This window comes from Croceicoccus naphthovorans, from assembly GCF_001028705.1.
Lineage (GTDB): Bacteria > Pseudomonadota > Alphaproteobacteria > Sphingomonadales > Sphingomonadaceae > Croceicoccus > Croceicoccus naphthovorans.
This window is the reverse complement of record NZ_CP011770.1, coordinates 3177598-3398889: the sequence shown is the minus strand read 5'-3', so window position 1 is coordinate 3398889 and position 221292 is coordinate 3177598. Positions and strand designations below refer to the sequence as shown.

Annotated in this window: 232 protein-coding genes and 2 tRNA genes (2 of these 234 cut by a window edge); 129 read left to right on the top strand and 105 right to left on the bottom strand. The window is 63.6% G+C overall.

Annotated features, from left to right (window positions below; all coding sequences use genetic code 11):
• Positions 1-526, bottom strand: the 5' portion of a protein-coding gene (locus AB433_RS16835; protein WP_047822667.1) for a YggS family pyridoxal phosphate-dependent enzyme. It extends 131 nt beyond the left edge of the window; only the first 526 of its 657 coding nucleotides appear in the window; the start codon lies at positions 524-526; its stop codon lies off the left edge, out of view.
• Here AB433_RS16835 and AB433_RS16830 point away from each other — a divergent pair.
• The 6 genes from AB433_RS16830 (at position 525) to AB433_RS19635 (ending at position 7614) form a co-directional block, all read left to right on the top strand.
• On the top strand, positions 525-1145 hold the full coding sequence (locus tag AB433_RS16830) for a thiamine phosphate synthase (RefSeq protein WP_082134990.1): 621 nt from the start codon (positions 525-527) through the stop codon (positions 1143-1145). The genes AB433_RS16835 and AB433_RS16830 overlap by 2 nt on opposite strands.
• 31 nt (positions 1146-1176) lie before the next feature.
• The gene (locus AB433_RS16825; protein ID WP_047822666.1) at positions 1177-3522 is read left to right on the top strand and encodes an FtsK/SpoIIIE family DNA translocase; all 2346 of its coding nucleotides are present in this window, start codon (positions 1177-1179) and stop codon (positions 3520-3522) included.
• A 112-nt stretch (positions 3523-3634) separates the two neighbouring features.
• On the top strand, positions 3635-4024 hold the full coding sequence (locus AB433_RS16820; RefSeq protein ID WP_047822664.1) for a histidine kinase dimerization/phosphoacceptor domain -containing protein: 390 nt from the start codon (positions 3635-3637) through the stop codon (positions 4022-4024).
• Positions 4025-4194: 170 nt separating this feature from the next.
• Positions 4195-4563 carry a response regulator gene (locus tag AB433_RS16815; RefSeq protein WP_053059302.1) on the top strand — a complete coding sequence of 123 codons (369 nt, stop codon included), beginning with the start codon at positions 4195-4197 and terminating at the stop codon, positions 4561-4563.
• 131 nt (positions 4564-4694) lie between these two features.
• Positions 4695-5813 carry an alanine dehydrogenase gene (gene ald / locus AB433_RS16810; RefSeq protein WP_047822661.1) on the top strand — a complete coding sequence of 373 codons (1119 nt, stop codon included), beginning with the start codon at positions 4695-4697 and terminating at the stop codon, positions 5811-5813.
• Between the two features lie 94 nt (positions 5814-5907).
• A complete protein-coding gene (locus tag AB433_RS19635; RefSeq protein WP_156170869.1) occupies positions 5908-7614 on the top strand; it encodes a GGDEF domain-containing protein in 1707 nt (568 codons plus the stop codon).
• A gap of 4 nt (positions 7615-7618) precedes the next feature.
• On the opposite strand, the gene AB433_RS16800 is transcribed toward AB433_RS19635, so the two are convergent.
• Genes AB433_RS16800 through AB433_RS16790 form a run of 3 tightly spaced genes read right to left on the bottom strand, consistent with a single transcriptional unit; the run spans position 7619 to position 10600 of the window.
• A complete protein-coding gene (locus AB433_RS16800; protein WP_245626697.1) occupies positions 7619-8005 on the bottom strand; it encodes an acyl-CoA thioesterase in 387 nt (128 codons plus the stop codon).
• Between the two features lie 19 nt (positions 8006-8024).
• Complete coding sequence (locus tag AB433_RS16795; RefSeq protein ID WP_047822656.1) at positions 8025-8510, bottom strand: DUF2939 domain-containing protein; 486 nt, start codon at positions 8508-8510, stop codon at positions 8025-8027.
• Positions 8507-10600, bottom strand: a complete 2094-nt coding sequence (locus AB433_RS16790; RefSeq protein WP_047822653.1) for a S9 family peptidase — start codon at positions 10598-10600, stop codon at positions 8507-8509. Before AB433_RS16790 ends, AB433_RS16795 begins: the two co-directional genes overlap by 4 nt.
• A 143-nt stretch (positions 10601-10743) precedes the next feature.
• Between AB433_RS16790 and AB433_RS16785 the strand changes: the two genes are divergently transcribed.
• From AB433_RS16785 to AB433_RS16770, 4 genes are all read left to right on the top strand, one after another.
• Positions 10744-12555 carry an aminopeptidase P family protein gene (locus AB433_RS16785; protein WP_047824371.1) on the top strand — a complete coding sequence of 604 codons (1812 nt, stop codon included), beginning with the start codon at positions 10744-10746 and terminating at the stop codon, positions 12553-12555.
• Positions 12556-12792: 237 nt separating this feature from the next.
• Positions 12793-13335: an EF-hand domain-containing protein gene (locus AB433_RS16780; protein WP_047822650.1), complete on the top strand. Its 543-nt coding sequence runs from the start codon at positions 12793-12795 to the stop codon at positions 13333-13335.
• 85 nt (positions 13336-13420) lie between these two features.
• Positions 13421-14158 carry a response regulator gene (locus AB433_RS16775; protein ID WP_047822648.1) on the top strand — a complete coding sequence of 246 codons (738 nt, stop codon included), beginning with the start codon at positions 13421-13423 and terminating at the stop codon, positions 14156-14158.
• The gene (locus tag AB433_RS16770; protein ID WP_047822645.1) at positions 14155-15546 is read left to right on the top strand and encodes a sensor histidine kinase; all 1392 of its coding nucleotides are present in this window, start codon (positions 14155-14157) and stop codon (positions 15544-15546) included. The genes AB433_RS16775 and AB433_RS16770 overlap by 4 nt, the downstream gene beginning before the upstream one ends.
• 128 nt (positions 15547-15674) lie before the next feature.
• Here the strand turns inward: AB433_RS16770 and AB433_RS16765 are convergent, their stop codons facing one another.
• Positions 15675-17216, bottom strand: coding sequence for a helicase HerA-like domain-containing protein (locus tag AB433_RS16765; protein WP_047822643.1), 1542 nt, complete (start codon positions 17214-17216; stop codon positions 15675-15677).
• 129 nt (positions 17217-17345) lie between these two features.
• Between AB433_RS16765 and pabB the strand changes: the two genes are divergently transcribed.
• Genes pabB through arfB form a run of 4 tightly spaced genes read left to right on the top strand, consistent with a single transcriptional unit; the run spans position 17346 to position 21433 of the window.
• A complete protein-coding gene (gene pabB, locus AB433_RS16760) occupies positions 17346-19148 on the top strand; it encodes an aminodeoxychorismate synthase component I (RefSeq protein ID WP_047822641.1) in 1803 nt (600 codons plus the stop codon).
• Positions 19149-19156: 8 nt separating this feature from the next.
• Positions 19157-20353 (top strand): pyridoxal phosphate-dependent aminotransferase, encoded by a 1197-nt coding sequence (locus AB433_RS16755; RefSeq protein WP_047822638.1) that lies wholly within the window; start codon positions 19157-19159, stop codon positions 20351-20353.
• Complete coding sequence (locus tag AB433_RS16750) at positions 20350-21018, top strand: RluA family pseudouridine synthase (protein WP_047822636.1); 669 nt, start codon at positions 20350-20352, stop codon at positions 21016-21018. The genes AB433_RS16755 and AB433_RS16750 overlap by 4 nt, the downstream gene beginning before the upstream one ends.
• On the top strand, positions 21011-21433 hold the full coding sequence (arfB, locus tag AB433_RS16745; protein WP_047822634.1) for an alternative ribosome rescue aminoacyl-tRNA hydrolase ArfB: 423 nt from the start codon (positions 21011-21013) through the stop codon (positions 21431-21433). The genes AB433_RS16750 and arfB overlap by 8 nt, the downstream gene beginning before the upstream one ends.
• Here arfB and AB433_RS20675 read toward each other — a convergent pair.
• On the bottom strand, positions 21430-21606 hold the full coding sequence (locus AB433_RS20675) for a hypothetical protein (protein ID WP_156170868.1): 177 nt from the start codon (positions 21604-21606) through the stop codon (positions 21430-21432). The two genes, arfB and AB433_RS20675, sit on opposite strands and share 4 nt — an antisense overlap.
• On the bottom strand, positions 21603-21878 hold the full coding sequence (locus tag AB433_RS16740) for a hypothetical protein (protein ID WP_047822632.1): 276 nt from the start codon (positions 21876-21878) through the stop codon (positions 21603-21605). The genes AB433_RS20675 and AB433_RS16740 overlap by 4 nt, the downstream gene beginning before the upstream one ends.
• A gap of 111 nt (positions 21879-21989) precedes the next feature.
• Here AB433_RS16740 and AB433_RS16735 point away from each other — a divergent pair, with 111 nt between their 5' ends.
• From AB433_RS16735 to AB433_RS16675, 13 genes are all read left to right on the top strand, one after another.
• Positions 21990-23003 carry an ArsR/SmtB family transcription factor gene (locus AB433_RS16735; RefSeq protein WP_082134987.1) on the top strand — a complete coding sequence of 338 codons (1014 nt, stop codon included), beginning with the start codon at positions 21990-21992 and terminating at the stop codon, positions 23001-23003.
• A complete protein-coding gene (gene metF / locus AB433_RS16730; RefSeq protein ID WP_047822629.1) occupies positions 23000-23920 on the top strand; it encodes a methylenetetrahydrofolate reductase [NAD(P)H] in 921 nt (306 codons plus the stop codon). The genes AB433_RS16735 and metF overlap by 4 nt, the downstream gene beginning before the upstream one ends.
• Positions 23917-24978: a homocysteine S-methyltransferase family protein gene (locus tag AB433_RS16725; RefSeq protein WP_047822627.1), complete on the top strand. Its 1062-nt coding sequence runs from the start codon at positions 23917-23919 to the stop codon at positions 24976-24978. The genes metF and AB433_RS16725 overlap by 4 nt, the downstream gene beginning before the upstream one ends.
• Positions 24978-27596, top strand: coding sequence for a methionine synthase (metH, locus tag AB433_RS16720; RefSeq protein ID WP_047822626.1), 2619 nt, complete (start codon positions 24978-24980; stop codon positions 27594-27596). Before AB433_RS16725 ends, metH begins: the two co-directional genes overlap by 1 nt.
• A gap of 133 nt (positions 27597-27729) precedes the next feature.
• Positions 27730-28476 carry a YebC/PmpR family DNA-binding transcriptional regulator gene (locus AB433_RS16715; RefSeq protein ID WP_047822624.1) on the top strand — a complete coding sequence of 249 codons (747 nt, stop codon included), beginning with the start codon at positions 27730-27732 and terminating at the stop codon, positions 28474-28476.
• Entirely contained in the window at positions 28476-28826 is a 351-nt protein-coding gene (locus AB433_RS16710) for a DUF3147 family protein (RefSeq protein ID WP_047822622.1), read from the top strand. The genes AB433_RS16715 and AB433_RS16710 overlap by 1 nt, the downstream gene beginning before the upstream one ends.
• On the top strand, positions 28826-29299 hold the full coding sequence (ruvC, locus tag AB433_RS16705) for a crossover junction endodeoxyribonuclease RuvC (RefSeq protein WP_047822620.1): 474 nt from the start codon (positions 28826-28828) through the stop codon (positions 29297-29299). The genes AB433_RS16710 and ruvC overlap by 1 nt, the downstream gene beginning before the upstream one ends.
• 68 nt (positions 29300-29367) lie before the next feature.
• Complete coding sequence (locus AB433_RS16700) at positions 29368-29706, top strand: hypothetical protein (protein WP_047822618.1); 339 nt, start codon at positions 29368-29370, stop codon at positions 29704-29706.
• Positions 29706-30206, top strand: a complete 501-nt coding sequence (locus AB433_RS16695; RefSeq protein ID WP_047822616.1) for a nucleoside deaminase — start codon at positions 29706-29708, stop codon at positions 30204-30206. The genes AB433_RS16700 and AB433_RS16695 overlap by 1 nt, the downstream gene beginning before the upstream one ends.
• A gap of 63 nt (positions 30207-30269) precedes the next feature.
• Entirely contained in the window at positions 30270-30878 is a 609-nt protein-coding gene (ruvA, locus tag AB433_RS16690; protein WP_047822614.1) for a Holliday junction branch migration protein RuvA, read from the top strand.
• The gene (locus AB433_RS16685; protein ID WP_156170867.1) at positions 30875-31384 is read left to right on the top strand and encodes a hypothetical protein; all 510 of its coding nucleotides are present in this window, start codon (positions 30875-30877) and stop codon (positions 31382-31384) included. Before ruvA ends, AB433_RS16685 begins: the two co-directional genes overlap by 4 nt.
• Positions 31381-32409: a Holliday junction branch migration DNA helicase RuvB gene (gene ruvB / locus AB433_RS16680; protein ID WP_047822609.1), complete on the top strand. Its 1029-nt coding sequence runs from the start codon at positions 31381-31383 to the stop codon at positions 32407-32409. The genes AB433_RS16685 and ruvB overlap by 4 nt, the downstream gene beginning before the upstream one ends.
• Positions 32410-32469: 60 nt before the next feature.
• Positions 32470-33903, top strand: coding sequence for a helicase HerA domain-containing protein (locus tag AB433_RS16675; RefSeq protein WP_047824369.1), 1434 nt, complete (start codon positions 32470-32472; stop codon positions 33901-33903).
• A 55-nt stretch (positions 33904-33958) separates the two neighbouring features.
• Here the strand turns inward: AB433_RS16675 and AB433_RS16670 are convergent, their stop codons facing one another.
• The 3 genes from AB433_RS16670 to AB433_RS16660 form a co-directional block, all read right to left on the bottom strand.
• Positions 33959-34615, bottom strand: a complete 657-nt coding sequence (locus tag AB433_RS16670) for a hypothetical protein (RefSeq protein ID WP_047822606.1) — start codon at positions 34613-34615, stop codon at positions 33959-33961.
• 161 nt (positions 34616-34776) lie between these two features.
• Entirely contained in the window at positions 34777-37452 is a 2676-nt protein-coding gene (gene acnA, locus AB433_RS16665) for an aconitate hydratase AcnA (RefSeq protein ID WP_047822604.1), read from the bottom strand.
• Between the two features lie 175 nt (positions 37453-37627).
• Positions 37628-38113 carry a flavin reductase family protein gene (locus AB433_RS16660; protein ID WP_047822603.1) on the bottom strand — a complete coding sequence of 162 codons (486 nt, stop codon included), beginning with the start codon at positions 38111-38113 and terminating at the stop codon, positions 37628-37630.
• Between the two features lie 151 nt (positions 38114-38264).
• Here AB433_RS16660 and AB433_RS16655 point away from each other — a divergent pair, with 151 nt between their 5' ends.
• Entirely contained in the window at positions 38265-39698 is a 1434-nt protein-coding gene (locus AB433_RS16655) for a L,D-transpeptidase family protein (protein WP_047822601.1), read from the top strand.
• 66 nt (positions 39699-39764) lie between these two features.
• On the opposite strand, the gene AB433_RS16650 is transcribed toward AB433_RS16655, so the two are convergent.
• The 4 genes from AB433_RS16650 to ispG all read right to left on the bottom strand — a co-directional run bounded on the left by AB433_RS16650 (position 39765) and on the right by ispG (position 43187).
• Positions 39765-40649 carry an OmpA family protein gene (locus AB433_RS16650; protein WP_047822599.1) on the bottom strand — a complete coding sequence of 295 codons (885 nt, stop codon included), beginning with the start codon at positions 40647-40649 and terminating at the stop codon, positions 39765-39767.
• 120 nt (positions 40650-40769) lie between these two features.
• Entirely contained in the window at positions 40770-41393 is a 624-nt protein-coding gene (locus AB433_RS16645; RefSeq protein ID WP_156170866.1) for a murein L,D-transpeptidase catalytic domain-containing protein, read from the bottom strand.
• A 75-nt stretch (positions 41394-41468) separates the two neighbouring features.
• On the bottom strand, positions 41469-42005 hold the full coding sequence (locus tag AB433_RS16640) for a retropepsin-like aspartic protease family protein (protein WP_047822597.1): 537 nt from the start codon (positions 42003-42005) through the stop codon (positions 41469-41471).
• 45 nt (positions 42006-42050) lie between these two features.
• A complete protein-coding gene (gene ispG, locus AB433_RS16635; RefSeq protein WP_047822595.1) occupies positions 42051-43187 on the bottom strand; it encodes a flavodoxin-dependent (E)-4-hydroxy-3-methylbut-2-enyl-diphosphate synthase in 1137 nt (378 codons plus the stop codon).
• Between the two features lie 210 nt (positions 43188-43397).
• Here ispG and AB433_RS16630 point away from each other — a divergent pair, with 210 nt between their 5' ends.
• Both AB433_RS16630 and AB433_RS16625 read left to right on the top strand, forming a co-directional pair.
• A complete protein-coding gene (locus AB433_RS16630) occupies positions 43398-44432 on the top strand; it encodes a zinc transporter ZntB (protein WP_047822593.1) in 1035 nt (344 codons plus the stop codon).
• A 143-nt stretch (positions 44433-44575) separates the two neighbouring features.
• The gene (locus AB433_RS16625) at positions 44576-44929 is read left to right on the top strand and encodes a hypothetical protein (protein ID WP_156170865.1); all 354 of its coding nucleotides are present in this window, start codon (positions 44576-44578) and stop codon (positions 44927-44929) included.
• 6 nt (positions 44930-44935) lie between these two features.
• On the opposite strand, the gene AB433_RS16620 is transcribed toward AB433_RS16625, so the two are convergent.
• Positions 44936-45493 carry a GNAT family N-acetyltransferase gene (locus AB433_RS16620; protein ID WP_047824364.1) on the bottom strand — a complete coding sequence of 186 codons (558 nt, stop codon included), beginning with the start codon at positions 45491-45493 and terminating at the stop codon, positions 44936-44938.
• Between the two features lie 145 nt (positions 45494-45638).
• Positions 45639-46529: a prephenate dehydratase gene (locus tag AB433_RS16615; protein WP_047822589.1), complete on the bottom strand. Its 891-nt coding sequence runs from the start codon at positions 46527-46529 to the stop codon at positions 45639-45641.
• Between the two features lie 186 nt (positions 46530-46715).
• Here AB433_RS16615 and AB433_RS16610 point away from each other — a divergent pair, with 186 nt between their 5' ends.
• Positions 46716-47366 carry a c-type cytochrome gene (locus AB433_RS16610; RefSeq protein WP_047822587.1) on the top strand — a complete coding sequence of 217 codons (651 nt, stop codon included), beginning with the start codon at positions 46716-46718 and terminating at the stop codon, positions 47364-47366.
• Positions 47367-47451: 85 nt separating this feature from the next.
• Here the strand turns inward: AB433_RS16610 and AB433_RS16605 are convergent, their stop codons facing one another.
• From AB433_RS16605 to AB433_RS16595, 3 genes are read right to left on the bottom strand one after another with little or no spacing between them, the layout of a single operon-like run.
• Complete coding sequence (locus AB433_RS16605) at positions 47452-48324, bottom strand: metallophosphoesterase family protein (RefSeq protein WP_047822585.1); 873 nt, start codon at positions 48322-48324, stop codon at positions 47452-47454.
• Positions 48317-49168: a diacylglycerol/lipid kinase family protein gene (locus tag AB433_RS16600; protein WP_047822584.1), complete on the bottom strand. Its 852-nt coding sequence runs from the start codon at positions 49166-49168 to the stop codon at positions 48317-48319. Before AB433_RS16600 ends, AB433_RS16605 begins: the two co-directional genes overlap by 8 nt.
• 39 nt (positions 49169-49207) lie before the next feature.
• Complete coding sequence (locus tag AB433_RS16595; protein ID WP_047822583.1) at positions 49208-49471, bottom strand: hypothetical protein; 264 nt, start codon at positions 49469-49471, stop codon at positions 49208-49210.
• 249 nt (positions 49472-49720) lie between these two features.
• Here AB433_RS16595 and AB433_RS16590 point away from each other — a divergent pair, with 249 nt between their 5' ends.
• Positions 49721-50023: a UrcA family protein gene (locus AB433_RS16590; RefSeq protein ID WP_047822582.1), complete on the top strand. Its 303-nt coding sequence runs from the start codon at positions 49721-49723 to the stop codon at positions 50021-50023.
• Positions 50024-50247: 224 nt separating this feature from the next.
• Here AB433_RS16590 and AB433_RS16585 read toward each other — a convergent pair whose 3' ends face one another.
• The 3 genes from AB433_RS16585 to AB433_RS16575 all read right to left on the bottom strand — a co-directional run bounded on the left by AB433_RS16585 (position 50248) and on the right by AB433_RS16575 (position 53955).
• The gene (locus AB433_RS16585; protein WP_047822581.1) at positions 50248-51039 is read right to left on the bottom strand and encodes a LytR/AlgR family response regulator transcription factor; all 792 of its coding nucleotides are present in this window, start codon (positions 51037-51039) and stop codon (positions 50248-50250) included.
• Positions 51040-51044: 5 nt separating this feature from the next.
• Positions 51045-52328, bottom strand: a complete 1284-nt coding sequence (locus AB433_RS16580) for a sensor histidine kinase (RefSeq protein WP_047824363.1) — start codon at positions 52326-52328, stop codon at positions 51045-51047.
• Positions 52329-52428: 100 nt separating this feature from the next.
• Positions 52429-53955 carry a fumarate hydratase gene (locus AB433_RS16575; protein WP_047822580.1) on the bottom strand — a complete coding sequence of 509 codons (1527 nt, stop codon included), beginning with the start codon at positions 53953-53955 and terminating at the stop codon, positions 52429-52431.
• A gap of 270 nt (positions 53956-54225) precedes the next feature.
• On the opposite strand from AB433_RS16575, the gene AB433_RS16570 reads away from it, so the two are divergent.
• The 5 genes from AB433_RS16570 (at position 54226) to AB433_RS16550 (ending at position 58524) form a co-directional block, all read left to right on the top strand.
• Positions 54226-54885 (top strand): protein-L-isoaspartate O-methyltransferase family protein, encoded by a 660-nt coding sequence (locus AB433_RS16570; protein WP_047822579.1) that lies wholly within the window; start codon positions 54226-54228, stop codon positions 54883-54885.
• Positions 54885-56318, top strand: a complete 1434-nt coding sequence (locus tag AB433_RS16565; protein ID WP_047822578.1) for a TolC family outer membrane protein — start codon at positions 54885-54887, stop codon at positions 56316-56318. Before AB433_RS16570 ends, AB433_RS16565 begins: the two co-directional genes overlap by 1 nt.
• Before the next feature lie 41 nt (positions 56319-56359).
• Complete coding sequence (locus AB433_RS21375) at positions 56360-57064, top strand: DUF2497 domain-containing protein (RefSeq protein ID WP_053059232.1); 705 nt, start codon at positions 56360-56362, stop codon at positions 57062-57064.
• Between the two features lie 7 nt (positions 57065-57071).
• Positions 57072-57458 (top strand): (2Fe-2S) ferredoxin domain-containing protein, encoded by a 387-nt coding sequence (locus AB433_RS16555; protein ID WP_375782392.1) that lies wholly within the window; start codon positions 57072-57074, stop codon positions 57456-57458.
• 151 nt (positions 57459-57609) lie between these two features.
• Entirely contained in the window at positions 57610-58524 is a 915-nt protein-coding gene (locus AB433_RS16550; RefSeq protein WP_156170864.1) for a hypothetical protein, read from the top strand.
• A gap of 91 nt (positions 58525-58615) precedes the next feature.
• Here AB433_RS16550 and AB433_RS16545 read toward each other — a convergent pair whose 3' ends face one another.
• Positions 58616-58927 carry a hypothetical protein gene (locus tag AB433_RS16545; protein WP_047824357.1) on the bottom strand — a complete coding sequence of 104 codons (312 nt, stop codon included), beginning with the start codon at positions 58925-58927 and terminating at the stop codon, positions 58616-58618.
• 101 nt (positions 58928-59028) lie between these two features.
• Between AB433_RS16545 and AB433_RS16540 the strand changes: the two genes are divergently transcribed.
• Genes AB433_RS16540 through xth form a run of 3 tightly spaced genes read left to right on the top strand, consistent with a single transcriptional unit; the run spans position 59029 to position 60630 of the window.
• The gene (locus tag AB433_RS16540; RefSeq protein WP_047822574.1) at positions 59029-59460 is read left to right on the top strand and encodes a CBS domain-containing protein; all 432 of its coding nucleotides are present in this window, start codon (positions 59029-59031) and stop codon (positions 59458-59460) included.
• 51 nt (positions 59461-59511) lie between these two features.
• Positions 59512-59841 (top strand): iron-sulfur cluster insertion protein ErpA, encoded by a 330-nt coding sequence (gene erpA, locus AB433_RS16535; protein ID WP_047822572.1) that lies wholly within the window; start codon positions 59512-59514, stop codon positions 59839-59841.
• Positions 59842-59853: 12 nt separating this feature from the next.
• The gene (xth, locus tag AB433_RS16530; protein ID WP_047822570.1) at positions 59854-60630 is read left to right on the top strand and encodes an exodeoxyribonuclease III; all 777 of its coding nucleotides are present in this window, start codon (positions 59854-59856) and stop codon (positions 60628-60630) included.
• A 304-nt stretch (positions 60631-60934) separates the two neighbouring features.
• Here xth and AB433_RS16525 read toward each other — a convergent pair whose 3' ends face one another.
• The 6 genes from AB433_RS16525 to dnaQ all read right to left on the bottom strand — a co-directional run bounded on the left by AB433_RS16525 (position 60935) and on the right by dnaQ (position 64716).
• Complete coding sequence (locus AB433_RS16525; protein WP_047822568.1) at positions 60935-61621, bottom strand: cell wall hydrolase; 687 nt, start codon at positions 61619-61621, stop codon at positions 60935-60937.
• Between the two features lie 231 nt (positions 61622-61852).
• Positions 61853-62179, bottom strand: a complete 327-nt coding sequence (locus AB433_RS16520) for a DUF1491 family protein (RefSeq protein ID WP_047822566.1) — start codon at positions 62177-62179, stop codon at positions 61853-61855.
• Between the two features lie 14 nt (positions 62180-62193).
• Entirely contained in the window at positions 62194-62664 is a 471-nt protein-coding gene (locus AB433_RS16515; RefSeq protein ID WP_047822565.1) for a PaaI family thioesterase, read from the bottom strand.
• Between the two features lie 34 nt (positions 62665-62698).
• On the bottom strand, positions 62699-63160 hold the full coding sequence (locus AB433_RS16510) for a PTS sugar transporter subunit IIA (protein ID WP_047822564.1): 462 nt from the start codon (positions 63158-63160) through the stop codon (positions 62699-62701).
• A 213-nt stretch (positions 63161-63373) separates the two neighbouring features.
• Positions 63374-63949 carry a ribosome hibernation-promoting factor, HPF/YfiA family gene (hpf, locus tag AB433_RS16505; protein ID WP_047822563.1) on the bottom strand — a complete coding sequence of 192 codons (576 nt, stop codon included), beginning with the start codon at positions 63947-63949 and terminating at the stop codon, positions 63374-63376.
• 65 nt (positions 63950-64014) lie between these two features.
• Complete coding sequence (gene dnaQ, locus AB433_RS16500; protein ID WP_047822562.1) at positions 64015-64716, bottom strand: DNA polymerase III subunit epsilon; 702 nt, start codon at positions 64714-64716, stop codon at positions 64015-64017.
• Between the two features lie 100 nt (positions 64717-64816).
• Between dnaQ and AB433_RS16495 the strand changes: the two genes are divergently transcribed.
• Together AB433_RS16495 and AB433_RS16490 are read left to right on the top strand one after the other, a co-directional pair.
• A complete protein-coding gene (locus AB433_RS16495) occupies positions 64817-65833 on the top strand; it encodes a ligase-associated DNA damage response exonuclease (protein ID WP_047822561.1) in 1017 nt (338 codons plus the stop codon).
• A complete protein-coding gene (locus tag AB433_RS16490) occupies positions 65833-67431 on the top strand; it encodes a cisplatin damage response ATP-dependent DNA ligase (RefSeq protein ID WP_047822559.1) in 1599 nt (532 codons plus the stop codon). The genes AB433_RS16495 and AB433_RS16490 overlap by 1 nt, the downstream gene beginning before the upstream one ends.
• Here AB433_RS16490 and wecB read toward each other — a convergent pair.
• The gene (gene wecB / locus AB433_RS16485; protein WP_169749377.1) at positions 67415-68533 is read right to left on the bottom strand and encodes a non-hydrolyzing UDP-N-acetylglucosamine 2-epimerase; all 1119 of its coding nucleotides are present in this window, start codon (positions 68531-68533) and stop codon (positions 67415-67417) included. The genes AB433_RS16490 and wecB overlap by 17 nt on opposite strands.
• A 136-nt stretch (positions 68534-68669) precedes the next feature.
• On the opposite strand from wecB, the gene AB433_RS16480 reads away from it, so the two are divergent.
• A complete protein-coding gene (locus tag AB433_RS16480) occupies positions 68670-69098 on the top strand; it encodes a group II truncated hemoglobin (RefSeq protein WP_245626696.1) in 429 nt (142 codons plus the stop codon).
• A 10-nt stretch (positions 69099-69108) separates the two neighbouring features.
• On the opposite strand, the gene AB433_RS16475 is transcribed toward AB433_RS16480, so the two are convergent.
• From AB433_RS16475 to AB433_RS16455, 5 genes are all read right to left on the bottom strand, one after another.
• Positions 69109-69387: a DUF167 domain-containing protein gene (locus tag AB433_RS16475; RefSeq protein ID WP_047822557.1), complete on the bottom strand. Its 279-nt coding sequence runs from the start codon at positions 69385-69387 to the stop codon at positions 69109-69111.
• Positions 69388-69390: 3 nt separating this feature from the next.
• Positions 69391-69972, bottom strand: a complete 582-nt coding sequence (locus AB433_RS16470; protein ID WP_047822555.1) for a gamma carbonic anhydrase family protein — start codon at positions 69970-69972, stop codon at positions 69391-69393.
• Entirely contained in the window at positions 69973-70518 is a 546-nt protein-coding gene (locus AB433_RS16465; protein WP_047822553.1) for a GNAT family N-acetyltransferase, read from the bottom strand.
• On the bottom strand, positions 70511-71503 hold the full coding sequence (hemB, locus tag AB433_RS16460; protein ID WP_047822551.1) for a porphobilinogen synthase: 993 nt from the start codon (positions 71501-71503) through the stop codon (positions 70511-70513). Before hemB ends, AB433_RS16465 begins: the two co-directional genes overlap by 8 nt.
• Positions 71504-71564: 61 nt before the next feature.
• Entirely contained in the window at positions 71565-73103 is a 1539-nt protein-coding gene (locus AB433_RS16455; RefSeq protein WP_156170863.1) for a M23 family metallopeptidase, read from the bottom strand.
• Positions 73104-73345: 242 nt separating this feature from the next.
• Between AB433_RS16455 and AB433_RS16450 the strand changes: the two genes are divergently transcribed.
• From AB433_RS16450 to AB433_RS16425, 6 genes are all read left to right on the top strand, one after another.
• Positions 73346-75931 carry a helicase-related protein gene (locus AB433_RS16450; protein ID WP_047822547.1) on the top strand — a complete coding sequence of 862 codons (2586 nt, stop codon included), beginning with the start codon at positions 73346-73348 and terminating at the stop codon, positions 75929-75931.
• Positions 75928-76224 (top strand): RNA-binding S4 domain-containing protein, encoded by a 297-nt coding sequence (locus AB433_RS16445; RefSeq protein WP_260181959.1) that lies wholly within the window; start codon positions 75928-75930, stop codon positions 76222-76224. The genes AB433_RS16450 and AB433_RS16445 overlap by 4 nt, the downstream gene beginning before the upstream one ends.
• A gap of 102 nt (positions 76225-76326) precedes the next feature.
• Positions 76327-76665 carry a ferredoxin FdxA gene (fdxA, locus tag AB433_RS16440; RefSeq protein ID WP_047822545.1) on the top strand — a complete coding sequence of 113 codons (339 nt, stop codon included), beginning with the start codon at positions 76327-76329 and terminating at the stop codon, positions 76663-76665.
• A gap of 308 nt (positions 76666-76973) precedes the next feature.
• A complete protein-coding gene (locus AB433_RS16435) occupies positions 76974-77501 on the top strand; it encodes a CarD family transcriptional regulator (RefSeq protein WP_047822543.1) in 528 nt (175 codons plus the stop codon).
• A 193-nt stretch (positions 77502-77694) separates the two neighbouring features.
• Positions 77695-78426 carry a GIN domain-containing protein gene (locus tag AB433_RS16430; protein ID WP_053059230.1) on the top strand — a complete coding sequence of 244 codons (732 nt, stop codon included), beginning with the start codon at positions 77695-77697 and terminating at the stop codon, positions 78424-78426.
• A gap of 84 nt (positions 78427-78510) precedes the next feature.
• A complete protein-coding gene (locus AB433_RS16425; RefSeq protein ID WP_047822541.1) occupies positions 78511-78840 on the top strand; it encodes a hypothetical protein in 330 nt (109 codons plus the stop codon).
• Here AB433_RS16425 and AB433_RS16420 read toward each other — a convergent pair.
• Complete coding sequence (locus AB433_RS16420) at positions 78837-79784, bottom strand: L-threonylcarbamoyladenylate synthase (protein WP_053059229.1); 948 nt, start codon at positions 79782-79784, stop codon at positions 78837-78839. The two genes, AB433_RS16425 and AB433_RS16420, sit on opposite strands and share 4 nt — an antisense overlap.
• Positions 79785-79834: 50 nt before the next feature.
• On the opposite strand from AB433_RS16420, the gene AB433_RS16415 reads away from it, so the two are divergent.
• Entirely contained in the window at positions 79835-80665 is an 831-nt protein-coding gene (locus AB433_RS16415) for an ATP-binding protein (RefSeq protein WP_047822538.1), read from the top strand.
• A gap of 7 nt (positions 80666-80672) precedes the next feature.
• On the opposite strand, the gene AB433_RS16410 is transcribed toward AB433_RS16415, so the two are convergent.
• Positions 80673-82082: a PQQ-dependent sugar dehydrogenase gene (locus tag AB433_RS16410; RefSeq protein ID WP_053059228.1), complete on the bottom strand. Its 1410-nt coding sequence runs from the start codon at positions 82080-82082 to the stop codon at positions 80673-80675.
• 36 nt (positions 82083-82118) lie between these two features.
• Here AB433_RS16410 and AB433_RS16405 point away from each other — a divergent pair, with 36 nt between their 5' ends.
• Positions 82119-82607: a GAF domain-containing protein gene (locus tag AB433_RS16405; protein WP_047822536.1), complete on the top strand. Its 489-nt coding sequence runs from the start codon at positions 82119-82121 to the stop codon at positions 82605-82607.
• Here AB433_RS16405 and AB433_RS16400 read toward each other — a convergent pair.
• The 6 genes from AB433_RS16400 to AB433_RS16375 are packed head-to-tail and all read right to left on the bottom strand — an operon-like array spanning position 82604 to position 88448.
• On the bottom strand, positions 82604-83542 hold the full coding sequence (locus AB433_RS16400; RefSeq protein WP_047822534.1) for a ParB/RepB/Spo0J family partition protein: 939 nt from the start codon (positions 83540-83542) through the stop codon (positions 82604-82606). The two genes, AB433_RS16405 and AB433_RS16400, sit on opposite strands and share 4 nt — an antisense overlap.
• Positions 83539-84312, bottom strand: a complete 774-nt coding sequence (locus tag AB433_RS16395) for a ParA family protein (RefSeq protein WP_047822532.1) — start codon at positions 84310-84312, stop codon at positions 83539-83541. Before AB433_RS16395 ends, AB433_RS16400 begins: the two co-directional genes overlap by 4 nt.
• Positions 84313-84331: 19 nt before the next feature.
• Positions 84332-84973, bottom strand: a complete 642-nt coding sequence (rsmG, locus tag AB433_RS16390; protein WP_047822530.1) for a 16S rRNA (guanine(527)-N(7))-methyltransferase RsmG — start codon at positions 84971-84973, stop codon at positions 84332-84334.
• Positions 84970-86826: a tRNA uridine-5-carboxymethylaminomethyl(34) synthesis enzyme MnmG gene (mnmG, locus tag AB433_RS16385; RefSeq protein WP_047822528.1), complete on the bottom strand. Its 1857-nt coding sequence runs from the start codon at positions 86824-86826 to the stop codon at positions 84970-84972. Before mnmG ends, rsmG begins: the two co-directional genes overlap by 4 nt.
• A 55-nt stretch (positions 86827-86881) precedes the next feature.
• A complete protein-coding gene (gene mnmE, locus AB433_RS16380; protein ID WP_047822526.1) occupies positions 86882-88159 on the bottom strand; it encodes a tRNA uridine-5-carboxymethylaminomethyl(34) synthesis GTPase MnmE in 1278 nt (425 codons plus the stop codon).
• A 37-nt stretch (positions 88160-88196) separates the two neighbouring features.
• The gene (locus AB433_RS16375; RefSeq protein ID WP_179944987.1) at positions 88197-88448 is read right to left on the bottom strand and encodes a DUF6489 family protein; all 252 of its coding nucleotides are present in this window, start codon (positions 88446-88448) and stop codon (positions 88197-88199) included.
• Positions 88449-88595: 147 nt separating this feature from the next.
• Between AB433_RS16375 and AB433_RS16370 the strand changes: the two genes are divergently transcribed.
• Complete coding sequence (locus AB433_RS16370; RefSeq protein WP_047822521.1) at positions 88596-89294, top strand: dienelactone hydrolase family protein; 699 nt, start codon at positions 88596-88598, stop codon at positions 89292-89294.
• Positions 89295-89372: 78 nt separating this feature from the next.
• On the opposite strand, the gene rho is transcribed toward AB433_RS16370, so the two are convergent.
• The 3 genes from rho to hemE form a co-directional block, all read right to left on the bottom strand.
• A complete protein-coding gene (gene rho / locus AB433_RS16365; RefSeq protein WP_047824344.1) occupies positions 89373-90629 on the bottom strand; it encodes a transcription termination factor Rho in 1257 nt (418 codons plus the stop codon).
• Between the two features lie 226 nt (positions 90630-90855).
• Positions 90856-91302, bottom strand: a complete 447-nt coding sequence (locus AB433_RS16360) for a CopD family protein (protein WP_047822520.1) — start codon at positions 91300-91302, stop codon at positions 90856-90858.
• Positions 91303-91365: 63 nt separating this feature from the next.
• On the bottom strand, positions 91366-92391 hold the full coding sequence (gene hemE, locus AB433_RS16355) for a uroporphyrinogen decarboxylase (protein ID WP_047822518.1): 1026 nt from the start codon (positions 92389-92391) through the stop codon (positions 91366-91368).
• A 349-nt stretch (positions 92392-92740) separates the two neighbouring features.
• Here hemE and AB433_RS16350 point away from each other — a divergent pair, with 349 nt between their 5' ends.
• From AB433_RS16350 to coaE, 4 genes are read left to right on the top strand one after another with little or no spacing between them, the layout of a single operon-like run.
• On the top strand, positions 92741-93574 hold the full coding sequence (locus tag AB433_RS16350; protein WP_047822516.1) for a pyruvate, water dikinase regulatory protein: 834 nt from the start codon (positions 92741-92743) through the stop codon (positions 93572-93574).
• Positions 93571-94155, top strand: a complete 585-nt coding sequence (locus AB433_RS16345) for a Maf family protein (protein WP_047822514.1) — start codon at positions 93571-93573, stop codon at positions 94153-94155. The genes AB433_RS16350 and AB433_RS16345 overlap by 4 nt, the downstream gene beginning before the upstream one ends.
• The gene (gene aroE / locus AB433_RS16340) at positions 94152-95006 is read left to right on the top strand and encodes a shikimate dehydrogenase (protein WP_047822513.1); all 855 of its coding nucleotides are present in this window, start codon (positions 94152-94154) and stop codon (positions 95004-95006) included. The genes AB433_RS16345 and aroE overlap by 4 nt, the downstream gene beginning before the upstream one ends.
• Positions 95003-95632 carry a dephospho-CoA kinase gene (gene coaE, locus AB433_RS16335; protein ID WP_281177798.1) on the top strand — a complete coding sequence of 210 codons (630 nt, stop codon included), beginning with the start codon at positions 95003-95005 and terminating at the stop codon, positions 95630-95632. The genes aroE and coaE overlap by 4 nt, the downstream gene beginning before the upstream one ends.
• Positions 95633-95704: 72 nt before the next feature.
• Here coaE and clpA read toward each other — a convergent pair whose 3' ends face one another.
• Genes clpA through AB433_RS16325 form a run of 3 tightly spaced genes read right to left on the bottom strand, consistent with a single transcriptional unit; the run spans position 95705 to position 98482 of the window.
• Positions 95705-98092 (bottom strand): ATP-dependent Clp protease ATP-binding subunit ClpA, encoded by a 2388-nt coding sequence (clpA, locus tag AB433_RS16330; RefSeq protein ID WP_047822511.1) that lies wholly within the window; start codon positions 98090-98092, stop codon positions 95705-95707.
• Between the two features lie 4 nt (positions 98093-98096).
• Positions 98097-98270: a hypothetical protein gene (locus tag AB433_RS20670; protein ID WP_156170862.1), complete on the bottom strand. Its 174-nt coding sequence runs from the start codon at positions 98268-98270 to the stop codon at positions 98097-98099.
• Positions 98267-98482 carry a DUF1192 domain-containing protein gene (locus AB433_RS16325; RefSeq protein WP_047822509.1) on the bottom strand — a complete coding sequence of 72 codons (216 nt, stop codon included), beginning with the start codon at positions 98480-98482 and terminating at the stop codon, positions 98267-98269. Before AB433_RS16325 ends, AB433_RS20670 begins: the two co-directional genes overlap by 4 nt.
• 142 nt (positions 98483-98624) lie before the next feature.
• Here AB433_RS16325 and AB433_RS16320 point away from each other — a divergent pair, with 142 nt between their 5' ends.
• The 3 genes from AB433_RS16320 to AB433_RS16310 all read left to right on the top strand — a co-directional run bounded on the left by AB433_RS16320 (position 98625) and on the right by AB433_RS16310 (position 102355).
• The gene (locus AB433_RS16320) at positions 98625-99602 is read left to right on the top strand and encodes an NAD(P)H-quinone oxidoreductase (RefSeq protein ID WP_245626695.1); all 978 of its coding nucleotides are present in this window, start codon (positions 98625-98627) and stop codon (positions 99600-99602) included.
• A 190-nt stretch (positions 99603-99792) separates the two neighbouring features.
• Positions 99793-100470, top strand: a complete 678-nt coding sequence (locus AB433_RS16315) for a DUF1013 domain-containing protein (RefSeq protein WP_082134985.1) — start codon at positions 99793-99795, stop codon at positions 100468-100470.
• A gap of 124 nt (positions 100471-100594) precedes the next feature.
• A complete protein-coding gene (locus tag AB433_RS16310; RefSeq protein ID WP_082134984.1) occupies positions 100595-102355 on the top strand; it encodes an AMP-binding protein in 1761 nt (586 codons plus the stop codon).
• A gap of 15 nt (positions 102356-102370) precedes the next feature.
• Here the strand turns inward: AB433_RS16310 and AB433_RS16305 are convergent, their stop codons facing one another.
• Together AB433_RS16305 and AB433_RS16300 are read right to left on the bottom strand one after the other, a co-directional pair.
• On the bottom strand, positions 102371-102745 hold the full coding sequence (locus AB433_RS16305; protein ID WP_047822503.1) for a bactofilin family protein: 375 nt from the start codon (positions 102743-102745) through the stop codon (positions 102371-102373).
• Between the two features lie 4 nt (positions 102746-102749).
• Complete coding sequence (locus AB433_RS16300) at positions 102750-103862, bottom strand: M23 family metallopeptidase (RefSeq protein ID WP_082134983.1); 1113 nt, start codon at positions 103860-103862, stop codon at positions 102750-102752.
• Positions 103863-104273: 411 nt separating this feature from the next.
• On the opposite strand from AB433_RS16300, the gene AB433_RS16295 reads away from it, so the two are divergent.
• The 9 genes from AB433_RS16295 to AB433_RS16255 all read left to right on the top strand — a co-directional run bounded on the left by AB433_RS16295 (position 104274) and on the right by AB433_RS16255 (position 111613).
• A complete protein-coding gene (locus AB433_RS16295) occupies positions 104274-105575 on the top strand; it encodes a glutamate-5-semialdehyde dehydrogenase (RefSeq protein WP_047822499.1) in 1302 nt (433 codons plus the stop codon).
• A gap of 14 nt (positions 105576-105589) precedes the next feature.
• Positions 105590-106237, top strand: coding sequence for a nicotinate-nucleotide adenylyltransferase (locus AB433_RS16290; RefSeq protein ID WP_047824337.1), 648 nt, complete (start codon positions 105590-105592; stop codon positions 106235-106237).
• Positions 106238-106371: 134 nt separating this feature from the next.
• Positions 106372-106782 (top strand): ribosome silencing factor, encoded by a 411-nt coding sequence (gene rsfS, locus AB433_RS16285; RefSeq protein WP_047822497.1) that lies wholly within the window; start codon positions 106372-106374, stop codon positions 106780-106782.
• A gap of 95 nt (positions 106783-106877) precedes the next feature.
• Positions 106878-107300 (top strand): 23S rRNA (pseudouridine(1915)-N(3))-methyltransferase RlmH, encoded by a 423-nt coding sequence (locus tag AB433_RS16280; RefSeq protein WP_047822494.1) that lies wholly within the window; start codon positions 106878-106880, stop codon positions 107298-107300.
• Between the two features lie 2 nt (positions 107301-107302).
• Positions 107303-108436, top strand: a complete 1134-nt coding sequence (locus AB433_RS16275) for a murein hydrolase activator EnvC family protein (RefSeq protein WP_169749376.1) — start codon at positions 107303-107305, stop codon at positions 108434-108436.
• 113 nt (positions 108437-108549) lie between these two features.
• Positions 108550-109932 carry a S41 family peptidase gene (locus tag AB433_RS16270; protein ID WP_047822491.1) on the top strand — a complete coding sequence of 461 codons (1383 nt, stop codon included), beginning with the start codon at positions 108550-108552 and terminating at the stop codon, positions 109930-109932.
• Positions 109933-109948: 16 nt separating this feature from the next.
• Positions 109949-110440: a disulfide bond formation protein B gene (locus AB433_RS16265; RefSeq protein ID WP_047822489.1), complete on the top strand. Its 492-nt coding sequence runs from the start codon at positions 109949-109951 to the stop codon at positions 110438-110440.
• On the top strand, positions 110437-110967 hold the full coding sequence (locus AB433_RS16260; RefSeq protein WP_047822487.1) for a demethoxyubiquinone hydroxylase family protein: 531 nt from the start codon (positions 110437-110439) through the stop codon (positions 110965-110967). Before AB433_RS16265 ends, AB433_RS16260 begins: the two co-directional genes overlap by 4 nt.
• Before the next feature lie 85 nt (positions 110968-111052).
• Positions 111053-111613 (top strand): hypothetical protein, encoded by a 561-nt coding sequence (locus AB433_RS16255; RefSeq protein WP_047824335.1) that lies wholly within the window; start codon positions 111053-111055, stop codon positions 111611-111613.
• Positions 111614-111620: 7 nt separating this feature from the next.
• Here AB433_RS16255 and AB433_RS16250 read toward each other — a convergent pair whose 3' ends face one another.
• From AB433_RS16250 to AB433_RS16235, 4 genes are read right to left on the bottom strand one after another with little or no spacing between them, the layout of a single operon-like run.
• Positions 111621-112619 carry a GDP-mannose 4,6-dehydratase gene (locus AB433_RS16250; protein ID WP_047822485.1) on the bottom strand — a complete coding sequence of 333 codons (999 nt, stop codon included), beginning with the start codon at positions 112617-112619 and terminating at the stop codon, positions 111621-111623.
• A gap of 13 nt (positions 112620-112632) precedes the next feature.
• Entirely contained in the window at positions 112633-113469 is an 837-nt protein-coding gene (fabI, locus tag AB433_RS16245; RefSeq protein ID WP_047822484.1) for an enoyl-ACP reductase FabI, read from the bottom strand.
• A gap of 10 nt (positions 113470-113479) precedes the next feature.
• Positions 113480-114421 (bottom strand): YihY/virulence factor BrkB family protein, encoded by a 942-nt coding sequence (locus AB433_RS16240; protein ID WP_245626694.1) that lies wholly within the window; start codon positions 114419-114421, stop codon positions 113480-113482.
• A 55-nt stretch (positions 114422-114476) separates the two neighbouring features.
• Positions 114477-115436 (bottom strand): DnaJ C-terminal domain-containing protein, encoded by a 960-nt coding sequence (locus tag AB433_RS16235; protein ID WP_047822481.1) that lies wholly within the window; start codon positions 115434-115436, stop codon positions 114477-114479.
• Between the two features lie 103 nt (positions 115437-115539).
• Here AB433_RS16235 and pdxH point away from each other — a divergent pair, with 103 nt between their 5' ends.
• Genes pdxH through AB433_RS16220 form a run of 3 tightly spaced genes read left to right on the top strand, consistent with a single transcriptional unit; the run spans position 115540 to position 117979 of the window.
• The gene (pdxH, locus tag AB433_RS16230) at positions 115540-116181 is read left to right on the top strand and encodes a pyridoxamine 5'-phosphate oxidase (protein WP_221403521.1); all 642 of its coding nucleotides are present in this window, start codon (positions 115540-115542) and stop codon (positions 116179-116181) included.
• A gap of 4 nt (positions 116182-116185) precedes the next feature.
• Positions 116186-117172, top strand: a complete 987-nt coding sequence (locus tag AB433_RS16225) for a cation diffusion facilitator family transporter (RefSeq protein WP_047822477.1) — start codon at positions 116186-116188, stop codon at positions 117170-117172.
• Positions 117173-117184: 12 nt separating this feature from the next.
• On the top strand, positions 117185-117979 hold the full coding sequence (locus tag AB433_RS16220) for a PhzF family phenazine biosynthesis protein (protein WP_047822475.1): 795 nt from the start codon (positions 117185-117187) through the stop codon (positions 117977-117979).
• Here AB433_RS16220 and AB433_RS16215 read toward each other — a convergent pair.
• The gene (locus tag AB433_RS16215) at positions 117973-119109 is read right to left on the bottom strand and encodes a serine hydrolase domain-containing protein (protein WP_245626693.1); all 1137 of its coding nucleotides are present in this window, start codon (positions 119107-119109) and stop codon (positions 117973-117975) included. The genes AB433_RS16220 and AB433_RS16215 overlap by 7 nt on opposite strands.
• A gap of 50 nt (positions 119110-119159) precedes the next feature.
• Here AB433_RS16215 and AB433_RS16210 point away from each other — a divergent pair, with 50 nt between their 5' ends.
• Entirely contained in the window at positions 119160-119507 is a 348-nt protein-coding gene (locus AB433_RS16210) for a hypothetical protein (protein WP_245626692.1), read from the top strand.
• On the opposite strand, the gene AB433_RS16205 is transcribed toward AB433_RS16210, so the two are convergent.
• Positions 119504-120571 (bottom strand): hypothetical protein, encoded by a 1068-nt coding sequence (locus AB433_RS16205; protein ID WP_156170861.1) that lies wholly within the window; start codon positions 120569-120571, stop codon positions 119504-119506. The genes AB433_RS16210 and AB433_RS16205 overlap by 4 nt on opposite strands.
• Positions 120544-121719 carry a tRNA 2-thiouridine(34) synthase MnmA gene (gene mnmA, locus AB433_RS16200; protein WP_082135072.1) on the bottom strand — a complete coding sequence of 392 codons (1176 nt, stop codon included), beginning with the start codon at positions 121717-121719 and terminating at the stop codon, positions 120544-120546. The genes AB433_RS16205 and mnmA overlap by 28 nt, the downstream gene beginning before the upstream one ends.
• Before the next feature lie 160 nt (positions 121720-121879).
• Between mnmA and AB433_RS16195 the strand changes: the two genes are divergently transcribed.
• The 6 genes from AB433_RS16195 to AB433_RS16170 all read left to right on the top strand — a co-directional run bounded on the left by AB433_RS16195 (position 121880) and on the right by AB433_RS16170 (position 129826).
• Complete coding sequence (locus AB433_RS16195) at positions 121880-122368, top strand: hypothetical protein (protein ID WP_047822466.1); 489 nt, start codon at positions 121880-121882, stop codon at positions 122366-122368.
• Positions 122365-122664: a CtrA inhibitor SciP gene (gene sciP / locus AB433_RS16190; RefSeq protein ID WP_047822464.1), complete on the top strand. Its 300-nt coding sequence runs from the start codon at positions 122365-122367 to the stop codon at positions 122662-122664. The genes AB433_RS16195 and sciP overlap by 4 nt, the downstream gene beginning before the upstream one ends.
• A 322-nt stretch (positions 122665-122986) precedes the next feature.
• Positions 122987-124225, top strand: a complete 1239-nt coding sequence (locus tag AB433_RS16185) for an efflux RND transporter periplasmic adaptor subunit (protein ID WP_047822462.1) — start codon at positions 122987-122989, stop codon at positions 124223-124225.
• A complete protein-coding gene (locus tag AB433_RS16180) occupies positions 124222-127677 on the top strand; it encodes an efflux RND transporter permease subunit (protein WP_047822461.1) in 3456 nt (1151 codons plus the stop codon). Before AB433_RS16185 ends, AB433_RS16180 begins: the two co-directional genes overlap by 4 nt.
• Before the next feature lie 58 nt (positions 127678-127735).
• Positions 127736-128944, top strand: coding sequence for a DUF445 domain-containing protein (locus AB433_RS16175; RefSeq protein WP_047824330.1), 1209 nt, complete (start codon positions 127736-127738; stop codon positions 128942-128944).
• A 117-nt stretch (positions 128945-129061) separates the two neighbouring features.
• On the top strand, positions 129062-129826 hold the full coding sequence (locus AB433_RS16170; protein WP_053059225.1) for a sigma factor: 765 nt from the start codon (positions 129062-129064) through the stop codon (positions 129824-129826).
• Positions 129827-129838: 12 nt separating this feature from the next.
• Here the strand turns inward: AB433_RS16170 and AB433_RS16165 are convergent.
• Positions 129839-129912 (bottom strand) — tRNA-Gln (locus AB433_RS16165).
• Positions 129913-130115: 203 nt separating this feature from the next.
• Between AB433_RS16165 and AB433_RS16160 the strand changes: the two genes are divergently transcribed.
• Genes AB433_RS16160 through AB433_RS16150 form a run of 3 tightly spaced genes read left to right on the top strand, consistent with a single transcriptional unit; the run spans position 130116 to position 132298 of the window.
• On the top strand, positions 130116-131354 hold the full coding sequence (locus tag AB433_RS16160; RefSeq protein WP_047822459.1) for a Ppx/GppA phosphatase family protein: 1239 nt from the start codon (positions 130116-130118) through the stop codon (positions 131352-131354).
• Positions 131355-131363: 9 nt separating this feature from the next.
• Positions 131364-132026, top strand: coding sequence for an RlmE family RNA methyltransferase (locus tag AB433_RS16155; RefSeq protein ID WP_047822456.1), 663 nt, complete (start codon positions 131364-131366; stop codon positions 132024-132026).
• A 23-nt stretch (positions 132027-132049) separates the two neighbouring features.
• Positions 132050-132298 (top strand): hypothetical protein, encoded by a 249-nt coding sequence (locus tag AB433_RS16150; RefSeq protein ID WP_047822454.1) that lies wholly within the window; start codon positions 132050-132052, stop codon positions 132296-132298.
• Here the strand turns inward: AB433_RS16150 and AB433_RS16145 are convergent.
• The 6 genes from AB433_RS16145 to AB433_RS16120 form a co-directional block, all read right to left on the bottom strand.
• On the bottom strand, positions 132295-132987 hold the full coding sequence (locus tag AB433_RS16145) for a hypothetical protein (RefSeq protein WP_047822452.1): 693 nt from the start codon (positions 132985-132987) through the stop codon (positions 132295-132297). The genes AB433_RS16150 and AB433_RS16145 overlap by 4 nt on opposite strands.
• Positions 132987-133769 carry a hypothetical protein gene (locus AB433_RS16140; RefSeq protein WP_047822450.1) on the bottom strand — a complete coding sequence of 261 codons (783 nt, stop codon included), beginning with the start codon at positions 133767-133769 and terminating at the stop codon, positions 132987-132989. Before AB433_RS16140 ends, AB433_RS16145 begins: the two co-directional genes overlap by 1 nt.
• Positions 133770-133922: 153 nt before the next feature.
• A complete protein-coding gene (gene rpsI, locus AB433_RS16135) occupies positions 133923-134429 on the bottom strand; it encodes a 30S ribosomal protein S9 (protein ID WP_047824326.1) in 507 nt (168 codons plus the stop codon).
• Positions 134429-134908: a 50S ribosomal protein L13 gene (gene rplM, locus AB433_RS16130; protein ID WP_047824324.1), complete on the bottom strand. Its 480-nt coding sequence runs from the start codon at positions 134906-134908 to the stop codon at positions 134429-134431. Before rplM ends, rpsI begins: the two co-directional genes overlap by 1 nt.
• A 141-nt stretch (positions 134909-135049) precedes the next feature.
• Positions 135050-135373 (bottom strand): divalent-cation tolerance protein CutA, encoded by a 324-nt coding sequence (gene cutA, locus AB433_RS16125; RefSeq protein WP_179944986.1) that lies wholly within the window; start codon positions 135371-135373, stop codon positions 135050-135052.
• A complete protein-coding gene (locus AB433_RS16120; RefSeq protein WP_047824320.1) occupies positions 135370-136476 on the bottom strand; it encodes a COX15/CtaA family protein in 1107 nt (368 codons plus the stop codon). Before AB433_RS16120 ends, cutA begins: the two co-directional genes overlap by 4 nt.
• A gap of 130 nt (positions 136477-136606) precedes the next feature.
• On the opposite strand from AB433_RS16120, the gene AB433_RS16115 reads away from it, so the two are divergent.
• From AB433_RS16115 to AB433_RS20665, 7 genes are all read left to right on the top strand, one after another.
• On the top strand, positions 136607-136960 hold the full coding sequence (locus tag AB433_RS16115) for a MerC domain-containing protein (RefSeq protein WP_311735607.1): 354 nt from the start codon (positions 136607-136609) through the stop codon (positions 136958-136960).
• A 69-nt stretch (positions 136961-137029) separates the two neighbouring features.
• Positions 137030-138028, top strand: coding sequence for a sulfur carrier protein ThiS (gene thiS / locus AB433_RS16110; RefSeq protein WP_082134981.1), 999 nt, complete (start codon positions 137030-137032; stop codon positions 138026-138028).
• A 5-nt stretch (positions 138029-138033) separates the two neighbouring features.
• Positions 138034-138705, top strand: coding sequence for a hypothetical protein (locus AB433_RS16105; RefSeq protein ID WP_047822446.1), 672 nt, complete (start codon positions 138034-138036; stop codon positions 138703-138705).
• A gap of 119 nt (positions 138706-138824) precedes the next feature.
• Positions 138825-139361 (top strand): hypothetical protein, encoded by a 537-nt coding sequence (locus AB433_RS16100; protein ID WP_047822444.1) that lies wholly within the window; start codon positions 138825-138827, stop codon positions 139359-139361.
• A complete protein-coding gene (locus AB433_RS16095; protein ID WP_156170860.1) occupies positions 139358-139879 on the top strand; it encodes a hypothetical protein in 522 nt (173 codons plus the stop codon). The genes AB433_RS16100 and AB433_RS16095 overlap by 4 nt, the downstream gene beginning before the upstream one ends.
• A gap of 303 nt (positions 139880-140182) precedes the next feature.
• A complete protein-coding gene (tnpA, locus tag AB433_RS16090; protein ID WP_047820960.1) occupies positions 140183-140602 on the top strand; it encodes an IS200/IS605 family transposase in 420 nt (139 codons plus the stop codon).
• Between the two features lie 138 nt (positions 140603-140740).
• Positions 140741-141145 (top strand): hypothetical protein, encoded by a 405-nt coding sequence (locus tag AB433_RS20665; RefSeq protein ID WP_156170859.1) that lies wholly within the window; start codon positions 140741-140743, stop codon positions 141143-141145.
• Positions 141146-141248: 103 nt separating this feature from the next.
• On the opposite strand, the gene AB433_RS16085 is transcribed toward AB433_RS20665, so the two are convergent.
• The 3 genes from AB433_RS16085 to AB433_RS16075 all read right to left on the bottom strand — a co-directional run bounded on the left by AB433_RS16085 (position 141249) and on the right by AB433_RS16075 (position 146013).
• The gene (locus tag AB433_RS16085) at positions 141249-143102 is read right to left on the bottom strand and encodes an AMP-dependent synthetase/ligase (protein WP_082134980.1); all 1854 of its coding nucleotides are present in this window, start codon (positions 143100-143102) and stop codon (positions 141249-141251) included.
• A gap of 87 nt (positions 143103-143189) precedes the next feature.
• Positions 143190-144947, bottom strand: coding sequence for a gamma-glutamyltransferase family protein (locus AB433_RS16080; protein WP_053059224.1), 1758 nt, complete (start codon positions 144945-144947; stop codon positions 143190-143192).
• A 10-nt stretch (positions 144948-144957) separates the two neighbouring features.
• Complete coding sequence (locus AB433_RS16075) at positions 144958-146013, bottom strand: quinone-dependent dihydroorotate dehydrogenase (protein ID WP_047822438.1); 1056 nt, start codon at positions 146011-146013, stop codon at positions 144958-144960.
• A gap of 580 nt (positions 146014-146593) precedes the next feature.
• On the opposite strand from AB433_RS16075, the gene AB433_RS16070 reads away from it, so the two are divergent.
• Genes AB433_RS16070 through AB433_RS16025 form a run of 10 tightly spaced genes read left to right on the top strand, consistent with a single transcriptional unit; the run spans position 146594 to position 153595 of the window.
• A complete protein-coding gene (locus AB433_RS16070; RefSeq protein WP_047822435.1) occupies positions 146594-147037 on the top strand; it encodes an SUF system Fe-S cluster assembly regulator in 444 nt (147 codons plus the stop codon).
• Complete coding sequence (gene sufB, locus AB433_RS16065) at positions 147034-148524, top strand: Fe-S cluster assembly protein SufB (protein WP_047822433.1); 1491 nt, start codon at positions 147034-147036, stop codon at positions 148522-148524. The genes AB433_RS16070 and sufB overlap by 4 nt, the downstream gene beginning before the upstream one ends.
• Positions 148521-149003 carry a hypothetical protein gene (locus tag AB433_RS16060; RefSeq protein WP_047822432.1) on the top strand — a complete coding sequence of 161 codons (483 nt, stop codon included), beginning with the start codon at positions 148521-148523 and terminating at the stop codon, positions 149001-149003. The genes sufB and AB433_RS16060 overlap by 4 nt, the downstream gene beginning before the upstream one ends.
• Positions 149000-149530, top strand: coding sequence for an endonuclease domain-containing protein (locus AB433_RS16055; RefSeq protein ID WP_047822430.1), 531 nt, complete (start codon positions 149000-149002; stop codon positions 149528-149530). Before AB433_RS16060 ends, AB433_RS16055 begins: the two co-directional genes overlap by 4 nt.
• Positions 149530-150270 (top strand): Fe-S cluster assembly ATPase SufC, encoded by a 741-nt coding sequence (sufC, locus tag AB433_RS16050; RefSeq protein WP_047822428.1) that lies wholly within the window; start codon positions 149530-149532, stop codon positions 150268-150270. The genes AB433_RS16055 and sufC overlap by 1 nt, the downstream gene beginning before the upstream one ends.
• Entirely contained in the window at positions 150267-151019 is a 753-nt protein-coding gene (locus AB433_RS16045; protein ID WP_047822426.1) for a SufD family Fe-S cluster assembly protein, read from the top strand. Before sufC ends, AB433_RS16045 begins: the two co-directional genes overlap by 4 nt.
• Before the next feature lie 53 nt (positions 151020-151072).
• Complete coding sequence (locus AB433_RS16040) at positions 151073-152242, top strand: cysteine desulfurase (RefSeq protein ID WP_047824314.1); 1170 nt, start codon at positions 151073-151075, stop codon at positions 152240-152242.
• Complete coding sequence (locus AB433_RS16035; protein WP_047822424.1) at positions 152239-152727, top strand: SUF system Fe-S cluster assembly protein; 489 nt, start codon at positions 152239-152241, stop codon at positions 152725-152727. Before AB433_RS16040 ends, AB433_RS16035 begins: the two co-directional genes overlap by 4 nt.
• A gap of 26 nt (positions 152728-152753) precedes the next feature.
• Positions 152754-153239, top strand: coding sequence for a GNAT family N-acetyltransferase (locus AB433_RS16030; RefSeq protein ID WP_245626691.1), 486 nt, complete (start codon positions 152754-152756; stop codon positions 153237-153239).
• Complete coding sequence (locus AB433_RS16025; RefSeq protein ID WP_047822419.1) at positions 153236-153595, top strand: HesB/IscA family protein; 360 nt, start codon at positions 153236-153238, stop codon at positions 153593-153595. Before AB433_RS16030 ends, AB433_RS16025 begins: the two co-directional genes overlap by 4 nt.
• Positions 153596-153744: 149 nt before the next feature.
• On the opposite strand, the gene AB433_RS16020 is transcribed toward AB433_RS16025, so the two are convergent.
• The 3 genes from AB433_RS16020 to AB433_RS16010 form a co-directional block, all read right to left on the bottom strand.
• A complete protein-coding gene (locus AB433_RS16020) occupies positions 153745-154680 on the bottom strand; it encodes a hypothetical protein (RefSeq protein ID WP_245626690.1) in 936 nt (311 codons plus the stop codon).
• A gap of 67 nt (positions 154681-154747) precedes the next feature.
• Positions 154748-155167, bottom strand: coding sequence for a hypothetical protein (locus tag AB433_RS16015; RefSeq protein ID WP_156170858.1), 420 nt, complete (start codon positions 155165-155167; stop codon positions 154748-154750).
• Between the two features lie 5 nt (positions 155168-155172).
• Positions 155173-155910 (bottom strand): EI24 domain-containing protein, encoded by a 738-nt coding sequence (locus AB433_RS16010; protein WP_053059223.1) that lies wholly within the window; start codon positions 155908-155910, stop codon positions 155173-155175.
• A gap of 104 nt (positions 155911-156014) precedes the next feature.
• Here AB433_RS16010 and AB433_RS16005 point away from each other — a divergent pair, with 104 nt between their 5' ends.
• Entirely contained in the window at positions 156015-157025 is a 1011-nt protein-coding gene (locus AB433_RS16005) for an adenosine kinase (RefSeq protein WP_047822413.1), read from the top strand.
• 17 nt (positions 157026-157042) lie between these two features.
• Here AB433_RS16005 and purD read toward each other — a convergent pair whose 3' ends face one another.
• Positions 157043-158323: a phosphoribosylamine--glycine ligase gene (purD, locus tag AB433_RS16000; RefSeq protein ID WP_047822411.1), complete on the bottom strand. Its 1281-nt coding sequence runs from the start codon at positions 158321-158323 to the stop codon at positions 157043-157045.
• On the opposite strand from purD, the gene xseA reads away from it, so the two are divergent.
• The 4 genes from xseA (at position 158323) to AB433_RS15980 (ending at position 161957) form a co-directional block, all read left to right on the top strand.
• Positions 158323-159813 (top strand): exodeoxyribonuclease VII large subunit, encoded by a 1491-nt coding sequence (xseA, locus tag AB433_RS15995; RefSeq protein WP_047822408.1) that lies wholly within the window; start codon positions 158323-158325, stop codon positions 159811-159813. The genes purD and xseA overlap by 1 nt on opposite strands.
• A 26-nt stretch (positions 159814-159839) precedes the next feature.
• Positions 159840-160040, top strand: coding sequence for a DUF2093 domain-containing protein (locus AB433_RS15990; RefSeq protein ID WP_047822406.1), 201 nt, complete (start codon positions 159840-159842; stop codon positions 160038-160040).
• 110 nt (positions 160041-160150) lie between these two features.
• A complete protein-coding gene (locus tag AB433_RS15985) occupies positions 160151-160960 on the top strand; it encodes a M23 family metallopeptidase (RefSeq protein ID WP_047824310.1) in 810 nt (269 codons plus the stop codon).
• A 13-nt stretch (positions 160961-160973) separates the two neighbouring features.
• On the top strand, positions 160974-161957 hold the full coding sequence (locus tag AB433_RS15980) for an esterase-like activity of phytase family protein (protein WP_053059222.1): 984 nt from the start codon (positions 160974-160976) through the stop codon (positions 161955-161957).
• A gap of 53 nt (positions 161958-162010) precedes the next feature.
• Here AB433_RS15980 and rpmB read toward each other — a convergent pair whose 3' ends face one another.
• Positions 162011-162298 (bottom strand): 50S ribosomal protein L28, encoded by a 288-nt coding sequence (gene rpmB / locus AB433_RS15975; RefSeq protein WP_047822404.1) that lies wholly within the window; start codon positions 162296-162298, stop codon positions 162011-162013.
• Between the two features lie 156 nt (positions 162299-162454).
• On the opposite strand from rpmB, the gene AB433_RS15970 reads away from it, so the two are divergent.
• A complete protein-coding gene (locus AB433_RS15970; RefSeq protein ID WP_047824306.1) occupies positions 162455-162922 on the top strand; it encodes a nucleoside deaminase in 468 nt (155 codons plus the stop codon).
• Here the strand turns inward: AB433_RS15970 and nadC are convergent.
• From nadC to AB433_RS15900, 14 genes are all read right to left on the bottom strand, one after another.
• Entirely contained in the window at positions 162919-163776 is an 858-nt protein-coding gene (gene nadC, locus AB433_RS15965) for a carboxylating nicotinate-nucleotide diphosphorylase (RefSeq protein WP_047822402.1), read from the bottom strand. The two genes, AB433_RS15970 and nadC, sit on opposite strands and share 4 nt — an antisense overlap.
• A gap of 105 nt (positions 163777-163881) precedes the next feature.
• Entirely contained in the window at positions 163882-164364 is a 483-nt protein-coding gene (locus AB433_RS15960) for an outer membrane protein (RefSeq protein WP_047822400.1), read from the bottom strand.
• A 159-nt stretch (positions 164365-164523) separates the two neighbouring features.
• Positions 164524-165321, bottom strand: a complete 798-nt coding sequence (locus AB433_RS15955) for a LytR/AlgR family response regulator transcription factor (RefSeq protein WP_047822398.1) — start codon at positions 165319-165321, stop codon at positions 164524-164526.
• Between the two features lie 28 nt (positions 165322-165349).
• Positions 165350-166576, bottom strand: a complete 1227-nt coding sequence (locus tag AB433_RS15950; protein ID WP_047824303.1) for a sensor histidine kinase — start codon at positions 166574-166576, stop codon at positions 165350-165352.
• Positions 166577-166686: 110 nt separating this feature from the next.
• Positions 166687-167688: a M48 family metalloprotease gene (locus tag AB433_RS15945; protein WP_053059221.1), complete on the bottom strand. Its 1002-nt coding sequence runs from the start codon at positions 167686-167688 to the stop codon at positions 166687-166689.
• On the bottom strand, positions 167688-168476 hold the full coding sequence (locus AB433_RS15940) for a DsbA family protein (RefSeq protein ID WP_053059220.1): 789 nt from the start codon (positions 168474-168476) through the stop codon (positions 167688-167690). Before AB433_RS15940 ends, AB433_RS15945 begins: the two co-directional genes overlap by 1 nt.
• 10 nt (positions 168477-168486) lie before the next feature.
• On the bottom strand, positions 168487-169857 hold the full coding sequence (locus AB433_RS15935; RefSeq protein ID WP_047822396.1) for a M48 family metalloprotease: 1371 nt from the start codon (positions 169855-169857) through the stop codon (positions 168487-168489).
• 70 nt (positions 169858-169927) lie between these two features.
• Positions 169928-171055: a phosphatase domain-containing protein gene (locus AB433_RS15930; RefSeq protein WP_047822394.1), complete on the bottom strand. Its 1128-nt coding sequence runs from the start codon at positions 171053-171055 to the stop codon at positions 169928-169930.
• Positions 171056-171111: 56 nt separating this feature from the next.
• Positions 171112-171969, bottom strand: a complete 858-nt coding sequence (locus AB433_RS15925; protein ID WP_053059219.1) for a PAS domain-containing protein — start codon at positions 171967-171969, stop codon at positions 171112-171114.
• A 74-nt stretch (positions 171970-172043) separates the two neighbouring features.
• Positions 172044-172925, bottom strand: coding sequence for an HpcH/HpaI aldolase/citrate lyase family protein (locus AB433_RS15920; RefSeq protein WP_082134977.1), 882 nt, complete (start codon positions 172923-172925; stop codon positions 172044-172046).
• Positions 172926-172954: 29 nt separating this feature from the next.
• Complete coding sequence (locus AB433_RS15915) at positions 172955-173386, bottom strand: DUF2141 domain-containing protein (protein WP_169749375.1); 432 nt, start codon at positions 173384-173386, stop codon at positions 172955-172957.
• Entirely contained in the window at positions 173383-174135 is a 753-nt protein-coding gene (locus AB433_RS15910; protein ID WP_047822392.1) for a sterol desaturase family protein, read from the bottom strand. The genes AB433_RS15915 and AB433_RS15910 overlap by 4 nt, the downstream gene beginning before the upstream one ends.
• 84 nt (positions 174136-174219) lie before the next feature.
• Positions 174220-174738: an MmcB family DNA repair protein gene (locus AB433_RS15905; protein WP_047822390.1), complete on the bottom strand. Its 519-nt coding sequence runs from the start codon at positions 174736-174738 to the stop codon at positions 174220-174222.
• Between the two features lie 71 nt (positions 174739-174809).
• Entirely contained in the window at positions 174810-175184 is a 375-nt protein-coding gene (locus AB433_RS15900) for a hypothetical protein (RefSeq protein ID WP_047822388.1), read from the bottom strand.
• Between the two features lie 362 nt (positions 175185-175546).
• Here AB433_RS15900 and AB433_RS15890 point away from each other — a divergent pair.
• From AB433_RS15890 to AB433_RS15875, 3 genes are all read left to right on the top strand, one after another.
• A tRNA-Arg gene (locus tag AB433_RS15890) sits at positions 175547-175623 on the top strand.
• Between the two features lie 437 nt (positions 175624-176060).
• A complete protein-coding gene (locus AB433_RS21365) occupies positions 176061-176768 on the top strand; it encodes a hypothetical protein (protein ID WP_225082413.1) in 708 nt (235 codons plus the stop codon).
• Positions 176769-176948: 180 nt separating this feature from the next.
• Complete coding sequence (locus AB433_RS15875) at positions 176949-177599, top strand: DUF6445 family protein (protein ID WP_052208628.1); 651 nt, start codon at positions 176949-176951, stop codon at positions 177597-177599.
• Here AB433_RS15875 and AB433_RS15870 read toward each other — a convergent pair.
• From AB433_RS15870 to AB433_RS15840, 7 genes are all read right to left on the bottom strand, one after another.
• The gene (locus AB433_RS15870; protein ID WP_047822384.1) at positions 177530-179080 is read right to left on the bottom strand and encodes an adenine nucleotide alpha hydrolase family protein; all 1551 of its coding nucleotides are present in this window, start codon (positions 179078-179080) and stop codon (positions 177530-177532) included. The genes AB433_RS15875 and AB433_RS15870 overlap by 70 nt on opposite strands.
• Positions 179080-179448, bottom strand: a complete 369-nt coding sequence (locus AB433_RS15865; RefSeq protein ID WP_089217550.1) for a lasso peptide biosynthesis B2 protein — start codon at positions 179446-179448, stop codon at positions 179080-179082. Before AB433_RS15865 ends, AB433_RS15870 begins: the two co-directional genes overlap by 1 nt.
• 836 nt (positions 179449-180284) lie before the next feature.
• The gene (locus AB433_RS15860; protein ID WP_053059218.1) at positions 180285-182075 is read right to left on the bottom strand and encodes a recombinase family protein; all 1791 of its coding nucleotides are present in this window, start codon (positions 182073-182075) and stop codon (positions 180285-180287) included.
• Positions 182076-182441: 366 nt separating this feature from the next.
• Positions 182442-183524 (bottom strand): site-specific integrase, encoded by a 1083-nt coding sequence (locus AB433_RS15855; RefSeq protein WP_156170857.1) that lies wholly within the window; start codon positions 183522-183524, stop codon positions 182442-182444.
• On the bottom strand, positions 183521-185281 hold the full coding sequence (locus AB433_RS15850) for a site-specific integrase (RefSeq protein ID WP_047822378.1): 1761 nt from the start codon (positions 185279-185281) through the stop codon (positions 183521-183523). The genes AB433_RS15855 and AB433_RS15850 overlap by 4 nt, the downstream gene beginning before the upstream one ends.
• An 88-nt stretch (positions 185282-185369) precedes the next feature.
• On the bottom strand, positions 185370-185612 hold the full coding sequence (locus tag AB433_RS15845; protein ID WP_047822375.1) for a helix-turn-helix domain-containing protein: 243 nt from the start codon (positions 185610-185612) through the stop codon (positions 185370-185372).
• A gap of 303 nt (positions 185613-185915) precedes the next feature.
• Positions 185916-186431 (bottom strand): hypothetical protein, encoded by a 516-nt coding sequence (locus tag AB433_RS15840; protein WP_047822373.1) that lies wholly within the window; start codon positions 186429-186431, stop codon positions 185916-185918.
• A gap of 271 nt (positions 186432-186702) precedes the next feature.
• Here AB433_RS15840 and AB433_RS15835 point away from each other — a divergent pair, with 271 nt between their 5' ends.
• The gene (locus AB433_RS15835; RefSeq protein ID WP_156170856.1) at positions 186703-187185 is read left to right on the top strand and encodes a hypothetical protein; all 483 of its coding nucleotides are present in this window, start codon (positions 186703-186705) and stop codon (positions 187183-187185) included.
• Here the strand turns inward: AB433_RS15835 and AB433_RS15830 are convergent.
• Genes AB433_RS15830 through tnpA (AB433_RS15815) form a run of 4 tightly spaced genes read right to left on the bottom strand, consistent with a single transcriptional unit; the run spans position 187177 to position 190129 of the window.
• Positions 187177-187779 (bottom strand): plasmid pRiA4b ORF-3 family protein, encoded by a 603-nt coding sequence (locus AB433_RS15830; RefSeq protein ID WP_047822368.1) that lies wholly within the window; start codon positions 187777-187779, stop codon positions 187177-187179. The genes AB433_RS15835 and AB433_RS15830 overlap by 9 nt on opposite strands.
• Positions 187776-189329 (bottom strand): IS66 family transposase, encoded by a 1554-nt coding sequence (gene tnpC / locus AB433_RS15825; protein WP_375782389.1) that lies wholly within the window; start codon positions 189327-189329, stop codon positions 187776-187778. Before tnpC ends, AB433_RS15830 begins: the two co-directional genes overlap by 4 nt.
• A gap of 54 nt (positions 189330-189383) precedes the next feature.
• On the bottom strand, positions 189384-189731 hold the full coding sequence (tnpB, locus tag AB433_RS15820) for an IS66 family insertion sequence element accessory protein TnpB (protein WP_047822365.1): 348 nt from the start codon (positions 189729-189731) through the stop codon (positions 189384-189386).
• The gene (gene tnpA / locus AB433_RS15815) at positions 189728-190129 is read right to left on the bottom strand and encodes an IS66-like element accessory protein TnpA (RefSeq protein ID WP_047822363.1); all 402 of its coding nucleotides are present in this window, start codon (positions 190127-190129) and stop codon (positions 189728-189730) included. The genes tnpB and tnpA (AB433_RS15815) overlap by 4 nt, the downstream gene beginning before the upstream one ends.
• A 560-nt stretch (positions 190130-190689) precedes the next feature.
• On the opposite strand from tnpA (AB433_RS15815), the gene AB433_RS15810 reads away from it, so the two are divergent.
• The 8 genes from AB433_RS15810 to AB433_RS15775 all read left to right on the top strand — a co-directional run bounded on the left by AB433_RS15810 (position 190690) and on the right by AB433_RS15775 (position 199265).
• Positions 190690-192003, top strand: coding sequence for a DNA cytosine methyltransferase (locus tag AB433_RS15810; protein ID WP_047822361.1), 1314 nt, complete (start codon positions 190690-190692; stop codon positions 192001-192003).
• A complete protein-coding gene (locus AB433_RS15805) occupies positions 192000-193577 on the top strand; it encodes an ATP-binding protein (RefSeq protein ID WP_053059217.1) in 1578 nt (525 codons plus the stop codon). Before AB433_RS15810 ends, AB433_RS15805 begins: the two co-directional genes overlap by 4 nt.
• Positions 193570-195762, top strand: coding sequence for a Z1 domain-containing protein (locus tag AB433_RS15800; protein WP_047822357.1), 2193 nt, complete (start codon positions 193570-193572; stop codon positions 195760-195762). Before AB433_RS15805 ends, AB433_RS15800 begins: the two co-directional genes overlap by 8 nt.
• 3 nt (positions 195763-195765) lie before the next feature.
• Positions 195766-196740, top strand: a complete 975-nt coding sequence (locus tag AB433_RS15795) for a PD-(D/E)XK motif protein (protein ID WP_047822355.1) — start codon at positions 195766-195768, stop codon at positions 196738-196740.
• A 111-nt stretch (positions 196741-196851) separates the two neighbouring features.
• The gene (locus AB433_RS15790; protein ID WP_047822353.1) at positions 196852-197619 is read left to right on the top strand and encodes a hypothetical protein; all 768 of its coding nucleotides are present in this window, start codon (positions 196852-196854) and stop codon (positions 197617-197619) included.
• Between the two features lie 40 nt (positions 197620-197659).
• Positions 197660-198352, top strand: coding sequence for an HNH endonuclease (locus AB433_RS15785; protein WP_047822351.1), 693 nt, complete (start codon positions 197660-197662; stop codon positions 198350-198352).
• Positions 198349-198987 carry a hypothetical protein gene (locus AB433_RS21080; RefSeq protein WP_047822349.1) on the top strand — a complete coding sequence of 213 codons (639 nt, stop codon included), beginning with the start codon at positions 198349-198351 and terminating at the stop codon, positions 198985-198987. Before AB433_RS15785 ends, AB433_RS21080 begins: the two co-directional genes overlap by 4 nt.
• On the top strand, positions 198987-199265 hold the full coding sequence (locus AB433_RS15775; protein ID WP_047822347.1) for a nucleotidyltransferase domain-containing protein: 279 nt from the start codon (positions 198987-198989) through the stop codon (positions 199263-199265). The genes AB433_RS21080 and AB433_RS15775 overlap by 1 nt, the downstream gene beginning before the upstream one ends.
• Positions 199266-199703: 438 nt before the next feature.
• On the opposite strand, the gene AB433_RS15770 is transcribed toward AB433_RS15775, so the two are convergent.
• From AB433_RS15770 to AB433_RS15760, 3 genes are read right to left on the bottom strand one after another with little or no spacing between them, the layout of a single operon-like run.
• Positions 199704-202955 (bottom strand): error-prone DNA polymerase, encoded by a 3252-nt coding sequence (locus tag AB433_RS15770; RefSeq protein WP_047822345.1) that lies wholly within the window; start codon positions 202953-202955, stop codon positions 199704-199706.
• Entirely contained in the window at positions 202952-204475 is a 1524-nt protein-coding gene (locus tag AB433_RS15765) for a Y-family DNA polymerase (protein ID WP_047822343.1), read from the bottom strand. Before AB433_RS15765 ends, AB433_RS15770 begins: the two co-directional genes overlap by 4 nt.
• Positions 204390-205142 (bottom strand): ImuA family protein, encoded by a 753-nt coding sequence (locus tag AB433_RS15760; protein WP_047822341.1) that lies wholly within the window; start codon positions 205140-205142, stop codon positions 204390-204392. Before AB433_RS15760 ends, AB433_RS15765 begins: the two co-directional genes overlap by 86 nt.
• A gap of 178 nt (positions 205143-205320) precedes the next feature.
• Between AB433_RS15760 and AB433_RS15755 the strand changes: the two genes are divergently transcribed.
• Positions 205321-206094, top strand: coding sequence for a hypothetical protein (locus tag AB433_RS15755; RefSeq protein WP_047822339.1), 774 nt, complete (start codon positions 205321-205323; stop codon positions 206092-206094).
• Between the two features lie 14 nt (positions 206095-206108).
• On the opposite strand, the gene AB433_RS15750 is transcribed toward AB433_RS15755, so the two are convergent.
• Together AB433_RS15750 and AB433_RS15745 are read right to left on the bottom strand one after the other, a co-directional pair.
• A complete protein-coding gene (locus AB433_RS15750) occupies positions 206109-206810 on the bottom strand; it encodes a hypothetical protein (RefSeq protein WP_156170855.1) in 702 nt (233 codons plus the stop codon).
• Positions 206811-206908: 98 nt separating this feature from the next.
• Positions 206909-207574 (bottom strand): SOS response-associated peptidase, encoded by a 666-nt coding sequence (locus AB433_RS15745; RefSeq protein ID WP_047822335.1) that lies wholly within the window; start codon positions 207572-207574, stop codon positions 206909-206911.
• 244 nt (positions 207575-207818) lie between these two features.
• Here AB433_RS15745 and AB433_RS15740 point away from each other — a divergent pair, with 244 nt between their 5' ends.
• From AB433_RS15740 to AB433_RS15685, 11 genes are all read left to right on the top strand, one after another.
• Entirely contained in the window at positions 207819-208769 is a 951-nt protein-coding gene (locus tag AB433_RS15740) for an ArdC family protein (protein ID WP_047822333.1), read from the top strand.
• Complete coding sequence (locus AB433_RS15735; RefSeq protein ID WP_047822331.1) at positions 208766-209131, top strand: DUF2958 domain-containing protein; 366 nt, start codon at positions 208766-208768, stop codon at positions 209129-209131. Before AB433_RS15740 ends, AB433_RS15735 begins: the two co-directional genes overlap by 4 nt.
• 153 nt (positions 209132-209284) lie before the next feature.
• The gene (locus tag AB433_RS20145; RefSeq protein ID WP_245626688.1) at positions 209285-210376 is read left to right on the top strand and encodes a hypothetical protein; all 1092 of its coding nucleotides are present in this window, start codon (positions 209285-209287) and stop codon (positions 210374-210376) included.
• The gene (locus AB433_RS15720) at positions 210373-210756 is read left to right on the top strand and encodes a hypothetical protein (RefSeq protein WP_047822329.1); all 384 of its coding nucleotides are present in this window, start codon (positions 210373-210375) and stop codon (positions 210754-210756) included. The genes AB433_RS20145 and AB433_RS15720 overlap by 4 nt, the downstream gene beginning before the upstream one ends.
• A 227-nt stretch (positions 210757-210983) precedes the next feature.
• Complete coding sequence (locus AB433_RS15715) at positions 210984-213134, top strand: ParB N-terminal domain-containing protein (protein ID WP_047822327.1); 2151 nt, start codon at positions 210984-210986, stop codon at positions 213132-213134.
• Positions 213135-213282: 148 nt separating this feature from the next.
• On the top strand, positions 213283-213720 hold the full coding sequence (locus tag AB433_RS15710) for a DUF6878 family protein (protein ID WP_218916960.1): 438 nt from the start codon (positions 213283-213285) through the stop codon (positions 213718-213720).
• Positions 213721-213730: 10 nt separating this feature from the next.
• The gene (locus tag AB433_RS15705) at positions 213731-214105 is read left to right on the top strand and encodes a DUF6915 family protein (RefSeq protein WP_047822323.1); all 375 of its coding nucleotides are present in this window, start codon (positions 213731-213733) and stop codon (positions 214103-214105) included.
• A 69-nt stretch (positions 214106-214174) separates the two neighbouring features.
• Positions 214175-214930 (top strand): hypothetical protein, encoded by a 756-nt coding sequence (locus AB433_RS15700; protein ID WP_047822322.1) that lies wholly within the window; start codon positions 214175-214177, stop codon positions 214928-214930.
• Between the two features lie 86 nt (positions 214931-215016).
• The gene (locus tag AB433_RS15695) at positions 215017-215211 is read left to right on the top strand and encodes a hypothetical protein (RefSeq protein ID WP_039577847.1); all 195 of its coding nucleotides are present in this window, start codon (positions 215017-215019) and stop codon (positions 215209-215211) included.
• A 131-nt stretch (positions 215212-215342) separates the two neighbouring features.
• Complete coding sequence (locus tag AB433_RS15690) at positions 215343-215861, top strand: hypothetical protein (protein ID WP_053059216.1); 519 nt, start codon at positions 215343-215345, stop codon at positions 215859-215861.
• Positions 215858-216664 (top strand): DUF7007 domain-containing protein, encoded by an 807-nt coding sequence (locus AB433_RS15685; RefSeq protein ID WP_047822320.1) that lies wholly within the window; start codon positions 215858-215860, stop codon positions 216662-216664. The genes AB433_RS15690 and AB433_RS15685 overlap by 4 nt, the downstream gene beginning before the upstream one ends.
• 74 nt (positions 216665-216738) lie before the next feature.
• On the opposite strand, the gene AB433_RS15680 is transcribed toward AB433_RS15685, so the two are convergent.
• On the bottom strand, positions 216739-217161 hold the full coding sequence (locus AB433_RS15680; protein ID WP_047822315.1) for a type II toxin-antitoxin system VapC family toxin: 423 nt from the start codon (positions 217159-217161) through the stop codon (positions 216739-216741).
• Positions 217161-217496: a type II toxin-antitoxin system Phd/YefM family antitoxin gene (locus AB433_RS15675; RefSeq protein ID WP_245626686.1), complete on the bottom strand. Its 336-nt coding sequence runs from the start codon at positions 217494-217496 to the stop codon at positions 217161-217163. Before AB433_RS15675 ends, AB433_RS15680 begins: the two co-directional genes overlap by 1 nt.
• 111 nt (positions 217497-217607) lie before the next feature.
• On the opposite strand from AB433_RS15675, the gene AB433_RS15670 reads away from it, so the two are divergent.
• A protein-coding gene (locus tag AB433_RS15670; RefSeq protein WP_053059215.1) for a strawberry notch family protein crosses the window boundary here: on the top strand, positions 217608-221292 show its 5' portion. Its footprint extends 650 nt past the window's final position; only the first 3685 of its 4335 coding nucleotides appear in the window; it begins with the start codon at positions 217608-217610; its stop codon lies beyond the right edge, outside the window.

Genomic DNA, 221292 nt, shown 5'->3' with positions numbered 1-221292 from the left:
GCAGCGCGAAATAGGGCGAAGGTTCGACATCGGCGGGCGGCACGCACATTAGGCCCGCGACCGGGATGCCCGCATTGCGCGCCTCGGCCAGCAAGTTCGGCAGGTCGGCAATGGCGCAGCCGCCCTTTTGCTCTTCTTCGCCGATGTTGACCTGCACGAAGCACGGCACGGTCCGTCCGGCCTTTTCAAATGCCTTGGCCAGCGCCTTTACAAGGCTGGGCCTGTCGAGCGAATGGATCGCATCGAACAGCGCCACCGCATCGTCCGCCTTGTTCGACTGCAACTGGCCGACAAGGTGCAATTCGACATCGAGATAGCGCGATTTCAGGTCGGGCCACTTCGCCTGCGCTTCCTGCACGCGGTTTTCGCCGAACAGGCGGTGGCCCTGTTGCAGCAAGTCCTCGATGTCCTCGGCGGGCTTGGTCTTGCTGATCGCGACCAGCGCGATATCGTCGGGTTTGCGGCGCGCGATCTTTGCGGCGCGGGCGAGATGATCGCGAACTTCGGCAAGAGGTGTTTCGGCCATGGCGCGCTGCTATAGCGATGCGATGCGCCGTTGCCAGACCCTTCCGAAATTGTGGCTGATTTCCGATGCGCGCAACGATGCGGGGCTAGAGGGCGCACTGCGCCGCTTGCCGAAGGGCAGCGGGCTCGTGTTCCGACACTATCATCTGGGGCCGGATGCGCGGCAGGCGCGTTTCGATGCGCTGGCCCGGATTGCACGGTATCGGGGCATCGTATTGGCCCTGGCAGATGATGGTGCCACCGCGCGACGCTGGGGCGCGGACGGGATTTACGGCGCACCGAACCGGCTTGGCCGCCCACGCGGACTGATGCGGATCGCCACCGTGCACTCCCTGCGCGAACTCGCGGCTGCCCACCGCGCGAAAGCCGACGTTGTCATGCTATCGCCCGTCTTTGCCACACGCTCGCATCCCGGTGCCAAAACGCTCGGCCCGGTGCGCGCCATGCTGATCGCAAGGGACTCGCAGGTGCCGGTCGTGATGCTCGGCGGTATGACTGCGAGACGCGCCCACACCCTTGCCCCACATGGCTGGGCCGCCATCGACGGGTTGAGCCGCCCCGGCGCGATACCCACAGGGCCTGTCCGATCGATTGACCCGGACTCCGCGCCCGGCGCATAATCGCCCGCTGAACGAACGGGGAACCGAGATCATGGCAACACGAGCCGTCAGAGGACCTGCGCGCAGGGCGCCCGACTGGCGTGCCGCGCTTAAGCGCAGCGTGAACCGCACCGGCGAACTGCTGGGCGCGGCGGCACTGGCGCTGCTGGGCGTGTTCCTTGCGCTCTCTATGGCGAGCTATACGCAGACCGACGCCTCGTTCTCGACTGCCGCAGGCGGGACGAGTGCGAACTGGATGGGTGCGCCCGGGGCCTATGCGGCAGACGGGCTGTTCCTTGCCTTCGGGCCGGTTTCGGTACTGCTGCTGCCGATGCTGTGGGTTTTTGCCCGCCGCCTATGGCAACTGGCCGAGCATGAAGAGGTTGAACGCCCGCACTGGTGGCGGCCCTTGGCGCTGCTGGCGCTGGCGATGGTGCTGCTGGCCAGCGTGCTGGCGCTCTTGGTCGAAGGCGAGGTCTGGGGCCTGCCCGCCGGAATGGGCGGTATCGCGGGCCTGCTGGGGTCGAAGCTGATCTACGCCGTGTCGTCCGTCGCGCCCGATGCGTGGGCGGGTTGGGTGATCCTTGCACTGGCCGTGCTGGCGCTGATCGGCGGGGCCTTTGCCGTGGGCAGGGTCTTCGCCATCGACTGGGCATCGCTATTGACCTTGCCGCTGGGCCTGAAGCGTGACCGCGAGGACGATCGCGGCATCGTTGTCGAGCCCAAGCGCGCGAAGAAGCAACCGAAGCGCGAGGCGATGGTCGACGACGAGCCGGAGATTGTCGACACCCGCGAACGCCGAGCACCCGAAATCGCCGACCCCGCACTGCCGCCAAAACCGGTCGCCAAGGCGAAGAAGCCCAAGCAGCCGAGCCTGTTCGACAGCACCTTCTCGCTCCCCAGCCCGGAACTGCTGGCCGAAGTGCCGGACCAAAGCGGGCACAAGCTCGACAAGCTGGCGCTGGAACGCAACGCGCGCCTGCTGGAAAACGTGCTGGAGGATTTCAACGTCAAGGGCGAGATCACCGCTGTGCGCACCGGCCCTGTCGTGACGATGTACGAGCTGGAACCTGCGCCGGGTATCAAGGCCGCACGCGTCATGGGCCTTGCCGACGACATCGCCAGAAACATGAGCGCGATCAGCGCCCGCGTCTCGGCCATTCCGGGCAAGACGGTGATGGGCATCGAACTTCCCAATGCCGACCGGCAGATGGTCTCTTTCCGCGAACTGATCGAGAGCGAGGCCTTCGGCGATCACAAGGGGATGCTGCCCATCATCCTCGGCAAGGACATCGCGGGCGAACCCATCGTCGCCGACCTTGCCGCGATGCCCCACCTGCTGGTCGCAGGTACGACGGGTTCGGGTAAATCGGTGGGCCTCAACGCGATCCTGCTGTCACTGCTCTACCGCCTGACACCGGCCGAGTGCCGCTTGATCCTGATCGATCCCAAGGTTCTCGAACTCAAGACCTACGACGATATTCCGCACCTCCTCAGCCCCGTCGTTACCGAACCGCACAAATCGGTTCGCGCGTTGAAATGGGCGGTGGAGGAGATGGAGCGGCGCTATCGCATGATGTCGAGCATCAGCAGCCGCAACCTTGCCGGATTCAACGAAAAGGTCCGCGCCGCCGCCGCCAAGGGCAAACCGCTGGGTCGCCGCGTCCAGACCGGGTTCGACCCCGAAACGGGCGAGGAAATCTTCGAGGAAGAGCAGCTCGATTACGAACCGCTGCCCCAGATCGTGCTGATCGTCGACGAACTGGCAGACCTGATGATCACGGTCGGCAAGGAAATAGAGGTGCTGATCCAGCGGCTCAGCCAGAAATCGCGCGCGGCTGGCATCCACCTGATCATGGCGACGCAGCGCCCGTCGGTCGACGTCATCACCGGCGTGATCAAGGCGAACATGCCGACCCGGATCAGCTTCCACGTCACCAGCCGCATCGACAGCCGCACGATCCTGGGCGAACAGGGCGCGGAGCAGCTGCTGGGCAAGGGCGACATGCTCTACAAGGCCAGCTCCAAGCCGCTGACCCGCGTGCACGGCCCGTTCGTATCCGACGAGGAGGTGGAGGAAGTCGCCGAGTTCTGGCGCGGTCAGGGTAGCCCCGAATACGTCGATTCTGTCACCGAAGAGCCAGAGGACGGCGGCTTCGCCTTTGACGACATCGACAATGCAAGCGACGATCCCGAACAGCGCAAATACGTACAGGTCTGCCAGATGGTGTTCGAAAACCAGAAGGCTTCGGCCAGCTGGATTCAGCGCCAGATGGGCGTGGGGTACAACACTGCTTCCAAATGGATCGAGCGGATGGAGAAGGACGGTCTTGTCGGCCCTGCCAACCATGTCGGCAGACGAGAGATCTACCGCGACCGGGACGGCAACGTGCTGTGACCGCGCGGCCCATCCTAAGGGAAACGCAAAAGTTGGCCTGTATCTAACCTTTTCGAGCGTAAATGCCTTGCGTGTCGCGCACAGGGACGGCGCAGACCGGGGATCGAGGACGGTGCCGACGGACTATGGTAAGCAGGGGACCGATCCCGCGGCGGCGCTGGCTTTTGGCGCGATGTCGCACCGCGTCCGCGCGCTGGCGACCGTTCACGAACTCTCGCTGCAATCGGCGTCCTATTCGGAAATCGACCTTGGCCGATACTTGCGCGAAATGACCCGCAAGATATCGGAAGGGCAAGCTCTGGCCGAACGCGGGATCGAGCTTTCCTGCACAAGTGACGTGGTTTTCATCGACTATGAGATCGCAAACACCGTCGGGCTTCTGGCGAACGAACTGATCGCCAATGCGGTGCGCCACGCATTTCCCATTGGTAAGACGGGGACCATCCATGTACACTTGCGCCGATCCGACGAAACAAATTGCGAATTTAATTGTGAAAGATAGCGGAGAAGGCGACGCAAGGTTCGACCCAAACGAACCAAGCCGGGGCGGCACCGGATCGCGTATCCTGCGCGCTCTCGTTCGCCAGCTAAAACGCGAGCTTCGGGTAGAAAACGACGACGGTACCTGCGTGAAATTACAATTTCCCTGCGGGCCGGTCGGTTGGGATGCCTGTGTCTGAAAGACCGCCAGCCAAGCGTATCGTGATCGTCGATGACGACGTGTTGATTTCCGAATACCTGCAGGACCTCTGCGAATTTTACGGTGCCGAAGTGGTGGGCACCGCGCACGATGCGCAAGATGCCGAAGCCGTCATCCTCGACCGCGAACCGGATTACGTGTTGATGGACCTGCGCCTTGGCGGCGCGCGCGATGGGGTGGACGTCGCCGAAACGGTGCAGGCGACGCTGCCGATGATGAAGATCGTCTTCATTTCCGGATCGAACGAGCCGAAATCGATGGACCGGATCGCATCGAACAACCCGCACCGGGTGCTGATCAAACCGATCTCGCCCGCCGATCTGCGCAACGCGCTGGCCTGAAGGAATACCCGGTTCGATCGGGAACGCGACGCAGTGATACGCACTTCGCAGATCGTTAGCATTGCCACAAACCGGTTGCGAATGTAACGAGCGGCTGAACGATGGCCCCTCTCATTGCCAGGAAACCGAAAATGCGCATCGGCTGCCCCCGCGAAATCAAGAACCACGAATATCGCGTCGGCCTGACACCCGAAAGCGTACACGAATTGATCGCGCACGGGCACGAGGTCTGGATCGAAAGCGGCGCAGGCCTTGGCATCGATGCCAAGGATACCGACTATGTCGAGGCCGGGGCGAAAATCGTCGACGGGCCGGACCCGATCTTTGCCGAGTGCGAGATGGTGGTGAAGGTCAAGGAACCGCAGGCACGAGAACGCGCCAAGCTGCGCGAGGGGCAGGTGCTCTACACCTACCTCCACCTCGCACCCGATCCCGACCAGACCGCAGACCTTGTGAAATCGGGTGTCACCGGCATCGCCTATGAAACCGTCACCGGACCCGGCGGCACTTTGCCCCTGCTGAAACCGATGAGCCAGGTCGCGGGCCGGATGAGCATTCAGGCCGGGGCAACCGCGCTGGAAAAGGCGCATGGCGGGCGCGGCGTGCTTTTGGGCGGCGTACCGGGCGTGATGCCGGGCAAAGTGACCGTGATCGGCGGCGGCGTGGTCGGCTGGAACGCGGCGCAGATGGCGGTGGGCCTTGGCGCCGATGTCACTATCCTCGACCGTAGCCCCGAACAGCTGGAACGGCTGGGCATGTATTTCGAAAGCCGCGCCAAGACCCGCTTCTCGAACAAGGCCAACCTTGCCGAAGCCGTTTGCGAGGCCGACCTTGTGATCGGCGCGGTCCTGATCCCCGGTGCCGCCGCGCCAAAGCTGGTCAGCCGCGACATGCTGAGCTCGATGAAAAAGGGCGCGGTGCTGGTCGACGTTGCCATCGATCAGGGCGGGTGTTTCGAAACCAGCCATGCCACGACCCATGCCGATCCAACCTATGTGGTCGATGGCATCGTGCATTACTGCGTGGCCAATATGCCGGGCGCGGTCGCGCGGACCAGCACTTATGCGCTGAACAACGTAACGTTGCCCCATGCCCTGTCGATTGCCGACATGGGCTGGAAAGCCGCCCTGCGCGCCAATGCCGATCTGGCCGCCGGTCTGAACGTTCACGCGGGCAAGGTCACGTTTGGGGCGGTGGCGCAGGAACTGGGCTATGACCACACACCGGTAGAGGCCGTACTGGCCGACTGATCCGTATCGGAGGGGTGTTTTCCTCCGGTTAACCAGAATGCAAGCGATCGGTGCCAATCTGATCGCAATGGTTGGTGGGATTCGCTCTTTACTGGTGTCGCTTGCGCTGATTGCGGTGGCGGCCTGGCCCGGCTCTGCGCGGGCGGGTGAAGTTGTGCGCGCCAGTTGCCATGCTTCTACCGTGTTGAACGCGGGGCCCGATCACCCAGAGCTTCCCCCCACCAACGAATGGGTCTGCGACAATACCGATTTCGCCGATTCGCCTCCGGTGGCGTGGCTGTTCTTTACCCCGACCGACATCGCCGGGATGCAGGTGACGCATTTCGTGACCGACATCGGCCGGTTCCAGACGATGACTCTGATCGCGATGGGGCCGGATGGTCCGGTCCGGTCGCGGTCCTATCGCATGGCCGACGTCGATATTTATGCCAACGGCCCCAAATTCGCACTGCCTCTGCCCGACCTTGCAGGTGCGACAGGGCTGGTCGTCGCGATAGAAAAGCCCTGGACCGCCCGGCTCAGCACCCGGGCATGGTTGCAGGACCAGCATGGCGACGCCGATTCGCTGGGGTGGAGCCACGAAGGCATGCTGGCTGTCGCGGTGGTGATCGGGATGATCCTTGTGTCGCTTTTCCACCATGTGGCCGCCTATAGCCTGATGCGCCAGCGCGCGGCCCTGTGGATGACGGCCACGCTGGGCAGCCTGCTGTTGCTGACGCTGACTGCCAGCGGGATGATCCATTTCGTGCTGGACCTGCGGTTGGGGACGATCGTCTGGCTTTCTACTCTGGCCCTGTTTGCCCCCGCCTGTATCGGGGCCGGATTGTTGACCCACCACATGACCGATGCCGAACTGGGTGAGAACCGGCGCAAGCTTTTGCAGGGCGGCGCGATTGCGACGTTCACGATCGTCACCCTGTTGTGCCTGCCGCTGGAACCGTTGCGCCCGCTGGGTCCGGTTGTCCTGTTGGTCCTGCCCGTCCTGCTTTTCATCGGCGCGGCTGCCGCTTGTGCAGAGGCGCTGGGTAACGGATGCACCCGCGCGCGTTTCCACATGGCGATGTGGGGATCCATGGCGCTGGTCTATGTTGCCAATGCGTCGCGCGCGACCGGGCTGGCCGTGGGCAGCGACTGGATCGATTTCCTGCTGTTCGGGGGCACCATGCTGACCGCGACCTTCGGCACGATGGCGATGGTCAGCAACGTCGATTCGATCCGGCAGGAAAAAGAGCGGGAGAGCGCGCGTCTGGACGCGCTGACCAACCTGATCGACCTCGATCCGCTGACCGGCATCTTCAACCGCCGCGCGTTCGAGCAGCGCTTTGTCGAATTGCGGTCCGACGGGTTCCACGCGCTGGCCGTCGTCGATCTCGATCACTTCAAGATGGTCAACGACCAGTTCGGTCACACGACCGGCGACCGCGTGTTGCAGGAAGTCGCCGCCGTTCTCGCCTCTGACCGGGATGGCATCGCCTTCCGCATGGGCGGAGAGGAATTTGTCGTCATGCTGCGCGGATCGCACATTCAGCAGCGGGCGGAACAGATGCGCCGCGCCATCACGATCCGCATCGCCAACGAGGTTGATGGGATCGACGGACCGATTACGGCCAGCATGGGCCTGATCGAAAGCCCGCCGGGCGGGGCATCGACCATGCGCCAGCTCTACAGCCACGCCGATCGCTTGTTGTACGAGGCGAAATACAGCGGACGGAACCGCCTGATTTCAGAGCGTATCCAGGTTTTCGACGCCCCCGCCCGCGAGCGCCGCGTGCAGGATCGGCGTCAGGCCGTCCGGCCCTGAACGCCTATTCGGCAGGCAGAAAACGTTTCGCCACATCCTGTGGCACGCGTTGGAGGCGACCCGTATCACGCGCGATCATCGCCCAGGTTGAGCGAACCGAGACCAGCGGCTTGCCGCCTTCAGCACGCATGAAATCGATCAACCGTTCGAACCGGGCGCCCGTCGGCGGCTGTTCGATCCGGGTTGCGCCGATCACACTCTCGCCCTCGGCAATATTGCCGCGATAGTCGATCTCGTGCCGGGTCACGACCCACAGGTATGCCTCGACATGGGCGGGATCGGCCACCGCCTCCCAATGCGCGGTGGCGATATCCTGCGCCCATTGCAGCCAGACCGCGTTGTTGACGTGGCCCATGAAATCGATGTGCTCCGCCCCGGCAGTGAACGTCATGCGAAAACGGCGATCCGGATCAGATCCCATCGAGATCGATTCCCGCCAATTTCCAGCCCAGCCCGTCGCGCCGGAATATCAGCGCGCCATCGCTATCCGATGTCACCAGCCTAAATGCGTGGAGGCCGTCTCCTTCGATGTGCCATTCGACTGGCTCGGTCGCATCCTCTCGCCGCGCGACGGTTACGCCCGCCGCCTGCCCGCTCCGCACGAGCGTGGCGACGGCTTCGGGCGTGACGAGGCCGTCAATGGCCAGCCCCGCCCCGGCCTTGGCCAGCCGGGTGCCGAGATCGCTGCTGCCCATCCGTTCGCGCTCGATCGCGCCGCCGACTTCGGCCTTCAGCGAGTCGCGAAAAGCCGGGAAATCGACCCGCCCTTCCAGCCGCGCGACATCGCCCGACCGCGCCGCCTCTCGCAGGTCGTAGAGTGCGTAAAACCGCGACCCCACAAACCATCCGCCGGCGACGGCAGCGGCCACGATCAGCAGGACAATCAGGCGTTTCAAGCGGAGGCCGTTCCGGTCTGCCAGAGGACGAAGGCGTATTCCTCGGCAATTTCGCGCAAGCTGTCGAACCGGCCCGACTTGCCGCCGTGGCCCGCGCCCATGTTCATCTTCATCAGCAACTCGTTTTCGTCGGTCTTCATTTCTCTCAGACGAGCCACCCACTTTGCCGGTTCCCAATAGGTCACGCGCGGATCGTTGAGGCCGCCCGTTACCAGCATTGGCGGATAGGCCTGAGCCTTGACCTGATCGTAGGGACTATAGCTTCGGATCAGGTCGAACGCGGCGGGGTCCTCGATGGGATTGCCCCATTCCGGCCATTCGCCAGGAGTTAGCGGCAGCGAGGCATCGAGCATCGTGTTCAAAACATCGACGAACGGCACCTGCGCCACCACCGCACCCCAGATGTCGGGGTCGGAATTGACGATAGCGCCCATCAGCTCACCACCCGCCGAACCGCCCGACGCGGTGACGCGGCCTTTCGACGAATAGCCCTTGGCAATCAGGCCCTTGGCTACATCGACGAAATCATTGAACGTGTTGGTCCGCTTGGTCAGCTTGCCATCCTTGTACCAACGCCGCCCCAGATCGTCGCCGCCGCGAATATGCGCGATGGCAAAGATGAAACCGCGATCGACAAGGCTGAGCCGCCCGGTCGAGAAATAGGGCGAGATCGCGTGGCCGTATGCACCATAGCCATAGAGGTGCAGCGGCGCGGTTCCGTCCAGCGGGGTATCGGCCCGCATCATCAGCGAAACCGGCACCTCTGTCCCGTCACGCGCGGTAATCGTCACCCGCTCTGTCCGGTATTGCGAGGCATCGTAGCCCGAGGGGATTTCCTGCACCTTCAGCACGGTCAGTTCGCGCCTGGCCGGATCGTATTCGTAGACCGTGCCCGGTGTGATCATCGAGTTGTACGACAGCCGCAGGACCTGCGTATCGAATTCCGGGTTGTCGGCCATACCGGCGCTATAGCTGGCTTCGGGGAATTCAACCGGCTCGGCCACGGTCGGATTGTCGTAACGGCGCACCTGCACCTGATCGAGCCCCGCCAGACGACCCTCTGTGACGAAGAAGTCGCGGAACAGGTCGAAGCCGGTCAGGTAGAAATCATCGCTGCCTTCCAGCACGGTTTCCCAAGCGCCGGGGGCCGCCAGCGGGGCTTTGGCCAGCCGGAAATTCTCGTGATCGTCGTTGGTGTGGACCCAGACGGTGTCGCCCGCCACATCGACGTCGTATTCCACGCCCGCCTTGCGCTCGCGCACGAGGATCGGCGCTGCGGTCGGATCGGCGGCGGGGACGAGGCGAACCTCGCTCGTCTCGTGATCCGAACTGCCGATGACCAGCCATTTTTCATCGGCTGAAAGGCCGGACCCGACGCGAAATCCTTCGTCATCCTCGTGGAACAGTTCGACATCGTCCGCAATTGGCGTGCCGATCCGGTGCAGCCGCGCATTGTCGGTGCGCCAGTTCTCGTTGGCAAGCGAGTAGACGATCCCGCTATCGCCCGCGACCCAGACCAGCGAACCCAGCGTGCCGGGGATCGTGTCTTCCAGCAGCTCGCCGGTGGTCAGGTCCTTGATCCGCGCATTGAATCGCTCCGACCCGTCGGTATCGATGGCATAGGCCAGCTTCGTACCGTCCATGCTGACCGAGAATGCGCCCAGCCGGAAATATTCGTGGCCCTCAGCCAGTGCGGCTTCGTCGAGGATGACGACCTTGCCCTCGGTCCCGTCGCGGCCACCGGCGGCGGGCTTGCGCCACCATTGCTTGTATTGCGCGCCTTCCTGATATTCGACCCAATAGTACCAGTCGCCGTCCTTTTGCGGGACCGATCCGTCGTCTTCCTTGATGCGCGCCCGCATCTCCTTGAACAGCGTTTCGATCAGGCCTTCGTGCGGGGCCATGCGCGTTTCGAACCACGCATTTTCGGCCTTCAGGTGGGTCAGGATCTCCTCGTCCGTCACGCGCGGATAGCCCGGATCGCGCAGCCAGTTGTACGGATCCTCCACGGTAATGTGGTGGTGCGTGAAGCTGTGCGGCTTTTTCACGGCGCGGGGCGGTCCGGACAGGGCGGTTGCGGTATCGCTCAAAGGAAAGGCCTTTCGTCGAAGGTCGGCTGGAAAGGGCGCGTCATGCGCTCTATGTTACGCTGCATCTATGGACGCGCGCACGGTGCCGCAAGGCGCTGGCGAAAGGTCCCGCCCCGATTTGAAAGCGAACCGACGCAATGTTGATGCAAACCCACGAAGCCCGCCTCCACGCCTTGCGAGAGGAACTGAAGCGCCGAGACCTCGACGGTTTCGTCATCCCGATCAGCGACGAGCATATGAGCGAATACGTCGGCGAATATGCGCAGCGCCTAGCGTGGCTGACCGGGTTCGGCGGATCGGCGGGTACGGCGGTGGTTCTGGCGGACACCTCCAATGGTAAGGGGGCCGCGATCTTCGTCGACGGCCGCTATACCTTGCAGGTGCGCGATCAGGTCGACGGCAAACTGTGGGAATACCAGAGCGTGCCCGAAACCAGCCCGGCCCAATGGCTGGGCGAAAACGCGGCGAAGGATGCGCGCATCGGGTTCGACCCATGGCTCCATTCGCGCGGCTGGGCCAAGGGGGTCGAAAAGGCGCTGGCCAAGCGTGGCGCGGCGCTGATCGCGCTCGACAGCAACCCGGTCGACGACGTGTGGCAGGATCGCCCCGAACCCAGCCCCGCTCCGGCGGTGCCGCACGACAATGCGCTGGCGGGCCGGTCCAGCGCCGACAAGCGCGCCGAGATTGGCGAGTGGCTGACCGCTAATGGCTATGACGCGACCGTCATCACTGCGCTCGATTCCATCGCTTGGCTGTTCAACGTGCGCGGGTCCGACGTGTCGCGCACGCCGGTCGCGCTGTCTTTCGCGGTGGTCCGCGCCGACGGGACGGCGGAGCTGTTCATCGATCCGGGTAAGGTTACGCCCGACCTCGCCGCGCATCTCGGCAACGAAGTGCAAGTCAGCGACCGTGCCGAGTTCGAGGCCGCGCTGGCCGCGATGCACGGCAAGACCGTGGCCGTCGACCCCGAACGCGCCGTCGCGGCGATCTTCAAGGCGCTGGACGACGCAGGCGCGACCATCAAGGAAGAGCGTGATCCGGTCGTCCTGCCCAAGGCGATCAAGACGGCTGCCGAGCAGGACGGCCACCGTGCCGCGCAGGCCCGCGACGGGGTCGCACTGACGAAGTTCCTCAGCTGGATCGACCGCGAAGGTCCGTCGGGCGAGATCGACGAACTCTCCGCATCCGATCGTCTCGAAGCGTTGCGGCGCGAAAGCGACCGCCTGACCGACCTGTCGTTCGACACGATCAGCGGCGCGGGGCCGAATGGGGCAATTGTCCATTACCGGGTGAGCGAGGATACCAACCGCACGCTTGAACCCAACAGCGTCTACCTCGTCGATTCCGGCGGCCAGTATCGCGACGGCACCACCGACGTCACCCGCACAGTCTGGGTCGGGCCGGACGCAGCGCCCGCCGAAGTGAAGGACCGCTTTACCCGCGTGCTGAAAGGCCACATCGCGCTGGCCATGGCGGTGTTCCCGAAGGGCACCGTCGGCAGCCAGCTCGATACGCTGGCGCGGCAGTTCCTGTGGCAGGCGGGTGTCGATTTCGCGCACGGCACAGGCCACGGCGTCGGCAGCTACCTCTCGGTCCACGAAGGGCCGCAGAATATCGGCAAGAGCCGCGGGACCAAGGAACAGGCGCTGTTGCCCGGCATGATCCTGTCGAACGAGCCCGGCTATTACAAGACCGGCGAGTACGGCATCCGTATCGAGAACCTCGTGCTGGTCGAACCGCGCAAGATCGAGGGCGCAGAGCAGGACATGATGGGTTTCGAGACATTGACCTTCGCGCCCATCGACCGCGACCTGATCGACGTATCGCTGCTCAGCCGGGCGGAGCGCAACTGGATCGACAGCTATCACGCCAAGGTCCTCTCGGTCGTCAGCCCGCGCCTGTCCGGCCCGGCGCTGGCGTGGGTAGAGGCTCAGTGTGCGCCGCTGGAGGGGTGAAGCCTGTCGGGTAAGTGAACGGTGTTTTGCCACTGATACAAACTACGACAAATCTCTCGATATCGGGGATAATGCTGCGACAGGCCGGGCGTAGAAGGGGTGACAGAAGTCGTGAGGGCGATGACCCGGGTTCTCCCTGATGTCCCCTCCCCCAAAGCCCGCGCCGTCGTCATCGCGACTTCACCCATTTTTCTGGCCGCATCTGGATCGCGGCCGACCGAATCGAGAGGACGAGAGATGATCAAGAAGACGATGATTGCCGCCGGTGTCGCAACGCTTGCGCTGGGCACCGTGGCTTATGCCGCGCCCGGCATGATGAAGGACGCAGGTCCGATGTCGCTGGCCGATGCGCAGACCAAGTCGGGCGAGATGTTCGCCAAGATGGACGTAAACGGCGATGGCCAGCTCGATCAGGCCGACCGCGACGCCCGCAAGGCGCAGCGTTTTGCCAAGCTCGACACCGATGGCGACGGTTCGATCAGCGAAGCCGAATTTGCGGCGCATCACGAAATGCGCGGCAAACGCGGTGACGGCGACGGCATGCGTGGCCATCACGGCAAGCGCGGCGGCCATCACGGCATGCGCATGATGGGCAAGATGGCCGATACCAATAACGATGGAGTCATCACCCGCGCCGAATTCGATGCGGGCGTGGCCAGCCACTTCGCCAAGATGGACGCGGACGGCAATGGCACCGTTACTGTCGAGGAACGCAAGGCGGCCCGCGAGGCGATGAAGGCCAAGTGGCAGGAACGCCGCGAGGCGCGCCAGGCCGACTGAGCCGCCTGATACCAGACGACAAGAGCGGGGCGCTTCGGCACGGTGTGCAGGGGCGCCCCGATCCGTTACAGAAGCCGAGAGACCGATGAACGACCAGCAGGCCCCCGATCGTATCCTCCTCGTCGATGACGAGAAAGACCTGCGCGAACCGCTGGGCGCTTACCTTGAAAAGCAGGGCCTTGCCGTCCGGCAGGCCGATTCCGCCGCCGCGGCGCGCACCATGCTGCGCGAACAACCGGCCGACCTCGTCCTGCTCGACATCATGATGCCGGGTGAGGATGGGCTGTCGCTGTGCCGTCATCTTGTCGAAACGCAAAAGACCCCGGTGATCCTGCTAACCGCGCGGGGCGAGGCGACGGACCGCATCGTCGGGCTGGAAATCGGGGCCGACGACTATGTCGTGAAACCCTTCGAGCCGCGTGAACTGGTCGCGCGCATCCGCTCCGTCCTGCGCCGCGCCACCCGCGCCGAAGCCGCGCCAACGATTGAGCAGGATTATGTGTTCGAGAACTGGCGGCTTGATCCGCTGAAGCGCCGCCTGACCGATCCCGAAGGCGCGGTCGTCGCGATTTCGTCCGCCGAATATCGCCTGCTACGCGCGTTTCTGGACCATCCGCGACAAGTGCTGGACCGCGACCGCCTGCTCGACATGGTGCAGGGGCGTGAAGCGCACTTGTTCGACCGCAGCGTCGACAACGCAATCAGCCGCCTTCGCCGCAAGGTGGAGGAAGATCGCACCGATCCGCGCCTGATCCTGACCGTGCGCGGCGGCGGCTATATGCTGGCCGCCGACGTGTCGCGGGCCGATCCCGTGGTGGCATGAGGCGGTTCCTCCCCCGATCCCTTCAGGGCCAGATGTTGCTGGCTGTCGCGCTGGCCCTGCTGGTCGCGCAGGGCATCGGCGCGGGCCTTGCATGGCGCGCGCAGACGGAGCGTGAGAGCAACGCCATCGTCCACGCGCTGGCCTTTCGCCTGATCGGCGGAGGCATCCTGCGCAATGGCAACGGGCGCGAACTGCGCCGTCCCGGCGGTCGCAAACCGCGCCTCGCACGATTGATCAGTGCCGAAGACAGCCCCCTGCGCAAGAACGATTACCGGAACGAGGCGATGGAGCAAAAGCTTCGCGCCCTGCTGAGCGACCAGGGGCGGGACGTAGCGGAGTTGCAGGTTTTCGAACGCAAGCTCGACGGAGAGCTGATGCGTCGGTTCCTGCCCCCGAATGTGAACATGGAAGACGTGCGCGGCGTGCGCCGGGCAAGGAAAATGCGCGTCGTGATCGCAGCCAGCAGGCTGGAAGGCGATGATACCTGGCAGATCGCCCGCGCCATGCGCGCGCCGCGCGATCCGCATTTCCTGCGCACGCTGCTGATGCAGACGGTGCTGATCTACATCGTGCTGATGGGCGCGATTGCCGTGATTCTGCGCCGGATCACCAAGCCATTGAAGGCTCTTACCGCGCGGGTCGAGGCGTTTTCGGCCAACCCTACGCTGGAACCCGATGGCCGGGTGGAGCCGCAGGGGCCGGTCGATACACGCAGCCTGATCGCTGCGCACAACGCGATGGAAGCGCGGATCGGCGCGCTGCTGAACGAGAAGAACGTGATGCTTGGCGCAATCGGGCACGACCTGAAAACCCCGCTGGCCGCGCTGCGCGTGCGGATCGAATCGGTAGAGGACGAGGAAGAGCGCGCGAAGATGGCGGGCACGATCGAGGACCTCACTCGTACGCTGGACGATATCCTGTCGCTGGCCCGCGTGGGCCGCCCGTCCGACCCGGTGGAGCCGACCGAACTGTCCGCGCTGACCGCCTCTGTCATCGAGGAGTTCGAGGACATGGGCGAGCCGATCGAACTGGGCGATACGCAGCGGGTAGTGCTACCCGTACGCGCGACATGGCTGCGCCGCGCGATCCGCAACCTTGCCTCCAACGCGATCCGCTATGCGGGCGGTGCGTGCGTGACGGTGGCGAAGGAGAACGGCCATGCCGTGATCCGCGTGGCCGACGAGGGCCCCGGCATTCCCGAGGATGAAATCTCACGGATGATGGAGCCGTTCGAGCGCGGCGACCCCAGCCGCAATCGCGGCACCGGCGGCGCGGGGATCGGGCTGACGCTGGCCCGCGCCATTGCCGAGCAGCACGGAGGGGTTCTGGCGCTGCGAAATCGGCCCGATGGTGGGTTGGTGGCGGAGATCAGGCTGCCATTGTCCTGACATTGGCTGGTCAGCGCTCGGGGCGCGCAGCGACTCCCGCAAGGCCGAACGGCCGCCCGAGCTTATGCGAGGAAGCCAAGCGGGCCGGATGGCCCGCGCCCGGCGTTTGAGGGGCTCAAAACAAGAAATTACCGCATCAACCCGCCGAGGATATTGCGAACAAACGCGTTCAGGCCGGTCCTCAACGGATCGGCGCCCGACTTCTTGCCCAGCGCCGCAGCCACACCGATCGACAGGGCAGAGCCGGCCGCCGCCTTGATTGCGCTCTTACCCGCCTTGCCGACATCAATGCCCCACAGGCTGGTCGATTTCCGCTCGCGCTTGCCGACTTCCTCGCGGCCTTTCTCAGCAACTTCCGCCGCCGTCGCCGCAGCATCCGCCGCCTTTTGCGCCAGCACTTCCTCCGCACTCTCGCGGTCGACGGTCGTGTCGTATTTGCCCTCAACCGGGCTGACCGAGCGGATGATCGCGCGTTCCTTGGCACTCACCGGGCCCAGCCGACTGCGTGGCGGCTTGATCAGCGTCCGCTGTACCACCGATGGTGCACCGTCTTCCATCAGGGTCGAGACCAGCGCCTCACCCGTCTTCAATTCCGTAATCGCTTCTGCCACGTTTAGGTCGGGATTGATGCGAAACGTATCCGCCGCCGCCTTGATTGCCTTCTGATCGCGCGGCGTGAAGGCGCGAAGTGCGTGCTGCACCCGATTGCCCAGTTGGCCTGCAACTTCCTCGGGAATGTCGATCGGGTTCTGCGTGACAAAGAATACGCCCACGCCCTTCGACCGGATCAGGCGGACGACCTGCTCGATCTTTTCCTCCAGCGCGCGCGGCGCGTCGTCGAACAGCAGGTGCGCCTCGTCAAAGAAGAACACCAGCTTCGGCTTGTCCGGGTCGCCCACCTCTGGCAGGCTTTCGAACAATTCGGACAGCAGCCAGAGCAGGAACGTCGCATAAAGCTTTGGGCTTCGCATCAGCTTGTCGGCGGCGAGCACGTTTATGTAGCCGCGCCCCTGATCGTCGACGCCGAGAAAATCGTCGATCTCCAGCGCGGGTTCGCCGAAGAACCGGTCCCCACCCTGTGACCGCAACGACAGCAGCGAGCGTTGAATCGCGCCAACGCTAGGCTTGGTCACATTGCCGTACCGCGCGCTCAGGTCCTTGGCGTTCTCCGCCGTATGCGCCAGCATCGCCTGCAAATCGTCGAGGTCGAGCAGCAGCAGCCCCTGCTCATCTGCATAGTGGAACGCGATGTTCAGCACGCCTTCCTGTGTCTCGTTCAAATCCATCAGGCGTGACAGCAGCAACGGGCCCATTTCCGAAACCGTCGTGCGGATCGGGTGTCCCTGCTCTCCGTAAAGGTCCCAGAAAATCGCCGGATTGTCGGAATAGGCATAGTCGGTCATGCCAAGTTCCCTGGCCCGTCCCTCCAGCTTATCGGCGTGCTTGAAGGTGGGCGATCCGGGCATGGAGATGCCCGAAAGGTCCCCCTTCACATCAGCGACGAATACCGGGACCCCGCTGGCGGAAAAGCTTTCGGCAAGGCCCTGCAGTGTCACCGTCTTGCCCGTGCCGGTCGCGCCCGCGATCAGGCCGTGTCGATTGGCGCGCGATAGGTGCAAACCCTGCCGCTCGCCATTGTTTGCCAGCCCCAGGAAGATCGTGTCCGTCATGCGCCCTCGCGTCCTTTTGCAACCCCGCTTCGGCCAAGGGGATGGCGCAAGCGGTCGGGGACGGTCAAGCGCGCTAATCGTAACAGGCCTTGCGGCGTGAGGGCCGCTTCGTCATGGAAGGCGCCGACCATGCGCAAACCCTTTATCCTGCTGGACGATGCGCGCGATCCCGCGGGTGGCGAAGCGGCACCGATGCGGGTCTATCGCGATCCCGTCGCCGTATTCGCGGCGCATAGCGGCGATGCGGTTGCGGGCGCGCTGGCCGCTGCCGAGGAAGCGCGCAAGGGCGGCGCGCATATTGCCGGATATCTCACCTATGAGGCGGGGTTGGCGCTGGAGCCTCGGCATGCACCGCTCTTGGCCGCAAAGACGCTGGACAGCCCGCTAGTCTGGCTAGCAGCGTTCGACGGATACGAAAGCGTCTTGCCGGATACCGTAGCGGATTGGTTTGTAGCCGAGACCAACGCTACACCCGGCCCGGCCTATCTTTCGCCGCTGCACCCGGCGGTCGACCGCGAAGCCTATGGGCAGGCGTTCGACACCATCGCCGACGCAATCCTCGCGGGCGATATCTATCAGGCGAACCTGACCTTCCCGCTGACAGGCCGTTGGGCGGGCGATCCGCTGGCGATCCACGCGGCGCTGCGCAAACGGGCGGCGGCAGGCTATGGCGCTCTGGTTTTCGATGGCGAACGGCACCTGCTCTCGCTCTCGCCCGAGCTGTTCTTCGCGCTACGCGGCGATAACGTGACGTTGAAGCCGATGAAGGGCACCCGCCCCCGCGCGGCCGATCCGGCCAAAGATGCCGCGCTGGCCCGCGGCCTTGCCGACAGCACCAAGGACCGGGCCGAGAACCTGATGATCACCGACCTGATGCGCAACGACGTATCGCGCCTTGCCGAACCGGGCAGCGTGATCGTGCGCGATGCCTTCGCGGTAGAGAGCTATCCTACGGTCCACCAGATGACTTCCTCCGTCCGCGCCCGCCTGCGCGACGGGTATGGCGCGATCGACCTGCTGCGCGCGATTTTCCCCTGCGGTTCGATCACCGGCGCGCCGAAAATTCGCGCGATGGAATTGATCGACGCGATAGAGACTGCCCCGCGCGGTGCCTATTGCGGCGCGATCGGGCGGGTTGACCCCGATGGCGATAGCGCATTTAATGTGGCAATCCGCACACTTACGCTGGAAGGGTCTTGCGCGGGGGGCGTGCGGATGGGTGTCGGATCTGGCCTTGTGGCAGACTCCGATGCGGACGACGAATGGGCGGAATGCCTGATCAAGGGGGGCTTCGTGTCGGGGGCGACAGCGCAGCCGAAGCTGATTGAAACGATGCGGTTCGATCCGGCCATCGGGGTGCCGTTGATCGAATTCCATCTCGCGCGCCTGAAGGAAAGCACCATCGCGCTGGGCCATTCGCTGGATCGTCATGCGCTGCGCAACGACATTCAGGCGTTCTGCTTTCTGAACCGCGATCCGAAGCGGCTTCGCGTGCTGGTCGCGACCGATGGGACTTGGGAGATCGAAGGGCACAAAATGCCCGATGCGATGCCCGATCCGGTGCCGGTCGCGGTCTTGCCCCTGCCGGTCGACCCGCAGGATTGGCGATTGCGATACAAGACAACCGACCGTGATTTTTATGACAACGCGCGGGTCGAAGCCGAAGCTCTGGGCGCGCGTGAAGTCGTGTTCGTGCGCGATGACGGCATCCTGACCGAGGGTAGCTTCACCAACCTGTTCGTCGAACGCGGCGGCAAATTGCTGACCCCGCCGCTGTCGCGCGGGCTCTTGCCGGGCGTGATGCGGGCTTGGCTGATCGATGAAGGCCGCGCGGAAGAAGCCGACCTGACCGTTTCCGACCTTGCGGACGGCTTCGTCATCGGCAATGCGCTGCGCGGGCTGATGCCGGCCCGGTTGATCGCACAGGATTAAGCAGCAGCATGACCGAACCCGCTCTTTCCGCCGCTATGGGCCGGATTGCGCCTTCGCAAACGACCGCGATGACCGACCGCGCGACCCAGCTGCGCGAGGAAGGCCGCGACATCATCTCGCTGTCGGTGGGCGAACCGGACTTTGCGACCCCGCCCCACGTGGTCGAGGCGATGAAGGCGGCGCTGGACGCAGGGCAGACCAAGTACACCCCCGTCGGCGGGACCAGCGCGATGAAGCGGGCGGCCGCGCTGCATTTCGAGCGCGACCTCGGCATCGCGGCATCGCCCGCCGATGTCACGATCAGCGCCGGCGGCAAGCAGGCGATCTTTCACGCGTTGCTGGCCACGATAAATCCCGGCGATGAGGTCGTAATCCCCGCACCATGGTGGGTAAGCTATCCCGAAATCGTGCGCTTTGCTGGCGGTACGGTCGTGCCACTGCCGACGCGGCCCGAAGACGGCTTTCGCTTTTCCGCCGACGCGCTGGAGGCGGCGATCACATCGCAGACGCGCTGGCTTCTGCTCAACAGCCCCGGCAATCCGACCGGTGCGGGGTTCACCGCAGAGGATCTGCTTGCCGTGGCCGAAGTGCTTGACCGCCACCCGCGCGTTCTGGTGATGAGCGACGACATATACGCCCCGCTGACTTACACCGGCGCGCCGCATGCCACGCTGGCCGCACTACGCCCCGACCTCGCGGACCGCGTGCTGACCGTATCGGGCGTTTCGAAAAGCCACGCGATGACCGGCCTGCGTATCGGCGTCGCCACCGGCCCGACATGGCTGATCCGGGCGATGGAAAAGCTGCAATCGCATTCGAGCGGCAATCCCTGTTCGATCAGTCAGGCCGGAGCCGTCGCCGCCTTTGAAGGCCCGCAGGAATTTCTGGCCGACTGGCGCAAGACGTTCCGCAGGCGCCGCGATCTGGTTGTCGGGCGGGTCAACGCGATCCCCGGTCTCTCGACTCCGGTGCCGCAGGGCGCGTTCTATTGTTTCATCGATGCCGCGCCACTGATCGGCGGTAATCTGGCCGACGATGGCTCGCTGGCGCTGCACCTGCTGGAACATGGCGTCGCGGTCGTTGCCGCCTCAGCCTTTGGCGGCAGGTACTGCGACCTGTACGGCTTTCGCATCAGCTTCGCCGCCAGCGAGGCACAATTGACCGAAGCCATGAACCGCATCGAAGCCGGAGTTGCTGCATTATGAGCCTGCTGCCCATCGTTTACGAGGATGGCGAGGCGATCGTCATCGACAAGCCCGCCGGCCTGCCCATCGACCCGCCGCGCAACGGCGGCACCAGCCTTGCGAACTATCTGGAGAGCCTGAAACTCGGGTTTCAACGCCCGCCCACTGCCGTGCACCGGCTCGACACCGATACATCTGGCTGTCTGCTGATGGCCCGCAATCCGAAGGCGCTGAAGCGATTTGCCAAGGCGTTCGAGGAGCGACAGGTCGAGAAAGTCTATGTGGGCATTCTTGCTGGCACGGTTGCCGAGGACGAAGGCGAGATCGCGCTGTCGCTGTCAAAGGTGAGCACCAAGGAAGCAGGCTGGCGCATGATCGCGGCGCGCAAGGGCAAGCCTTCGCTGACCCGCTGGCGCAAATTGGCCGAGCAGGACGGGCAGACGCTGATCGAGTTCCGGCCCGAAACCGGGCGGACGCATCAGATCCGCATTCACGCGTTGGCAGGTCTTGGCGCACCGTTGCTGGGCGATCCGGTTTATGGCAACGGTAAGGGTGCACCGCGCACGATGCTTCACGCGCTTTCGCTGAAGGTCGAGCGCGAGGGCAAACCAGCCATTGAGGCCCACGCTCCGCTGCCCGCCGATTTCGCGCGACTGGGTTTTGCGCTACGCGAAGGCGATGGCTGAGACCGCAGAAGAGACGATCGCCCGCGCGCATGGGCTGGCGGAAGAGCGGTTCATCGCCGCCTCCGGCCCCGGCGGGCAGAACGTCAACAAGGTGGCGACCGCGGTGCAGCTGCGGGTCAATATCTATCGCCTCGGCCTGCCGCCGCAGGTGTTTCATCGGCTGAAGGCGCTGGCAGGCGGGCGCGTCGCGGCAAGCGGCGACCTGATCATCGACGCGCGCCGATTCCGAACGCAGGAACAGAACCGCGCCGATGCGCGCGACCGGTTGGCAGAATTGCTGGCGCAGGCCTACGTTCAGCCCAAGAAACGGGCGAAGAGCAGGGTCAACCGCGTCGGCAAGACGCAGCGGTTGAAAGCCAAGAAAGCGCGCGGCGACGTAAAGTCGAAACGCGGCGCGGTCAAAAGCTGGGACTAGTCCGCCGGGGTTTCCGCAACTTCGGCTGAAGGTGTCTCGTCCGGCAGCATCTCCGCCGCTTCGGACAGCACCTGCAGCTCTTCGGCAGTCGGCGCTGCCGGCGCCTCCGGCTCCGCGCCGCCGCAACCCGCCAGGGCGAGCGTGACGGCGGCGCAGAACGCGGCGCGGATCATTCGGCCATCGCGGCTTCGAGATCGGCGGCCGCATCGGCGGCATCGTCGGCGGCGGCATCGGCCGGGGCGACGGTTTCCTCATCGGTGGGCGTGACGGTTTCGTCGGCCAGCGATTCGTCGATAGTCGGGTCTTCGTCCATGCCGGGCTGCACCATCACTTCGTCAGCGGGCATTTCGACCGTATCGGCCTCTGCCGGGGCGTCGGCATCATCGGTCGAACCGCAGGCGGCAAGCGCGAAGGTGACGGCGGCGGCAAGAACAAGCTTTTTCATGTGCGGTTTCCCTCGGGACATAATGGCAAAATCGTGGCGTCCTTTTAGGCGAGCGATCCGCGCACGGCAATCGTTGCCAACATATAAAGAAATCTTTATATGCTATTTGCAATGACCGTCCACACCCTTATCGGCGCGCTTGACGACCCTACGCGGCTGCGGCTGCTGCGGCTGCTTGCGCGCATGGAACTGGCGGTGGGCGAACTGGCCGATGTGCTGGATCAGAGCCAGCCGCGCATATCCCGCCACATCCGCATCCTGACCGAGGCGGGACTCGTGGAAAAGCGCAAGGAGGGCAGCTGGGTCTTCTTGCGCGCGGTCAGTCATGACAGTGGAACGATGGCGGCGCTGTCGGACGACCTGCTGGCCGTGGCAGAGACCGAAGACTTAGAATTCGCCGCGACTTGCGAGGCGGACCGCGCCCGCCTGACCGCGATCCGCGCCGCGCGCGAGGGAATCGCCGAAAGCTGGTTCGCGCGCCATGCCGACGAATGGGACGCGCTGCGCAGCCTGCATACGCCCGACGGTGCGGTGGAGGCCGAACTCACCCGCCTGTTGGGCGTGGCCGACGCGCATGAAGACCCTGCGCCTCTGGGCCGCCTGCTCGACATCGGGACCGGCACAGGGCGCATTGCCGAACTCTACGCGCCCAGCGCCGCACATGTCACCGCACTGGACAAGAGCCCCGAGATGTTGCGCATCGCCCGCGCCCGGTTGCAGCACCTGCCCCCCGCACGACTGAACCTGTTGCAGGGCGACTTTCTTGAACTTCCCTTCGCGGACGAAACCTTCGACACCGTACTGTTCCATCAGGTGCTGCACTATGCGCAGGATCCTGACCGCGCCCTGGCAGAGGCCGCCCGTGTCACCGCGCCGGGTGGGCGGATCGCCATCGTCGACTTTGCCGCGCACACCCGCGAAGACCTGCGGCGCGATCATGCCCACGCCCGCCTCGGCTTTGCCGACAGCCAGATTGCCGACCTTTTGACAGAGGCCGGATTCACCCCCACCGAAGATGCCGCCCTGCCGGGTGCGGAATTGACGGTTCGCATATGGACGGGCAAGCGCCTGGGCCAGCTACACGCGCTTCGCCGCGACACCGACAAAAGAAAAGCCACACGATGACCGACCCTACGCCCGCCGCCGCCCCGCCCGCGGGGCCGCCCCTGTTTGCCGACCTTCCCGGCGACGTGAAAGTCAGCTTCGAATTCTTTCCGCCCAAGACGGAAAAGATGGACACACAGCTGTGGGACGCGGTCGAAAAGCTGGCCCCGCTGAACCCCTCGTTCGTGTCGGTGACGTATGGCGCGGGCGGTTCGACGCGTGAGCGGACGCACGCGACGGTCGAGCGGATCATTCGCGAGGCGCATTTGCCTGCCGCCGCGCACCTGACTTGTGTCGAGGCGAGTAAAGCCGAAATCCGCGCCGTGGCAGAGCAATACTGGGAAGCAGGCGTGCGCCACATCGTCGCGCTGCGCGGCGACCCGACGACCGAGGGCGGCAAGTTCGAGCCCCACCCCGAAGGCTATGCCAGCGCCGCCGAACTGGTTGCAGGCCTGAAGGAGATCGCCCCGTTCGAAATCAGCGTCGCGGCCTATCCGGAGACTCACCCGGAGGCGACCTGTCCGCAAACCGACATCGACAACCTGAAGCGCAAGATCGACGCCGGGGCCGACCGGGCGATCACGCAGTTCTTTTTCGCGCCCGAGTGCTTCTTCGACTTCAAGGACAAGCTGGCCGCAGCCGGGATCACCGCGCCGGTCGTGCCGGGTATCCTGCCGGTGTCGAACGTGGCGCAGACCCGCAAGTTCGCCGCGATGTGCGGCGCGGTCATCCCCGACTGGATGGACCGTCTTTTCGAAGGGCTCGACGAGCGCCCCGGTGCGCGCAAGCTGGTCGCTGCAACGATCGCAGCAGAGTTCTGCCGTTCGCTCTATGCCGGCGGGGTTCGCGACTTCCATTTCTACACGCTCAATCGCGCGGACCTGTCCTACGCGATTTGCCACATGCTGGGCCTGCGCCCCAATGGAGACAAGGGATGACATTAGCACCCTCCAAGGCCCGCGCCGCGTTCGAGGCGGCTGCGGCACAGCGCATCCTGATCACCGACGGCGCGTTCGGCACACAGATCCAGACGAAGGGTCTGGTCGAGGCCGATTACGCAGGCGATCTGGGCCTCAGCCACGAGCAAAAGGGCAACAACGACATCCTCGCCCTGACGCGCCCTGACGTGCCGGAATCGATCCACCGCGCCTATTTCGAAGCCGGGGCCGACATTGCCGAGACAAACACGTTCAGCGCCAACAAGATCAGCCAGGCCGACTATGGCGCAGAGCATCTGGTCGCGGCGATCAACCGCGAGAGCGCCGCGCTTGCCCGGAAGGTAGCCGACGAGTTCACCGCTAGAGACGGTAAGCCGCGTTTCGTTGCCGGGGCCATCGGGCCGACCAACAAAACCCTTTCGCTTTCACCCGACGTAAACGACCCCGGTTATCGCGAGATCGACTTCGACTATCTGACCGAAGTCTACCGCGAACAGGCCGCTGCTCTGGTAGAGGGCGGCTCCGACTTCATCCTGATCGAGACGGTGTTCGACACGCTGAACGCCAAGGCAGGGATCATGGCCGTAAAGCAGCTTGAGAAAGTACTGGGCCGCGAGGTCCCGATCATGCTGTCGATGACGCTGACCGACCTTTCGGGCCGGAACCTGTCGGGCCACACGGTAGAGGCGTTCTGGTACGCAGTGCGTCATGCCAAGCCGCTGACTGTGGGCCTGAACTGCTCATTCGGCGCGACGCAGCTTCGCCCGCATGTGAAATCGCTTAGCCAGATCGCCGACACCTACATCATGATCTATCCCAACGCTGGGCTGCCCAACGAACTGGGCGAGTATGACGAGATGCCCGACACGACCGCGGGGTTCGTGCACGAATGGGCGATTGCCGGACAGGTCAACGTGCTGGGCGGCTGCTGCGGCTCTAGCCCCGCGCACATCGCCGCGATGGCGAAGGCTGTGGCCGACGTGCCCCCGCGCAAGCTGCCGACGCTTGAAACAAAGACCCGCCTGGCGGGCCTCGAACCCTTTATCATGGCTGCCTGATGGACAACCTCAACGCCTCATCGCGCCCGGTATCGGCGAATTTCGTCAATATCGGCGAGCGGACCAATGTTACCGGCTCGGCCAGGTTCAAAAAGCTGATCATGGCGGGCGACTATCCCGCCGCAGTCGAAGTCGCGCGCCAGCAGGTCGAGAACGGCGCGCAGGTCATCGACGTCAACATGGACGAAGGCCTGCTCGACGCGGTCGAGGCGATGACCACGTTCCTGAAGCTGATCGCCGCCGAACCGGACATCGCGCGGGTGCCGGTGATGATTGACAGTTCCAAGTGGGAGGTGATCGAGGCGGGCCTGAAGTGTGTGTCGGGCAAGCCCATCGTGAACTCGATCTCGATGAAGGAAGGCGAAGAGCCGTTCCTCGAACATGCGCGCAAGTGCATGGAATACGGCGCGGCGGTCGTCGTCATGGCTTTCGACGAAACGGGTCAGGCCGACACCAAGCAGCGCAAGGTCGAGATCTGCAAACGGGCCTACGATCTGCTGACCGGCATCGGATTTCCGGCGGAGGACATCATCTTCGACCCCAACGTCTTTGCCGTGGCGACGGGTATCGAAGAGCATGACCGCTATGCGCTCGACTTTATCGAGGCGGTGACGGAACTGCGCGAACTGTGCCCCCACGCGCACTATTCGGGTGGGCTGTCGAACCTCTCGTTCAGCTTCCGCGGGAACGAGACGGTGCGCCGCGCGATGCACTCGGTGTTTCTCTATCACGCGATCCCCGTCGGGCTCGACATGGCCATCGTCAACGCCGGTCAGCTCGACGTTTACGACCAGATCGAGCCGAAACTGCGCGATGCGTGCGAAGACGTGATCCTGATGCGCCGTCCGGATGCGACGGAACGCCTGATCGCACTGGCCGAAAGCTACAAGGGGGTCTCGGTCGAGGCGGAGAAGCAGGCCGCCGAATGGCGCTCCTACCCCGTCGAAAAGCGGCTGGAGCACGCGCTGGTCAAAGGCATCGACGCCCACATCGTCGACGATACCGAGGAAATGCGCGCCGCCACCTCCGAACGCGGCGGGCGGCCCATCGAGGTGATCGAAGGCCCGCTGATGGACGGCATGAACGTCGTCGGCGACCTGTTCGGCAGCGGCAAGATGTTCCTGCCGCAAGTGGTGAAGTCGGCGCGCGTCATGAAGAAGGCGGTCGCCCACCTCATCCCTTATATCGAGGCGGAAAAGCAGCCGGGCGCCAAAGCCAAGGGTCGCATCATCATGGCGACCGTGAAGGGCGACGTTCACGACATCGGCAAGAACATCGTCGGCGTGGTCCTGCAGTGCAATGGCTATGAAGTGATCGACCTTGGCGTCATGGTGCCTTGGTCGACAATCCTCGAAGCTGCGAACGAGAACGATGCCGACATCATCGGCCTCTCGGGCCTCATCACCCCCTCGCTGGACGAGATGGTAACCGTGTCCGAGGAAATGCAGCGCGCCGGGATGACCATCCCGCTGCTGATCGGCGGCGCGACGACGAGCAAGGTGCATACAGCTCTGAAAATCGATCCGGCCTATGAAGGCCCGGTCATCCACGTGCTCGACGCCAGCCGCGCCGTGGGCGTCGCTTCGCAGCTCCTGTCCGACACGCAGCGCGATGGGTTCGTCGGTTCGACGGCGGACGAGTACGAAAAGGTCCGCATTGCTCGCGCGAACAAGGGGCAGAGCGCTCTCCTCTCCCTCGCCGAAGCTCGCGAAAACGGCTTCGCAGCGGACATGACGCTGAAGGCACCTGCCCCGGCCCATCCCGGCGTGCATGTGTTCGGCGACTGGGACTTGGCCGATCTGGTCGAGACCTTCGACTGGACCCCATTCTTCCGCGCATGGGAACTGGCCGGCACGTACCCCGCAATTTTGAACGACGAGATCGTGGGAGAGAGCGCGCGCAACCTCTTCGCCGACGCAAAGGCGATGCTGGAGAAGATCGTCAGCGAGAAGTGGCTCACAGCCAGGGGCGTAACAGGCTTCTGGCCCTGCAAGCGCGACGGGGACGATGTGATCCTCGACGACGGCACTCGCCTGCCCTTCCTGCGGCAGCAAGTGAAGAAATCACGCGACCGTGCCAATTTTTGCCTTTCCGACTTTATCGACCCGGCGGGCGACTGGATTGGCGGCTTCGCGGTGTCGATCCACGGCATCGAACCGCACATCGAACGTTTCAAGGCAGCGCACGACGACTATTCGGACATCTTGCTAAAAGCCTTGGCCGACCGGTTTGCCGAGGCTTTTGCGGAACGGCTCCACCAGCATGTGCGCATGAACCTATGGGGTTATGCTAAAGGCGAGCAGCTAACCAATGAAGCGTTGATCAAGGAAGAGTATCGCGGCATCCGCCCCGCCCCCGGCTATCCGGCGTGCCCCGACCATTCGCTAAAGCCTGTCCTGTTCGACTTGCTCTCCGCGCAGGAAAACACGGGCGTTATCCTGACAGAGAGCAACGCCATGCTGCCAACAGCAGCGGTGAGCGGATTCTACTTCGCGCACCCGGAAAGCCAGTACTTTGGCGTCGCCCGGATCGGCCGCGATCAACTGGAAGACTACGCCGAACGGCGCGGGGTTGATCTTTCGCTGGCGGAACGCTGGCTCAGGCCGAATCTCGACTGAAGCGATCTCAAGCCGGATGGCAACATCCGGCGGCTCGGAAATCGCGACAATCTCTACGGTGTTGCCGAACGGCGCGCCCTCGGTGTAAGGGCGCGCCAAAGTCAGACTTACCGAAAAACGAGGATCAGCGGCAATGGCCGGCCATTCCAAATTCAAGAACATCATGCATCGCAAGGGCGCGCAGGACAAAAAGCGCTCTGCCATGTTCTCAAAGCTTTCGCGCGAAATCACCGTGGCCGCCAAGATGGGCGCGCCCGATCCCGACATGAACCCGCGTCTGCGTCTGGCAGTCAACAACGCCAAGGCCCAGTCGATGCCGAAGGACAATATCCAGCGCGCGATCGACAAGGCATCGGCCAACGAAGGCGATGACTACGAAGAAATTCGCTACGAAGGCTATGGCCCCGGCGGCGTCGCGCTGATCGTCGAGGCGCTGACCGACAACCGCAACCGCACCGCGACCAACGTGCGCACCGCGTTCAGCAAGAACGGCGGCAACCTTGGCGCGTCTGGCTCGGTTTCGCATGGCTTCGAACGCCTTGGCCTGATCGTCTATCCAGCGAGCATTGGCGGCGAAGACAAGGTTCTGGAAGCCGCGATGGAAGCCGGTGCCGAGGACATTCAGTCGGGCGATGAAGAGCACGAGATCTGGACCGCAGCCGACGACCTGCATGAAGTCGCCACCACGCTTGAAAAGGCGCTGGGCGAGGCGGAAACCGTCAAGCTGGCGTGGAAGCCGAACCTGACCGTCGATTGCGACGAAGGCACCGCTTCGACCCTGCTGAAGCTGATCGACGCGCTGGACGATGACGACGACGTTCAGACCGTCTGGGGCAATTACGAGATCTCTGACGAGGTCATGGACAAGCTGGACGCGTGATGTGGACGCTCATCGCCAAGGCGCTGCTTGCCGGGGCGATGATCGCGGCCATTGCCGAACTGGGGCGGCGGCTGCCGACGTTCGCGGCGCTGGTTGCCTCGCTGCCGCTGGTTTCGGTGCTGGGCATGGTGTTCCTGTGGAATGCCCGCCCGGATGCGGAGAATATGGCGCGGCATAGCGAGGCGACGTTCTGGTACGTCCTGCCCTCGCTGCCGATGTTTCTGTTGATCCCGGTACTGATGCGCCATGCCGTGCCGTTCTGGTTGGCTCTGGTTCTGGGCTGTGTCCTGACAGTCACGCTCTACGCTCTTCTGCGATTGGCCGCGCCGCGCTTCGGACTGCCGATCTGATGATCGTCTTGGGGCTGGACCCATCGCTGTCCTGCACCGGATGGGGCGTGATCCGGGTCGACGGGCCGCGCCTCTCGCATATCGCCAACGGCCAGATTGCGACCGATGCCAAGGCGCCGTTGGCCGAACGGCTGCACCACCTGCACGACGCGGTCTTTGCGGTCATTGGCGCGCACCAGCCCGATGTCGCGGCGGCGGAGGAAGTCTTCGTCAACAAGAACCCGCAATCGACGCTGAAACTGGCGCAAGCGCGCGGCGCGGTGCTGGCCGCCTGTGGGCGCGCATCGCTGCCGGTGCATGAACATGCGGCGCGACTGGTGAAGAAGTCGGTCGTCGGCACTGGAGGCGCGGACAAGGCGCAGGTTCAGGCGATGTTGAAGGTGCTGCTGCCAACCGCGAAAGTCTCCGGAGCGGACGCGGCGGACGCGCTCGCCGTCGCCATCGCGCACGCCCATCTTGGCCCATCACTCTGAAAGCATTGAAACATAGGGCGGTCCCGCGCGTTAGGCATGTAACCCACGCCAGCCCGCGAGTACCGACCATGCGCAAAGCCCCCATCCTGACCGCCGCGATTGCCGCCGCCACCGTGCTGTCCGGCTGCACCGCCAGCCGTTATCAGATTTCCGACGCGCTCCAACGCTATGGCCTCAGTTCCAGCGAAGCGGGCTGCGCGTCCGAGTTCCTGCGCGGCCAGCTGAGCACCGGACAGGTCAATCGGTTGAGCGATGCAGCGCGTTACTACAACGCGGCCGGTCCCCTTACCTTCGGCAACCTGATCGCCGTCGCCACCAGCCTCGACGATCCCGAGGTACTGTTGCAGGTCGGCGGCGCGGCGGCGGCTTGCGGCCTGCTGGCCGATACACCGATCCCCGGCCTCTGATGCAGGACCACCCCGACGACCGCGCGTGGATGGCCCTCGCCATCGAAAAGGCGGTCGAGGCCAAAGGCACCAACCCCGCCGACACGCCGATCGCCGCGCTGGTGGTGATGGATGGCAAGTTGATCGCCAGCGGCGTGAACCAGACGTCTGAATCCTGCGATGCGACCGCCCATGCCGAGATCGTCGCCTTGCGCGCGGCGGGGCAAAAGGCGGGCGAAATGCGGGTGGAAGGCGCGACGCTCTATTCCACGCTGCAACCCTGCGGCATGTGCACGATGGCCTCGATCTGGGCGGGGGTTTCGCGCGTGGTCTATGGCGCGGGCCGCGATGACGTGCACCGCATGTATTTCGAGGATCGCCACCTCTCCACGCTCGACTTCATCGCCGATGCCTACAAGGCGGACCTGACCCTGACCGGCGGCGTGCGCGCCGACGAATGCGCGCCGCTCTACTTCCGCCCGTGGGACGATGTGCCCGAACGACTGCAAGGGAACGACTGAACTCAGGGGATAGGTGGCGCACCCGCGTTCCCTTCCCGTTCCGCCCGCGCTAGCATCGGCGGCATGATCGCCAAACTCTCCGGCAGGCTTGATGAAACCGGCACCGACTGGGCGGTAATTGATGTCGGCGGCGTCGGCTACCTCGTCCATTGCAGCGCCCGCACACTGACCGCGCTAGGCGAAAAGGGAGAGGCCTGCACCGTCTTTACCGACCTGCAGGTTTCCGAAAACGACATGCGCCTGATCGCCTTTGCCAGCGGGGCAGAGCGCGACTGGTTCCGCCTGTTGACCGGGGTGCAGGGCGTGGGAAGCAAGGTCGCGCTGGCGATCCTGTCGGCGCTGAGCACCGAAGAACTGCAACGCGCCTGTGCGCAGGGCGATGCCAAGCAGGTGTCGCGCGCCAACGGCGTCGGCCCGAAACTGGCCGCGCGGATCGTCAACGAGCTGAAGGAAAAGGCGGGCGGCCTGCCGACGGCACCGGGTGCGGTGGGCGGCGGCGTGGCCGTGACCCCGGCGGGCGGGGCAAGCGCGGATGCGGTATCGGCGCTGGAGAACCTGGGCTTCAAGCCCGCGGTTGCGGCGGCGGCGGTGGCGGCGGCGCAGGGGGAACTGGGCGAGGCGGCGGACCTAAACGCGCTGGTGCGGGTGGCTTTGAAGAGGGCGGCGGGGTGATTGAACTCTTGCTAGTCGTGGTCGGCGCTGTCCTCGCAGGAATTGTACAAACATGGACTGCGATTGGCACTCGAAGCCGCGAAGCAGAGTCTGTTCTTACCGCTCTTGCAGGTGAAGTCGGAGCAATCTGTCGTTTGCTTAGAATGCTCGATTACCGAACCGAAATTCAAAAGCTTTTTCGACAGGTTGAGATGGGCGTACACGAAGAAGCGATCTATTATATCGATATCAAGAGCGATTATTTTTCGGTTTATCACTCCCTTTCGTCTCAACTTGGCCTCTTGAAACCCGCCGAAGTCACAAAGCTTGTGCGGTTCTATAGCTATTGTAAGACCTTCGTGGATGCGACCCGACCCGAAGGTGTCTCGTCAGAAATGCAGGGGCGATTGAAGTCAGTTACGAATCTCAGAGCTCTCACAACACTGCATGATAGTATTTTGTGTTTGGGCGACGAGATCGTTCAATTAACCAAATCGCCGTCGATACCGGATGGGACGAGAGTGTGACCGATAACCCCATCCTAACCCCGGACCGCCAGCCGGAAGACCCGGACGCCGCGTTGCGTCCCAAGTCGCTGGCCGAGTTCGTCGGGCAGGAAGCCGCGCGCGATAACCTGCGGGTGTTCATCCATGCCGCGCGGTCCCGCAAAGAGGCGATGGACCATGTCCTGTTCTTCGGCCCGCCCGGCCTTGGCAAGACGACGCTGGCGCAGATCGTGGCCAAGGAACTGGGCGTCGGCTTTCGCGCCACGTCCGGCCCGGTCATCGCCAAGGCGGGCGATCTGGCCGCGCTGCTGACCAATCTTGAGGAAGGCGACGTCCTTTTCATCGACGAGATTCACCGGCTGAACCCGGTGGTCGAGGAAGTTCTCTACCCCGCGATGGAGGACCGCGCGCTCGACCTGATCATCGGCGAAGGCCCGGCGGCGCGGTCGGTGCGCATCGACCTGCCGCCGTTCACACTGGTCGGCGCGACGACGCGGCAGGGGTTGCTGACCACGCCGCTGCGCGACCGGTTCGGCATCCCGGTCCGGCTGAATTTCTATACGGTTCAGGAACTGGAACACGTCGTTACGCGCGGGGCGCGGCTGCTCGGCCTGGCCATCGATGCCGACGGCGCGACCGAAATCGCCCGCCGCGCACGGGGCACGCCGCGCGTCGCGGGCCGGTTGATGCGCCGCGTGCGCGACTTTGCCGATGTCGCGGGCAGCGCCACGATCACGCGCCAGATCGCAGACAATGCGCTGACCCGGCTGGAGGTCGACAGTCTGGGCCTAGACGCGATGGACCGGCGCTATCTCCACATGATCGCCGACATCTACAAGGGCGGGCCGGTGGGCGTCGAAACGCTGGCTGCGGGCCTGTCCGAACCGCGCGACACGATCGAGGAAGTGATCGAGCCATACCTGATCCAGCTCGGCCTTGTCGCCCGCACCGCGCGCGGACGGTGCCTGAACGATCGCGGGTGGCAGCACCTGGGCATGACACCGCCTAACGCTCCGCCTCAAGGTGGGCTGTTCGACGAAGGCTAACGGGGGACAGCCGCGCGCACCCGCTTGGTCGCGGCCCCCTCGCCGGGTTATCGCAAACTGGTGAACGCCGGGATCGTCATAGGCGAAGAGCAGGGTCGCCCTGTTCAGATCGATATCGAAGAGCTGCTTGCCACGCGCCTTCTGGTGCAGGGCAATTCCGGCTCTGGAAAGTCGCACCTGCTACGCCGGCTGCTTGAGGAAAGCGCAGGGCTGGTCCAGCAGATCGTGATCGACCCGGAGGGCGATTTCGTCAGCCTGGCCGATGCGTTCAACCATATCGTCGTCGATGCCTCTGCCTATTCGCAGGCGGAGCTTGAGGCGCTGGCCGTGCGCGTTCGCGCCCATCGTGCCTCGGTCGTGCTGGCGCTGGAAGGGCTGGAGGTCGAGCAGCAGATCCGCGCCGCCGCCACGTTCCTTGGCGCCCTGTTCGATGCCCCGCGAGAGCATTGGTATCCGGCGCTGGTCGTGGTGGACGAGGCGCAGATGTTCGCGCCCTCCGCCGCTGGCGAGATGGCGGAAGAGACGCGCCGCCTGACCCTGTCGGCCATGACCAACCTGATGTGCCGAGGGCGCAAGCGTGGGCTGGCCGGGATCGTCGCGACGCAGCGTCTGGCCAAGCTGGCCAAGAACGTCGCGGCCGAGGCTTCGAACTTCCTGATGGGGCGCACGTTTCTGGATATTGACATGATCCGCGCCGCCGACCTGCTGGGCATGGAACGGCGACAAGCGGAGCGTATTCGCGATCTTGAGCGCGGGCGTTTCGTCGGGCTCGGTCCGGCGATCAGCCGTCGTCCGGTGACGGTGAAGATTGGCTCGGTAAAGACCGGCAAGCAAGTCGCCGCCGCCGGCCTGATGCCGCTGCCCGAAGCGCGCAAGGAGGACATGGCCGCGCTGCTGACCGAATCGCTGGCCGACGATATTGCGACCCGCAGCCCGCCTCCCCCACCACGCCCCGTCCCGAGCGCAGAGACGCTGGGCGAGGCGATGGCCGAATCCGCTGCCGCCCCCGTGGCGAAAGCCGACGGCCCAGCGCCGGATACCGAAGGCACTGCGCGCAAAGTGCTGGCCGAAATGGCCGCGCACCCCGATACCCCGTTGCAGACGGCCAGCACGCTCTATCAGGCATTTCTCGCGCTCTGCCGCCAGAACGGCGTGCATATCCCCCCGATGGACATGAACCGCTTTCGCCGCGAATTCGCGATGGCGATGGCGGGTTTGGACCGGCTGACAGAAAACGACCGGGAGCGGCTGGTGGGCATTGCCGAGGGTATCTCTGACGACGTGCTCGGCCCCTATCTCGTAATCGCGCGATCCACGTTGGAAGGCCGCGACGCGCCGGATGACGACGAACTCGCCCGCGCCTATGGCACCAGTTCGCCGGGCCGAGTGCGCCGCCTGCTCGATTACCTTGAACGCGAAGGCCTGATCGTCGTGCGCGAGGTGTTCGGCGGCGGGCGCAAGATCTTCGTCCCCGCGCTGGAAGCGGCGGGCTGATACGCAAACGGCCCCGCTCTGCGAAGAACGGGGCCGGAATTGTGCGAGCTAGGGATCAGAAGCGGTAGCCGACCGAAAGCTGGACCACCGGATAGATCTTGTAGTTGTCGATATCGTCCTCGATCTCGGCTTCCTCGGCCCGCAGGCTGTCCATGAAATCGGGATCGTCGGCCAGTATGCCGGTCGCCGTCAGGTTGTCGATACGCGGCGAACCATGGAACATGGCGCCTGCCTCAAAACCCAGCTTCAACCCTTTGGTCAGCCCGCCGGCCCAACCCAGCGTCAGCATCGGCGCGAAATCCTTGGCTTTCACCTCTCCGGACAACTCGCCGATTTCCTCTGGCGTATAAAGCGTCCCGCCGATTTCGACGTCGTCAGTCGGCGCAGCCTTCAGCTTAACCTTGTTGTCGCCGATGCGCGCACCGGCCGAAACACGAAAGCCGCCGCCGAATGGGTGCACGTCGATCATCGCACCGAAGGACTGAAGGTTCAGCTTGCCATCATACGTGACATCGTCGGAATCGACATCATGCGAATAGCCGAAGAACGTAGCGTTCGCACGGACTGCGATCGTTTCATTCATGCGATAGGTCACTTCCGGCCCAATACCCAGAGTGCCACCGGTAACGCCAACCATCACGCCGCCGTCCTCGGCCATGGCAGGAGTTGCGGCCAGAGCGGCCGCCAGCGATGCCAGCAAAATATACTTCATAAATTTCCCCCAATAACCGACGCCCTGTGCTTCGGTACTTGGGGAATAAGCGAGGATGGCTACACAGTAGTATCCATCATATTGTATATGTTGATAAAAATCAGACGAAAAAGGGCCGGGTCTACGCTGGACCCGGCCCTTTTTTAATATTCGGAAGCCGCTCAGGCAGCCAGCTTGCGCAGTACGTACTGCAGGATGCCGCCGTTGCGGTAATATTCCAGCTCGTTCGCGGTATCGATGCGGCAGAGCACGTCGAAGGTAAAGCTCGAGCCATCCTTGCGCGTTACCGTCACGGTCACATCCTGACGCGGGCTGAGCTCTGCGACGCCGGTGATCGTGAAGGCATCGTCGCCCGTCAGGCCCAGAGTTTCGCGGGTCTGGCCGTCCTTGAACTGCAGCGGCAGGACGCCCATGCCGACAAGGTTCGAACGGTGAATACGTTCGAAGCTTTCGACGATGACCGCCTTCACGCCCAGCAGGATCGTACCCTTCGCCGCCCAGTCGCGCGACGAACCGGTGCCGTATTCCTTGCCCGCGACGACAACCAGCGGAGTGCCGTCGGCCTTGTGCTTCATCGCGGCGTCGAAGACCGGCATGGTCTCGCCGTTGTAGCTGGAGAAGCCACCTTCGGTGCCCGGAACCATCTCGTTACGGATGCGGATGTTGGCGAAGGTACCGCGCATCATCACTTCGTGGTGGCCACGGCGTGAGCCGTAGGAATTGAAGTCCGCCTTGGCGACCTGATGGCTCTGCAGCCATTCGCCCGCCGGGCTGTCGGCCTTGATCGAACCGGCCGGGCTGATGTGGTCGGTGGTGATCGAATCGCCGAGGATGAGCAGCGGCTTGGCTTCGACGATGTCGGAAACCGGGGCCGGGGTCATTTCCATGCCCTCGAAGTACGGCGGGTTGGCGACATAGGTCGAACCGGCGCGCCACTGGTACGTGTCCGAACCGGTAACGTTGATCGCCTGCCAATGCTCGTCGCCCTTGTAAACGTCGGCATAACGGGCGCGGAACATGTCACGGTCGACGCACGTGTTCATCGTGGCGGTGACTTCCTCGTTCGTTGGCCAGATGTCCTTGAGGAACACGTCCTGACCATCCTTGCCGGTGCCGATCGGGGTGGTGGTGAAATCTTCGACCACGGTGCCCTTCAGGGCATAGGCAACCACCAGCGGCGGGCTGGCGAGGAAGTTGGCGCGCACGTCGGGTGACACGCGGCCTTCGAAGTTGCGGTTGCCCGAGATGACGGCGCTGGCGACCAGACCGTTCTCGTTGATCGCCTTGCTGATCGGTTCAGCGAGCGGACCCGAGTTGCCGATGCAGGTGGTGCAGCCGTAGCCGACAAGGTTGAAGCCGATGTTGTCGAGGTGCGACTGAAGGCCGGCCTTCTCAAGGTAGTCGGTCACGACCTGCGAGCCGGGGGCCAGCGAGGTCTTCACCCACGGCTTCGGCTTCAGGCCCAATTCGTCGGCCTTCTTGGCGACGAGGCCTGCGGCAACCAGCACGCCCGGATTAGAGGTGTTGGTGCAGCTGGTGATCGCGGCGATCATCACATCGCCGTCGCCAACGGTAAAGTCCTTGCCTTCAACCTGAACGCGCTCGGCGGTCTTTTTGTATACTTCGCCCATGTCCTTGTTGAACACGTCGTCGACTTCGGTGAGGTCGACACGGTCCTGCGGGCGTTTCGGACCGGCGAGCGACGGGACGACGGTGCTCATGTCGAGCTCCAGCGTCGAGGTGAAGACCGGGTCGGTCGTTTCTGGGTCCAGCCAGAAGCCCTGCTCTTTCGCATAGGCCTCGACCAGCGCGATCTGCTCTTCCTCGCGGCCCGTCAGGCGCAAGTAGTCGATCGTCTTGTCGTCGATGCCGAAGAAGCCGCAGGTCGCGCCGTATTCCGGGGCCATGTTGGCCAGCGTCGCACGGTCGGCCAGCGAGAGCGAAGCGAGGCCCGGGCCGTAGTATTCGACGAAGCGGCCAACCACGCCGTGCTTACGCAGCATGTTGGTGCAGGTCAGCACGAGGTCGGTCGCGGTGACGCCTTCGTTCAGCTTGCCGGTCAGCTTGAAGCCGACGACTTCGGGAATCAGCATCGAAACCGGCTGGCCCAGCATCGCGGCCTCGGCCTCGATCCCGCCGACGCCCCAGCCCAGAACGCCAAGGCCATTGATCATCGTGGTGTGCGAATCGGTACCGACGCAAGTGTCGGGATAGGCGACGGTCACGCCGCTCTCATCGGTGCTGGTCCACACCGCCTGCGCGATGTTTTCCAGGTTCACTTGGTGGCAGATGCCGGTGCCCGGGGGCACGGCGTAGAAGTTGTCGAGGCTTTTCGAACCCCACTTGAGGAAGTCGTAGCGCTCGCCATTGCGCTCATACTCGATCTCGACGTTCTGTTCGAATGCCTTGGGGTGGCCGAATTCGTCCACCATGACCGAGTGGTCGATCACAAGGTTTACGGGAACCTGCGGGTTGATCTTCTGCGTATCGCCGCCCAGCTTCGAAATCGCATCGCGCATCGCGGCAAGGTCGACCACGCAGGGAACGCCGGTGAAGTCCTGCAGCAGGACACGGGCCGGGCGGTACTGAATTTCAGGGTGCGGACCGGCGGGGTTGTTCTGCCAGTCGACAACGGCCTTCACGTCGCCTTCGGAAACGGTGAAGCCCTCGTCCTCGAAACGGAGCATGTTTTCCAGCAGCACCTTCATTGAGAAGGGCAGGCGCGACACGTCGCCGAATTTCTCGCCCGCCTTTTTCAGCGAGTAATATGCGTATTCCTTGCCCCCGACGGTCATCGTCGAACGGGTGCCGAGCGTGTCCTTGCCCACAGCTGTCATGCGTTGGTTCCCCTTGGATGGGCGCGGTCGCGTCAGATGCCCCCTCTAGGCCCCTGATTCGCACCGCGGCTTTGTGCAATTGCTAACGTGCGGGCGCGATGCGCGGGAATGCGCGGCGCGTCAAGGTCGTCTATTGGTCGAAGCGACCGGAGTAGCCCCTATCCGGACCGGACGTTCAATCGACCAGCGCGACGCTGGAATGGTATCCGCCCCGGTGGAATAGCAGCGGCGTGTCGCCGCCACAAACGTCCAGCGCCTCTACGCGGCCGATGACCAGCCAGTGATCGCCGATATCCTCGATCCGCTCTATCGCGCAGTCGACCCATGCCAGCGCCTCGTCGAACACCGGCTGGCCCGACGGGCTCGTGCCGTGCGCCAGGTCGAGGAACTTGTCCGATTGTTTCGAGGCGAAGCGCTGGCACAGCGCCTTTTGATCCGATCCGAGCACGTTGACGCAGAATCGACCCACCTTCTCGATCTTTGGGTAAGTGCTCGACCCCTTGTCGGGGAAGAAGCCGACCAGCGGAGGATCGAGCGAGATCGAGGTGAAACTGCCGACCACCATGCCGGTGCGCTCACCCTCATCATCGATGGCGGTGATCAGGGCGACTCCGGTGGGATAGGCGCCAAGGACGTTACGGAAATGTTTGGGATCGATCATGAGGATGGATTTGGCGGGTGCATTCCATGTGGTCAAGCCCGGTTGCGCGAACGATACAATGCCCGTGGGACAACACGCGATTCAGGGTGTGGAAAGCCGCCGCTTCGCAATATAGGCGGATAAAGCGCCGCTTTCGGGCGTTGAGAGAGCAATGAAACAGATCACGACCGCCCTGACTCGCACTGCCGTCGGTATGACGGCCCTGGCCCTGGCCCTTCCCGCCCTGGCGCAAAACGCCCCAGGCTCCGGCTACGTCGGCGAAGGCCAGCTGCCGCAGCCCGCCGCGACGCAAACCGCGAAGCCACCGGTAAAGGTGGGAGCGGACACGGTGACGCAGCCCGCTGCGCCGACCGCGGCACCAACGATGGCGTCGCAACCGGTAGTACAGGAAGTACCGACCGACTTCTTTGACGCGGCCCCGACGTGGACCGTCGCCGATGCCGAAGAGTTGCGCGCTTATGTCGCGGGCCTTGGCAACGAAGGCCTTTTTCCGCGCGACTACCTGCCGGTTGAACTGGACGCCGCGATTGCAGGTGGTCCGGGCCTGAAGCTGAACGAGATTGCCACCCGCACCTTCACATGGGTTGCGCAAGACCTGCGCGACGGGCGGACCGAAATGGATTCGCGCCGCCAGTGGTTCGTGCGCGATCCCGATGCCGAACGGCTGCCGATCAAGCCGCTTCTAGAGGAAGCCTTGGCGGGCGGCGGCGTCGTGGCCGCGCTCGATTCGCTCAGCCCGACGCACCCCGACTATGCGGTTCTAAAGCAGATGCTGCTCGAAACGCCTGAGGGCGAAACGGCGAAGCGTGCCAAGATTCGCGCCAACATGGACCGCTGGCGCTGGCTGGCGCGCGATTTGGGGCGCAGTTATTTGCTGACCAACGTGCCCGAATATCAGCTGCGCCTGACGGTGAACGACAAGATCGTGCGGTCCTACCGCACCATCGTCGGCAAGCCGGGCAAGACCAGCACGCCGCAGTTGGCCGAAACGGTCGAGGGCGTGATCTTCAACCCGACGTGGACCGTGCCGCAATCGATCGTGGTTGGCGAAGGTCTGGGCAACCGGGTGCTGAACAACCCGTCCTATGCCAAAAGCCACAATTACAAGGCGTGGAAGAACGAAAACGGCATGACCGTGGTGGTTCAGCAGCCGGGGCCGGGCAATTCGCTGGGCATGATGAAGCTCGACATGCCGAACCCGCATGCGATCTTCCTGCACGATACCCCGTCGAAGAACCTGTTCGATACCGAGAACCGCGCCTACTCGCACGGCTGCATCCGCACCGACCGCGCGCTGGAGCTGGCGCTGACGCTGGCTATCGCACTGGGCGAAGTGCCCAAGGACGAGGCGGTCGCGATCTCGAAATCGGGCGAGTACACCAAGGTGCCACTGAAAAAGCAGGTGCCGGTCTACATCACCTATTTCACGATGGCGCAGGACATCGATGGCACCATGCGGTCGTTCAAAGACATCTATGGCCGCGACGAACCGGTGCTTGCCAGCTTTGCCGCACCACGCGTTGCCAAGGACGGTCGCCGCGTGACGAACGAGGAAGTGGTCGCGATCGAAGACCCCGGCCTGTGATCGCCCGACAGACGAAAGCGCAGGCCCGCACAATGCAGGGCTGCGCTTCGTTGTATCTCGTCTGACTTACATCCCTTCAAGGCTCTTGCTGACGAGGATGTTGACCGCAACGCGGCGATTCTGCGCCTTGCCTTCCGCGGTCGAGTTGTCTGCGGCGGGATCGGCTGTAGCCATGCCCGTGGGGCTCATCATCCGCCACGGCTTCCAGCCGCAGGCCTGTTGCAGATAGTTTACCACGCGGCCCGCACGCTTTTCGCTCAGCGCCTGATTGACCTCGTAGCTACCCGTCGAATCAGTGTAGCCGACGACCAGCAGCAGCGCGTTTTCCATCGCATCGGCTTCTGCGGCGACGGCGCACAGGTTCTGCTCTCCCTCTGCCGACAGCGCGTACTTGCCGCTGTCGAAATAGACGTTGGCGGTGCCCTTGATATTGTACTTGTCGATGTCGCCCATGCGGCTGCGCAGGGCATCGGCAGTGGCGGCGTTCTTGCGGATCAGCGAGCCATGTTCGGCAAACTGGTGCGCGGTGCCGTTGTGGACGATCGAAGCCATCTTCAGGTCGTCGTTCTTGAACTTGATCTTTGTCGCGATCAGGCCCTTACCGTAATGCACCGTTTCCACATCGACCGGCATGCCGCTGTACAGCGCATCGGGACCAAGCTTCTTGTTCTTCATGCCAAGGAAGCCGCCGCTGGCGCGGATCTCGGTCTGATTGTCGAACGACACGACCAGCTTCTGACCTTCGCGGGTCGTCACCTGCATCATCTCGTCATTGCGGTTGGTGATGACGCCTTCGATGTCCGGACCGTCGGAAAGGCGGCTGCCGTGCACGGTGGTCAGAACTTCATCCTGCGTCGGCTGCCATTCCTGCGCCGATACGGCGACCGGGTTGGCCAGCGCCAGTGCAATCAGCGGGACGGTCAATACGGGCATGCGGGATACGACACTCATTACGCTACTCCTTTAGCCTGACGACGCGGGGGTATGCGTCTGGCGCGCGGCAAAGCCTCGCAAGGAGTGGTAACGATGGGGTGAAGCCCTAAGGTAAACGCGCCAGTAGGACTGTTCGGATCAGCCCAGACCCAGCTTGTCCGAATAGATCAGGCGACCGCCGGAGATGTTCCACAGCGCCTCTCGAAAGTCGGCGGGGTCCATCGCGAAACAGCCGTTCGATCGGCCCAGCTTGCCCCATCGCGCGACATGTTCGCGGGTGGCGTATTCCGCCGCATGGGCGACGATATAGCGCGGCAGCGCGTTCGAATTCTCTGGATCAAGCCCGCCGAGGCGAATCGAGGTGCCGTATTTGCCCTTGTACCATTCGTAAGTGATGAAGGCCCCGCGACTGGTGGCGTTCGACCCTTCCACGTTGGAGAAGGTGTTGAGGAACCCGTCATGCTCCGGGTCGGACCCCATACCGTGCGCGACAAGGAAGCTGCGCACCGTGCCGGTTTCCAGATTGGCAAAGTGGAACCGCGGATTGGCCGAATGCACGCCGAAATCTGCAATCGCGGCCATATCCTTGTGCCACAGCGCCGATCCGGCCCGCTCAACCTCTCTTTTCGCCACATCCAGCACCGCCCGGTCACGCGGGGTCAGCGAACTGGCCTGCGCGAACGCGCGCGTCGGCAGGGCAAGGCCCACACCGGCGGCGAGTGCGCCCTTGATCACGGTTCTGCGGTTTGCGGCCTTGGTCATGGTGAACCCGATATAGCACATCGCAGCTTGATTTGAACTGAACCTGCGAACGATCCGGCGCGCACAAACCCCGGTTCAATAGTCCGAGAGGTTCATCTGCCCTTCGGAAATCGCCACGTTGGGGATGCGCGACAGGACCGATTGGCCCAGCAGCGTGATGCCCAGCCCTTCCGGGATGATCACCGCATCCACGTCGTGCAGCTCGAACGAGCCGAGTTCCACCTTGTCCAGCCGCACCGGCACGCCCCGCACCTCGCCGCTGGCTCCCTGGCCGATGACGCGCACGTCGCTGTCGCTCCACTGCAGCCCGATCGCCGTTGCGTCCGATCCGGTCAAAGCGACAACGCTGGCCCCGGTGTCGATCAGCGCGTCGACCGGCACCATGTTGATCGACGGCGTGGCATAGAAGTGCCCGTCCGCCTGCGCCTGCAACACCATCTCGCCGGTCAGATAGTCGATAGAGGACGCCTCTTGCGCCGCCGCGACCACCGGTACGTTCGCCGCTTCTGCCGTCATTGCCGGGGCCTGCTCCTCAGGCACCTGATCCGACGGCATCATCATGCCGACCACACAGGCCACCGCGCCCAGCGCCAGAATTCCGCCTATCTTCATGGGCGCTACCGTGCGGCATCACCCTGAAGATCGGGTAAACGCCGCTTATTCCGCCGCTTCGGTCGCCTTTCCGGCGTCGGTCATCCCGGCCTCGATCTCCGCCGCCTTGGCTTCGACCAGCCCGACGATGTGGTCGAGCATGTCGGCGCTTTGCACGTGGTGATCGGTCACGCCCGACAGGTAAACCATGTGCTTGCCATTTCCGCCGCCGGTCAGGCCGATGTCGGTCTCGCGCGCTTCGCCCGGTCCATTGACCACGCAGCCAAGGACCGAGAGCGAGAGCGGCACCTTGATATGCTGCAACCTGTCTTCCAGCGCCTGCACCGTGCGGATCACGTCAAAGCCCTGCCGCGCGCACGATGGGCACGACACCACGCGCACACCGCGGGTGCGCAGACCCAGCGCCTTCAGCATCTCGAACCCGACGCGCACTTCCTGTTCCGGCTCTGCCGAAAGCGATACGCGGATCGTGTCGCCGATCCCGGCCCACAGCAGGTTGCCCATGCCGATGGACGATTTCACCGTCCCGCCGATCAGCCCGCCCGCCTCGGTAATGCCAAGGTGCAGCGGGCAATCCACCGCCTCTGCCAGTCCCTGATAGGCGGCGACGGCAAGGAATACGTCGCTGGCCTTCACCGCGACCTTGTATTCGTGGAAATCGTGGTCCTGCAGCAACTTGATGTGGTCGAGCGCCGATTCCACCAGTGCCTCCGGGCAAGGCTCTCCGAATTTTTCCAGCAGGTCCTTTTCCAGCGACCCTGCGTTGACCCCGATGCGGATCGCGCAGCCGTTGGCCTTGGCCGCGCGGACGACTTCGGCCACCCTCTCGCTGCTGCCGATATTGCCGGGGTTGATCCGCAGACAGGCCGCGCCCTTGTCGGCGGCTTCCAGCGCGCGTTTGTAGTGGAAGTGGATGTCGGCCACGATGGGCACGTTGGACGCGCGCGTGATCTGGTCGAAATTCGCGGTCGATTCCGCCGTCGGGCACGATACGCGGATAATGTCCGCGCCCGCATCCTCGCACCGGCGGATCTGGTCGATCGTCGCGGCCACGTCCTCTGTCGGCGTGTTGGTCATCGTCTGCACGGTAATCGGGGCATCGCCGCCCACGGGCACCGCACCCACCATGATTTGCCGGCTCTTGCGGCGTTCGATCGTGCGCCAGGGGCGGATCGCGTTCATAAAACTGACCTGTTACCTTTCGAAGTTGACGAAGTTTACACAGACGGAAAATAAATCCGGCACTGGCGCAGTGGTTGCCCAAAGCGCCTGTTATCCCGCCGTTTCGTTCGTTTCGTCGACATGGGGATTTCCCTAGCAGTTTCGAGGGCGGTAGGAAATCGCCACGCATGTCGCCATACAAGGCCGCGAAAGCAAAAGGAAAGCGCCCGGATGGCCAGCCAGTTCCACGATAGGCCCGACAAAGACGGATTGGCCACAGACGACGTGCGCGGGGACGAGGCGCTGCTGTTCGGCCGCGTGCTGAATGGCAAGGGCGGCGGCAGGCCGGTAAACTGGGCACAGGCGCGCGAATGGAAGCCGGGGGTGCCCGGAGAGGTCATCTGGCTGCACCTCTGCCGCAATCAGGCGGGTATTCAGGAATGGCTGGAAAGCGAACTGAACATTCCCGAACCGACGGCCGAACTGTTGGTTTCGGACCAGACCCGCCCGCGTGCCTTTCGCGAAGACGATACGCTGGTCGCCACGCTGCGCGGCATCAACTTCAACCCCAATGCCGAACCCGAAGACATGGTGTCGATGCAGTTGTGGAGCGACGGCAAGCGGGTCATCACCCTGCGCCGCCTGCCGCTGCAAACCCCGCGCGATACCCTGGCAGAGATCGATGCGGGCCGCGGGCCCGGCGATGCGGGCGCGCTCATCACCTCGCTGACCAAGCATATGATCGCACGCATGAACCGGTCGATCATCGACATGAACGAACATATCGACGAACTGGAAGAGGCCGATCTGGACGGCGATACAGAGCCTTTGCTGGAAAAGATCGCCGCGATACGGCGCAACTGCCTTGCCCTGAAACGCCATATGAGCCCGCAGCACGAAGCGTTCGAGCGGATCAGCCGCGATGCGCCCGCATGGTTCGAGGATCACGACCGGCGCGAGATTGCCGAGACGATCGAGCGGCTGTCGCGCTATCTCGACGATATCGACATTTCGAAGGAAAGCGCCGTCGTGCTGCAGGACGATATCCGCGCCCGCGCCGTCGCCCGGTCGGAACGGACCAGTTACCTCCTCACCATCGTTGCCGCGATCTTCCTGCCGCTGGGCTTCGTGACCGGGTTGCTGGGCATCAACGTCGGCGGGATGCCGGGGATGAACGATCCCGATGCGTTCTGGATCGTGACGGGGATGTGCGGGATGATCCTGTTGATGCAGCTGGTGCTGTTCTATCGCTGGAAGTGGTTCTGACCGCCCCTTCCGATGCACCGCACCTAGGCGCGAATACCTAACGCTCAACCGCCCCGATCTTTAGCGGCTGCGACGATCCTTCTGCCCCAAACGGGTAAAAGGAATCGATTCCCATCAAGGAGCTGCTCGCCATTCCGGTGGTCGTGCTGACCGTCGCGCTGGTGCCGACTTTCGAGTTCGGGGCCGGTGATGGCGGGGTGACGACGCGCACCACCAGCAGTTCCATGGAATCGGTGTTCGTCGATGTAGAGAATGCAGACAATGCCCCGCGCACGATCCGCGTTTTCGCGATCGGAACAGCGTCGGAAACCCCGGCGGCGGGGGTGCGGCTGCTGCCCGGTGAAACGCAGCAACTGGCGGGCGGAGAGAGCAAGCGGGTGTTGGCGGTGTTCCAGAACCTGCACCCCGGCGAAAAGCGAGAGGCGCGGGTGTGCTATGCCCCGATCAACGATCCGACCAACCGGACCTGCGAGGCGTTTGCGATTGAACGCCTCTGAGCGAACTCATAGCATCCGCTCGTAGAGAAACTCGTCATCGCGGTGCTTGCCGACCCAGAAGTCGATGTCCGCGATCCTGGTAAAGCCGTGGCGGGCGTAGAAACGCTGCGCATCGTGGTTCTCGCTCCACACCGATAGCTGGATCGCATCGGCGCGGCGGCTCTTCGCCTCTGCCAGTGCCCAGTCCATCAGCGCCGCACCGATGCCCCGCCCGGTCTGCGCAGGGTCGGTATAGAGCTGCGACAGCGTGATCGGGCGTTTGGCCTGAGAGTTGATCAGCGCCGCCTCGCCAAAACCCTTGTTCGCGGCCAGCTTGCAATATCCGACCAGCTTCTCGCCCTTGAAGGCTAGGCGATAGGCAACGTCGCGGTCTGCGATCTGCGCGGCAACGGCCTCTGGCGAATGGACAGAGTGCAGAAAGCTGTTGAGGTCGTCGGAACTGTAGAGATGGCCGAAAGCGGCATCGAAGCTCGCCCGGCCCAGCGCGACCAGCGCGGCGCGGTCGCCTTCCTCGGCCTCGCGATAGGTGATCGCATCGGTCCCTGCCGCTGCATCCTGACTCATCGAACTTGCTGCTCGCCTCTTGTTGCTGAACGGGCCGGGGGCGCCCCAATTGCCCGGCCATTGCCCGGAAGCGATGAACGGCGCAATCGCCAAGCCAGCGTATCTCGACAGCCCTGTCAATTATCCACGACCGTGGCAGGGTGCTTTAGGGTCGATCCCGACCCTGAGGGTAGCAACCAAGGAGCCTGAGGTTCTTGGAATAGAACCCAAGCTCTTCCAGCGCATTGTCGACCGGCACCTGGCCCGGCTTGCCCACGATGTCGCAATAGAACCGCGTGGCGGCGAAATTCGCGCCATCCTGATAGCTTTCCAGCTTGGTCATGTTGACGCCGTTGGTCGCAAAGCCACCCAGCGCCTTGTACAGCGCCGCCGGGATATTGCGGACCTGAAACACGAATGTCGTCATCGCGGTCCCGGTGATCTCCGCCGGGTCCAGCGGGGCGCGGGCCAGCACGACGAAACGCGTCATGTTGTCGTGCTGGTCCTCGATCGAAGGCTCGATCACGGTCAGCCCGTACAATTCCGCCGACAGCGGCGGGGCGATGGCGGCCAGTTCGGGATCGCGATCCTCCGCCACCTTGGCGGCGGCGGCAGCGGTGTCGGCATATTCCATCGGCAGCACGCCGTGCCCGCGCAACCAGCCGCGACATTGCCCTAATGCCTGGGGATGGCTGATCGCTGCGCGGAACGGGCCCGGGCCAGTCGCCATCAGGGTGTGGCGGATCGGCATGAAATGTTCGCCGGTGATCGACAGGCCCGATTCGGGCAGCAGGAAGTGGATGTCGGCAACCCGCCCGTTGGCGCTGTTCTCGATCGGAATGATCGCGCGGTCGGCCTTACCCTCGCGCACGGCGTCGATCGCATCGGCGAACGACCAGCACGGCATCGGCAGGCAATCGGGATCGAACTGCAGCGCGGCGATGTGCGAATTGGCGCCGGGCGCGCCCTGAAACGAAACCGCGCGCGCCGGCTGGGCGGCGGCGGCCTTGCGCATGTCCTCTGCAATGGCGAGGGCGGGGGCGGGATAATCGTGCATACCGGGACAGGCCGTTAGGGCCGGTGACGCGCCCTGCCAAGCCCCTGCGACACACGCCCTAATATGCTGCATCGCGGCAGCAACCGGACCTAATGGCACTTGCGCTGCGGCGATGCGGTGACTAGAGCGGCGCGCGAAACCCCCGTCCGGGGGCCTCAACAAAGAAATCGCGACGGGTTTTCCATAATGGACGACAAGTTCAATACCATCGCCGGCTGGGTTCTTTTCGGCGGCATCGTGGCTCTGGGTTTTTCCAGTGTCAGCGGGCATCTGTTCAAGACACACGCACCCGAAGAATCGGGTTACGAGATCGTGGCCGCCGAAGAAGGCGAAGGCGAATCCGGCCCGTCGCTGGCGACCCTGCTGGCATCGGCCGATCTCGCCGCGGGCGAAAAGGTCTTTGCCAAGTGCACCGCGTGCCATACGATCAATTCGGGCGGCGCGAACGGCATCGGCCCGAACCTCTACGGCACCATGGGTGAGGAAATCGGCCACGGTAAGGGCGGCTTTGCGTTCTCTGGCGCGCTGGCCGATCACGGCGGCACGTGGACGTTCGAGAACATGGACGCATGGCTTGCCAGCCCCAAGGCTTTCGCCCCGGGCACGAAGATGAGCTTTGCCGGCCTGTCGAAGCCGGAAGATCGCGCCAACATCATCGCCTATCTGAACGCGCAGGGTTCTAACCTGCCGCTGCCCACGCCGGAAGCGCCGGCGGCTGAGGAAGCGGGCGACGAAGCCGCTGCCACGACCGAAGGCGAAACGCCCGAAGGCGCCGACGCCGCCGACGCGATGACCGAAACGCCGGTTGCCGAAGAAGGCGCCGCCGTCAGCAACTGACGCGCTGGTCCAAGCGAACACGAAAAAGGCCCGCCGGTTCGTTCCGGCGGGCCTTTTTCTTTGGCGATCGCGTCTCTGGGGCGGCTCAGTGAACCGGCGGGTCTTCCGCCGGAACGCGGCCCACCGGGGCGACCGGCTCTCCCGCAGCGCGCGGGGGCATCGCGTTTTCGGGCACGTCGGGGATCATCATGTCGGGCGTGGGCACGTGTTCAAGGTTGCGCACCGTCACTTCGATCATGCCATCCTTGAACAGCAATTCGTTGAAGCTGGGCGGGGTAGAGCGCAGCCGCTGCGACAGGGTGCCCGCGCCGATCATGCGCACCGCGCCCTCCGCCGTATCCCGAATCAGGTCGAACGCATCGTGCACATGGCCCGACAGCACGGCCAGCACGTTGCGTTTCGCCAGCTCGGCCAACGCCTTGTTGCCTCCGCGCGTCAGCGCCGTGCCGCGCGTGCCCACCTCTACCAGCGGGTGATGGCACGCGACCAGCGCGCGGGTGCCACTGGGCAGCGCGTCGATCGCGGTCAGGCATTCGCTCAGCGCATCGTCGGTAATCCAGCCCTTCGACCAGTTCAGCCGCCACTGCGCCCGCGCCGCCGTCTTCAGCGGGACGATGGCCACGCCGGGCAGGTCGATCTCTCGCTCCACCACCTGTTTGATCGCGCGGAACCGGCGATAGGGGGATATGAACCGTTCAAGCGGGTTGAAGTACGGCATGTCGTGATTGCCGACCCCGACCGTCACCGGCACGTCCAGCCTGGAAATCCATTCGCAGGCGGCCCTGAATTCGTGATGCCGCGCCCGCATCGTCAGGTCGCCGGTGATCGCCACGGCATCGGGGCGGCGCTGCGCAATCTCGTCCCTTACCCAATCGAGCGCGCGACGATCCTCCAGCCCGAAGTGGATGTCGGACAGGTGGAATAGCAGGCGGGTATCGGGTACGTTTTGATCAGGCATCGGCACTGACGATCAGGTCTACCTCGCAAGGGACAATCGAAAACCGCGCGCGCGGCGGCAGGTCCGCTGGTTCGCCATCGACCAGCGCCTGCAATGGCGATCCGTCTTCGCTGGCCAAGGTCATGTCGGTGAATTGCCCCAGATCATCGTGCGGTCCTTCGCGAAAATCGCGCTTCAGCAGCGCTACGCCCTGCTGCGCATACTCGCCAACCGTTTCCGCATGATAGGCCTCTACCCGGATCGTCCCCGGTTCGGGGTTCATCAGGATCAGCGGATAGCCCTCTGCATCGGCGCTGACCGGCTCGACCAGCTTTACCATCGAACCGGAGGTCGATTGGCCGATCGCTTCTGCCGCGCCCCCGGCTATGCCGACGATATCGCCGTGGCGCATCGCCTCTCGTACCGTGTTCCATGCGGTGCCGGGGCCGACCATCAGCCCGGCCAGCGCATCGCCCGCGTCGCAGCGCACGACATGGGGCCGTTCTCGGCGCACCGTCCCGCGCGACAGGCGCGCGACGATGTGATCGACATCGACATAGCCGTGCAGCCGGTGCGCCAGCAGGTTCATCGTTCCGCCCGGCAGGATCAGGATCGACCCGCCCCAACCGTAAAGCTGCGTCACCAGCGCGTTGATCGTGCCGTCGCCGGTATAGATCGTGACCATCTCGATCCCCGCCGCGTCCAGTTCGGCGGCGGTGGGCAGGTCATCCTTCGGGAACTGGATCACCCGGTCCAGCGTCAGGTCGTTGTCGCCGCAGCACTGCGTCAGCGCGTCGAACGCCTTTTCGTCATAGCTCCCGCTATCGGGGTTTACGATCAGCCATGTCTTTGTGGGCGGTTTCATACCGATGGAATTCGCGGAGGCCGACCCCGGTTCCCGCCCCTATACCCGGCGGGTGACGATCATCCACGCGGCAAGGGCGTTGAACGCGCTATAGCCGGCGTAGGCCCAGATCGCCTGCGGATAGCCGTTCGCGCCCAGCAACATCGCCGCCAGCAGGACGAGGAATTCGACCGCGATGCTGAACCGACCCGACAGCATGTGCACGAACCACGGCATCTGGCCCAGCAGCGGGTGGCCGCTTTCCAGAACCGCCTTGTGCAGCGCGAAATTGCCGACGCCGAGGATGAAGGCGAAAACGAGCATGCGACATTGTAGGCATGGCGCGGCGATTCTCACGCATCTTTTTTGCGCGCAGGACGCCCCCGGCGAACGGCCATTGCCGAATTGCCAAGTCATTCGACCGCGCCGGTCTGCGGTTCGTCGGCGCGAAATGCCCTTGATCGACTCTCGACGAACGCTGGCAGAGCCGAGGGCGAAACGGGTTCGCACGTCGCGTAAAAAGAATGGCGAGGCGGTGAGGAACACCCACCGACACAGAGGAGGAGACGACCCATGAAAACCCTGATCAGCGCAACCGCCGCCATCGCCATGCTGGCCGGAGCGAACACCGCATTCGCCGCAGAGCGCGAGACTTTCGCCAAGGAAATCCATGTCGGCGATCTGGACCTTCAGACCGAGGAAGGTCAGCAGACGCTGGACGACCGGATCCGCCGCGTCGCGATACAGGAATGTAACGTTCGTCAGGCAGACACCGCCCGCGCCAAGGCCGCCAGCCGCGCCTGCATGCGCGAAACCATGACCAATGGCCGCGTGGAGATGGCGAAGAAGATCGACGCAACCCGCTACGGCGGCTGACGGCCAAACCCTTTACACCTCAGGAACATAGCAGTCCCTTGAGGTAGCCTAGCCGCAGGAAGGTTCAGTCCCCCTTCCTGCGGCTTTTTTTATCGCGGCGATCGCGGCCATCATGCGGCGTGCTGCTTCGCTTCCGGTGCTCACCTACTGAAGTACGCTGCGCTCCGGGTCGAAGCATCCCACCACCTGCTGATCCACGCTCCCCACGATCAGGTTGTGCGGGTTTAACGGCCCGCCATCGCTTTTACGGCCTTCAGGTGGGTCCTGCCTATGCGCACCGGCTCACCTTCGGCTACTTCGGCGCACCAGACGCCTAACCCTTCGTGGCGCAGGCCGGTGATGAAATCCTTGCGCAGGATCGTGGAGCGGTGGACGCGGATGAAGCGTTCGGGGTTCAACCGGTCCGCCAGCGATCCGATGGTTTCCAGCAAGAGATGGCTGGCCTTGCCAACGTGAAGGCGGACGTAGTCCCGCTCGGCATCGATGCGGTGCACGTCGTTTGACGATACGCGCAGCAGTTCCGATTTGTGCGGGACCCAGAATTCCTCGATCCAGCGGCTGTCCTCGCGCTTTTCGGTTAAGGCGGGTTCGGCGGCGACCTGACCGCGCCGGGCCAGCGCGCGGTCTATCGCGCGTTGCAGCCGGTCCGGTGCGACGGGTTTCAGCACATAGTCCACGGCGTCGAGATCGAAGGCCTCCACCGCAAAGCTGTCGTGCGCGGTGACGAAGACGACCGCCGGACGCTTTGCGGGATCGCTCACCGTCTCGGCGATGCGCCGCGCCACCGACAACCCGTCCACCTGCGGCATCGTCATGTCCAGCAGGACGAGATCGGGCGTCAGCGCCTCTATCATCCGCAGCGCCGCAGCGCCGTCGCCCGCTGTGCCGACGATGCGCAGCGAATCGATCCGCGCGCAGATCACCTGCATGCGTTCTACCGCCAGCGGCTCGTCATCGACGATCAACGTCGCCAGACTCTGTGCGCCGGTTCCCGCTTCTCCGGCTCCCCCAACCATCGCCGTCAGTCCTCCTCGTGCAAATCATCCCGGCTCAGCGGCATGCGGATCACCGTGCGCCAGCCATGCTCAGCAGGTCCGCTAACCACCGAAGCCTCTTCGCCGAAACGCGCGGCCAGCCGGTCTTTCACGTTGGCAAGGCCGATACCGAAGCCGCCATTCTTGCCATCGTCGCTCGCGCCCGGGCCATCGTCGCTGATCGTCACGACCAGCCTTTCGTATTCCTCACGCGCGGCAATGCGGATGGTGACGGGGCGCGACACGGGCGAAACCGCATAGCGCACCGAATTTTCGACCAGCGGCTGCAGGATCATCCCCGGCACCCGCGCCCCAGCCAGTTCGGCGGGCAGATCGATGTCCACCAGCAGCCTTTCGGGAAAGCGCACGCCCTCGATCTCCAGATAGATGCGCTGCAGCTCGATTTCCTCGGCCAGCGCGACGTCGTCGGTCGGATCGCTGGATAGCGAACGGCGATAGAACCGGCTCAGCGCCTGGATCATCTCCTCCGCCTGATCGGTGCGCCCCACCATGACCAGCGCCGACAGCGAGTTCAAGGTGTTGAACAGAAAGTGCGGATTGACCTGATAGCGCAGCGATTTCAGCTCCGCCGCCTTGGCCGCGCGGCGATACTCACCCTCGCGCCGTTCGGCGGCCCGCGCATGTTCGGCCTGCGTCATTGCGAAATAGAGCGCGGCCCATGCCAAGAGCAGGAAATAGCGGCCCAGCGCCACGTCGGTCAGTTGCAGCCACATCATGCCCAGCTGCCGTTCGCGATCGATGACCACGGTGTTGCTGTTCCTGGCGCGGGCTTCTTCCATCGCCTTCTTGATGTCGCGCGGCAGCGAGGGGTCTATTTCGTAGGGCGTATCGGGAATATCGACGAGAATATTGCCCGCGGTATCCTGCCTGATCCGAACGCCGGATTCTTCGCTCATCTTGGCGACGGCCCTTTCCTCATAGGCGCGAAATACGTTCGAATTTATCGCCGCGATCAACAGCGACGCGGGCAACGCGGCGGCGAAGGCGATGGCAAAGCGCAGTCCCAGCCGTTTATCGTCGAATGCCCGCAGCAGGAGCCAGAGCAGCACCGTGACCGCCACGCTGGCCAGCGTGACGACAAGGCGGCGGACCAGCAGTTCGTCCTGCCCTTCGAACCCGATCAAAAGGCCGCGCGCGGTGGCCAGCACGAAATAGCACAGCCAGAACGCCGCCATCGACAAGAGCACGGTGCGGAGCGGCACGGCCAGCTTGTCCCGGCGCGTGTCGGGTTTCTCGCGGAAAAACTTCATCCCGCCCTGATAGGCGCAGGCCAACGGGCGCGCCAGTGGCCTGCGCGCGCGTTAAAGGCCCCGGTCGAGCCGGGTTTGCGGTTTATCGAAACCGTTAGCGTCAGGTGGAGGGCAGCAGGTGTTCCTTGGCGATCTTGTCACGCCAGAAGGCGGGGGCCAGCCTGTGAACATTGTTCCCTTCGGAGTCGACCGCGACCGTCACCGGCATATCCTCGACCCTGAATTCGTAAATCGCTTCCATGCCCAGATCTTCGAAGGCGACGACCTTGGCTTCCTTGATCGCGCGGGCAACAAGATAGGCCGCACCGCCGACCGCCATCAGGTAGGCGACCTTGTGCTTGGCAATAACGTCGGTCGCGCCCTGTCCGCGCTCTGCCTTGCCGATCATGGCCAGCAGACCGAGTTCGAGCATCTGGTCAGTGAACTTGTCCATGCGGGTCGCGGTGGTGGGGCCAGCCGGTCCGACGACTTCGCCGACGATCGGATCGACGGGGCCGACGTAATAGATTGCGCGGCCCCTGAAATCGACCGGCAGTTCCTCGCCATTGGCCAGCATGTCGGCGATGCGCTTGTGCGCGGCATCGCGCCCGGTCAGCATGTGGCCCGACAGCAGCAGACGGTCGCCGTGCTGCCAGCTCTGCACAACTTCGGGCGTCAGCGTGTCGAGGTTGACCTTCTTCGCCTTGGCATCCGGCTCCCAATGAACCTTGGGCCATGCGTCGAGGTCAGGAACGGGCAGATAGCTCGGTCCGCTGCCGTCCAGCGTGAAGTGCGCGTGGCGCGTGGCGGCGCAGTTCGGGATCAAGGCAATCGGCTTGTTCGCGGCGTGGCACGGCCAGTCGAGGATCTTTACGTCAAGCACGGTGGCAAGCCCGCCCAGACCCTGCGCGCCCACGCCCATCGCGTTGACCTTGTCGAAAATCTCTATCCGCAGCTTTTCGATATCGTTCTGCGGACCGCGTGCCTTCAGCTGGCCCATGTCGATCGGGTCCATCAGGCTTTCCTTGGCCAGCTTCATGCAATGTTCCGCCGTGCCGCCGATGCCGATGCCCAACATCCCCGGCGGGCACCAGCCCGCGCCCATCTGCGGGATCATTTCCAGCACCCAGTCGACGATGTTGTCGCTGGGGTTCATCATCTTGAACTTTGACTTCGCCTCGGACCCGCCGCCCTTGGCCGCAACGTCGATGCTGACGGTATCGCCCGGCACCATCTCCACGCTCAGCACACAGGGCGTATTGTCGCGCGTGTTGCGGCGGGTGAAGGCGGGATCGGCCAGAACCGATGCGCGCAGCTTGTTGTCCGGGTTGTTGTAGCCCGCGCGAACGCCGTCATCGACGACTTCCTGCAAGGATCGCTTCGACCCGAGGCGACAGTCCTGACCCCATTTCACGAAGACGTTGACGATGCCGGTGTCCTGACAGATCGGGCGGTGCCCTTCGGCGCACATGCGGCTGTTGGTCAGGATCTGCGCGATGGCATCCTTGGCAGCCGGGTTCATTTCCGCCTCATAGGCTTCGCCCAGCGCCTGAATGTAATCCATCGGATGATAGAAACTGATGAATTGCAGCGCGTCGGCCACGCTGTCGATCAGGTCCTGTTCCTCGATCACCACCATCTGGCTCATCCGCTGATTCCCTGTCTGCTAATCCTGTTTCGTGCGCCGCTTAGACCCGCCCCGCCCCGCTGCCAAGGGTGCGCGGTGTTGCGGTGCGGCGAATGCGACTTATCTCTCGCCGCATCGCACTTGGCCTTGCGCCCGCGATGGCGTAGGGGGCTGATCGCGATGCCCAGCGGCCGACGGGCTTGACCCCGGCAGGCCGATGACGCAGTGTATTATGCAGATAGTACAGTGGCCCGCGTCCGGTGCCGCTGCCCGCAAGAAGGAATTCCGGCGATGGCAACCGCTGCCGCTCCCTCCGCTTCCGAAGATTTCACCCGCGCCCGCCGCGCGATGATCGACAGCCAGCTGCGCCCCAGCGGCGTGAACGACCTGACGCTGATCGATGCGTTTATGCGCGTGGCGCGTGAAGACTATGTCGCCGCGGATCAACGCGCCGTCGCCTATGTCGACCGTTCGCTGCCGCTGGGCGAAGGCCGCGCGCTGACCGCGCCGCTTTCCCAGGCACGCCTGCTGACCGAGGCGAAGCCCAAGGCCACCGACAAGGCCCTGCTGATCGCGGGCGGCACCGGCTATCTCGCCGCCGTGCTGGCGCCGCTGGTCGCCTCGCTCGACGTGGTGGAAAGCGATGCGCGCCTTTCGGGCAGCGAAGGCAGCAAGGCCGGAAACTGGCATTCGGGCGCGCTGACCGGCGGTTGGAAAAAGGGCGGACCCTACGACCTGATCGTTATCGACGGCGCGGTGGAAACCGTGCCCGCCGCGCTGGCCACGCAACTGGCCGACGATGGCCGCATCGTCACCGGCACCGTGGTTCGCGGCGTGACCAGCATCGCCGTGGGCCGCAAGGTGGACAAATCCGTCGCGCTGCTGCCGCTGATCGAGATGGGCCTGCCGATTCTGACCGACTTCGCCGCGCCCAAGGGCTGGAGCTTTTGATGAAACGCCGACTGGGTGCCGCGCTTCTGGCCGGTGCCGCCCTGACCGTTCCGGGCGCGGCGCTGGCCGATACGCTGCAGGAAGCGCTGGCGCTGACCTATCAGACCAACCCCACGATCCAGTCCGCCCGCGCGGACCTGCGCGGGGTGGACGAAAATGTGCCGATCGAGAAGGCGGACGGCCTGCCCGATGTCGGCGCAACGGCCAACTATGTCGAATATATCGACAAGGCTAGCAACGACTTCACCTCGCCCGACCGCGGTCTGGCCGCTGGCATCGACCTGACCGTACCGATCTATCAGGGCGGGCGCGTCAAGAATTCGATCCGCGCGGCAAAAGAACGCGTGCAGGCGGGCCGCGCCGACCTGAAGGCCACCGAATCGTCGGTCTTCACGCAGACGGTGGCGGCCTACATGGACGTGATCCGCGATGCGTCCGTCGTGCAGCTGAACATCCAGAACGTAGACGCGCTCGGCGTAAACCTGCAGGCAACGCGCGACCGGTTCGAGATTGGCGACCTGACCCGAACCGATGTCGCCCAATCCGATTCGCGGCGCGCGCTGGCCGAAAGCGACCTGCTGGCCGCCCGGTCCAACCTGATCGGCAGCCGCGAACGCTATATTCAGCTGGTCGGTCAGCCGCCGGAAAATCTGGCCCCGCCGCCGCCCTTGCCGAATTTGCCCGCCAGCCCGGAAGAGGCGGTTGCGGTCGCGCTGGTAAACAACCCCGACCTGATCGCCGCCAAGGAACGCAGCCAGGCATCGCGCTATGACATAGAAGTTGCCGGTTCGACCCGTTTGCCCAGCGTATTCGCAGGCGCCAGCACCGATTACAACGATCCGCTGGGCAGCTCGCCACTGCCCGGAACCAATGGAGGCCGCAGGGCCAGCCAATTGGGCGTGACGCTATCGGTCCCGCTGTTTCAAGGCGGTCGGCCCGCCGCGCTCGAACGGCAGGCACAGGCACGCTCCGCCTCTGCGCTGGAGACCGAGATCGCGGTCGAACGGTCCGTCATCGCGCAAGTCCGCTCGGCCTATTCCTCGTGGCAGGCTTCGCAGGAAACGATCACCGCGACGACAACTGCCGTATCCGCCGCTTCGCTCAGCCTTGAAGGCGTGCGGGCGGAAAATACCGTGGGCAACCGCACGATCCTCGACATCCTCGATGCCGAACGCGAATTGCTGTCGGCGCAGGTGCAGCTGGTGACCGCGCAGCGCAACGCTTACGTCGCGGGATTCTCGCTGCTCGCCGCAATGGGCATGGCAGAGGCGGAGGACCTGAACTTCGACGTCGGCCCGCTCTACGACCCGGTCGCGCACTATGACAGCGTGAAGGGGTCTTGGAACGACTGGCGGTTCGAACCGGACCCTGTGGCCCAGTCGACCCGGACCGTTGACACACCGGCACAAAACGCTGAGATTTCGCGCGAGTGATGCCGAGTTGCCCGGCATCCGCAATGACGGGAGCCGTTTAGGTGAACAAGGACGGGGAACCTTCGGTCGAAGACATCCTTCGCTCGATCAAGCAGGTTATTTCGCGTGAGGATGAGGCGGGATCATCCGGCCCCGGCCCGCTGCCCAGCCTGTCTGGCGGCAGCCCGTTCACGCGCAACCCGCTCCACGCCCCGCCCGCGCGGCCCGTGCCCGCGAACGAGCAACCGGCGCAGGATGATGTCTACGACCTTGGCGGGGCCGATACGGTCGATGCAGAGCCGGTGAGCCTGCCCGCCGCCTTCGCCGCGGCGCAGGACGACTTTGATGAGGCTCAGGAAGAGCCGTTTGTTGAAGGGCCGAAGGGGTTTGCCGAAGACATGTCGGCCGAGCCGGTGTTCGAAGCGCCTGACACCGAACCGGAGCCTGCGTTTGAGCCTGAGCCAGTCGCCGAGGTTGCGCCCCAGCCCGAACCGGAACCCAATCCCAAACCGGAGCCCGATCCCGAACCGGCGCCGGAACCGGAGGGCCTGATCGCCACCGCCGCCGCGACCGCGATGCGTGCGCAGCTGGCCTCGCTTTCGGCCCATGCCGCCGCGCCCGCGCCTGCCGCCCCGGCCAATCCGCTGGAGGACATGGTCCGCGACATGCTGCGCCCGATGCTGAAGGAATGGCTCGACGCCAACCTGACCGGGATTATCGAACGCATGGTTCAGGACGAAATCGCGCGGATCACCGGGCGGCGCTGACACGCAGATGGTCAAGACGACAGGCCCTGAAAAGGTAAAACGCGCCCGCGCCGAACTAAAGGTCATGGGCGGCGGCGCGGAATTCACGCGCCACATCTTCCTCTGCGCCGATCAGACGAAGCCCAAGTGCTGTCCGAAAAAGGTCGGCCTCGAAAGCTGGGACCACCTGAAGAAACGCCTTGCCGAACTGGGGCTGGACCGGTCGGGCGGGGTCATGCGGACCAAGGCGAACTGCCTGCGCCTCTGCGTCGCGGGGCCGCTTGCGGTCGTCTACCCCGACGGGGTCTGGTACCATTCGTGCAAACCCGAAGTGCTGGACCGCATCATCGACGAACACCTGATCGGCGGCGTGCCAGTGGAGGAGTATCGGCTGACGGTTGAGGGGGAAAGCTAGCTGTCGGGATTTGCGGGTTGCAGAACCCCGATTGCGAGCATTTAGAGAATCTGAAGTCGTCTTCCGCCCTTATTTGCATTCACACGATCAATCTGTTCCAATTCGTGTCGAGCCTAATCACATGGGGGCGTGCACGGTGAAGCAGTGTTTGATGGCAATGGCTGCGGCGTTGGGGTTGTCGGCATGCGGCGCGCAACCTCCGGAAAACCCTGAGCCGCCTCAAAATATTCTTAATCTCAAAGTGGAGGGGCTGTCGTTCGTCGGTCCCAATACGATCAAGTCCGGCTGGACGACGGTGCGGATTACAAATGATGGCGGTATGACCCATCACGGCCTGCTCTATCGCCTGCCCGAAGGCGTGACTGCCGAAATGCTGGACGAGCAATTAGTTCGACCGATCCAGGCCAGTCTGACCGCCAGTATTGAAGGAGATATCGAAAAGGCGACGCGAATTGCCTCAACTTTCCCGGGATGGATGGGCGACATTGAATATCTCGGCGGACCGGGAATGATGTCGAATGGCGTTACCGGTGAAGCGACGATGTATCTGGAGCCGGGAAATTACATCGTCGAATGCTATGTCAAATCGGACGGGGTACAGCACAATTATAATCCGGTGCCCGGAGAGCGCGGCATGGTTTTACCGCTAACGGTCTTGCCTGAAGCTGGCGGAATGGAAGAGCCTGATTCCAACGTGACGCTATCAGTCTCGAACGCGGGCTACGAAATTATCGATGGCGCTTTCGTCATTGGCGAAAACTCAGTGCGCATCAATTTCGACGAGCAGCAGCTTTACAACAATTTCGTCGGCCATGACGCGCATATCTTCCGCATCGACCCGGATACCGACGTAGAGGCAGCGGCGCGCTGGCCCGACTTCTTTCCAGTCGATGGGCAGCAAACCCCTGCCCCTGCGAAGTTTGTTGGTGGTATCCACGACATGCCGGAGGGATCGACTGCCTATTTTAAAGTTGACCTAGAAGAAGGCGAATACGGCATCGTCGCGGAAATTCCGGATGCAAAGGCAAAAGGCTTGTTTGCCCGGATTGAAGTGACAAACGGGTAGGGTCGGCAGACGTCAACTACCCACCCATTCTGACATACGCCTGAACGTCTAGCATCCCCGAAACCAGACATTTCGTCTTGGCCAGCAACCCCTACTCGATATCCTTCCAGGCGCTCTTCGCCTCGTCGCCCAGACGGTCGTCGATCGCCTCGTCGTGGCCGGTCCCGCTCGACAGGAAGACCAGGCCCATCAGCGCCGCCATCAGCATCATTGCCGCCGTCACGCCCAGCCCGGTCGCGATGTAGAGGTGGATCGAGACCAGTCCGTTGCGCCAGTACAGGAACGCCATCGCGATCAGCACGGTCACGCTGGTCAGCCCGAACATCAGCTTCATCAGCCAGCGATAGCGCGCCCATGCGTGCGCCGCATTGTCGGGATCGTCGAGGGGGGATCGATTTGCCATGACGCGCGCACCCATGCGCCCAACCGCCGCCGCTGGCAAGTCGGCGGCACATCTGGCATGATACCCGCCAAAGGGCCGCAAGCGCACGGGAGACATGGGACATGAGCATCGCGAGGATCATTTCGGGCCGCAACGTCGATATCGTCACTTGCCGTGAAGATACGCTGGTGCGCGAGGCGATCCGGTTGCTGACCGAACGGCGCATCGGCGCGATGCCCGTGGTGGACGGTGAAGGCCGCGTCGTCGGCGTGTTTTCCGAACGCGACGTGATCCGCTGTCTGGAAGTGCACGGCGCAGAGGCGCTGGACCTCAACATGGCCAAAGTGATGACCAGCCCCGCCGTGACGGTCAGCGCCGATACCAGCGAAAATCAGGCACTGGCGCTGATGACCCGCCGCCGCATTCGCCACCTGCCGGTGGTCGATGGGCAGCGGATGGTCGATTTCGTGTCGATCGGCGATCTGGTAAAGGCCCGCATCGACGAGATCGAGTCCGAAGCCCAGGCGCTGCGCGACTATATTCATTCGGCCTGAACCGGCCCGCACCGCTTGCCCGACGCGGCGGCGCACCCTATCTGGAAGCACATGGACCAAGCCATCTCCCTAAGCCCCAGCGCCGCGTCCCGCGTGGCCAAGATCGCGCAGAACCAAGGCTGCGACCCCGCGCTGCGCCTTGCGGTGGAAGGGGGCGGCTGCTCCGGCTTTCAGTACAAGTTCGACCTCGCCAAGGGCGTGGAGGATGACGACACGGTGGTAGAGACCGACGGCGTGAAGCTGGTGGTCGATGCGATCAGCCTCGACCTCGTGCGGGGCAGCATCGTCGATTATGTAGAATCGCTGGGCGGGGCTTCGTTCCGTGTCGAAAATCCCAACGCCGCCGCCGGCTGCGGCTGCGGCTCCAGCTTCGCGATCTGACGGGCCGAACCTTTGCGGATTGCCAGCTTCAACATCAACGGCGTGAAGGCGCGCATGCCGCGCCTGCTGGAATGGCTGGACGAAACGAAACCCGACGTTGCCTGTCTACAAGAGATCAAGTCCAGCGACGAGACCTTCCCCGGCGACGCCTTTCACGAGGTTGGCTATCGCGCGATCTGGCACGGGCAAAAGGGCTTCAACGGCGTCGCCGTGCTGCAACGGGGCGAGGAAACGCCGCACGAGGTGCTGCGCGGCCTTCCCGGTGACGACGAGGATACGCACAGCCGCTATATAGAGGCCGACGTGAACGGCGTGCGGGTGGTGTGCATCTACCTGCCCAACGGCAATCCGGTGCCGGGGCCGAAGTTCGACTACAAGCTGAACTGGATGCAGCGGCTGCGCACCCGCATGACGGAGCTGCTGGAGGCGGAAATACCGGCGGTCGTCATCGGCGACTACAACGTCATTCCAGAGGACAAGGACGTCTGGTCGCCCAAGGCGATGGCATCGGACGCGCTGATGCAGCCCGAATCACGCGACGCCTATTTCCGCCTGATCCACGACGGCTGGACCGATGCGATAGACCTGCACCATCCGCGTGGCGGGATGTGGACGTTCTGGGATTATCAGGCAGGCGCCTGGCAACGCGATCACGGCTTTCGCATCGACCACGCCCTACTGTCGCCAACGCTGGCCGACCGCCTGATCGCCACCGGCATCGACAAGGAATACCGAGGCCGCGAGAAAGCCAGCGACCACGTCCCGGTCTGGATAGAAATCAAGGACTAAGCCGGCTTTGACGGCTTTGGCGGAGGGATTTTTTCGCCGGGCTAGGAGCGATGTTTTACATCGTGACCGGAGGAGCGGCGCCGCCATGCGGAAGAAGCACCCAGACACTGGTGGTTCGATTTTGTCGTGAGGCTAGGCGCGAGGAGCGCAGCGATGTGTCGCATCGTAAGCGACGAGCAACGCCGCATCACGGCAAAATCGGGCCACCAGAAAAACGAAAGGCCGCCGGATGGGGGATCCGGCGGCCTTTCCGCTTCCGCGCGCACGTTGGGGGGATTGCGCGTCAGCGTTCCAAAACGCGCCCTTAGCGGTAAAAAATATGATTGTCGATGCGTGCCAGACGAGTCATCGAATTCTTCCACCGCGGGCTGACATAGCGGGCGTGAAAGAACAGCGCCCCCTCTGCCGGGCTGTCCCACATGCCGTCGTGCGCGATCATCGCGATCTTCTTGGCCCGCTGCCATGCGCGGCTGGCCTTGTTGATCGCCGGCATGCGGCCGCCGCGGACGAATGAGAACTGCGACCGCTGATAAACGACGCCGCAATAGCTCGACGGGAAACGGCCCGATTCGGCACGCGCGACGATCACGCGGCCCACGGCCAGCTGGCCGTCCAGCGGCTCGCCCTTCGATTCGAAATAGATCGCCCCGGCGAGGCACTGCAACTGTTCGTCGAGTTTGCCCGGAACCGGCTGCTCTGCAACCAGTTCGGCTAACGAGGCTGCCTGAGAGTCCATTGGGGAAATCACCGGCTCCGGCGTTTCCGGAACGGGCTGCACCACGGCCTGCGAAATGAATTTGGTCTGCGGAGCGACCGGAACCTCTACGGCTGCAACGGTGGTTTCCGCGACAATCTGGCTCGGGGCGGGGCTTGCAACGGTTGCAACTTGCCCGGCTTGTGCAAATGCGCTGGAACCGTCCGTTCCCAGCAGGATGACCCCGAGGGTCGCGACCAGCGACAGCGCGCTGGCGCTTCGTACCTTGCGGCTCATACTTGTACGTTCAAGTGCGGTTATCGCCCAGTCGCAATGCGCTTCCGGGGAACGAGCGGCCGATCCCGACTGCCCTTACGCGTTCCCCGGATCGACACTGCCGGTCGATCCCCGTCTGCGCGCTCGTTGCGCATGCCCGATTGCATGCAGGCAACTGCCTACGCCCGTAATCTGCCGCGCCCTGTGCAATTGTGGCGGAAAAGTGTCAACCGGGGTAACCTTAACCTTTGGCTATCCCGCGATGAGCTGTTGCGCATTTGCGACATCCAGCTCCACGATCCAGCAGTCACTGTCCTGCCGCCCACGCCTTTCCAGATAATCGCTGAATTCCAGTGGCTTATCGGATTCTTGCGCCTTTGCCACGGTCCATTTCCGGTCGCCATCCAGCGTCGGCATCCGCTCATAAAGCTTTGAATCGCAGCCCTTTTCGCACGCAACGATTAAAATCGTCCCAGCGTCTTTTTCGCCTTTTTTAACGATTGTGGCAAAGCCCCCTGCCGCCTCACATGCGCGAATCAGGGCAGAAACCTCCAGATGCGCCGGAAGACGGGAATCCATCAGCCCCGAATCCTTCAGGGCCGATAGCCGGGCAGTCCCGACAGCGCGATTTGCGATCGCATGAAGGTGCCGGTGCCGCGGCCCACTTCCTCACCCTCTTCGTCGATCAGCCGCGCCTCACCCACCAAGACCCGCCGGCGGCCGCTGACCCACTTGCCCTCGGCAATGACACGGCCGCCCTTGATCGGGCGCGAAAAGTGCAGGTTGAACGATGTGGTAAGCAAGAAACGGTCGGACACCATCGTGTTTGCCGCATAGAACGCCGCATCGTCGAGCATCTTGAAATAGATCGTGCCATGCGCCGCCCCGGCCGCGTGGAACACGCGTTCGTCGACATCGAAGATAATGCGCGACACGCCCTCGCCCGGAATTTCCAGCCGCGAGGCAAACAGCGAATTGACCGGGGCCGACGCATAGAGCGATTCGAGCGCGCGCCAGTGCAGCGCGGCCCCGCTGGCGGGCTTGGTCTGGGATGCGTCCGTCATCAGGCCCGGTGTTTCGGGCCGACGGGGCCGCGCGTCAAGCCGCGTCGCGCCCTGAATCTTCGCTCAACAGCGCGAAAACGGCTTCGTCGTTCGGCGCTTCGGCCAAACGGTCGCGCAGGCGTTCATCGCGCAACATCCGCGAAATCGCTGCCAGCGCGTGCAGATGCGTCGCGCCGGACTGATCGGGCGAGAGCAGGCCGAAGGCGATCTCTACCGGCAGGCCATCGGCGGAATCGAAGCTGACCGGCGTGGTCAGCCGCATCACTACGCAAACCGGACGACGCAGGCCGGGAATGCGGGCATGGGGGATGGCGACGCCGCGCCCGAACCCGGTCGAGCCCAACCGTTCGCGTTCTTCCATCGCCTCAAGCACCATGGGCGCGTCGAGGTCGTAGACGCGCGCAAACCGCTCCGCCAGCGCTTCCAGCACTTCGGATTTGGACAATGCATTGCTGGTCCCGACAGCAGCGGGATCTAGGAGGTACAGCGCGCTCATTTTCTTTACGGTTCGTCTCAGCCTTGCAGCGCCATGCCGCGCCTTTGTGGCGCATCCATGACCACGTCGGAAAACCGCACCCGGCACAGGCGAAACGCCCGCACCGGCGCGGTTCTTGCGAACTCTTCTCCCTGATTCGCAAAGCCCGACAAAAAGCCCGCCCCTTCCACTGGAAGGTCCCCTACGCGCCTGAAAAGGCGCGACTAGCGGGCGTTAATTAGACGGTTCGACCCAGCCGATCGTCCCGTCAGAGCGGCGGTAAACCATATTATGCCGCCCCGTTCCAGCATTTTTGAAAAACAGCGCCGGCGTATCGCGCAAATCCAGCATCATCACCGCATCGGAAACCGACGTTTCGGGGATATTGGTGCGCGTTTCCGCCACGATCGGCGGCGCGTCGGTCTCGATGACGTCTTCGTCGTCCTCGTTCTCGTTCGCGGCGAAGACGGTATAGGCCGCGTCTTCTTCCTTCAGCGCGTATTCGGCCTGTTCGTGGCGATCCTTCAACCGGCGCTTGTAGCGGCGCAGCTGCTTGTCGATCTTCTCCGCCGCCTTGTCGACGGCCTGATGCGCGTCCTGCGCCTCTGCATGGCCCTTTACGATCAGGCCCTGCATCACGTGCGTGACGATATCTACGGTAAAGCTGTCATGCGGGCCCTTGCCCAATGTGACAGAGGATGAAAGCGCCCGGTTGAAGTACTTGTCGACGATGCCGTTCATTCTGTCTGCGGCATGTTCCTGCAGCGCCGCACCCGTTTCGACCTGGTGACCGGAAACGCGAATATCCATCGACAAACTCCTTCTTCTGTTCTTGTCCCATGCGGGCGGAGCGGAGCCGGATGCCTAAGTGGGTATCAGGCTGCTCCCCTTGCCCAGATGGGGTCCTTCAACGTCGCGATAAAGGCCTCGTGCCGCTGAATTTCTTCGGCCGAGGCAGCGTGCGGACGAGCCGGGCGGAATTCGCGTCCGGCGGTCGCAACCACCACTTCGGTTTCGATTGCTATGGGCGCGGCGCTATTATCAACCGCAAGCTCCAACCCAATCTGCCGCCCACCAGTCAGTTCCACATAGACTTGCGCCAGCAGCTCTGCATCGAGCAGCGCGCCGTGCTTCGTCCGGTGGCTGCGGTCCACGCCATACCGGGTGCACAGCGCATCGAGCGACAGTTTCGCGCCGGGGTGCTTCTTCTTGGCGATCTGCACGGTGTCGACCATGCGGGTCAGGCACACGGCCTCCATCTCGCACAGGGCCAGTTCGGCGTTCAGGAAGTTGAAGTCGAACCCGGCATTGTGCGCGACCAGCGGCGAATCGCCGATAAAGGCGAGCAGGTCGGCCACTTTTTCGACAAAGCGCGGTTTGTCCGAAAGGAAAGCGGCGGAAAGACCGTGCACGCGCTCCGCCTCTTCGGGCATATCGCGGTCTGGATTGAAGTAGGCGTGGAACACCTGGCCGGTGGCGACCCGGTTCACCATTTCGATGCAGCCGATTTCGACCATGCGGTCGCCCGTACGGGGGTCCAGTCCGGTGGTTTCGGTATCGAATACGATCTCACGCATCGGCAATACCATGCTCCCCCACAGGCCCTCTGGCAAGGGGGTTGGCGGCGATAGGCGCGTATGCGGAACGAACGGGCGGGCCGGGCGGTTCTGACTGGGCATGGCATATCGTCCCGTTCCCGACTTTTCATGGCTAAGGCCCGATCCTCACGGGATTTTCGTGGAACCGTGCAACGCGTGGATCGACCCGTCGAAACCGGTTCAGACCGCGCTGGTCACCCACGGCCATGCCGATCATGCGCGCGGCGGACACGGCAAAGTCGTCGCGACTCGGGAAACGCTGGCGATCATGAACCTGCGCTATGGCGGCGCGCAGGACGAAGTGGCGGTGCCGCTGCGCGATCCGGTGGACCTGGGCTGCGGCGTGACGGCAACTTATTTCCCGGCGGGGCATGTGCTGGGCAGCGCACAGGTCCTGCTGGAACATGCGGGCGAGCGGGTGATCGTGACCGGCGACTATAAGCGCCGCCCGGACCCGACATGCGAGCCGTTCGAAGTCGTGCCCTGCGACGTATTCATTACCGAGGCGACCTTTGGCCTGCCGGTGTTTCGCCATCCGCCGATTGCGGGCGAAATGCAAAAACTGCTCGACGCGCGCGATGGGCGGCCAGACGGCTGCGTTGCCGTCGGGGCCTATGCATTGGGCAAAGCGCAGCGGGTCATCTGCGAAATTCGGCGGGCGGGGTACGATGCGCCGATCTATCTGCATGGCGCGCTGGAGAAGATGTGCGGGCTCTATGAGGAACTCGGCGTCTCATTGGGCGAGTTGCGCAGCGCGACGGGAATCAAGAAGGACGAACTTCGGGGCCAGATCGTGCTGTGCCCGCCCTCGGCACTGAATGACCGGTGGAGCCGGCGGCTGCCCGATCCGGTTACGGCCATGGCCAGCGGCTGGATGCGGGTGCGGCAACGCGCGCGGCAACGGAATGTCGAACTGCCGCTCGTCATTTCCGATCATTGCGACTGGGACGAACTAACCCAGACGATAACCGAGGTCGATCCCGCCGAGACATGGGTGACGCACGGGCGTGAAGAGGCGCTGCTCCGCTGGTGCCAGCTGAACCAGCGCCGCGCGCGGGCGCTGGCGATGGTGGGGTACGAGGATGAGGACGACTGATGCGCGCCTTCTCGCAGCTAGTCGACCGGCTGACTTATACGCGCAGCCGCAATGCCAAGCTGGACCTGATCGCGGATTACCTGCGCACCACGCCCGATCCCGACCGGGGGTGGGCGCTGGCGGCCCTGACCGGAGCATTGGATTTTCCGGCAGTGAAATCGAGCACGATCCGGGGCCTGCTGACCGAGCGGGTGGATCCGGTGCTCTATACGCTGAGCCGCGATTACGTCGGCGACACTGCGGAGACTGCCAGCCTGCTCTGGCCCGCGCCTGATGGCGAAGCGCCGAGCGACGAACCCAGCTTGTCCGAAGTGGTCGACTTGCTGAACGCCATGACCCGCGCGACGGTGATGGCCGAATTGCCCAAGCTGCTCGACCGGCTGGACGCCAACGGGCGCTATGCCCTGCTGAAATTCGCCACCGGCGCGATGCGGATCGGGGTGTCGGCCCGACTGGCACGCGTCGCTTTTGCGCAGGCGTTCGATGTCCCGGTCGACGAGGTGGAGGAGTACTGGCACGGGGTCGAGCCGCCCTATCCCACGCTGTTTGCATGGGCCGCCGAGGGGGCGGACCCGCCGCGCACCGATCTCGTCCCGCTGTTCCGCCCCTTCATGCTGGCGCACCCGCTGGAGGAGACGGTGGTGTCGATGGACGACTATGCCGCCGAGTGGAAGTGGGACGGCATCCGGGTGCAACTGGTCCACGTAAACGGTGAAACCCGCGTCTATTCCCGCAGCGGCGACGATATTTCCGCGACTTTCCCCGAAATGGCTGAGGCGCTGGATTTTCCCGCCGTGCTGGACGGCGAATTGCTGGTGCGCGGCACGCATCAGGGCGGTGAAGAGGGCGGCGCGGCCAGTTTCAACGCGCTCCAACAGCGGCTGGGGCGCAAGACGGTGTCGAAAAAGATGCTGCGCGAGGCTCCCGCTTTTGTCCGGCTCTATGACGTGCTGTTGCGAGATGGCGAGGATTTGCGCGAACTCGGCTGGGCCGAACGGCGCGGGCATCTGGAAGCGTTGATCGATCGGCTAGATCCAGAGCGGTTCGACCTGTCGCGCCTGATCGAGGCCGAGACCTTTGACGATCTTGCCGCCATCCGCGAAGGCGCGCGCGACGATGCGATCGAGGGTGTGATGCTGAAGCGCCGCGATGCGCCCTATGTCGCCGGGCGGCGCACCGGGCTGTGGTACAAGTGGAAGCGCGATCCGCTGCTGATCGATTGCGTTCTGATGTATGCGCAGCGCGGCAGCGGGAAGCGGTCGAGCTTCTATTCCGACTTCACCTTCGGCTGCTGGGACGGCGATCCCGATGCCGGGGCCGACCTTCTGCCGGTGGGCAAGGCCTATTTCGGATTCACCGACGAGGAGCTGAAATGGCTAGACCGCCATGTGCGGCAGAACACGGTCAATCGCTTCGGCCCGGTGCGGGAAACGGACAAGTCGCTGGTGCTGGAAGTCGCTTTCGATTCCGTTCACGAGAGCAAGCGGCACAAGTCGGGCCTTGCCATGCGTTTCCCGCGCATCCACCGCATCCGATCCGACAAACCCGCGCATGAGGCGGACCGGATCGACACGCTGAAAGCTATGGTGCGAGATTGAGATCGCCCGATATGTCATTGAGGATGCGGTCGGCAATTCGCCCCGCCGCGCGCCCGTCGCCGAACACGGTGCTGGGGGTGGGCATGGGGCGAGACAGTTCCCACCGCGCTCCGGCGAGCAGCGCCTCTGCATCGTACCCCACCAGCCGTGCCGATCCCGCCGCAATCGCCTCGCGCCGTTCGGTCACATCGCGCAGGACCAGCACCGGGCGGCCTAATGCGGTCGCTTCTTCCTGTATCCCGCCGCTGTCCGACACGATCAGCCTCGCCGCGCGCATCAGGCGCACGAAAGCGAAGTAGTCCAGCGGATCGGTTAGCGTGACGCGTGGCACCCCGCCCAGCCGCTCGCGCAAGGGCGCGCTTTCGGAACGGGGGTGGAGCGGCAGGATCAGTTGCACGCCCTCGCTCTCGACCAAAGAAAGCAGCCCCGCCGCGATCCGCCGCATCGCCGTCTCGTCCGCCTCGCGCCGGTGGACGGTGGCCAGCACGATGGGGCGGCCTTGCGCGCCCTCGATCAACGACCCAGCCGCTGTGCCCAGCGCAGAATCGGCATCCAGCCGCGCACAGGCCCAGTGCAGCGCGTCGATCACGGTATTGCCGACGGTCTCAATCGCACCTTCGGCCACGTTCTCGCACCGCAAGGCGGTCGCCGCCGCCTCGGTCGGCGCGAAGTGCCAGCGGGTAATCGGCGTGACCATCCGGCGATAGCCTTCCTCTGGCCACGGGCGCGCCAGATTGCCGGATCGCAAGCCCGCCTCGACATGCGCAATCGGGATATGGCGGTGATACGCCGCCAGCGATGCGGCCAGCGTCGTGGCGGTATCGCCTTGCACCACGACCGCTTTCGGATCCTGCCGGTCTATCGCCGCGCCGATCGTGGTGATCATGCCCGACAGCAACCGCCCGATGTCGTTCCCCGCCGGTCGGTCCAGCGCCTCTTCCGGCAAAATTCCCGCCGCATCCAGCAGGTCGCGGCCCATCTCGGCATGCTGGCCCGAATGGCAGAACCGCATGGCATCGCCCCGCCGTTCGCGCATGGCCAAAGCCACCGGCAGCAGCTTTATGATCTCTGGCCGGGTTCCGGCCACGATCAGGACTGACACGAAAAACGACCCCTTGATCCGCGCTTGCCACCGGTTTTCCTCGACCGAACAGGGGTTTGCAAGCCCGCTTCGCACTTTTCGCGCGATTCTTGATCGGCATCAACGCGGGTCGCACCGTTTGCGGGCATCGCCCAACATGGATGAGACCGAATTGGGAGAAGAGAACGAAATGACCACGGTGCGCGAACCGACAACCCCTTACGAGGCGCTGGGCGGGGCGGACACGTTTCGGCGGATCGTCGACCGGTTCTACGACCTGATGGATAGCGAACCGCGCTTTGCCGAGTTGCGCGCGATGCACGCCGCCGACCTTGCCCCGATGCGCGAGGCGCTGGCCAGCTTTCTGGGCGGCTGGGCCGGGGGACCGCGCGACTGGTTCGAAGCGAACCCGGGCCGCTGCATGTTCTCGGTCCACGGCGAATTCCCCATCGACGCGACAACGGCGGGCCAATGGGCCGATGCAATGAAACAGGCGATTTCCGAGGCCGATATGCCCAGCGCAGACCTTGCCGCCCAGCTGAGCCAACGCCTGACCGCGATGGCCCGGGCAATGGGAGCGAACTAGGAGGCGCGACCTAAAGCGCGATCCGCAACACCTTGTCCCGCGCAGTCTCTCCGCGGACCAATTCGACGCGCGCCGGGGCGATGCCAAGCGCCTTGGCGACCAGCTTTACGACGGCGCGGTTAGCCTTGCCGCCCTCTGGCACAACGGTGACGCGGGCACGCAAGGTGCCGTTCTCTATCGTCAGCGCCTCTGCCCCCGCGTTCGGCGTGACGCGAAGGGGCAGCAGATCGTCGCTGATCAGCGCGCGAATGGCTTCTGCCGGGGGTAGCGCTGGCTTGGCCCGCGCCATGGATCAGGCCGAATGCGCGTCCACCGCCCGCTTATGCTCGTGTCCGTTCTCGACATAATGGGCAATGCCGGTTTGCATATGCGACAGCTGTTGATCGTTCAGGTCGCGCATATATTTCGCCGGACGCCCTGCCCAAAGCTGCCGCGGGCCGATGGTCTTGCCGCCAGTCAGCATCGCGCCCGCCGCCAGCATTCCGTCGCTTTCGATGGTCGCCCCGCTCATCACGATGGAGCCGAGCCCGACGAAGGCGCGATCCTGCAAGACGCAACCGTGCACCATCGCCATATGGCCGATCAGCACGTCCTCTCCGATGATTGTCGGAAAACCGTCAGGGTTGGCTTCGTCGGGGCTGTCGCAATGGACCACGCTGCCGTCCTGAATATTGCTGCGTGCACCGATCCGCACCTTGTTGACGTCGGCACGGATAACGCAGTTGTACCAGATGCTGACATCGGCGCCGATCTCGACATCGCCGATGATCCGACAACCGGGCGCGATAAACGCGCTGTCGTGAATTTTCGGCGTCTTGCCCGCGTAGGGCAGGATGGTGGTGCCGTTATGCTGAAGGGGGGCACGGGCGGTCATTTATGGCTCCAGTCGGTAAGTTACGTGGCTTTCCAGCGGGCAGCCCGCCGGAACCGCGGGATGGTCGAAATCGTGACCTTCCCAGTAAGTCATGCCCAGCCGCTTCATCACGGCCTGGCTGCGATGGTTGGTCGTGGCGGTGATCGCGTAAATCGCTTCGCCCGGATCGGTTCGCTGCAAGTGCGCGATGGTCGCCCGCGCGCCTTCCGTGGCATAGCCGTGGCCCCAGGCATCCCAAGCCAGCCGCCAGCCTATTTCGAGCATGCCCTCGATAGCCGGAACGGCAGAGCGGATCCCGCCAATAAATCCGATCACCTGCCCGTCCGCCTTGCGCTCTGCGGCCCAGAAAGTTCGGCCCTGTTCCTGCGCGCGCTGGTCCAGCCGCTCCATCAGCGCCGCGGTCTGCTCCCGCGTCATCAGCGGGCCGAGCGTGGCCATAACCTTGGGATCGCAGCCCATCGCGTGCATCGCGGCGAAATCCGCCGGATCGCCCAGACGCCAATTGCGCAAGATCAGCCGCGCGGTCGTGGCGATGGCATCAGCCACCCATCAACCGTGCCGCGACCGGCGCGTGATAGGTCAGCACCCCGCTGGCCCCGGCGCGCTTGAACGCGGTCAGCGTTTCCATGACCAGCGGCTCTCGCTCACCCGCGCCTGCGGCCACCGCCGCCTCTATCATCGCGTATTCACCGCTGACCTGATAGGCGAAAGTCGGCACGCCGAATTCCTCGTGCACGCGGCGCACGATGTCGAGGTAGGGCAGGCCCGGCTTTACCATCACGCTGTCCGCGCCTTCCAACAAGTCCAGCTCGACCTCGCGCAGGGCCTCGTCCCCGTTGGCAGGGTCCATCTGGTAGGTTTTCTTGTCGCCTTTCAGTAATCCGCCCGACCCGACCGCGTCGCGGAACGGGCCATAGAACGCGCTGGCATACTTCGCGGCATAGGCCATGATCTGGACGTTGTGGTGGCCCTGATCCTCCAGCGCCTCTCGGATCACGCCGATGCGCCCGTCCATCATGTCCGACGGGGCGACGATGTCTGCGCCCGCCGAGGCCTGCACCAGTGCCTGTCCGACCAGCGCATCGACGGTGGCGTCGTTGGCGACATAGCCGTTGTCGTCGATCAAACCGTCCTGCCCGTGGCTGGTATAGGGGTCGAGCGCCACATCGGTCAGCACGCCAAGATCATCGCCCACCGCATCCTTTATCGCACGGATGGCCGTACACACCAGGTTCTGCGGATTGTGCGCCTCCGTCCCGGTTTCGTTGCGCAAGGCGTGCGGCGTATTCGGGAACAGCGCGACGCACGGGATGCCCAGCGCCACTGCTTCCCTAGCGCGGTCCGCGATTGCGTCCACCGACCAGCGCGACACGCCGGGCAGAGATCCGACCGGTTCCTCAACCCCGCGCCCTTCGGTCACGAACAGCGGCCAGATCAGGTCTGCCGGGGTCAGGACGGTTTCGCGGTAAAGCGCGCGGCTCCACGTTGTGGCACGGGTGCGGCGCAGGCGAAGATGGGGATACTGGCTCATAGCCTGCGCCTCCTGCCCCTTTTTCGCGCGTGGGGAAAGGGGTGGCTTAAGGCCGAAACTTTCAGGAGGGCGCGTTGGACAAGCGGTCGATCTCGCGCACTTCCTCAACCGGCTTGTCCTCCGGCTTGACCAGAGGCTCCAGCGCTACGCCCGGCTTCACCTTCTTCAGCTCGCCCAGCCGTGCGCGGAAATCGCGCAGCTCGCTATCCGACAATTGCGCCCGGATCACGAACTGCACCGACAGCGGGTCGACATGCTTGCCGTTGCGGTACAGTTCCCAGTGCAGGTGCGGCCCGGTGGAAAGCCCGGTCGATCCGGCATAGCCGATGACCTGCCCGCGCTTTACCCGCTGGCCGCGCGATACGGCAAAGCGCGACAGGTGGGCATAGCCCGATTGCAGCCCGCCGCCGTGGTTCAGCTTGATGAAGTTGCCGAACCCGCCATTGCGCCCGGCGGAGGCGACCGTGCCGTCGGTAACGGCATAGATCGGCTGGCCGGTGCGAGCGCGGAAATCGACGCCCGCGTGCATCCGCTTGTACCGCAGGATCGGGTGCCGCCGCATGCCGTACCGGCTGGTGATCGCACCGTTCGTGGGCATGACAAGGCCCGACCGCTGCTCCCCCGCGCCGTCGGCGTCATAGAACTTGCCGTCCTTGCCCCAGCGCATCATCTGCGCCTTGGCCGTGCCCGATCGCGACAGCCCGGCATATAGCACGTCGCCCACCTCGACCTCGCCGGTCTCGGCCCGTTTATAGGCGATGATGATGTCGAAATTGTCCGCCGCGCCGACTTCGCGATCCAGATCGATCGCCTCGTCCAGCGCCTTCAGGTACTGCTGCACTGACCGCGCCGGAGCACCTGCCGCGCGGGCCGAACGGTAGAGGCCGGACCCGACCTTGCCGGTGATGCGCAGCGGCGTATCATCGACGCGGATCACCCGCTGTTCCAGCGCCAGCGGACCGCCTTCGCGATCCACGGTCAGTTGCAGGTCGAACCGCGCACGGAAGGTCAGTTCCTCCAGCGGGCGCGGCTGGCTGGGCGCTGCCCGGCGGCCCAGTGTCATGCGGAAACCGGTGCCGCCGGCTATGTCGTCGATCGGGAAGGCGCTGGAAATCAGTTCCTCGGCCCGTGTCGCGTCTGCCTGTCCAACGCCAGCGCGGCGTAGCATCGCGGCCAGCGAGTCGCCTTTGCCGTAGGTCGCGGTCAGTTCGATCATCGGGCGTTCGGGCGCGCTGGCCAGCGGCACGACCAGCCGCGACGGGCCCATGCGCTTGCCGGTATCGGCCCCCAACGCCAGCGGGGTGATCATCTGGCTGCGGTATTCGTCACGCTCCACTTCGGTCAGCCGCGTATCGGGTGCCGCCTGAACCGCGTTGAAATCAGGCCAGAGCGCCAGCGCCAGTGCGATCAGCACGAGCATGAAGGCAAGGCTGCGATACCAGCGGGGCGATCCGATGCCGTCGGCAAGGTCGGAAACCCAAGGCTCTTCCTCGCCTTTCTTCAACCCAAACTGGCGTAGCACGGTCGCGAAGTCGCGCCGTTCCGCCGCATCGGCGTCGTCCTCGATGGGCACGCGCGCACGGGCTGCCGGATCGGTCATCCGTGCCGCTCCATCCTTGCCTTTCGGCAGGCCTGGCTGTCCGTTCTGGTCATGCCCCGTCCGTATCGCACCTGTGACTGGCCGAAATCATGCTTGCCGGGAAGTTTACAATTGGCTGCATCCACATGGGCACGCGACGAAATGCCGCAAACCTGCGACGAATTGCGCCGATAACGAAGGCGGTGATGACAGGTGGGCCATCCCTTGCCGCGCCCGCCCGGCGATGCCACATTGATCGGGTCATGGATCGCAACCAGTCCGGCGGGACCCTGAAGGCCGTTCTCGGCCCGACAAATACCGGCAAGACCCACCTCGCCGTCGAACGGCTTTGCGCGCATTCCAGCGGACAGATCGGCTTTCCCCTGCGGCTTTTGGCGCGCGAGGTTTACGACCGTGTCGTCGCCATAAAAGGGCCCGAACGCGTCGCACTGATTACCGGAGAGGAACGGATCGACCCGCCCGATGCGCGCTGGAAGCTGTGCACGGTAGAGGCGATGGACCGCGACGCGGACCTCGCCTTCTGCGCGGTGGACGAGGCGCAGCTGGGCGCGGATCGCGAACGCGGGCACGTCTTTACCGATCGGCTGCTGAACGCGCGCGGGCGGGACGAGACGATGATCCTGGGCTCGTCGACGCTGACCCCGATGGTCGAAACCCTGCTGCCCGAAGCAGAGATCGTCTCGCGCCCACGCTTTTCGACGCTGAGCCACGCCGGGGCGCTCAAACTGTCGCGCCTGCCGCCCCGCAGCGCGGTCGTCGCGTTCAGTGCCGAGGAAGTCTACACCGTGGCCGAAATGCTGCGCCGTTTTCGCGGCGGCTCGGCAGTGGTGATGGGCGCACTGTCGCCGCAGACCCGCAACCGGCAGGTCGAACTGTTCCAGTCGGGCGAGGTCGACTACATCGTCGCCACCGACGCCATCGGCATGGGCCTGAACCTCGATGTCGCACATGTCGCCTTCGCCGGATTGGCCAAGTTCGACGGACAGCGCCGCCGTCGGCTCACCGTTGCCGAAATGGCCCAGATCGCGGGCCGCGCCGGGCGGCACCAGCAGGACGGGACGTTCGGCGTGCTGGCCGGGGAAAAGGGCGCGGAATTCACCGAGGACGAGATCTATGCGATCGAAGAGCACAAGTTTCCGCCGATCGACAAGTTGATGTGGCGCGACGCGCGGCCCCGGCTGGACAGCATCGACACGCTGATCGCCGATCTGGAAGCACCGCCGGACGATCCCGCGCTGGCGCCCGCGCCCGAGGCGATCGACCTTGCTGTCGCGCGCATCCTCTCCGAACGCGCCGACGTCCGCGCGCGGGCCAAGGGCAAGGCGATGGTCGCGCGGTTCTGGGAAGCATGCTCGCTGCCCGACTTCCGCTCTCTGGGCGCGGAAAACCATGCCCGCTTCGTGGCGCGGCTGTGGGAAGACCTGTCGCAAGGCACAGGGCGGCTGGGGCACGACTACGTCGCGGGCATGATCGCACACCTCGACGATGCGCGCGGCGATATAGACACCTTGCAGGGCCGCATCGCCGCGATCCGTTCGTGGGCCTATATCGCGCAGCGGCCGGACTGGGTGCTGGACCGCGAAGACATGGCCGAACGCGCCCGCACGGTCGAGGCTAAGCTGTCCGACGCACTGCATGAGCGGCTGACCGAACGCTTCGTCAACCGGCGCACGGCGGTACTGATGAAGAAGCTGGGCGGCGATGCGGCGTTGTTACCGGTGTCGCAGGGCGAAGGCGGCGCGGTGCTGGTCGACGGGGAAGAGATCGGGCGGCTTGACGGATTTGCCTTCCACGTCGATCCGCAGGCACGACTGGAAACGCGGCGGCTTTTGCTCGCAGCGGCGGAGAAACATTTGCCGAAGTTACTTGACGAGCGCGCGGCGGCGATGCTGACGGATTGCGAGAACGGCGCGGAAACGCTGGCGTGGAAGGATGGCATGATACGCTGGCAGGATACGCCGGTCGCCAAGCTGATCGCAGGCAAGCGTTTGCTCGAACCGCGTATCGCGCTGGAGCCGGGGCTTGCCGCCCTGTCGCCCGCGTGGCGCGGAAAGCTTGAAGGTGCGCTGCAGGCATGGCTCGACAAGGCCGTGGCGCGACGGTTGAGGCCGCTCATGCGCCTGACCAAGGCAATGGAAGACGGCGAGGCCGGGCCGGAACTGCGGGCGCTGCTGATCGCGCTTGTCGACCGCGGCGGTTCCGTGGCGCGGCGTAATTCGGCGGTCGAAAAGCTCGATCCCAGTCGCCGCGCATGGCTGCGCCGCATGGGTGTGCAAGTGGGCGCGCTGGACATTTTCGTACCAAACATGGCGAAGGGCGGCGCGCTTGGTGCTTGGTCCGAACTGGCCACGCTGGCAGGGATGCAGACGCCCCCGTTGGCCGAGAACCTGCCCGCCACGCGCGATTCGCAAGGTCCGGTGCCGCTGTTCTATCGCCGCGTCGCCAGGCAGGACCTGCGCGTCGATCTGGCCGAACGCCTGCTCCACGCGGTGCACCAGCGCCGCGATCGCTGGGCCGGGGCACCGCGTCGTCGTGGCAAGTCCAGCGAGACGCCGCGCTTCGCACTCGATCCCAGCATGGCGCTTTCGATGGGGCTGACCACGCGCACGTATGCAGAGCTACTGCGGCACGCCGGGTTCAGCGCCACCCCGCCGCAAGCGCTGGCCGAGGGCGCTTTCGGCCCGCCCGAGCCGCCGCTCTGGCGCTGGAAACCGCAGCAGGCGCAGCATCGCGCGCCACCCGATGCAAGGCGCGGCGGTAAGCCCCCCGCCCGGCCCAAGGTTGCAGAAGGCAATCCCTTTGCCGCGCTGGCGGATCTGATCCGTTGACCCCCGGCGATCCGACCCGCGAAACCGCGCGGATCGATCGCCTGTTATGGATGTTGCGGCTGAACAAGACGCGCAGTGCGGCGCAGGCGCTGTTGTGCGAAGGCCATGTCCGCATCAACGGCCGCCGCGTCATCCGCTGTTCGCAACCGGTGCATGCCGGTGACGTGCTGACCCTGCCGCATGATGGCGGCGTGCGCGTCATCCGTGTCCTCACCCTGCCCGCCCGCCGCGGGCCACCGACGGAGGCGCATTCGCACTACGAAGAAATTGAAAGCGTTTCGCAACAAGCCTGACCGGCTTGACGCGGGCGAAGTCACATGCATAGCACCAGGGCCATACACACCTGAGACCGCGCACAAACACCAGCGGTCAGCACTACGGGGAAGTTAGAAGACATGACCTACGTCGTCACCGATGCCTGCATCAAATGCAAATACATGGATTGCGTCGAGGTTTGCCCGGTCGACTGCTTCTATGAAGGCGAGAACATGCTGGTCATCAACCCCAGCGAGTGCATCGATTGCGGCGTTTGCGAACCCGAATGCCCAGCCGAAGCCATCCTGCCCGATACAGAGAGCGATCTGGAAAAGTGGCTTGAGCTGAACACCAAGTATTCCGCCGAATGGCCGAACATCACGGTGAAGAAGGATTCGCCCGCTGATGCCGACGAGCACAAGGGCGAAGAGGACAAGTTCGACAAGTACTTCTCGGCAGAGCCCGGCGAAGGCGACTGATCGCGGCGGGGCTGAAGGCTTACCGCTGAGGCCCCGTTCGACATAGAATTCGGCGCCCTGCGCACGGTTATTGCGAACGTTCAACATACGATTCGCAATTTCGGTCATTTTATGGTAAAACCTGCGGCAAGCCGGGTGACGAGTGGTCCCCGGTGTCGTCAGGAAAGGCGATTTCCCTAGAAGGCGTAGTGAAAATCTGGCCGAACGTTTTTCGGCACGGTTGTCAGTCGCGCTTTTCTCGACAGGGTGGCGGCTCCCTCGCTGCGCCCCGCCGAAACGGGAAAAAAGCGCCATAGAAAGGACAATGCATGACTGCCAAGGCTCCTGCCTTCGACGTCGGAGACTATGTCGTTTACCCCAAGCACGGCGTTGGCCGCGTGATCGAACTGCAAAGCCAGGAAATCGCCGGCATGCAGCTCGAACTCTATGTGCTGCGGTTCGAAAAGGAACGCATGACCCTGCGCGTTCCGATGAACAAGATTGAATCGATCGGCATGCGCAAACTGTCTTCGGACAAGACCCTGCGTGAGGCGATGGACGTTCTGAAATCGAAGCCCAAGGTAAAGCGCACCATGTGGTCGCGCCGCGCCCAGGAATACGAAGCGAAGATCAATTCGGGCGATCTCGTGTCGATCGCCGAAGTGACCCGCGACCTGTTCCGCGCCGACGATCAGCCGGAACAGTCCTATTCCGAACGCCAGATCTTCGAAGCCGCATCCAGCCGCCTTGCGCGCGAACTGGCTGCGATGGAAAAGACCGACGAACCGGCCGCACTTACCAAGATCCTTGAGATCCTGAACGAGTACGCGCCAAAGTATTACGAGCAGACTGTCTGATATTGCAGCATTTTCTGCCGTAACCGTAAAAGGGCCGCCGGGGAACCGGTGGCCCTTTTGCTTTGCGCGGGTCGCGCGTGCCCATTGTCGTTGGTCGATGTGAGCCGACGTTCCGTCGATGGGGGACGGTCCATACCTTGTATCGACGCGCACAGCTCTGTATTAGTGTGTTAATACACAACAGGAGCAACCGATGTCCTCTCCCTTCGCCGGCCTTGGCCGCACCCTCGCATCGCTCGCCGGGATGGCGCTGGCCACCGGTCTTGCCGCCTGCAACGCCGAGAATATCTCGATGGGCGGAAAGCAAGGCGTTCCACTGGAAGATCTCGACATCAGCGGCGCCCCGCCGAAAACTGTGGCGATGGCCGGGCCGGATACCGTGATCCTGCGCGAAGGCGATACGCTGGCAATCACCGTCGATGGGTCCGACGCAATGAAGGCCGCGATGCGCTTCAGCCTTTCGGAAATCGCGCGCAGCAAGGACGCGCCCGAAGACGAGACCGCAACGGTCAACGTGACGATGCCCGCACCCGAAGGGCTGGTCATGGCCGGATCGGGCCGCATCCGGGCCGCATCGATGGCGCCGACCGCAAAAGTTACCATCGCGGGAAGCGGCGATGTCGACGCCAGTGGGATCGATGCCGAATCGCTGAAAGTCAGCGTTGTCGGCAGTGGCACCTTCAAGGGCAGCGGCAAAGCCGAGCGACTCGACCTGAACATCGCAGGAAGCGGCGATGCGGCGATGGATACGCTGGAGTTTGGTGGCGCGGATATCGCAATCACCGGATCGGGTCGCGGCGCGTTCCGTTCGGACGGAGACGTTTCGGCCAAGATCGTCGGATCGGGCAAGGTCCGCGTGATCGGGCGGGCGAACTGCTCGGTCAAGGCCGTGGGATCGGGCAAGCTGGTCTGCGAAGCCGCCTGAATTGCGAATGGGGGCGGCGTTCATCGTCGCTCCACGCTTTCCGGTGCAGGATCGCAGAAACCGATTCGCACCGGAGAGACTGACATGCGCCTTGCTGCCCCGTTGCTGGCCTGTGCCATTGTGCCGCTATCAGGCGGATGCATCGCCAAGACCGCGCTTGACGTCGCGACCGCCCCGGTGCGCGTGGCCAGCAAGGCCGTCGATCTAGCGACGACCAGCCAGTCCGAAGCCGATGAAAAACGCGGACGCGAATTGCGCAAGCGTGAGGAAAGGGTGGGCAAGCTGGAACGCCGCTATGCGCAGGAAATGGACCGCTGCGACGCGGGAGACGAAACCGCCTGCGCGGGTGCTCGCGCGACTTATGCCGAAATTCAGGCGATCTTGCCGACTATCCCGGTCGAACCGACCGATTAGGCCGCAGCCCGCTTCAATCGGTCATTGACGGCGACGCCCAGGCCCTCATTCGGAATTGGCGCGACGGCCACCGAGGTCGCACGCGATCCTGCGGCGGCATGCAGCGCGGCGTAGAGCCTTGCCGCCGCCTCTGCGAGATCGCCCGATTCCGATAGCTGGAAATCGCACGCCCCTGCCCCGAACCCGATACGGAATTCGCCGTCGCGGCTGTCGCTTGCGTGCAATCGCACCGGCTTCCCCGGCGCATAGTGGCTGGTCATCTGGCCGGGGGCCTCGATCCCCTCGCTCTCACCCTCCAAAGGCGACCCCAGCACTTCTCTTAACGCAGCCTCCGTGACAGGACCGGGGCGCAGCACCTGCCACCCGGCCGGACGCAGCGCGACAATCGTCGATTCCAGCCCCTGCCCGCTCTGCCCGCCATCGATAATTAGCGGAATGCGATCCGCCAGCGACCCTGCAACATGCGCGGCGCAAGTCGGACTGACCGCCCCGCTGCGATTGGCCGAGGGTGCCGCCAGCGGGAACGCCGTATTTGCCAGCACCGCCCGCATTACTGGATGCGCGGGACAACGCAGCGCCACGGTCGGCAAACCCGCTGTTACCGCTGCCGCCAAACCCGAACCCTCACGCAGAGGCAGGACCATCGTCAGCGCACCGGGCCAGAATCGCTTGGCCAGTTGCCGCCCGCGTTCGTCGACCACCGCCAGCCGCTCCGCCGCCGCAATATTGGCGACATGCACGATCAGCGGATTGAAATCGGGCCGCCCCTTCGCACGATAAATCGCCGCGACCGCCGCATCGCTGTCCGCCCGTGCCGCCAACCCATAGACCGTCTCTGTCGGCAGAGCGACCGGCTCGCCCGCCGCCAGCAAGCGCAAAGCCTCTGCCACGCCAGTATCGTCGGCAGGCATGATTCGGGGCAGCGAGGGCATGGCGTCTGGCATGGCCCGTCGCTATAGGCGGGCGCGCATCGGGGCAAGAAGGACATAGGCACGTGACTGGCGACCAGATCGAAACGCTGAACCGTATCGCAGCCGCATTGGAGCGGATTGCCCCTTCCGCCGCGCCCGGTGCCGATCTGCTGGCGGCACCCGCCTATGGCTGGGACGGTCGCGCCTTGTCGCCCATCGCAGAGATCGTTGCGCCCGATCTGGCGCTGTTGCAAGGCATCGACCGCCAGCGGGACACCGTGGCCGACAACGTAGCGCGCCACGCCGCCGGGGCCGATGCGCACGATATGCTGCTGTGGGGTTCGCGCGGCATGGGCAAGTCGGCGCTCGTCCGCGCCTCGGTAAAGGCCGCTGCCGGCGATGCCGGACACATTGCGTTGGTTCAGGCAGCGGGCGATGCGCTGAACACGCTTCCGGCGCTGATGGCGCGTCTGGCCACCGTGGATCGCCGCTTCCTGCTGTTCATCGACGACATCGGCTTTGGCGCGGCGCAGGATGCTGAGGCGCGCGCGCTCCGCTCCATGCTGGAAGGCGGCGTCAGCCCACGCCCCGCCAACGTGCGCATTGCGGTAACGTCAAACCGCCGCGCAATCATGGAGCGGCACATGGCAGAGCAGGACGACCCGGTGAACCCGCGCGATCTGGTCGATGACAGGCTGGCACTGGCCGACCGCTTCGGCCTGTCGGTAGGCTTCCACAACTGCACTCAGGACGACTACCTCGCGATCATTGCGGGCTATGCCGATCACTTCGGGCTGGAATGGGATCAGGCCGACGCGCTGGAATGGTCGAAACGCCGCGGCGCACGGTCGGGCCGCGTGGCGCGCCACTACATTACCGAACTGGCGGGGCGTGCAGGGCGCGCCCTCACCTAGAACCCACCTATTTTGCCGAAGTCACCCGCCAGATGATCCCGGCGGTATCGTCGCTGACCAACAGAGCACCGGTCTGATCCCACGCCAGCATCGTCGGGCGGCCGCGCGCATCGCCATCGGCGGTAAACCCGGTCAGCACCGGCTGCGGCAGATCGTCCAGCGGATTGCCGCGACTGTCGAAGCGCACGAAAACCACGTCGTACCCGGCAGCAGGCTTACGATTCCATGACCCGTGCCGCGCCACGAAGGCTCCACTGGCAAACCGGTTCGCCAGCGGCTTTTCACCGGCAAATACCAGACCCAGCGGCGCCGTGTGTGCGCCCAGCGAATATTCGGGCCAGCGGGTATATTCCTGCAGATAGATCGGCATCGGCGCCTCTACGCGCGGATCGTATTCGAACCGCCAATAGATCCATGGCCAGCCATAATTCACCCCGATCGGCACGTTCGTCAGGTAATCGGGCGGCCCGTCCGATCCCAGCATGTCGCGCTCATTCACCGTGGTCCAAAGTTCTCCGCTGTCGGGGTTGAAGGCAAGGCCCGTCGGATTGCGCAGCCCTGCGCCAAAGATGCGATGTTCGCCGGTTGCGATGTCGAATTCGTGGATCGCGGCGCGATTCGCCTCTTTTTCCATGCCGTCGTCGCCGATGTTCGTCGCTGAACCGACCGAGATATAGAGATGCTCTCCATCCGGGCTGATCGTCAGATTGCGCGTCCAGTGCTGGCCATTGCCGGGCAATTCCATCAGCTTGGTTGGCGCGGCTTCAATTTTCGTCTGCCCCGGCTCGAACGGAAAAGAGACCAGCGCATCGGTGTTGGCGACGTAGAGCGTGCCCTCACGGTAGACCATGCCAAAGGGCGAGGTGAGACCGTCGGCCAGAACCGAACGCTTTTCCGCAACGCCATCGCCGTCGGCATCGCGCAGCACGCTGATCCGGTCCGCTGACGGAACCCCGGCCCCGACTTTGGCCATGAAATAGTTTCGGATCCTGTCCTTTATCGTTTCCGCCGGGCGCGGCTGTGCATTGGTTTCCGCCACCAGCACATCGCCATTGGGCAGCGTCAGCATATTGCGCGGATGATCCAGCCCCTCGGCAAAGCGAGACACGGTCAGCCCCGTCGCCGCAACCGGCGCGCCATCACCCCACCCGCTGGGTTCGCGAAGGTTGACCGTCGGGAAGGTCTCCATTTGCGCGTCGGCGATCACCGGATCGGTGCCGCTGACTTCGGCCAGCGTCATTTCCGCCGGATTGCCACGGATCAGCACCACGGCAAAAATGATGAGGATGATCAGGACCATGCCGAAAACGACAAGGACATTGCGAAGCCAGGTTGGCATGGATTTGGGCATGACACCGAGATAGGGGAGCAGCAGCGTCTCGGCAATGGTATGTGCGGGTGGGGGTGCGCGCGCCATGGCATCTGATGCGCGGGGGCGCTAAGGCGGCGGGCGATGTTCGATTTTGCACCCTCCGACCCGAGCGACAAGCCGACCCTCTATCGTGAGCTGGCCGAAGCGGTCGATGCGATTACCGCTGGTGAGCCCGATGGTGTGGCCAACATGGCCAACTGCGCGGCACTGTTCGGCCTGTTCATCACCGATTGCAACTGGGCGGGCTTCTATCGCGCGGTGGGCGACACGCTGGTTCTGGGACCGTTTACGGGCAATCCGGCCTGCATCCGCATCCCCTTCGGCACCGGCGTCTGCGGCGCGGCGGCGGCGGCGGCCAGCGGAAAAACCCAACTGGTGCGCGACGTCCACGCGTTTCCGGGGCATATCGCCTGCGACGCGGCAAGCCGGTCCGAACTCGTCGTGCCGATCGTGAAAGACGGTGCCGTCATCGCGGTCATCGACCTCGACAGCCCAAGCCTTGCGCGCTTCGACGAAGCCGACCGCGCAGGGATCGAATCGGTCGCCTCGATCCTGGCCGACCGGCTCTAGATTTCCCCGCCCGAGAGACGCTGGCAAACGAGGTCCAGCTGGTCGAGCGACTTGTAACGCACGATTACACTGCCCGTCGTCGGGTCGGCATCGGCCTTGATCTCGACCGGCAAGCCCAGAAATTCCTCAAGATGCTTTTGCACGGCGGCGATGTCGGCATTGTCTTCACGCGGCGGACGCGCAGCACGACGCGGGGCCGCACCCTGCCCCGATGCCTTGCGAACACGCTTTTCCACTTCGCGCACCGAAAGGCCGTTCTTCACCGTATCGCGCGCAATCGCTTCGGCATTGTCGCAATTGATCAGAGCGCGCGCATGACCCATCGACAGCTCGCCTTTTTCGACCAGCGCCAACACAGGATCGGGCAGCGCCAGCAATCGCATCAGGTTGGCGACATGGCTGCGCGACTTCTCGACGAGTTCGGCGATATCGGACTGAGACATGCTGTCCCGTGTCGAGAGCCGCTGATAGGCGCGCGCCTCCTCTATCGGGTTCAGGTCTTCGCGCTGGATATTCTCGATCAGCGCCAGCGCGGTGACGTCACGATCATCCAGTTTTCGAATTATCGCTGGAATTTCATGGACTTGCGCCTTCTGTGCAGCGCGCCAACGACGCTCTCCGGCAACAAGTTGGTAGGTTCCGCCTTTGGCCGGGCGCACGATGATCGGTTGAATCACGCCGCGCGCCGCAATCGACTTGGCAAGGTCTTCCAGCGCGCCTTCCTCAAAATGCACGCGCGGGTTTTCCGGATGCGGCTCGATGGCCGAAACCGCGATCAACGCAAGACCCTCTTCAGGCGCAGCTTCGCCATTCGCCCTTGGGCTGCGCCGTGCAATCGGTTCTTCCCGCTTGGCATCACCCAGCAAAGCCCCCAGCCCGCGACCCAGCGCGGCCCGGCTCTTGGCATTGGGCTTGGTCGCTGTCTTTTCGGTCATGCGGCTTTCCTTCTTTCGGGCAGACGGCGGATCAATTCGCGGGCAAGGTCCATATAGGCCCGCGATCCGGTACAGTTGTGATCATAGACGATGGCGGGCAATCCATGGCTCGGCGCCTCGGACAGACGGACGTTGCGCGGCACCACCGATTCGAACACCACTTCGCCCAGAACGCCGCGCACGTCGTCGGACACTTGATCGGTCAGACGATTACGACGGTCAAACATGGTCAGGGCCACGCCGATAATCGACAAGTTGGAATTGAAGCGATCCTTGACCTGCTCCACAGTGCCGAGCAGCTGGCTCAGCCCCTCAAGCGCATAGAATTCGCATTGCAACGGCACCAGCAGGTGATCGGCAGCCGTCAGCGCGTTCAAGGTCAAAAGCCCAAGCGACGGCGGGCAATCGACGAAGCAAATGTCATAGTGCGCATCTGCCAAGCCGTCGCGAAGCCGTCCGGTGCGATCGTGCATCTCGACCAGCTCGATCTCGGCCCCCGACAAATCGACGGTTGCCGGTACGAGATCGAGATCGGGGATAGTCGTCGAAACGACCGCTTCATCCAACGCCACACCGTCGACGAGCACGTCATAGCTGGAAACACCGCGATCCTCTGGCGGAACACCCAACCCGGTCGAGGCATTGCCCTGCGGGTCGAGATCGACCAGCAAGGTCCGCCACCCGATCGCCGCCATGGCCGTTGCAAGGTTTACGGCGCTGGTCGTCTTGCCGACGCCGCCCTTCTGATTGGCAATGGCGATCGTTATCATGTGCTTTACGAACCCCGCTCTATTTCCGGCCGATAAGATGACCCGTAATGATCCCCGATTGCGGATCGGTTACCGACTGTTCCACGTGGAACATATGTCGCCACCCTTTCAGCGTTTCCAATTCGTGCGTGGCAGACCGCCCCTTCGGCAAGACCCATGCGGTGGCTTTTGTGGAAAAGGCGGCGGATAGATTGAGGAGCTTTTCGAGCGGGGCGAATGCACGCGCTGAAATGACATCAAAATCTTGCTTGGGCACCTGCGAAATATTTGCGGTGACAATCTCAACGTTGCGCAATCCCAAGGCGACTTTTGCCCGCTCCAACCACTCCGTGCGCCGAGGCCGCTGCTCTACCAAGGTGAAATGCGTCTGCGGAAGTGCGATTGCGCAGGCCAGACCAGGAAAACCAGCGCCCGTACCTAAATCAAGCCAAGTCGATGTTCCACGTGGAACATGGGTGATCAGTTGAAGGCTATCGACAATATGACGACTCCAAGCAAACGGGAGTGTGCCCTTGGCAACCAGATTTTGCTGCTCGTTTTCCGCAGCCAGCAATCTTAAAAGATCGTTTAATGCTCCCCATTGTGCTGAGCCGAGTTTGAGATTCTCGGCCAACCAATACTGAGACCACTTTAAATCTTGTTCGTCGAATTGCTGGTTCATGCGTCCACTTGCGCCAAGCGGCGAGCATAGACAAGCAGCGCCGACAAGGCAGCGGGAGTGACACCACGAACCCGCCCTGCTGCTGCAAGACTATCGGGCCTTGCTGCACTGAGCCGTTCAGCCATCTCGTTCGAAAGGCCCGGTATATTTGCATAGGCAAAGTCTGGCGCGAGCGTCACCGATTCGCTCGCCTTAAGGTCGCGAAGTTCTGCATCCTGACGGGCCAAATACGGTGCGTAATGCGCGTCCTCGATCATCTCTTCCACCAGATCGGGATCGCCATCGCATCCATCATCCGCGAGCCATCCGCGCACAACCGCGTCCATGCCTTCGAAACGCAGCCAATCCCGAATTGGAGCTTTGGGCAGGTCGTTGCGCGCATCTACGCCAGCCCGCCCCACTTCCTGAGCACTTACCACTCGATCGAAAACCGTCGCGATCCGGGATCGTTCAATCTCTCGCTGGGTGTTCCACGTGGAACGTTCAGAACCAATGGAACCGACCGTCGCGGCGATAGGCGTCAGTCTTGTCGTCGCATTGCTGGCCCGCAAGCGCAAACGATACTCGGCCCGGGCGGTCAGCATGCGATAGGGCTCGCTGACCCCATGCAAGGTCAGATCGTCGATCATCACCGCCATGTAGCTATTGGACCGATCAATCGCCGGGGGTGGACGGTCCAATACAGCACAGGCGGCGCTCAGTCCCGCGATTAACCCCTGTGCGGCCGCTTCCTCATAGCCCGTCGTCCCATTGATCTGGCCTGCGCAATAGAGACCGGCGATTGCCCGAAGTTCGAGTGTCCGGCTCAAAGCCCGCGGATCGATATGGTCATACTCGACCGCATAACCGGGCACCGACATTTCAACGCCCTCAAGGCCCTCGATGGAACGCAACATCGCAAGCTGAATGTCGGCAGGCAGCGATGTGCTGATCCCATTGGGATAGATCAGAGGTGTCGCCAGCCCCTCCGGCTCCAAGAAAATCTGGTGCCCTTCCCGATCTGCAAAGCGGTGGATCTTGTCCTCGATAGAGGGGCAATAGCGCGGTCCTCGCGCGTCGATCGCGCCCGTGAACAGAGGCGAACGGTCAAGCCCGCCCCTGATAATGTCGTGCGTCCGCGCATTTGTTCGGGTGATTGCGCAGAATACCTGCGGATTTCGACGGCCCGAAGTGAGCGGCGACATCGTCCAAGGATCCTTGTCGGACTCCTGCCGTTCCAATCGTGCCCAATTGATCGACCGACCGTCCAGCCGTGGCGGTGTCCCGGTCTTGAGACGAGCCATCGGCAGGTCGGCATCCCGCATCTGGTGTGCCAGACGTTGTGCTCCCGCCTCACCAATCCGCCCGCCTTCAAGGACCTCTTCGCCGCGAAACAGGCGTCCACCCAGGAAAGTGCCGGTGCAAAGCACCACTGCCTGCGCGGTGACCTCGACTCCATCGGCCAAGACCACGCCAACCGCACGCCCGCCCTCCAGCCGCAGTGCAGCAACCTCCCCTTCAATCTCGGTAAGGTTTTCCTGCTTGGCGATCATGGTCTGGATTGCCGACCGGAATAAGTCACGGTCCGCTTGGACACGCGGGCCATGGACGGCGCTGCCCTTCGATCGGTTGAGCATGCGATAGTGGATCGCCGCGTGATCTGCGGCGCGCGCGATCAACCCGTCGAACGCATCGACTTCGCGAACCAAATGCCCTTTGCCCAGACCGCCGATGGCTGGGTTACACGACATCGCGCCCGTCTTGGTTCTGTCGAACGTCACCAAAGCGGTCCGCGCACCGGTGCGTGCAGCAGCGGCAGCCGCTTCGCATCCGGCGTGTCCGCCGCCAACTACGATAACGTCAAAGGTTTGCATGATCGGCGCTTTAATTCCGATCCGCCGAAGCGTCAAAGATGTTCCACGTGGAACATCACTTTCCGATGCAGAACCGACCGAATAGTGTGTCGAGCATATCTTCGGTCGCCGCGCGTCCGGTCAAGCGATCAAATGCCATGCGAGCAACGCGCAGCTGTTCCGCCGCCAAAAGTGGATCACGCTCTACGCCAGCCTGTATCAAGCCGTCTCGCGCCAAGGCCAGCAAACCGCCTTGATGCGCGGACAGCGCCACCTGCCCCGGACGCGGCATAGCGGTGCGCGCCAAATCCACCATGTCATCGAGCAGAGCCGAGAGCCCGGTGCCATCAACAGCGGATACACGACGATGCGGCGATGACTTTGCCGCGTGAGAAGGCAAATCGATCATCGTCTCGATCTCCCACGCGCCAGCGGGACCCTGCCCCTCTTCGCCCAGCCACAGGACGAGGTCCGCTTTGTTCAGTTCAGTCCGTGCCCGGTCGATGCCGATCCGTTCGATCGCGTCATCGGTCCCTTCGCGCAGCCCTGCTGTATCGGAAAACAGGAACGGGATACCCCTTATCGCCACAGGGCGGGTCAGAATGTCGCGTGTCGTACCGGCGATCGGGGTGGCGATGGCGGCATCTTCCCCCAATAGTGCATTGAAAAGGCTACTTTTTCCGGCGTTCGGCGGGCCTGCCAATACAACGCGAAACCCTTCTTTCAAGGTCTCGGCTCTCGGTGCATCCAGCCAATCGGCCAGATCGCTCGCCAAGGCCGCACAGCGGGTGCCAAAATCCGCCGCCAGCGCGCTGACGTCGTCATCGTCGGAAAAATCGAGGTCCGCCTCGATCTCGGCGGCCAGCGTCAAGAGCGCAGTCCGCCACTGCTCCACCGCCTGCGCCAAGGCCCCGCCCGCCAAGGCTTGCGCGTTGCGGCGCTGCAACTCGGTCTCTGCCGACAATAGGTCCGCCAACCCCTCCGCTTCGGTCAGGTCCATGCGACCATTGGCAAACGCCCGCCGCGTAAACTCGCCAGCCTCGGCACGGCGCAATTCGCGCGATGCCAGAGCACTCTCGACCGCCGCAACGACCGCGCGGCCGCCGTGGAGGTGTAATTCCGCGCAATTCTCTCCGGTCGCGCTGTTCGGGCCGGGAAAGGTCAGGACCAGCGCCGTATCGAGCACGCCACCCTCGCCGTCGCGCAATATCCGCAAACCGGCGCGACGCGGCGGCGGCAACCTTCCCGCCAGATCCTCAACCGCCGCAAATGCCCGCGGGCCGCTGATCCTCACGACCGCGATGGCCGCAGGGGGACTACCGCTCGAAAGCGCGAATATCGTATCGCCGGACATCGAACCGCGGCCCTCCTTCAGCCGGCGCTTGTGCGGGTTACTTCGTGGAAGTCTGCCCGAACGCGGCCTTGGTGCCGCTGTCCATGATCTGCTGAAACATCTTCAGCCCGATCTCGCCCATCGGGGCGAAACCCTTGATCAGGTCCTGTACCTGGTCGAGGCTGCCTGCCCCCTTCATCGCGGTAACGAGGCTGTCGACATAAACATCGTTCGCCTTGCTCACATCGGGCAGGCCCATGAAGCGACGCGCCTCTTCCGGGGTGCAATCGATTTCTATATTCATTTTCATGGGTTGGGCGCTTTCCTCACTTCGGCGGTTTGGACCTCAGACCGACCGTTCTGGCCGATTTTCCATCTTGCCAAGCTGTCACACCCCCTTGGCAAAGTCCATCATGGGTGCATATCGCATAGTACGCGGGACAAGAGGAGACCTACGATGAGCCTGAATACAAAGATCGCCACGCTTGAGGGCGAGGACACTTTAGGGGCCTATGTCGCCCGCCCGGAAGGCACGCCGCGCGCGGCCATCATCGTGATTCAAGAGATTTTCGGCGTGAACCCCGGCATCTTGCAAAAGTGCGACAAGTGGGCCGCCGCCGGATACTTGGCCGTCGCGCCCGACTTGTTCTGGCGGCAGGAACCGGGCGTTTCGCTCGATCCCGATGTCGAGGAAGACTTCCAGAAGGCGCTGGGGATGATGGGCAAGAACAACCCCGACAAGTCAATCAAGGATATCGAGGCGACGATACACTGGATCCGCCGCGAGGCAGGCGTTCAGAGCGTGGGCTGTGTCGGGTACTGCATGGGCGGGATGCTGGCCTACCTCACCGCGACGCGGACCGACATCAACGCTTCGGTCGGGTACTACGGCGTGATGATCGACCAGATGCTGAATGAATCGCACGCCATTGCGCATCCGCTGATGCTGCACGTGCCGACCGCCGACCATTTCGTGAACCCCGAAGCTCAGTCGAAAATGCACGAAGGGCTCGATCCCCTGCCCAAGGTGACCCTGCACGATTACGAGGGGCTGGACCATGGTTTCGCCACCGAGATGGGCAAGCGCCGGAACGAGGAAGGTGCGCAACTGGCCGATAGCCGGACGGAGGCGTTCTTCGCCGAACATCTCGGCTAAACCCGACCACCAGACGCAAAAAGGGGCGGCTGCCGATCTGGCAAGCCGCCCCTTTTCTATGCGTAACCGCGATGCGCGTTACTGGTTCATCGTTGCGAAGAAGTCTTCGTTGGTCTTCGAATCCTTCATCTTGTCGAGCAGGAATTCCATCGCGTCGACCGTGCCCATCTGCATCAGGATGCGGCGCAGGACCCACATCTTCGACAGGTTGTCCTTGCCGACCAACAACTCTTCCTTGCGGGTGCCGGACTTGCCGACATCCAGCGCCGGGAAGATCCGCTTGTCCGCAACCTTGCGATCCAGCACGATTTCCGAGTTGCCGGTGCCCTTGAACTCTTCGAAGATGACTTCGTCCATGCGGCTGCCGGTGTCGATCAGCGCGGTGGCGATGATGGACAGCGATCCGCCCTCCTCGATGTTTCGCGCCGCACCAAAGAACCGCTTCGGACGCTGCAACGCGTTGGCATCGACACCGCCAGTCAACACCTTGCCCGAAGACGGGACGACCGTGTTGTAGGCGCGACCAAGGCGGGTGATCGAGTCGAGCAGGATGACGACATCCTTCTTGTGCTCAACTAGGCGCTTGGCCTTTTCGATCACCATTTCGGCGACCTGGACATGGCGCTGCGCCGGTTCATCGAAGGTAGAAGAAATCACCTCGCCCTTCACCGAGCGCTGCATGTCGGTGACTTCCTCGGGCCGCTCGTCCACAAGCAGAACCAGCAGGAAGACTTCGGGATGGTTGTCGGTAATCGCTTTGGCAATGTTTTGCAGCAGCACGGTCTTACCCGTACGCGGCGGCGCGACGATCAGCGCGCGCTGGCCCTTGCCCTGCGGGCTGATGATATCGATCACCCGGGCCGACTTGTCCTTCACCGTGGGATCGGTGGCGTCCAGCGTCAGCTTCTGTTCGGGATAGAGCGGCGTCAGGTTGTCGAAGTTCACCCGGTGGCGGACCACATCGGGATCGTCGAAATTGACCTTGAGCAGCTTGGTCAGCGCGAAATAACGCTCCCCATCGCGGGGCGCGCGAATCTCGCCTTCCACGGTATCGCCGGTGCGCAGCTGGAACTTGCGGACCTGGTTCGGCGACACATAGATGTCGTCCGGCCCGGCAAGGTAATTCGCCTCTGGGCTGCGCAGGAAACCGAATCCGTCTGGCAGCACTTCGATCGTGCCGATGCCGAGAATCTCTTCCCCGTCCTCGGCCACCTCTTTCAGGATACCGAACATGATGTCCTGACGACGCAGGGTCGACGCGCCTTCGACGCCCAGTTCCTCGGCCATTTCGACCAGTTCGGCCGGAGTTTTCTGTTTCAGTTCTTTAAGATGCATTGCTGTAAATCCACTGGGGTATCTGGCCGGTTCCGGGTGCCTGATCGCAATACAGGCGGTGTTCGGATACCGATGGTCGATGGGCTTGGTGAAAGCAGACCGGATCGTCCATTGCGGATCGATCCACGGCAGGATGCCGCTACGCCCCAGATATGCCTCGCCTGGCCCCGCGTCAATCACCCATGCCGCCTGGCGGTCCGCCAATGCGACGAACGCGCAAGCAAGATCAGAAGTAAAGCCGACCCACGACAACCGTCGTCACGATCAGGATCGCCGCTATTCCAGGCACTTCGTTCAACAAGCGCATCTGCTTGTTCGAGATTCCGGCATCGCCCGCCGCGATCTTCCGCCCCAGCGCAACCATCCAGCCGTGATAGCCCGACAAGCCGAATACCAAGAGCAGCTTGAGATGGAACCACCCCATGCTCCAAGCATCGATCGAGAACGCCAGCGCCAGCCCGAGAACCCAGACCAGCACCATCGACGGCGTCATGATGATCCGCCGCAGCCGCGCCTCGCGCTCTACCCAGCGGGCGCGTTCCTCCTCGCTCGTCGCTTCCATGTGATAGATGTAGAACCGCGGCAGCATGAACAGCCCCGCCATCCAGAAGATCACGAAGACGAGGTGTCCGACCTTCAGCCAGTAATAGAGCAAGGAAAGAACCTCCTGCATGGGGCGAAGATAGGAACCGGACGGGCCAGCGTTAAGCCCCTCGGCCCGACTAATTTCAGGTGATTACCGCGACCAGCCGCGTACCGCGTCCAACAAGGTTTCGACATGCGCGATCGGCGTTTCCTTGCCGATGCCGTGGCCCAAGTTGAAGACATGCGGCCGGTCGGCAAAGCAATCGAGCACATAGCGCACCCGATCCTCCAACCGCTGTCCGCCCGACAGAAGCAGGAGCGGATCGAGATTGCCCTGCACCGGCATGTTCGCGGGCAATTCGCGCGCCGCCCAGACCGGATCGATCGTTTCGTCGACGCCCACCGCGTCGATTCCCGTCTCCCGCGCATAGGCGGCCAGTTTCTCGCCCGCGCCCTTGGGAAAGCCGATTACAGGGACATCGGGACACGCCGCCTTGAATCGGTCGACGATGCCTGCCGTCGGCGCGATCACCCAACGCTCAAATTCGTCGGGCGCCAGACTGCCCGACCACGAATCGAACAGTTGCACCGCTTCGGCCCCGGCCTTTGCCTGTCCGATCAGGTATTCGACCGTCACATCAGAAATCGCATCGATGATTGCCCCGAACGCCGCCGGATCGCCATAGGCCATGGCCCGCGTTTCGTGCTGGTCGCGGCTACCCTCGCCGTTCACCATGTAGGTCGCCACCGTCCACGGCGACCCGGCGAATCCAAGCATGGTTACACCGGGCGAGAGCTGTTCGCGGCAAAGCTCCACCGTACGATAGATCGGGCTCAGGCGTTCGGGCACCATCTCCAACGAAGCCAGCGTGCTATCTGCCAGCCGCGGTGACAGGTGGGGGCCTTCACCGGCAAGGAACTGCAAGTCCTGCCCCATCGCATAGGGAACGATCAGGATGTCGGAAAACAGGATCGCCCCGTCGAACCCGAACCGTTTCAATGGTTGCAAGGTGATCTCGGCCGCCGCCTCGCTGTCATAGACGAGCGCAAGGAATCCGCCCTTCTCGCTACGCAATTCGCGATATTCGGGCAGGTATCGTCCTGCCTGGCGCATCAGCCATAGCGGGCGGCGGGAACTGTTCGTTCCCTTCAACGTATCGAGTAAAAGTCCGGGCATGCGTGCCTCCAAACAACAATAAATTAGATTTTAAAAGGGTGATTGGAGTCTGTTGGCCCTGTGGATTGTGGGGACGATCCGCAAAGCCCGGATTTATGAGTCCGGCAAGCCGCACTTTCGGACCGCTCGAATCGCGCTGTGTCCATGGTCAAACGAATCTTGTTCGCCTTACCCACAGGCTGGGGATCATCGGCGAGCCTGCGCAGAAATACCCCTGAAGGAATCCGGGTTAGCGGGCATGGATCGGGCACATCGACTTGTCCGCGAGTCTGTCCCGTGGTTTATCGCAAGCTCTGTCCACAGGCCGCCCGGCCCCGCGAATCACTACAACGCGAGTCGTTCCACCCGCATGCCGCAATTGCACCTCCACCTCCTGTCCGATTCCACCGGCGAAACGCTGGAGATGATCGCCAAGGCCGCACTGGCCCAGTTCGAGGGGGTGGAAGTCGTCCGCCATTTCTGGCCAATGGTACGCTCGCAACAACATCTTGACCGGATCATGGGCGAGATCACGCGCAATCGCGGGCTGGTCGTCTTCACTCTCGTGAACCCGGAAATCCGTATCCAGTTGGAAAGCCGTTGTGCCGAGGCGCAATTGCCGACCGTCTCGGCGCTCGATGCCGTGACCGAGAGCCTGTCGCGGATGCTGGGACAGGAACAGCTGCACCGCCCCGGCCGTCAGCACCAGATGGACGAGGCCTATTTCGCCCGCGTCGAAGCGATCCAGTTCACCATTGCCCATGATGATGGCCTGTTGTGGGAGGAGTGGGAAGAGGCGGACATCGTTCTGGCGGGCGTTTCGCGCACGTCGAAAACGCCGACGTCGATCTATCTTGCTAACCGGGGATACAAGGTCGCGAACATCCCGGTTGTGCCGGAAAGCCCGCCCCCGCCGGCGCTCTATCGCCTGAAGCGTCCGATGGTCGTGGGTTTGACGACCTCGCCCGACCGATTGGTACAAGTGCGCCGCAATCGGTTGTTGTCGCTCAATCAGGCACCCGAAACCGACTATGTCGACAAGGAACGCGTCGACGACGAAGTGCGCTATGCCCGCCGCATGTTCGCCGATAACAACTGGCCAGTGATCGACGTGACCCGCCGTTCGATCGAGGAGACCGCGGCGGCAGTGATTAACCTGCACAACGAACGCCGCATCGGGCAGGCCGGGACGAAACCAGTATGATCGTTCTCGCATCGAAAAGCGCGTCGCGGCAGGCGATGCTGACGGCGGCAGGCGTGGCCTATGAGGCAGAGCCCGCCGATCTGGATGAGCGTGCACTGGAGGCACGGCTGAACGGGGCATCCCCGGCGCAAGTCGCCATCGCGCTGGCCGAGGCGAAGGCCTTGGCCGTTTCGGCAAAGCGGCCGGGCCGCATCGTGCTGGGCAGCGATTCGCTGGTCGAGGTGGACGGCCGCCGGTTCGACAAGCCCGGCAGCCGCGAAGAGGCGGCGGATCACTTGCGCTGTTTTTCCGGTCGCACGATGAAGCTGCACAGCGCGGCGGCGCTGGCTGTCGATGACGACATCGTTTTTCGCCACGGCGCTTTGGCCCGCTTGCGGGTTCGGCGGCTGTCCGACGCATTTATCGAGGAATACCTCGACGCCGAATGGCCCGAGGTTGGCTATTGCGTCGGCGTTTTCCGGATAGAGGCTCGCGGACCGCAATTGTTTGAAGGGATCACGGGCGACCAGTTTACGGTACTGGGCATGCCGCTGCTCGAAGTGCTGGGCGCCTTGCGCGAAGAGGGAGTGCTGACCGCATGAGCAAGCCCTATGCCGAAGTGATCGGCGATCCTATCGCGCACTCGAAATCGCCCGATATTCATGGATTTTGGCTGAAACAGGCGGGAATCGATGCCGATTATCGCCACTGTCATGTCCGGCCCGAGGAACTGGCGGACTATATCGCCAAGCGCCGCACCGATCCGGACTGGCGCGGATGCAATGTCACCATGCCGCACAAGCAGGCGGTGATGGCGCTGGTGGACCGGATCGATCCGGTCGCGGCACGGATCGGGGCGGTGAATACGGTCGTGGTCGAAAACGGTGGGTTGGCCGGATACAACACTGATGCCGCTGGATTCCTTGAACCCTTGCAGGTCGAACTCGCCAAGACGCACTATTTCCGCATGGCCCGGATCATCGGCACCGGTGGTGCGGCCCGGGCGATTATCACCGCGCTGACGGATGAGGGTGTCGTGCTCGTCGTAGCCGGGCGCGATCCGGATAAAGCGCGCGCTCTGCTCGACGAGCTTGATCCAGATGGCGAACATCACGTCGCGCCGCTCTCGCATTTCGCGGAGGCGACCGATTTCGCATTTGACGATCGTGAGGGTTGCTTCGACCTTATAATAAACGCGACTTCGCTCGGCATGGCGGGACAGGCGCCGCTCAATTTCGATTTCAGCCACGTTCCGCCCGGATCGATCTGCTACGACATCGTCACCGCCCCGCTGGAAACGCCGTTTCTGGCCGAAGCCAAGGCGCGGGGTTTTCGCACGGTCGATGGCCTGTCGATGCTGATCGGGCAGGCAGCGGCTGCGTTCGAGCGGTTCTTCGGCCTGCCCGCGCCGCGTGATGCGGATGGCGAATTGCGCCGGATCCTGACATCGTGAGCCGCGATTGGTCGCAACGCGAAGGACCGCGCCCGTTCATCCTCGGCCTCACCGGCTCCATCGGCATGGGCAAATCTACCGTGGCGGGAATGCTGCGCGATCTGGGCGTCCCGGTCTTCGACGCCGATGCCGAAGTGCACCGGATGCAGGGGCCAGGCGGCGAATTGTTGCCTGCTATCGAGGCGGCCTTCCCCGGTTCAACTGGGCCGGAGGGCGTGAAACGGGCCGAACTGGGCGCTCTGGTGTTCGGCGATGATGCGGCGCTGGCGCGGTTGGAGGCTATCGTGCATCCCGCTGTCGCTTCGGAACGCTATGACTTCATGGATGCCAACTGGACCGCGCCGATCGTCTGTTTCGATGTGCCACTGCTGTTCGAGCGGACCGGTCGGGCTGGGCTGGATGCGGTCGCCGTTGTTTCGGCCCCGGCAGACGAGCAGCGCCGTCGCGTTCTGGCCCGCCCGGGCATGACCGAGAGCAAGTTCGAGGACATCCTCGCCCGCCAGATGCCTGACGATGAAAAGCGCCGCCGTGCCGACTATGTGATCGACACGGGCACGACGCTGGAAGAAACGCGGGAGCAGGTCGCGCAGATGGTCGAGACTTTGCGCCAGCGTCACGCATCCTGAAACAGGGTTGGGCCTGAACGAAAAAGGGCGGCCCCGCAGGACCGCCCTCTTCATTTCCGTTTAAGCAAAGCGTTAGTCGGCCTTGTCTTCGCCAGAGGTCGAGGTTTCGTCCGACGGCTTCTTCGCGGGCGTCACCTTTTTCGCCTTGGTCTTGCGACGCTTGACGACTTTCGGCGGGGCCGGGGTCAGTTCGAAGGACAGGACCGGCTTGCCCTCGTCCTCCTTGGTCGAGACATGAACTTCACCGCCCTGCGCCAGTTTGCCGAACAGCAGTTCCTCCGCCAGCGGTTGCTTGACCTTGTCCTGGATCAGGCGGCCCATCGGGCGCGCGCCGTACAGCTTGTCATAACCCCGGTCGGCCAGCCATGCTCGGGCATCGCTGTCGAACTGGATGTGGACGTTCTGGTCGGCCAGTTGCAGTTCCAGCTGCAGGATGAACTTGTCGACCACGCGGCTGACGATCGTTTTACCCAGATAAGCAAACGGCACGATCGCATCGAGGCGGTTGCGGAATTCGGGGGTGAAAAGCTTTTTCACCGCATCCTCGCCCGCGTCGGCCTTTGATACGTCGCCGAACCCGATACCGCTACGCGCCATGTCCGCCGCGCCCGCATTGGTCGTCATGATCAGTACGACATTGCGGAAATCGACGGTCTTGCCGTGGTGGTCGGTCAGGCGGCCGTTATCCATCACCTGCAACAGGATGTTGAACAGGTCGGGGTGCGCCTTCTCAATCTCGTCGAGCAAGAGCACACAGTGCGGTTGCTGATCGATAGCATCGGTGAGCAGACCGCCCTGATCGAACCCGACATAGCCCGGAGGCGCACCGATCAGGCGCGATACCGAGTGCCGCTCCATATATTCCGACATGTCGAAACGTTGCAGCGGAATACCCATGATGTCGGCCAGCTGCCGCGCGACTTCGGTCTTGCCGACGCCGGTCGGGCCGCTGAACAGGAACGAACCGATCGGCTTGTCCGCATCGCGCAGGCCCGCACGGCTCAGCTTCATCGCGGTCGAGAGCACCTCGATCGCCTTGTCCTGTCCGAAGACGACCTGCTTCAGATCGCGCTCAAGGTTTTCGAGCGCCTTTTTGTCGTCCTTCGACACCGATTTCGCCGGAATGCGGGCCATCGTCGAAATGACCTTTTCGATCTCCTTCGCGGTGATCGTCTTGCGGCGCTTGCTGGGCGGCACGAGCATCTGCATCGCGCCAACCTCGTCGATGACGTCGATCGCCTTGTCGGGCAACTTGCGGTCATTGATATAGCGGGCCGACAGCTCCACCGCAGTCTTGATCGCGTCGGGCGTGTACTTGACCTGGTGATGTTCCTCGAACGCGGAACGCAGCCCGCGCAGGATCTTGATCGTATCCTCGACCGTCGGTTCGTTCACGTCGATCTTCTGGAACCGCCGCAGCAGGGCGCGGTCCTTTTCGAAATGGTTGCGGAATTCCTTGTAGGTGGTCGAACCGATGCAACGGATCGTTCCGCCCGACAGGGCCGGCTTCAACAGGTTCGACGCATCCATCGCGCCGCCGCTGGTCGCGCCCGCGCCGATGACAGTGTGGATTTCGTCGATGAACAGGATCGCCTCCGGCATCTTTTCCAGTTCGTTGACGACCTGCTTCAGACGCTCTTCGAAATCGCCGCGATAACGGGTGCCCGCCAGCAATGCGCCCATGTCGAGCGAATAGATCACCGCATCGAGCAGCACCTCGGGCACTTCTTCCTCGACGATCTTGCGCGCCAGGCCTTCCGCGATGGCGGTTTTCCCCACGCCGGGATCGCCGACATAAAGCGGGTTGTTCTTGGACCGGCGGCACAGGATCTGGATCGTGCGATCCACTTCCGGCCCGCGACCGATCAGGGGATCGACCTTACCGGCCAGCGCCTTGTCATTGAGGTTGACGGTAAACTGGTCGAGCGCGGTTTCCTTCTTGCCCTTGCCAGAATCCGGCTTCTCTTCCTGCTTGGCCTCTTCCTCCGCGCCCTTGGGCGTGCGGGTTTCGACCGAGCGGCCCGACTTGCCGATGCCGTGGCTGATGTACGAAACCGCGTCGAGGCGGCTCATGTCCTGTTGCTGCAGGAAGTAGACCGCATAGGAATCGCGTTCGGAGAACAGCGCGACCAGCACATTTGCTCCGGTCACCGTGTCCTTGCCGCTGGATTGCACGTGCAGGATCGCACGTTGGATCACCCGCTGGAACCCGGCGGTCGGCGAAGGATCGGCCTTTTCGGCGGTTTTCAGCGATTGGTATTCCTGATCCAGGTACTGTTTCACCACGTTGGACAGTTCCGGCAGGTCTACCCCGCAAGCCTCCATCACCTGTGCCGCGTCGGGATCGTCGACGAGAGCAAGCAGCAGATGTTCGAGAGTCGCATACTCGTGACTGCGTTCGGCCGCATTGGCGAGCGCGGTATGGAGCGTTTTCTCGAGGCTCTGTGCGAATGATGGCATGGTATCAGGCCTTTCTGCCGTTGGTGGCGAGTCCCCGTTCCTTCATAACCCCAAGGTCCTGAACGAACAGCAAACGACTTGGTTGCCGCAGTGCAGCATTTTGCTGCACCTGCGTAAAGAAAAATGCGACGAACGGTCGGCCACGCCCGTAGATCGAGGCGAAGCGGGATAGGGTCATGGTGTCGCGCCGCCCGGTTTGGCAGCGAACAGGGCATCTGCCGCCTTGCGATGGGCAGCGGCCTTTTCCATGTGAGTGCGGGTGCGGACAATCTCCGCCTCCAGCAACGAAATGCGATATTCCAGCTCATCCTGCGAATAGCTGTCCAGGCTTTCGCTGGTAAGGCGGCTTGCATTGTCGCCGCGTGGGCGGGGGCGATCGTCGTCGTCCATCTGAGTAACCTTAATCTTGGGTCGGATCGGCTTGCTGTCAACGGGTCGTGCGGTTAGTCCACCGCAAGATCGTGCGCTAATCCACAATCGGGTTGCGCCATCACGTCGCAATTGGGGGAATTGTTCGATGCTGCCGGAGCGGATGACCGCAATAGCCCTGAGCGGTGCGGGCGGGCCGGAGGTGCTGGTGCCGACCCAGATCGCCGTACCTTCGCCGAGTGCGGGACAGGTGTTGATCAAGGTCGCCCATGCCGGGGTGAATCGGCCCGATGTGATGCAGCGCAAGGGGCTCTATCCCCCACCGCCTGGCGCGCCCGATACGCCGGGTCTGGAAATCGCGGGCGAAGTTGTTGCCTTGGGCGAGGGCGTCGATCCTGCCATGATGGGCACGCGGCAATGCGCGCTGGTCATCGGTGGCGGTTATGCCGAGTACTGCATTGCCGAAGCCGCGCATTGCCTGCCGGTGCCCGATGGCCTGTCGCTGGCCGAGGCGGCGGCGCTGCCCGAAACGCTGTTCACCGTCTGGCACAACGTCTTTGAGCTTGGCCTTGCCGACGAAGGCATGTGGTTGCTCGTCCACGGCGGCACCAGCGGCATCGGCACGATGGCGATCATGCTGGGGCGCTTGTTCGGCGTGAAAGTCATCGTCACCTGCGGAAGTGACGAGAAATGCGCTGCCGCCAAGGACATCGGTGCGGCCCATGCAATCAACTACAAGACCCGGGATTTCGTCGAGGATGTTGCGGCAATTACCGGCAAGCATGGTGTGGACGTGGTGCTGGACATGGTGGCCGGGGACTATGTCGCCCGAAACATCGCCTGCATGGCGCCCGGCGCGCGGCATGTGACCATCGCGGTGCAGGGCGGGGTCAAGGCGACGATCCCGATGCACAAGATCCTGACTCAGCGCCTGACCCTGACCGGATCGACGCTTCGCCCCCGGTCCAGCGAATTCAAGGCCGCCCTGACCGAAGAGATTCGCGGCACCGTCTGGCCCTTTGTAGCAAGCGGCCAGCTGCGCCCGGTAATGGACAGGCGCTTTGCCCTGACTGACACCGCCGGGGCCCATGCGCGGATGGACGAGGGCGGGCATATCGGCAAGATCGTGCTGGATGTCTGAATCCGCGAAAGGCGCGCAAATCGCATCCACACTTGCCGAACCGCGCCGCTTCCCCTAAATCAGGGGTGCAAGCGGCCGCTCCGGTAAGGGGCGGCCCTTATCGTTTTTGACGCCCGCATGGCCAGAATCGCGCCCCGGGCCCCTGATCCGAGAGGATGCTCGTGTGAGCCAGAATCAAGCAACCCCGTTGATGCCGCACGCCACGGCCAGCTGGCTGGTCGACAATACCGGCCTGACGTTTGAACAGATCGCCGATTTCTGCGGCCTCCATATCCTGGAAGTGCAGGCGATGGCCGACGATCTGGCCGGTGCCAAGTACACCGGCCGCGATCCAGTGCGCGCGGGCGAACTGACCCACGACGAGATCGAGAAGGGCCAGAACGATTCGGACTACAAGCTGAAGATTCACAAGGCGCCGGTCCAGATCCAGCGCACCAAGGGTCCGCGCTATACCCCCGTGTCGAAACGTCAGGACAAGCCCGACGGCATCGCATGGATCCTGCGCAACCACCCGGAAATGAGCGACGCGCAGATCGGCAAGCTGATCGGCACGACGCGCAACACCATCGGCGCGATCCGCGAACGCAGTCACTGGAACATCCAGAATATCAACCCGAAAGACCCGGTGACGCTGGGCCTGTGTTCGCAGCGCGAGCTGGACGCTGCCGTAGCCAAGGCCGCCAAGAAGGCCGGGATCGAGACAGAGGCAGTGACCGATTCGCGCCTTGTCGACGACCGTCAGGCGTTGATTGACGAGTTGAAGAAAGAGCGTGAAGACGCCGCCCGCGCCGCGGTTGTCGCCGCGCAAGAAGCAGAGGCCGAAGCATGGCTCGCCGCCCGCCGCGAAGAGGGCGCATCGGAAGAATAAGCCAAGCCTTAACCGGCCAAAGGTTACAAAGCCCGATCCGCAGGTCCCCGCGGGTCGGGCTTTTTGCTGCGCCTGCGAGGCTGCTCCCTTGTGGAAAGCGACGCGGGAGGGCACAATAGCTGACATGAATGTCAATAATAATATCGAGAGGAACCCGGGACCCGAATGGCCCGGAACGGATGCAACCGGAAAGCTGGGGCCGGGCGATACCTATCGCCACCCGATAGCGTGGGATTCGGAATTCGAACCGCTGTCGCTGCCCGATCTGCTGGAAAGGGGCATGCATCTGGCGGGCAATCGCAAGATCGTCGATTTCTACGGCCGCCGCACCAGTTACGTCGACATGGTGGCAGAGTCGAAGCGGGTCGCACATGCCCTGCAACGCGCCGGGATCGGCAAGGGCGACCGGGTCGGGTTGTTCCTGCCCAATGTGCCCGTCTACCTTGCCGCATACTACGGCATCCTGATGGCTGGGGCGACGGCGGTGAACTTCTCGCCGCTCTACACGGTCGAGGAATTGTCCGCGCAGGTCGAGGATTCGGGCGCGCGGATGCTGTTCACCATCGATTCGTCGGCGCTGTTGCCCACGGCCGAGGCGGTGCTGAAGCAGTCTGGGCTCGAAAAGCTGGTCGTGCAGAGCCTTGCCGATATGCTGCCGCGTCTGAAATCCGCACTGTTGCGGATCGTCGGGCGTAGCCAGCTTTCGCCGATTCCGAACGACCCGCGCATCGTGCCCTATGGCCGCTTTATCGACGGATGCAGCGAGCCGGAGCATGTCGCCATCGATCCGCTGACCGACATTGCCTTGCTGCAATATACCGGTGGGACGACCGGACGGCCCAAGGGCGCGATCCTGACGCACCAGAATATCACCGTGAACGCGCGCCAGACGCTACGGGTTGATAGGCACCGGGGCGAGCGGGACATCATGATCGGCGTACTGCCGATGTTCCATATCTTCGCAAACATCGTCGTGCTGAACCGCACCGTTATGGATGGCGGGATGATCGTCTTGCTGCCTCGCTTCGATGCGCGGCAGACCTTGAAGGCGGTCAATCGCGTGCGGGCAACATCGCTCCCCGGCGTGCCGACGATGTATCAGGCGCTGCTCGATCATCCCGATATCGCCAAGACCGACTTCTCACCGCTGCGTATCTGCATATCAGGCGGTGCGCCCTTGCCGCTCCCGCTGAAACGCCGGTTCGAAAAGGCGACCGGGGCGCATGTGGTCGAAGGCTATGGCCTGACCGAATCGTGCATCGTTTCGACCAATCCGTTCGGCAGTTGGGAGGCGGAGAAGCCCGGCACCATCGGGCAGCCCTTGCCGGGCACGAAAATCCGCCTGCTCGACAAGGAAGACCCTACCCGCCTCGCCCCTGTCGGCGAACCGGGCGAACTGGCGATTCGCGGCCCGCAGACGATGGTGGGATACTGGAACCGGCCGGAGGGGCACGCGGTCTTCCAAGACGGCTATCTGCGCACCGGCGACGTGGCGACGATCGACAACGAAGGGTTCATCACCATCGTCGACCGGATCAAGGACATGATCAGCGTCGGCGGGTTCAAGGTCTTCCCCAGCCAGGTCGAGGAAGTGCTGCACAGCCGCAAGGGCGTGAAGGAAGCGCTCGTGATCGGTATCCCAGACGCCTATCTGGGCGAGCGGCCCAAGGCCTATGTCACGCTGGAACCCGATAGCGAGGACGACGGCGACAGCTTGCTCAGGTGGATCAACGGCCACGTCGGTAAGCACGAACGGCTCTGCGCGGTCGAAATCCGCGAAGAATTGCCCAAAACGATGATCGGCAAACTGGACCGCAAGGCCCTGCGCGCCGAGGTGGCGGCGCAGGCCGAAACGGATAACGGGGCATTGGAACCGGCGGGCTGACCCGCCGGGACAGGATCAGGTGGCGAGGCTGAGAACTGGCTCGCTCTCGCCGCCCTTCTTGCCGCTGTCATGCGCGCGCTGGGCGAATCTGCCTTCGACGGCGGCGCCCTGCTCGATGGTCAGCGTGTCGTAGAACACGTCGCCGGTGATCTTCGCGCTTTTCAACACGACCAGCGTCTTCGCGTTGATCGAGCCCTCGACCGTTCCGGCCAGACGCGCCGAATCGGCGGTGATCGATCCGGTGATGCTGCTCTGCTCGCCCTGAACCAGCGAACCGCAGTCGATATCGCCGTCGACGCTGCCGTCGATGTGCAGATCGTCGCTGGCAGATATATCGCCCTTGATCTTGATGTCGGCGCCCAGCACCGAGAATGAGGAACCACTCGCCACGGGATTAGCCGTGCGTTGCGGAGTGGTCGTCTCCGCCTTGTTTTGCTTCGAAAACACGCTTCGCTCCAAGCAGGCTTGCGCCCTTTTCCAGCATGGGACGCGGGTTCACCGCGCGATTGTTGATACGCACCTCGAAATGGAGGTGCGGGCCGGTCGAACGCCCGGACGATCCGATCCTGCCGACCACGTCACCGGCATTCACCTTGTCGCCGACTTTCGCGCCGAATGCGGACATGTGGGCATAGCGGGTCATCAGGCCATTGCCATGACGGATTTCGACAACCCGCCCATATCCGCCCTTCCAACCGACGAAGCTGACCCTGCCCTTTGCGGCGGCATGGATCGGCGTGCCGACAGGGCCGCGGAAATCGAGGCCGGAGTGCATCGCAGCGCGGCCGTTGATCGGGTCGCGGCGGAAACCGAAGGGCGATGAAATCATCTCGATGCTGGCGGGCAGAACGTTGGGAATGCCTTCAAGCCCGCGCTCAAGCGCGCTCATGCGGGCGAGCGAGAGGCCGAGCTTTTCGAAACGCGGGTCCAGCGAATCCTTGCCGCGGCTGAAAGCCTCGAACGGACCGCCCATCGCTTCGTTGCGGGCATTGCGCGTGATCGCCTTGGGGTCGAGGCCCAGCTTGCGGATCGCGCTCTCTGCCTCTGCCGCGCGGCGGTCGGCAAGGCGGGTCAGACCTTCGACGAAGGCCAGTTGACGCGCTTCCATCTTGGCAAGGCCCGAAGCCTCTGGAATCGCGACCGAAACCTTGTCCACGGTGCGGCGGGTTTCCGCCGTCGAATCCTGAACGCCCGAAACGTCGCCCACGGTCGGCAAGGTGCCAAGGTGGTTTTCGACCATGTCGTCGATAAAATCCTGACGCCGGGTCAGATCGTCGGCCACCGCGCTCAGATCGTCGCGATAGGCATCGACCCGGCTTTCGGCGGTGGCGACCTTCGCCTCGCGGCTGGCCAGTTCGGCGGCGTTTTGGTGCTGGAGCCATTCGTTGGCCAGCGCGGTCGCCATCGTTCCGGTCCAGACAAGGCCCAGTGCCGCGATTCCGGCGGCGCACCGCTTTTGGAACTTCGCACTGATGCGAACGAAGCGCACCTGTCCCTGAGACCGCATGATAAATTCGCGATCCGGAAACCAGCTTTGCAGGCGGGCAGATAGCCCGCTGGCCGCTTGTGTCACAACAAGACCCCGTTTCCCTGATAGTCCCGCTGGGGGCGCGAGACTTTCCCGTCGCTGCAAGGGCTAACAGGAGGAAAGTTAACGTCGAGTTCCGAAATGGGACGTTTCGATGAACCGTTGGTCAGGCGGGATGAAATGAGGCGGAAATGTGAACAAATTCACGAATCTCCGGGAACAGAGTGGTTTGTAAGGTGTTAACGCTCGCTTTGCCGCAGGCATTTCACACCGATGTTGGCAGATTCTTCGCTCAGCCGGTTGTCATGAAATTATCAGTCTGCCGGGCTGGACGGTCCAACGCGATTAGGCACTGACACATCGGGGCCGCGGTGGTAGGCGATTGCCGTTATGATCATGCAGGAAACCATAAGCGCGCAGGGCGACACTGCCCCCGACACCGCCGATGCCGACGATCTGATCGCGACACTGGCCGCGAACGCGCGCGCCGCGCAGCGCGTGCTGGCGGGCAAGAGCGATGCCGACAAGGCCGCCGCACTGCGCAAGGCCGCACAGGCCCTGCGCGATCATGCCAAGGCAATTCTCTCTGCCAATGCGCAGGATGTGACCAAGGGCGAGGATCGCGGGCTGACCTCTGCAATGCTGGACCGGCTGCGGCTGGACGAGGCCCGGCTTGCGGGCATTGCCGATGCGGTGGATCAGGTTGCCGCCCTGCCCGATCCGGTCGGTGAAACCATTGCCAGCAGCGAACGGCCCAATGGTTTGCAGCTATCGCGCGTGCGCGTGCCGATCGGGGTGATCGGCATCATTTACGAAAGCCGACCCAACGTAACCGCCGACGCCGCCGCGCTCTGCGTGCGGGCCGGTAACGCGGTGATCCTGCGCGGCGGCAGCGAAGCGGTGAATTCCAACCGGGCGATCCTTGCCGCGCTGGCCGAAGGGCTTGCGGCGGGCGGTATCCCGGCCCACGCGGTGCAGCTGGTTCCGACGCAGGACCGTGCCGCCGTAGGCGCCCTGCTCCGCGCTGCGGACGGGGTCGACATGATCGTGCCGCGCGGGGGTAAAAGCCTTGTCGCGCGCGTTCAGGCAGAGGCGCGGGTGCCCGTGCTCGCCCACCTCGACGGGATCTGCCACACTTATGTCCACTGCGCTGCCGATCAGGCGATGGCGGAGGCAGTCGCGGTCAACGCGAAGATGCGCCGCACCGGGATCTGCGGCGCGATGGAAACGCTGTTGATCGACGCTGCTTATCCGCATGCGTCGGATCTTGTCGGCAAGCTGATCGACGCAGGCTGCGCGGTGCGCGGCGACGGACGGGCCTGTGCGCTCGATACCCGGATCACGCCTGCCAATGCCGGGGACTGGGATACCGAATATCTCGAAGCAGTCCTGTCGGTCGCGGTCGTCGACGGGCTGGATGCGGCGCTGGCGCATATCACCGCGCATTCGTCGGGCCATACCGATGCCATCGTTACAAGCGATGCCGAGACGGCGGAGCAGTTCCTCAACGCCGTCGATTCCGCCATCGTCATGGCCAACGCCTCCAGCCAGTTTGCCGACGGCGGCGAATTCGGGTTGGGTGCGGAAATCGGGATTGCCACCGGACGGCTCCACGCCCGCGGGCCCGTCGCGCTGGAGGGGCTGACGACGTATAAGTGGCAGGTGCGCGGAACCGGACAGACGCGGCCCTGACGCAGTCGCTCCAAATGCGGCCGATCTATACCGGATTGCTGGGCGGCAGCTTTAACCCCGCGCATGGCGGGCACCGCCGGATCAGCCTGTTCGCGGCCAAGGCGCTGCGACTGGACGAGGTATGGTGGCTGGTATCCCCCGGCAACCCGCTCAAGCCGAAGAAGGGGATGGCCCCCCTGCCTGCGCGCGTCGCGTCGGCCCGCAAAAAGGCGCGGCGCGCGCCGATCCGCGTGACTGCAGTCGAGACCACACTGGCCACCCGCTATACCGCCGATACGCTTGAGGCGCTGGTCCGGCGCTATCCCCACCGGCGATTCGTGTGGCTTATGGGCAGCGACAACCTTGCCCAGTTTCACCTCTGGAAGGATTGGCGGAGGATAGCGAGAACCATGCCGATTGCGGTGATCGCGCGTCCGGGGTATGATGCGCATGCCGTGACGAGCCCCGCCACGGCCTGGCTGCGGCGCTTCCGGGCGTCACCGTTCAGACTTCGCAACCGGGGAAGTTGGAGCGCACCGACACTGGTGTTTCTGGCATTCGATCCCGATCCGCGTTCGGCCACGGCCTTGCGCACGGAACAGCCCGACTGGGCCACTGGCCTTGTGGGCGCACCCCCACGCGATGCGGTTACCCGCCGCATCATACCGGGGGACGCGGCTTGAGGCGCAGCTTCGACAACCGCAATTTCGATCCAGCCATGATTTTCGGTTACGACCCTGCCCGCACGGCGCGGGCATCTGCGCGTTTCGCGCGCGCGGACTTGCAAGGGGCAACTTGAGGAGCCACCTAGGACCTTATGAATACAGCGCAAGCCTTGCCGGAAACGTCCGGCTTTGCCCAGACCGGCTCTGGCATCACCGACATTGATGCCGAACCCGGATCGCTCCACGCCCTGGTGCTGCAGTCGCTTGACGACGACCAGGCGCAGGACATCGTCTCCATCCCGCTTGCTGGCAAAAGCTCGATCGCCGATCAGATGGTGATCGCCTCGGGCCGGTCCAGCCGCCAAGTGACTGCCATGGCGCAGAAACTGGGTGAGCGGGTGAAACACGGCGGTTTCGGATCGGTCCGTATCGAGGGACTACCCGCCGCAGACTGGGTATTGATTGATGCCGGCGACGTCATCGTTCACCTTTTCCGCCCCGAAGTGCGTTCGTTCTACAACCTCGAACGGATGTGGGGTTTCGGAGAGACGGGAACGGCCTGATCTCTCGGGCCTGATTTCGCGATTCCACGGGGCCGCGCCGGGATAACCGGCAGGCCCGCTGGACGCGCATTGTGCGACACGTGTAACAGGCCCTTATGCGCCTGCACGTCATCGCTCGCGGCAAGATCGGCCGTTCGGCAGAGGCCGATCTGGTGGCGCGTTATGCCAAACGCGTGACCTGGCCGATGAAATGGACCGAGCTGCCCGATACCGGCGGCACGGTGCCGTCCCCAATGATGCCATCGAAAAAGGTCCTGCTGGATGAACGCGGCAAGCAGATGTCGTCGGAGGATTTCGCGACCCTGCTCGGCCGGTGGCGCGATGACGGGATGCGCGAAACGCAGTTCCTGATCGGTGCAGCCGACGGTCATGGTGACGCGGCGCGGGCCGATGCGGACCTGTTGCTGGGATTCGGCCCGATGACATGGCCGCACTTGATGGTCCGCGCAATGCTGGCCGAACAATTGTGGCGCGCGACCAGCATCCTCGCCGGTCACCCTTATCACCGGGCCGGATGACGATGCGCAAGCGGGCCTTCGTCCTTTTGCTGGCTACGCTCCCCGCAGCGGCGGGCGCGGCGACGACGACCGAGGAACGGCTGCGGGAAGTCGAGGCCGCACGTGCCGAGGCGGAGCGGCAGGCCGCGCAGTTCGCCGACCAATCCCGCTATATCCAGGACCGTGCGCTGAAGGCCGAAGCGCGCGCCAATGCCCTGACCGCAGAGATTGCCGAAGCCGAATCGCGGCTGGAGGCGGCGCAGATTCGCGCGGCAACCGCCAACAACCGCCTGACCGTGCTGCGCGACGATCTGGCGATCAAGCGTGCCCCCCTCACCCGGATGCTGGCCGCGCTGCAACGATTGGCGCGGCGGCCGATGCTGCTGCTCGTCATGCGCCCCTCTTCCATCCGCGATTTCGTGCGAATGCGGACGATGGTGGCGGGGCTGCAACCGCAGATCGCCCGCGCGACAGAGGACCTGCGCGGCGACCTGAACCGGTCGCGCCGGCTTGCCGCCGCTGCCGACAAGGCCAGGGCCGATGGCGAGAGAGCCAGTCGAGACCTTGCCGAACGGCGCGAAGAACTGCTGGCGATGGGCGAAGAGGGTATGCGCGAGGCGCAATCGCTGGCCGATGCCGCCAACAGGGCGCAGCGCGAGGCCACGCTGGCGCGGGGTGAGGCGCGGATGATCGGCGATCTTGTCGTCAGCGAACGCGAGGGCCGCCGCACGCTGGCCGCGCTGGCCGAATTGCCCAGCCCTACCCTGCTCACCGCCTCCACCCCGCAAAAAACCAGCGCCCAATCGCTGCCCCGCCTGCCGGTTCCCGGCACGGTGCTCGCCGGTTTTGGCGAGCGTGATGCGGCGGGCGGGCGGCAGAAGGGCATCACCCTTGCCCCCGCCCCCGGCGCGCCGGTCGTTGCGCCACTGGCGGGCAAGGTCGCCTTTGCCGGGCCGTTTCGCGGCTATGGCACCATTGTCATCCTGCGCCATGCGGGCGGGCGCACCAGCCTGATCGCCGGTCTGGACCGCGCGAGTGTGGAGATAGGGCGCGAAGTGCGGCGCGGCGAAACCTTGGGCAATGCGCCCACCGCCGATCCGCGCATCCTGTATGAACTACGCCAAGGACGCCGCGCGATTCATCCGCTGCGGCCCTAGAATCGGGCGAAAAAGCTGCCATCTGGCGTTAACCCGGGCTGCTCTATATCATGCCCGACCAAATCCGGGCGTGCGAAGCCGCCGCCCAAAGGCACGGACAAAGAAAACCGCACATGGCCACAGCTGCACAACCGGCATCCCGCAAATCCCGCTTTGGGTTTTTCATGCGCACGGCGGCGGTTGTTACCGCGTTGTCGATGTTGCCCGCGACGACCGCTGGCCTTGCCGCCGTCGATGCGAAAGGCGCGCCGGAATTCGGCAAGCTGATGATGATCTATCAGCGGATCAAGGCGAACTACGTCGATCAGGTGGATGACGACCAGCTGATCCGCGGCGCGATCGACGGCATGCTGGGCAGCCTCGACCCGCATTCGGGCTATCTCGATGCGACTGCGTTCGACACGCTGCGCACGCAGACAGAGGGCAGCTATGGCGGCCTTGGCCTGTCGGTCACGATGGAAGACGGCGTGGTCAAGGTAATCGCGCCGACCAAGGGCACGCCCGCCGACCTCGCCGGGATCAAGGCGGGCGACTACATCACGCACCTTGATGGCAAGCTGATCTATGGCGGCACGCTGGACGAGGCGGTGGAGCAGATGCGCGGCGCGCCGGGCACGCCGATCCAGCTGACGATCTTCCGCGCCGGCCGCGACGAGCCGTTCGATGTCGACATCAAGCGCGCTATCATCGAACTCACCCCGGTCGAATGGGAATTAAACGGCAACGTCGGCGTGATCACCGTGTCCACGTTCAGCGCCAACGTCGGGCGCGAGGTCGAAAAGGCTATGGCGGGGATCACGCAAAAGCTGGGCCATCAGCCGCAAGGACTGGTCATCGACATGCGGTCGAACCCCGGCGGTTTGCTGGACGAAGCGGTGGCGATGAGTGACCTGTTTCTCGACAAGGGCCAGATCGTATCGCAGCGCGGCCGTTTCGCGCGCGATAACGAGAGCTATACCGCGCGCATGGGCGATATCGCGCGCGGCATTCCGATCGTGGTCCTGATCGATTCGGGCAGTGCCTCCGCCTCCGAAATCGTTGCGGGCGCGTTGCAGGACCACCACCGCGCGCTGATTATGGGGCAGCGCAGCTTTGGTAAGGGCAGCGTGCAGACGCTGGTCCCGCTAACCAACGATTCGGCGCTGAAGCTGACGACGGCGCGGTATTACACGCCGTCGGGCCGGTCGGTGCAGGAAGGTGGGATCGAGCCGGATATTACCGTGCCGCAGCTGTCCGACCCCGATGCGCGGGCGCGGGCCGAACGCGCGGTGCGCGAAAGTGACTTGCGCGGGCACCTGATCAACGAGATGGAACTGGACGACCGCGAGCTTGAGAAAGACCTCGTCGACGATCCGCGTTTTCAGATCAGCGCCGAGGAACTGGAAAAGCGGGGCATCGAGGATTTCCAGATGCACTATGCCATCGACACGCTGCGCAATACGCGGCTGGCGCAGAATCCGCGGGCGAGCAGCGAGCGAAAGGTGAGCAAGCCCTGATCGCGGCGTAACGACGATGACCAACCGTTTGTCCACCGCGCACCTGATTGCGCTGATCGTACCGGCTGCGCTGCTGGGCGGGGCCTATGTCTCGCAATACGGCTTTGGACTCTATCCATGTGAAATGTGCTGGTGGCAGCGCTATCCGCATTTCGTCGCCATCGCGCTGGCGCTAATCGCCTATGCGGTGAAGGGGCCGGGCCGGGTCGTATTGGTACGGCTGGCGGGTATCGCGATCATCGTGTCGGGCCTGATCGGCGCTTTCCACGCGGGCGTCGAATACGGCTGGTGGGAAGGGCTGACCGCCTGCACCACCGTCGCCGCATCGGACGCTGTCGATCCTCTGGAAGCGATCATGAACGCGCCGACGGTGCGCTGCGATGAAGTGGCATGGAGCCTGTTCGGTATCTCTCTGGCGGGTTGGAACTTCCTGATTTCCGTCGCCAGCGGCATCGCGGTGCTGGTGCTTTCGGCACGGACCGGCGGTTCGCGCGTTGGGAAAGCATGATGACTGATAAGGACCGGAATGACCGCATTGCTTCGATGATTCGCGTCGATCAGGCGGGCGAATATGGTGCGACCCGCATCTACGCCGGGCAATTGGCAGTGATGGGCGACCGTGCGCCGGGGGCCGAGGAAGTGGCTGCGATGGCCCTGCAAGAGGCGGAGCATCGCCAGCGGTTCGACGCCCTGATGGCCGAACGCGGCGTGCGGCCCACTTTGCTGCAACCGTTGTGGGATCGGGCCGGTTTCATGCTGGGCGCGGCAACCGCGCTGATCGGGCCGGAAGCAGCAATGGCCTGTACCGCCGCGATCGAGACAGAGATCGACAAGCACTATTCCGAACAACTGGAAGAGCTGGGGCAAGACGATCCCGAACTGTCTGCGATGGTCAGCCAGTTCCGTGACGAGGAACGCGAACATCACGCCACCGCGATGGCGTCGGGTGCAGAACGGGCCCCGGCCTATGCCCTGTTGTCGGGCGCGATCCGGCTGGGTTGCCGCGCCGCGATTTCCTTGTCCAAGCGGATTTGACGCCGCGATGCCGCTTCACCTGTCATTCAGCGGCAAGCAGCCCTATATTGCACGAAACAGACCAGCGCTCGAAGGAGGCGCGATCATGACCGTCAAGACGATTATCGCCGCATTCGGACTAGCCTCTGGCCTCGGTTTTGCCACTGCCCCCGCTGCCGCTCAGGATGCTTCGGAGCCGAAAGTGAATCAGGTTATCGTCTATGGCGATCAGGCCTGTCCGCCCAGCACCGAGGAAGAGATTGTCGTTTGCGTGCGGCAGGAAGACCCGTTCCGCATCCCCAGCGCCCTGCGCCAGAGCGAATCGAAGGAAAACGAAAGCTGGGCCGAGCGTGTTACCGCCAACCGCGAAGTCGGTGCGACCGGGGTTGGATCGTGCGACACCGTCGGACCGGAAGGCCAGACCGGCTGCGGCGTGAAGGAAATTCAGCAGGCCTACGACGAAAAGCGCAACAGTTCCGACGTGGAAATGGGGCGCCTAGTGTCCGAAGCACGGCAGGCCCGCCTTGCCGAAATCGACGAGACGTCGCGGCTTGAGCAGGAACGTGTCGAGGCACTGGAAGCCGAGTACGAAGCGCGCCGTCAGGCTGCCGAAGCCGCCGGTCAGGACCCCGATGCGGAACCCCTGCCGGTGATCGTCGCCGACTAAACGCCGGTCAGACCCGGTTGTACTGCCGGAACCATTCCACGAAACGCGGCACGCCTTCGTCCACGCTCGTCGTCGGCGCATAGCCGAGGTTGCGTTTGATCGCATCTATGTCGGCAAAGGTGCGCGGCACATCGCCCGCCTGCATAGGCAGCATCTGTATCTCTGCCTTGCGCCCGCAGGCATCCTCCAGCAATCCGATCACCCGCATCAGGTGCTCCGACCGGTTGTTACCGATGTTGTAGATCGCGTGCGGCTTGGTGCTGCCACCCGGCTTTACCGCGCCATCGTCCGCGGGCGGATGGTCGAGACAGGCAACGACGCCTGCCACGATATCGTCGATCCACGTGAAATCGCGGTACATCTCGCCGTGATTGAACACAGGGATCGGTTCACCGCGCAGGATCTTGCCGGTGAAGATCCACATCATCATGTCGGGCCGACCCCACGGGCCATAGACGGTGAAAAACCGCAGCCCCGTCAGCGGAAGGCGATAGAGATGGGCGTAGGTCTCGCTCATCAACTCGTCCGCCTTCTTGGTCGCGGCATAAAGCGAGACGGGATGATCGACCCGGTCGTCGACCCCGAACGGCACTTTTTCGTTTCCGCCATAGACGGAGGACGAGCTGGCATAGACCATGTGCGCCACGCCCCGGTGCCGCGCCAGTTCGAGCATGTTCAGATGCCCGACCAGGTTCGATTGCGCATAGGCGTGCGGATTCTCGATCGAGTACCGCACGCCCGCCTGCGCCCCCAGATGCGCGATGCGGTCGAATTCGTACCCGGCCAGCGCGGTATTCAGCCCCGCCATGTCGGCAAAGTCATGCTCGACAAAGGCAAAGCGATTGCCTGCCGCCGCCCGAACGTCGTCCAGCCGGGCGCGTTTCAGCGCCGGGTCGTAGTAATCGTTCAGGTTGTCGATCCCGATTACCGTCTCGCCGCGTGCCAACAGCGCCTTGGCAAGGGCCGCTCCGATGAATCCGGCGGCTCCGGTAATCAGGGTCGTCATAAGGCGGGGACCGTCAGGCCAGCGCGATGTCGGGCGCGTCTTCCTGCTTCATGCCGATGACGTTGTAGCCGCAATCGACATGGTGCGTTTCGCCCGTCACGCCCGAAGCGAGGTCGGACAACAGGTATAGCGCCGAGCCGCCGACATCGTCGATGGTGACATTGCGCCGCATCGGGCTGTTCAGCTCGTTCCACTTCAGGATGTAACGGAAATCGCCGATCCCGCTGGCGGCCAGCGTCTTGATCGGGCCGGCAGAAATCGCGTTGACGCGGATTCCGTCGGGGCCAAGATCGTTGGCAAGGTACTGCACGCTGGTTTCCAGCGCCGCCTTTGCAACGCCCATCACGTTGTAGTGTGGAATTACCTTCTCTGCGCCGTAGTAGGACAGCGTCAGGATCGAACCGCCCGCATCCATCATCGCCGCCGCGCGTTTTGTCACCGCGACCAGGCTGTAGGCGGAAATATTCATCGTCATCAGGAAATTTTCGAGGCTGGTGTCGAGATATTTCCCGCGCAGCTCGTTCTTGTCGGAAAAGCCGATGGCGTGGACGATGAAGTCGATCTTGGGCCAACGCGCGGCCAGCGTTTCGAACGCGGTGTCGAGCGCGTCCATGTCCGAAACGTCGCATTCCAGCAGGAAATCGCTGCCCAGGCTCTCCGCCAGCGGTTTCACGCGTTTGGCGAGCGCTTCGCCCTGATAGGAAAACGCCAGTTCCGCCCCCTGTGCCGCCAGCGCCTTGGCAATGCCCCAGGCCAGCGACTTGTCGTTGGCAAGGCCCATGATCAGCCCGCGCTTGCCCTGCATCAGCGTGCCGGTGGGGACTGCCTGTTCGGTGGTTTCGCTATTCATGGTCGCAAACTCATTCCTGCAACGGCGCGGGTTCTGCCGCGTCCGGATCAACCTTATGCTCCAGCGGCAGATCGTCGCGCGGAACATTGGCCAGCGCCGCGTTCAGTTCGGCGCCGACGACGAGCCCTAGCCCGACCAGCCAGAAAAAGAAAAGGGCGATCATCACCCCGGCAAGGCTGCCATAGGTCAGGTCATAGGCGAACAGGCTGCGCAAGACGAAGGGCAGGGCGACGGTAACGGTGATCCACCACCCAGAGACCAGCAGCGCGCCGGGCCATTTTGCATATTCGGGCCCGCGAAATTTCTTGGGTGTGAGCGTGACGAACAGAAGCCAAAGCGAAAAGAAAAGCCCGAACGCGGGTATGATGCGCGTTAGTCGCAGCGTCTTGTCCATACCCAGCGCCTGCGGGAACCACGCGTCGATCACCTCCTGCGTGGCGGTGATGAAGAACTGCGCGGAAAGCGACATCATCAGGATCACGATCGAACCGATGATGACCCCCACTGACAATAGCCTGTATTTCAGGAAACTGACCGAGGGCTTGGTGCCATAGGCGCGGTGCAGGATGTCGCGGATCGTCTCGATCAGGCTGGATACCGTCCACAAACCGAACAGCGCGCCCGCCCACAACAGCCAGCCGGTGCGGGCGGAGACGACGTCCTTCGCCACCGGCTCCACCACTTCGGCGACGACGCGGGGCACGGCCAGCAGGATCGCGTTTATCGCGGCGGTGCGGTCGGCGGCATCGCCGACAAGGCTGAATACCCCGGCGGCGACGATGAAAAAGGGGAACAGTGACAGGATCGCCATATAGGCAAGGTTGCCCGCATGGATGAACCCGTCCTGCCACGCGCCGGCGGCAACGCGCTTGGCAATTTCGAAGGCGCGGGTGCCCGGGCCGACTTCGGATTTGACCCGGTGGAACTGCCGCTTGATCCGTTTCCTTACCACCCTTCCGGCCCCGTCATCGCGGGGACCGGGGCAGGGCGGAGGATGGCGGCAAGGGTCAAACCCCCAGCCTGGACCTTACGGCACGCGAATCGGTCCAGCCTTCCAGCCGTTGCTTCAGGTCGGCATCGGCTTCGGGCAAGTCGATTTCCAGCGTGACAAGCTGATCGCCGCGGCTGCCGTCCTTGCGGGTAAAGCCCTTACCTTTCAGGCGCAGGACCTTACCCGACGAGCTGCCCGGCGCGACCGTCAGCATCACTGCGCCGCTGGTGGTCGGCACTTTGACTTTTGCGCCGTTCACCGCCTCGTCCAGGGTGACCGGCAGGTCGAGCCGGACGTCATCGCCATCGCGGCGGAACACGCTGTGTGGTTTCTCTACAATCGTCACGATGGCATCGCCCGCACCGCCGGGACCCTGTTCGCCTTTGCCGGACAGGCGCATCTGCGTGCCGTCTTCGGTCCCGTTGGGCAGTTTCAGGTCGATGGTCTTGCCGTCGGACAGCGTTATCCGCTGCGGCGCGAGGTTGGCGACATCGGTCAGCGATACGGCCAGCCGGTACTGCACGTTCGCGCCCTTGGGCGGGGGACGACGCGGGCCGCCACCGCCAAAACCGCCTTGGCCGCCGAACGGATTGCCGCCACCGCGCTGTTGCCGTGCGCCCCCGCCGAACAGGTCGCCGAACAGGTCCGACAGGTCGACTTCCTCGCCCCCGCCGAAGCCGCCACCGCCAAAACCGCCCGGGCCGGCGCCGGGATGCCCGCGACGACCGCCACCCATGCCGAATGGCATCTGCGGATTGCCGTCAAGGTCGATCTCGCCCCGGTCGAACTGAGCGCGCTTGTCCTTGTCGGACAACAGATCATAGGCCTTGGTTACGTCGGAAAAGCGTTCCGCCGCCTTGGGATTGTCCTTGTTGCGATCGGGGTGCAGTTCCTTCGCCAGTTTGCGATAGGCGGACTTGATGTCCTTTTCGCTGGCGCCACGCGGCACGTTCAGGATCGAATAGGGATCGGCCATGACCGTTAGCTAGGGTGCCTTTTGCCCTTGCGCAACGGACCTTTGCGCGAAGGCGCAACCGTGCCTATGTTGGCCATGGGCGCAGCACCTGATTTTTGGACCCTTGAGAGCACACGACGTGGAACCCGAACTGCTGGCAGAAGACGCGATTCCCACCGGCGACCCCTTCGTCCTGTTCGACGACTGGTTTGCAGAGGCGCGGGACAGCGAACCGAACGACGCCAACGCGATGGCGCTGGCCACCGCAACGCCGGGCGGCGCGCCTTCGGTGCGCATGGTCCTGCTGAAGGGGCATGGCGCAGACCTCGGCTCCGGTGGCGGATTTGTGTTCTATACCAACACCCTTAGCCGCAAGGGTTCCGAGATCGCCGCCAACCCGCAGGCGGCGCTGCTGTTCCACTGGAAAAGCCTGCGCCGTCAGATTCGCATCGAAGGCCCGCTGGAGCCGGTAAGCGACGACATGGCCAACTCCTATTTCGCCAGCCGCGCCCGCGATTCGCAGCTGGGCGCCGCCGCCAGCGACCAGTCCGCCCCGATGAGCGACCGCCGCGAATTCATCGAGCGGTTCGAGAACGTGCGCCGCACCTACGAGGGCAAGGACGTGCCGCGCCCTTCGCACTGGAGCGGGTATCGTCTTGTGCCGCAGGCCATAGAGTTCTGGCACGACCGGCCCTTCCGCCTGCACGAACGCCGCCGCTTTACGCGCGGCAGCGGCGGCTGGGCATCCACCCTGCTGTACCCCTGATAGCATGGCGACACTGAGCGAACCGGCACCGGCCCGCACCGCGGCGGAAGAACGCGCGCTGTTAACCCGCAGCGCCGCGATGGCGAGCATGAGCGTCGCGCTGCTGCTGCTTGCGCTGAAAATCTTTGCCACGATACAGACCGGATCGACTGCGATGCTGGGCAGTCTTGCCGACACTGCGCTCGACCTCGTGGCCTCTCTCGTCACCCTGATCGGCGTCTGGGTCGCGGCACAACCTGCCGATGCCGATCACCGCTTCGGTCACGGCAAGGCAGAGGCGCTGGCTGCGCTGGTGCAGGTCGTTCTCATCTCTATATCGGCCGTGGGCCTTGCCGCGCGCTCTATAGATATGTGGATCGGTGGCGGTCGGACAGAGGCGGCGGAGACGGGCATCGGCGTGTCGATCATCGCGATGGGCGCGACCCTGCTGCTGCTGGCGTGGCAGCGGCATGTGATCAAGCGGACGAACAGCCTCGCCATTCAGACCGACCACGTCCACTACAAGTCGGATATCCTGCTGAATTTCGGCGTGATCGCGGCACTGGTGCTGGACCAGTATGCGGGCATTACCGGTGCGGATCCGGTCTTCGGCCTGATCATCGCGCTCTGGCTGGGATGGAATGCTTGGGAGGCGAGCCAGCAGGCTGTCGACAACCTGATGGACCGCGAATGGCCGGTCGAGAAGCGGCAGCGTCTGCTCGACACGATCCGCGACAATCCCGACCTGCACGGTGTGCACGATTTGCGCACCCGCACCGCCGGGCACCGCGATTTCGCGCAGTTCCACATCACCGTCGATCCGCACATGACCGTGGCCGAAGCGCACGACGTGATGGACGCAATCGAGGCGAAGTTGCTTGCGAGATTCCCCGATACCGAATTCCTGATCCACACCGATCCCGAAGGGCATATCGAACCCGATGCGCCCAAACCCGTCGACCTTCTGTCCGAAGGGGTCGATGCCGATTTTCCCGAAGAGAAGCCCGCCTGAAAGGCCGCTGCAATGCTCGTGATCCCCTATTGGCACGTCGATGCCTTTGCCGCCCACGCATTCGAAGGGAATCAGGCGGCGGTGATGATCTACGAGCACGGCTTTCCCGACGATACGACGATGGCGCGCATCGGAAACGAGAACAACTTCGCCGAGACCGCCTTCCTTGTCCCGCACGAGGGGCCGGAGGCTGATTGGCATCTCCGCTGGTTCACGCCCGATTGCGAGATTCGCCTCTGCGGCCACGCGACGTTGGCTGCAGGTCATGTGGTGCTAAGCCGCGACGGGGGCGATGTCGTGCGATTCCAGACGCGGCAGGCCGGGGTGCTGACGGTGAAGCGCACCGACGATTGCTATGCGTTGGGGCTGCCCGCCATCCCGACCCGCTATGGCGAATTCCCGCAAGCGGTGGCCGCGCTGGGCGATGCGCCGGCGGCGATTGCCCGTTCGGACGACGGGTACAACCTGTTCTTTTTTGAAAACGCGGCAAAGGTTCGGGCTCTTCAGCCCGACATGAAGGCGCTGGCCACGCTGGGCGATCACCAGTTCATTTGTACCGCTCCGGGTGAGGATACCGATATCGTCAGTCGTGTGTTCGTGCCGGGCGCTGGCGTGGACGAGGATAGCGTGACCGGTTCTGCCCATGCCGCGCTGACCCCGTTCTGGGCCGACCGTCTGGCGCGTAGCGCGTTCACCGCGTTTCAGGCTTCGCACCGGGGCGGGCACTTGTCATGCCGGTTGGACGGCGATGTCGTCTGGCTGGGCGGACCATGCGTGACGGTGGTCGAGGGCTTCTTTTCCTACTGACGTTCCAGCGGGAAACTCGCGACCAGCGCGCCCATCGCCGCGCGCAGGGGGACCTGATCTTCCTCGCTCGACACGCCAAGCCGCACGACGGTCAGACCCTGTTCGGGCGACACCACGACATATTGCCCGCGAAAGCCCAGCATCGCGATCAGTGATTTCGGCGCGTCGCCGGGGAACAGTACCGGATCGCGCCCCTCTGGCCGCGCGCGGTTCAGCCACAGATGCGCGCCAAAGGCCGGATCGGTCGGGCTGGGCGTCGACATGAACGCGATCCACTTGCGCGGCACGACGCGCGTCCCGTTATGCGTGACGCCGCCCTTGCGCAGCATTTCCCCAAAGGTGGCCCAATCGCGCGCGGTGGCGTGGATCATACTGCCGCCGGTCAGCGTGCCCGATGCGTCGAATTCGGGATAGGCGCTGGTCATGCCCAATGGTTCGAACAGCCGCTCTTGCAGATAGGTAGCCATCGCGGCATGGCGCACCTCTGGGCGGTCGGACGGGGTGAGCGCGCGCGTCGCGACATCGGCCAAAATCACGCTGGTCGCGGTGGAATAGTCGTATTCGCTGCCAGGATCTGCATCCAGCGGCTGCGTCGCGGCATAATGGGCCATGTCGTCGCGCCCGTCGAGGAACAGCATACGCGCAGTATCGGCGGTGTACGAGGGATCGGCCCCTTCCGCATGGCGCAGGCCCGATCGCATTTGAAGCAACTCGCGGATCGTCACTTCGCTACGCGGGTCGCCGCTGCGTTGCCACAGCGGCAAAGGGGCCGGTTCGTCGAGCGAGAGCGAGCCATCGGCGATCAGCATGCCGATCAGCACCCCGGTCACCGTCTTCGTCAGCGACCAGCCGACATGCCGCGTCTCCGGCCCGAATCCCTCGGCGTAACGTTCCGCGACCACTTTGCCGTCGCGCATCACCAGCAACGCGCGCGTCTCGCCCACCTCGTTCGCAAAGACGCCATCGATGGCGCGGGCCAGCCCTTCGCGCGATGCGCCGGTGTCGCCCTTGGCCGTGGCGGCCAGCGATTCGGCGGAGGGCGGCGGCGGCGTGCCGTCGTCATCCACACCGCAAGCGGAGAGTGCTGGCAGCATGGCGGCGGCAAGGATAAAGGGGATCGCACGTTTCACCCGCGCCTGATCGACCACATCGACCCCGCTTAGCAAGCCGAGCCACCGCCATGCCCACCAGTAATCCGCCCCCAACGCAATCGCGCCCGCGCTGGAAACGCGCGACGATGGGCACCGTGCTTTTGCTGGCCGTCCTGCTGGCATGGGGCTGGACCCCGCTGACCCGTCAGGCCGAAGCGGGTACGGCATTCGGCGCGCGAGTCGCCTGTTCGTGCAAATATGTCGGCGGACGCGATCTGGCCTCTTGCGAGGGCGACTTCCTTGACGGGATGGCGCTGGTGTCACTGAGCGAGGATGCGAGCGCAAAGACGGTAACCGCCAGCGTCCCGCTGATCGCCAGCACGACCGCGACCTATCGCAAGGGCTGGGGCTGTATGCTGGAGCCTTACGAGGGTTAGGACGCGGGCGGCGTCCAAGCGCCGAGTGGCAGGTCTTCCTGCGGAATGCACATATTGCCCGGACCGAGGCCGGGGTGCGGAACCTCCATGCTCATGCCCGGTGCGGGCGGCATCGGCGGGATCGTGTTCTGGCAGCGGATGCGGCTTTCACCCATGGCCATGCAATTGGCGATCTGCTCCTCGCGCCCGGCCCGCATGGTCATTTCGATCTGCCGCTGGTTCTCGGTCATAACCGAGCGGTTCTCTTCGGCCTGTGCAGCAGTAATGTCGCAGACGGGCGGGCGCTGAATATCGGTCACGAACACCCCCGCGCCGCCCCCGCATTGAAGGCGTAGCGCTTCGAGCGCCGGGTCGTTGTGCTGCACCGGATCGCCCCGCACGACGCCAGTTTCGCCCACGCGCAAACTATGCATTCCGGCAAGCCCACCCACCGTCAGCCATCCCGCGTCGTCGATGAAGATTGCGTTGACGCGTGGGGTAAGGATCACCAGCGGCCCGTCGGCAGCCCCAAGCCTTAGGCACCCGTTCGACAGGATAACCCGATCTGCCAGAGGCTCCGGCTTTATCATCGAACCTTCCTGTCCGCCGGTGACGACCCTTTCTTCGTCCTGCGAATTCCAGCGATCGTATCCCGGCACCGCCAGCGCGATTACGCGGACCACCGATCCGACATTGCCGATAAAGGCGCTGGCTTCGCTGCCCATGGCTTCGGTCAGGCTTTGCGGCCCGCCACCTTCGCCCGCAAAGCTGGAGCGCATCAACTGATCACTTGTGCCGTATCGCGTCGGCGCCTCGGCAATCGATCCAAAAACGAAACGCTGCCCGCGCCCGTCGCTCGCCAGAGTGACACCTCGAACAACGCCATCCCCGCGCGGCGGCGTCACCAGCGTGATCGGCTCTTCCGGCGGGGCCGGTTCCTCATACCGATACCGGCCGATCGCGAACGGATCGAACCACGCCAGCAATGCGATGAACAGCCACGACCCGATCAGCAGGCCAAGCCATGTCGTCCGGCTCTTGCGGTCCGGCTCCAGCTTCAGGCCTTTTCGGTACCCTCTATCCATCCGCCGCCGATGACCCTTTCCCCCGCATAGACCACCGCCGCCTGTCCCGGCGCGACGCCGTATTCGGGTTTGTCGAAGACGATGCGGGTTGCCGCGTCATCGCCGAACGGTCCTCCTATCCGGCAGGGCACCGGTTTCGCAAGAGAGCGAACCTTTACAGTCAGTTGCGTATCAGGCCCGGTCGTGGGAAGGGGCCCGATCCGATTGGTTTCCACCACTGTCATCGCGCCCACGGCCAGCATCCGCTTTGGCCCGACCAGCACAGCCTGCCGCTGCGCATCGATGCCGGTGACGTAAAGCGGTTCGGCCTGTCCGCCGATTTCCAGCCCCCGGCGCTGGCCGACGGTATAGTGGATGATCCCCTTGTGCCGCCCCAGCGTTTCGCCGCTTTGTGCATGGACGATGTCGCCCACGTTGGCGGCAGCGGGGCGCAATTTCTTGACAAGCGAAGCGTAGTCGCCATCGGGCACGAAGCAGATGTCCTGACTGTCGGGCTTGCTCGCCACGCCCAGCCCGATGCCGGCCGCGATCTCGCGAACATAAGGCTTGGGCAAGCCGCCCAAGGGGAAGCGCAGGAAAGCCAGCTGTTCGTCGGTCGTGCCGTAAAGGAAGTACGATTGGTCGCGCGCAGGGTCCGCCGCGCGGTGCAGTTCGGGGCCTGCCGCGCCGATCACACGCTGTACATAGTGCCCGGTGGCAAGGCAATCCGCGCCCAGTTCGCGGGCCATGCGAAACAGGTCTGTGAATTTTACGCCCATGTTGCAACGGATGCACGGCACCGGCGTGCGCCCGGCCATATACTCGTCGGCAAAGCGGTCGATCACGTCTTCGCGAAAGGCGCTTTCGTGATCGAAGACGTAGTGCGCGATGCCCAGCTTGTCCGCCACGGCGCGCGCATCGCGAATATCATCGCCGGCGCAGCACGCGCCCTTGCGCTTCACCGCCTCACCATGATCGTACAGTTGCAGCGTCACGCCGATCACTTCGGCCCCGCTCTGCGCAGCCAGCGCCGCGACGACCGAAGAATCGACCCCGCCCGACATCGCCACGACGATCCGGCGCGCGGACAGCGGCTGTTCCAGCTGAAACAGCGCAGCCGGGTCGGGCGCATCCGTCGGACGCGTGGGTGTAATGGCGGAATCGGTCATGGCGGGCCTGTCGGGCATGGCGTGCCCCTACACGTTGGCGGCGCGGGGCAAAAGCCCGTGCGGCATGGATGATCTACGTAGAAGTCCTAAGGGTTATCCCTAACAAGACGTGAAAGCCGCGTTTACCGGTTCTTGACCAAGCGCGGGCCATGGTTGGTTCATGTTGGCAAATGTCCCCCACCTGCCGAACGATCCAGAGGCAACGCCACAGGATCAAGCGCGCCTGCGCCCGGTGGAATGGGACGGGCTGCTCGCCCGCCTTCAGGCAGAGCGCGATCTGCGCGCATCGCTTGGCGAAACGTTCGATCCGCATGGCCTTGCCCTGGCGATGGCACAAGGCAGCTTCGACCCACGCGCGGCGGAAACGCTGTTCGCGCTGGCGGCGGGGGCAGGGGTGTCGGGCGATATGCCCGAACGCCGTTTTGCGCCCGAAGATCTGCGCCATCTGGGCCTGACCGGCGGCGAAGGTTCGGGGCGTTTACCCAATATCAAGCCTTCTGAAGCTAACAATCCGTCACGCAAGGCTGCGCAGGTCCTTCGGGATCACGCAGGCAGCCCTGCCGCCACGGCAGCCGAAGGGCCGCAAGAAGCGCCAAGCATAGGGCCAAACCAAGGGCCAAGCATAGGGATTGTGTCGAGGACCGAATGATCGAGAACCAGGACATCAAACCGGCAATGGTCATCGGCCCGCTTGGCGAGCCGCTGACGCTGGACGATCTTCCCCCCGCGAGCACACGCCGCTGGGTCGTTCGCCGCAAGGCGGAAGTGGTCGCGGCCGTGAATGGCGGGCTGCTGACGATCGATGATGCGTGCAAACGCTATGACCTGACGCTTGAGGAATTCGCTTCGTGGCAACGTGCCGTCGAACGGTCGGGCATGAAGGGCCTGCGCGTTACGCGGATTCAGCACTATCGCGATCTTTACGAACGGCAGATGAAGTACTGATCACCTTCGCATCCCGCGAACTTCTGTTTTTCATCGACATTTTCCCGCGCCGGTACGCCATTTCGCGCAGCATATATTTTTAAAGCAGGCGAAATAGGCACCCGCGCCCTGCCCCGACCGACGAGCGACTGTTGTCGTTCGACGAGGGGCAATTGTGCGCCGCGCAAAATCTTGTTAGCACTGGTGTCAACAGGCCCTGAAATGCGGGGCCTTTTCGTTTAATTGCGCTTGATACCAACGGCTCTTGCCCAAGGTGACTTATGCGCGTAATACAGCGTCCGCATAAGGCGACCGTTGTGGAGTGGCTCAGGGCCAGGCACCGATGAATTACGAAACCTCTCCCGAAACCCGTCGACCTGACGTTGCAGAAGGTGAAGTGGTGATCGACGAGTTTGCGATGGAAGAGGCCGAAGACCGCCGCCGCCGCCAGATCAAGATCGCCCTGATCGCTGCCGCCGCCATCGTCGGCATCGTTGCCATCGTGCTGTTCTTCACCGGTTCGGGCGAAGCCGTTGCCGACGATCCGGCGGCCACGCAGGTTCCCACGGTCAGCGTGATCGTGCCGGGAAGCTCCAGCGTGGTCAGCGAGATCAACGCCAGCGGCACCTTGGCCGCGCGCAAGCCGATGCCCATCGGTTCGGTGGGTGAGGGGGGGCAGATCGTCGACATCCGCGTGGATGAGGGCGACTGGGTGAGCCAGGGCCAGGTTCTGGCGGTGATCGACCGTTCGGTGCAATCGCAGCAGGCCTCGGCGCAGGCCGCGCAAGTACAGGTCGCCCGCGCCGATGCCCAACTGGCGCAGTCGAACCTTGATCGTGCGCTGCAACTGGTGGATCGCGGCTTTATCTCCAAGGCCGACGTGGACCGCCTGACCGCGACGCGTGATGCCGCCGTTGCCCGCGTACGCGTTGCCGAATCGCAGCTGCGCGAACTGAATGCCCGCAACGCGCGCCTCAACATCGTTGCCCCGGCGGGCGGCCTTGTGCTGACGCGCAATGTCGAGATGGGGCAGGTCGTTTCGGGTGGGTCCGGCCCATTGTTCACGCTTGCCCGCGGGGGCGAGATGGAGCTTGCCGCGCTGGTCGGTGAAAGCGACCTCTCTCGCCTTTCGGTCGGGGCCACTGCGGAAGTTTCGCCGGTGGGCTCGGGCAAGGTTTTCACCGGGCAAGTCTGGCAGATTTCACCGACTATCGATGAAACCTCACGCCAGGGAGAGGCGCGGATCGCGCTGGCCTATGATCGCGCACTGCGCCCCGGCGGCTTTGCCACCGCGCGACTGTCCAGCGGCGGCGTCACTGCGCCGATGCTGCCCGAATCCGCGATCCAGAACGATGATGACGGCGCGTTCGTCTATATCGTCACCAAGGACAACACCGTCCAGCGACGGTCCATCCGCACCGGTCTGGTCACCGACCGCGGTATTACCATCGTCGATGGGCTGACCGGCAAGGAACGCGTTGTTCTGCGCGCGGGCGGCTTCCTGTTCGAAGGCGACAAGATCAAGCCGCAGATGGTTAAGGATACGCTGGGCGGGGGCGCCAATAAGGGCGGCAGACGATGAACCTTCGCAATCTTTCCGCGTGGTCGATTCAGAACCCGATCGTGCCCATCGTCCTGTTCGTCGGGCTGTTGCTGGCGGGTATGCTGTCGTTCGCGCGGATGGACGTGAACAACAACCCGGACATCGACTTTCCGGGCGTTAACGTGACCGTCGTACAGCCCGGCGCCGCGCCGAGCGAGATCAACACCCAGATCACGCAAAAGGTCGAGGCGGCGGTTCGTTCGATCAACGGCGTCGACCAGATCCAGTCGACCGCCAGAGAAGGGGCCAGTGACACCTTCATCCAGTTTGAACTGGGGATCGACCCGAACGACGCGACGAATGAGGTGCGCAATACCGTCGACCAGATTCGCAGCGATCTGCCCGACGGTATCCTCGAACCGCAGGTAACCAAAATCGACATCGCGGGTGAGCCAATCGCCTATTTCGCGATCTCTGCAGACGACATGACGATGGAGCAGCTGAGCTGGTTTGTCGACGACACGGTGTCGAAACGCCTGCTCTCGATCGAAGGCATGGCCGCGGTAAGCCGTGGCGGCGGCGTGGACCGCGAGATTCGCGTCGTGCTCGATCCGGCGAAGATGCAGTCGCTGGGCGTGACGGCGTCGCAGGTCAACGCCGTGCTGCGGCAGGTCAATGTCGATGCGGCGGGCGGACAGTCCGAGATCGCCGATGCGCGCCAGTCGGTCCGCGTGCTGGGCAATGCACGCGATGCCTATGATCTGGGCGAAACACGGATCAACCTGTCGGGCGGGCGGATCATCCGCCTGCGCGATGTCGCCACGGTGACCGACAGCTATTCCGAACAGACCCGCGTCGCCAAGTTGAAGGGGCGGCAGGTCGTGACCTTCAGCCTCGAGCGCGCGAAGGGCGCGTCGGAAGTGTCGGTCTATGACGATGCGATGGCCGAGATCGAGAAGATCAAGGAAGAGAACCCGGGCATCTCGTTCTTCCCGCTCTTCACCTCGACCGAATATACCAAGGACCAGTACAAGAGCAGCATAGAGGCGCTGGTCGAAGGGGCCTTGCTGGCCATTATCGTGGTGTTCTTTTTCCTGCGCGACTGGCGCGCCACGATCATCAGCGCCATCGCCATCCCGCTGTCCGCGATACCCACGTTCTTCTTCATGGACCTGATGGGGTTCTCGCTGAATACGCTGTCGCTGCTTGCGCTCAGCCTTGTGGCGGGCGTGCTGGTCGATGACGCCATCGTCGAGATCGAGAACATCGTGCGCCATATGCGCATGGGCAAATCAGCCTATCAGGCCTCTATCGACGCGGCGGACGAAATCGGTCTGGCCGTCGTCGCCACCACGATGTCGATCGTCGCGGTGTTCCTGCCGGTCGGCCTTATGCCGGGCATTTCCGGTCAGTTCTTCAAGAATTTTGGCCTGACGGTCGTCGCCGCCGTGCTGACCAGCCTTGCCGTGGCGCGCATGATCACGCCGATGATCGCAGCCTATTTCCTGCGTTCCCACGGCCATGCCGAACATGGCGAGGGCCGGATGATGGACCTTTATATGAAGGTGCTGCCCTTCATGCTGGACGAGCGCAAGGCGGAGGCGCGCAAAGCGCAGCCAGCGCGCGCGATAGAGATATTCGCGCCCGCTCTGATCCTTGCCGCATTTGTATTTATCTCGATGACCGTCCTTGGTTTGGCCGGAGCGGATTATGGAGAGAACGCGTCAGATGCCCTGATCGCAACCGGATCTGCGGTCGGCATGGCGGCTGCCGGTGCCGCCATCGCGGGCGCGGCGTTGTTTGCGATCAGCTTCGTCCTGCGCCTGTTGGTTGGCATGTTCCGGCGCGAAAACGGTCGCGATGGGGTATTCGCCAGTCTGCGCAATTTCGGCCATCGGGTCTATGCGCGGCTTTACGATCATCGTTTCTGGGCGTTTTGCGGAGGGATCGGGGCGCTACTCCTCACGATGGTTCTGTTCATGACTATTCCGCAGCAGTTCCAGCCCACGATCGACAGCGACACCAGCCGCGTGCGGATCGAGATGGTGCCGGGCACCACGCTGCAACAGACGGTTGCCGTAGCGGACCAGATTTCCGAATTGCTCTACGCCCAGCCAGAGGTGGAGCGGGCGCTGCAAAACGTGCGTGAGGGCAGTGCCAATATCTATATCGCACTGAAAGAAGACCGCAAAACCACCAGCATCGACTTCGAACGTCGCCTTGCGCCAGAGCTTCAGTCAATCTCCGACGCGCGGGCCAGTTTCGCCTCACAATCGGGCGGGTTCGGATCGGGCCGCGATATTACCGTGATGCTGGCCGGGTCGGACCCGGACCTGCTGCAAGATACCGCGAACAAGATCGTGAACGAAATGCGCGGGTTGAACACGCTGGTCGCCCCCCGGATCGAGGCCGACCTGCAGCGCCCCGAACTGATCATCACCCCGCGCCCGGACCTTGCCGCGCAACTGGGCGTGACGACGGCGGCGCTCAGCCAGGCGATCCGCATCGCCACCATCGGAGAGATCGACCAGAACGCGGCGAAATTCTCGCTATCCGACCGCCAGATCCCTATTCGTGTCGTCTTGTCCAAAAGCTCGCGCAGCGACATTGCGGTGATCGAAAATCTGCCAGTGCCGACCGCCAACGGCGGATCGGTTCCGCTCAGCCGGGTGGCGGAAATCAGCTTTGGCGCGGGGCCAACGCAGATTCAGCGGTTCAATCAGTCTCGCCGCATCATCATCGGTGCCGACCTTGCCGAAGGGCAGGTCAAAGGCCCGGTCATGGAAGAGATTAACAAGCTGCCGACGATGGCAAACAAGCCGACCGGCGTGTCCAGCCCTGCAGTAGGTGAGGATGAGTGGCAGGCGGAGATGATCCAGAACTTCATCATCGCGGTGATCACTGGCATCCTGCTGGTCTTCGCGGTGCTGGTCCTGCTTTACAAGCGCGTCGTCTCGCCCTTGGTGAACATGACCTCGCTGCTGCTGGCGCCGCTGGGCGGATTGCTGGTGATCTGGTTCCTCGGCTTTTTCAGCGAGGGACTAGGGTCACTCTCCATGCCGGTTTACATCGGCGTGTTGATGCTGCTTGGCATTGTCGCCAAGAACTCGATCCTGCTGATCGACTTCGCGATCGAGGAAATGGATAAAGGTATCGACAAAAAGGTCGCGATCATCGACGCCGGGCATAAACGTGCGCAGCCGATCGTGATGACCACCGTCGCGATGGCGGCGGGCATGGTGCCGACCGCCCTGTCGCTCAGCGGCGATGGCGCCTGGCGTCAGCCGATGGGCCTGGTGGTGATCGGCGGCCTCATTCTGTCGACGATCCTGACACTGGTCATCGTCCCCGCCGGGTTCAGCATTGCCGATGGCTTCGAAAAACGGATCGGGCCAAAGCTGCGCAACATGTTCCTGACCTATCGCCCGGGCGACGAACATGGCCCGCGTGACGAGCAGACCGACCGGGGTGGCGCCCTGCCGGCCGAATAAGGGCTTGGCGCGGATCGCCGCCATAGCATCCGGCCCCGTGCCGGATCGCGCCAAGACGATGCGCCGGGTGGCGACCGGGCTGCTCCTGCTCATGGCCGCAGTCTTTCTGGTATCGCGCCAATATGTCGGCCTGCATCCCGGTGTCGGCTACGTCATGGCATTTGCGGAGGCGGCGATGGTCGGCGCGCTGGCCGACTGGTTCGCGGTGACCGCGTTGTTCCGCCGCCCGCTCGGCCTGCCGATCCCGCACACTGCGATCATACCGACCAACAAGGATCGCATTGCCGATACGATGGCCGGGTTCCTGCGCGCCAATTTCCTGACTCCGCAGGTCGTGGCGCGGCGGCTGCACGGCATGAACGTGGCGCGTGCGCTGGGCGAATTCCTCGCCGATCCGGCCAAGCGCGACCAGATCGGCGTACGTGCGGGCGTCGCGGAACTGATCGCCGAAGTTCTCGAATCGCTCGATCCCGAACGGCTGGGTGAACAGGTGCGCGGTGGGTTGAAGCACCAGTTGGACAAGCTGGAGGTCTCGCCGCTCTTGGGAAATGCGCTGGGGGCGGCGATTGCCGACCGGCGCCATCTGCCGCTGATCGATGCCACCGTGCGCTGGGCGGGCCTGACGCTGGAGGCGAACGAGGCGCTGGTGCGCGACATGATCCACCAGCGCGCCAATGCCCTGCTGCGCTGGACGGGTCTGGACGAGCGGCTGGCGAATTCGGTGCTCGACGGGCTCTATCGCCTGCTGGCCGAGATGCTGGTGAACCCCGACCATCCGGTGCGGGCCAAGGTCGAGGAAGGGCTGGAAAAGCTCGCCCGCGATCTCGTTCACGATCCTGCGATGCGCGCCAAGGTCGAGGGCATCAAGCGCGAGATGCTGGAGAGCGAGGCGCTGGGCACCTGGTGGCAGGGCGTGTGGGAACGCATGCGACACGGGCTGATCGACGCTGCGCGCAATCCGCAGGGCGTCTTGTCCGGCCAGCTTGGCGGAATGATCGCCGAACTGGGCGAAGCGGTGCGCGGCGATCCGCGGCTACAGGCCCAGATCAACCGTTTTGCCCGGCGCAGCGCGGTGGGTGTGGCCAATCGTTATGGTGACCAGATCGTCCGGCTCGTGTCCGAAACGGTCAAGCGATGGGACGCGCAGACCATTACCGAACGGGTGGAGGGCGCCGTGGGCCGCGACCTGCAGTTCATCCGCATCAACGGCACACTCGTCGGCGGGTTGGTCGGCGTGACGATCCACGCGATCGATCACTTGTTGTAACGCGCAGACCCTTACGTAGTTCTGCCTAAGCCTGCCTGCGCCCTGCGTTAGAGCGCGCCCGTTAACCCTGTTTGTCCGCCGCAGTGCCCCGCGGCGTGCAGACCGGGAGGCCGAAACGTGTCCGCCACGACAGACGCGCTGGAACGCGAAATCGCCGCCATTCGCGCCCTGCGCATAAAAGTTAGTGACGCGCGATCCCGACGCGAGGAAGACCGCATCTTCGCGCGGATCATGCGCCTGATCGCGCCGCGGGTCCGCCACTTCACCCGCGCCTATGGCCTTGTCGACATGGCCGAAGATGCCGAACAAGCCTGCGCCATCGGCGTCCACCGCGCCATCGACGCCTATGATCCGGACCGCGCACGGTTCACCACGTTCGTCAACTGGCAGCTGCGGTGCGAGTTGCAGGCGCTGCGCCACCGCGTCCGCCTCGATTCGCGCGACAGTGCCAAGCGGATCGGCGCGCGCACCGTCTCGCTCGATGCGCTGGCAGCCAGCGACGGAACTGTGTTCGACGTAGAGGACGACGCCGCGACCGACCGGGTCGAGGCGAGTGCCGCCGACCGGATCGCGGAGGAATCGTTCGAAGCGATGCTCGATGCCTATGAGGCGAAAATGCGCGACCGCGCCCAGCGCGCTCTGGCCAAGGTCCGCTTGCGTCAGCGTGAGACGATGCCCGGCACGCTGCACCCCGACGATCTGACCGCGATTGAGCGCGATCTCGCCAGCGAACGTGCCATCGTCACCCGCTATGTCTTTGCCGACAGCGACAAGGCGAAGTTCGACCCAGACCACCCGCTGGACAACGAAAAACAGCGCCAGATCTCGCGCCGGGTCCTGCGCAGCCTGCGCGCGCAGGCCGGGCCGATGATGCTGAACTGATCGGGTAGAAGCTGGATGCCCCGTGAGGATTCGAACCTCAATTGACGGAGTCAGAGTCCGTAGTCTTACCATTAGACGACGGGGCAACTGCGGCGGCCATATAAAGCGCGCTGCGGGCCGTGCCTCTATGCGCAGCAGCGGCGCAGGTCAAGCCATCTTAGGCGCGGGAAATCCCGCAAACTTGCCACATCGCACCCCTGCGCGTAGCATGGCCGCAGGTTCGCCGTGATGGGCGCCCCCGGGCGCGATCGCGGTTCATGTGGAAATACGAATTCGGATAGTTGAGAGCATGGCGGATTTCGACCCGCCGGCAACGCAGGAAGAGGATCGAGGCAGGCACGATTTGCCGCAAGATCCGCAGTCGGACGGGCAGAGTGATCCGCCATCCGTAAAGGCAGCGCCGGACAACAAGGCGAAGAGCAAACGGCCCGGCAATGCGCGCGATGAAGACCTGCGCCCTGCCCCCGCGATCCGCACCGGCGGGCCTGCTCCCAATCTTGGCCAGTCGCGTCAGGCCTATGCCGCCATTGATCTTGGCACCAACAATTGCCGCCTGCTGATCGCCCGCCCTTCGGGTGAGAACTTCGTCGTCATCGATGCGTTCAGCCGCGTGGTGCGGCTGGGCGAAGGGCTGGCGCAGACCGGGCGATTGTCGGACGAGGCGATGGACCGTGCCGTCGCAGCGCTGAAAGTCTGTGCCGACAAGCTGCGCCGCCGCAACGTCCACCTCGCAAGATCCGTCGCGACCGAGGCTTGCCGCCGTGCCAGCAACGGTGAGGCGTTTATCGAACGCGTGCGGACCGAAACAGGCATCGCGCTCGACGTGATCAGTGCGCAGGAAGAGGCGCGGCTGGCGGTGCTGGGCTGCCATGTCCTGCTGGAACAGGGCGAAGGTCCGGCGATGATCTTCGACATCGGGGGCGGTTCGACCGAACTGGTGCTGATCGAGACCGGAGAAGGCGCGGTTCCCCGCATCCTCGACTGGCAATCGGTGCCGTGGGGTGTGGTTTCGCTGACAGAGAGCTTTGCCGATGGCGCGGGTTCGCTGGACCGGGTGCAGCGGCTGGACCGGTATCGCCGGATGCGCCGTGCGGTGCGCGATTCCTTTGCCGATTTCTCCGAACGGCTCGATCCCTTCCGCGACATGCCGGCGCGCGATCCGCCGCGCCTGCTGGGCACCAGCGGCACGGTGACGACGCTGGCCAGCCTGCACCTTGGCCTGCCGCAATATGATCGGCGCGCCGTTGACGGGCTGATCGTTCCGGCCACCGCGATGCGTGACATCGCGCGCGACCTGTCGTCGCTTGACCGCGCAGGGCGGCAGGAACTGCCGTGCATCGGGCGCGACCGGGCCGAACTGGTCGTTGCGGGCTGCGCGATCCTTGAGACCATCCTCGACCTTTGGCCCGCCGAAAAGCTGGGCGTGGCCGATCGCGGGATTCGCGAAGGAATCCTGCGCAGCCTGATGGCGGGCGCGCGGCTGGGCGATGCGAACAGGGCGCTGGCTCGCCGCGAGCGCGCGCTGTAAGGCGACCCCATGAGCAGATCCGGCAACGACAGGCAAAAGCTGAAGGCTAACAAGAAGCGGACCGCGAGCTCGGCACGTTGGCTGTCGCGCCAGCTGAACGATCCCTATGTCGCGCAGGCCAAGGCCGACGGCTATCGCAGCCGCGCCGCCTATAAGCTGAAGGAGCTGGATGAAAAGTTCGGCCTGTTGCGCGGCACGCAGGCCGTCGTCGACCTTGGAATCGCGCCGGGCGGATGGAGCCAGGTCGTGGCCGAGCGTCGCCCGCAGGCGAAAATCGTGGGCATCGACCTGCTCGACGTCGATCCGTTGCCGGGCGTGACGATCTTCAAGATGGACTTCATGGACGACGCCGCGCCTGATGCGCTGATAGATGCGCTGGGGCAGGCGCCCGACCTCGTCCTCTCCGACATGGCGGCCAATACCGTGGGCCACAAGCAGACCGATCACTTGCGCACGATGGGGCTGGTCGAAACGGCGGTCGACTTCGCGGTCCAGACCCTCGCCCCCGGCGGGGCCTTCGTGGCCAAGGTCTTCGCGGGCGGCACTGACAAGGCGCTGCTGGACATTTTGAAGCGCAACTTTACCGTGGTCAAACACGCCAAGCCGCCGGCCAGCCGCAAGGACAGCAGCGAATGGTACGTCATCGCGCAAGGCTTCAAGGGCAGGGGCTGACGGCAAACGAAGGGGGAAGAGCGATGAAGTGGCTCGTTGGAATATTTGCCGCCCTTTACCTGTTCGCGCTTGCGCTTTTGCTGATCGGAACGTTCGGCTGGTTCGGCCAGGAAAAAGACCCGCTGTCGGGCGTTTTCCTGATCCCGCTGGGGCTTCCCTGGAACCTGTTGTTCGACCGGGCGGGTTGGACGGGGCCGACGATGGCCGTGCTGGCCCCGGCAATCAACCTGGCGATCCTGTTCGGAATCTGGCGCTGGCGACGGGCGCGCTAGCCCCCTTCGACCAGCGCATCGACAATGACGTAAGTTTCGGGGCCGAAGCTGATCGTCATCCGGTCGCCGTCCCGAACGGTCTTGAAATCCCAGCCCGCCGATCCGTCGGATTGCGCGCTGTCGGCCCCGGTTGGGGTGGTACCGGTAAAGAATATCGCCCGGGTGCGGCCATCCGGCTTCTTCACTTCGACCAGCGTGGTGCCGTCATCGCCCCACTGGCGCTTGACCCCCGCGAAACAGGTCTGGGCCGGGGCTGCACCGCCAAAGCCGCAGGGAATATCGGTGGTCGCGTTGTAGTCAGTGCCGGGGACGAGCGCGTCGCCGCTTGCCGCCGCGGTCCGCGCCTCGGGCACGGAGACCATCACCACCCCGTCGACGGTGGCGACGATCGTGCCGCCCAGCGCTTCGGCCTGCGCCTGTGTCGGGCAACCGACCAGCGCTGCGCTGTCGTCGAGGTAGGGCGAGGTAGCAGAGCTTTCGCCCAGGCGTCGGCAGGTGTCGCCGGCTTCGGGATAGCCGTCCCCGAATGCTGCGACGCTTTCGGGAAAGGCGAAGCCGTCAGCCTCTCCCGCAGGCAGGGCGTCGCTTGTCGGGGTGGCATCTTCTGGCGCTTGCGAACCGCAACCCAGAAGCGCCAGCGTGAACAGCGCCGCAGCGCCGCGTCCGGACGTCATGACCAGGGCCCCCATTACCGGCACTTCGGATGTTGGCCGATGTCGCGCAGGTCTTCCAGGCGGCCGTCGGCGACGATGACCTGAAGGCACTGGCGCGATTCGGGCCGCCACTGGATCGAATAGCGGCCATTGCCCGAGGTGAAATTGTCGACCTGGCGGAAGCCGCGGCGCGACAGCTCCTCCATGCCGCCGGCGGCGCGGGCGCCCTGAAGGTCCTGGTACTGGGCGACCGCCGCATAGCCGCCGCGCCCATGATGGTGCGACAGATTGGCCTGCCGCTGCTCGATACCCGCTTGGTACCCGTTGGCGTAGTGGTCCGACCGTTCGTAGTTGTGATAGGCGGCGTTGTGCAGACCGTCGGTATAGCCGCGTTCGTACTGCGCCTCGTGCTCGGCATGGGCCGCGTGCTGGTTGTCGTCATGGTGGTGGGATTTGTGCGAAAGCAGTGCGCCCAGCAACGCCGCCCCCGCGACCACGCCGGCCGCCGCCGCGGCATTCCCGCCGCCGCTGTGGTGGCAATCGCTGTCGGACGCGTCCTGGATGGTTTCGACCCTGCCGCTATAGGCTTCGACCTGAACGCAGTTCCTGTCGCTCGCGTCCCACCAATAGCTGTAAGTATAGCCCATCGAATTGGTGTTGCTGGTGATGTACTTGAAGCCGCGCGACTGCAGCGCGCTCTCGGCACCGTCAGCAGAAAGGCCGTTGAGGGTGGTGAGACGATCCGCCTTTTCGGCGTGGGCGGGCATGGCGGCCAGGATCGAAGCGGTCGCCAATGCGGCAATTACAGGCTTTCTCATTTTCTTGTTCCCCGAGTCGAATGATCGCGCATTTTGCTCTGCCAAATACGCAAAAATGTGGCGATCAGGTCCTTTTAGGGGCGCACGAAAAAGGGCGGCCCCATCGGGACCGCCCTTCTTGTTTCCGGGTGAACCGAAACTTGTGTTTGCAGATCAGCGCTTGCTGAACTGGAAGCTGCGGCGGGCTTTCGCGCGCCCATACTTCTTACGCTCGACGACGCGGCTGTCGCGGGTCAGGAAGCCGGCGGCTTTGACCGTGCTGCGCAGCGCGGGCTCGTACTTGGTAAGCGCCTGCGAAATGCCGTGCTTTACCGCACCGGCCTGGCCCGAAAGGCCACCGCCCTTGACGGTCGCGACAACATCGTACTGGCCCTGACGATCGGTGATCGCGAAAGGCTGATCGATGACGAGGCGCAGCGTCGGTCGCGCAAAATAGACTTCCTGTTCGCGGCCGTTGACGATGACCTTGCCCGAACCGGGCTTGATCCACACGCGGGCGACGGCGTCCTTGCGGCGGCCGGTTGCATAGGCGCGGCCCTGCTTGTCCAGCTGCTGTTCGCGCAGCGGCATGGTCGGGGCCTTGGCTTCGGTGTTCTCGATCTCGGTGCCTTCGGTCAGGTCAGCCAGATCGGACAGGTCTTTGACTTCGTTGTCGGCCATCATGCACCAACCTTGTTCTTGCGGTTGCGGGCGGCAACGTCGAGCACTTCGGGCTGCTGCCCGTCGTGCGGATGTTCGGTGCCGGCGTAGAGGTGAAGCGCCTTCATCTGCTGGCGACCCAGCGGGCCGCGCGGAACCATGCGTTCCACGGCCTTTTCAAGGACGCGTTCCGGGAAACGGCCTTCCAGCACCTTGGCCGGGCTGGTTTCCTTGATGCCGCCGGCATAGCCGGTGTGCTTGTAGTAACGCTTGTCCTGCGTCTTGTTGCCGGTGAACTTCACCTTGTCGGCGTTGATGACGACGACGTGGTCGCCGCAATCGACGTGCGGGGTGTAGCTCGGCTTGTGCTTGCCGCGCAGGTGGTTGGCGATGATCACCGCCAGGCGACCGACGACGAGCCCTTCGGCGTCGATCAGGTGCCATTTCTTTTCGACCTCGGCCGGCTTGATCGACCGGGTCTGGGTGCTGAGCGCCTTCATGGCCATCAGTTCCTTACGTTAGATGCGAGAAGCGCCGCGGATGATCCGGGGCGAAGTGGGCGCGCTTTTGCCGGTCTGCGCGCACAAGTCAAGCAAATGCGGGCATTTCGGACGCGGTAAAATAATACCGTGCAGTTGCGCCTAGTCCGAAGCCGGCCCGATCCCCGCCAGCCAGGCCAGCGTTTCGCCGCCCGCCGCCTGACAGGTCCAGCCGGTGATCGCGGGGGTTTCATAGGGGTGCAGCTCTTCCAGCCGCGCCACTGCCTTGTGAAGCAGGTCTGCCCGGGTCTTGAACAGCGCGCCGACTTCGTCGCCCTGTCCGCGCTCACCCTTCCAGACGTAGCGCGACTTTATCGGGATCATGTTGCAGCAGACGATGAGACCTTCGTCGAGCAGTGCATCGGCGACCTTGGCGGCGCTGTTCTCGTCCTCGAACGGGGCCCAGATCAGTGCCGCCGCGCTCACTTCAATGCGCTTCCCGGCATCCGGTCGCGATAGCCGAGCAAGTGCGCGCCCCACACGGCTGCCACCAGCACCAGTGCGCCGACCACCTGATGTGCCACTGCGACCCACAGGGCGAGGCCGGTCCAGACCGTAGCGATGCCGAGCAGGATCTGCGTGCCGAACGTGGCGTGGATCGCGATCGAGGCGCGGCGGTCCTTCGCCCGCACGTGCCGCGCCATGACGATCAGCGCCGCCACCGCAACCCATGCCCACCAGCGGTGGATGAAGTGCACGAGGAACGGGTCCGCCGTCATCGCGTGAACCGCGCCAAGCGCCCAGTCGATGCCATCGGGAAAGAAGCTGCCCTGCATCATCGGCCACGAATTCCAGAATCCGCCGCCCGCGACATATCCGGCGTCCAGCCCCGCCATCCACCCGCCGTAAAGCAGCTGGATCGCAAGGATCACCAGAACGCCGACCGAAAAGCCGGTCAGCCGCGAATGCGGATCGCTGCGCGCCCAGTTGCGCAAGTCCAGCGCCGTCCACACCAATCCGCCCAGCGTGAACAGCGCGGTCATCAGGTGGACGGATAGCCAATAGTGCGAAACGTCGGTCCGCATCGCCGGGATCGCATCCGGCCCGGTGCCCGACCGGACCATCAGCCAGCCGAAGGCCCCCTGCAATCCGCCCAGCGCCAGCAGGGCCAGCAGTCGCGGCTTGTACCCCGCAGGGATAGCCCGCCGCACCCAGAACCACGCCAGCGGCAGCGCGAATGCCACGCCGATCAGGCGGCCCAGCAAGCGGTGAAACCATTCCCAGAAATAGATGAACTTGTAATCGGCCAGCGTCATGCCCGCCGGTCCGTTTACCTCTATATATTCCGGGATCTGCTTATAGGCATCGAACTCCGCCTGCCACTGCGCTTCGTTCAACGGGGGCAGCGCGCCGGTCACCGGCTTCCACTCGGTAATCGACAGGCCCGATTCGGTCAGGCGGGTGATCCCGCCGACCGCGACTATCAAAATAACCAGCGCCGCGACGATCATCAGCCAGCGCGACAGGGCGAGGGGGCGTTCCGATCCGTATCGCACGGAATCCGGGGCGTAGAGGGAGGCTGTCTTCATCTCGGAAGCCGCATCTGCGGCGCTTTGCGACAAAGTGCAAGGGGCCTGCAGGCGACTGAACGCTCGAAACACCTTGCGCAATGATACAGTGTAACATACACGGCCCCGTATGGAGCGACCGACAGGAGCCTTGCGCATTAAACTCGACCGGCTGGGCATTGCCCTGTCTGGTCTGTGCGTCGTGCATTGCGTCGGCTCGATCCTGCTGGTTGGCCTGCTGGGCCTTGGCGGGCAGTGGTTGCTGGCCCCTGAAATTCATGAGATCGGGCTGGGTCTGGCGATCGTCGTCGGCGCGGTGACGATCGGGCTGGGCGCGATGCGGCACAAGCAAGTCGGGCCGTTGTTTCTGGGCTCGTTCGGGCTGGCGCTGATGGCCACCGCGCTGTTCGTGCCGCACGGCGTGGCAGAGGCGGGGCTGACCATCGCGGGCGTGATCTGCGTCGCCACCGCGCATATCCTGAACCTGCGGCTGCATTCTTTCTGATATTGGCGTTCTGACTTTCGCGGGGTTTGCGCGCTTGCACGGGCGCGTAAAGCAACTATGTCCCGCCGCATGGCCGAACAGATTTCCATCGTCGTAAACGGCGAAACCCGCCGCATCCCCGCCGGCAGCAGCGTTGCCGACCTTGCCCGCCTGCTCGATCTGGAGCCGACGAAAGTCGCGGTAGAGCGCAATGGCGACATCGTGCCGCGTACCTCGCTGGAAGGCGTGGGCCTGTCGCAGGGCGATTCGCTGGAAATCGTACACTTCGTCGGCGGCGGCGAACACGGTGCCAGCGTAACGGACGATAGCTGGACGGTGGCGGGCAAGACGTTCCGTTCGCGCCTGATCGTCGGCACTGGCAAGTACAAGGATTTTGCCCAGAACGCCGCCGCGCTGGAGGCGAGCGGCGCGGAAATCGTGACGGTCGCGGTGCGCCGGGTGAACATTTCCGATCCCAAAGCGCCGATGCTGACCGATTTCATCGACCCGAAAAAGATCACCTACCTGCCCAACACGGCGGGCTGTTTCACCGCAGAAGACGCGATCCGCACCCTGCGGCTGGCGCGAGAGGCTGGCGGCTGGGATCTCGTAAAGCTGGAAGTTCTGGGCGAGGCGAAGACGCTTTATCCCGACATGCGCGAAACGCTGCGCGCGACCGAAGTGCTGGCCAAGGAAGGCTTCAAGCCGATGGTTTATTGCGCCGACGATCCCATCGCGGCCAAGCAACTGGAAGAAGCGGGCGCGGTGGCGATCATGCCGCTTGGCGCGCCGATCGGATCGGGGCTGGGCATCCAGAACCGCGTGACGATCCGCCTGATCGTAGAGGGCGCGAGTGTGCCCGTGCTGGTCGACGCGGGCGTCGGCACCGCCAGCGATGCGGCAGTCGCGATGGAGCTGGGCTGCGATGGCGTGCTGATGAACACCGCCATTGCCGAAGCGAAGGACCCGATCCTGATGGCCCGCGCGATGCGGTTGTCGGTAGAGGCGGGCCGCGCCGCCTATCGCGCAGGGCGTATGGCGACGCGCAAATACGCCGACCCGTCGAGCCCGCTGGCCGGCCTGATCTAACCGGCGTGGAGACCCCGCGCGAGGCGATCGACGATACGCTTCGGCACATCGCCGACCGGCTTGCCGATTGCGGGTTCGCGGTCCGCTCTGGCCACAAATTGGCCCGCAAGCGCGGCGACATGACCGAGGAACTGCACGCACAGGCGGACCGCGGCAATCGCGCGGGCGAGGTTGTGCGGTTCCGGCTGAGCGCCATGACGCATTCGGCTGCGGCGAAACGCTGGACCATGGTGCAGACGGAACCGGCGCTGCATTCCGAAGGGCCGTTTGCGGGCGTGGTCGGGTCAACACAATTGCATTTTGCCGAGGGGCTGAACGGACGCGACTTCGATGTCGTGAACCCGGACGACCGGCCCTTCGTGGCCGAAACCTTTGCCGCGAGGGTCCTCCAAACCGTCCTGCCGTGGTTCGACACGCTGGACGATCCCGAAGCGGCACTCGCAACGATGGGGGACGTTCCGACCAACGAAACATGGTTGCTGCGGTTCGCATTGGCCCATGGTCTTGATGCAGAGGCGCGCGATGCGCTTGCCCGCCGCTGCGGTCGCTACCCCGACTTTGCCCGCGAATTCGCGCAATATGTCGCGCAAATCGCCGCGAACGGCCCGCCGCAGGGCTATCGCGACGCGACCGAGGAACTGGCCGCCTTCGCGGTCGCCGCGAACCTCGCACCCTGAAAAAAGCATCGAAATCGCATCCGGCGTTTACCTGATGCTAACCCCGTTTCAGCCATTCTGACCCGACCGGCGATGTCCCCTCACGTCGCCGGGCCACAGGAGGAAAGGCGGAACAAACGATGGCGCAGCTCGACACGGCATCTCTGGCTATCGCGGAATTGCGCGAATTTGCCGAGTTCGACCCGGCAGAGCAGCGTTATATCCGCCGCGCGCTCGACATCGGTCTCAGCCGCGCCGACCCCTATGACCGCTGGGCGCGCAATAGCGACGAAGCAGCCTCTATCCGCCGCCAGCATCTTGCCTATCAGGAACTGCGCTCGCTGCGCGCGCATCTGCCCGCGATGCGTTCGGGTGACCGGATGCAGGACTTTATGGGGCGGCTGATTGCGGTGACGGCTGTCGATCTTGCCGAAGGGTGCCTGCACGGATTCGCGGCCTATCGCTTTCTATACGAACGCCTGCTGGGGCCGGAAGCGCGCCCCTGGCTGCCCGCCGCGTTCTGCGCCGCATCGGCGCTCCCCCAGATTGTGCCAGAACGGCGCAAGGTGCTGCTTCACTCGATCAGCGAGGCCGCGGCATGCGCTCCGGGCTGGTCAAAGCGCCGTCCTGGCTTCTATCCTGACTGGATCGAAGACCAGTCGGCGGAGATCCATTGAGCGCAATTACGGGAACGCCGGTACCCGAAACCGGCGGCAACGGACCCCATTGGGATGAAATCTGCAGCTGGCGTGGCCGCTGCATGAACCTCTATGCCCGCGGGGACGAGATCATCGCAGAGACGCTGATGGTTGCCGAAGCGGCTGGCCATCCGGTCGACCTGACGCTTCCTCCCCACGAACAGCTGGGCATCCTGCGCGATCTGGCAGAGGCCGGGATGACGACGGAAGACCGCGACGCGGGCAAGCGCAGCAACACGGTAAAAGCCATCGACGCATGGTCGAAACTGGGCGCGCGCAGGCCCTTCGTGGTCGGCGGCGTGGTCACCGCGCTGATGCAGAACCGCGAACGCTGGCACGCAAGGTTCGATTCGATGATCGGCGAGGGCGATTCGCTGAAAGTGGACCAATGGGTCGCCGACAAGATCGAGGCCGAGGCGTTCGAGGAAATCCTCGACGCGGCGTACACCCTGCTGAGCATCGAGCTGGAGCAGTTCCAGAACGGGTTTGGTGTTTAAGTTTGGGTCTTATTTTCCGGGAAGCTGACTGACGGCTTACGACCCCGTTGCGGACGTTCGATAAGCATGACACTATCGCAATATGCGTTTGCTTGGCGCTTCTATCTTGCTGCTTTTGGTGAGCGGCTGCGATACACCGGTTGGCCCTGATAGCTCAAATTTAGAGTCCCGTTTGAGGAGCAACCCCTCCGACTTCAGTCGGATAGTGGCTTCAGCCATAGACTCGCGTGATAGCCTGTAACCTCGGGAAAAGCGGAAACCGCCGAAGGCGTGAAGCTTCCGCTTTTCCCGAGGTTACAGGCTATGGCGTATCGCTCCGGTTGTCACACGACATTCCATCATCGCTATCATCTCGTCTGGGCGCCGAAGTACCGGTACAAGGTGCTGATCGGCGATGTGCGGCTCAGGGTTCGCGAAATCATCCGGCAGGTCTGCGATGAAATGGGCGTGACCATCGTGAACGGCGTGCTGTCGAAGGATCACGTGCACATGTTCGTAGAAATCCCGCCGCACGTCTCGGTCAGCGACTTCGTGCGCCGGGCCAAGGGGCGCTCGTCGCGCAAGATCCAGCAGGAGTTCGAACATATCCGCAAACGCTACTGGGGCCAACGCTTCTGGCAACGCGGTTACTTTTCAACCACGTCCGGCAACATCACCGATGACATCATCATGCGTTATCTGGACCGTCATACCCACAAGGATGGCTTCAGCCCCTCCGCATGATCCTACCGGCCTCGGCCGGTCAGTTATTCAGCGCCGTCAGTTCGCACGGCAATTACCGACGCCGATCGGTTCCCAGGTTTTCATGTTTTTCCACCGAGTGTTGGCGTTGAGAGCCCGCCATACCCTAAGGAGGGAATGGTGGCCGACGAGCATCGCAAGTGGGCTCGGTATGTATGGCCCAGAATTTGCCGAAACATAGAGGTGCGGCGCGTTTCTGGTCTGGTGAGTCCGGATCGAAATTGCGACGTAGAATACCTGACCGCCATGATTCCAAGCCAGCAAATGTATTCGACTGGGCGTTTATCCGTTGGAGATGCAGACATTCCCGTGGCGTGGGTGTGGACAATCACCGGTTATGGCAAAGACGATGTATGCAAATTCGATCCCATTGCCACTGAAGCGGCTGAGTTTTTGATGGTTCGAAGCGGGGAGTTTCGGAATTGGCAAATTGTTGAAATTTCCGATGACGATTCAGCGTCGTTCAGGCTATTTGGAGAGTCCGCATTGGAAAAATGTCGAACCATGTCCTCGGATATGCGTTGAACCGCTCGACTAACGCAAGCACCCCCACCGATACCGGACAGTCAGTTTTCCACCCCATCCCGGTCATAGCGCACAAGTCCGGGCGCGGCTGAAACCCGCCGTTTCACCCGCCTTTGTACATCGCCTCCAGCCGGTCGCCATAGCGGCCGCGAATCTTGTGGCGGCGGATCTTGAGCGAGGGGGTCATTTCCTCGTTCTCGATGCTGAAAATCTCGTCCGGCAAGGCGTATTGCCGCACTCGTTCGATTACCGACAGGTCCTTGTTCACCCGGTCGATCGCGGCGCGCAATGCGGCGCGGAAGTCGGCGTTGTCGCGCAGCGCCAGCCAGTCGCCGGTCTGGCCGTTTTCGCGCGCCCATTCCTTCGTCCACTCGGCATCGGGCACGATCAGCGCGACCATATAGGGCTTGCGGTCGCCCGCAATCATCGCCTGCGCAATTTCGGGCTGCAAAGTCAGCATGCCCTCGACCCGCTGGGGCGAGATATTGTCGCCCTTGTCGTTGACGATCATGTCTTTCTTGCGGTCGGTGATCATGATCCGCCCGCGTTCGTCGATATGGCCGATGTCGCCGGTGTGCAGCCAGCCGTCCTGCAACGCCTTCGCGGTTTCGACCGGGTTCTGCCAATAACCGTGCATCACCATTTCACCGCGCGCGAGGATTTCGCCATCGTCGGCAATCCGCACTTCCGCCCCGTGGATCGGCGGGCCGACGGCATCCATTTTCAGGCCAGCAGCGGGCCGCGCGACAGAGATGATCGGCCCGCTCTCCGTCTGGCCGTACCCTTGCAGCAACGGCATGCCGAGGCCGGTGAAGAAATAGCCGATTTCCGGGTTCAGCGGCGCGCCGCCCGAAACCAGCGCCTTGATCCGCCCGCCGAACTTCGCCCGCACCTTGGGGCGCAGCACGCGGTCCAGCAGCCGATCTTCCAACGCATCGATGATCGGGCGCGGTTTGCCTTCGGACGCACGTTCGGCCAGCGCGATGGCGCGGTCGACCAAGATTTGCGCGGCCCGGCCCTGTTTCGCCAGCTGCTTAAGAATGCGCATGCGCAACACCTCGAACAGGCGGGGGACGACGATCATGACGCTGGGGCGCACGTCCTCGATATTGCCGGCCAGCTTGTCCAGCCCCTCTGCATAATGGATCGTCGCGCCAAGGCAGATCGGCAGGAATTGCCCGCCGGTATGTTCGTACGAATGCGACAGCGGCAGGAACGAGAGGAAACTCTCGCAGTCCCAGCCGAAATCCTCTGCAATCACCCGCGCCGCGCCCGCGCAGTTCATCAGGATCGCGCCGTGGTGCTGGCGCACGCCGCGCGGGGACCCGCCGGTGCCGCTGGTGTAGATGATGCAGGCAAGGTCTTCGCGGCTGACCGCCGCCATGCGTTCGCGCACCGCGGTTTCGGCGGCCCCAGCATCGCCGGTCAGCAATTCGTCCAGCCGGTGGATGCGGAACTGGCCGACCTGTTGCTGGTCCATCGGTTCGAAACTGATCACGTGTTCGACAGCCGGGCTGCCCAACACGGCGGGGATCAGCGTTTTTGCCAGCTTTGGCCCGGATACGATGACCGCCCGCGCGCCGCTGTTTTCCAGAACGTGCAGGTGATCGTGCGTGGTGTTGGTGGTGTAGGCGGGCACGGTGACAAGGCCTGCCGCCATGATGGCAAGGTCGGAAATGCACCATTCGGGGCGGTTCTCGCTGACCAGCACGACCCGGTCGCCGCGTTCCAGCCCCATCGCGCGCAGCCCTTCGGCCAGAAGGACGACGCGGCGTGCGACTTCGGCCCAGCTGAGCGGTTGCCATGCGCCATCGGCGCGGACGTAGAGGAACGGCGCGTCGCCCAGCGTGGCCGCGCGGTCGAGGAACAGCGAGACGAGGTTTCGCGCCTCGTCCATCTGTTCGATAGTGGCCCCGGACGGACCGCGATGTGATCCGCTGGAAGCGGGTTTCGCCATGGGGCGCTCTCTCAGATGTCCTCGAATGTCTTATGCGAATGCGTTTCTAGGCCGCCGGTCCCGCCTCGGCAAGCAGCGTCGCGCCGCTTATTGCGCGACCGCCACGCCCTCGCTGCGGCTGTCCGCCGCGCCGCGCCATTGGCCATCGACAAGTTCTATGGCATTCGCCTTGAAACCGGGGCGGCGGGGACGAATGTCGGCATGGCCCAGCGCCTGCAAGGCGGGGATCATCGCGACCAGCGCGGTGTCCTCCTCCACCCACACGGTATCGCCGCCGGGCGCGAAGATTACTGGCAGGTCTATCGCCTGCTGCGCGGTCAGGTTCCAGTCGATCACGCCAATCAGCGCCTTGGCCACTTGAGCGATGATCGTCGCGCCCCCGGCGGCGCCGATGGCGAGCCTGAACGTGCCGTTGGGGCCATAGACGATGGTCGGCGACATCGACGAACGCGGGCGTTTTCCGCCTTGAACGCTGTTCGCGGTGCCGGGTTCGAAGTTGAAATCGGTCAGCTCGTTATTGAGGTAATAGCCGTTGACCATCAGGCCTGAACCGAACGCGCTTTCGATGGTGGAGGTATAGCTGGCCACCCCGCCCTGCCCATCCACCGCCACGAAGTGCGAGGTGCCTTTTTCGGGTTGCGGCGCGCCCATGCCCATGATGGCCATTGCGCCGGGCGGCAGACCGGGTTCTGCATTGGCGATGGTGCGGTCGGCACGGATCGCCTTGCCGCGCTGGGTCAGATAGCCGCCGTCCATCATGCCGGGCAGCGGCACATCAACGAAATCGCTGTCGCCCAGCCACTTGCCCCGGTCGGCATAGGCAAGGCGCATCGATTCGGCGATCAGGTGCCATGCAACCGGATCGGTCGGGCCATACGCGGCCATGTCCTGCGATTCGAGCTGTTTCAGGATCGCGAAAACGGTGGTCGCGCCGGACGAAGGCGGGCCCATGCCGCAGATCAGATAGGCGCGATAGGTGCCGCAGGGGCTCGGGCGTTCCTTGGCTTCATAGGCGGTGATGTCGGTGAGCATCATCTTGCCGTCGGGCAGCTTGATTGCGGGAACCGGGCTACCATCGCTTTGCACGCTATACCCGGCGCGCTTGGCATTGGCGGGCATCGCGGCGTTCACGGCGTTGGCGATCTTGCTCGCGTTATCGCCGTGGTAGAATGCGTCCGGCCCGGCCTCTGCCACGCGGTCGAGAAACGTCGCCAGCGCCGGATTGTAAACGCGGGTGCCGACCGGAACCGGCTCTCCATTCGGGCCATAGAACATCGTGCGCGCAGCGGGCGTCATCGCGCCGACGGAACGCCATTCGCCCAGCGAAGCGCGCAGGCGGGGCGTCACGTCGAACCCGTCGCGGGCCAGTGCAATCGCCGGTTCGAACAACTTGGCCCAAGGCAGTGCGCCGTGTTCGCCGTGCGCTTTCGCTGCTAGAGCAATGCTGCCAGGGACGCCGACGCTCAGCCCGCTTTCCACCGCCGTGCGGAAGGGCAACGGCTTGCCGTCGTTGTCGAGGAACCATTGCTCAGTTGCCGCTGCCGGGGCCGTTTCGCGCCCGTCGTATGTCGTCGGATCACCATCGCCATCCGGATCGAGCACGAGAAAGCCGCCGCCGCCGATGCCGCTCGACTGCGGCTCTACCACGGTCAGCGCGATCATCGTCGCCAGCGCCGCATCGGTCGCATTGCCGCCCGCGCGCAGCATCGCCACGCCTGCCTCTGCCGCGCGGGGATCGGCGGCGCTGACCATCCCGGTTGTCGGATGATCGGGCGTTGTCTGGACGGTGGCACACGCGCCGAGCAGGAGCGGCGCGGCAAGGGCGGCAAGAAATCGGGTCAACATGGCGCGCAGCCTATTCGCTGCCAACCGCCTCTGCAATCGAGGAAAACCCGTCACGCGCCATCAGCTTTGGCAAGCCGCGCACGACCTTTGCCGCGATGCCCGGTCCTTCGTAGACCATCGCGCTGTAAAGCTGGACCAGGCTGGCCCCGGCGCAGATCCGTTCCCACGCGTCCTCCGCAGTGGCGATGCCGCCGATGCCGATCAGCGGAATCTGTCCGCCCGTGGCCCGCCGGAAATCGCGCAAGCGTTGCAGCGCAAGGGCTTTGATCGGCGCGCCCGACAGCCCGCCGCCCTCGTCGCGATGCTTCGATGCCAGCGCAGGTCGGCTGATCGTGGTGTTCGACACCATCAGCGCGCCCAATTGCTTGTCGATTGCGATCCGCGCGATGGCGTCGATATCGGCAGGCTCCAGATCGGGCGCGACTTTCAGGAATACCGGCGGGGCCCCTTCGATTCCATTGGCTGCACCCCGCGCGGCCAGCACCGCATCGAGCAATCCGGTCAGAGCCGATTCGTCCTGCAGGGCGCGCAGTCCGGGGGTGTTCGGGCTGCTGATATTCACCGCCAGATAGCTGGCATAGGGCGCCATGATCCGCGTCATTTCGGCATAGTCGGCGACGCGATCTTCGCTGTCCTTGTTAGCGCCGATGTTGATCCCGACGATTCCCGATCGCCCGGCGCGCGCCTTCATCCGCGCCTCTACCGCCGCCGCGCCTTCGTTGTTGAAGCCCATCCGGTTGATGACCGCGTGATCCTCGGCCAGTCGGAACAGGCGCGGCTTCGGATTGCCTTCCTGCGGGCGCGGCGTCACGCTGCCCAGTTCGGCAAACCCGAATCCGCAGCGCAGCAGCGCGTCGGGCACTTCGCCGTTCTTGTCGAAGCCCGCCGCCATGCCGACCGGATTGGGAAACGCGATCCCCGCCACCGTCATCGCCAGCGCCGGATCGGGCCGGGGCGGGCTGGCCATCAGAGAGCTGGGCAGGGCCTTCAGCGCCGCCAATGACGCGCCATGCGCCCTTTCGGCATCGAAACGAAACACCAGCGGACGCAGCAGCGAATAGACCATGGCGAGCGCCTATGGCAGAGGCGTTTCGCCCTGTCGATGCGGCACCAGGCTGTTGATAAGCCGCATAGAACAAACCGAGTCCGGTAGACACAAGCGGTTCACTTGGGAATCATGCTTAACGGTCGCGCTACCACTTTGTCCGACCTCCGATCCTCGGTCTCTTTTGAGGCGAGGGGCACGAGGCTCCTCGGAGGTGCTGGTCTCTGCCAGCTTGGACAAAGGAGGTGACGATGAAACGCGTATTCGTACGTGCTTATCGCCGCTGGCGCTTTGGTCGATGGGAGAGTGTGTGTCAGCACACTCGCCGCTGGCCACGCCAGTACTCGTTTATTTTCTAACTGAACTCGGTAGCGCGACCACTTTTGCGGTTCGCGAAATGATTCTTTGCACCTTCGATGTGCGGGATCAAGCCCGCGCGGTGGAAATATCCATCGATCCGAAGTGGGCACAAATGCTAACGACTCGCAACAGGCTGGTTTTCATTGAATCCGCCGGTTCCCACCACTAGGTGACAAACCAGACCGGATCGATCCGATTAAGCGGATCGGGTCCACGGGCACCACAGGAGCTTGGGTTTTCGATGCGGCTTTCGAGCATGGCCGACTATGCCGTCGTGGCAATGCGCGCCGCCGCCCTTCATTGCGGCGGGGATCGCACCAACGCGTCCGAAATCGCCGAGGAAACCGGGCTGCCGCTGCCCACGGTGCAGAAACTGGTCAGCAAGCTGGGCGCGGCGGGTCTGCTGCGTTCGGTACGCGGCGCGGGCGGGGGTTTTCGCCTTGCGCGTCCGGCGGCGGCGATCACGGTGGCAGACATTGTCGAAGCCATCGAAGGGCCCATCGCGCTGACCCAGTGCTGCGAAGAGGATGGCGATTGCGCCATCGAACTGCGCTGCGGCGCGCGAGCGCACTGGCCGCAGGTGAACCGCGCCATTCGCGGCGCGCTGTCCGGCATCACACTGGTCGACCTTGCGCATTCTCAGGCGGAGCCTGTGGCGCAGGTGTCCGAAGGAATTACCGCATGACTGAAGACGTCACCCAACAGGTAGAGCAAGACGCAGCCGCCCGCGATGCGGCCAAGCGGCTTGAAACCTATGAGTTCGGCTTTTCGTCCGACATCGAGCAGGAGTTCGCGGAAAAAGGCCTGTCCGAAGACACCGTCCGCTTCATTTCAGCCAAGAAGGAAGAGCCGGAATGGATGCTGGAATGGCGGCTGAAAGCCTACCGCCACTGGCTGACCATGCCGCAGCCGGACTGGGCGAAGGTGAACTTCCCGCCGATCGATTATCAGGACGCCTACTACTACGCCGCGCCCAAGAAGAAGGAGACGCTGGCGTCGCTTGACGAGCTCGACCCAGAGATCAAGGCCGTCTACGACAAGCTGGGCATCCCGATTGGCGAACAGGAAGTGCTGGCGGGCGTCGAAGGCGCACGCAAGGTCGCCGTGGACGCAGTGTTCGACAGCGTTTCCGTCGCCACCACCTTCCGCAAGGAGCTGGAGGAGGCGGGCGTCATCTTCCGTTCCATCTCCGAGGCGATCCGCGAATATCCCGACATGGTCAGGAAGTGGCTCGGCAAGGTCGTGCCGATGCATGACAACTACTTTGCCACGCTCAACTGCGCGGTCTTTTCCGACGGCACTTTCGTCTACATTCCCAAGGGCGTGCGCTGCCCGATGGAGCTATCGACCTATTTCCGGATCAATGCGGAGAACACCGGCCAGTTCGAACGCACCCTGATCGTGGCCGACGAAGGCAGCTATGTCAGCTATCTCGAAGGCTGCACCGCGCCGATGCGTGACGAAAACCAGCTCCACGCCGCCGTGGTCGAACTCGTCGCGCTGGACGATGCGGAGATCAAGTATTCGACGGTCCAGAACTGGTACCCCGGCGATGCCGAGGGCAAGGGCGGCATCTACAACTTCGTCACCAAGCGCGCGCTGTGCCAGGGGAAGAATTCCAAGGTTTCGTGGACGCAGGTTGAAACCGGCTCTGCGGTGACGTGGAAGTATCCGTCCTGCGTGCTGAACGGAGAGAATTCGGTGGGCGAGTTCTACTCGGTCGCCGTCACCAACAATTACCAGCAGGCCGACACCGGCACGAAGATGATCCACAACGGCAAGAACACCCGTTCGACGATCATTTCCAAGGGCATCAGCGCGGGCAAGTCCGACAACACCTATCGCGGCCTCGTCCGCGTGGGACCGAATGCCGACAACGTGCGCAATTTCACGCAGTGCGACAGCTTGCTGCTGGGCAGCGAATGCGGCGCGCATACCGTGCCCTATATCGAGGTGAAGAACCCCACCGCCCAGATCGAGCACGAGGCGACGACCAGCAAGATCAGCGACGACCAGCTGTTCTACGCGATGCAGCGCGGGCTGGACGAGGAGCAGGCCGTGGCGCTGATCGTCAACGGCTTTGCCAAGGAAGTGCTGAAAGAGCTGCCGATGGAATTCGCGGTCGAGGCGCAGAAGCTGCTGGCGATCTCGCTTGAGGGGAGTGTGGGGTGATTGGAACTGCGATCCTGTCCTTGGCCATGCTCGCAGGTGCGCCGCCTATCGTCACGATAACGTGTGAACGCGACGACAAGGGCAACTGCATTTTCGATTATTCGCCGAAGCCACTTTCGCGAGTGGCTGGACCCGACCGCGAGGAAGCCCGTGCATATTATCGACCGTACTTTGAATGCTATTACCAAAGTCTCGTGGGAAATGAGGGTTTCGGAACCTCAGAGGGGAAGAAGGCCGTCGATGCGATGATGAAAGCGGCGTCAGAATGTAGTCGGACGCGCGACATCGGCGATGCTGCGCTTGATAATCTTCTCGTTGAGCGGGCTGTTTATGGAGACGAAGCCCGCCGAAAATTCGTGCAAAACAATTTCCGTAGGGAAGAACGATGGGCTTTCCTCGATGCTCGGGCCGGAGAGGATGGATTGGCAGAAAAGCTAAGCACAACTTCAAAAGCCTTTTACGAAGCGATCTTTCAATGACCGACCGCAAACCCCTCACCCTGCGTCCCGCATCGGAAGACGCCGCGCCTGCGATCAAGAAGAAGGGTCGCGGCTGGGAAATCTCCGAATCGCGACTTGACGCGTTGCATGATCGTGCGCGCGAGATGCGGAGACATTCGACCCCGGCGCACAAGGCGCTGGCCGAGAAGTTCGCCGCTGCCGACATGGGGCGCCACAAGTTCACCCGCCACGCCGTCGTCGGCAGCGCCATCGTCGACTTCAACTGCCACAGCCTCGGCATGGCGATCGACATCGACGAAGAGGGCGAAGACCCCGCGCTCGCCACCCGCCGCGACAAGAGCCTTGAGGCCGTCGGCATCCGCGTGATGCGCATCAAGGCCAGCGATATCCTTGAAAACATGGACGACGTGCTGAAGCGCATCACCGCCGGCATGCGCCTGCGCATCGGCGACAAACAGGAAGCGCGCCGCAAGCACTTCGACCAGAAGAAGAGCAGCGGGCAGGGATATAAGCCGCGCACGTTCCGCGAGAATAGAGACCAGTAATGCTGAAAATCGAGAACCTGACCGCCGAAGTCGGCGGCAAGACGATCCTCAACGGATTGAACCTCACCGTGAACGCGGGCGAGGTCCACGCGATCATGGGCCCCAACGGCGCGGGCAAGTCGACGCTGGCCTATACGCTGGGCGGCCGTCCGGGGTACGAGATTACCGGTGGTTCGGTCACCTTCGACGGTATCGACCTGCTGGCGCTCGACCCGCACGAACGCGCCGCTGCCGGGCTGTTCCTGGGCTTCCAGTACCCGGTCGAGATTCCCGGCGTCTCCAACGTTCAGTTCCTGCGCGAGGCGGCCAATGCCCAGCGCAAGCATCGCGGCGAAGAGGCGCTGACCGGCGGCGAGTTCCTGAAGCTGGCGAAGGAAAAGGCCGCCCTGCTACGCATGGATATGGACATGCTGAAACGCCCGGTGAACGTCGGATTTTCGGGCGGTGAGAAGAAGCGGAACGAGATGGTGCAGATGGGCATCCTCGATCCGAAATTCGCCGTGCTGGACGAAACGGACAGCGGCCTCGACATCGACGCGCTGCGCGTGGTGGGCGAGGGGATCAATTCCATTATGCGCGCGCCCGGCAAGGGCGTGCTGCTGATCACGCACTATCAGCGGCTGCTCGATTACGTGAAGCCCGACTTCGTGCACATCCTTGCCAAGGGCAAGATCGTGAAGACCGGCGGGCCGGAACTGGCGCACGAGCTTGAGCGCGAGGGTTACGAGGAAGTCGTGTGACCGATCTGGCGACCCTTCCCACAAACCGTGACGAAGACTGGCGCTACGCCGAAACGGCGGCGCTGGACGCGCTGACCGTGCCCGACCTTGATGTCTGGCACGAAGTTACCGTTGCGCCCGGCGTAGTGCAGCGCAAGGACTTCATCCTCGATAACGCGCACCCCGGCATCCACCGCGTTCGCATGACGCTGGAAGAAGGTGCGCGGGGCGAGATTTTCGCCATCGCCAGCGCCGACGCCTATACCCGGCTGGAGGTTGAAGTGACGCTGAAACGCGGTGCGCACTTCGAATTCGGCGGCGTGACCATCGGCGGCGGCGAGCATGTCCGCGAATTCGTGACCCGCTGCATCCATGCCGAACCCGAGGCGACCAGCAACCAGGTCGTCCGCGCGGTGCATTGGGGCAAGGCGACGGGCAATTTCCTTGGCCGGATCGAAGTGGTGCGCGACGCGCAGAAGACCGACGCGGCGCAGAACTTCCGCGCGATCCTGCTTGAAAAGGGCGCATCCGCGAATACCAAGCCGGAACTGGAAATCTTTGCCGACGATGTAAAGTGCGCCCACGGCGCCGCCATCGGCGCGCTGGACCAGACCGCCGGGTTCTACATGGCCGCACGCGGCATTCCGCCCGAAATCGCGCGCAAGTTGCAGGTGCAAGCCTTCATCGCCGACGCTTTCGAGAACGCGGGTGAAGAAGGCGAAGGGCTGCTGGACCGCGCGCTGTCCGTTCTGGAAGGGGCGCAGCTGTGAGCACGCAGACGATCAGCCGCCCAGTGAAAGAAATCAGGGCCGACTTCCCCGGCATGGTGAATGCCGATGGCAGCCCCTGGCATTACCTCGACACCGCCGCCACCGCGCAAAAGCCGCAGGCGGTGGTCGATGCGATGACCGCAGCGCTGGGGCGCGATTATGCGACGGTGCATCGCGGAGTGTATTCGCGCTCTGCCGAAATGACGCTGGGCTATGAAGCCGCGCGTCGCCGGGTCGCCGGTTTTGTCGGCGGGGCCGAGGATGAGCTGGTTTTTACCCGCGGCGCGACAGAAGCGATCAACCTTGTTGCCGCAACATGGGGTGAAGCAAATCTGCAGGCCGGCGACCGGGTCCTCCTGTCGGTGCTGGAGCATCATTCGAACATCGTCCCTTGGCAATTGTTGCGCGAACGGGTGGGAATCGAAATCGATGTCTGCCCGTTGACCGATGATGGCCGCATAGACCTCGATGCTGCGCGGCAAGTCATTGACGAACGAACGAAACTGGTCGCGCTGGCGCATGTCTCCAACGTGCTGGGTTCGCGGCTCGACGTCGCCGCGACGGCGGAGATGGCCCATTCGGTCGGCGCGAAACTGCTGGTCGACGGGTGTCAGGCGGTTCCGCGCCTGCCGGTCGACGTCAAGGCGATGGGCTGCGACTTCTACGTATTCTCCGCGCACAAGCTTTACGGCCCCACCGGCATCGGCGCGCTGTGGGCAAGGAAGGACATCCTGGGTGCCATGCCGCCGTATCAGGGCGGCGGGTCGATGATCGACCGCGTGACCTTCGAAAAGACCACATGGGCCGATGCACCGCAGCGCTTCGAAGCCGGCACGCCCGCGATTGCCGAGGCGATCGCCTTCGCCGCCGCCGTCGATTACGTCGATGCTATCGGGATCGAGGCGATCGCCGCGCATGAAGACACGCTGACCCGCACCGCCCGTGCCGAACTGGCAAAGATCAACTCGTTGCGGCTGTTCGGCCCGGATGACGCAGCCGGGATCGTCAGTTTCCAGTTGGGCGACATCCATCCGCACGACCTCGGCACGATCCTCGACGAAGAGAACGTCGCCATCCGCGCAGGGCATCACTGCGCCCAGCCGTTAATGGACCACCTTGGCGTTCCCGCCACCGCCCGCGCCAGTTTCGGGCTCTATTCCGACGAAGACGACATCGCCGCGCTGATCCGCGGCATCGAACGCACGAAAAGGATCTTCGGATGAGCGAAGACAACACCCATACCCCGCCGACCAGCGAAGAAGTATCCGACGTGGCAACCCCGCGCCGCGCCCGCGTCGACGAGGCTGTCGAAGAGACGGCGAGCGAAAAGCTGGGGCGCAAGAAGGACTATCTGGAAGGTTTCCTGAAAGAAAAGCCTGCCGGCGTTTCCGGGAATGAACCGGGCGGCGATCTGTACGAGAGCGTGATCGCCGCGCTCAAGGAAATCTACGACCCGGAAATCCCGGTGAACATCTACGACCTGGGCCTGATCTACGGAGTCGAGATTTCAGAGGGTGGCCACGCGAACGTCACGATGACGCTGACGACGCCGCATTGCCCGGTGGCCGAATCGATGCCGGGCGAAGTCGAACTGCGCGTCGGCGCGGTGCCGGGCGTGGGCGATGCCGAAGTGAACCTTGTCTGGGATCCGCCGTGGGACCCGCAGAAGATGAGCGACGAGGCAAAGCTCGAACTGGGAATGCTGTGAGCGAAACCGCCGCGCCTTCTGTCTCCTTGGCCCTGACAGTCACGCTGGCCGATTACTCCGACCCGCAGGACGCGGCGGCGCTGATCGACCTGCTCGACGTTTATGCCCGCGATCCGATGGGTGGCGGTGCGCCGTTGTCGGACAAGGCGCGGAATGAGCTTCCGACGGCGCTGGCTGCGCATCCGGGCGCGTTCAGCCTGATCGCGCGTGGCGAGGATGGCATGGCGGTGGGCCTGGCCAACTGTTTCACCGGATTTTCAACGTTCGCCTGCGCGCCGCTGGTGAACATTCACGACCTGTCCGTCCGCCCCGGGCAGCGCGATCGCGGCGTGGGCCGTGCTCTGCTGCGCGCCGTCGATGCCGAGGCGAAAAAGCGCGGTGCATGCAAGGTTACGCTGGAGGTTCTGTCCGGCAACGAACGCGCCCGCGCGCTCTATGCTTCGGAAGGATTTGCAGGCTTTGCCCTTGATCCGGCCAAGGGCAGTGCCCAATTCTGGGAGAAGGCATTATGACCGAAACCAAGACCAGACCCGCCCCCAAGGCAGCCGTGACGCTGACGCCCAGTGCGGAAAAGCGCATTGCCGACCTGATGGAGAAGGCCCCCGAAGGCGCGATCGGCGTAAAGCTGTCGACGCCCCGCCGCGGCTGTTCCGGCCTCGCCTACTCGGTCGATTACGTGAACGAGGCGAACGGCTTCGACGAACGGATCGAGACGCCGGGCGGCCTGTTCTTCATCGACGGCGCCAGCGTGCTCTACCTGATCGGCAGCGTGATGGACTGGAAGGAAGACGACTTTCAGGCGGGATTCGTGTTCGAGAATCCGAATGCGACCGGAAGCTGTGGCTGCGGAGAATCCTTTACCGTCTGATCACGATAATCTGTCCCGATATTCGGGGCGGGTGGAGCCGAGAATGGTGCGACCGCGTAGGCCGAAGCGCAGCGTACTTCAGTACGTGAGCACCGGAAGCGCGCGGGCGTGCCGTTCGCAGGCCCGCATGGGCCGGATAGCGGGATTGATTAGGGAGCTTCGCCGCCTTCCAGAAACCGCAGCAACGCCTGGTCATACTCATCGACCATGCCGTTGCCCGACATCTGGATATCCAGCCACTTCTTCTCGCTTGCCGTGACCGCGTGGTCCGCGGCGACGAGCTGTTCGCGCGTCGGCGCATCGGTGCCCTTCTTGCCGAAAACCTTGCCGAACCGATTCGGGCTGGTTTTCGCCATGCGGCCGAGGAAACGGCCGACGTTGGAACTGGCATCGGCCATGAACGCCTCCAGCTCTGCGGCGCGTTCACGGCTGATCTGGGCACTGGCAGAGGCATAGCCTTGCAGGTGGTTGCCTACCGCCTGCACGAACAGGCGCTTCCATTCGGGCGCGTTTTCGGATTCGAGGCAGGCGTCCTTGATGCGATAGAGCATTTCCGCCTCACGGCGGCTGATCGCGCCGGGGCGGTCCGACCCGGGTGCGAACAGGGCGCGGCGCAGGATGCGGCACTCCGCCTCTGATACATGCGTGTCGGACAGGTCGCCGCCGTGGCGGGTGGGGCCGGTGCCGGACAGGACTTCATGCTCCAGCGTGGCGATCACATAGACCTTCAGGCGTTCGGGCACGTTCGAGGCGCGTTCGACCAGTCGTACGACCAGTTCCATTTCGGCCATCGATTCGACCTTCCCGCTGGCGTTCAGCCGGTCGATCAGCCACTTGCCCTGCTCTTCGGTGACGTAGCCGGCGGGCTGCATCGTGTTGAGCACATACTCGCCGATAGCCTCGACGAAGAAGTCGACCCATTCGGCGCTGCGATCGTCCAGCGCGTCGTTCAGCGCGAAAATCGTCTCCGCCTCTTCGGGCGTGATCGTGCCGTTCGCCCAGCCTGCGCGGCGCAGCGATAGCAGCTCTTCGGATGAGACACGGCGGTCGGTGGCGGCCTGCCGGGCGATATCGGCGAAATGCATGGTCATAAGCGCGGTTCAAACCCCTGTTCGTCGCGAAAGGGGTTAGCGAAACTTGCTTAAGACCCGGTTACCGGCGCAAAGCCGACACGCAAGCGGCGCGGTCCACGTCGCGCCCGTCGGTCTGGCGGCGCGCCTCTACCCATGTGGCCTGCTCGGTGCGTCCGGGGGCGGGAGGATAGAGGAAAACGTCGAGCACGCAGGCTTGCCCCGCGAATTGCAACTTGCGCGCGTCGCCTTCCCAAACATCGAGCCGGGGCGTGCCGAATTGTCGCACAAGTCCGCCCGCATCGCTGCCGATCACGCCGTCTAGCCCCGGCATCTGCATGACGCGTGCCGGGCGAAAACTGGTTTGCGGGGTGACTTGCGGGTTCTGCGGCGGGGGCGCGGCGGTTGCCGTGTCGGGCCGCGTCGTCGAATAGGGCACGGAGGAAGAGGCGCAGGCGGCGGCGAACGGGATCAGAGCGAGGGCGGCAATCTGGCGAAGCATGAACATCACCGTGGCGTTTGCCGCATGGCGACGCGGTGAACAAGATGCGTTGCGGCAGCCGCACTCAGGAACGGGGCGAGGAAATTGACGAAGGGCACCGCCAGCAGCCCGACGGTGGCAAGGCCCAGCAGGAAGCGGCTGGCGAACCCCAGCGGCGCGGTGGCCCCGTCATGCCGGTGGCGCGCCCAGACCATCTCCTGAAGTTCGCGCCCAAGCAGAAAGGCGTTGACCACGACGAAAACCAGTGCGGGTCCGATGGCGGTGAAGAACAGCGCCAAGGCAAAGGGCAGCGCGATCAGGTTGACGATCAGCGCCCGCAGCGCGCCCTTGATTGCCATCGCGGTCTGCTCACCCAGCGGCAGGTCGCGGGCAGCCAGCGCGGGGTAGTGTTCGGATTCGACGATCGCGACCACCTCGTCGGCGTAGAACTGGATCACCGCCATCGCGACGATCCGCCACGCCAGCCACCCCGCGACCAGCCCCAGCGCGCCCAGCACGACGACCATCGCGGTGCCGATCCACGGGATCTGCGTATCGACGTCCGACCCATAGAATGCCCCAAAGGTCCAGCCCAGCGCCACGACCAGCGCAAAGGCGAGCAGCGCGGCCAGCACGAGGCTGATCAGCACCGATTTTATAAGCAGGCCGATGACGCGCCGGTCGCCGACTTGCGCAAAGGCAAGGGCGAAGGCCTGCGGGATGGATAGCGTGGCGCGTACATCATGGGCGGGGGTGCGGTTCATGGGCGCAAGGATTGCGGCGGGACGGGCCTTGCTGTCAACGCAGGGCTCGCCTAACCGGCTGGGTATCCGCCGTTTCGCGCATTTTTCAAGGACCGATCCCCAGAATGACCCAGACCCGTTTCGACGTGCCTCGTTTTGATGTTTTGGCCATCGGCAATGCCATCGTCGACGTGCTGGCCCCATGCGACGACGCATTCATCGCGGCGGAGGGCATCGACAAAGGTGCCATGACGTTGATCGACACGGCACGGGCCGAGGAACTTTACAGCCGCATGGCCCCGGGGCGAGAGATTTCGGGCGGCAGCGCGGCGAATACATGCGCGGGTCTGGCGGCGCTGGGCGCGAAGTCGGCGTTCATCGGGCAGGTCGCCGACGATCAGCTGGGCGCGGTCTTCGCGCACGACATTCGCGCGGCGGGCATCCATTATGAAGTCGCCCCGCGCGCAGGCGATCCGCCGACGGCGCGGTGCCTGATCCTTGTCACGCCCGACGGGCAGCGGACGATGAACACCTTCCTTGGCGCGTCGCAGCACCTGCCGGCCAACGCCATCGATACGGACCTGATCGCCAGTGCGAAAGTGCTGTACCTCGAAGGCTATCTCTGGGATCCGGACGACCCGCGCGCCGCGATGCAGGGGGCGATCCGCGCCGCGCGCGATGCCGGGCGGCAAGTGGCGTTCACGCTGTCCGACGCATTCCTGCTCGACCGCCACGGGGACGATTTCCGCCGCCTGATCGATGAAGGACAGATCGACATTCTGTTTGCCAACGAAGGCGAACTGCTGGGCCTGACGGGCGCGGCGGACATCGAGGCGGGCATCGCCATGATTGCGCCGAAACTGCCGGTGCTGGTCGTGACGCGCAGCGAAAAGGGCGCGATTGCCGTTGCGGGCCAGACACGCGCCGAAGTCCCGGCGGAGCCTGTCGCCAAAGTCGTGGACACGACCGGCGCAGGCGACAGCTTTGCCGCCGGGTTCCTGCACGGCCATGTTCAGGGCAAATCGCTGGCCGACTGCCTGACCATCGGTGCGGTCGCCGCCGCCGAAGTCATCAGCCACTATGGCGCGCGGCCAGAGGCGGACCTGGCCGTGCTGGTCGCGAAACGGCTTGGTTAGGTATTCGGGCTAAAGCGCTACTCCGCCGCTTCGCGCTCCACTTCGCGCCAGCCGATGTCGCGGCGGCAGAACCCCGACGCGAAGTCCACCGCGTCGACTGCCTTGTAAGCCGCCGCCTGCGCCTCGGTCACGGTCTTGCCCAGCGCGGTCACGTTCAGCACGCGGCCCCCGCTGGCGACCAAAGTCCCTCCGTCCTCGGCGGTGCCGGCGTGGAAAACCTTGGTCCCGCCTGCTTCGGCCTTGTCGATCCCGTGGATCGCGCCGCCTTTTTCGGGCGTGCCGGGATAGCCATTCGCGGCCATCACCACCGTCAGCGCGGTTTCGTCGGCGAATTGCGGTGCCTTCAGGCTGCCCAGTGCATTGGTCGCACAGGCATAGAGGATCTCTGCCAGATCGCTTTCCAGCCGCATCATCAGCACCTGACACTCCGGATCGCCGAAGCGGCAGTTGTACTCGATCAGCTTCGGCCCGGCATCGGTCAGCATCAGCCCGGCATAAAGCACGCCCTGATAGGGATGCCCGTCCTCTGCCATCTGGCGCACGGTCGGCGCGATGATCTTCTTCAGCACCTCGCCCCGCAGCATAGGGGTCAGCACCGGGGCCGGGCTGTACGCACCCATGCCGCCGGTGTTGGGGCCGGTGTCGCCATCGCCTACGCGCTTGTGATCCTGCGCCGATCCGAACGGCACGATCGTCGCGCCGTCGGTCAGGGCGAAAAAGCTGGCCTCTTCGCCGGTCATGAACTCCTCGATCACGACGCTTGCGCCTGCCGATCCGAACCGCCCGCCGAATATGTCGCGGATCGCTTCCTCCGCCTCCTCGCGGGTTTCGGCGATGATCACGCCCTTGCCTGCCGCCAGCCCGTCGGCCTTGATGACCACGGGGATCGTGAAATCGGTCAGAGCGGTCAGCGCCGCTTCGGCATTGTCGGCATGGGCATAGGCGGCGGTGGGAATGCCCGCGCGGTCGCAGACGCCCTTGGTAAAGCTTTTCGACCCTTCCAACTGCGCCGCGGCTGCGCTGGGGCCGAACACCGCCACGCCCCTGGCGCGGAGCGAATCGGCAAGGCCATCGACCAGCGGAGCCTCTGGCCCGACGACGACCAGGTTCACGCCCCGGTCGTCGCAGAACGCGGCCACCGCGTCGTGATCGGTCACATCCAGCGTGACATTTTCCGCCACTTGCGCAATTCCCGGATTGCCCGGGGCGGCATAGAGCGTTTTGCAACGCTCCGATTGCGCCAGCTTCCACGCCAGCGCATGTTCGCGGCCGCCCGACCCGATCAAAAGGATGTTCATTGGCTAACGGCCCCTCAAGTGCAGAATTCGAAGACGGGCGGCTGTTAGCGCAGGGGCGCCCGGGCGACAACGCCGCGCCCCTCTCCGTGTCCGAAATATCGCAGCAGCTGAAGCGAACGGTCGAAGATCGCTTTGGCCACGTGCGCGTACGCGGAGAGCTTTCGGGCGTGAAACGCGCGGCTTCGGGGCACTTCTATTGCGCGCTGAAAGACGAGAACGCGGTTATCGACGGGGTGATGTGGCGCGGCAATGCCGGGCGACTGGCGTTCCGGCCAGAGGACGGGATCGAGGTGATCGCGACCGGCAAGCTGACCACTTATCCGGGACGCTCGAAGTACCAGATCGTCATCGATTCGATGGAAATCGCGGGCGAGGGCGCGCTGCTGGCCATGCTGGCGCGGATCAAGGCGAAGCTGGAGGCCGAGGGCCTTTTCGCCCCCGAACGCAAGCGCCGGTTGCCGTTCCTGCCGCGCACGATCGGCGTCGTGACGAGTCCGACCGGGGCCGTGATCCGCGACATCCTGCACCGGCTGAACGATCGCTTTCCCAGCCATGTTCTCGTCTGGCCGGTTATGGTGCAAGGGCAGGGCGCGGCGGAGCAGATCGCCGCTGCGGTCGAGGGGTTTTCGCGGTTGCCGGCGGGCGGTGCGGTGCCTCGGCCCGATCTGGTGATCGTGGCACGCGGCGGCGGGTCTATCGAGGATTTGTGGGCATTCAACGAGGAAGTCGTGGTGCGGGCGGTTGCGGCCAGCACGATCCCGACGATCTCTGCCGTGGGGCACGAGACTGACACCACGCTTTGCGATTTTGCCGCCGACTTGCGGGCGCCGACGCCGACCGCCGCCGCCGAGATCGCAGTGCCGGTGCGGCAGGAACTGCGCGCCCTGCTTGACGAATATGCCGCCCGTCAACGCCGGGGCGTAATCCGCCCGGTCGGTCTGGCACGCGAACGATTGCTGGCGTGGAGCGAGCGGTTGCCCGACCCCGCCGCGCTGGTCGAGGCGCAGGGCCAGCGGCTGGACGACCTGACCGACCGGCTGCGGCGCGGACTGGCCGGACGGGCGGAACAGGCGCGGCGTGCCTTGGCCGAGAGCGGGGGCGGGCTGCGGCCCGCATTGCTTCAGCGCAATATCGACCAGCATCGCCGCGAACTGGCCCGCGTGCCCGATGCGCGCGCGCTGGTAATCCGGCGGCATCGTGATGCTGGCGCCGCATTGCAATCGCTGGCCCGTGTATTGCCGCAGCTGAACCCCTATGCCCCGCTGGAGCGTGGTTATGCCGTGGTCACCGGCCCGGACGGCCATGCCGTGACGACCCGCGCCGCCGCCGCCATGCATGACCGGCTTAACCTGCGCTTCCGCGACGGCGAGATCGACGTCAGCACCGGCACTGCCCCTGCTGCGCCTCCAACGCCGCCCAAGCCGCGTCGCCGTTCCTCGCCCAAGTCGTCGCAAGAGGGGAACGACAGCGGGCAGCAGTCATTGTTCTGACAGGTAACACGCGCTATCTGAAACCCATGCTCATGCAATCCAACGGACCCGCCCGCCTTCTCTACGGACCCAACGGTTTTCGCCAGATGACCGCCGGGGACCATGTTCTGTGCGCGGTATCGGGCGTGCCGATTCAGCTCGACATGCTGCGGTACTGGAGCGTGGAGCGGCAGGAAGCCTATGCGACGTGCGAAATCGCCACAGAGCGGTTCTTGCGCGATCAATGAGTTTTGACCGAACGACCCAAACCGCCCTCGCGCTTTTGACTGTCACGGCCCTCGCGGCCTGTACCGTCGTGCCTTCGATACCAGAGACGCAGTCCGCGTCGGCCAGCACGATGCCTGCGCCCGCACCGGTTCCGACACCCTCACCGACCCCGGCGGCGCTTCCGGCTGGCACGTTCACGCTATCGGGTGAGATGACGCAGGGCGGCTGGCTGCGCGGCACCGCGCCGGTCGGCACCACCGCACTGACGCTGAATGGCGAGGCGGTGAAGATCGACGCCAATCGCCAGTTCCTTGCCGCGTTCGACCGCGATTCCGGCCCTATCGCCACACTCGTCGCCAAACGCAGCGACGGGACGCAATTGACCAAGCCGCTGACGATCAGCCCCCGTGACTGGCGGATCGAACACATCAACGCCGCCCGCCGTACCGGCGGCGCGACAGAGGCGTTCATGAAGATCCGCCGTCCAGAGCTGGAGGCGATCAACGCCTCCCGCGCGCAAGTGACCGATGCGCAAGGTTGGCGCGAGGATTTCATCTGGCCGGTAAAAGGCCGCATCTCCGGTCTGTTCGGATCGCAACGTATCTATCGCGGCGAGCCGGGCAGCTATCATTCGGGTATCGACATCGCGCCCGGTGCGGGCACGCCCTATGTCGCGCCAGCCGACGGGGTGGTTGTACTGGCCGTCGACGACTTCAGCCTTGAGGGCAAGTTGCTGATCATCGATCACGGCATGGGCCTTAACAGCGCGTTCCTCCATTCGCAGGAGCTATTTGTGAAAGTGGGCGACCATGTGAGGCAGGGCCAGCGCATCGGCCTTGTCGGGTCCAGCGGGCGCGCCACCGGGCCGCATCTGCACTGGAGCCTGAAGTGGAACGACGCCCGGCTCGATCCGCTGTTGTTCACCGGCCCCATGAACTAGGCGCCATCCGCGCATGATCCGGCACCGCCTTTTGCCAAGCCTGCTGCTTGCGCTGGCGGTTGCCGCGATCCTCCTCTGGCCGCCGCGCGTCGATCCCGAACTTACCGGTTTCGGATCTGCGGTATATGTCGATGCGGTTCCGGTCGCGCAGGCGGGCTTCGTCTCGTCCGGCGGTATTACGCTGGACGGCGCATGGGAATTGCGCGGCGACCGGCCGGATTTCCATTCGCTGTCCGCGCTGGCCATAGACCCGCAGGGCAACTTCGTCGGCGCCACCGATCGCGGGCTGGGCGTGCGCTGGCCAATGCCGGGTCACGGTCGGGCCGGAACGATGTGGCCACTCGACCGGCGCGCCGATGGCACCGGCAACCGTGTCGATGCAGAGGCGATCGTCCTGCGCGACGATGGCGGGCTTTGGTACGCGATGGAAAATCAGAATGTGATCGTTCGGCTCGGCCCCGATGGTCGGCTGGTGGATCGGGCCAAACCTCTGGAAATGCAGAAATGGACCGCCCTGCGCGGGCCAGAGGCGATGGCGCGGCTTCCCGATGGCCGGATGCTGGTTCTGGGCGAGGGGTATGAACGCGGGCGCGACCGGACCCTGCCCGGGCTGGTCTTCGCGGGCGATCCGGCCGACGGGGCGGAACCGTTTCTGTTCCACCTCAGCATGGCAGAAGGCATGCGCCCGGTCGATGCCGCGCCCTTGGCCGATGGTCGGCTGCTGATCCTGGGCCGACGCTTTCGCTTGCCGTTCGGTTTCGAATCGGCGCTTTACCTGCTGGACACCGCAAAGCTACGCCCCGCCGGTCGGGTCGAGGCGCGGCGGATCGGCCATTTCGGCGGATCCGGGCTATCCGACAATTTTGAGGGGCTTGCCATTCAACAGAGTGCCGATGGCGGCGTGACGGCGTGGGTCGTATCCGACAACAACGAAGCGCAAGTCCTGCAAAAGACGCTGTTGCTGAAACTGCACATAGGAAAAGGCGCCCTGCGATAGACTCGCGGGCGCCTGTTTCTTCCCAATCCCTGCCCGTAACCGGGCGGGGCGAATCAGGCCGCGGCGGCGACCTTCTTCAGTTCGCGCTTTACCTTGAGCGCGCGGGTCGACAGCTTGGTGTCGTTGGTCTTCAGCAGCCAGTTGTCGAGACCGCCGTTGTGTTCGACCGAACGCAGGCCCTGCGTCGAAACGCGGAACTTGAAGCTCTTGTCCAGCTTCTCGCTCAACAGCGTGACGTTCTGGAGGTTCGGCAGGAACACGCGCTTCGTCTTGTTGTTGGCGTGGCTCACATTGTGGCCGACCTGGCGGCCCTTGCCGGTCAGTTCGCAGATACGCGACATGGCTATAAACTCGCTTCGCAAAAATTCGTCGGTTGTGACGGAAAGGCGCGCGCATAGCGGCAAGGGCCCATCCCGTCAAGCGATCGGGGCCCAACCGTTCCGGTTCGTCGGCACCCATTGCCGCATTCGCGCGATTCGGGCAAGTCGCGCAGGATCATGAACGAAACCAAGCCCCGCTGGCCGCTTGCGCCACCGATGCAGGCCGCGCTGGAGATGGCGCGACAGGCCGCCGCCGCAGGTGAAGTGCCGGTGGGCGCGGTAGTGGTGAAAGACGGGGCGGTGATCGCCAGCGCCCACAACGCCCCCCGCACGCTGAACGATCCGACCGCCCATGCCGAGATGCTGGCGATTCGCCGCGCGGCAGAGGCGCTGGGCGATGAGCGGCTGACCGGTTGCGACCTCTATGTCACGCTGGAACCCTGCCCTATGTGCGCCGGGGCCATCGCCCACGCGCGGATCGCGCGAGTCTATTACGGGGCCAGCGATCCCAAGGGCGGCGCGGTCGAACATGGCTGCCGCACGTTTGACCAACCGACCTGTCTGCACCGTCCAGAGGTCTATTCAGGGCTGGGCGAGACGGAAGCGGCCGACCTGCTGCGCGGGTTCTTCGCGGAGCGACGCTAGAGCGGCTGGAAGTCCAACCCGATGTCGGCGGCGGGCGCGCTTTGCGTCAGGCGACCGACCGAAACGTAATCGACCCCGGTCGCCGCGATCGGCCCGATAGTGTCGAGATTGACCCCGCCCGAAGCCTCGCACGGAACGCGCCCTGCGACCAGCGCCACGCCCTGTCGCAACAGGTCGGGGTTCATATTGTCGAGCAGCAGATGCGTGGCCCCGGCGGACAGGGCGGGTTCGATCTGGTCGATCCGGTCCACTTCGCAGATGATCGCCTTCACCCCGGCGCGAACCGCGCGGGCCACGGCTTCGCCGACCGAACCGGCCACCGCGACGTGGTTGTCCTTGATCATCGCCGCATCCCACAGGCCCATGCGGTGGTTCTGCGCACCGCCCATGCGGGTGGCGTATTTTTCGAGATGGCGCAGGCCGGGGATCGTCTTGCGCGTATCGAGCAGCGTGGCGTGGCCATTCATCGCCGCCACATAGGTCGCGGTCATCGTCGCGATGCCCGACAAGTGCTGCACCGTGTTCAGCGCGCTGCGCTCCGCCGTCAGCAGGGCGCGGGCGTTGCCCGACAGGCGCATCAGGTCGGTGCCGGGGGTGACTTTCGCGCCTTCGTTGACCAGCACCTCGATCTGACAAGTCGGGTCCAGTTCGCGGAAGAACGCAGCCGCAATCGGCAGGCCTGCGACGGTGATCGCATCGCGGCTGTCCATTACGCCCGAAAAGCGCGCCTCTGCCGGGATCACGCTCTCGCTCGTCACGTCATGGCCGCCGCCTTGCAGGCCGATGCCAAGATCTTCGTCCAGCGTCGCGCGGACAAAGGTGGCAAGGTCGAATCCGGGAAGGGAAAATGTCATGCCTAGGCAAGTGGCGCGGACGCCGACTGAACTCAAGAGCGGACCATACGAAAAAGGGGCGGCCCGCGCATTGCGAGCCGCCCCCGTTCATTAAGATCGTCTGGATCAGAACTTCACGCCGAGGCCGACGACGGTCTGGTAGAACTCGAGACCGTACTGATAGTCGGTGTAACGGGTTTCGACCATGCCATAGAGGCCGCCGAAGTTCTGTTCGAAGCCAAGGCCGAGGCGCGTGCCGTCGGCGCTGCCCGGAACGCCATCGGCGTCGAGGTTGGCGTAAGCGACGGTGCCATAGACCATCGAACCGGTGCCCAGCTTCGCGCCAATGCGCGCGCCGGCGGTCAGTTCGCGAATGTCGGTGCCGTCGTCATCGAACAGGCCAGTGTAACCGACGACCGGGCCGATCGCGAGATTGCCGATGTCGAAGTCGTAACCCGCGGTCAGGCCATAGGTGGCTTCTTCGGTGCCGAGGAAGTCATCATCGATAACGCCCAGTTCGACGCCGACGCGGGCACCCTGCGCCGAAGCAGGAGTCGCGACGATGGCCGCCGTGGCGAACGCCACCGCGAGAACGGTCTTTTTAAACATGTAAGTATTTCCTCATTATCTCCCGCCAGCCCTAATAGGCTTGGCGTGGCGCGGACTTATGGTCGCGCCAAATGGAAATCAAGACATGGAATTAGTCTTGCAACAAATTTAATTTAGTTAACGCAAGCCTTTGTTCAGATACGGGATCGGCCCCGCATCTCAGTGTACGAACCGGGCCACAACATCGCGATAACTGCGGCTGACTTTCACTTCCGCCCCGCTGTCCAGCACAAGGAAGCATTCGCCGTTGGTATGCGGCTTTACCTGACGCACCTGATTGAGGTTCACGATGGTGGAGCGGTGCACCCGCTGAAACGCACGCGGGTCGAGGCGACGTTCAAGGTCCTTCATTGTTTCGCGCAGGACCAGCGAGTTGTCGCCGGTGGAGATCACCATGTAATCGCCCGCCGCCTCGATATGTTCGATGGAATCGACGTCGACACGGAAAATCTGGCCGCGATCCTTCACGTTCAGCATCTTTTCGTAGCGGGTGTCGGCATGGCCATCGTCATCGGGCATCTGGTCCATCGCGTCGGGCGCGACTTCGGCCAGCACGTTCTTCAGCTTCTCCACTTCTTCCAGCCCGCGCTTTTCGGACAGGCGTGTGCGGGCGCGGTCGATCGCATCGGCAAGGCGGCCTTCCTCCACCGGCTTCATCAGGTAGTCGACGGCATTGGCCTCGAACGCCTTCAAGGCATGTTCGGAATAGGCGGTGACGAAGATGAAAAGCGGCGGATCGACATCCATCACCCCGCCGACCACGGAAAACCCGTCGAAACCGGGCATCTGGATGTCGAGGAACACCAGATCGGGCTTTTCGGTCTTGATCGCGCGGATCGCTTCGCGCCCGTTCTGGCACGTGGCGATGACCTCTATGTCGGCAAACGGCTCCAGCCGAACCTGAAGGCCCTGGATGGCGAGCTTTTCGTCGTCGACGATGATGGTACGGATGGTCATGGAAGGGGGGATTCCTGTTGGAGTTTGCCTAGGTAGAACGGGTTGCGGGCGACAAGGTTTCAGGGGCGGAATCGACGCGCGCAAGCCGTTGACGAATCGCGGAAACCGGGCCTGCGCCGGACTGCCGGACGGGTTCGGGTTCGATTTCTTCATCGGTTTCGAAGGGGATCTCGATGATTACCGCGAACCCATCTTGCGGTTGGGATCGGATTTCGAAATGCTGGTTCTCGCCATAGGCCTGCGCCAGTCTTTCGCGAATGTTGACGAGGCCGACGCCGGTCGACCGTGCGCCATCGCCGTGAACCTTACCGAACAGCTTGCTGGCTTTCGTCCCATGCGGAATGCCGGGGCCGGTGTCCGACACGGTAATGCGCAGCCGGTCGCCGATGCGTTCGGCGCGGACGGTAATCTCTGCCCCGGCCTCTTGCGTGCTGACGGCGTACTTTATCGCGTTTTCGACCAGCGGTTGCAGCAGAAGCGAGGGGAGCAGCGCCTTCGCCACGTCGGGCGCGATGCTGAAATGCGTGCGCAGCCGTTCTTCAAACCGCATCCGCTCGATATCGAGGTAGAGTTTCAGCGTATCGATTTCCTGCGCGATGGTGACGCGTCCGGTTGGCTGGTTGATCAGGGTATAGCGCAGAAAGCTCGACAACCGCGACAGCATCGCGTTTGCCGGTTCGGTCTGTTTCAGCAGGACCAGCGTGCTGATCGAATTGAGCGTGTTGAACAGGAAGTGCGGGTTCAGCTGATAGCGCAGCATAGCAAGTTGCGCGCTGGTCGCCTGATTTTCCAGCAGCAGCAGCCGGTCGTTCGCCTCTTCCACCTGCAAGTAAAAGTTGATTGCGTAATAGAGCGCCGACCACGCGCCCAGCAGCGTGAGATCGAGGTAGAACACGCCAAGGAACAGCTGCGCGAACCCCGGCTCCGCAGTCGGGCGATAGAGCGAGATCACCCACGAATCGATAAAGGCATAGACGCCGACTGCCGCCGCCAGCACCATCGCGGTCGCGCCCCACGTCACGATGGCGCGGCGGTTCATCAGCTGGCGATAGAGCACCGACAGGATCAGCGAGAGCGAAAAGCCGGTCAGCGTCGCGATGGCGACCAGTACGAGGAACGTCAGCGGCTGGGCATTGGCCAGGCTGGACACCGCGCGCAGCACCATCGCGCCGCCCCAACCGAGCAGCTGCAACCGCCAGAAGGCGCGGTTCTTGTCCGCGAAGAACGGGACAGGCGCGACGGGAAGCACCGACATGCCCGACTGATACCCGATTCCGCGCGCGCGCGACAGCGCACCGCCTTTTTGGCGGAACGCACCCTTCAGGAATGCACCCATAAGGAAAGGTTGGCGGCGTGCCCCATCGCTCATCCACCCGGTTTGGCGACGGCACGGTCCAGCGGGAAGCGTACGGACCAGTCATATTCGCCGGGACGCGCCGGGCTTGCGGCGACCAGAGCGATTTCCTCGTCCACGCCGTTCAGCCGCTCGTCCCAAGCGTCATGCGTCGGATCCAGGAAACCGACATCGTGGCTGCGCGCCCAGCCGAGCATAAAGGCCCGCGCGCCGCCCACGTCGTACTCGGCATTGCGCATCAGCCAGATTGCCAGCCGGTCCGCCTCCCGCTCTGTATGGCGCACGCGGCCCCACTTGCGGCCCTCGCGCTTCAGCATCTGCGGGTGGCCCAGCGCGTTGTGGGCGAGTTCGTGCGCGATGACGAAGGCAAGCTGATCGTCGTCAGCCAGCCCGAGCGCCATTTCCGCACTGACCAGCACACGGATGCCATCGGCCTGCGCACGCTTTCCGTCCGTTACGATCTCGAAGCGGCTGGCGCAGACCGGCCTTGCGGGAATGCGCAGCAGCGTGCGTTCGTCCTCTGCATTATCGACTCCCAAGGCCAGCCAGCCGTTGCGGTTAGCCAAGCCATCGACGCGGTCGAGCAACTGGACCTGCCGCGCGAAGGTGCCGGGGACTGCGGGCGGCAAGTCGCTATCCAGCACGGTATCGCCGATGGTGTAGATCGGTTCGCCGGTGGTTAGCCCCGCGTCCGCCGCCGGCGACCCTTCCGCTACCGCGCCGACGATGACCTGTACCGATGGGTCGACGTCGAAAGCGGTGCGCGCAGCGTCGGGCCTTTTCCAGCTTTGCAGGTCCTGCACCAGCAGGCCGGTCGATTGCATCGTGGTCTTGCAAAACCGGGCGTTCGCCTGCGCCAATCGCCAGCCGATCGACTGCACCCGGCGGTCGAGCAAGGCGACGACGTGAAACGGATCGAGTTGCTGGTCGCTGTCGGCACGGACGGGTTCCGCCTGTGCCGGGATCGCGGCAAGTATTAATAGGGCAGCAAGAATGCCGCCGGGCGCGCGCATCACCCGCCCTGTGCGCTGCCCGGTTCGTTCAGCGCCTTGCGCAAGGCATCTTCGCCGACCGCGCCTTCCAGCGTGCCGCTGGCCGTAACCCACGCGGGTGTGCCGCCGAATTGCAGCTGGTTGGCGAAAGCGCGGTTGGCCGAGATTTCGGCGGCGATGGCGGGGCTGGCCGCAGCCTTGCGCGCCATTTCGACATCCAGACCGGCGGCCTTCGCAGCCTTTTCGATATTCGCCAGCGTCGGGCGTCCGGCGGCGTACATCGCGTGATGGAATGCCTCGTACTTACCCTGATGCGCGGCGGCGAGTGCCCATTTCGCGGCGGTGACGCTGTCGTCCGACAGGATCGGGAATTCGCGGATCACGACTTTCAGATCGGGATCTTCGGCGATCAGCTTCTCCACCGCCTCGACCGAACGGCGGCAATATCCGCAGGCATAGTCGCTGAATTCGACCAGCACGGTTTCCCCGCGCGGATTGCCCAGCACCGCGCCGGGATAGGGCGTGAACAGGTCTTCGCGGATCGCGTCCATCGCCGCCAGCGATTCCTTTTCGCGCAGCCGTTCGATGGCTTCGGGCAGGATTTCCGGGTGCTCCAGAATGTAGCTGCGCACCAGCGCCTCGATCGCGGCGCGCTCCTTGGTGTCGAACCCGGCCGCTTCGACCGCGTCGTCGGCATCGCTTTTCGGTTCGGCGCCGTTCGCGGTCATATACCAGACGGTGCCCAGCAGCAGGGCAAGGATGGCCACGGCGACGGCGGCAAGGCGGAATTGCTTTGGGGCAAGGGTCATGACAACCGTCCTACTTGCGCTTCTTGCGCTGTTCAATCTCTGCCCGCGCTTCCAGCTTGATATCCTGCGCCCGCAGCCAGTCCGGGGTTTCCGCCGGAAGCGACGCCTCTGCCGCGGCGGCGTTCTGCAAGGCGGCATCGGGCCTGCCGGTCATCATCAGCTGTTCGGCGCTGGCCAGCCGCGCGCGGGGCGTATCACCCCGATCGGCATAGATGCGGCCCAGCATGTACCACGCGGTCGGGTTGAACCGGTCGCGTGCGACGGCGGCGCGCAACACGCGCTCGGCCTCTTCATGGTGGTTGGCGTCCTCTGTCGCCAGCAGCGCATGGCCGAACAGCGTGGCGATGAGCGGCTGGTTGTTCGACAGCGTAACCGCGCGGCGCAAAGGCTGTAGCGCTTCGTCCGGCTGGCCCGATTCCAGCAAGACCTGACCCTTCAGCTCCAGGAAATAGGGGTTGTCCGGCTCTGCCAGCAAAAGCGCATCGGCTTCCGCCACCGACTTGCCGATCAGCGCTTCCTTGTTGCGCGAATAGGCGCGGGCATAGTGCGCGGGGATCGAATTGTCGGTTTCGGGAAACGCGATCAGCGTGTCTTCGGGCTTTGCCTGATAGCCATAGAGCTTGGCCTTCACCCGGCGAAAGCGTTCCTCAAGCACAGGATCTTCGGGCTTTTGCCAGGCGGGGTCTTTTTCATAGACCGCCTGCAGCGTCTCGATACGATCGCGCGACAGCGGGTGGGTGCGATAGAAGGTATCCTCCTCCTTTGCGTAGTACCCGGCGCGGTGTTCCAGCTGTTGCAGTTTCTTGAAGAACTCCAAGCTGCCCTTGCCCGAAAGGCCCGCGCCCGAAAGGTACTGCGCACCGGCAAGGTCCGCCGCCGATTCCTGTCCGCGCGTAAAGGCAAGGAAGCTGCCCATTGCCGCCTGCTGGCCCGCCGCGATCACGCCCATCGCCGCCTCTCCGCCGCCAGCCGCTGCCGCCGCCGCGCCAAGGATCAGCGAGAGGATCGAGATATTCGTGGCCTTCTTCGCACCGTCGGAAAAGCCGATTACGTGGCCGCCGGTGATGTGGCCCAGTTCGTGCGCGATTACGCCCTGTACCTGCAAGGCGGTGTCCGCCTCAGCAATCAAACCTGAATGAACGTAGACCGCCTGCCCGCCCGCGACGAAGGCGTTCACCGAATTGTCGTTGATCAGGACGATGTCGACATTTTTCGGGTCCAGCCCCGCCGCTGCTACGATGGGTGCGGCCATGTCCTGCAACAGCTCTTCGGTCTCCGCATCGCGCAGGATGGACTGCGCGAGCGCGGGCCGCGCGCCCAGCAGGAGCAGGGCGAGGAGAAAGGCGACATGCGCCAGTGGGCGTATATATGTGTTGCGCATCGGATCCTGTTGCGCCTCAGGACTGGTCCGTGGGCGCTGAACATAGGATTAAGCGCGTGCGGTTCGCGGCTCAAGCATTGGCGGCCGATTTCTTGAGCGTTTTCTCGGGTTTTGCGTCGGCGTCTTTCTCGATCGTGTCGACGATCTGGGCGGTGTCGCCGGTCTGCGATACGCCGATCTGCTCAAGGAATTCCGTGCCAACCTCGAAACTCTCGCCATGCCAGAACGGCACGCCAGCCGCCTCGATCCGGGTGATTGCGGCCAGTTCCTCCGCCGTGTGCAGTTCGCCCGCGTGCCGGATGAAGATCGCCGCAATGCGCCCCGGAAAGTCGGCGGCAAGGTGCGAATAGGCGACCAGATCGCCCTGCGTATCGTCTCCGATCAGGGCGAATTTCATATCGGGGTAGGTGGCCAGAATGCCCTCCGCCGCCAGCCGCTTATGCGCGCCGTGGCCGGATGAGCCCAAGGTTGCACGGTTGAAGTCCCAATCGCGCAAGTGCAGCGGGCCGAGCGGGAGCGAGCGCGACCGCATGAATGCCACGAGATAGCCGAAAAGGTTCCACGGGCTGGACGAGACATAAAAGAACGGTCGGTGCGGCGCGATCAGGCGGGTGCCGGGTTCCTTGTCCGGCTGGGCCAGCACGCTTCCTGCCAGTCTGCCGTAAAGCTGACCCGCGCCCGGCACCGGGGTCCGGTCATCAGGCATCGTCGCCAGCATCCGCCGCCAGTTGCGCACCAACGCCCGCGGGCCGCCGGTGATGCCGGTTTCGATTACGGTATCGTCGATGTCAGAAATCACGCCCATCCGCGTCGCATGGCCGGGAGCGAGGACGAACCCTTCCGTCGATTGCGGGCCGGTGCGGTTCATCCATTCGAAGCGGACAGTTTCCCAAGCGGTGTGGGCGGGGCGTTCCCACCCGTTCAGATCGATGGAAAAGTGCGCATAGCCCTCGTCATCGGCGCGAACCTCGTGCCGCTGTTCCGCGCCATCGGGTGTGCCGACCACCAACGTAACCGGCAGGTGCGGCTCTTCGCGAGAGGCGAATTGCTGCCACAGCGCGCGCATCTTGGCGAGGTCGCCGGTGTGGTGCCACGCCGGTTCGCGGGCGCGCAGGGCGCGGGCGGTGATGGTCAGGCGATGGGCGCTGCGGTGGCCGAAATAGGGGAAGACGGTGGGCGGGTGTCCGAACAAGGGCATGCCTGGTGAACGAGGCGGTGGCGATTTGGTGCCCGCAAACGCGCGGGCAGAACAGGTCAGCCCCGGCTAAGCCGGTCCGCCGCCTGCCGCATCATCACCGGATCGAACGGCACTTCGCCCAGCAACTGGACATTGCCGGACGAAAGCCTGCGCGCCATCAACAGCGTGAATTCCGGCCCATCGTCGGCCAGCTCGTCGAACCCCTTGGGGGTCATCGCGCGCAACCGGCGCGATAGCGGCGCGGGCAGCGTATCGCGCGGTCCGGGCATGCGCGTGGCGGGCGAAGGCGTGATCGATCCGGCTACCTGCTGCGCAAGGCTTTCGCAAAGCGGCGTTTCGGCGACTTCCTTCCAGTTCAGCACGCCGTAGATGTGATCGATCGTCAAGTCGTCGCTGGAAAACGGCAAAAGAATGCCGCGATAGACGATCAGCTTGCCGCTACGGTTCACGAATTCCGCTTCGAACCCGATCGGGGCCTGACGGGCAAGGATCTGGATGTAGTGATCGGTAATGCGTGACAGCAACGAGCCCGACGGCACATCGGACAGTTGCCCGATGTACCCTTCGCGAAGATCGCCGCATTCGTCCGCCAGACGCGCGCCGAGGTGGACGATCACCGGGTCTTCGATCCCGCCGGAAAAGTCCATCAGCACCGAATGGTCGCCGAAGTCGTTGTTCCCGGCGTGGTCGAGGTCGGCAATGTCGGGGAAAGACCGGTTGGCCAGCAGTTCGGCCCACAGGTTGTAGGCGCGCACCTGCATGCGGCGTTCGTCCTGCCCAATGCCCGGCGGCGGTGCTTCGGATTCGATCGCGGTCCTGCCCTCATCCTCTCGGATCAGGCCGTCGCAGGCATCGGTAGCATCGAAGCCTGCCCACTCGGTTTCCGAGTGCCAGCCGCCTTTCAGTGTTTCCATGTGCCAACCCCGCTGGGCGGCCCGGAGTCGGGCGGCCCTTTGCCGGACTATGGCGCAAATGGGTAAACCGGTTGTTAAGATGCACCCTGCGCGGCGATGGCCTCTACCCGCGCAAGGCACTGCCGCGCCTGTGTCAGGTGCAGGATTTCAGCCATTTTTCCGTTGACGCGGATCGCGCCGCGCCCGGCATTGGCGGGATCGGCAAAGGCATCGACGATTGCCTGCGCCTCTGCCACTTCATCCTCTGTCGGGGCGAAAATGCGGTTTGTCGGCTCGACCTGGCTGGGGTGGATCAGCGTCTTGCCATCGAACCCGCCGTCGCGCGCCTGTTCGCATTCGGCGGCCAGCCGTGCTTCGTCGGCAATCGCGTTGCATACGCCGTCCAGCACGACCAGCCCGTGGGCGCGGGCGGCCAGCACGCTCATCGTCAAAACCGGCTGAAACGCGGCACGTCCGGGCAGCTGGGCAATGCCGCTATCCTTGGCCAGATCGTTGAGGCCAAGCACGAACCCGGCCAGCGGCGTGGTCGCCGCGCTGGCGGCGATAGAGGCAAGGTTCAGGATTGCCATCGGCGTCTCGATCATCACCCACAGCGCGACCTGGTCGGAATAGCCCGCATCGCGCATCGCCTTGGCCAGCGTTTCGACGTCGTCCGCCGTATCGACTTTGGGCGCAAGGATCGCGTCCATCCCGGCATCGGCCATCGCGCGCAGGTCGTCCGCGCCCCATTCGCTGCTGAGCGCGTTGATCCGCACGACCATGTACCGCGCGCCGAAGCCGCCCTCGGCCAGCTCTGCCTTGATCGTGCCGCGCGCATCCGCCTTCGCCTCTGGTGCGACCGCGTCTTCCAGATCCATCACCACTGCATCGCAGGGCAGCGTGCGCGCCTTGGCAATCGCCCTTGCGTTAGAGCCGGGCATATAGAGAACGGAACGCAGCAGGGCGGGAACGGTCAAGCTTCTTGTCTTTCGCAGTCGTATCGGGATCAGAGCAGGTAGCGCATCTTGATCGGCTGGCGTACGTTTTCCTTGCCCACGTCGAACGCGGCGGCAGAGAACGGCGGCGGGCCCATGCGGACCGGCGCATCGCGCGAGAAGCCGAAGCCTTCCTTCGGGATCATCAGCGCCTTGTCGATCTTGCCGTTGTCATTCTCGTCATGGATCAACGCGATGGCGTACGTGCCGGGCGCAACGTTGCGAAAGGTGAATGCCCCCGCCTTGTCCGCCGCGACGCTGAGTTCCATGCCCACGCCGCCCCGGCAATCGGGGAACGCACTTTTCTGCGGGGCCATGCACGCGCGCACCTTGCCATCGGTTGATCGCAAGTGCGTCACCGACACGGTAACGTCCGCCCCCGTCGGCGGTGTTGCACCCAAAAGCGGCAAGGCCATCAACGGCAAGATCAGCGCCCGCTTCATCGATCCCACCCCGGCTGCGCCACGCCGCTGTCGGTGCCGCAAAGGCGATCCCAGAACCGGAAATAGAGGCCGTAGTTGCATCGATACTTCTCGTGATGAAGGTGGTGATGGCTGGCTGTTATCAGCCCGCCCCCTAAGCGCGAATGAACGAGGGCGCGAGGAAATATCTCCCACCCCATGTGGTTGGTCACGCCCATGACAGTCATGATGGTCAGCACTGCGAGCAGCACGCCGACATGGATCGGGATCAGGAAAACCAGCACTGGAATCACGACCGTGCCGGTGATCGCCTCTATGGGGTGAAATGCCATCGCGGCCCAGGCCGTAGGCGGGCGGCTGGCGTGGTGCACGGCGTGGGCGATGCGAAACGCGTGCGGTTCGTGCATCAGGCGATGGGTCCAGTAGAACCACGTGTCATGCGCGAATAGGTAGACGAACAGCGACACCGGCATCCACCACAGCGGATAGGTGCCCGCATCGGTGTAGATTCGCGTCCAGCCATGCTGCTGCCAGCCCCAAGCAACCACGCCCGCCGGAATGCCGTAGATTGCGGCGGAGAGCAGCGACCAGCGCAGTTCCGCACCGATCTGGCGGTTCAGCCCCTTGTACAGTCCCGGTCGTTTCGCGCGGGTGGCCAGCGCGAACCCGCCGCTCGACAACAGGTAACGCACCGCGACGATCGCGGTCATCACCAGCGCGGACAGGACGATCGCGACGATCGGCGCTGTGGGGGAAGCGGCGTCGGCCATGCCCCGCGTCTTACCCGCAACCGGCGTACGAAAAAAGGCCGGGGAGGTGTTGCCCACCGCCAACCGTGTCCTGTGAGGTCTGTACTACCCCGAATGCTCGCCGCCCCAAGGCGCGCAATGCGGGTCCAGATCGACCTGCCGCCGCCGCAAGGCACAGCGTGCCAGCCGCTCCACCTCCATCCGCCGCCGCGCCGGGTTCAGCTTTAGCAACGGGGCCGGGCGCAGGATTTCCGCATCATAACCATCTGCCACGATCACGCCGCAGCGGTCGGGGTGAAAATCGCCGGTTTCAAGGCATTGACGGTCAAGTTCGGGCGAAAGCCCCCAATAGAACCGGTCGCAATGGTCAAGGTAATCGGTCCACTTGCCATCGCCCATCAGGTCTGCGCGCGAAACCTTGATCTCCACGATTACGACTTTGCCCCGCGAATCGACCCCCATCAGGTCCGCCCGTCGCCCGCCCACCAGCGGCATTTCGGGCAAGGCCCAGATGTCGTTTCGCGCGAACAATCGGGAAATCCCGCGCGCTACGGCGGCGGCCCCGGCCAGCGCAGTGGCATCGGTGTCAGGCGAAAGGGCGAATGCGGTGGACGAGTCGGCCATACCCGGGACTGTACGGAACGAACCGGGAACAGGGCAAGCGGATATTTCGAAAGGGAGCGCGCCTGCCCGGATCAGGCGGCGAGATCGGCCTCGGTCTCAACCTCGGACAGAAGGCGGCGCCGCTTGTCCTCGAACCGGCGGAGCAGCGCCTTGGCCGCGACTTTCGCCTCTGCCCCGTGTTCGCGTGCCTGCAGGATGGCATAGACGCCCAGTTCCATCATCGCGCAAAGATCGGCGGTGCCGGCCTCAAGCTCCGTCCGATCGTGCTGCGGCAGGCCGACGGGATAGAGCGAATAGTTCCGCTCCGGCCCGGCCTGCGGCCCCAGCATCTTGGCCAACGCATCCGCCGACCGATGCATCGCGGCCCAGCGCGCTGACAATACGTCTTCCTCACACCCGGTGGGGGTGCCCATATCGTCGGTGGGAAAGTCGGGAATCGCGCTCATGCAGGCAATGCTAAGGGCGGCATCGTTATTAAAGCCCTAACGCTCGCCTTCGGGACATTTGCCTTCCGGAGGGCGAGCAAGCAAAAGGGGCTGGCAAGCGCGCGAACCGGCTGCTAAGCGCCTGCCCCTGCCGCACGAGGCAATCCTCGCGCACCCGTAGCTCAGCTGGATAGAGCGCTGCCCTCCGAAGGCGGAAGTCAAGCTGATATTCGGGCGTTTGAGGAAGAAAATAAGGTCGTAGAAACAGGGTTTTAGGCCGATTTTGACGGAAGCGGTTTTTCGAGGCAAAAGCGTCGCGGAAGCACCACGGAAGCAGTCGGCAGATTGACGATTTTCGAGCCCCCAACTAAGGGGGACCGGATGCACTCGTAGCTCAGCTGGATAGAGCGCCGCCCTCCGAAGGCGGAGGCCACAGGTTCGAATCCTGTCGAGTGCGCCAAATTTCCCCTTAGAAATCAAACGCTTGAATCAGGCGTCTTGTGCGGCCTCCAGCGCAATTTCCACCACGGAAGCAGTCGCGGAAGCAGCAATTTCCACCAAACCCCCTCAATTTCAATAGTTTACGAATCTTCAGTCCTCGGCGGCGCGGTTGCTCGCGAATCGACGGCGCTATCAGTGGAGAGTTCCTGGATTTCAGCCGGAGATTTGAGACACCTGTCTCGGCGTCGCGATCGCGCAACAGTTAAGACCGACGATTTCGTCGGTTTGCGAGCGCTCGCCGAGGCCTGCAGAAATCGCTTTCGCCTTCGGGGCGAGCCTTTACGACAGTGCCGAGGTCGTGCCGTTCGGCAATCGCTTGATGGCAACGCCAGTATTATTGTCATGGAACTGAGGACAGGCGGCGGTAAAGCCGTAGAGCAGTGCAGAGGTGGGCAAATGATAAAATCCTTCGACCGGAAACTGGGTCCCCTGGTGGTTGCTTTGGCGTTGACGGCCTGTGGCGGCCAATCGGGCCGGAGTGCGACGAGTGAGGAAATTGCAGGTGGCGGCGGTAGTGAAGCGGGAACTTCGCCGGAAAGGATCGCCCTGGCGGCGCCCGCTTCATCAGCCGGGGCGGAGCCCACTTCAGCCGCCGCTGATCGTGTCGCGGCGGCAAGCGTGGAAGCCAATTCCGTTGCCGGCTCGTCAACTTCGGGCGCTTCTTTGGATGGCGTTAGCTCAGAGATGCGAAGCATCTTCCAGGCCGCAGGTTTCACCTATGTACAGAAGCGCCGACAATGGGAAAGCGGCACATGCGGAGACCCGCCGGCGGGGGCGTCCTATGAGGCCGGTGCAATAGGGACAATCGAAGACATCAATGGTGATGGCCGGCCCGAGGTCATCGTGACTGAAGGCGGCGCGATCTGCTTCGGCATGTCGGGTTTGAGCTTCCAGTTGTTGACCCGGCAGCCGAACGGCCAATGGAAGGTTATGACGGCCGGCATCGGAATTCCCGAGTTGCTTGCGACAAGAGGTTCGGACAATTTTCCCGACATTCAGGTCGGCGGACCGGGGTTCTGTTTTCCAGTGGTTCGCTGGAGCGGGGGTGAATACAAGCTCCACCGGCATGAATATGAAGGAAAGCCCTGCTCACCGCCCCGATGAGGGGACGAGTGCCGCGCTTGTGCAACTCTGCCGCAACCCGCTGCGCTTCAACGAATGTGGTATGCGTATTTCGAAGAACGCTTCAGGTGAATCTTCACCACGCGATCGTGGTCAGCATGTCTGAGGATTACGCGAAAGATAAACTGGCACCTTGGAGGTAGCTCGCGGAAGGAAGGAACAATGGTCGTTGATAGCACCGGCCCGCAGATCATCGTCGTCGATGACTTTCTGACAGATCCCGACGGCGTGCGGGCGACGGCGCTCAGGCAGCCCTATGTCAAAATGCACAGCGCCGGCCTGCGTACCGAGGCGCGTTTCCTGCATCTGGCGCCCTATCGCCAAAGGTTCGAGGATTTGCTCGGTCATCAGTTGGCGCATTGGGACGACAATACCGCCAACGGGCGATTCCAGGTTTGCTTCGCCAACGATGCCATCCCGTATCATTCCGACAGTCAGTCTTATGCAGGCGTCCTGTTTCTTACCCCCGACGCCCCGCTGGGAGCGGGCCTGTCTTTCTTCCGCGGGCGCCGGAGCGGTCTGCGCCGACGGTCCAGCGACGCCGCACTGATGGCCTTGACCTTCGGGAGCGATGCGGAATTCGACCGCGGGCACTGGGAGGAGATCGACCGGATCAGCAATATCTATAACCGCCTGGTCCTGTTCGACGCGCATCTCGCCCATGGCGCGAGCGCCTATTTCGGCGACCGGTTGGAGAACGGCAGGCTGTTTCAGAATTTCTTCTTCGATATTGCTACCCGGGATCACGGCGCCCAGCAAAGCTCCTCCGGTCGGTCAAGTTCCCAAGCCAGAATCCAGAACGCGACCGCGTAGAGCGCCAGCACTTCCCTGTCCGACACGGGCTTCCAGGCACCAAGCGCGCGGGTCCTGCGAATCAACCATGTTGCGGAAATGCCCAGATGCCCCAGCGTGGCGGCGGCGCGATCGAAACAATCGGCAATATGAGTGGCATGGCGTTCATAAGCGCGCATCCAAACGCCGTCATAGGCCGTCTTGCCCTTCCGCCGGACAACGGCGTCGGGAAGATAGCTGCCCAGCGCATCCACCAGGATCGATTTGTCGGGCCGCTTGCCCCTTGCCGCCGAGTGCTCCGACCAGAGCTGACCTGCCTGAAATATGCGCAGATCGGAAAACGGCGTCCTGATGGTGACGCCATATCGTTCCTTGACCCATAGGTCCTGCCGCGCGTCATAGACGAACGTGCCGGCTGACCGGGCCATCCAGGGCGATGCGTTAGTGGCCTTTGTGGCTGCGGAAACAATGGCCCAGCTTCGCGCTGAAAACGGTCCTCGCCCCGGTGGATTGCGGACAAGTCCTTCCCTTGAGGTCAGATCCGTCGCGAAGCATTGGTCCCCGCCATGCCCCATATAGATGCGCTGTGCATGGTGCCGACTGGCGAAGCGCGCAACCTGCTCGGCATGGCGGATGCCGGTTACATAGACCGACGGCTCGTCCCAGCGCACAGGCTCGTCGCTGGGCGCGTAGGGGAAAAGCGTTGTGCCGTCGAGGATAGTGCGGGGAATTCCAAGTTCTCCAGCGACACCCGCTTGCACTTCGACCTCGTCGCGGAACTCATAATAGGGATAGACCGATGAGATGCCGTGCATGTCCTGCCGCGCCATCAGTGTGGTCGCGGCAAGCGTGCTATCGAATCCGCCTGAAACCTCCAGGACCGATCTGGTGATCCCGGCCTGCGAATTCCCGTACGCCATGAATGCCGCACGGACCTCTGCGGCAATCTCTTCCCGGCTCACTGTGCGGACCGGTCGTCCATCGATGAGTTCGCAGCGTTCGAGCCGGTTCGCGACGAAATGGTTGATCGAGGCGCGACGCACCCGGTGCCATCCGGCGACTGGCGTTTCGGTGAAAGCGTTCGGCTCATAAGAAGAGTGCTGGCACGCTGCGGCGACGACCATGATGATTCCACGCCGGGAAAGGCGTGAAGTGTTCGCGACGGGCAGGGCGGTTGTGAAGCGCAGCCCCTTCTCGGTTGGGCAGTAATAGAGTGCAATCGGGCACGCTCCGCCGCGCATAACCGACAAACTGCCATCATGCCGCACAATGAAGGCGATGTCGGTCAGTTCAAGATAAGGCGCGATCGCTTCCGTGCCGGCCATCGCCAAGCGCCTGATGAAGAGTTCGGTCCGCTGATCGATTTCATCGTCATAGAGGCACAGATAGGTGATGCCGCAGCCCGGTAGCGTGACGTGCCGGGTGGCGACCGAAGTGCGGACCTCGAGTTCGGCGTCTCCAATTTCGACATTCGTTGTGGTTGGGCGAAAAAAGGCCGGCATCAGGGCAGCGTGATGGTCCAGGCCGGTTGATAAAGATAATGCTCTGCCACCGGCTCGAACGGCAGGACACCGGCGACCGTGCACCAGGCGTGCAACTTTCGCGTCGGCGCCAGCACACCGATCGCCAGAACACAGGAGTTGCCCGCGGCAAGCGCCAGCCAAGCGGTAAGCAAGGCGCGAGGATAGCAATCGGAGAATCCGACGGCATCTTCCGTGGCGGCAACCGCACGCGCGATCGCTTCTACCGTGTTCTGCCCGCCGTGCGGATGGCTTGCTGAACGGCTCGCTGCCAGCCCGATCAGCTTCGCACTCAGCCTGAACGGCAGGCCATGACGCGAATGATGAAGGAGGTGATAGGCCAACCGCATCCGCCATCCGGACCCAGGGCGAAGATCGTCGCCCTGGCTCGCAAGCGACCAGCCAACGCGGTCGGATGGATCGGCGAGTGCTGCGTCGTCTGGACCGGACAAGCCGATCACCTGGCGAAACACCCTGTCTCCAAGGCGTTCCACAGAGAGCAGGTACAGTTTTCCGAACCGCGGCCCGTAAATCAGGCAGCGGCGGTCATCTATCCTGACAGGCGACCAGCTTTCAGCGGCCGCTTTCCGTTCAGTTATAGGTGCCGGGGTGGCATTGTTCGTTGAAGTGGCCGCTGCCCCCGCGAACGGCGCCGGCAGCCGCGTGATGACAGAACAGAGCCTGAAACAGCGCGCGAAGAAACGTCATGTATTGATCCCCCCTGGGCGATGGATGTCGTGGTTAATCATCCAAAACGATGTATGAGAGTCAAGAACAAACGAACGGCGCCTCGCTTGCGACAGAAAGATGACAACCTCGATGCATTGCAAAAGAAAAAGGTCGCGGAACCAGCGGAGCGGCTGCAAACTTTGCAAGCCTTGGAAACGCAATGGTGTCCGAACCGAGAGCCGCAACGGGGAGCGCTTCAGCGACCATCGGCGGCGCACGGCCCATAAGGTTAAGCTGATCGAGGTGCCTGAATGAACGGGTCACGGTTGTCCGGCCCTGGCCTTGGCGAACTGACGCGTATAGGAACGGGTGTGGGCAGATCTCCATCCATCCTGCGGCATCGACGGCGCGCGACCGCTGTCGATGCGTCGGGCGGAGGTCACGGGATCGCCGCCGCAGGTCTCTTCGCCATCTGACACAACATAGATGATCTGCTCCCTCGGCGTTGAGGAGGCCGTCAGCAGAGCCTCGGCACGATCGAGTCCGGCGGCAAGCGGTGTCCAGTCAACTGCACGGACCCCTTGCAATGCCGCGCGAAGTTGCCCCCTGTCAGACGACATCGGTGCGAGGACGTCGATTGCGGAACATGACTTCGCCTTGCCTTCCTCCTTGTTGTTCCCCTGCTGCCCGAAGGCGGAGGCCACAGGTTCGAATCCTGTCGAGTGCGCCATTCTCGAACAAAAGAGAGAACTGCGGGCGTGGTTTTGGCCACGCCCCCTGCGGCGCTCCGGGCCAGCACGGCCTTGGAGCCGCTGATGCGGATTTCCCGATCGTCGACACGGACCTCGTTGAGCAGCAGCCGGGCATAAGCTTGACGCAGATCGGGCGGGCCGCTGTGCAGCTTCTCACGCAGTAGCAGCGCAACCTTCTCGATCTTCTCGGGTGTGATTATGGGCTCGGCCATCGCTAGGCGACGGGTCAGATCAGAAATCTGTTCGGCAAGCTCGTCGCGCCGGAACCGCAGATTGACCAGCCGCTCACGCATCGAGGCATCCTCGGCGTCCATGAGGCCCTTCTCGACCAGTTCCAGCAGCCGGGCGATACCAGCCTCGGCTTCCTTATGGTCCTGGCGCATCTGACGCAGGCGATCCCGGTTGCGGTCCTCGCGCTCGATCGCTGTGCGCAGATATTCGTCGAGCAGGGCGACGAGGTGATCCGGCTGCAATATCTGCTTCGATACTTCGCCGATCACAATGTCATCGAGCTTGTCCATCGGCATGCGCAGTCCCTTGCAGCCGAACGGGCCTTCCTTGAGACGGGTCGAGCAACAGTAATAGCGATACTGCCCGCCCTTGCCGGTGTTCTGGATCAGAGCTGCCCCGCAATGGCCGCATCGGGCTACTCTGGCCAGCAGTGTGGGGGAGTTGACGATGCGCGGGGCCACTCGTTTGGGCGCACGGCTCTGCAGGAGAGCCTGCACGGCGTTGAAGGTCTTTTCGTCGATGATCGCGGGCACCACGAACGGCACCCATTCGGACGGCGGGCGTGGGCGACCGTTGCGGCTGTCGGTGCGGTTGAAATGGTGCAGCCCGTGATAGGTTGTGGAGGTCAGGATGTCGTGAACGCCACCGGTCGTGAACCTGCGTCCTCGCCGGAGGAGGCCGCGCTCGTTGAGCCATGTGGCGATGGCTTTCACGCCCATCGGGCGGCCTTCGGTGCCGGAGGCCATGTCAAAGATCATCCGAACGACCCGCGCCTCGGCCTCGTCGACCACCAGCACTTTCTTGTCCTTGTTGCCTCGGCGCTCGGCGATCTCGACGCCGTAGCCATACGGCGGTCGCGAACCATTCCAGAAGCCCTGACGAGCGTTCTCCAACATGGCGCGGTGGACGTGTTTGGCGGTTTCCCGGCTCTGATGCTCGTCGAAGATGTGCAGCAGCTTGCGGAACATCTCACCGGTTGGGTCTTGTCCGACCTCCTGCGTGATGGAGACCAGTTCGACCCCGGCTTTTCGTAACTCGCGGATATAAAGCTCGGAGTGCAGCGAGTCGCGGCTGAACCGACTCAGGGAATGCACGACAACGAGATCAAAGGGCTTGTCCGTCCGTTTCGCCGTGTGGATCATCTCCTGGAACACGGGCCGATCTTCGTCGAGGGCGGAAGCCCCCGGCTCGGAGAAGACCTGCACCACCTCGATGCCCTGCCGAGCGCACCATGTGCGGCATTGGACGATCTGATCGGGGATCGACAGATCGCGCTCGGCCTGCCGTGCGGTTGATACGCGGACGTAGATTGCCGCCCGCGTCATGGTCGATCACTCCTCGCCGAACAGGATCGCGTCGATCTCCCTGCCAAGATAGGCCCGCAGGATCGCCACTTCGTCGCGCAGCACGGGCATGATTGCTGGAAGGTCACTGACCAATGCCTGCCGTCCATCGACTGGCAACCTGACCGGAGAGGAAGGCGCAGCCCGCCTGCGCCGGATAATGATCCGGCCACTGCGCTTTGACGCAGGGCGGCCCTTCGATACGGGGCAGGAGGCAGGCTGGGCGTCCATCTCCCATTGTCTACGGGAACTGCCCCGAGGCAACCAAGGCCTGATTTAATGGGTGGATCAAGGATGGTACCACTCGCTCGATTTCGCGGGTCGAAAGCAATTAATTGCACAAGGCTATCAGGCATCTTCGCGCTCCTTCCGCGCCGTAAGCCGCGCCACTGCGGCGGCTCTTCGCGCCTCGAAGGCCAACTGCACCGCTTCGTGAGCGCGGGCTCCATCGGCGAGAATGTAGTATTTATGTGCAGTCTGGTGATCGGTGTGGCCGAGGAGGTCCGGCACAAGCGCCACCATGTCAGGGTCGTGATCGACGAAACTGCTCGCCGCGATGCTGCGGGCTAGATGCGGCCAGACATGACGACCGAAGGCGTCCTTCGTGCGCTTTTCGATTTGATCCCGGATCGAACGATCTCCCATTGGTTGCCCCCAGCGATCAATCCACAGCCGGTCGGTTTTCGACCCGTCGCCCTGCATCAGCAGTCTGCGGCGGTGATCACGCAACCAGACGTCGATATAGGGGGTGAGGGACTGGGGTAGTTCGGCCTGATAGGGATGAGAGGTCTTGGTTTCCTCCTCGGTGAAGAAGAGGAGGTAGCGGTCGCCGTCGAATAGCAGATGCCGCCCGATCTCGATCGCCGTCAGGTTGGCGATCCTGACAGGGCAGCAGGCAAGAACAGCAATCAGTAAGCCATCGCGCATGCAAGTCGCAGCGTGATAGCGATCACCCATCTCGAGCGCCCGATCCATCAGATCGACCCCCAGCGACAAAAGCTGCCGGGCGTCGACCATGTGGGCACGCTTGTCCTTTTCCGGCCTGGCAATGGCCTTGAGGTTGCGGATGACGGTCCGCAGCCAGTTCCAGTCCTGGCTGGGAGCTATCGCCATGATCATCCGGGCGAAGCCCTCGAAGATCATTTCCACGCTGCAGGACGCGACCCGGTCCTGAAGCTGGATGAGGAACAGGCGAACGCGATCAGGTGTCACTCTCGTTTCGGGCGGTGCTCCGGCATCGAGCCAGCCGTTGCGGGTGAGGAATGACAGCCACTGGCCGTACCCCTGCTCGACATTGCGGCAGCGGGCCGCGCTCCACTTGCTGGCGGGGTTGGGAGCGTCCAGAAAACTTCTGGCCTCGCGGGCCTCACGGTAACGCAACTGGTCAACGGCGGGCCATTGGGGAGGCTTGAGGCAAAGAGGAGTGCTCACAACACGTCCTCCACCTCGTTGAAGCTGCAATCCACGGCTTTACGAGGCTTTACGCTACGCCTGACCCTGATCCGTGCGGTGTCGCGGCTGCGCAGAATATGCTCCTGGAAGTGGCGGGAGGCCTGCCGCTGCTTGGGCCGGGCATAATAGTGACGGGTCGTATTGATGTCGCGGTGCCCGAGATGCTGGCTGACGGTGAAAATGCCTTCGGGGTTGTCCTTCAGGTAGAGTTCCGCCGATATGTGACGGAACTGATGCGGTGTGATGGCCACCCCCAGAACGCGCTTTGATTGGGCACCGATGGCATAGGCCATGGTCTTAGGGTCGATGCAGTTCCCATCCGCCGCCGGGAACAGCCAGGGCGAGGGATCGGGACAGAGTTTCGGCCGCCAGTCGCGCAGATAGGTTTCCAGCAGCGCCACGGTTTGATCGGGAAGCCTGAAGCGCAGGTCTTCATTGTTCTTCACCTCTGCGCCGTCATGCTCGATGATCCAGAACGCATCCTTGCCGTGGCCGATCTTCCGAATAGATTTGCCGAGTTCGAGGCTGACGAGATTGGCGCGGCGGACGCTGCACACCAGCAGCAGTTCGATCGCCATAGCGGTTCGGGCGAGCGCGGCTGATCCGCGCCGGTCCGGATTTTTCATGGCGCGCTCAAGCAGGATGAACGGTAGAAGCTGCAACTGATCGGCGAACCGCTGATCGTCGAGCTTGTCGAGCAAGGCGCGGTTCTTGGCGGTCATGCCTCGCCTGTGTTCGCGCTGATCCCGGACGCTTTTAAAAATCTGGTCCAGCCGGGCGAGTTCGTTATTGGGCAGGCCGCACCAGCGACCAATGGTGCGAGCGCGCAATGCCAGCTGGAACATTTGAGGCGTGATCGTTCCGCCTGCGCGTTCATGCAGGAAGCGTAAGCTCCGATCGACGTGTTCTGGCCTGACCACATCTGAAAGGGACGTCAGCTCCGACAGGGACGTGCCGGTGTGAACCAGAGCCGAGACGATGACCGTTACATTGAAACGATATTGCTGGATCGTACCGGGTTTCAGAGGCTTGGCACTCTTGCTTTCAAAGCAGGCCGTCGAAGCGAGCGAAGCGAGGAAGGCGTCGAGTTCCTCCACCAGCGTGGACGGCCATTCGGCCTGATCGATCCAGTAGCTGGTTCGCTTGGGCTCAGGCGGCGTGAGTTGGGGAAGATCGTCACGTGAGGCGGCGACCTTGTTCCATGCTCTGATACTGCCACGCAGCGTGCCCAGCCAGTTTCCGGTCATGGCCTCATCGCGCAGATGGGCCTCGAACCGTTCGATCACGGCATCCGACATATGGCGCGGTAACACCCCCTGGCCTGACGCGAAGTGGAACAGGCGGGAAGTGGCGCGCTGCATTTTCGTGTCGAGCGTTGCCTGCAACGCGCCCCAATCGCCGGTGAGCGGATAGCGCGAGCGCGGATTGAACAGCCTGCCCCTGGCGAGACGGAACGCTTTGCGCAGACGGGACTTGAGGTTGGCGAAGGACTGCTCGGACATGCCCGCCATTGCCGGAGATACATGCCCCAGCCGCTCGAAGATGACGCGCTGGTTGGCCGTTACGTCCAGCAAGCCGTGGCCGATAATCTCGTCGACGCGTTTGATGGCAGAGCGGAGCAAGGCAATTTCCGAAGTGGGCAAATCGCATTCGAGCAAATATTCGCGCAAATGCTCAAGTGTGAGAAGCGATTTTTTCTGCTCCGAATTGCTGTTGTTATGGTTGTTCGTGTGCATTGTTATTCATCCTCGTTCAAACGTGAAAAATTGTGAAACCCCATATATACTATTCCCTGAGTGTAGTTATTTGGGGTATTCACAAGGGTCAGATCACGTCGCCTCTCAGGAATTTGACGAGGTCGGCTTTGTCGATCCTGACGCGCCCCTTTTCCTTGGAGCGATAGGCAGGCAGACCCTCAGCGCGTATCCAGCGGCGGATCGTGGGCTGGGATGCCTGGGCGAAGGTCGCGGCCTGACGCACCGTCAGCAGCTCAACGGGCATGGCGATGACCGGAGCGGGATTCTGCGGGGGCGTAGTAGAAGTCTTCTTGCGCGGCACCTTGATCACGTCGTTCCTCCTTCCAACTGTGGACCACGCCACCGGGAGGAGACTGCTGCGCTGTGCGATGTTGATGCCGCCAAGTGGCGGCGGGTTATCGCCGGACAATCACCTCAGCGCCTCGTGGGCGGCGTGGGTGATCCCGGATACTGCGCATCATTGCGCAAAAGACCACAAGTGATTTCAGGGGTGGAACAAAACTTAACCCACTGATCGCAAAAGCAGGGGCGCGGCTCGCGCTGCGCAATTGGGTCGATGGGCATGGGACGGTTCATAGCCGGGTCCCATGCTCCACTGTTCAGAGGGTGGTGGTCAGTCCAGCGTGACACTTGCCAGCAGCTTCGTCAGGGCAGCTTCCTTGTTCAGCAGGCCACGCGAATGCGGGACCGCCCCTGCCGAGACCAGCGCCTGCTCGAATACGGCATATTGCTCTTTGTTGAGATACATCACGACAGCTCTGGTGTCGGGGTCGACCGTGTGGCCACGCAGGTGCATCTTCAGTTCGTGGGCTGTGACGGCTTCGGCGAGCGTCAGGAGTTCTTTCGCGTTGTCCGCATCAATGTGGGGCGCAAGGTGCGATAGCTTGGTCCAGCCGATACGGCGCAGACGATCGGGCGCGATACCCAGCGCATGGAAACTGCGGTCGATCTGGGCAAGGTGATAGGCCTTGCGCGGCCCGATGCCGAGATTCTTCGCAACCGATACGAAGTCGTCAGGGTGCTCATCTTGTATCTCGCGCAGGTAGCGGGCCGCTTCGAGGAAGTGGTCTCCGATCATGTCGACAAATGCCTGCGGCACATGCGGCATCTTGTTCTTGGGTCCTTTCATTTTGAATAAGCCTTTGAAGTTGTTGGAACTTATTCTCTATGGATAAAGCGCTGGCGGACAAGGATTTTTTGGCGAAATGTCTGCGCAAATCATCCAATTTTTGCTCAGCCATAGCCATTTGCGCTGCTCGCCCCCGCATGCGCGGTATCTTTCTTTGACAGATCACTTTGGCTATCAGTGCGCTGCTCCCGAGACACGCGGGAGTGGGGCGTGGAAACCCCTCTTGAAGCACCTCGGTCGCCGATTTTCGGAGGCCGGGTGGCATGCGCGCATGTCCAGCCGGTTCGCCGGTAAAGGCGCATGCGCTCGTTGCTTCAGCGGGTTTCCAACATCCGGCTTTGGCCGTCGCCCCAGGATCAAAGGGGCGACGGAGGGGCACATCGAACACGCATCAATTTCTACAGCACCGGCCTTCGGTATCGCGGATGTGATCACCAAGGTATCACAGGTCGCATTCGGCAAGCCGCTGGTCACGAACGTGCTGCGAGGCCATGTGGCCGAAGCAATCATCGCGCTTGCCCTGGAGCCGGAATGGACCTGGTGCAGCGCCGATTACGCTGGATGGGACTTCGAGCGGGCGGACGGCCTCCGGCTGGAGGTCAAGCAATCGGCGGCAATGCAATCCTGGTCCACCGGCAAGCCGAGCAAGGCGATCTTCGATGTCGCGGCTCGCACAGGATATTGGGAGGGCGGCACGGAGTGGATTGCGAAGGAGGGGCGTAAGCGGTGCGTGAAGGCCGCCTTGTCAGGCTGACTTTCGGTTTCTGGCGTAGGCGGCTTTTCCGATCTGCCGTCGCCTGGCGATGGCGGCCATCCTTCGCACGATTGCCTGCTCGTCGATATCGTCTGCGTTGAACGGGCCGCCATGCCACCTCCTCAGATGCGTATGCTCTTCGTGCGACGGGTCCGCCATGGCGTCGAGGAACATCTCGAAGCCCGGGAAACCGCCAACATCTTCGGGCGGGCAGCGGCGTTCGCCGATTACGAAACGCGGGTAATGGATGTCGGGATCGCCGAGGCCGACGCTCTCGACGGTGAGGGTGTGGCGCCAGTCGTCCCCCATGTCATAGGTGTAGGTCAGGTCGCGGATCCCGCGCTCGATCAGCGCACCGAGCCTGACGTTCCTGGCGGCGGCGAGATCACGGTCGGGCCAATCGGGGTCGGGAACGCCGTAGAGCCGATCGCCGGCTTCGAACTGCCAGAGGTGATAGTCCTGCCAGCCCATCGCAGCCTGGATCACATCGTGCAGCATCTTGAGGCTACCGGTGAGCGGCATGTCGACGATGCGCCAGATCTCGGGTTCGATGTCATCGAGGCTGATCCGCAGTCGGGCGATGGTCTCGGTCATGCCGCCCTGTTAACAGAAATGGGGCTGACGGGCACAGGCTCGGCTGTCCAGTTCCAGGGCATGAGTTCGTCCCAGCGGCTCGATGGCCATCCGCTGGCGACCTTCTCGATGATGTCGGCGATGTAGGCCTGCGGCTCGATGCCATTGAGCTTGGCCGTCTCGATGACGGAATAGATGGCGGCGGCACGCTCGCCGCCAACCCTGGAGCCAGCGAACAGCCAGTTCTTCCGCCCGATGGCAACCGAGCGCATCGCGCGCTCGGCGATGTTATTGTCTATCTCGGCTGTGCCCTCGTCGAGATAGCGGGTGAGCGCTGCCCAGCGCTTGCGACCATAGGCAAGCGCCTTGGCCATGGCCGATTTAGGCGACAGTAGGCGCAGCGCGTCGTCGATCACGATGCGCAGCTCGTCGACCTGCGGGCGGCTTTGCTCCTGCCGATGTTGCCGTCGGATATCGGGCGGCTCGCCTCGTATCTCCTCTTCGATCCGGTAGAGATCGGCGATCCGCTCGAGCAGGTCGGTGGTCAGCGGGGTCGGGCTGGTCTGATGGTTCTCGAAGATCTTGCGGCGGAAATGTGCCCAGCAGGCAACCTCGCTGATACGGTTCCCCTGATAGAGCTTGTCGTAACCGGCATAGCCGTCGGCCTGAAGCAGACCGGTGAAGGTCTTGAGCTCGCCTTGGGGATGGACGCCGCTTCGATCGGGGGTGAACCGATACCAGACCAGCGCCGGACCGGCGGCGCCCGAGGCGCGATCATCGACGACATAGGTCCACAGCCTGGCTTGCGCAGTCTTGCCCTTGCCGGGCACGAGCATCGGCACCGGCGTATCATCGGTGTGCAGCTTGCCGGCCTTGAGGCCTTCTTCGCGGATACGGGCGACGATCGGATCGAGCAGCGCAGCGGCCTGGCCTGTCCAACCGGCGAGGGTCGAGCGGTCGATATCGATCCCCTGCGCCGCCATCATCTCGGCCTGACGGTAGAGCGGCAGGTGGTGATCGAACTTGTTCACGACCACATGGGCAAGCGTGGCAAAGCTGGCCTTGCCGCGCGCAATCGCCTTCACAGGGGCCCTTGCCTGGACGATCTTCTCGCAGGACCGGCAGGAATACTTGGGCCGAACGGTGCGGATGACGCGCCACTGCACCGGTGCCACATCGAGCATCTCGTCGCTGTCCTGTCCAAGCGCACGAAGCGCGCCGCCGCAATCCGGGCAGGCGCAGCAGCCGGCTTCGGGTTCGATCCGACGCTCGGTGCGGGGCAGATGGGGCGGGAGGCTGCGGACCGGCGCATTGCGCCTGCTCGTGGCTGGCACATCCTTGTGGGCATCGACGAGCTCGGCTTCGCCCTCCAGTTCTTCCAGCGTCAGCTCGAGCTGTTCTATCTGGCTGGAAAGCTTCTCGGAGGACTGGCCGAAGCTCATCCGCCTGAGCTGGGAAAGCTGGAAGCGGAGTGTCTCGATCAGCGTGTCGCGAGCCGCAAGAGCTACTTCCAGCTCGGCGATCCGGGCGTCCTTGTCCATGTGAGAAGAAGCTTGCTCTGGCACCTCCATCCTCTAGCGGATCGGGACGCTCAATGCCAGACAAACCGCACGAAACTGCCGTTTTTATCCCGCCAGAAGCGGGGCCGCGGTGCGCTCCGGACGGCGCCAGTCGATACCTTCCAGCAGCATTGAAAGCTGCGCCGCGGTAAGGCTTACGCTACCGGTCTTCGTCATCGGCCAGACAAAGCGGCCGCGATCCATGCGCTTGGAAAACAGGCACAGTCCCTGGCCATCGTACCATAGCAGCTTGACCAGATCGCCGCGCTTGCCGCGAAAGGCGAACAAGGCGCCGGAATGCGGGCTTTGCTTCAGCACCTGCTGCGCCAGAACAGCGAGACCGTCGAAGCCCTTGCGCATGTCGGTCGCACCGCAAGCGAGGTAAATGCGGGTCGAAGGCGGAAGCGGGATCATCGGGCGAGCACGCCAAGCACCCGCGCCAGCGCATCGGCATCGACCGTCTGATCGACGGTCAGCTTTACTCCGGAAGGAAGCTCGATGCCGATCCGACCGTTCGGCGCAGATCCCGGTGGCGATGACACTGCGGCCGTAGCTGCCGGCTCGGCCAAGGCGACCTCGGCAAAGCTCGCCCCGGATAGCGCTGGAACCGAGGGTCTTGTGCCGGTCAACTCGCCCGACATCGCCAATCGCCGCCACGTGTACAGCTGTCCGCTGCTCACCTCGTGCCGTTCGCAGGCCGAGCGCACCGAACCATCAGGCCCAAACGCATCGCGCAGCATCGCCAGCTTCTGGTCCACCGTCCAGCGCCGGCGCCCGGAAACGCGCCCGACGACCTCTATGCGAGCACTCATACGACCGCTCGTATGACCACTCGTATGACCACTCGCTCCCTGCTGCTCGCTATCGTCCATCATCGCAGCCATCAGTGGCTGCCGACGCCTACCTCGACAAGGCGGCCTTCACACCACGGTTACGGAGGGGCGTCCCGCGCACCTTTATGTCTTCGCTCACCACGGCGTCTATGGCGATCATGCCGATCATCGCGACCCGGCGCAGTGGGAGTTCTATGTCGTGCCAACCTCCGCGTTGCCCGATGTGAAGCAGATTTCACTCAGCCGGATCAAATTGATCGCGGCTGCAGTGCCCATGATCGATCTTGCGACAACCGTTGAGAAAGCTGTCCATGCTATCTCCCGATAAAGGCGGCAGGCATCGCTCGGAACATTCCATCGGAGCGCTTGGAATCTCAATTGAAGACGATATAACGCATATTGAGGCGATTTGCCGAAGGGCATTTCGAAGCGGGGGGCGAAATGAGGAAGACTTTACCGGGGAACTCAAGGTTTCTGGAACGTAATCTGCGATGAACCTTTCAGAAAATTAATCTTTGTGACTTTCTTATTGCGGTACTATGCCAGAATTTCGCTTTATTGATCTTTTCGCCGGTCTTGGCGGATTTCATCAGGCACTCGCATCACGGGGGGCTGAATGTGTTTTTGCGTCCGAACTGAACGTAAATCTCGCAGACCTTTACGAGAAGAATTTCGGCGTTCGGCCCGAGGGCGACATCAAGAAGGTCGATCTGAACTCCATCGCCGATCATGACGTTCTATGTGCCGGATTCCCCTGTCAGCCGTTTTCCAAGGCGGGCGACCAGAAAGGGTTGGAATGCCCGCAGTGGGGAAACCTGTTTGATTACGTTGTTGAAATTCTGCGGCTAAAGCGCCCTCGGTTCTTTATCATCGAGAATGTGCCGAACCTGATCCGCCACAAGGGTGGTACGACGTGGTCGCTAATTTGCGACCGCTTGAAAGAACTTGGCTACGATATTTCATTTGAGCGCCTATCGCCTCACATGTTCGGCATTCCCCAGAAGCGGGAGCGCGCCTTCATCGTTGGGGACCTTGATGGCTTGGGGGGATTCAAATGGCCCAAACCAGACCAACTTCCCGACGTTTGCATCACGACCGTTCTGGACAGTCAGCCAAATGACGCCTTGGCGCTTAGTGAAAATCACCTGCTTTATCTGCGGACATGGCAGGAATTCATTGATGCCTTCCCTGTTGATGTGGAGCTACCGTCATTCCCGATCTGGGCGATGGAGTTTGGCGCAACATATCCGCTCTATGGCGATACACCGCATAAACGCGGCTACGCCGGTCTGAACCGCTATAAGGGCGCGTTCGGGCAGGAGTTGAAAGGGCTGACGCCGGAGCAAGTGAAGGCAGCATTGCCTCCTTACGCGCAAACGTCACTCGGCGAGTTTCCCGACTGGAAGATCGATTTCATCCAGAAGAATCGAAAATTCTACAAAGAGCATCAGGATTTGATTGACCCGTGGATCGGCAAGATCAAAGGCTTTGCACCAAGTTTCCAAAAACTTGAGTGGAACTGCAAGGGCAGCGAGCGGGATATCTGGAAACATATCGTCCAGTTTCGCGCCAGTGGCATCCGCGTCAAAAAGCGCGACACTGCTCCCTCACTGATCGCGATGACGACCAGCCAAGTGCCGATCATCGCTTGGGAAAAGCGCTATATGACCCCGAGGGAGTGCAGCAGACTGCAAAGCATGGGGAACCTTCCCAATCTGCCTGACACCAAGGGCGGCGCATATAAGGCGTTCGGAAACGCCGTGAATGTCGATGTCGTTACTGCGATTTTCGACGCGCTGGTTGGTCGCGATGAAGAGATGGAAACCGAGCCACTTCTAGATGCGGCGGAATGATGGCGCAGGTCAGTTCAGTCAATATTCGCCCTGGCGTTAACGTTCTCTCGGTGCTCCCGCACCTGAACTACAAGGCATGGTTCGCGCTAGCCGAGTTCGTGGACAATGCCATTCAGAGCAGTATCGACCACAAGAAAGAACTGCGCGCTGTCGCGGGCAATGATTATCGCCTGAAAGTCGATATCGACTTCGATCCAGCCGAAAGCAAAATTACCGTTCGGGATAACGCTGCCGGAATCGCATCGTCCGACTACCAGCGGGCTTTTCGGCCTGCGGAAATTCCCCCCGATGCCTCCGGCCTTTCCGAATTTGGCATGGGGATGAAAAGTGCCGCCTGCTGGTTTGCGCCTAATTGGAGTGTGCGCTCAAGTGCTCTTGGGGAGCGTACGGAACGTACGGTCTTTTTCAATATCGATAAAATCGTGATGGACAGCATTGAGGAACTCAATGTGGTTTCCATCGATGTTGCAGAAGACCGGCACTATACCGAGATTCGGCTGGAGAACATCCGCAAATTTCCTCACGGAAAGACGATTGCGAAGATCAAGGAGCATCTAGCCAGCATCTATCGGGGCTATATTCGAGACGGGTCATTGGAACTTTGTGTGGATGGCATCCAACTCACATACGAAGAGCCAGCCATTCTCATTGCGGCGAATTATCGCGATCCCGATGGTCCTCTCGTCGAGTGGAAAAAAGAAATCGATATTGACTTGGGCGACGGAAAGTCAGCCACAGGTTTCGTCGCTATTCGTGAGGTCGCCAGCACACGGCTAGCAGGCCTCGCACTTTTTCGACGCAAACGACTTATCATGGGCAGCGCCGATGAAACATATCGCCCCGAAGACATCTTCGGGCGTTCCAATACATACCCTTACCAGCGTATATTTGGGGAAATTCACCTGAGGGGGTTTCATGTCAGTCACACGAAGGACGGCGTGAAATGGGAAGAAAGCGAAGATGAATTCCTTCGGAAGCTTCGCAAGGTTCTTTCGGACGAGGAGCTTCCGCTGATCCAGCAAGCCCGTGAGTATCGCACTCGGTCGGGGGCAAAAGCTGCGCGGAAGGATGCAGCTCAAGCATTGCAGAATACCGCGGACGGTTTCCGTCAAGCGACACCCCCTGCAAATGACATTGGATTAGAATTGGGTGTCATTGCGGACACCGCGCCTACGGCGGTGGTTGCCAATGACGCGGAACCACAGGATATCAGCGAGGCGGATCGTGAAGAGGCAGAACTGCGTCTTCAGTTTCGCAGCGAACCTTGGATCGTAAAGATCGAACTCTCCTACGTGGGCGACCCTGCCGACTGGCTGACGATCCGAAATCGTCCGTCGATCACTGATCCCGAACCACGCGAAATTCTTGTCCGGGTCGCGATGTTACACCCCTTCATGGCGCAGTTTCAAACTCTCGATTCCGAGGGTTTTTCAGCTATCTTGAAAGTGGCAGCGGCGATGGCTCTGGCGGAAGTGGCAGCTTCTGAGTTGGGCGATCATCACCCCTCAGCCGTGCGCCGATTCACCAATGAAATCCTCAAGACGCATTTTTCGAAGCGGGTGATCGATGACTAGCGGTACAATCAAGATCGCGCCTCCAAATCAATCAGAGGGCTGGAATCCCGTGCAAGGGGAAGCCTTCACCAGCCTGCTCAACGCGAACGATGCACTCTCGCAGGACGAGAAGGAATTGCTTCGGCGGGAAACGACCAAAATTCTTTCCGACTGCATCGACCCGGCGGAGCAGGAAAATACCAATACCGGCCTTGTCATTGGTTACGTGCAGAGCGGCAAGACTCTCTCGTTCACAGGGCTGACCGCGCTCGCACGGGACAATAAGTTCCGTCTGGTGATTTTACTGGCGGGCACCACGAATAATCTGGTCGAACAGTCGTATGATCGCATTCGAAGCGATCTGGAGATCGACACCAACCGCCAGTGGAAGCTTTTTTCAACCCAGCAAAAGGGATTTCAGACCGGCGAATTGGAACGCGTTCAAAGCGAATTGACCAAGTGGCAGCGCGGCAACCCACGCGCCCGCACCGTGTTGATCGTGTGCATGAAGCAGCACCAGCACCTCGATAATTTGGCAAAGCTCATGTCCAAGCTGGACCTCAAGGGCGTTCCGACACTGATCGTTGATGACGAAGGCGATCAGGCGGGCATCAATACGAAAGCGAAAAAGAACGAACAAAGCACGACATATGCGCGAATTCTCGCGCTGCGCGATCGCTTTCCCGAGCACAGCTATGTCCTTTACACGGCAACGCCGCAGGCTCCGTTGCTCATCAGCCGCATTGACACGCTTTCCCCGGATTTCGGCATGGTGCTCACCCCCGGCGAACAATATGTCGGTGGGCAGGATTTCTTCAGTCCTGCGGGACAGGAAAAATACATTGAGACGATCCTCGCCTCCGAAGTTCCTGATCCGCTCAATCCGCCGGTAAAACCTCCGAAAAGCTTACTCTCGGCAATGCGGGAGTTTTTTGTCGGAGTCGCGATTGGTTTGCTCGAAGGGCAGGATCGGAAGGGCAAAAACCGCTCCATGATGATCCATCCGGCTGTTCCGAAAAGTGACCACCTCATGTTCATGCGGTGGGTCAAGCAGACGAAAGAGGACTGGCGCACGATTCTCGATGATGCGGGGCATCCACGCCGCGAGGAGTTGCTGCAAGAATTTCAGGAAAGCACACTCGGTCTAATGAAGACCTATTCCTGCGAATTTACGTTCGACGAGATCACAGAATGTCTCTTGGAGGCAATCGAATCCACGGCAATTCAGGAGCTGAATACTCGAGAAAAATCGCGCATCCCGAGCATTGATTGGAAAGGTGAATATAGCTGGATTCTAATTGGTGGCATTGGCCTTGATCGCGGCTTTACCGTGGAAGGCCTGACAGTGAGCTACATGCCGCGCTCAACGGGTGTGGGTAACGCAGATAATATCCAGCAACGTGCGCGATTTTTCGGATACAAGCGCGGTTATCTGGGGTTGTGCCGCATTTATCTCACGACCGAAAATATCGATGCCTTCACCGATTACGTCAGACACGAGGAGTCGATCCGCTCATCGATCAGGCGGCACCTCGAAGAAGGCAAGACGCTCAAGGATTGGCGACGAACCTATTTCCTCGACCAGAAGCTCCAGCCAACCCGCTCGTCTGTCGTCCTGTTGGAGATGTATCAATCCAGGGGTAAGGGCGGCTGGATTGCGCCAGCCCACCCCCACGAAGACAGTGAAATTTTAGCGGAAAATCGAGAAACGGCGAACGCGATCCTTCGCGACCTTGATCTCTACGAATACGCCGAACCGGGCTGGAACGAAAAGCAGGCGGTGCCTGCATTTAGCGATTCCATCCGTTTGGCTGATTTCCTGCCTTACTTCGGGCGGCTGCGATACAAATGGCCTGACGACAATATGGAGCATTCCTCGTTGATGCTCATGCTGGATCGGCTGGTTGCTGAAGAACCCGAGACAACCTGTAGTTTTTATGCGTTCTCGGGGCCGTGGTCAGGCGCCGATGCTATTCGTTCGCTAAATGATGAGCAGCCTGCAAAAATCAAAAATCTCTTTCAGGGTTCGAACGCTCGCACAAATTATCCCGGTGCGCGGGCGCTTATTTCACAGCGCGACGTGACGTTCCAGCTTCACCGCTACAATTTGCAAACAAGTGACGGGAAGCGGACGCTGCGCGATGTACCGGTGTTCGCTGTGCATTTCCCTGATAAGCTGATCGAGCGGGTTTGGATCGAGCGGTAGTCGATGCTGTTCGAGACCTACACCGCACTCATCCGAAAATTTCCGTCAGGCTGTGCCAGCCTCTATGGCGAAGAATTGCAGAGGAAGTCAGGTGTCTGGCTCGCGGTCGATGAGCGATCATTCCCGTCATTGTTATTTTCTTGCCTGCCGTCCGATACGCGAAACGATATCGCATTGCGGTTCATCGGCGTGCAATTTGCGCGTGAATGTGAGATTGGCGTTGACGGTGGTGGTCATGCGAACGGGACGTTTAGCATTGTCCGATTGGAGGAAAATGATCCCGACCTCGTTCGGGTTTTTCTTCGGCTGCTGGAGGAAACCTTCTGCGGCGACGCACTGACCCCGCTTACGAACCGTGAAATCAGTGAGCGCATTCTCGAACTGGCGAACCTGTTCAGCCAACTCGAACACTCAGCAAAAGACCTTCTTGGACTATGGGGCGAGTTGCTGATTATTTCACGAGCTGCTGCGCCTGCGGCGGCAGCCGAGCGCTGGTGTCTGGATCGAAATGCGAAATATGATTTCGTGTGCGATGACTTCGCTCTGGAAGTCAAAACGACGCTTAAGCCGTCGCGGGTGCATAGGTTCGCACTCGATCAGTTGCGTCCTCATGGGGAACTCCCAGTTTATGTGGCGTCCGTTCAGGCGATACAGGCGCATGGCGGCACAACCGTTTCAGAGTTGATGGATCGTATTCTGGAAGTGATTACGGATGCCGAACTCAGACGATCTTTTCTCGCCCTTTGCTTGTTGAAAGGCGGAGAGGACATCTACAAAAGTGGCTTGAGGCTACAACTCCTCTCAGTCGAGACCGGCGTCGCTTACTTCGCGGCAGGAAATATTCCGGTTCCGATCGTGGATACAGCATCGCCAATTTCTAACGTCAAGTTCGACGTGTGCCTAGACCAATTGCAGTGTGTGGACCGTCAAAACTGTAATTCTCTCGCTCAATTGACGCGGCGGGCTGTCAATGAATGATACACCAGCTTGGCGAAGCTGAGAGCGCGTTGCAGCCTGTTTCAGGGTCGATCTGTCACGGTCAAACGTTACGATGACAACTAATGGCGACAGTCGCGAAGGATATGGTGGGTGCGAGAAATTGAGGATTTCTCTGATGATCGGCTGAAGGTCTGGTGCATCCACTGTGGTACTGTGATTGCCGACGTCGCGAGCAATCGCGACCATGTTCCGACTAAGTCGCTCCTGACGAAGACGCTTCGAGAAAGGGGCGCTGCCTATGACAGCGGCGCGGGCAACGAAATCGATTATCTGCCACAGGTTATGGTTTGTCGGGGCTGCAATTCCAGCTTCTCACCCGACGAGAACTACCTTCTCTGCGTGCTTCACGCGGTCATGGCTGGCAGCCTCTATCCCGATCCGACAAAGAATCCCGAAGCGGCAACCATTCTACGGAGTAACCGGCACGTAGTCCGATCCCTCAAGAGAGGGCCGGACGGACAGCTTTTTCTGTTCGAAAACCTGCAGCCGTTCACCCTCTATCCCGACCCCGACAAAGTACGGCGCGTGATTGTCAAGAACGCTCGGGGCCACGCCTATCACGAGATCGGCGAGCCGCTGCTGGAAGCACCTGATCACGTCGCATTCGTGCCGCTGGCGCAACTGAGTGCCGGACAGCGCGACGCATTCGAGACTGTTGGTACCGCCGCAGAATTTGCTGTTTGGCCAGAAGTCGGCAGTCGCATGACCGTCCAACTGCTCGACCGGGAAGCCATGGTCGGCGGCTGGATTACAGTTGAACCCGGTCGCTACCGCTATTCTATAGACTGGTCTGAAGCCGTAACGGTGAAAACCGTTATATGGGAGTATCTTGCTACCGAGACACGTTGGGAGCGATAGACATTGCCCTATGGCTTCGGCAGTAAAGAGCGGGGATCGAATGGCAGATCGCAAAGCTATACCAACTGCAACACGACTGCGCCTCTTTGCCGACGCATCGGGACACTGTCAGAAGCCGGATTGTCTCGACGTCCTGTTTCCGACGGAAATGGGTGGCGACAAGCACATCGCCGAAATGGCGCATGTCATTCCGCATGGTGATACCGGGCCACGACATGAGGACCGACCCGCCGATGCCTTCGATGCCGATGCGTTCGAGAATCTAATCTTACTGTGCCCAACCTGCCACACGAAGATCGACAAGAACCCTGAAGCCTATCCACGCCATCTTTTGCTCGATTGGAAGGAACGTCATTTTGCGAATCTGGCGCTCAAACAAGGCATCAAGGCCTATGACGATCGGGATCAGGCACGAGCGGCAGTCGCTGGCATTTTGGCTGAAAACCGGGCCATTTGGGAGAGATTTGCGCCGGGGCATGGGTCTGACTTCGAATATGATCCCGAGTCCGGCATCGCAGCAGCCTGGGATCAGCGGATGAGAAGCGTGATCCTGCCCAATCACTACCGCGCTCTGGCAATCATCGAGGCCAATCTACGGCTCGCCACCGAAAACGAGCGGCGCACCTTCGCCGAATATCAGGAGCATGTGCGGGGCTTGTCGGAGCGCCACGTTTGCGGCGTTTCCGGCCGCGCCATTCGGTTCCCGGAAGCGATGGAAGGCCTTTTCGCGTGAACTGGCAGATCAGATATGCGCTTGCCTCTTTCGCAAGGGAGGGGCGCTCGACCGCCGAGCACGTCGGCGGGGACGTTATCAAGATTATGACCCCGGATCGGCCCGAAGTGCTGGCCGCGATAACAACCGCCGAGACGATTGATCAGGCGACGGCGGCTCACTACCGGGAGCACGTCGCGGGGCTCGATTTTCTATGCGGCTATCGTGCTCAATGTGTCTGGGAGGGAGGAGCCATCCAGTATCTCGAAGAGAACGACGTGGGCTGGGGGAACTTCGGCACGCTAGCTTCAGCCACGCTAAAGGGCGATGCTAACTCAGCACCGCACAAGGTCTATAAATTCTCGGACAGGCTTTTGCGACAGTATGGTCGAACCGCGAAAATCGATCGCGAGTTCGATCGCATCCACCGCGTCACACTTCACAGCGGGGCAACCTTTCGGATCGGCATGATTGCAGAGTATGAGCCGACGGCCGACGAGGTCCGCAGTCTCTGGGCGCGGTTTGGCCCTGTCGACATTGTGTGGAACATCAATCCTAACGGCACGCCGCAGCCCGCAGCCGCCGCAGCTGGGCGTGAGTTAGGATGCGAGGTGATGAAATGGGACGAGTTGAAGGATCGCCTGAGCAAGGCCTGATGACGGCCAGCGAAATCGCGGCTTACCTCTTGGGCAAGTGCGCCTTGCTGGAGCATTTCGACGCATACATGTTCGGATCGACCCTGCACGGTGTTGGGCAAGACATTGATATCCTCATTGTCGGTCCGGGCGGCGATCTGCTGGCGCAGCTTAAGAAGGAAATCGATTGTGCGGGGGAAAGCTTGCCGCTTCACATCCTCTACATGCAGCCATCAGAAGAGCGTCACACCAAGTTTGTAGCGAGGGAGAAGTGCATTCCGCTAGTGCAACTTGTTTAGTCTACGTCGTAACTGAGTAGGAAGGAAACCTTTGCGAGCAGCGGTTTCAGGGGCCGTGAGGCTGCCCCTCATGGCCAAGATGGTGCAAATCTGTCGTTGTCGATGATTTTCAAAAGTCACACGATGATCAGCCAGTTCTCATTTTCATCCTGTCGGGTGCGCCAATTTTCCCTCAAATATCAGTGTCTTATCGGCCATCGGCAATCGTGGTCATTCGAAGCGTCGGCTGGCCACGGAAGCACCTGGCGCTCAACTCCCCCCGATTCTCCTTGGTTTTGCGTGGTTTCTGTAGCTTCTTGCGGAAGCGCCTCTCCTACTGGACGGCGCCCTTCCGCATCGTTGCCGAATCGCGCGTATCAGGAACGCAGATCGGACCCGCGAGCCGACCATGATCGACGCATGGTCGCTAATAAGCAGATCCCGTGGGCGAGCTGCGCTTCAATGAAAGTTTCGAGACTTCAATCTGAGCGTGCCTTCATGGCGATCCGCTCCGCGTGAGCCAGCCATGGGCGGTGGCCGATCGCGTGGGTCATCCGTTGCGCCAAATCGGGCGCCATCGTCGCGCCCACCGGGCTTCGGAAAGGCATCCCCCATTTCGCTGAGACCGGACAGCAAGGGCGTCAGATCGAACAGCTTCGCGCAAATGAGGTGGATCACATCGCCCTCGCGCTGGACGCGGCCCTGTATGCCAAGCATCGCCGAGGTCAGGACAATCCGCCGCTGCTTCTCGTACAGGTCCGGCCAGACCACGAGATTGGCGATGCCGGTCTCGTCTTCAATCGTGATGAAGGTGACATTCTTCGCCGAACCGGGCCGCTGGCGGACCAGCACTAGCCCGGCGGCGCGAACCGATCGGCCATCCCGGAGGCTGTTGGCCTCCGCGCAGGAGAGGAACCGCTGCTGAGCCAGGTCGGTGCGTAAGAACGCCACCGGATGCTGGCGCAGCGTCAAGCCGGTATGGCGATAATCCTCGACCACCTCGCGGCCCGCGGTCATCGCCTTCAGCCGCACGGCCTCCTCGACGATCTCAGCGGGCGGGCGCCCATCATCGCTCGCGCTCGCCGCGAACAGCGGCAACGGCTCATCGCGCAGCGCCTTGATCGCCCAGAGCGCCTCGCGCCGCGCCTGTCCGAACGCCGGACGGAACGCATCGGCTTCGGCCAGCTTCACCAGCGCGGCCGCCGGCACGCCCGCGCGGCGCCAGACCTCATCGATGTCGCCGAACGGCTGCCCGGCACGGGCCGCGACGATGGCGGCGGCATGGGCATTGGCGAGGCCGGAGACCCGGTTGAACCCGAGCCGAACCGCGAAACGATGGTCGCTTGTCGGCTCGAGCGTGCAATCCCAGCGCGAGGCATTGACGCAGACCGGGCGCACCTCGACCCCGTGCTGCTGTGCATCGCGCACGATCTGCGCCGGTGCATAGAAGCCCATCGGCTGACTGTTGAGCAGCGCGGCGCAGAAGACATCGGGGTGCCAGCATTTGAGCCAGGCGCTGGCATAGGCGATCAGCGCGAAGCTGGCGGCATGGGATTCGGGGAACCCATAGCTGCCGAACCCTTCGAGCTGGCCGATGATCTTTTCGGCGAACTCCTCGGTATAGCCGCGCTCGATCATGCCGCTCATCAGCCGTTCGCGGAAATGGGCCACGCCGCCGGTATGCTTGAACGTCGCCATCGCGCGGCGCAGCTGGTCGGCCTCGGCCGCGCTGAACCCGGCGCAGACCATCGCGACCTGCATCGCCTGTTCCTGGAACAGCGGCACGCCGAGCGTCTTGCCCAGCACCTTCTCCAGTTCGGGCGTCGGGAAGTCGACCTTCTCCTGGCCCTCGCGTCGCCGCAGATAGGGATGGACCATGTCGCCCTGGATCGGTCCGGGCCGCACGATCGCCACCTGGATGACGAGGTCATAATAGGTCCGAGGCTTGATGCGGGGCAGCATCGCCATTTGCGCCCGGCTCTCGATCTGGAAAGTGCCGAGTGTGTCGGCCTTGCGGATCATCGCATAGGTGCGCGGATCTTCGGCCGGGATCGACGCCAGATCGAGATCGATGCCCTTATGCGCGCGCAGCAGGTCGAACCCGCGCCGCATGGCCGAGAGCATCCCCAGCGCCAGCACATCGACCTTCATCATCTTGAGCGCATCGACATCATCCTTGTCCCATTCGATCACCTGGCGGTCTTCCATCGCGGCGGGCTCGATCGGGACCAGTTCATCGAGCCGGTCCTCGGTCAGCACGAATCCGCCCGGATGCTGGCTCAGATGGCGCGGGGTGCCGATGAGCTGGCGGGCAAGATCGAGGGTCAGCCGGAGGCGGCGATCGTCGAGGTTGAGGTTCAGCTCCTCGGCGTGCTTCGGTTCCGCGCCCTCGGTCGACCAGCCCCAGATCTGCGAGGACAGCAGCGCGATCATGTCCTCGGGCAGACCCATCGCCTTGCCGACATCGCGCAGCGCGCCCTTGGCGCGGTAGCGGATCACGGTCGAACAGAGGGCGGCGCGGGTTCTGCCATAGGTCTCATAGACCCACTGGATCACTTCCTCGCGGCGCTGGTGCTCGAAATCCACATCGATGTCGGGCGGCTCGCGCCGCTCCTCGCTGACGAACCGCTCGAACAGCAGGTTGTTGCGCGAGGGATCGATCGAGGTGATGCCGAGCACATAGCAGACCGCGCTATTAGCCGCGCTGCCGCGCCCCTGGCAGAGAATGCCCTGCGACCGTGCAAAGCGGACGATCGAATCGACCGTCAGAAAGTAAGGCGCATAATCGAGGCTCTCGATCAGGCCCAGCTCGTGCCGTAGCGTCGCCGCGACATCTTCAGGCAGGCCTTCAGGGAAGCGCTCCCTCGCGCCCGCCCAGGTCCGCTTCTCCAATGTCGCCTGCGCGGTCAGGCCGTCGTCGACCACTTCGTGCGGATATTGATAGGCCAGTTCATCAAGGCTGAACCGGCAGCGGTTCGCCAGTTCGAGCGAGCGTGCGACCGCTTCGGGCCAGAGGCGAAACAGCCGGGCCATCTCCTCCGGGGGCTTCAGATAGCGGTCGGCGTGGCGGTTCCTGGCGAACCCGACATCGTCGATCGTCCGGCCCTCGCGGATGCAGGTCATCACATCCTGAAGCATCCGGCGGTCGGGCGCATGGAACAGCACGTCATTGGTCGCGACCGTCGGCACGCCCGCCTGCGCCGCCATGTTGACCAGATCGTGCAGCCGCAGGAAATCACGCGGGCGGCGGCGCAGGGTCAGCGCCATGTAGCAGCGGCCCGGAAAGAGCGATGCGATGCGGCGCAGGCGCAGGGCGGTCGCATCGTCGGCCGCATCGGGCACGAGCATGGCGATCAGGCCTTCGCCCCAGTCGGCGAGATCGTCCCAATGCAATTCGCACTTCGCCTTGCCGGCGCGGGCCTTGCCGACCGACAGCATCCGGCAGAGCCCGGAATAGGCAGGCCGATCGGTCGGGTAGACGAGCATGTCCGTGCCATCGGTGAGGATCAGACGGCAGCCGACGATGAGCCGCACCCCCGTTTCCTTCGCCGCGACATGGGCGCGCACGATCCCGGCGAGGCTATTGCGGTCGGTGATCGCCAGCGCCTCGATCCCCAGCACCGCCGCGGTGGCGAACAGTTCCTCGGCGCTGCTCGCTCCCCGAAGGAAAGAGAAATGCGAGGCGCATTGGAGTTCGGCATAGCCGCTCATGCGAAGATGCCATGCAGATACCAGCGATGGTCGCCAGTGTTCGGATCTTCGCCATCGCCCCTGCGGAACAGCCAGAAGCGTTCGCCCGCTTCATCCTCGACCTGGAAATAATCCCGGACGACTGACAGCTCGCCATCGCGCACCCACCATTCCCCGAAGATGCGTTCGGGACCGTCGGCGCGCTTCACGCGGCGGCGCACGCCGCCCCAGGTAAAGCTGGCGGGCGGATGATCGGGCAGCAGCGCCATGGCTTCCACCGGCGCGGGCGGATCGAGCAGGCGCGACGGACGCGGCCAGTCGTTCGGCCAGGAGACGCCGATCGGCGCGGCAAGCGGTTCAATCCGCGCGACGCTGCGCTCGGGCACCTCGCTCTGGGTCGGCGCGCAGCGATAGAGCCGGCCATGCGCCATGCGATTGGCGAGCGTATCGACCAGATCGGAGAGATCGGGCGCCGCCGGCTCGATCAGGCTGGTCACCGTGCTGCGATAGTCGAGCGGCTCGGCCACGCTGGCGGTGAGCGTCATCAGCTCGATCCCGAACCCTGGCGCTATGGTCTCGATCTTGTCGCAAAGCAGCCGGGTCATCCGCTTCACATCGCGCAGCGGCTTGGCAGTGCCCGCACGGATCGCCTCGATGCGATTGTCGACACGGGTAAACAGCAGGTCGAGCCGCCGCGCGCCGAGACCCTCCCGTTCCAGCTCCTCGCAGAGCTGGACCACCAGCTTGCCAGTATAGCGCGCCAGCGTCTCGGGCGCGCCGATCGGTTCGGCAAAGGCGCGGCGCACGCGGATCAGTTCGGGCGCTTCGACCAGTTCGAACGGTTCCCCGGTCCGGCCGTAGGCCTGATCGAGACGGCGGCCGACCTCGGGGCCGAACCGCAGGGTCAGCGGCGCGCGCGGCATCGCCGCAAGCTCGCCGACCGTGTCGACGCCGAGACGGCGCAGCGAATCGACCGTGGCCGCGTCGAGCCGCAAGGCCGCGATCGGCAGCGGCGCCAGCTGCGCGTCGAGATCGCCCGGTTCGACGATGATTAAGGGTGATCGGCTGAAGCGCGCCAGACCATGCGCGGCGCCATAGGTCGGCGCGATCGCGATGCGCGCGGCAATCCCGGTGTCGGCAAGGCGCTTCGCGAGATCGGCGACGAAACCCTCTTCACCGCCCAGCAGATGCGAGGCGCCGGCCATGTCGAGCCGGAGCCCGTCGGGCGGGTCCGCCGCGACGATCGGCGAATAACGCCGGAGCGCCCAGATCGCGAGCCGTTCGAGCGCCGCCTCGTCGCCCGCCGGATCGGCATCGCGCACGTCGAGGCCCGCCACCAGCGCCTGCGCCTTGGCGACCGCCATGCCGGGCATAATCCCTTCCGCCCGCGCGGCGGCATTGAAGGCAAGGATCAGGCGCTTGCGGCCCTCGCGGCCGACCAGCGCCAGCGGGGTCTCAGGCGACGGCGCCGATGCGCCGAGTGTCCGTATCAGCCGGTCCGTTGGCCAGCTCGGCAGGAAGAGCGAGACGGCCCGCGTCATCGCAGGCCTCCAGCTCGAAGTCCGCGCAGTCGCCCGCGCGCGCCCGGATCAGCTCGACCAGCCAGCGCGCCCGGCTGACGCCGGGCACCGGCAACGGCGCGGACGGGAGCGCGGTAACGCGCCAGCGAGTGACGCTCGCGGTCGGCTGCCCGAAGTCGGCCGCTTCGGTCATGCGCCGCCAGCGCCGGATGGCGAGCGCGAACGTGCCGGATTCTTCCGCACAGAGCTGCAAGCGGCGCGAGACCACCATCGGCAGGCGGGTAAGCTCGCCCACCACGGCCGACAAGCCGCCATGGCGCAGCCCTTCCTCCATGCAGGCCAGCACCGCCTTTTCCTCGCCGACCTCGGCGAAGATCACGCGGTCGGGATGGAGGCCCGCCTGCGCCAACGACGGGGCGAAGAGATCGCGCCGGGTCATGCACCACAGCACCTGTCCCGATGTGCGCGCGGCAATGCCGGCCGCAAACAGTGCCGCGGCCGCGCCGTGGACGGCGCCGTTGCCGCCGCCGGCCACTTCGTGCAGCGCGCCCAGCGCCAGACCGCCGCCCGGCACCTTGCGGTCCACCGCCTCGATCCCGAACGGCAGCACGCCGCGCGCGCGCTTCCCGCCCGATTCGATGCGGGCGATCTGATCGCGGAGCGCGGAAATCTGTGCGTTGGCGGGCATGGGCGGCGAGTCGAAAACATCTGCGTTGTTCCAAATGTTCTCTAATTGTTCCTCCTTGCCGCGAGAGTCAATCTGATCGCCGTGTCCTGCGACCCTTCGCGCCGCGCACGATCATTCGATTTCAGCACAACGGGAAAGAAACGTCTTCTCGCTATCGCCGGAAACGAGAGGGGGAAGAATGTCCGACGAACTCGCTGACGCCCAGGCCTGGTATGATCGCGCACAGCACCACATCGCTGAGTATCGGTCGCTCGCCTATGGGGAGAATGACCGGACATGGCAGCTTCGCCGGGACAGGGCCGATGATGGCCGTCACATCTACTCGCTGCATTTCAATCGCGGACTGTTCCCGCTGTTGAAGCCGATCGCCTGCGAGGCTGCGAACGCCATGTTCCAGTCGCTCGACAACATCATCGCCACGGCCGCCCGGCAGGCTGGGGTGCCACGTTCCCCTCAGATCGCCTGGCCATGGGCGCTTCAGCCCGATACCGACTCCAACTTGGCAGGCGCCGTGAAACCCGTGATCGACAGCCGCCTGAACGACATGCGCAAACGCGGAATGCCCGAAGCATGGCTGGATCTGGTCGCCGCAACCTTCGCCGAGCACGCGATGGGCCTTGTCCACATTGATGTGGTCAAGGAAGTCTCTCTCAGCGGCAAGCATTGGGAACTGGTGCCAACGAAGGCGAACGCGGTCGCGATCGGTTGGCATCTGCCGGGAAGCGCCGCCCAGAGCTTCGCGGATATCCCGGCGGATCACTTCGAGACAGAAGATGTTTTCGTCTTTCACGAGGGCGACCCCATTGAGGTGAGTCAGTTTCAGATCGTCGCGGGAACGAAGCTCATCGCGCCGGGAAAGGCGCACCAGCCGGAACCGGTTTCTGCCTTCGGGTACACGTCGCGCTTTGTTGAAACGGCTCTCGCCAATGCAAGAGTGCTTCTGGCGACGTGACCTTCACCTATCGTTCACGCCGATGCTCGCTCATCCGGCGTGATCAGAAAACTGGCCATCCACTGCCGTTCTTCCGGCGACGGATCGAATGCCACGCCTTCCCCCATCGGCTTCCAGTAGCGGCAATTCTCGATTTCATCGTGAAACACCAACTCGGCCGTCAGGAACAGCATCCACACATTTCCGCGCATCGAACTCACAATGAAGCTGAGGGCTTCATCATCCGGCGTGTAGCGCAGTAACGGTTCGAACGCGGCATGGGCTGGCCCGATATGAACGAACTGATTGCTCAACATTCCATAATACATGCCGAGCGGCTCCAGCACCTCTTTCGCCCATCCGACGCATTTTGTGGATTGTAGCGTGCCGCCGTGGAACTCTTCCAGAGCCGTGGGCCGGATCGCGATCGCGATCACTGTGGCGATCGTCTCGATCAATGACCGGGCAAGCATCCCATATTGGCGCCGATAGCCATGCCGAGCGACCTCAATGCTCGCTAGATAGGTGCTCATCGCACTCGACAGCAGTCGGGACACCGTCGCCTTGTATCCATTGTCGTCCAAGCGCGGCAGATGCCGAACGCACAGGCCGGCTGCCAGTCCGAATACCGCGCTGCACGCCGCGATATCGTCCTTGGCCACCAGATCGAACGATCGCCGGATCTTGGGGCCGTCACGCCGCAATTGATTCTGGATCATGTCCTTGGTGGTGAACACGAAACGCTCGCTATCGGTGTCGATGTGGAGCGTCGCCACCTTGTCGCGCGGCGGGAATTTCGGTCTTGCGCCTCGGGTGTTGCGCCTGGATCGCCTGCTCATAGAAATACTGCGCTTCCGTCCGACTTGTCGCCCTTGGCGACGATAGTCAGCGCATGATCGGGTAATGGGCGCTGCAACGCCGCGACTTCATCCCAGGGTGCGTTGAGCCAGCTATCCCATTCCTCCTTTTTGGTTAGGATCACCGGCATCGCTTTGGGGTGATAGCGCCCTACCTCAGCGTTCGCCTCTGTGGTCAGGAAACCGAACAGATCGCAGCTTATCTCGCCTTCGGCCTTTTTCCGTACCGAGGTCCAGTGGGTCCAGATCCCTGCGAAGAATGCCAGCGGCCGATCCTCGCTCAGCGCGAACCAGACCGGCTTGCGGTCGCCGCCGGGTGACTGGTCTGGTTCGCTGAAGGAGGTGAACGGCACCAGACAGCGTGATTGAGAGCCGAGCCAGCGGCGCCAGTGCGGACTTTTCGTATTGCGGATGTTGGTCACACCCTTGTCGACCGATTTGCCTTCGAGCGCGAAGGCCGGCGATGGCATTCCCCATCGCGCCATCACCATTTCCCGACCACATTCCTGGTTGCGGACAATGGGCGCCGGGTAATCAGGATAGATCCCGGCCATCGCCGGCAGGTTGCAGGTGTGGTCGGCCATCACCTCGGCGAGTTCGCGAATCGCCGCCTGACCTTTGACCAGAGAGTAGAGGTTGCACATCCCGGCATCATGCCGCCGTTTCTGTGCGGGGCAATCGATAGTCTTGGTGTGGATTTGGCCGGGAGGGCTTGGGGGGAAAGACTTCCCCTGACCGCAAGCCCGCGACGCGGTCTTTCGCTACCCCTTCGAGCGGGGGCATGCCGCCCCCGCAACGCCCCCGCGAGAGTGAGAGGAAAGCCGGATTTTCGTGACGGGTTGAGCGTCGCGAGAGAGGCTCGGGACCGACCCGTCGCGGAGATACGCGATGGCGCGCAAGTTCAAATCCCGGCCAGCAGTTCCTGACCGGCTGACCCTCTATCAGGACATCACCAACCAGATCATCGCCGAGCTGGAAGCCGGCCGCGTGCCCTGGGTGCAGCCCTGGGCCTCGGCCAAGGCCCCGCTCCAGATGCCGCACAACGCGTCGAGCAGCCGCTGCTATTCCGGGATCAACATTCTCATTCTTTGGCACGCGGTGGTCTCGCGGGGATTTTCGAGCAACGCCTTCCTGACCTTTCGCCAGGCGCTCGAACTCGGCGGCAATGTCTGCAAAGGCGCGACCGGCACCACTGTCGTCTATGCCCATCGCTTCACCCCGGGCGATGAACGGCGCCAGGCCGCCGAGGAAGGCCGCACGCCAGGCACGATACCGTTCCTGAAGCGCTTCACGGTGTTCAATCTGGACCAGTGCGAGGGGCTGCCTGACGCCTATACCGCCGCGATCCCACGACCCGATCCCGATCAGATCCTTCCCGAGGCGGAAACCCTGATCAAAGCGACGGGCGCGGATTTCCGTATCGGCGGAGATCAGGCATATTATGACGTGGCGAACGACCGGGTCTGCGTCCCGCCACCCTCGCGCTATTTCGATCCGATAAACTGGAATCGAACCGCTTTTCATGAACTCGGTCACTGGACGGGCAGCAAAGAGCGCCTCGACCGGGACCAGAGCGGCCGCTTCGGCTCGGAGACATATGGACGCGAGGAACTGGTCGCCGAGATGGCCGGCGCCTTCGTCTGCGCTGCGCTCGGCATCGAACCCACTGTCCGCCATTCCGACTATATCGGGGCGTGGCTCGACATCATGCGCGCGGATGATCGCGCGATCGTTCGTGCCGCGAGCGCCGCATCGAAGGCGGCCGACTATCTACTGGCCTTCCGCGATGCTCCCGGCATTGAGGCCCGAAGCGCTCCGACCGAACGGAGGGCGGCATGACCCTTCTGACCCCCGAGCTGCGCGCGCAGCTCATCGCCAATGCCGCCGACCCAAGTGGTGACCATCTGCCGGTCGCGAAATTCTTCAATCCCGTGGGCGCGGGCGTGTGGCTTGCGACGATGCTCGAACCCGATGGCGATACCCTGCACGGCATCGCCGATCTCGATATGGATTGCGTCGACTATGGCGTGTTCAGCCTGGCCGAACTGCAAGGCCTCGACGTCGGGCTTCAGCTCGGCGTCGAGCGCGACATCCTGTTCGAGACGACGGCGCCGATCTCGGTGTGGATCGATATCGCCGACATAGCCGGCGGTATCCGCGCAGCCGAGCGCATCATCGCTCGGCTAGAGCGGGAGGGCTGATCCATGCGCTTTCGCAAATGGCCCAGGCCCACGCAATAGGAAGAAACGTCGCGCAAACGCGCGGCGTTTCTCACCAAACAGCGCCGCGAGCGCGAGGCGCTGCCGCTGTTCGCCGACATGGTCGCGGCTGGGCAACACAGCGTCGACGAGGAAATGGCCCGCCGCGCCGAATGGTGGCCGCGCCAGCAGCAGGACCGCCGGGATGAGCGCGCCGCCGTATGGCGCAAGGCGCGCGCTCGCCTGTTCGCCATTCCGGCCGAACGCCGCCGCACGATCCGTGCGCTCTGGCGGGAATGTCCCTATCCGGCCGATCCCTATAGTTTCGCGGACTTCCTGCACCAGATCGAGGTGGGCAAGCTCGACATCACCCGGCCGGGCTGGCGTTTCCATGCCCGTGTCCAGCCCCGGGCCACGATAACCCCCAACACCTTCGAGGAAGCGTTCCGCCAGATCGGACGCCGCAAGGTCAATGCGGGCGGAGTGCCCAGCGACGCCGACACGCTGCTCTTTTGCGGCAATCTCGGCAAGGGCATCCTGTTCGTCGACCGGATTGTCGATCCGGGTGGGAAGCCAGGTATCACCTTCGATGTGCGCGGGGTCTGCTCCAGCGACGATCTCGCGCTGATCGAGCGGCTTGCTCGGGTCGCTGAGGAAACTGCGGTCACGGTGCGCCTGGTCGAGCGCGGGATCGCCCCGACCGAGGGTCGCGGTTGGCGCGCACCCCACCGGCTGCTGATCCTGTCCTGCTCGGCGACCAAGCGCCGGGACACAGGCTGGATCCATGCGATCGACCGCTACGATGGCCCGCTGTGGCAGACCGTGCGCGCGGTCAATCCCGACCGGATGCGGGTCAAGGTCGCGGTGCTCTCGGCCCGCTACGGCTTTCTCGATTCCCGCTCGCCTATCGAGGATTATGACGCCCGGCTAACCCCGGATCTCGCCCAGCGCATGATCGCGGGCGGAATGAATCGGCGCTGGCCGCGTCCGCCATCGGCGCGCAAGCCCGACACCTATGGCGAGTCGCCCGGTTGTCAGATCGCCTCGCTTTCCAACCACGGCACGCGGCCATTCACCGACGTCGCGCTCGCGGGCGGGCATCTCTACATCGCGTTGATGCGGGCCTTCCTCGACGGCTTCCGCAATCTGCGCTGCATCGCTCCGGACGCCCGTATCACCGAGATCAATGGCCCGATCGGCATCATGCGCCAGCAGATCCGGGGCTGGCTCGAGGAGAGCTGGCCGTGAACGGGCGGCCGCCCGGCGCGGGACATAATAACGGGCCACCGCTCGACGACGATCCCCCGGCGACCATTCGGACCTGCCGCTGGTGCCGCCACTGGTCGCCGCCTTCGGAGCGGGAGGAGCGTGACTATGAATATTTCAGGCTCGGCCTCTCGCGCCGCCGCGTGAAGCGGCCGAGCGGCGCCTGCAACCGGGTGCTCATGGCGCCGGGAAAGCCGCTCGCCTTCTCGGCCACGGTCGCGGAGTTTTCCTGCCTGAACTTCGCGGCGAAGCCATTGCTGCCCGTGGAGATACCCAGGCGCGGCGGCTTCGTCCGCATTTACGAGGGCGACAAGATTGTCTGGCGCGGCAATGCGGAGGATCTGCCCGAGGAATATCGCTGACGTTTTTCGACGACGGTTCCAGTCGCCGGATTCACCGGCCCCCCCTCCGTAGTTCCGTAAATCCGTCGATACGCATCTCAGCGGATCATGAAATCCGCATGGGCTGTGCTGGACCATATGCCACCTCCCGCATGGGCCGAACCATAGAGTGAGAGGAAGGCTCTGGTTTTCGTGACGGGTTGGAGGCTGGGAGAGAGTCTTCCGGCCGCCCGTCATGGAGACGTGTCATGGCGAAAGCCCCATCGAAGATCACCCTCAACCAGTCCCGGAACATTCCGTTCGACAGGCTGGTCCTCTCGCAATCGAACGTCCGCCGCGTGAAGCATGGCGTGACGATCGAGCATCTGGCCAATGATATCGAACGCCGCGGCCTGCTGACCGGCCTCAACGTCCGACCTGTGCTCGACGAGGCTGGTGAAGACACCGGCATGTTCGAAATCCCCGCCGGTGGCCGCCGCTACAGCGCGCTGGCGATCCTCGTGAAGCGCAAGCGGCTCGCCAAGGACGCCCCGGTTCCGTGCGTGGTCAAGGCCGCGAATGATCCGGTCCTGGCCGAAGAGGATTCGCTCGCCGAAAACAGCGAACGCGAGCCGCTCCACCCGCTCGACGAGTTCCGGGCGATGAAGACCCTGTTCGACAAGGGCGAGCAGGAGGAAGCGATCGCCGCCCATTTCCGCGTCACCCCCGCCGTCGTGCGCCAGCGCCTCAAGCTCGCATCGGTCTCGCCCACGCTGCATGAATGCTATGCCGAAGGCGACATGACCCTCGATCAGCTCATGGCGTTCACGGTCAGCGACGATCACCAGCGCCAGGAGGATTTGTGGGGGCAACTCGCGCACAGCAGCAACAAGTCGCCCTGGTTCATCAAGTCCAAGCTGCTGGAGGACAAGGTCGAGGTGACGGACAAGCGCGTCCGCTTCATCGGGCTGGACGCCTATATCGCTGCGGGCGGCGCCGGTCCGATCCGCGACCTGTTCGAACCCGACGATGGCGGCTGGCTCTCCGATCCCGCGCTGCTCGATCGTTTGGTCGATGAGAAGCTGCGCTCGGAAGCCGACACGGTCATGACCGAAGGCTGGAAGTGGGTCGAGGCGCTGGTCGATCTTCCCTATGGCTATGACGAGGACTGCCGCGCCATCGCCAGCCAGGTGCAGCCGCTGACCGAGGTGCAGGAAGCGCGGATCGTCGCCCTGCGGGCCGAGGCCGATGCGCTTGAGGCCGAGTGGGACGGCAAGCCCGATGTTCCGGAGGACGTGGAACTGCGTATCTCCGCCATCGACGCCGAGCTTGGCGTTCTCGCCCAGGGCAACCGGGTGTTCGATCCTGCCGAGATCGCCAATGCCGGCGTGTTCATCGGTCTGGAGGAAGACGGCACGCTCTATATCGACCGTGGCTATGTCCGCGCCGAGGATGAGCTGGAGGCTGACGATGCCGGCGAAGGTGGCGATGAAGCGTCCCATGCCGGATCGGATGACGCGTCCGATGAGATCGGCGGCGAAACGGCCGATCGCGAGTCCAGCACGGCCCCCTCCAGGCCCGCTCCGAACGATGACGATGATGACGGTGAGGTCATCAAGCCGCTCCCGGACCGTCTCGTCGCCGAGCTGACCGCCGCCCGCACGCTGGCGCTTCAGGATGCCTTCGCGCAGTCGCCTTCGGTAGCCTTCGCCGCCGTGCTGCACGCGATGGTGCTGTCGGTCTTCTACATGGGCCGCACCGAAAGCTGCATGGAGCTGGCGGTCCACCGCGTCTCCATGCCGTTCCAGGGCGCGGACCTGCGGAACAGTCCGTCGGCGGCATCCATCCAGGAACGGCACACCCGCTGGAAGGAGCGTCTCCCCCAATCCGACAAGGATGTGTGGGACGCGCTCCAGCAACTCGACGGCGGCGAACAGGCCAGTCTGTTCGCCCATTGCGCGGCCTATTCGGTGAACGCGCTTTGGGAGCCGGTCCCGAAGCATGGCGGCGGCCGTGTCTCGGCGCATGGCGTCGCCCGCCGTATCGACCATGCCAATGTGCTGGCGCGTGCCGTGGGTCTCGACATGATCGGCGCAGGCTGGCGTCCGACCTTCGAAAACTACCTCAACCGGGTCGCGAAGCCGCGTATCCTCGAGGCGGTCGCCGAGGCGAAGGGGCCGCAGACCGCCGGGCTGATCGACCATCTGAAGAAGGGTGACATGGCCCGCGAGGCCGAACGCCTGCTGGCCGATGCGGACTGGCTCCCCGAGCCGCTGCGGACGCCGGTCATCGAGGAGCCGCTGCCGCTGACGGATGAGGCGGACGCGCTGCCGACCTTCCTCGACGGGGATGACACCTTGGCCGAGCAGGAAGCCGCCAACGACCAGGAGGGCGACGACGAATACGCTATCGCCGCCTGAATGCTGGTGCGGGACGGGTCGACCAGTCGCTGCCCCGTCCCGCACCGACGTCTCACCTCAATCCCATTCACAGCCCGGCCACGCGCCGGGCTTTTTTCATTTTCGGAGATCGACAATGAGCAATACGCCTTTTGTTCCCACGTTCGACATGACCGCCTTCCTGGCGCGCCAGGCGGAATATGATAAACGAGCGAGCGAGATTTTTCCCGCCAATAAGGCTGCCGTCCTGTCTGTTCTGGCAGGATCTGGCATCACCCTTGTCACCGTGCGGTTCGATGGCAGCGGGGACAGCGGTCAAATCGAAGAGATTGACGCGCGTTCCGGTGAAAGCAGTGCCGACCTACCCGACACATCTGTCGAGATCGCCCGCTGTGAATTTCACGATGAGGAGGTCCGCCATGTAACGGTCCCGCTCCCGGATGCGATCGAGGCGATGTGCTACGACCTCCTCGAAAGCAAGCATGGCGGCTGGGAGAACAATGAAGGCGGTTATGGCGAGTTCACCTTCGACGTCGCCGCCGGGACCATCGTTTTCGATTTCAATTATCGGATCGAACGGTCTGAAAACCATTACTACGAGCTGTAGGGAGGCGGAGATGGGCCATTGCTATCATCACGCGCTCTCGTCCGTGCGGAAATGGGGCGGCTCGGCCGAGGATTATCTGCCGCTGCATCAGTGGTTCGACGAGTCCAAGGCGATCACGGCTGATTTCCGCCATCGCGCGCTGCGACATCATGCCGAGGGTATTTTCATGCTCGAACGCTTTTTCGGTGCGACGATCACCGTCTCAAGCGGGCGGGTCGTTCCGGTGCGACTGATCGGCGAACAGCATATCCTTGAAGATCTCGGCTTCATTCCGAGCTTCGCGGACTGGGTTCGCTGCATCCGGCCGCAGCCCTGGATGGGCCGAGCGCAGCCGATCCACAAGCTGGTGGACCCTTTCGCGATCGAAAGCCCGCCAGCGCCCTGATCCTCCCCTCACCACCTTTTCCCGAAAGCCCGGCCGCGTGCCGGGCTTTCGCGTTTCAGGAGACCCGAAATGGCTGATTATTTCTGTTCCACGGTGGTCCAGCCCACCATCCCGCTGAGCGCGATGACCCCGCTTGAGCGACTGATCCTCTCAAGCATCTTCAGCAGCGACACCGAAGGAGACGGCATCTATTTCTATGCCGAACAGGGCGCCAACGATATGCCCGCCTATCCCGTCGACGAGGTCCGCGCAGCGCTCGCCTTGTCCGGAGACGTTGAAAGCGCGGCGGCCAACGCGGTCCGCGTGGAGCTTGCCGAACTCGGCGAAGAAGGCGCCTATCTTCAACTCGACCTCTCGGTGTCCGGTTGGGAGGTGTTTTTCCAGAGCATCGTCCGGCGGACGCCCGCGCTCCCCTATGTATCGATCGTTTCGGCCTGGACCTGCACGAAAATGCGGCCAGACGGTTTCGGCGGCATGGCCGTGCTGATCACGGCCGACGACATCATGGCGCGCAGCACCGAGTCCATGCTCGATGAAATGCTCGGTATCGCCGAATATGGGCCGCTCGGCGTGGAGCCGGGTCTCGGCTCGCATGTCCTGCTCCGCCTCTGCGAGGAGCATGTCCGCGCGACCGTGGAAGTGGTCTTCGAGACGGAAGCGCCGGATGGTCTCCAGATCGCCGATGTGAGCAATGCCGATATCCGTCAGGCATCCCTCGATGTGAAGGCGGCCAGCGATCTCTCCCATGAAGAGGGAGAAGCCGCCTTCAAGGCCGCAACGCGAGCGATCTCGCTCGCCGCCAAGCGCAACCTCGCTGCCCGCTGAACGGTGCAGTCCGGCGGGTTGCTGCCGGCGAACATCGCCTGGGCGCTCTGCGCTCGGGTTTCCCCTCATAGAATGGAGATTGACCCGTGAAGATTTCCGACATCGAAAACGCCAGTCCGGAGGCGCTTGCGCCCTTGTTGCTCGCTACTCTTCAGCGCCTCGGCCAATTGGGCCGAAACGGCGCCGTCGCGCTTGCGCGTCTTGCCGAAAAGGATGACGCAGACGTGGAAGAAGCCGTGGAATGGCTGGCTGATATAGCCGCCGGGTCGCTGCGGGAGTGATCGGTCTGCCGTCGGCTCCGTCTCCGGGCCGGCGGCCAGAGTGAGAGGGTGGCGGGGAAGCGGGTGAGCCGGCCGGCTTGAGAGAGAGCGGTCGGCGGCTCGCTCCCTCGCTGCTCTCCCGGAGACCTCACATGACCGAAAGAACTGGCAACGCCTCTGTCGCGGGCGCGACGACCATCATTCTCGATGGCGACGCGGTTCACGCCGTGGCGCCACTCGGGGCCGTCCTGCGCTACTTCGATGGCGCCCCGCAGCCGCCGGCCCGCCACACGCGCAAGCTACGGGACTGGCAGACGCGCAACAGCACCGGCCGCCTCGTGGAGAAGTCACCGTCGGCGGCTCTTGGCGGCAGGACCTGCTCGGCAAGCTTCGTGCTCCATGAGGGCACCTTCATGTCCGGTATCGCGCCGGTCCTTGTCGTGCGTCGTCACTATATGGTCACGACGGACCTTCGCTTCGAAGTCGTCGAATTGCCGCAGCCGGGCATGGTGCGGGTTCTCACCCGTTGGAACGGCAAGGACGAGCTACGGCATCTTGCCGCCAATATGGCGGATGCCGAAAGCTGGGCGGCCCGGAACCGCTACTCCAACCTCGTCCTTCAGCTTGTCGAGGATGAGCCCGTCGTCTCGACCATCAGGAGGGCGGCATGAACCCGGCGCCTTCTGTCCCGGTCACCTACGGCCGCACCGCTGACGGCGATCTCGCCGCGCTTGTCGACGACACCGCCTATGCCGCCATTCCCGGCCCGCGCGGACTCCGGATTGCGAACGCCTGGCGGCTCAGCAAGCCTATGAGCCAATGGCGGCGCGATGATTTCCATGGCGCAATCGCCGTTGTCGCGGATGCAGTAGGTTTTCATGACCATATCGCCGAACTGGTCCAGCACCGGGAGGAATTGCTGCGGTTCGAACGCAAGCGTGGCGATGGCAAGCTGTCGACGCCGTGGGGCCAATCTCAATCGAGTGAGATCTATGCCGATGGGGTGGTCTTCCATTCCACGGCGAGCCATGGCGGCTTCAAGCTCGATCGCGCGCGCAACGCGAGAATGCCCGCGGCCTTGCGGGTTGCCGGGGGCTGGTACGAGGAAGATGCAGAATGGGCGAAGGTCGCGACTGGCTTTCCCGATCTCTTCACGGCCTATGAACGGCGTCACGCTGAGAAGACCCTGCGCGACTATTATCCAAATTGTTGGGAGGCGATCCACGACCGTTTCCTGGCGCCCGGTGAATCCGTCGAAAATGACCGGCGACTCTTTGGCGAGAAGCACCGGCACGATTGGGTGGTCGTATCGGCGATCCGATCCAGGGAAAAACCTGGCATGACGGATTGCATCGCCCGGCTCGGCGGGCGACGCGATCAGGGTCATGAACGGCGCTTCCGCGTTCCATCCGATGAATATGTCGCTGAGCGCTTCGGGTTTGTAATCGACGAGGCCCGGCACCTGGAAGTCTGATTTATCTGGGCGGCTCCGTCATGGGGTCGCCCATTTTTTCGTCCGCCGTCCAGAGTTGGACCATATGGCAGGTTCTACAGAAGCGACGTCACCGCGCCGAGCGCGGTCCCTCCTTCGGCCAAACGGCGATCCAGCGTGCAAAGCCTTGCACCCCGCTCCGCCGCGATCGCCAGATGCAGCGCGTCACCGGCACGCAGATTCAGCGAAAACTGATCGGAGAACAAAGCTGCGGTCCGAAAATTGGCAGAAGCCACCGGCACGATCGTCAGGCTTTCGCTGCAAAGCCGTTGAAACTGGCTCAGCACCTCGGCGCGTTGAGCCGAATCGAGCTGGCCTGTCCGCACCTTGATCGACAAGGCGGATGACATCTCCGTCACGACCCAGTCGCTGATGATCAGTTCCTCCGGGTCTTGCCCGGCCAGCCATTCCTGAATCTCCGCCGTGCGGGCCTCGTTCGTCAGCGCCGCGATCAGCAAAGACGTATCGAGATACAGCATCAGTAACGATCACCATCGCGCATGGCGCGCGTGAACCTGTCCGCGCTTTCGCTTTGGACCGGCAGGGAATCGGTCAGTTGGCGCAGCCGGGTGGCATCGATCGCCTTGCGCGGCCGTTTGGCGGCCTCAAGGCGGGCCACAGGCTTCCCACGGCGCAGGATATCGATCGTGTCGCCAGCAGCAGCGCGATCGACCAGTTCGCTCAAATGAGCTTTGGCGTCCGCCAGATTGATTCCATCCATGACTCGCTCCTGACCATGTAGTTGGTCACTTATAGGTTTTTTCGGCGAGAACGGCAACGCCGCAGTCTGGGGGCTGGTGGATGCGGCAAGCATCCACACCGGACCACCGGAGAGGAAGAGGATGGCCGGGACGGGGTGAGCCTGGCGGTTTGAGAGAGAGGGTCCGCCGGCTTCGACCCTTCCGCCTCTCCCGGAGCATCCTCGATGACCTTCAACCGTTCCACGGCGCTCGCCGCCGTGCCGTCCGGCGCTGCGCGTCAATTCGCCGACACCGCCGAGAAGCTGCTTGCCGCCGCGCAGCTCATCCTGCCCCACCTCGAAAACGGCCGTCCCGTCGATGCGCCCGCGTTGCGCTGCGCGATGGAAACAGCGTTCGGCGGGTCCGACGCCGAAGGGCTGTGGGATTGGAAGATGGCCTATGACGCCTGCGAGGCCGCGCAGATCCTGTTTCTGCGTAAATACGCCAATACGCTGTTCCGCAAATACGCCGATCCGCACGCCCGGCTTGCGCTGATCGAGAAGATCGCGGGGCTGATGCCGACCCACACCCGGCGCTCGGAAACCTCGCAGGCGCTCCAGCAATTCTCGACACCCGCGGGCCTCGCCTATGTCGCCGGCGTCGCCGCTGGCTTCCAGCCCGGCGAGCGGATGCTCGAACCCTCGGCGGGCACCGGCCTGCTCGCGATCCAGGCCGAGATCTCAGGCGCGCGCCTGATGCTGAACGAGCTGGCCGAAACCCGCGCCGCGCTGCTTGACCTGCTATTCCCGCAGGTCAGCGTCACCGCGCACGACGCCGCCCATATTCACGACTATCTCGATCCGGCCGCCGTGCCGGACGTGGTGGTGATGAACCCGCCCTTCTCGGCGATCGCCCATGTCGAGGCGCGCATGAAGGATGCGGCGCTACGTCATATCGGCTCGGCGCTGGCGCGCTTGCGGCCCGGCGGTCGTCTCGTGGTGATTACCGGCGCTTCCTGCGCGCCTGACAATCCCGCCTTCACCGATGCGTTTGTCGCGCTCCAGGAACGCGGCCGCGTCCTGTTCTCGGCGGCGATCGATGGACGGGTCTATCGCAAGCATGGCACCACGATCGACACGGGGCTGACCGTGATCGACCGCACACCCGCCGACGATCCGCGCCACTTTCCTGACGCTCCCGGCGTTGCGCCCGATACCGCGACCCTGCTCGGCTGGGTGCTGGCTCAGGTCCCGCCGCGCTCGCCCGCGCCCGATACGCCGCCGCCCAGCGCGCCGCTCGCCGTGCAGGCGATGGCTGCTCGCCCGGTACGCCCCGCCGCAACCGCCCGGCCTATCGCGCCGACGCCTGTGATCGAGGGCGTCGAGCTGGCCTATACGCCGTGCGTTGAAGCTGTGCCGGATCATGGCAATCTGACCGATGCAATCTACGAGCCCTATGCGCTCCAGTCGATCCGCATCCCCGGCGCCAGGCCGCATCCGACCCCGCTTGTCCAGTCGGCGTCGATGGCCTCGGTGCCGCCGCCAGCGCCGAGCTACCGGCCCTCGCTCCCGGCGCATCTGGTCGGTGACGGCGTTCTTTCCGATGCCCAGCTCGAATCCATCATCCTCGCGGGCGAAGCGCATGGCGAGCATCTCGCGGGCGCGTGGACCGTCGACAAGACCTGGGACGTCGTCACCGCGGCGCCGGACGATGTGGAGACCGCCGTCCGCTTCCGGCGGGGCTGGATGCTGGGCGACGGCACCGGCGCGGGCAAGGGCCGCCAGGTCGCGGGCATCATCCTCGATAACTGGTTGAAGGGGCGTCGCCGCGCGGTCTGGGTCAGCCGGTCGGAGACTTTGCACCAGGACGCGATGCGCGACTGGGAGGCGCTCGGCCAGGAGCGCCTGCTGTTGACGCCGTTCTCACGCTACCGGCAGGGCACGCCGATCACGCTCGATGAGGGCATTCTGTTCGTCACCTATGCGACGCTGCGCTCGCAGGAACGGGCTGAGAAGGCGAGCCGTGTCCAGCAGATCGTCGACTGGCTCGGCTCCGATTTCGACGGCGTAATCGTGTTTGACGAATCCCACGCAATGGCCAATGCCGCCGGCGGCAAGAGCGAACGCGGCGACCAGGCGCCGTCGCAGCAGGGCCGGGCGGGGCTCCGGCTCCAGCACGCGCTGCCCGACGCGCGTATCGTCTATGTCTCCGCGACCGGCGCAACCACCGTGCAGAACCTCGCTTACGCCCAGCGGCTCGGCCTGTGGGGCGGCGACGATTTTCCGTTCGCGACGCGCGGCGAGTTCGTCGGCGCGGTCGAGAATGGCGGGGTCGCGGCGATGGAGGTGCTCGCCCGCGATCTCAAGGCGCTCGGGCTCTATTCGGCACGTTCGCTGAGCTTCGACGGCGTCGAATATGACATGCTCGAGCATCAGCTGACCGAGCCCCAGATCGCGATCTACGACGCCTATGCCGGGGCGTTTCAGATCATTCACAACAATCTCGACGCGGCGATGCGCGCCGCCGGCAGCAACCTCAACAGCCAGGCGAAGTCGGCCGCGCGCAGTGCGTTCGAGTCCGCCAAACAGCGCTTCTTCAACCATCTCATCACCGCGATGCAGACCCCGGCGATGATCGCCAGCATCGAGCGAGACCTCGAAGCCGGGCACGCCGCCGTGATCCAGATCGTCTCGACCGGTGAAGCCCTGCAGGAACGCCGCCTCGCCGACATCCCGACCGAGGAATGGGACGACGTTCGCGTGGACGTGACCCCGCGCGAGTATGTGCTGTCGTACCTCGAGCACAGCTTTCCGGTGCAGCTCTATGAGCCGTTCACCGACAGCGAAGGCAATCTCTCCTCCCGGCCCGTCACCGACAAGGACGGCAATCCGGTGATTTCGCGCGAGGCGATCGAACGCCGCGATCGGATGATCGAGCGGCTCGCCTCGCTGGCGCCAGTCCCGGCCGCGCTCGACCAGGTGCTCCACCACTTCGGCACCGACACGGTCGCAGAGGTGACGGGCCGGTCGCGGCGCATCGTCAAGCGGCGCGGGTCGGACGGGATCGACCGATTCGTGGTCGAGAACCGGCCGGGCTCGGCGAACATCGCCGAAACCGACGCCTTCCAGAGCGACGCCAAGCGCATCCTGATCTTCAGTGACGCGGGCGGCACCGGGCGCAGCTATCACGCCGATCTCGGCGCGAAGAACCAGCGCCTGCGGGTCCATTATCTGCTCGAGGCGGGCTGGAAGGCCGATAATGCGATCCAGGGCTTTGGCCGGTCGAACCGCACGAATCAGAAGCAGCCGCCGCTGTTCAGGCCGGTGACGACCGATGTGAAGGCGCAGAAGCGCTTCATCTCGACCATCGCGCGTCGGCTCGATTCCCTGGGGGCGATCACGCGCGGCCAGCGCCAGACCGGCGGCCAGGGGCTGTTCCGGCCCGAGGACAATCTGGAATCCTGGTATGCGCGCGATGCACTGCGCCAGCTCTACCGGCTGATCTTCAGCGGCAAGGTCGAGGGCTGCTCGCTCGGCGAGTTCGAGGCCGCGACCGGCCTGACGCTCGGCGACGAGGGCGGTCTTCGGGACGAACTGCCCCCGATCACCACCTTCCTCAACCGGATGCTCGCGCTCACCATCGATCTCCAGAACATCCTGTTCACGCGGTTCGAGGATCTGCTGACCGCCCGCATCGAGGGGGCGATCGCGAGCGGAACCTATGAGCTGGGACTGGAGACGCTCCAGGCCGAAAGCTTCAAGATCGTCGATCGCGCCACCATCTATACGCATCCGGGCACGAGAGCGGAGACGCGATTGCTGACCATCGAACGCAAGGACCGCAACAGACCGGTGACGCTCGACGAAGCCTTCGGCCATCTGCGCGATCGCCGCGCCAGATTGCTGGTCAACGCCCAGTCAGGGCGTGCTG

What these genes read in the sequence shown, in the direction of transcription:
- AB433_RS16830 (WP_082134990.1), top strand. Translation starts at nt 525, where the DNA reads ATGGCGCGCTGCTATAGCGATGCGATGCGCCGTTGCCAGACCCTTCCG.
- AB433_RS16825 (WP_047822666.1), top strand. Translation starts at nt 1,177, where the DNA reads ATGGCAACACGAGCCGTCAGAGGACCTGCGCGCAGGGCGCCCGACTGG.
- ald (WP_047822661.1), top strand. Translation starts at nt 4,695, where the DNA reads ATGCGCATCGGCTGCCCCCGCGAAATCAAGAACCACGAATATCGCGTC.
- AB433_RS16800 (WP_245626697.1), bottom strand. Translation starts at nt 8,005, where the DNA reads ATGACGTTCACTGCCGGGGCGGAGCACATCGATTTCATGGGCCACGTC.
- AB433_RS16785 (WP_047824371.1), top strand. Translation starts at nt 10,744, where the DNA reads ATGCAAACCCACGAAGCCCGCCTCCACGCCTTGCGAGAGGAACTGAAG.
- AB433_RS16780 (WP_047822650.1), top strand. Translation starts at nt 12,793, where the DNA reads ATGATCAAGAAGACGATGATTGCCGCCGGTGTCGCAACGCTTGCGCTG.
- AB433_RS16775 (WP_047822648.1), top strand. Translation starts at nt 13,421, where the DNA reads ATGAACGACCAGCAGGCCCCCGATCGTATCCTCCTCGTCGATGACGAG.
- AB433_RS16770 (WP_047822645.1), top strand. Translation starts at nt 14,155, where the DNA reads ATGAGGCGGTTCCTCCCCCGATCCCTTCAGGGCCAGATGTTGCTGGCT.
- AB433_RS16765 (WP_047822643.1), bottom strand. Translation starts at nt 17,216, where the DNA reads ATGACGGACACGATCTTCCTGGGGCTGGCAAACAATGGCGAGCGGCAG.
- pabB (WP_047822641.1), top strand. Translation starts at nt 17,346, where the DNA reads ATGCGCAAACCCTTTATCCTGCTGGACGATGCGCGCGATCCCGCGGGT.
- AB433_RS16755 (WP_047822638.1), top strand. Translation starts at nt 19,157, where the DNA reads ATGACCGAACCCGCTCTTTCCGCCGCTATGGGCCGGATTGCGCCTTCG.
- AB433_RS16750 (WP_047822636.1), top strand. Translation starts at nt 20,350, where the DNA reads ATGAGCCTGCTGCCCATCGTTTACGAGGATGGCGAGGCGATCGTCATC.
- arfB (WP_047822634.1), top strand. Translation starts at nt 21,011, where the DNA reads ATGGCTGAGACCGCAGAAGAGACGATCGCCCGCGCGCATGGGCTGGCG.
- AB433_RS20675 (WP_156170868.1), bottom strand. Translation starts at nt 21,606, where the DNA reads ATGATCCGCGCCGCGTTCTGCGCCGCCGTCACGCTCGCCCTGGCGGGT.
- AB433_RS16740 (WP_047822632.1), bottom strand. Translation starts at nt 21,878, where the DNA reads ATGAAAAAGCTTGTTCTTGCCGCCGCCGTCACCTTCGCGCTTGCCGCC.
- AB433_RS16735 (WP_082134987.1), top strand. Translation starts at nt 21,990, where the DNA reads ATGACCGTCCACACCCTTATCGGCGCGCTTGACGACCCTACGCGGCTG.
- metF (WP_047822629.1), top strand. Translation starts at nt 23,000, where the DNA reads ATGACCGACCCTACGCCCGCCGCCGCCCCGCCCGCGGGGCCGCCCCTG.
- AB433_RS16725 (WP_047822627.1), top strand. Translation starts at nt 23,917, where the DNA reads ATGACATTAGCACCCTCCAAGGCCCGCGCCGCGTTCGAGGCGGCTGCG.
- metH (WP_047822626.1), top strand. Translation starts at nt 24,978, where the DNA reads ATGGACAACCTCAACGCCTCATCGCGCCCGGTATCGGCGAATTTCGTC.
- AB433_RS16715 (WP_047822624.1), top strand. Translation starts at nt 27,730, where the DNA reads ATGGCCGGCCATTCCAAATTCAAGAACATCATGCATCGCAAGGGCGCG.
- AB433_RS16710 (WP_047822622.1), top strand. Translation starts at nt 28,476, where the DNA reads ATGTGGACGCTCATCGCCAAGGCGCTGCTTGCCGGGGCGATGATCGCG.
- ruvC (WP_047822620.1), top strand. Translation starts at nt 28,826, where the DNA reads ATGATCGTCTTGGGGCTGGACCCATCGCTGTCCTGCACCGGATGGGGC.
- AB433_RS16700 (WP_047822618.1), top strand. Translation starts at nt 29,368, where the DNA reads ATGCGCAAAGCCCCCATCCTGACCGCCGCGATTGCCGCCGCCACCGTG.
- AB433_RS16695 (WP_047822616.1), top strand. Translation starts at nt 29,706, where the DNA reads ATGCAGGACCACCCCGACGACCGCGCGTGGATGGCCCTCGCCATCGAA.
- ruvA (WP_047822614.1), top strand. Translation starts at nt 30,270, where the DNA reads ATGATCGCCAAACTCTCCGGCAGGCTTGATGAAACCGGCACCGACTGG.
- AB433_RS16670 (WP_047822606.1), bottom strand. Translation starts at nt 34,615, where the DNA reads ATGAAGTATATTTTGCTGGCATCGCTGGCGGCCGCTCTGGCCGCAACT.
- acnA (WP_047822604.1), bottom strand. Translation starts at nt 37,452, where the DNA reads ATGACAGCTGTGGGCAAGGACACGCTCGGCACCCGTTCGACGATGACC.
- AB433_RS16660 (WP_047822603.1), bottom strand. Translation starts at nt 38,113, where the DNA reads ATGATCGATCCCAAACATTTCCGTAACGTCCTTGGCGCCTATCCCACC.
- AB433_RS16655 (WP_047822601.1), top strand. Translation starts at nt 38,265, where the DNA reads ATGAAACAGATCACGACCGCCCTGACTCGCACTGCCGTCGGTATGACG.
- AB433_RS16650 (WP_047822599.1), bottom strand. Translation starts at nt 40,649, where the DNA reads ATGAGTGTCGTATCCCGCATGCCCGTATTGACCGTCCCGCTGATTGCA.
- AB433_RS16645 (WP_156170866.1), bottom strand. Translation starts at nt 41,393, where the DNA reads ATGACCAAGGCCGCAAACCGCAGAACCGTGATCAAGGGCGCACTCGCC.
- AB433_RS16640 (WP_047822597.1), bottom strand. Translation starts at nt 42,005, where the DNA reads ATGAAGATAGGCGGAATTCTGGCGCTGGGCGCGGTGGCCTGTGTGGTC.
- ispG (WP_047822595.1), bottom strand. Translation starts at nt 43,187, where the DNA reads ATGAACGCGATCCGCCCCTGGCGCACGATCGAACGCCGCAAGAGCCGG.
- AB433_RS16630 (WP_047822593.1), top strand. Translation starts at nt 43,398, where the DNA reads ATGGCCAGCCAGTTCCACGATAGGCCCGACAAAGACGGATTGGCCACA.
- AB433_RS16620 (WP_047824364.1), bottom strand. Translation starts at nt 45,493, where the DNA reads ATGAGTCAGGATGCAGCGGCAGGGACCGATGCGATCACCTATCGCGAG.
- AB433_RS16615 (WP_047822589.1), bottom strand. Translation starts at nt 46,529, where the DNA reads ATGCACGATTATCCCGCCCCCGCCCTCGCCATTGCAGAGGACATGCGC.
- AB433_RS16610 (WP_047822587.1), top strand. Translation starts at nt 46,716, where the DNA reads ATGGACGACAAGTTCAATACCATCGCCGGCTGGGTTCTTTTCGGCGGC.
- AB433_RS16605 (WP_047822585.1), bottom strand. Translation starts at nt 48,324, where the DNA reads ATGCCTGATCAAAACGTACCCGATACCCGCCTGCTATTCCACCTGTCC.
- AB433_RS16600 (WP_047822584.1), bottom strand. Translation starts at nt 49,168, where the DNA reads ATGAAACCGCCCACAAAGACATGGCTGATCGTAAACCCCGATAGCGGG.
- AB433_RS16595 (WP_047822583.1), bottom strand. Translation starts at nt 49,471, where the DNA reads ATGCTCGTTTTCGCCTTCATCCTCGGCGTCGGCAATTTCGCGCTGCAC.
- AB433_RS16590 (WP_047822582.1), top strand. Translation starts at nt 49,721, where the DNA reads ATGAAAACCCTGATCAGCGCAACCGCCGCCATCGCCATGCTGGCCGGA.
- AB433_RS16585 (WP_047822581.1), bottom strand. Translation starts at nt 51,039, where the DNA reads ATGGTTGGGGGAGCCGGAGAAGCGGGAACCGGCGCACAGAGTCTGGCG.
- AB433_RS16580 (WP_047824363.1), bottom strand. Translation starts at nt 52,328, where the DNA reads ATGAAGTTTTTCCGCGAGAAACCCGACACGCGCCGGGACAAGCTGGCC.
- AB433_RS16575 (WP_047822580.1), bottom strand. Translation starts at nt 53,955, where the DNA reads ATGAGCCAGATGGTGGTGATCGAGGAACAGGACCTGATCGACAGCGTG.
- AB433_RS16570 (WP_047822579.1), top strand. Translation starts at nt 54,226, where the DNA reads ATGGCAACCGCTGCCGCTCCCTCCGCTTCCGAAGATTTCACCCGCGCC.
- AB433_RS16565 (WP_047822578.1), top strand. Translation starts at nt 54,885, where the DNA reads ATGAAACGCCGACTGGGTGCCGCGCTTCTGGCCGGTGCCGCCCTGACC.
- AB433_RS16555 (WP_375782392.1), top strand. Translation starts at nt 57,072, where the DNA reads ATGGTCAAGACGACAGGCCCTGAAAAGGTAAAACGCGCCCGCGCCGAA.
- AB433_RS16550 (WP_156170864.1), top strand. Translation starts at nt 57,610, where the DNA reads ATGGCAATGGCTGCGGCGTTGGGGTTGTCGGCATGCGGCGCGCAACCT.
- AB433_RS16545 (WP_047824357.1), bottom strand. Translation starts at nt 58,927, where the DNA reads ATGGCAAATCGATCCCCCCTCGACGATCCCGACAATGCGGCGCACGCA.
- AB433_RS16540 (WP_047822574.1), top strand. Translation starts at nt 59,029, where the DNA reads ATGAGCATCGCGAGGATCATTTCGGGCCGCAACGTCGATATCGTCACT.
- erpA (WP_047822572.1), top strand. Translation starts at nt 59,512, where the DNA reads ATGGACCAAGCCATCTCCCTAAGCCCCAGCGCCGCGTCCCGCGTGGCC.
- AB433_RS16525 (WP_047822568.1), bottom strand. Translation starts at nt 61,621, where the DNA reads ATGAGCCGCAAGGTACGAAGCGCCAGCGCGCTGTCGCTGGTCGCGACC.
- AB433_RS16520 (WP_047822566.1), bottom strand. Translation starts at nt 62,179, where the DNA reads ATGGATTCCCGTCTTCCGGCGCATCTGGAGGTTTCTGCCCTGATTCGC.
- AB433_RS16515 (WP_047822565.1), bottom strand. Translation starts at nt 62,664, where the DNA reads ATGACGGACGCATCCCAGACCAAGCCCGCCAGCGGGGCCGCGCTGCAC.
- AB433_RS16510 (WP_047822564.1), bottom strand. Translation starts at nt 63,160, where the DNA reads ATGAGCGCGCTGTACCTCCTAGATCCCGCTGCTGTCGGGACCAGCAAT.
- hpf (WP_047822563.1), bottom strand. Translation starts at nt 63,949, where the DNA reads ATGGATATTCGCGTTTCCGGTCACCAGGTCGAAACGGGTGCGGCGCTG.
- dnaQ (WP_047822562.1), bottom strand. Translation starts at nt 64,716, where the DNA reads ATGCGTGAGATCGTATTCGATACCGAAACCACCGGACTGGACCCCCGT.
- AB433_RS16495 (WP_047822561.1), top strand. Translation starts at nt 64,817, where the DNA reads ATGGCATATCGTCCCGTTCCCGACTTTTCATGGCTAAGGCCCGATCCT.
- AB433_RS16490 (WP_047822559.1), top strand. Translation starts at nt 65,833, where the DNA reads ATGCGCGCCTTCTCGCAGCTAGTCGACCGGCTGACTTATACGCGCAGC.
- AB433_RS16480 (WP_245626696.1), top strand. Translation starts at nt 68,670, where the DNA reads ATGGATGAGACCGAATTGGGAGAAGAGAACGAAATGACCACGGTGCGC.
- AB433_RS16475 (WP_047822557.1), bottom strand. Translation starts at nt 69,387, where the DNA reads ATGGCGCGGGCCAAGCCAGCGCTACCCCCGGCAGAAGCCATTCGCGCG.
- AB433_RS16470 (WP_047822555.1), bottom strand. Translation starts at nt 69,972, where the DNA reads ATGACCGCCCGTGCCCCCCTTCAGCATAACGGCACCACCATCCTGCCC.
- hemB (WP_047822551.1), bottom strand. Translation starts at nt 71,503, where the DNA reads ATGAGCCAGTATCCCCATCTTCGCCTGCGCCGCACCCGTGCCACAACG.
- AB433_RS16455 (WP_156170863.1), bottom strand. Translation starts at nt 73,103, where the DNA reads ATGACCGATCCGGCAGCCCGTGCGCGCGTGCCCATCGAGGACGACGCC.
- AB433_RS16450 (WP_047822547.1), top strand. Translation starts at nt 73,346, where the DNA reads ATGGATCGCAACCAGTCCGGCGGGACCCTGAAGGCCGTTCTCGGCCCG.
- fdxA (WP_047822545.1), top strand. Translation starts at nt 76,327, where the DNA reads ATGACCTACGTCGTCACCGATGCCTGCATCAAATGCAAATACATGGAT.
- AB433_RS16435 (WP_047822543.1), top strand. Translation starts at nt 76,974, where the DNA reads ATGACTGCCAAGGCTCCTGCCTTCGACGTCGGAGACTATGTCGTTTAC.
- AB433_RS16430 (WP_053059230.1), top strand. Translation starts at nt 77,695, where the DNA reads ATGTCCTCTCCCTTCGCCGGCCTTGGCCGCACCCTCGCATCGCTCGCC.
- AB433_RS16425 (WP_047822541.1), top strand. Translation starts at nt 78,511, where the DNA reads ATGCGCCTTGCTGCCCCGTTGCTGGCCTGTGCCATTGTGCCGCTATCA.
- AB433_RS16420 (WP_053059229.1), bottom strand. Translation starts at nt 79,784, where the DNA reads ATGCCAGACGCCATGCCCTCGCTGCCCCGAATCATGCCTGCCGACGAT.
- AB433_RS16410 (WP_053059228.1), bottom strand. Translation starts at nt 82,082, where the DNA reads ATGGCGCGCGCACCCCCACCCGCACATACCATTGCCGAGACGCTGCTG.
- AB433_RS16405 (WP_047822536.1), top strand. Translation starts at nt 82,119, where the DNA reads ATGTTCGATTTTGCACCCTCCGACCCGAGCGACAAGCCGACCCTCTAT.
- AB433_RS16400 (WP_047822534.1), bottom strand. Translation starts at nt 83,542, where the DNA reads ATGACCGAAAAGACAGCGACCAAGCCCAATGCCAAGAGCCGGGCCGCG.
- AB433_RS16395 (WP_047822532.1), bottom strand. Translation starts at nt 84,312, where the DNA reads ATGATAACGATCGCCATTGCCAATCAGAAGGGCGGCGTCGGCAAGACG.
- rsmG (WP_047822530.1), bottom strand. Translation starts at nt 84,973, where the DNA reads ATGAACCAGCAATTCGACGAACAAGATTTAAAGTGGTCTCAGTATTGG.
- mnmG (WP_047822528.1), bottom strand. Translation starts at nt 86,826, where the DNA reads ATGCAAACCTTTGACGTTATCGTAGTTGGCGGCGGACACGCCGGATGC.
- mnmE (WP_047822526.1), bottom strand. Translation starts at nt 88,159, where the DNA reads ATGTCCGGCGATACGATATTCGCGCTTTCGAGCGGTAGTCCCCCTGCG.
- AB433_RS16375 (WP_179944987.1), bottom strand. Translation starts at nt 88,448, where the DNA reads ATGAAAATGAATATAGAAATCGATTGCACCCCGGAAGAGGCGCGTCGC.
- AB433_RS16370 (WP_047822521.1), top strand. Translation starts at nt 88,596, where the DNA reads ATGAGCCTGAATACAAAGATCGCCACGCTTGAGGGCGAGGACACTTTA.
- rho (WP_047824344.1), bottom strand. Translation starts at nt 90,629, where the DNA reads ATGCATCTTAAAGAACTGAAACAGAAAACTCCGGCCGAACTGGTCGAA.
- AB433_RS16360 (WP_047822520.1), bottom strand. Translation starts at nt 91,302, where the DNA reads ATGCAGGAGGTTCTTTCCTTGCTCTATTACTGGCTGAAGGTCGGACAC.
- hemE (WP_047822518.1), bottom strand. Translation starts at nt 92,391, where the DNA reads ATGCCCGGACTTTTACTCGATACGTTGAAGGGAACGAACAGTTCCCGC.
- AB433_RS16350 (WP_047822516.1), top strand. Translation starts at nt 92,741, where the DNA reads ATGCCGCAATTGCACCTCCACCTCCTGTCCGATTCCACCGGCGAAACG.
- AB433_RS16345 (WP_047822514.1), top strand. Translation starts at nt 93,571, where the DNA reads ATGATCGTTCTCGCATCGAAAAGCGCGTCGCGGCAGGCGATGCTGACG.
- aroE (WP_047822513.1), top strand. Translation starts at nt 94,152, where the DNA reads ATGAGCAAGCCCTATGCCGAAGTGATCGGCGATCCTATCGCGCACTCG.
- clpA (WP_047822511.1), bottom strand. Translation starts at nt 98,092, where the DNA reads ATGCCATCATTCGCACAGAGCCTCGAGAAAACGCTCCATACCGCGCTC.
- AB433_RS20670 (WP_156170862.1), bottom strand. Translation starts at nt 98,270, where the DNA reads ATGACCCTATCCCGCTTCGCCTCGATCTACGGGCGTGGCCGACCGTTC.
- AB433_RS16325 (WP_047822509.1), bottom strand. Translation starts at nt 98,482, where the DNA reads ATGGACGACGACGATCGCCCCCGCCCACGCGGCGACAATGCAAGCCGC.
- AB433_RS16320 (WP_245626695.1), top strand. Translation starts at nt 98,625, where the DNA reads ATGACCGCAATAGCCCTGAGCGGTGCGGGCGGGCCGGAGGTGCTGGTG.
- AB433_RS16315 (WP_082134985.1), top strand. Translation starts at nt 99,793, where the DNA reads ATGCCGCACGCCACGGCCAGCTGGCTGGTCGACAATACCGGCCTGACG.
- AB433_RS16310 (WP_082134984.1), top strand. Translation starts at nt 100,595, where the DNA reads ATGAATGTCAATAATAATATCGAGAGGAACCCGGGACCCGAATGGCCC.
- AB433_RS16300 (WP_082134983.1), bottom strand. Translation starts at nt 103,862, where the DNA reads ATGCGGTCTCAGGGACAGGTGCGCTTCGTTCGCATCAGTGCGAAGTTC.
- AB433_RS16295 (WP_047822499.1), top strand. Translation starts at nt 104,274, where the DNA reads ATGATCATGCAGGAAACCATAAGCGCGCAGGGCGACACTGCCCCCGAC.
- AB433_RS16290 (WP_047824337.1), top strand. Translation starts at nt 105,590, where the DNA reads ATGCGGCCGATCTATACCGGATTGCTGGGCGGCAGCTTTAACCCCGCG.
- rsfS (WP_047822497.1), top strand. Translation starts at nt 106,372, where the DNA reads ATGAATACAGCGCAAGCCTTGCCGGAAACGTCCGGCTTTGCCCAGACC.
- AB433_RS16280 (WP_047822494.1), top strand. Translation starts at nt 106,878, where the DNA reads ATGCGCCTGCACGTCATCGCTCGCGGCAAGATCGGCCGTTCGGCAGAG.
- AB433_RS16275 (WP_169749376.1), top strand. Translation starts at nt 107,303, where the DNA reads ATGCGCAAGCGGGCCTTCGTCCTTTTGCTGGCTACGCTCCCCGCAGCG.
- AB433_RS16270 (WP_047822491.1), top strand. Translation starts at nt 108,550, where the DNA reads ATGGCCACAGCTGCACAACCGGCATCCCGCAAATCCCGCTTTGGGTTT.
- AB433_RS16265 (WP_047822489.1), top strand. Translation starts at nt 109,949, where the DNA reads ATGACCAACCGTTTGTCCACCGCGCACCTGATTGCGCTGATCGTACCG.
- AB433_RS16260 (WP_047822487.1), top strand. Translation starts at nt 110,437, where the DNA reads ATGATGACTGATAAGGACCGGAATGACCGCATTGCTTCGATGATTCGC.
- AB433_RS16255 (WP_047824335.1), top strand. Translation starts at nt 111,053, where the DNA reads ATGACCGTCAAGACGATTATCGCCGCATTCGGACTAGCCTCTGGCCTC.
- AB433_RS16250 (WP_047822485.1), bottom strand. Translation starts at nt 112,619, where the DNA reads ATGACGACCCTGATTACCGGAGCCGCCGGATTCATCGGAGCGGCCCTT.
- fabI (WP_047822484.1), bottom strand. Translation starts at nt 113,469, where the DNA reads ATGAATAGCGAAACCACCGAACAGGCAGTCCCCACCGGCACGCTGATG.
- AB433_RS16235 (WP_047822481.1), bottom strand. Translation starts at nt 115,436, where the DNA reads ATGGCCGATCCCTATTCGATCCTGAACGTGCCGCGTGGCGCCAGCGAA.
- AB433_RS16225 (WP_047822477.1), top strand. Translation starts at nt 116,186, where the DNA reads ATGGCGACACTGAGCGAACCGGCACCGGCCCGCACCGCGGCGGAAGAA.
- AB433_RS16220 (WP_047822475.1), top strand. Translation starts at nt 117,185, where the DNA reads ATGCTCGTGATCCCCTATTGGCACGTCGATGCCTTTGCCGCCCACGCA.
- AB433_RS16210 (WP_245626692.1), top strand. Translation starts at nt 119,160, where the DNA reads ATGCCCACCAGTAATCCGCCCCCAACGCAATCGCGCCCGCGCTGGAAA.
- AB433_RS16205 (WP_156170861.1), bottom strand. Translation starts at nt 120,571, where the DNA reads ATGGATAGAGGGTACCGAAAAGGCCTGAAGCTGGAGCCGGACCGCAAG.
- mnmA (WP_082135072.1), bottom strand. Translation starts at nt 121,719, where the DNA reads ATGACCGATTCCGCCATTACACCCACGCGTCCGACGGATGCGCCCGAC.
- AB433_RS16195 (WP_047822466.1), top strand. Translation starts at nt 121,880, where the DNA reads ATGTTGGCAAATGTCCCCCACCTGCCGAACGATCCAGAGGCAACGCCA.
- sciP (WP_047822464.1), top strand. Translation starts at nt 122,365, where the DNA reads ATGATCGAGAACCAGGACATCAAACCGGCAATGGTCATCGGCCCGCTT.
- AB433_RS16185 (WP_047822462.1), top strand. Translation starts at nt 122,987, where the DNA reads ATGAATTACGAAACCTCTCCCGAAACCCGTCGACCTGACGTTGCAGAA.
- AB433_RS16180 (WP_047822461.1), top strand. Translation starts at nt 124,222, where the DNA reads ATGAACCTTCGCAATCTTTCCGCGTGGTCGATTCAGAACCCGATCGTG.
- AB433_RS16175 (WP_047824330.1), top strand. Translation starts at nt 127,736, where the DNA reads ATGCGCCGGGTGGCGACCGGGCTGCTCCTGCTCATGGCCGCAGTCTTT.
- AB433_RS16160 (WP_047822459.1), top strand. Translation starts at nt 130,116, where the DNA reads ATGGCGGATTTCGACCCGCCGGCAACGCAGGAAGAGGATCGAGGCAGG.
- AB433_RS16155 (WP_047822456.1), top strand. Translation starts at nt 131,364, where the DNA reads ATGAGCAGATCCGGCAACGACAGGCAAAAGCTGAAGGCTAACAAGAAG.
- AB433_RS16150 (WP_047822454.1), top strand. Translation starts at nt 132,050, where the DNA reads ATGAAGTGGCTCGTTGGAATATTTGCCGCCCTTTACCTGTTCGCGCTT.
- AB433_RS16145 (WP_047822452.1), bottom strand. Translation starts at nt 132,987, where the DNA reads ATGGGGGCCCTGGTCATGACGTCCGGACGCGGCGCTGCGGCGCTGTTC.
- AB433_RS16140 (WP_047822450.1), bottom strand. Translation starts at nt 133,769, where the DNA reads ATGAGAAAGCCTGTAATTGCCGCATTGGCGACCGCTTCGATCCTGGCC.
- rpsI (WP_047824326.1), bottom strand. Translation starts at nt 134,429, where the DNA reads ATGGCCGACAACGAAGTCAAAGACCTGTCCGATCTGGCTGACCTGACC.
- rplM (WP_047824324.1), bottom strand. Translation starts at nt 134,908, where the DNA reads ATGAAGGCGCTCAGCACCCAGACCCGGTCGATCAAGCCGGCCGAGGTC.
- AB433_RS16120 (WP_047824320.1), bottom strand. Translation starts at nt 136,476, where the DNA reads ATGAAGACAGCCTCCCTCTACGCCCCGGATTCCGTGCGATACGGATCG.
- thiS (WP_082134981.1), top strand. Translation starts at nt 137,030, where the DNA reads ATGGCCGAACAGATTTCCATCGTCGTAAACGGCGAAACCCGCCGCATC.
- AB433_RS16100 (WP_047822444.1), top strand. Translation starts at nt 138,825, where the DNA reads ATGGCGCAGCTCGACACGGCATCTCTGGCTATCGCGGAATTGCGCGAA.
- tnpA (WP_047820960.1), top strand. Translation starts at nt 140,183, where the DNA reads ATGGCGTATCGCTCCGGTTGTCACACGACATTCCATCATCGCTATCAT.
- AB433_RS16085 (WP_082134980.1), bottom strand. Translation starts at nt 143,102, where the DNA reads ATGGCGAAACCCGCTTCCAGCGGATCACATCGCGGTCCGTCCGGGGCC.
- AB433_RS16080 (WP_053059224.1), bottom strand. Translation starts at nt 144,947, where the DNA reads ATGTTGACCCGATTTCTTGCCGCCCTTGCCGCGCCGCTCCTGCTCGGC.
- AB433_RS16075 (WP_047822438.1), bottom strand. Translation starts at nt 146,013, where the DNA reads ATGGTCTATTCGCTGCTGCGTCCGCTGGTGTTTCGTTTCGATGCCGAA.
- AB433_RS16070 (WP_047822435.1), top strand. Translation starts at nt 146,594, where the DNA reads ATGCGGCTTTCGAGCATGGCCGACTATGCCGTCGTGGCAATGCGCGCC.
- sufB (WP_047822433.1), top strand. Translation starts at nt 147,034, where the DNA reads ATGACTGAAGACGTCACCCAACAGGTAGAGCAAGACGCAGCCGCCCGC.
- AB433_RS16055 (WP_047822430.1), top strand. Translation starts at nt 149,000, where the DNA reads ATGACCGACCGCAAACCCCTCACCCTGCGTCCCGCATCGGAAGACGCC.
- sufC (WP_047822428.1), top strand. Translation starts at nt 149,530, where the DNA reads ATGCTGAAAATCGAGAACCTGACCGCCGAAGTCGGCGGCAAGACGATC.
- AB433_RS16040 (WP_047824314.1), top strand. Translation starts at nt 151,073, where the DNA reads ATGGTGAATGCCGATGGCAGCCCCTGGCATTACCTCGACACCGCCGCC.
- AB433_RS16035 (WP_047822424.1), top strand. Translation starts at nt 152,239, where the DNA reads ATGAGCGAAGACAACACCCATACCCCGCCGACCAGCGAAGAAGTATCC.
- AB433_RS16025 (WP_047822419.1), top strand. Translation starts at nt 153,236, where the DNA reads ATGACCGAAACCAAGACCAGACCCGCCCCCAAGGCAGCCGTGACGCTG.
- AB433_RS16020 (WP_245626690.1), bottom strand. Translation starts at nt 154,680, where the DNA reads ATGCATTTCGCCGATATCGCCCGGCAGGCCGCCACCGACCGCCGTGTC.
- AB433_RS16015 (WP_156170858.1), bottom strand. Translation starts at nt 155,167, where the DNA reads ATGCTTCGCCAGATTGCCGCCCTCGCTCTGATCCCGTTCGCCGCCGCC.
- AB433_RS16010 (WP_053059223.1), bottom strand. Translation starts at nt 155,910, where the DNA reads ATGAACCGCACCCCCGCCCATGATGTACGCGCCACGCTATCCATCCCG.
- AB433_RS16005 (WP_047822413.1), top strand. Translation starts at nt 156,015, where the DNA reads ATGACCCAGACCCGTTTCGACGTGCCTCGTTTTGATGTTTTGGCCATC.
- purD (WP_047822411.1), bottom strand. Translation starts at nt 158,323, where the DNA reads ATGAACATCCTTTTGATCGGGTCGGGCGGCCGCGAACATGCGCTGGCG.
- AB433_RS15990 (WP_047822406.1), top strand. Translation starts at nt 159,840, where the DNA reads ATGCTCATGCAATCCAACGGACCCGCCCGCCTTCTCTACGGACCCAAC.
- AB433_RS15985 (WP_047824310.1), top strand. Translation starts at nt 160,151, where the DNA reads ATGCCTGCGCCCGCACCGGTTCCGACACCCTCACCGACCCCGGCGGCG.
- AB433_RS15980 (WP_053059222.1), top strand. Translation starts at nt 160,974, where the DNA reads ATGATCCGGCACCGCCTTTTGCCAAGCCTGCTGCTTGCGCTGGCGGTT.
- rpmB (WP_047822404.1), bottom strand. Translation starts at nt 162,298, where the DNA reads ATGTCGCGTATCTGCGAACTGACCGGCAAGGGCCGCCAGGTCGGCCAC.
- AB433_RS15970 (WP_047824306.1), top strand. Translation starts at nt 162,455, where the DNA reads ATGAACGAAACCAAGCCCCGCTGGCCGCTTGCGCCACCGATGCAGGCC.
- nadC (WP_047822402.1), bottom strand. Translation starts at nt 163,776, where the DNA reads ATGACATTTTCCCTTCCCGGATTCGACCTTGCCACCTTTGTCCGCGCG.
- AB433_RS15960 (WP_047822400.1), bottom strand. Translation starts at nt 164,364, where the DNA reads ATGTTTAAAAAGACCGTTCTCGCGGTGGCGTTCGCCACGGCGGCCATC.
- AB433_RS15955 (WP_047822398.1), bottom strand. Translation starts at nt 165,321, where the DNA reads ATGACCATCCGTACCATCATCGTCGACGACGAAAAGCTCGCCATCCAG.
- AB433_RS15950 (WP_047824303.1), bottom strand. Translation starts at nt 166,576, where the DNA reads ATGTCGGTGCTTCCCGTCGCGCCTGTCCCGTTCTTCGCGGACAAGAAC.
- AB433_RS15945 (WP_053059221.1), bottom strand. Translation starts at nt 167,688, where the DNA reads ATGCGCGCGCCCGGCGGCATTCTTGCTGCCCTATTAATACTTGCCGCG.
- AB433_RS15940 (WP_053059220.1), bottom strand. Translation starts at nt 168,476, where the DNA reads ATGACCCTTGCCCCAAAGCAATTCCGCCTTGCCGCCGTCGCCGTGGCC.
- AB433_RS15935 (WP_047822396.1), bottom strand. Translation starts at nt 169,857, where the DNA reads ATGCGCAACACATATATACGCCCACTGGCGCATGTCGCCTTTCTCCTC.
- AB433_RS15930 (WP_047822394.1), bottom strand. Translation starts at nt 171,055, where the DNA reads ATGCCCTTGTTCGGACACCCGCCCACCGTCTTCCCCTATTTCGGCCAC.
- AB433_RS15925 (WP_053059219.1), bottom strand. Translation starts at nt 171,969, where the DNA reads ATGGAAACACTGAAAGGCGGCTGGCACTCGGAAACCGAGTGGGCAGGC.
- AB433_RS15915 (WP_169749375.1), bottom strand. Translation starts at nt 173,386, where the DNA reads ATGAAGCGGGCGCTGATCTTGCCGTTGATGGCCTTGCCGCTTTTGGGT.
- AB433_RS15910 (WP_047822392.1), bottom strand. Translation starts at nt 174,135, where the DNA reads ATGGCCGACGCCGCTTCCCCCACAGCGCCGATCGTCGCGATCGTCCTG.
- AB433_RS15905 (WP_047822390.1), bottom strand. Translation starts at nt 174,738, where the DNA reads ATGGCCGACTCGTCCACCGCATTCGCCCTTTCGCCTGACACCGATGCC.
- AB433_RS15900 (WP_047822388.1), bottom strand. Translation starts at nt 175,184, where the DNA reads ATGAGCGCGATTCCCGACTTTCCCACCGACGATATGGGCACCCCCACC.
- AB433_RS21365 (WP_225082413.1), top strand. Translation starts at nt 176,061, where the DNA reads ATGATAAAATCCTTCGACCGGAAACTGGGTCCCCTGGTGGTTGCTTTG.
- AB433_RS15875 (WP_052208628.1), top strand. Translation starts at nt 176,949, where the DNA reads ATGGTCGTTGATAGCACCGGCCCGCAGATCATCGTCGTCGATGACTTT.
- AB433_RS15870 (WP_047822384.1), bottom strand. Translation starts at nt 179,080, where the DNA reads ATGCCGGCCTTTTTTCGCCCAACCACAACGAATGTCGAAATTGGAGAC.
- AB433_RS15865 (WP_089217550.1), bottom strand. Translation starts at nt 179,448, where the DNA reads ATGCGGTTGGCCTATCACCTCCTTCATCATTCGCGTCATGGCCTGCCG.
- AB433_RS15860 (WP_053059218.1), bottom strand. Translation starts at nt 182,075, where the DNA reads ATGACGCGGGCGGCAATCTACGTCCGCGTATCAACCGCACGGCAGGCC.
- AB433_RS15850 (WP_047822378.1), bottom strand. Translation starts at nt 185,281, where the DNA reads ATGCACACGAACAACCATAACAACAGCAATTCGGAGCAGAAAAAATCG.
- AB433_RS15840 (WP_047822373.1), bottom strand. Translation starts at nt 186,431, where the DNA reads ATGAAAGGACCCAAGAACAAGATGCCGCATGTGCCGCAGGCATTTGTC.
- AB433_RS15835 (WP_156170856.1), top strand. Translation starts at nt 186,703, where the DNA reads ATGTCCAGCCGGTTCGCCGGTAAAGGCGCATGCGCTCGTTGCTTCAGC.
- AB433_RS15830 (WP_047822368.1), bottom strand. Translation starts at nt 187,779, where the DNA reads ATGACCGAGACCATCGCCCGACTGCGGATCAGCCTCGATGACATCGAA.
- tnpC (WP_375782389.1), bottom strand. Translation starts at nt 189,329, where the DNA reads ATGGAGGTGCCAGAGCAAGCTTCTTCTCACATGGACAAGGACGCCCGG.
- tnpB (WP_047822365.1), bottom strand. Translation starts at nt 189,731, where the DNA reads ATGATCCCGCTTCCGCCTTCGACCCGCATTTACCTCGCTTGCGGTGCG.
- tnpA (WP_047822363.1), bottom strand. Translation starts at nt 190,129, where the DNA reads ATGAGTGCTCGCATAGAGGTCGTCGGGCGCGTTTCCGGGCGCCGGCGC.
- AB433_RS15810 (WP_047822361.1), top strand. Translation starts at nt 190,690, where the DNA reads ATGCCAGAATTTCGCTTTATTGATCTTTTCGCCGGTCTTGGCGGATTT.
- AB433_RS15805 (WP_053059217.1), top strand. Translation starts at nt 192,000, where the DNA reads ATGATGGCGCAGGTCAGTTCAGTCAATATTCGCCCTGGCGTTAACGTT.
- AB433_RS15800 (WP_047822357.1), top strand. Translation starts at nt 193,570, where the DNA reads ATGACTAGCGGTACAATCAAGATCGCGCCTCCAAATCAATCAGAGGGC.
- AB433_RS15795 (WP_047822355.1), top strand. Translation starts at nt 195,766, where the DNA reads ATGCTGTTCGAGACCTACACCGCACTCATCCGAAAATTTCCGTCAGGC.
- AB433_RS15785 (WP_047822351.1), top strand. Translation starts at nt 197,660, where the DNA reads ATGGCAGATCGCAAAGCTATACCAACTGCAACACGACTGCGCCTCTTT.
- AB433_RS15775 (WP_047822347.1), top strand. Translation starts at nt 198,987, where the DNA reads ATGACGGCCAGCGAAATCGCGGCTTACCTCTTGGGCAAGTGCGCCTTG.
- AB433_RS15770 (WP_047822345.1), bottom strand. Translation starts at nt 202,955, where the DNA reads ATGAGCGGCTATGCCGAACTCCAATGCGCCTCGCATTTCTCTTTCCTT.
- AB433_RS15765 (WP_047822343.1), bottom strand. Translation starts at nt 204,475, where the DNA reads ATGACGCGGGCCGTCTCGCTCTTCCTGCCGAGCTGGCCAACGGACCGG.
- AB433_RS15760 (WP_047822341.1), bottom strand. Translation starts at nt 205,142, where the DNA reads ATGCCCGCCAACGCACAGATTTCCGCGCTCCGCGATCAGATCGCCCGC.
- AB433_RS15755 (WP_047822339.1), top strand. Translation starts at nt 205,321, where the DNA reads ATGTCCGACGAACTCGCTGACGCCCAGGCCTGGTATGATCGCGCACAG.
- AB433_RS15745 (WP_047822335.1), bottom strand. Translation starts at nt 207,574, where the DNA reads ATGTGCAACCTCTACTCTCTGGTCAAAGGTCAGGCGGCGATTCGCGAA.
- AB433_RS15740 (WP_047822333.1), top strand. Translation starts at nt 207,819, where the DNA reads ATGGCGCGCAAGTTCAAATCCCGGCCAGCAGTTCCTGACCGGCTGACC.
- AB433_RS15735 (WP_047822331.1), top strand. Translation starts at nt 208,766, where the DNA reads ATGACCCTTCTGACCCCCGAGCTGCGCGCGCAGCTCATCGCCAATGCC.
- AB433_RS20145 (WP_245626688.1), top strand. Translation starts at nt 209,285, where the DNA reads ATGGCCCGCCGCGCCGAATGGTGGCCGCGCCAGCAGCAGGACCGCCGG.
- AB433_RS15715 (WP_047822327.1), top strand. Translation starts at nt 210,984, where the DNA reads ATGGCGAAAGCCCCATCGAAGATCACCCTCAACCAGTCCCGGAACATT.
- AB433_RS15710 (WP_218916960.1), top strand. Translation starts at nt 213,283, where the DNA reads ATGACCGCCTTCCTGGCGCGCCAGGCGGAATATGATAAACGAGCGAGC.
- AB433_RS15705 (WP_047822323.1), top strand. Translation starts at nt 213,731, where the DNA reads ATGGGCCATTGCTATCATCACGCGCTCTCGTCCGTGCGGAAATGGGGC.
- AB433_RS15700 (WP_047822322.1), top strand. Translation starts at nt 214,175, where the DNA reads ATGGCTGATTATTTCTGTTCCACGGTGGTCCAGCCCACCATCCCGCTG.
- AB433_RS15690 (WP_053059216.1), top strand. Translation starts at nt 215,343, where the DNA reads ATGACCGAAAGAACTGGCAACGCCTCTGTCGCGGGCGCGACGACCATC.
- AB433_RS15685 (WP_047822320.1), top strand. Translation starts at nt 215,858, where the DNA reads ATGAACCCGGCGCCTTCTGTCCCGGTCACCTACGGCCGCACCGCTGAC.
- AB433_RS15680 (WP_047822315.1), bottom strand. Translation starts at nt 217,161, where the DNA reads ATGCTGTATCTCGATACGTCTTTGCTGATCGCGGCGCTGACGAACGAG.
- AB433_RS15675 (WP_245626686.1), bottom strand. Translation starts at nt 217,496, where the DNA reads ATGCTTGCCGCATCCACCAGCCCCCAGACTGCGGCGTTGCCGTTCTCG.